The following is a 167,905-nucleotide window of genomic DNA, read 5'->3' as shown; positions in this document are numbered from 1 at the left end:
GGAGTTTGTCGTTCCGATGTCGCTGGAAGTGGGGCGCATTATAAGGGGATTCGAAAGCGCGTCAACCCTTAATTTCAAGAAACGTTAATATCGCTGAAAAACAAAGCGGGGAGGCCTACCGGCCTCCCCGCTTTAGTTACCGACCTTATAGGCTAGGGAATGCGAACTGCGATGCTTCGTGGCTGGCACGCTGCGGCCAGCGCTGGGTAATCGCCTTGCGACGTGTATAGAAGCGCACCCCGTCCGGGCCATAGGCATGCAGATCGCCGAACAGCGAGCGCTTCCAGCCACCGAAGCTGTGATAAGCCACCGGCACCGGCAGCGGTACGTTCACACCGACCATGCCCACTTCGATCTCGTCGCAGAACAGGCGTGCCGCTTCGCCATCACGGGTGAAGATGCAGGTACCGTTGCCATACTCGTGATCGTTGATCAGTTGCATGGCCTGCTCCAAGCTGTTCACGCGCACCACGCACAGCACCGGGCCGAAGATCTCTTCTTTATAGATGCGCATCTGCGGGGTCACCTTGTCGAACAGGGTGCCGCCCACAAAGTAGCCATCTTCATTACCGGCCACACGCAAGCCACGACCATCCACCACCAGCTTGGCGCCAGCAGCAACACCGTCATCGATGTAACCCACAACCTTGTCACGGGCAGCAGCAGTCACCAGCGGGCCCATGTCCAGGCCACACGAGGTGCCGGCACCAATCTTCAACGCCTTGATCTGAGGTTCCAGCTTGGCAATCAGGGCATCGGCCACCTGGTCGCCCACGCATACCGCCACCGAAATGGCCATGCAACGCTCGCCGCACGAACCGTAGGCCGCGCCCATCAGTGCGCTGACGGCGTTATCAAGGTCGGCATCGGGCATCAGCACCGCGTGGTTCTTCGCACCACCCAAGGCCTGCACGCGCTTGCCGCGCTTGGTGCCTTCGGCGTAGATATATTCGGCGATCGGGGTCGAGCCCACGAAGCTCAGCGCTTTCACTTCTGGCGCTTCGATCAGCGCATCCACCGCTTCCTTGTCACCGTGTACCACGTTGAGGATGCCTTTCGGCAGGCCGGCTTCCAGCAGCAGTTGGGCGATGTACAAGGTCGAGCTCGGGTCACGCTCGGAAGGCTTGAGGATGAAGGCGTTACCGCAGGCGATGGCCAGCGGGTACATCCACAGCGGCACCATGGCCGGGAAGTTGAACGGGGTAATGCCTGCGACCACGCCCAGCGGCTGGAAGTCGGACCAGGCATCGATGTTCGGGCCGACGTTGCGGCTGTACTCGCCTTTCAACACTTCTGGCGCTGCGCAGGCAAACTCGACGTTCTCGATACCGCGTTTCAGTTCGCCGGCAGCGTCTTCCAAGGTCTTGCCGTGCTCTTCGCTGATCATCTGCGAAATCTTGGCTTCGTTCTGCTCCAGCAATTGCTTGAAGCGGAACATCACCTGGGCGCGTTTGGCTGGCGGGGTGTTGCGCCAAGCCGGAAAGGCTGCCTTGGCGGAATCGATCGCTTCCTGCACGGTCGCGCGACTGGCCAGCTCGACCTTGCGCACAGCCTGGCCGGTGGACGGGTTGAAGACATCGGCGGTGCGCTCGCCCTTGGTAACCAGCTCGCCATGGATCAGGTGCTGAACAATGCTCATGAAAACTCCAGATAAAGAAGGTAGAAGCAGGCGTGCGATACATGCACACGCCTGACATCAAAATCAGAAAAATCAGTCGATCAGGTTCAGGTTCTCGCCGACGGCGTCGAACAGGCGATCCAGCTCCTGCGGCGTGGTGTTGAACGTTGGGCCGAACTGCAAGGTGTCGCCACCGAAGCGTACATAGAAGCCTGCCTTCCACAACTTCATCGCCACTTCGTACGGACGGACGATGGCATCACCGTCACGGCCAGCGATCTGGATCGCACCGGCCAGGCCGTAGTTACGGATATCGACGACGTTCTTGGTGCCCTTCATACCGTGCAGCAGCTTCTCGAAGTGCGGCGCCAGCTCGGCGGCGGACTGCACCAGATTCTCCTTCTGCAACAGGTCCAGCGCAGCAATACCGGCTGCGCAAGCTACCGGGTGGGCCGAGTAGGTGTAGCCATGCGGGAATTCCACAGCGTATTCCGGAGTCGGCTGGTTCATGAAGGTCTGGTAGATCTCGCTGCTGGCAATCACCGCGCCCATCGGAATTGCGCCGTTGGTGACCTGCTTGGCGATGCACATCAGGTCTGGGGTAACGCCGAAGGCTTCAGCACCGGTCATCGCACCCATGCGGCCGAAGCCGGTGATCACTTCGTCGAAAATCAGCAGGATGTTGTGCTGGGTGCAGATTTCACGCAGGCGCTTCAGGTAACCCTTCGGCGGCGGCAGTACACCGGCCGAACCGGCCAGCGGCTCGACGATCACCGCCGCGATGTTGGAGGCATCGTGCAGCTCGATCAGCTTGAGCATCTCGTCTGCCAAGGCAATACCGCCCTCTTCCGGCATGCCTTTGGAGAAGGCGTTCACCGGCAACACGGTGTGAGGCAGATGGTCGACATCCAGCAACTGGCCGAACATCTTGCGATTGCCGTTGACGCCACCCAGGCTGGTACCGGCGATGTTCACCCCATGGTAGCCACGGGCACGGCCAATGATCTTGGTCTTGGTCGCCTGGCCCTTCAGGCGCCAGTAGGCACGCACCATCTTCAGCGCGGTGTCGGCGCACTCGGAACCGGAGTTGGTATAGAAGACGTGATTCAGATTGCCTGGCACCAGCTCGGCAATCTTTTCCGCCAGCTGGAACGACAGCGGGTGGCCGAACTGGAACGCAGGGGAGTAATCCAAGGTACCCAGCTGGCGGGTCACCGCGTCGGTGATTTCCTTACGGGTGTGCCCGGCACCGCAGGTCCACAGGCCAGACAGGGCATCGAAGATCTTGCGCCCCTGGTCATCGACCAGGTAGTTGCCCTCTGCCGCCACGATCAACCGTGGGTCGCGGTGGAAATTGCGGTTGGCGGTGTACGGCATCCAGTGGGCATCCAGCTTGAGCTGGCTGGCGATACCGGCGGTAGCGGTTTCGGGCATGTTCATCGGCGGTTCCTCGGAAGACGATTAGGCAACGATGGATGTTGTTGCAGCTAAATTGGCACGACGATAAAGTCTGAAAAACCCTACATTTCTAACCTTCAGACAGACCACGACTAAACTAATGAGCCGACGCCCCGATCCACTCGCCCAAGTCAGTGACTTCGACATCCGCTTGCTGAAGATCTACCGCAGCGTAGTCGAGTGCGGCGGCTTCTCGGCTGCAGAAAACGTGCTGGGCATTGGCCGCTCGGCCATCAGTCAGCAGATGAACGACCTGGAGCAGCGCCTTGGCCTGCGCCTGTGCCAACGTGGCCGCGCCGGTTTCTCGCTGACCGAGGAAGGCCGCGAGGTCTACCATTCGGCCCTGCAATTGCTCAGTGCCCTGGAAAGCTTCCGCACCGAGGTCAACGGCCTGCACCAGCATTTGCGTGGCGAGTTGAACATTGGCCTGACCGACAACTTGGTCACCCTGCCACACATGCGCATCACCCATGCCCTGGCCGAACTCAAAGACCGAGGTCCCGATGTGCGCATCCAGATCCGCATGATCGCCCCTAGCCAGGTCGAACATGGGGTGCTCGACGGCAGCCTGCATGTAGGTGTAGTCCCCCAGACCAGCCCGCTTTCGGGTCTTGAGTATCAACCGTTGTACAGCGAACGCTCGCTGCTGTACTGCGCGGTCGGCCACCCGCTGTTCTATGCCGATGACCAGCAAATCGACGACGACCGCCTCAACAGCCAGGAAGCCATCACCCCCACCTTCCGCCTGCCGGCCGAAATCCAGGCGCATTACCAAGCCCTGAACTGCACGGCCAGTGCTTCGGACCGCGAAGGTATGGCGTTCCTCATCCTCACCGGGCGCTATATTGGCTACCTGCCCGACCATTACGCGAGGTTCTGGGAGCAGCAGGGCCGCTTGCGTGCCCTCAAGCCTCAACAGCGCTTCTATGACCTGAGCCTGAGCTGGGTAACGCGCAAAGGCCGGCGGCCTAACCTGGTGCTGGAAAGCTTCCTCGACAGCCTGGCTGCGACACGCTGATGCCAGTCTCTGCCGCAAACGCTTGTCACTTCGGCACAGGCAGGTAATCTTGTGCGACAGCCGCAGCCACTGACCCGTACGGAATCGTCCATGACCCTAGAAGTCCCTGCGCATCGCCTCTCCGCCTCGGGAAAACCCGCAGGCCGCATTCGCCAGAAGAACGAACAGGCCATTATCCAGGCCGCCGAAGACGAGTTCGCCCGCCATGGTTTCAAGGGCACCAGCATGAACACCATTGCCCTCAAGGCGGGGTTGCCCAAGGCCAACCTGCATTACTACTTCACCAACAAACTGGGCCTGTACATTGCCGTGCTCAGCAACATCATTGAGCTGTGGGACAGCACCTTCAACGCCTTGAGCGTCGATGACGACCCCGGTCAAGCCCTGAGCCAGTACATCCGCACCAAGATGGAGTTCTCCAGGCGCAACCCGCAAGCTTCACGGATTTTCGCCATGGAAGTGATCAGTGGCGGCACCTGCCTGACCGAATACTTCAGTGCCGACTACCGCGAATGGTTCCGTGGCCGGGCTGCCGTGTTCCAGGCCTGGATCGAAGCTGGCAAGATGGACCCGGTCGACCCGGTGCACCTGATATTCCTGCTCTGGGGCAGCACCCAGCACTATGCCGACTTCGCTACCCAGATCTGCCAGGTTACCGGCCGCAGCCGCCTGACCAAGCAGGACATGGAAGACGCGAGCAACAACCTTATCCACATCATTCTGAAGGGCTGCGGCATCAAGCCGGCTGTGTAACCGTCATCTATGCCTTCTACCCTGCTCGACCTCTGCGAATACCGCGAGGACATCCGCAAAAGCCGCTTCATCACCCTCGCCGGGCCTATCAGCAGTGCCGCCGATGCGATGAGCTTCATCGAACGCCACAGCGACCTGGCCGCCACCCACAACTGCTGGGCCTGGAAGCTCGGCGCGCAGTACCGCAGCAACGATGACGGCGAACCCGGTGGCACTGCTGGCCGGCCGATCCTGGCAGCCATCGAAGCGCAGGACTGCGACCAGGTCGTGGTGCTGGTGATCCGCTGGTACGGCGGCATCCAGCTGGGTACAGGTGGCCTGGCCAGGGCTTATGGCGGCGGCGCCAACAAGTGCCTGCAACAGGCGCCCAAGCGCCTGCTGGTACAGCGCAGCGAATTCTCCTGCAGTTGCAGTTTCAGCGAACTGGCCCTGGTAAAACTACGCCTGGCAGAGGTTGACGGACTGGTTCTGGATGAACAATTTACCGCCAATGGCGTGGACCTGCTGATTGCGCTCGGTGATGCCCATCTGGCGCCCCTGCAGCAGCAATTGGCCGACCTGAGCCGCGGACGTATCTTGCTCGAAGCGCGTTGAACATTGCCCACAACAACTGTGGGCCCGCCTGTGGATAAGCTTTGGGCAGTCGCTTGCAGGCTGCTGTTTTCATGGCCTGCAGAGCTTTGATCATATTTTGATCACTATTTGATGACAGTCGCAAACTGCTGAAAGCTCACGAGTTATCCCCAACACGCGGTCAAGCGGAGTTGCTTGCATCGTCTTGGGCTTGCGCACAATAACTGTGGATCAGCTTGTGGATAACCCGTGCGCCAACAGGCGAAGCGCCCGGCCAGCCAAGGCCCCGGCGCGGCTGATCATTTTTTATACAGCCATTGGCAAGGCAGTCACTGCCGCTGTGCATTATCCTCAATACCTTTCTCTACCATCGACCACGGAGCGCGTTCACATGGCTAACGCAAAAACCGCACTTATCATCGGCGCTTCGCGCGGGCTTGGCCTGGGCCTGGTGCAGCGCCTGAACGAAGACGGCTGGAACATCACCGCCACCGTGCGCAACCCGCAGCAACCCGGCGCCCTGGCGGACGTACCCGGCGTGCGCATCGAACAGCTGGAAATGAACGACACCGCCCAGCTCGATGGCCTGAAGCAACGCCTGCAAGGCCAGGTGTTCGACCTGGTGTTCGTCAACGCGGGCGTCATGGGCCCCTTGCCGCAGGACCTGGAGACGGTACAGAACAAGGACATCGGCGACCTGTTCATGACCAATGCCGTGGCGCCGATCCGCGTGGCCCGCCGCCTGGTCGGCCAGGTTCGCGAGGGCAGCGGCGTGCTGGCCTTCATGAGTTCGATCCTGGGCAGCGTGACCATCCCCGACGGTGGCGAAATCTGCCTGTACAAGGCCAGCAAGGCAGCGCTGAACTCGATGATCAACAGTTTCGTGGTCGAACAACAGCGCCCCGACCTGTGCGTACTGGCCATGCACCCGGGCTGGGTGAAAACCGACATGGGTGGCGAAAACGCCGAAATCGACGTGTTCACCAGCACCCGCGGCATGCTCGACCAGATCAACGCACAAAGCGGCAACGGCGGCCTGCGATTCATCAACTACAAGGGCGAACCCTTGGTCTGGTGATTCACCAGGTCGCAGCCTGGCCGGGCGCAATGCCCGGCCGAGCCCTGTAGAATGGCGGCAACCGTACCTGATTGAGATCCCCCCTTATGTATGACTGGTTGAACGCCCTGCCCAAGGCCGAACTGCACCTGCACCTGGAAGGCTCGCTGGAGCCCGAGCTGCTGTTCGCCCTGGCCGAGCGCAACAAGATCGCCCTGCCCTGGGCCGATGTGGAGACCTTGCGCGGTGCCTATGCCTTCAACAACCTGCAGGAGTTCCTCGACCTGTATTACCAGGGCGCCGATGTGCTGCGTACCGAGCAGGACTTCTACGACCTGACCTGGGCCTACCTGCAACGCTGCAAGGCCCAGAACGTGATCCACACCGAACCGTTCTTCGACCCGCAAACCCACACCGACCGCGGTATCCCATTCGAAGTGGTGCTCAATGGCATCAACCAGGCACTGAAGGACGGCCGCAAGCAACTGGGTATCAGCAGCGGCCTGATCCTTAGCTTCCTGCGCCACCTCAGCGAAGAGGAAGCGCAAAAAACCCTCGACCAGGCACTGCCGTTCCGCGATGCGTTCATCGCCGTGGGCCTGGACAGCTCGGAAATGGGCCACCCGCCGAGCAAGTTCCAGCGGGTGTTCGACCGCGCCCGCAGCGAAGGCTTTGTTGCCGTTGCCCATGCCGGCGAGGAAGGCCCGCCCGAGTACATCTGGGAAGCGCTGGACCTGCTGCACATCAAGCGTATCGACCATGGCGTGCGCGCCATCGAAGACGAGCGCCTGATGCAGCGCATCATCGATGAGCAGATCCCGCTCACGGTGTGCCCGCTGTCCAACACCAAGCTGTGCGTGTTTGACCACATGAGCCAGCACAACATCCTCGACATGCTCGAGCGCGGCGTGAAAGTCACGGTCAACTCGGACGACCCGGCCTACTTCGGCGGCTACGTCACGGAAAACTTCCACGCCCTGCATACCCACCTGGGCATGACCGAAGACCAGGCCCGTCGCCTGGCTCAGAACAGCCTGGATGCCCGGCTGGTCTGATTGAACGACGACGTTGCAGTCAACCGACTTGCAACGTCGCCACGCGGGCAATGCGATTGATCTGCTGGATACCCAGCGCAGAGATATGCAATGCCCGGGTGTCCTCGGCCTCGCGCATCCAGCCAGATTGCAGGAACAGCCTGAACAAGGCCTGGCCCAACCCTCCCCCAAGATGCGGGCCCTGGTCATTCCACTCGGTGCAGCGGCAAATCACGCACCCTCGTTGCTCGTGTGGTGCCAAGGCATCGATGTACACCCCGACCAAGGCCAACTGCGCCCGCCCCTCATCACTGACCATCAGCTGTCTGCCGCTGCCTTCCAGCCACCCGGCCACCACCAGACGGTGGTACAACTCACTGGCCAACTCCCCGCCCAGGTGATCACCGCAACGACGCGCCCGGCGCATCGACATGGGCAGCGGTGATACCGGCGCCTTGGCCCGCTCTCCCCTGGTGCTTTCCAACTGTACGCTGGCCAAGGCCTCGACCGCCGCCCCGACCTGCGGGGTTGCCAGGCGGAAGTAGCGTTTGCGGCCCCTGGCTTCATGCCTGAGCAAGCCGGCCGACGACAGCAACGAAAGGTGCGCACAAGCCGACGAGGACGTCAGGCCGGTCATGATGGCGAGTTCATTGGCTAGCCGTGGCGTGCCGTCGATCAATGCCCACAACATGGCACTGCGCTTGGGGTCGGCCATCAAGCTGGCGATCTGGCTGATACTGCTGGCTGCGTTCATGTCCCTGTAACTCCCTGCAAGTTCACTGTGTGGATGCGATGGCCACCCCTGGCAGGGAAGCACCTCTCGCTGGCACTGGCCTGGTCCGCCAGTATAAGCCGCAGAAAAATCCATTCAGACGGCCTTGCGCCACACATCTGCGACGAAAAACCACTGGGTATGCCTACCCATGGAAAGCAGCGAACCGGCGCCAGAAAGCTACCCGGAAGCCGGTCAGCCAAAGCGCCGATACGCACAGACAGAAGTGCCGAAATATCTTGATAGAAAAGGACTTGCAGCAATTTCAGATACGGCCCACAGCCACCTTCCACAAATAGCGCGCGAGATGGCGAAGGTTCCGCAGGCTTGCAGGCATTGCGCCTTTCGACCGTCAGTCAGGACACTGACGCAGCGCATGGCAGGCAGGAGGGTCAGCGCTACACTTGAGCGGCTCCCCCCATTTGGAGGTATGCCGCGATGAAAATTGTCGTCAGTGCATCGAGCCGAAACCCCGCCTGTCCTTGGCAGGTCCAGCTCGATCAACATGTGGTCAGTTTCCGCAGCGAGGCCGAGGCACGGGCCTTCGTCGCTACACTGGAAACCCGCCTGCAGGCACCTCACCCGCTCATGCGGGAGGCTTGGCCGGCAAGCGCCGGGTCAGCAGCGCGACACTGACCGCCAATGCCCCGCACAGGGTGATCACCAGCGCCATAGGGACCGCGCTGCCATCGTGCAGTAGCCCGACCAGCGCCGCCGCGCCTGCGGCGACACTGAACTGCAGGCAGCCCATCAATGCCGAGGCGCTACCCGCCCGCGCGCCCTGCCCACTCATGGCACAGGCTGAGGCGTTGGGGATAATGCAGCCCAGGCTGGCAATGCAGATGAACAACGGCACCAGCAGCGGCCACAACTGTGCGGGGCGCAGTGCCGCTACACCCAGCAGTACAAGGCCAGCGGCCAGGTACAACCAGACGGCCCGCGCCAACAGGAACGCCGGTCCACGTTTGGCCAGCATGCGCGCATTCACCTGCGCCACCAGGATAAACCCTGCAGCATTGGTGCCGAAAAGCCAGCCATAGTGCTCAGCCGGCACGTCATAGAGCTTGATGAACACGAAAGGCGAACCGGCGATGTAGGCGAACATGCCGGCGATGGCGATACCACCCGTCAAGGCATGCCCCAGGAAGGCCCGGTCGGCGAGCAAGCGCAGATACTGACGCAAGGCACCCGAAAGCGGCTGTCGTGGAATATGCGCTGGCAGGCTTTCCGGCAGGCCCAGGCTGACCGCCAGCAGGCAGCCTGCACTGAACAGGCTTAACGTCAGGAAGATCGACTGCCAGCCAGCCAGGTTCACCAGCACCCCGCCCAGCATCGGTGCCAGGATAGGCGCCAGGCCCATGACCAGCATCAGTTGCGAAAATACTTTGGCCGAGGCCACTGGATCACACTTGTCGCTGACGATCGCCCGTGACAGCACCATGCCGGCACAACCGCCCAGCGCCTGGACAAAGCGCGCAAACACCAGGGAATCGAGGTTGGGGGCATAGGCACAGGCCAGTGACGCCAGGGTGAACAGGGTCACGCCGAACATCAACGGTTTGCGACGGCCAAAGCGGTCGGCAACCGGCCCATAGGCCAGCTGGCCGATGGACAGGCCGAGGAAGTAGGCGGCCAAGGTGGCCTGGACGTGTTTTTCATCGGTGGCGAACGCCTGCGCCATGGCCGGGAAGGCGGGCAGGTAGAAGTCGATCGCCAAGGGCCCGAATGCACTGAGTGCACCCAGGATGAGCACCATTCGCAGGTTCATCAGGAATCCATAGCAGGCTAAGCAAGTGACTAATTCTACCCGCTGTGGACCCCTTCAGCATGAAAACATTTGCAACATATGGGCTACCAAGCAGCCCTGGGGGATCACGCCACCTCGGCCTGATACCCCTCGTCCCGAATAGCGGTGAGAATCTGCTCCGGCGCCAGCTCACTCTGCACCCGCACCTGTTTAGCCGCCAGGTCAATCTCGACTCTGGCCGCAGCATCCTGCTCCTGCACCGCCCGGGTCACGGCTTTAACACAATGGCCACAGGTCATGCCTTGTACATTGAACACTTGCATGGGGTTACCTCCTTCAGGTTTTCAACGAGTCTCAAGCTTGCCATCGGGGCAAGGTCAACACCCGGGGTGGAAATCTGCGCCCACGTCGGCCAAGCTGCGCATTTGACGATTTGGCAAGCAGGAGATTTTTCATGTTCAGGGCAGCATTGGGCGTCGTCGGGCTATTGAGCGCGCTGGCTGCGGTGCCACCGGCCAGCGCCGAAGGCAACTCGGACTACAGCGTACTGATCATTTCCCGGGAACGCCTGGAAGTGGCCACGGGCTGCGAAATTGGCGTTTACCTCAACGATCAGCTCTCCGGGCGCGTGTTCCAGGAGCAATCCACCTCGTTCAACCTTCCGCCCGGCCCGGTGGACGTACGCCTGCGCCTGCTGCCAGGGCAAATGCCAGGCTGTGCACCGGGCATCGAGGACCAGCGCAGCACACGTTTGAATCTGCAGGCGGGCCAGATCAACAAATACCGCATCGCCATGGGGCAATATGGCTTCGAGTTGAAGCGAGCCGGCCTGGGCTATTGACCTTACCTGCATGGCAAGGTTGATGCTGGAGGCCTGTCCAAGGAGGAGAGCCATGCCCGCATCCACCACTTACGACCTGCCGATCTCCGGCATGACCTGCGCCAGCTGTGCCGGCCGGGTCGAGCGCGCCCTGCGCAAGGTCACTGGCGCTGAACAGGTCAGCGTCAACCTCGCCACCGAACAGGCCCGGGTCCAGGCCCCGGCCAACAGCCTGCCCGCCCTGGTCGACGCCGTACGCGAGGCCGGTTACGGCGTACCGACCCGTACCGTCGAGTTGCAGATTGGCGGCATGACTTGCGCCAGTTGCGCCGGCCGCGTTGAGCGCGCCCTTGGCAAGCTGCCCGGGGTCGAGCAGGTCAGCGTCAACCTGGCCAGCGAACGCGCGCACCTTGAAGTGCTCGCAGCCCTCGATGACGACCTGCTGATCGACGCTGTGCACAAGGCCGGCTACAGCGCCAGCCTGCCGCAATCGGCCAAGGACGACCAAAGCGCTACTCAGCGCCGCCTGCGCAATGAGCGCCTGGCGGTCGGCGCAGCCTTGCTGTTGGCCCTGCCGCTGGTATTGCCTATGTTGGTGCAGCCGTTTGGCCTGCACTGGATGTTGCCAGCATGGGCGCAGTTCCTGCTGGCCACGCCGGTGCAGTTCATTCTCGGCGCACGCTTCTATGTAGCCGCCTGGAAAGCCGTGCGTGCCGGTGCTGGCAACATGGACCTGCTGGTAGCGCTAGGCACCAGCGCCGGCTACGGCCTTAGCCTGTACCAATGGGCACAGGCCCCTGCCGGCATGGCCCCGCACCTGTACTTCGAAGCCTCGGCCGTGGTGATCGCGCTGGTGCTGCTGGGCAAATACCTGGAAAGCCGTGCCAAGCGCCAGACCGCCAGCGCCATCCGTGCCCTTGAGGCATTGCGTCCGGAACGTGCTGTGCGCGTGGTCGATGGCCGGGAAGAGGATGTGGCGATCGCCCAACTACGCCTGGACGACCTGGTACTGGTCAAGCCCGGCGAGCGCTTCCCCGTCGACGGTGTTGTCGAGGATGGCAGCAGCCATGCCGATGAGGCGCTGATCAGTGGCGAGAGCCTGCCGGTGCCCAAGCAACCCGGCGACAGCGTCACTGGCGGCGCTATCAATGGCGAAGGCCGGTTGCTGGTGCGCACCCAGGCGCTGGGGACTGAAACCGTGCTGGCGCGTATCATCCGCCTGGTCGAAGACGCCCAGGCCGCCAAGGCGCCGATCCAGAAGCTGGTCGACCGGGTCAGCCAGGTGTTCGTCCCGGCCGTGCTGGTGCTGGCCCTGATCACCCTGGTCGGCTGGTGGCTGGCCGGCGCACCCCTGGAAACCGCGCTGATCAACGCCGTTGCCGTGCTGGTCATCGCCTGTCCCTGCGCCCTGGGCCTGGCCACGCCTGCGGCAATCATGGCCGGCACCGGGGTCGCTGCCCGCCACGGCATTCTGATCAAGGACGCCGAAGCCCTGGAGCGTGCCCATGCGGTCAACCGCGTGGTCTTCGACAAGACCGGAACCCTCACCTCCGGCAGCCCCCGGGTGGTCCACAGCCAGGCGCAGGCAGGCAGCAGTGCCGACCTCCACCGCCTGGCCGGCGCACTGCAACGCGGCAGCGAACACCCACTGGCCAAAGCAGTGCTGGATGCCTGCACCGAACAGGGGCTGGACGTTCCCGTTGTTGCCGACAGCCAGTCGCTGACCGGGCGCGGTATCGCCGGGCGTGTGGAAGGCCGTGAGCTGGCCCTGGGCAACCGTCGCCTGCTTGATGAAAGCGGACTGCAGCCCGGCGACCTGGCCGCCAAGGCCAAGGCCTGGGAGGCCGAGGGGCGTACCTTGTCGTGGCTGATCGAGCGTGGCGCGCAACCCCATGTGCTGGGCCTGTTCGCCTTTGGTGACAGCCTCAAGCCCGGCGCGGCGCAGGCCATCGACACCCTGCATGCCCAACACATCAGCAGCCACCTGCTGACCGGCGACAACCGCGGCAGCGCCAAAGTGGTTGCCGACGCCCTGGGTATCGACGATGTGCATGCCGAAGTGCTGCCAGCCGACAAGGCTGCGACCGTGGCCGCGCTCAAGCAGGATGGTGTGGTCGCCATGGTCGGCGATGGCATCAACGATGCCCCGGCACTGGCCGCCGCCGACATAGGCATCGCCATGGGTGGCGGTACCGACGTGGCCATGCAGGCTGCCGGCATCACCCTGATGCGCGGCGACCCTCGCCTGGTACCGGCGGCGCTGGAGATCAGCCGCAAGACCTATGCGAAGATTCGCCAGAACCTGTTCTGGGCATTCATCTACAACCTGATCGGCATCCCGCTGGCTGCGCTGGGTTACCTCAACCCGGTACTGGCCGGCGCCGCCATGGCCCTGTCCAGCGTCAGCGTGGTCAGCAACGCGCTGTGGCTCAAGGCGTGGAAACCCGCCAGCACCAACGAGGAGGCGCCATGAATATCGGCCAGGCCGCCCGCCGCAGCGGGCTCAGCACCAAGATGATCCGTTACTACGAATCCATCGGCCTGCTCAAACCGGCCACACGCAGCGACAGCGGCTACCGCCTGTACCAGGCGGAAGACTTGCACAGTCTGGCGTTCATCAAGCGCTCTCGCGACCTGGGATTTTCCCTGGAAGAGGTCGGCAAGCTGCTGACCTTGTGGCAGGACCGCCAACGTGCCAGCGCCGATGTGAAAGCGCTGGCCATGCAGCACATCGATGAGCTGAACCGGCGCATCGAGGAGCTGGTGAGCCTGCGCGACACCCTTGGCGAGCTGGTTTCACACTGCCAAGGGGATGACCGCCCGGACTGCCCGATCCTCAAGGACCTGGCCAACGGCGCCGCCGGCGACTGCTGCCACTGAACAGCCACACGCGTTTGGTATGCCAAAAGCGTCCAAACGCGACCGAATAGTCACCAACTGCGACTTTATCCAATAAATACGGGCGTTTTGGCTACATAAAACCCGGATGCTGCCGATGTACTGGCTACCTGCCTCGTGTGTCGACAATAAAAATTCCGGGAGCGTCGATGAGCATCAAACAGAAACTGACCTGGGCATTCGCGGTCATCGCCGGCTTGCCCATCGTCCTCGTGGCCACCCTGGTGGTCCTCAACCTGCGTGGTGAAGCCCGCGACGGATTCCTCGATGGCAGCAGCCGGGAAATCCGCCAGGTCAGCAACGCGATGAACATCTTCTTCCAGGGCATCAACCAGAACGTCGAGTACATGGCTTCCCAGCCAATGGTCGCCGCCACGGGTAGCGAACTGAACAAGTACATGAGCGCCAGCCCGTCCTACGAACTGGGCGAGCAGGCCAGCAAAATCCTCGACTTCATGACCCGCCTGGCCAATTCGCATCCCACCTATGCCTACCTTTCCTATGGTGTGAGCGACGGCGGTTACACGGGGTGGCCGGCCGGGCAGAAGTTCGTCAATTACGACCCACGCACTCGCCCCTGGTACCAACTGGCCATGGCCAACCCAGGCAAAACCGTGCGTACGGGTGCCTACTACTGGGCCGCAGACGACGCGGTACTGGTCAGCACCGTGCGCGCCGTGGCCAACCAGCTGGGCAACCCGGGTGGCGTGGTCAACATCGACGTGTCGCTCAAAGGCCTGACCGAGATCGTCAAGCAGATCAAACTGGGTGAAAGCGGCTACCTGATGCTGGTGGAAAGCAACGGCAACGTGATGGTCGACCCGCGCGACGCCGGCCACAACTTCAAGCAACTGGCCAGCTTTGGCGGCGGTTATGCCGAGCTGGCCAAGGCTGGCAAAGGCCTGGTCGAAGTCGAGCTCAATGGCGTGCGCTACATGGCCAACGTCTACCCCGACGAACAACTGGGCTGGACGTTCATCGGCCTGATCGAACAAAGTGAAGTGATGCAGACCACCACCCGGCTGACCTGGCTGATCGGCGGCATCGCCGTGGTTCTGGCCGCGCTGTTCGCCGTGGTCGGTGCAGCCTTCGCCAAGCTGATCGTGCGCCCGATCAACAGCGTCACCAACGGCCTGGAAGACATTGCCCAAGGTGAGGGTGACCTGACTCGCAACCTGGAAATCCGTGGCCGCGACGAAACCGCACAACTGGCCAGCTGGTTCAACCAGTTCCTGGGTGCCATTCGCAGCCTGATCCAGCATATTGGCGCAGCCGCCGGAAAAATCCTCAGCACCTCCAACAGCTCGACCCGCGTCTCCAGCGACATGGCCGAGGCGGCGGGCCGCCAGCGCGAGGCCGTGGACATGGTTTCAACCGCCTTCCACGAAATGGTCGCCACGGCTAACGAAGTGGCGCGGTCCTGCAGCCAGGCAGCCCAGTCGGCCGACAGCGGCCAGCAACAGGCCCGCGAAGGCCAGCAGCAGATCGATGCAGCGGTCAACAGCGTCGACCGCCTGAGCCAGGAAATCGAACAGTCGGCGCAGTCGATCCAGCAGTTGGAGCGTGACAGCAACGCCATCCAGTCGATCCTCGGCACCATCCGCTCGATTGCCGAGCAAACCAACTTACTGGCCCTGAACGCCGCCATCGAAGCCGCCCGTGCCGGTGAGCAGGGCCGTGGTTTTGCCGTGGTAGCCGATGAAGTGCGAGCCCTGGCCAAGCGCACCGCCGACTCCACTGCGGAAATCGACGGCCTGCTGGGCAACCTGGCCAGCCGCACTGCCGAAGTGGCCGAGCAGATGCATGCCAGCCTGGAAGTATCGCAGCAGTCGGTGAGCCGCATTGGCCTGGCGCGCGATAGCTTCGGGCAGATCCGGGAATCGGTGGATGTGATCCGCGACATGAACACGCAGATCGCCACGGCGGCCGAGGAACAGCACCAGGTGGCCGAGGACATCAACCGGCACATCAGCCAGATTCACGGGGATGCGCAATTGGTGGCCGAGCTGGCCCAGGCGGCACGCCACGACTCCGAGAGCCTGGCTGGGTTGTCCAATGAGCTGGATTCGCTGGTGCGCAGGTTCCGTACCTGATTGATACATTGCCTGTACCGGCGATAGGGCCGGTACAGGCAAACAATGCCTAGAGTTTCAACTCGCCAGGGGTAGCCCCAAACAGCTGCTTGAACGCCGCAATGTAAGCCGAGGTGGAGTCATACCCACACCCCAACGCCGCCTCGGTCACATTCTCTCCCGCCTCCAGCAGTGCCAGCGACGACAACAGCCGCATGCGCTGCCGCCAGTTACGAAAGCTCAACCCCGTCTCCCGCTGGAACAGCCGCATCAGCGTCTTCTCCGAACACCCAAGCTCCCGTGCCCATTGCTGCAACGTCTGCGGCTGGTCCGGCGAGGCGATCAGACCGTTGCACAATGCCAACAACCCCGGGTGCCGTGGCAACGGCAGCGAAAACCCGACTTCGGGCAACATGCGCAACTGGTCAAGCAGCACCGCCACCAGGCGCGCCTCGGCACTGTCATCTTCGGGGTAGTCCGCCGGGAACAGACAGAACTGCTTGATCAGCTCGCGCGCCAGCGGCGTCACTTCCAGCACCCGGCATTGCGCTGGCGCCCACGGGCAGGCATCACGCCGCACATACAGGCTGCGCATCTCTGCCTGCATCGAGGTAACCACTTCGTGCTCGGCATCGGCAGGGATCCACACGCCCCACTGGGGCGGGGCAAAGTAACTGCCATCGCGGGTGTACACGCCAAGCACGCCGCTGATGGCGTAGGAAAACTGCACCCAGTCATGCTGGTGGCGCGTGGTCCAGGAGCCGGCACCGAGGCTTTCAGCACGGGCATAGAGGGGCCTGGGCAGGTGGTTCAGCGCCGGGATGGCACGGGGACGTCCGATGATCGGCATGGCGGTTTCTTATAGTTCTGATGAGACAAGCCTAACAGCTGGCCCATGATCAAGTCAGGCGCGCTCGACGATGACCGTCACACCCTGCCCACCCGCCGCACAGATCGAAATCAGCCCACGCCCTTTTCCTGCCGTCGCCAGCAGCTTGGCCAAATGGGCCAATATCCGCCCCCCAGTTGCCGCGAACGGGTGCCCGGCCGCCAGCGAACTGCCCTTGACGTTGAGCTTGCTGCGATCAATCGCCCCAAGCGGCGCATCCAGCCCCAACCGCTCACGGCAATAGTCGGCATCCTCCCAGGCCTTGAGCGTGCACAGCACCTGGGCGGCAAAGGCTTCGTGGATCTCGTAGTAGTCAAAGTCCTGAAGCGTCAGGCCATTGCGCGCGAGCAAGCGTGGCACGGCATACACCGGTGCCATCAACAAGCCTTCGCGACCGGTGACGAAATCCACCGCAGCGGTTTCGCCATCGACCAGGTAAGCCAGCACCGCCAGCCCCTGCTGCGCGGCCCACTCCTCACTGCCCAGCAACACCACCGAGGCCCCGTCAGTCAGCGGCGTGGAATTTCCCGCCGTCAGCGTGCCCTGCCCGCTGCGGTCGAAGGCGGGTTGCAGCTTGGCCAACTGCTCAAGGGTCAGGTCGGGGCGCAGGTTATTGTCCCGTGTCAGCGACAGAAACGGTGTCAGCAGGTCGTCCTGCCAACCCTCGGCATACGCGGCGGCCAGCTTCTGGTGGCTGAGTAGCGCCAGCGCGTCCTGCTCGGCGCGACCAATGTGCCAGGCCTGGGCCATGCGCTCGCAGTGCTCGCCCATCGACAGCCCCGTGCGCGGCTCGCCATTGCGCGGCAACTCGGGCCTCAGGTGGTGAGGCCTTAGTTGGAGGAAGGGCGTGAGCCGCTCGCCCAGGCTTTTGCCACGGTTGGCCTGCAGCAGGATGTGGCGAAGGCCTTCATTGACGGCAATGGGTGCATCGGAGGTGGTGTCCACGCCGCCGGCGATACCGCAGTCGATCTGCCCCAGGGCAATTTTGTTGGCCACTAACAGCGCAGCCTCAAGCCCCGTGCCGCAGGCCTGCTGGATGTCATAGGCCGGCGTTTGCGGCGACAAGCGCGAACCCAGCACACATTCGCGGGTCAGGTTCATGTCGCGCGAATGCTTCAGCACCGCACCGGCCACCACCTCCCCCAGCCGCAGCCCATGCAGCCGGTAGCGTTCAATCAGCCCTTCGAGGGCAACGGTGAGCATCGCCTGGTTGCTGGCCGTGGCGTAGGCACCCTTGGAGCGGGCAAAGGGAATCCGGTTGCCGCCCAGGATCGCTACCCGGCGTGATGAACGCATGTGCTTGTTCCTCCTGAAACAATTTGATCCGTACAGCCTAGGTGTTTTTACCGCATTCGAACGACCTTGCCACAAAGTTGGTCCACACTTTCAAGCTTGCCTTTGCGGAGACCCACTCATGAGCGATCGCTACCTCGGTTTTGCCAACTCCAACCTCGGCCGCCGCCTCGTGGACGCCCTCGGCCTGCCACGCCCGGCGCCGCTGGAGCGCTGGCAGGCCGGCCGCCTGCGCCCGGTGGAGGGGGCCTTGGTACTGGGTGGCGGGCCACTGGCAAGCCGGGTGGAAGCCATCGCCCCACGCCTGACCGACGAGGTTTACAGCTTCAATGCCGACACCCTGCAGGCCGAAGCCTGGGTGGCCGGCCTAGGGCCGAAAATACAGGCCGTGGTATTCGATGCCAGTCATCTGTCCGACAGTGATTCACTGAAGCAGTTGCGCGAATTTTTTCAGCCGCTGCTGCGTAGCCTGGCCCCATGCGCCCACATCGTGGTACTGGGGCGTGCGCCAGAAAACCTCGACAACCCGTTGGCCAGCGTTGCCCAGCGGGCCCTTGAAGGCTTCAGCCGCTCGCTGGCCAAGGAGCTGCGCAATGGTGCGACGGCCCAGTTGCTGTATGTCGCTCCCCGTGCCGAAGACCAGCTGGAGGGCGCCCTGCGCTTCTTCCTCTCGCCCAAGAGCGCGTTCATCTCAGGCCAGGTGCTGCGCCTGGAAGCCTGCACCCACCAGGTGGAGGACTGGACCCGCCCGCTGTCCGGCCGCCGCGCACTGGTCACCGGCGCGGCGCGCGGCATCGGTGCCGCCATCGCCGAAACCCTGGCGCGGGACGGTGCCGATGTGCTGCTGCTCGATGTGCCGCAGGCCAGCCAGGACCTCGATGCCCTCGCTGCACGCTTGGGTGGCAAGGCTCTGCCGCTGGATATCTGCGCCAGCGATGCGGCAACGCAACTGCTCGCGGTGCTGCCCGATGGCATCGACATCGTGGTGCACAACGCCGGTATCACCCGCGACAAGACCTTGGCCAACATGACCCCGGAATACTGGGATGCGGTCATGGCGGTCAACCTCAAGGCCCCACAGGCGCTGACCCAGGCGCTGTACGACAACGGCGCGCTCGGGGAGAACGCGCGCATCACCCTGCTGGCCTCGGTCAGTGGCATTGCCGGCAACCGCGGGCAGGCCAACTATGCCGCAAGCAAGGCCGGGCTGATCGGCCTTGCCCAGGCCTGGGCTCCCCGGCTTGCCGAGCGGGGTGGCAGCATCAATGCCGTAGCCCCCGGCTTTATCGAGACCCACATGACCGCAGCCATGCCCATGGGCCTGCGCGAAGCCGGGAGACGCCTGAGTTCGCTGGGCCAGGGTGGTCGTGCGCAGGACGTGGCCGAAGCCATCGCCTGGCTCAGCCAGCCGGGTTCCGGTGCGGTCAACGGCCAAGTGCTGCGGGTGTGCGGCCAAGCATTGATGGGGGCCTGAGCATGAGCCGACACTGGCACGACCTGCACAGCCCGGCATCGCGCGCCAGCCTTTACCTGCGCGCAGTCAGCAAGCGCACAATCAGCGGTGACCACCTGCCTGACGATGGCCTGCGCTGTTTCATCCGGGTTCAGCCTGGCAACCTGAGTGCCTACCGCAAGCTCTGCCACTTCCCCGACGATGGCCGCCTGCCGGGGACCTATCCGCATGTCATGGCGTTCACCCTGCAATTACAGTTGATGACCGCCCCAGACTTCCCCTTCCCGCTGCTCGGACTGGTGCATCTGTACAACCGCATCGAAGTGCTGCGCCCGCTTGGCGGTATCGAAGGGCTGCGCCTTACCGTATATGCGCACAACCTGCAGCCACACGCCAAGGGCGGCACTTTCGACCTTGTCACCGAAGCCGAGGACGGAATCGGCCTGCTCTGGCGCGAGACCAGCCGCATGCTGGTACGTGGGTTGAAGCTGGAAGGCGAAGCAAGCGAACTTGCCGACGTTGAGCCTGATGCGTTGCCTGAAGCCAGTCGCTGGTACGCCGACAGTGATATCGGCCGGCGATATGCCAAGGTTTGCGGGGATTACAACCCTATCCACCTCAGTGCCACCAGTGCCCGGCTGTTCGGCTTTCCCACAGCCATTGCCCATGGCATGTGGAGCAAGGCCATGGCCTTGGCGGCACTGCGCGGGCACCTGCCGCACAGTGGATATGCCTTCGAAGTGGGCTTTCGCAAACCGGTGCGGTTGCCGTCGGAGGTGGTGCTCAGTGCTAGCGCGGCGGGGGATGCAGGTGCGTTACGGCTGGATGGCCATGGAGGGGCAGTGCATATGGTCGGGCGGTGGGATCGGCTGTAGGCCCCTTGCTTTGCATCGGGCCTGGGCTGAAGCTATGCAGCATTAGGAGACCCCCGATGAACCTGCAAGAACTCACCCAACGCCTGCACCAGATCCGCGACAACAACGACTGGCGCGGTTTCCACAGCCCGAAGAACCTGGCCATGGCCGCCAGCGTCGAAATGGCCGAACTGGTGGAAATCTTCCAATGGCTGAGCGAAGACGAATCGCGCCAGCTGCCTGCCGAAAAACTGGCCCACGCCGGCCAGGAAGTCGGTGATGTCGTGCTTTACCTGTTGCTGCTGTGCAGCGAGCTGGGCCTGGACATGGACCAGGTGGTGCGGGCCAAGCTGGCCGACAGCGAGAGGCGCTTCGCCCGATGAATGACCGTCACTTCGATGAGCTGGCCACCCGCTTTGCCGAGAAGATCTACGGCGGTGCCAAGGGCGCAATCCGCTTGGCCGTGCTGCAGGCCGACCTGGCCGAGGCACTGCCCGATCGTCCGCTGCGCATTCTCGATATCGGTGCCGGGCTGGGCCATATGGCCTTGTGGCTGGCCCAACGAGGCCATCACCTGACCCTGGCCGAGCCCGCTGCCCCCATGCTCGACGGCGCCCGGGCGCGGTTTGCCGAGGCCGGCCAGGCCGCCACGTTCATCCAGGCCCCCTGGCAAGAGCTGCTCGGCCAGTTGACCGAACCCTACGACCTGGTGTTGTGCCATGCCGTGCTCGAATGGCTGGCGGAGCCCGAAAGCATCCTGCCCGTGCTGCACCAGCTCACAGCCCCTTCCGGGTGGCTGTCACTGGCCTTCTACAACCGCGACGCGCTGGTCTACCGCAACCTGCTCAAAGGCCATTTCCGCAAGTTGCGCAGCAACCGTCTGGAAGGTGAAAAGCAGAGCCTGACCCCACAGAAACCGCTTGATCCACGCGAACTCAAGGCGCAACTTGATCCTATGTGGCACGTTGAAAGCGAGAGCGGTGTGCGCGTCTTCCACGACTATATGCCCAAGGAATTCCAGGGCAAGGCCGAGCTGCTCGACCTGCTGGAAATGGAACTTGCCTACCGCCGCCACCCCAGCTTCGCCGGACTTGGCCGCTACCTGCACTGGGTGTGCCGCCCCCGCTAACCCGCCCCGCCGGGAGGAATACATGCCGTACCGTCTGTTGTGCCTGGCCCTGCTGCCGCTTGCACTGGCTGCCTGCCAGGGCAGCAACCCGTATGTGGCCAGCAGCCGTCCGCTGCCGCCGGCCCCCGCCCAGGCGGCCACCACCTTCGACGCCAGTGCCTACCCGGCACCCGCCCGCGACTATGGGCATTACCGCAGCTGGAGCTGGCGCAACGGCCAACTGCCCAGCGGCTCGGCCAATGCCGATCCGGCGCAACTGGCCGATGCCGTCAGCGGGGCACTCGACCAACATGGCCTGCGCCCTGCCCGAGGGGCTTCCGGCGACTTGCTGGTCAGTGCCGACATGCGCTTGGAAAAACGCTTGCGCCAAGTGCGTGACTACGACACCTACGACCCCTACTACGGCCCCTACCCCTACGGTGGTGTCGGCTATGGCGGTTATCGCCATGGCTACGCGGGCTATGCCAGCGTACCCATCGTGCGCACCTACGAGGTGGAGGTGATGGTGGTGCGCATCGACCTGTACGACGCCCGCAGCGGCCAGCCGGTGTGGAGCGCCAGCGCCGAAAGCGGCAGCGACAAGGACTCGCCGCGTGAACGCGAAAGCGCCCTGCGCGATTCTGTGCACAAGGCGCTCAGCGGCTATCCTCCCAGTTAATTGCTAACGGAGAACCATCATGTTGCGCCGTCTCGTTCTACTGTCATTCGCGTTATTGCTCGCGGCCTGCTCCAGCAATAACGTCCAGCAGGATTTCGATGCCAGCCGCGATTTTGCCGCCTACCGCAGCTGGGCATGGCAAGAGCCGGGCCTGCAATACCGCCCGGACGACCCACGCATCAAGAGCGACCTCACCGAACAGCGGATTCGCCAGGCGGTCGCCGACCAACTCGACCAGCGCGGCCTGCGCCCTGTCCAGGGTGGCGCACGGCCTGACCTGACGGTACGCACCTACCTGATCGTCGAGCAGCGTCAGCAGCAGATCACCACCAACTATGGCGGAGGTTGGGGTGGCTACTGGGGCGGTTACTGGGGTGGCCCTATGTACAACGAAACACGCAGCGTCGATTACAAGGTCGCCACCATTCAGGTGGACATGTTCGATGGGCGTGATGGCAAGCTGGTGTGGCGCGGCAGTGCCGAGCAAATCATGAACAACTACCCGCCAAGCCCTGAGGAACGCAACAGCGCCATCCACAACACCGTGACCAAGGTGCTGGCCAACTACCCGCCGGGTAGCAAGAAATAAGCCGCCGCTTATGATTGTGGGAGCGGTCTTGCGTCGCGAAGGGCCGCGCCCACACTTGAACAGTGTCAAGAACGACAAAATCCACTTCGACCACGCCTTTTTCCCCTTCCCGCCCACTCGCCCGCAGGTTCCCGTCTATCTTCACTTAAGGAAACCTGACTGACCGGGTAGATGTGTTCAACATTTGGGAAAGGCGACCTGCCAATGCAAAGCATTGTTCTCCTGCTGTGGCTTGCCTTGTGCTCCGAACAGGACGTGCGTCAACGCCAGATATCCAACTTGCTGACCCTGGGCGTTGCAACTGGCGCCCTGGTCTGGCTGTTCGCGACCGGCCACAGCTGGATCGGTGCCGATGCCAGCGATGCTGGCTGGGCGCTGGCGATCGTCATGCTGCTAACGTTGCCTGGCTACATGCTTGGCCGCTTCGGTGCCGACGACGTCAAGCTGATGGGCGCACTGGCCCTGGCGACCAGCCCGCAATACGTGCTTGGCACCTTCATCGGTGCCGGCGTCAGTGTGCTGGTGTGGCTGCTTACCCGTCGGCGCCTGTGGACGCTGCTCAACCCTAAAGTGAAGAAGCGTTTGCAGGCCCTGACCGAAGAGATGGGCGACAAACAGGCATTCGTACCCTATGTGTTAGCAGGTTTTCTTCTAACGGCCGTATGGATCCAATAGACACGCCTGTGGTCCGATTGTTGTACACGCCTTGTACATAATCGCGAAGTGCGACTATTTTTAAGCTGCCAGAGCGTCTGGCCCGGGAGCAGGGCCGCATACGAACAGGGAGTTGATCGTGTCCAGACCTTTCAGTGATGTGAAGATTTTGGTGGTCGATGACCAGCCAGTCATCGTCGAACAGCTGTGTGAGTTTCTTGAAACCCAGGGTTACCACTGCCTGCCGGCCCATTCCACCGACGAAGCCCTTGAGCGCTACCTGGCCGACGAGGCCATTGGCCTGATCATCTGCGACCTGCACATGCCCGAGCGTGATGGCATCGAACTGGTCCGCGCCTTGAAGGAAATCACCGGGCAGCGCATGTTCGAAGCCATCATGCTGACTGGGCGCGCGGATAAACAGGATGTGATCCGTGCCCTGCGTGAAGGCTTTGCCGATTACTACCAGAAGCCCATGGACCTCGATGAACTGCTCGAAGGCGTGCGCCGCCAAGAAGAGGCCCTGCAAGAGCGCCAGCGCAACGTCCGCGCCTTGGGCGGGTTGAACCAGCGGTTGCAGGATCTGGCCGACTCGGTGGACGAGCTGTACCAGGACCTGGAAAAGGCCCGAGGCCAAGGCACCCACCGACGCGCCAGCGATGTGGAAGACAGTGAGAGCGAGCTACCGGCGGCGTTCGAGAAGCTGTCGCCACGGCAACTTGAAGTGGCGCGGCTGGTGAGCAAGGGCAAGACCAACTACCAGATTGCCTGTGAACTGGGCATTACCGAAAACACGGTGAAGCTGTATGTGTCGCAGGTACTGCGCCTGACCCACATGCACAACCGCACTCAGTTGGCACTTGCGTTGACACCCAGCTCTTCACCGCTGCACCTGCGGTTCACCACCCATTAGGTGAGTACTTCAACATCGCCGGGGCCGCAAAGCGGCCCTCTACATTTCAAGACCAACGCTCAAGGTAAAGCGCGGCCCACGGTCCAGGCTATCCAAGGCCACATCCGCCAACGGCTTGGCCACCTCCAGTGCAACGTTGAAAAAACGTCTATCCCCCAGTCGCACGCCAAGAGCCGCCGAAGCCAGGTGGGCATCCTCCACCGATCCCCGGTTATGCCAGGTCTGCGCCGCATCCACTGCCAAATAGGGCTGTACCAGCGCCAACCTGCTACCCCGCATGCTGTAGCTCACCTCATAAGCCACACCCCAACCCTTGTCTCCGTCGGCCTGATCACGGGGATAGCCACGCCCGAAGCTCTGCCCACCAAACCCAACCCGTTCGCTATCGGGCAGCCGGTCATCACTCCAGTACAACGCGCCGGACACTACCCCCTGCCAACTCGCTGACAGCGGGTCACTTTGCAGCCCCGACAACCTGAACCGCAAAAAGTCTATGTCGTAGTCGGCATCACTGCGGGCGCCCAGGTAATCGAGGCCTTGGTAGACCCCGGCACTGACAATGCGCAGGCGACTACCGTCCACTTTGCGCCAGTCGCCCTCGAAAGACAGCGCGCGCGCAGAAGTGTCGTAGTCGCGTGACGAAGACTGCCGCTCTTCGACATGTTCGCTGACCGAATACAAGTGCCCCTGCACGGCCAGCCATTCATTCGGCCTGACAATCACGGGTTGGCGCAGGCCTATCGCATAGCGTTGGCTGTCACGCTCGCGGGTGATGTCGCGGCCATCGTCCAGGCGGGTTCGCGTGCCCGGCTCACTGCGGTAGCGCGAAGCCGACAACAACAGTTGGCTGCCGGCCTCGTCCAGGTGCTGGCTGTAATCCAGCCGTTGGTAATGCACCTGGTCATCGCCCGGGGGCAGTAGCAGGCTGGCCTGGAACTGTTCGGCAAAGCGGGTGTGGGCATTGCTGGTGGCCGTCAGCAGCGCCTGTCCATCATCGCGACTGGAGTCTGCCAAAGTAACAGCGGCGCTGAACGGCTTGTGCCGCGCATGCACGGTCAAAAGGGCCGCACCGTCACCGGTTCGTGCCATCGCCAGTTCAGCCTCTATCGACACGCCGGGCAGGCGCCCTGCCAGCCCCAGGTAGCGCTCTAGCGTTTCGCGGGTCAGCGGGCGCTCAGCCTCAAGGCGTGCCAATAGCTGCCGGAGATAGTCGCTGGCCGGGCCGATATCACCGTCAACGTGGTACTCGCGGATGTAACCCTCGACCAGCACCACATTCACCCGGCCCTCGGCCACATCCTGCGGTGGCAGGTAGGCATAGGCAAGCAGGTAACCCTCCTGCCGATAGCGCTGGGTTAGCTGCTGGGTGTACTGCTGCAACTCGCCCAACGTGGTCTGGCGCCCGACCAGCGGCTGGTAGTGCTCGCGCAGATCACTCAGGGGGAACACCGTGCCGCCCACGAAACGCACTTTATGCACAACGACGGGCGTGTCCGCAGGTGCCCAGTCAAGTCTTTCGCCAACCGGCCCGGCCAACCTCAGGTTGGGGCTGATAGGGCGGTAGGCCTCTATCGGCAGGTTGGCAGAAGGCAGGCGCCGTTCGTATTCATGGCTGTCGAGAAAACCCGGCAACGGTTCTGCGTGGGCAGCAAGCGCCCAAGGCAACAACAGCAGGGGCACGGCCAGAGGACGCATAGGGCGCTCCATGTTCCCTTGGTTTGCGGGGCGCCAGCCGGTCACACCCGTTATCTGCAAGCGTAGGTGCTGGCCCGAGTGCCGTCGAACGCCTACTCGCTGACCTGGAACGCCACCCGCGCCGTCTCGCCGCTTTCATCCAGCGCACTGAGCTCGGCCTGTCCGGACTGCGGCAAGCGCACCAGCAGGCTGTCCTGACCCTGGGTTTCGCCCAAGGGCTGGCCATTGAGGAACCACCAGCGCCGCCCGCCGCCGCCCAAGGCCGATACATAGAGTTGCAACGGCTCGCTGCTGGTGGCCGGGCGACGTAAGTTGTCACCTGGGCGTACGCCGACGATCGACAGCGGCGGCGCGCTGGCCGGCACCTGCGGTGGACAGGCCGGGTCGATGGCCGGAAGCCGCGCCGCGCGCCGTTCGATGCGGGGCAGCCAGGGTTCCAGCGGTGCCGGCCATAAGGCAATGTCACGGGCCTTGGCACCGGGGCAGCTGCCATCCACACGCCCCCCCTGCTCGTTGACCCACACGCTTTCACGCAGGCCCAGGCCCAGCGGTTGATCAGCGGCTTGCAGGGTGGGCGGCGTGGTGCCGTCCAGTGTCCAGGCAAAACGCTGACGCCGGCAGTTGGGGTCCTGTTTGCTCATCGGCTGGCCCAGCGGCCAACAGATCGCCGCCACCCCCACATTCGCCGGCACCCGCTCCACCGGCACGTTGATGCCGCGCTGGCTGTCCCGGTTGCTCAGCAGGTCATGCACCTGCAGCATCAGCGGTGCCGCCGAGGCCAGGCCGAATTGCCCGGGTACCGGTGTGCCATCGGGCCGCCCAATCCACACACCGATCAGATAGCGCGGCCCCACCCCAATCGACCAGGCATCGCGAAAGCCGTAGCTGGTGCCGGTTTTCCAGGCCAGTTGCGGGCGCTGCACCAACTCGGCATGCGGGTCACGATCGGGGCGCGCCTGGCCACTGAGAATACGCCGGATGATCCACGCGGCCCCCGGTGACAGCAGACGCCGCTCCACCAGAGGGTCCTGTGGCTGCAAGCGTACCCGCGCACTGCTGCCACCCCGTGCCAGCGCTGCGTAGCCACCCACCAAGTCTTCCAGGCGGCTGCCAGCACCGCCCAGGATCAATGACAGGTTCGGCTCGGCCAGCGGCGGTAGTATCAGCGGCATGCCCGCCATGCGCAGTTGCGCGGCAAAGCGTTTCGGGCCGTAGGCCTCCAGCAACTGCACCGCGGGTAGATTGAGTGACAGGGCCAGTGCCGAACTGGCCGACACAGGCCCACTGAAACCCATGGAGAAGTTGCCGGGGCGGTAATCGCCATAGCGGCGCGGCACATCCTGCAGCAACGATTCAGAATGGATCAGGCCATCGTCCAGCGCCATGCCGTAGAGGAACGGCTTGAGGGTGGAGCCGGGCGAACGCAGCGAGCGCACCATGTCGACATGCCCGAAGCGCCGCTCATCGGCCAGATCGATCGAGCCCAGGTAGGCACGCACCGCCATGGTCTGCGCCTCGACCACCAGGATGGCTGCCGAGGTACGCTCCGGCAGGCGCGCACGCCAGCCCAACAGCAGGTCTTCCAGGCGCCGCTGAAGTGCCGCATCAAGGGTGGTGCGGATCAGCGGTGGGCTGTCGGCGCTGTTCAGCCGTCGGGCGAGCAAGGGCGCCAAGGCTGGCTCCTGACGTGGCGCCAGCACCAGCGGTTCCTCGGCTGCCTCGCGGATTTGCTGCGCAGGCCACACCTGGTATTCGGCCAGGCGTTGCAGCACCTTGTCGCGGGCACGCTGAGCACGCCCCGGGTGGCGATCCGGACGCAGCCGGCTGGGTGCCTGGGGCAGCACTGCCAGCAACGCGGCCTCGGCCGGGGTCAGGTGCATGGGTGATTTGCCCAGGTACGCCCAGCTGGCAGCAGCCACGCCCTGCAAGGTGCCGCCAAAAGGTGCGCGGTCCAGGTAGATCTGCAGGATTTCGCGCTTGGACAGATGCCATTCCAGCTGCGCCGTCCGCCACAGCTGGCGCAGTTTGCCGGCCAAGGTGCGGTCATGCGGATCGAGCAACCGTGCCACCTGCATCGACAACGTGCTGCCACCCGACACCACGCGCCCGCCGCGTAGGTTCAGCCAGGCAGCGCGAGCCAGGGCCAAGGGGTTGACCCCGGGATGGTGGTAGAACCAGCGGTCCTCATAGGTCAGCAGTGCCTGCAGGTACAACGGCGAGACCTCGTCGGGGCTGACCGGGTAGCGCCACACGCCATCAGCATCGGCAAAGCGCCACAACGGTGTGCCGTCTTCGGCCAGCACCACCCTGGCCAGGTCGTCGCCCGGCAGGGGCAGCGGCCAGATGCGGTCGGCCAGCCACAGCAGACCAAACAGCAACAGCACACCGACCACTGTGGCACGCAACCACTTGCCCGCACGCGTGCGCGGCCGCGCTAAGCTTGGCATCGGGAACCGACCTGGCCAGGTGATGGCCAAAGGCTTGGGAACGGCAACCTCGCCGAATCGTTCATCAGGAAGCAACTATGCATGTAGAAGGTTTTTTCGAGTGGCTGGGCCAGGCATTGGGGTCGTTGATTCGCTTCATCGTCGACGCGTTGAGCGGTCTGTTCAACCTGCTGGCCAATGCGGGTGGCAATTTCATCGACGGCCTGGCGCGCACGCTGGGCATGGACACCTCGCTGCTCAGCATCCTGGCCCTGATCGTCGGCCTGATGCTGCTGTACTCGGCCATCCGCGCGTTCATGCGCGCCTCGATCATCCTCGGGATCATCTGGCTGGTGCTGGGGTTGTGGGTGATGAGCTGGGTGATTCACTGACTTTTTGAACTGCCCTGCGCGACCTTGTGGGAGCGCAGGGCTGGTTTCTAGGGAGCCTTTACGGTCATCTCCCCTTGCCCGTCCCCAACGGCCTGCAGGTTTGGCCGGTACATCGACTCAACCTGGGGCGGCGGCACGCGGTAGGTGCCCGGGGTCACTGCCCGCGCCAGGTACAGCAGGTGGGTGGTGCCGTAGCTGTCGAGCTTGAGCGCGGCAACGTAGCGGTCATCACGGTACTCCTGGTGCACCACGCTGGCGTTCTGCATCGACTCGCGCCATTCCTTCACCGCGCTGCTGGCGTTGTCCAGGCTGGCAGCGCTTTGCGCCAGGTTCTGGTTTTCCAGCTCCAGGCCTGCCGGCAGCAAGTCCACCACCAAGGCATCCGGCACGCGGTCTTCGGCCTTGAGCGCCAGGTGCACCAGCACCAGGTCGCCACTGCGCAAGTTGTGCAGGTCCAGCGGCTGGCCATTCATGCCCAGGTACTCTCGGCGAATCTGCATACCATTGCCGCCGGCTGCCGGTGCCTGGCGTGGGTAACCGGACAAGGTCAGTTGCTGGTACAGCGTCTCGCTGCCTTCGTTCCGCACACTCAGCGGCGAGGCCAGTAGCGGCCCTTCCAGCTTCATGCCGGCCTCGGCATTGTTGAACTCGCGCACCTCGCCAGCGCTGTCCAGGCGGGCCTGCCACTTGCCTTCCGGCTTGCCCAATAGGCCACGGCCGGCAAGGAACAGTGCATTGCGCTCCTGGGTCGACAACCAGCGGTTGGCCGCCAGTTCGTCCGACAAGGCGAACAGCCGCTGGTCGACCTGGCTGCTGGCCAGATTGCTCTCCTGCAACAAGGCCAGGATCAACGCCTGATCACGCAATGCGCTGCCGTAGTCAGCCATCCAGCCTTTGCCACGGCTGATGCCAAGGCCCGCCTGCAAAGCCTGCTCGGCTCGCGGCTTGTCGCCCATCTTGTCCAGTGCCACTGCCAGTTGTACCAGCGGCAAGCCGGAACGGGCATCGGCACGGCGCTCGAACAGGCCACGCAGCGCACCCAATGGTGCCTGCTGACTGCGCGACAGCACCAGCGCTGCATAGGCCTGCACGGCGAAGCGGGTGTGGTCGGCGTTTTCGCTGTAGTCCACTTCGATCAGGTTGCGCTCTTGCAGGTAGCGCAGCAGGCGCTCGCTGGCCTTCTTCAGCGCCTCGGCCGGCACGCCGTAACCCTGGTCACGGGCACGCAGCAGGAAGTCGGTGACATAGGCAGTCAGCCAGTACTCTTCTTCGCTGTCCGAACTCCACAGGCCAAAGCTGCCGTTGTAGCGCTGCATGCCCAACAGGTGCTCGATGCCCATCTCGATCTTGCGCTTGCGCACGTCCGCCGGCTCGCCCTTGATGCCCAGGCGCTTGAGGCTGTCGGCATCGGCGTACAACGACGGGTAAAGGCCACTGGTGGTCTGCTCAAGGCAACCGTAGGGGTAGGCTTCCAGGGCGCGAATCTGCTCGGCCAGGTTCAGCGGTGGCCGGCTGGACAAGGCCAGGCTGGCTTCCAGGCCCGCAGGTTCGAAGGCCGCCAGGTCTGCGTCGGGCAGGGTCCACGGCTGCTCTTTCAGGGCCACGCGGTAGTGCTTGAGCATCGCCGGGTAGGCAGGGCGTACGCCCAGCGTCCACTCACGCTCAAACGCGGTGGTCGGTTCGTTTGGCAGTTGCAGGCCAGTGACCCGCACATGCACCTTGCCCTGCCCCAGGCCGCCCTCGGCCTGCACCGGGATCATCAGTGTCGAACGCTGGCCTTCGGCCAGGGCTACGTTCTGCACGGCACTGGCCACGAGGCTAAGCTGCCCTTCGGTGGTGATTTCAACATTCAGCTGCTGAGCGCGGCCCGACAGGTTGGCCAAGTCCAGCGCCAGACGGGTGCGGTCGCCTCCGGCCAGGAAGCGCGGCGCCGACAGTTCGGCAATCAGCGGTGCGGCAACCACGGTCTTGCCTTCGGCCATGCCGAAGTGTTCTTCGGTCCAGGCCTGAGCCATCAGCCGCAGCTCGCCGTTGAAGTCCGGGATATCGACCGTAGCTTCGCCCTCACCCTTGTCATCCAGAGTCACCGGCAGGCTCTGCCGGGCGACGATGGTCACCGTGGTATTAGGGCGCTTGCCCCCTTTGGCCATGGCCGCGTCACCACCGAACGCCAGACTGGCCAGGCGGCCCTGCCCGGCCTCTATCAGTTGGCCGTAGATGTCCAGCTGGTCGGCGCCATAGGCCTTGCGCCCGAACAGGCTGGCAAACGGGTCGGGGGTTTTGAAGTCGGTGATGTTGAGGATGCCCACGTCCACCGCCGACAGCAGCACATGCACCTGCTTGGGCACGCTGCCATCCGCATTGGCTGCCTTCACCTTCACGGTCAGCGGCTGTTTCGGGCGCATTTTCTCCGGTGCCTGCAGGCTCACCGCCAACTTGCGCTCGGCGCGGTCCAGCGGCAGGTGCAGCACACCCACCGATCGCTTGGGCGTGGCGTTGGCCTTGCGCTCACCCGGGCGGATCACCAGCGCGCTGATGTACAGGTCGTGGCGGGCCCAGGCTTTATCCAGTTGTACATCGAAGGTCTTGCCCTCGGCAGGCACGTCGATTTCCTGCCACCACAGCGGGCCATCGCTGGACTCGATCATCAGGTAGCCGCTACCTGCGGCAGGCGGGGTGACGGTGACCTTGGCCGTGGCACCGTCGGCGTAGGACGGTTTGTCCAGCGCCAGCTTGACCTGGTCGGGGCGTACGGCACCGCCTTCAGCGTTGTCCTGGGCACGGTAGCCGGCCCAGAAGCGTTCGCTGGAAACCAAGCCAGTTTGCGGGTCTTCCACCTCGACGCGGTAAGGGCCCCATTCAACCTGGAAGCTCAGCTTGGCGGTGGAGCCCGCCTTGACGCTGACGGTCTCTTCGTTCTGGGTCAGGAATTTCTCGTTGTAGGCGTAGCTCCAGCCGTCGCTCTGCGAGTAGTTCCAGTAGTAGTCGCGGCGCTCGCGGATCAACCGCACCTTGAGGTCGTTGGCCGCCAGTTTGTTGCCATCGCGGTCGGCTACCAGGAACTCGAATTCCACCGGCCCGTCGCTATCGGTTTCCTCGCCATCGAACAGGCCACGCAGGCCCGGCAGGCGCTCGGCTGGCCAGATCGGCTGCTCCAGGCGCCGGGTGATCGGACGGCCACCCGACTCCTGCAAGCTGGCTTGCACGGTCAGTTGTAGCGGCGAGCGGGCTTCGGCCCAGCGGCTTTCGATGTCGACCACCGCCTTGCCGGCCTGGTCGAGGGTGACTTCGTCCAGTTCCAGGTCCTGGTTCAGCTCGGTTTCGGTGACCGAGCCAAACTGGTAGCCCGGCAGCGCAGGCACTGCCTTGCGAAGGGGACGCACATAAGCCTGGCCACTCAGGCGATTACCGGCAGCCGGTGCGCCATACAGGTAACGGCCATTGACCTCGATGCGCGCATCCTCCTCCGGCGACAGTGGCGTGCTGCTGCCCTTCAGCTCCAGGGCCAGGCGCTCAGGCAGGAAGTCTTCAACGAGGAACTCATACACCTGCTTGCGCCCGCCGCCCAGGTCGAGCAGCAACTGCCAGCGCCCGGTCGGGGCTTCGGTGGCCAGTTGCAGCTGGTATTGGTACAAGCCATTGCTGTCGGCTTCCCAGACGAACTTGCGGCTCACCTGTTCATCCGGGCGACGCACTTCCACGCTCACCGGCTGGGCTTTGACGGGCTTGCCGTCCTGGTCGCGCAGCAGGCCGTTGAGCAGCACGGCTTCACCCGGGCGGTACAGGTCACGCGGGCCAAAAATGAAGAGCTGCAGCGGGTTGGCCTGGGGGCCGGTGATGTCGAATTCGGCCAGGTCCAGGGCGGCGGTGTTCAGGCGCAGCAGGGTAGTGTTCACACCTTGGGTGGCGATCAGGGTATCGGCCTTGGGCGTGATCGGCAGCTGGGCGTGGCCTTTGCCATCGGTGCTGGCCTGGGCCAACAGCTTGCCCTTCTCGTCATGGATTTCGAGGTTGACGCCGTTCAGCGCCTTGCCGCCTTCCAGCGCCTGCGCGAACACGTCGATGCGGTCGCGGTAGCGGTGCGCCGACACGCCGATGTCGCTGAGGGTGAACAGGGTCGCCGGCTGCGAGTAATCGTAGGTGCCCGAGGCACGCATCACCGCCAGGTACACGCCCGGGTCCTGCAACGGCTTGATGCCGGCAATGGGCAGCAGCACGGTTTCGCGGGTGTTGCGGGCGGGGTTGAGGTCGAAGCGGCCGCTGTAGACCAGTTCGGCCATGTCCAGGGTTTCCTTGGACTGGTAGTAGTACAGGCTGCTGTTGCGCCCCCAGCTGGCCAGGAAGGTCGAGAGCATTTCCGGCTTCACCCGGAAGAACTCGACATCGACCTTGTCGACGTTCAGGGCAATCACCGGCAGGCCTTCGGCCAGGCGCGTGGGCAGCAGCGAGCCGCGGCTGGCAAAGCCGATGGTCGGCTGCATGTCGCGGGTTTCCAGCTGGGTGATCGACTCGCTGTCCAGTTGCTTGCCGTTGACCGCGAGCAAGCCCTTGTCGACGGTCAGCACCAGCTTTCGCTGCGGCTCCAGATGGCGCAGGCGCAGCTCCATCTGGTTGTCGGAGAGTTCCCAGGCGCCGTCGAGCTTGCCTTTGACGGTGTCGACCAGGTGCACCTTGGTGGCGAAGTCCTGCTTGGCATCCAGCGGTGCAGAGAAACTGATCGACAACGTGGCCGCGCCGTCGAGCTGCACTTCCGAAACATCCAGCAGCGTAAGCTCGCGGCCCTCGTAGTGCTTGGCGAGCACGGCCGGGTCTTCGCGCTTGGCTGCCGGGGCTTCGGCGGGCGCTGTAGCGACAGGTTTCTCGGCCGGTGCAGGCGTGCCCGGCGTGGAAGAGTCACAGGCACTGAGCAAGGCCAGCGCGCAGGCCAGCAACAATCCTTTGTTGAACATGGAGTAGGAACTCTTTGGCAGCGTGTACATGAGGGCAGCAACTATAGCGCAAGGTCAGGTGCAGCACCCGGCGTTGCGCGCCAGGTGAGACCATGGTCGCGCTAAATGGTTGCCTGCTCGTTACACTGTGGCATTCGTTGAAGCGGCCCCCGATTGACCAAGGAATCCAATGTCGCAACTGACCACCGACTGGCACCACCGCCCCACCCACCGAAAGGTCTGGGCGCTGGCCGCGCCGATGATCCTGTCCAACATCTCCGTGCCGCTGGTGGCGCTGGTCGACAGCACGGTCATCGGCCACCTCCCCCACGCCCACCAACTGGGCGCTGTCGCCGTGGGCGCCACCTTGTTCACCTTCATGGTCGGCCTGATGGGCTTCCTGCGCATGGGCTCCACCGGCTTTGCCGCCCAGGCCGCCGGCCGAGGCGACGGTGCGGCGTTGCGTCAGGTGCTGGTGCAAGGGCTGCTGCTGGCCGTCGGCTTTGCACTGCTGATCGGCCTGCTGGCCCTGCCCTTCAGCCAGCTGGCACTGCAGGCGATGCAACCTAGCGCAGCCCTGCAGCAGTCCACCGAAGCGTTCTTCCACACTCGCCTGCTGGGCTTGCCCGCGGCACTGGCCAGCTACGCACTGGTTGGCTGGTTCCTGGGTACCCAAAATGCCCGGGCACCGTTGGCCATCCTGCTGACCACCAACCTGCTGAACATCGTCCTGAACCTGTGGTTCGTCTTAGGGCTGGATTGGGGTGTAGTGGGTTCGGCACGGGCATCGGTGATTGCCGAGTGGAGTGCTGCACTGCTGGGCCTGGCCCTGACCCGCCCGGCCCTGCGGGCCTACCCAGGGCAGGTCGTGTGGACGGCCCTCAAACGCTGGCAGGCCTGGCGGCCATTGCTGGCGGTAAACCGCGACATCTTCCTGCGCAGTCTGGCGCTGCAATTGGTATTCCTGCTGATTACCGTGCAGGGCGCACGTCTGGGTGAGGCCACCGTGGCGGCCAACGCCTTGCTGCTCAACGGCCTGCTGCTGACGGCCTACGCGCTAGACGGGCTGGCGCATGCGGTAGAGGCACTGTGCGGTCATGCCATTGGCGCCCGTGATCGCGACACTTTGCGCCGTTCGCTGGTGGTCGCCTGTGGCTGGTCGCTGATCACCAGCCTAGGGTTTGCCGGGCTGTTCCTGCTGGGTGGGCACCTGTTCATCGACTTGCAGACCGACATCGACAGTGTGCGGGCAGCGGCTTATCCGTATTTGCCCTACCTGGCGGTACTGCCGTTGATTGCGGTGTGGAGTTATTTGTTGGACGGGTTGTTCATCGGCGCGACGCGGGCGCGGGAGATGCGCAATGCGATGTTGGTGTCGGTACTGATTGCGCTGCCGGTGGCGGTGGGCATGAGCGGGTTCGGCAACCACGGATTGTGGTTGGCGTTTCTCGGGTTCATGGGGTTGCGGGCAGTGACGCTGGGGTGGGTGGGATGGCGGTTGCAGCAGAAGGGTGAGTGGATTCAGTAATGCCGGGGCCGCTTTGCGGCCTAGCCCGACGCAAGGCCGCTCCCACAAAAGCAATACAGGCTTTTGCAGGAGCAGCCCTCAAGGCTTACGACGACAGGTACGACGACCGCGTCAACCCAAGCCGCAAGGCATCCAGGAACTGCGTCCGCTCACGCGCTGTGATCTTGGCACTGGCCACCTTGTCGCGGTAGTGGGTCATCAACTCCTCCGGCGACAAGTGCACATAACGCAGCATGTCTTCGATGGTGTCGTGGGTTTCGATACCGGCGTGGTACACGCTGCCATCGGCATTCTGGTAAATGTTCACCGAGTCGGTATCACCGAACAGGTTGTGCATGTCACCCAGAATTTCCTGGTAGGCACCGACCAGGAACACGCCCAGCAGGTAATCCTCGCCCTCCTTCACCGCATGCACCGGCATGCTGGTCTCGATGCTCTGCTCGTCGACATACTGGTTGATCTTGCCGTCCGAGTCGCAGGTCAGGTCCTGCAGTACCGCGCGGCGCATGGGCTCTTCGTCCAGGCGGTGCAGCGGGATGATCGGCAGCACCTGGCCGATGGCCCAGGTGTCCGGCAGGCTCTGGAACACCGAGAAGTTGCAGATGTACTTGTCGGCCAGCTTGTCGTTCAGTTCGTCCAGCACCTGGCGGTGCGAGCGCTGGCGGGCTTTAAGCGAGTTGTGCAGCCGGCGGCACACAGCAAAGTAGCACTGCTCGGCCAGGGCTTTCTCGCTCAGGGTAATCTTGCCATCGGCATACTGCGCCGCCACGTCACCCATGTAGTGGGTGGCGCGCCAGTAGGTCTCGGTCACCATCTCGATGTCGGTCGGGCCAAGCAGGTCGACCAGCCACTGCACGGTCTCGGGCAGGGTCTCCTTGTTTTCGATGGTCGGCACGTCGTCGTTGTGCTTCTCGACGTCGGTGACCTGGATCACCAGCATGGCGTGGTGCGCGGTCAACGAACGGCCACTCTCGGAGAAGATGTGCGGGTGCGGCAGGCCCTGCGCGTCGCAGAACTCCTTGAGCATGCCCACCACCACGCCGGCATAGTCGTCCATGTCGTAGTTGATGGAGCTGGCATTGCGCGAGTGGGTGCCGTCGTAGTCCACACCCAGGCCACCGCCAACGTCGATGTGGTCGACCGGCAGGCCCAACGCACGCAGCTCGCCGTAGTAACGGATGGCTTCCTTGAAACCGTGCTGGTAGTCGGCCAGGTTGGCGATCTGCGAGCCCATGTGGAAGTGCAGCAAGCGGATACCCTGATCCAGGCCAGCATCGCGGAAGCGCTGCACCACCGAGATCAACTGGGCAGCGGACAAGCCGAACTTGGACTTCTCGCCACCCGTATCGGCCCACTTGCTGGAAGCCAGCGACGACAGGCGCACGCGCAGGCCGACCTGCGGCTTCACCTTGAGCTCGGCGGCCTCTTCAATCACCAGGGCCACTTCCGACTCTTTCTCGATGACGATGAACACGTTGTGGCCCAGCTTCTGGCCCATCAGCGCCAGGCGGATGAACTCACGGTCCTTGTAGCCGTTGCAGACGATGGTGCCACCTTTCGGCGCCAGCGCCAGCACCGCCAGCAGCTCAGGCTTGGAGCCGGCTTCCAGGCCGATGGACACGTTTTGCGTGGCGATGATGTTTTCCACCACCGCTTCCTGCTGGTTGACCTTGATCGGGTACAGCGCGGTGTACTTGCTCTGGTATTCCAGGCGCGCGATGTTGGCGTCGAACGCGCCGGTCAGCTGGCGAACGCGGTCCTGCAGAATGTCAGGGAAGCGCACCAGCAAGGGCAGCGACAGGCCGCTCTGACGCAGTTCGTCGACCTGCTCGAACAAGTCGATCGGCGCGCTCTTGGGGCCGTTGGGGCGCACTTCGACGCGCCCGGCTTCATTGATGGCGAAATAACCAGCGCCCCAATGGCGGATGCCATAAACACTGCGGCTGTCGGCCACGGTCCATTGGCTACCATCGTCTTTGCGTGTGCGTCGTACGGACATTCAAGTCCCCTATAGATAAGTCGAAGACACTGCCCCGCAGGCAGCGGAGCGAGTGTAAAAGCTGAAAATGACGATTCATCCGTGCTCAGGCATAGACCCTGACCACGCGAACGAGTTTAGAAAGCGCTGGGCAAAAAATCGCGCGATGGCCTCAGCCGCCGGACTTTTTCGCCTTGAAACCCTGTTTGGTCAGCTCGCCGATCAACAGCTCGACATGGTCGCCCTGGATCTCGATCACCCCGTCCTTCAGGGCGCCACCGGTACCGCAGCGGCGCTTGAGCGTGGTCGCCAGTTCTTTGAGCTGGTCGGGCGGCAGCGGCACGCCGGTGACGGTGGTCACGGTCTTGCCGCCACGGCCTTTGCTCTCACGGCGTACACGGGCAATGCCGTCACCTTCGGGGATGATTTGCTGCTTGCAAACGCAAGCATCCACCGGCTGGCCACAGTCGGGGCAGTGCCGACCGGCATCGGTGGAGTACACGAGACCGCCAAGGGCGGAAAAGGAAGAAGCTTTCTTGGCCACTTTTGTTCCTCTGTGCTGAGGACAAAAACTGGTCGTGCCTTGGGGTAGAGGCCGACCGCGAAGCCCCACTCTGGCAGGGGCGGCGCTACTGCTGCAAGACTTGCAGCAGCCCGAAAAGGGCGCGCAGTTTAACGATAAATGTGGCGGTTGCTAAGTACTGGATTGCGGCATTTTGCGAATGTTTTGCGACTATCCGGCCAATGGGGCTGCTTTTCAGCCCCAGCTTTACCTCAGGCTGGCCTTGTATCGCTGTAGCGCCGCCAAGGAGTCTGGGCAATATGGCTTGGTCAGGCTTTCGTCTTCAGCCCGTTCCAGGCTGACAAAGCGCGCCTCGATCACCTCTTCTGGCTGCAAGCGCAACGGCGCGTCCGAGACCGCCGAATACACCGCACACCACAACCGGTTGTCGGGCTGGTCGAAATAGAAGCGCTCATGAAACCGCAGCTCCACGCCCTCGATGCCCAATTCCTCGGCCAGCTCACGCGCTGCCGAGTCGGCATAGCTCTCCCCGGCCGTTACCATGCCACCCGCAGCCACATCCCAGTACCCCGGGTACAGCGCCTTGCTCAGGGTACGCCGGTGCACGCAAAGCTCACCGGCGCTGTTGAACAGCAGAATGAACGTGCAACGCCCGATCAAACCACGCTCGCGCAGTTCGGCACGGGGCAACGCACCCAGCACCTGGTCGGCTTCGTCTACCCAGCTGACCAGTTCGCGGTCGGAAGCCGCCCGGTGGGCGGCCTCGTTTGGGCCGATAGCCATCATCAACCCTGAGACAGCAGCTGACGCAGGTCGATGACCGCGGCGTTGGCTCGGGAAATGTAGTTGGCCATGACCAGCGAGTGGTTGGCCCACATGCCGAAGCCACTGCCGTTGAGCACCATCGGGCTCCACAGCGGCTCTTGCGAGGCTTCCAGCTCACGGATGATCTGGCGCACGCTGACCGTGGCGTTCTTCTTCGCCAGCACGTCGGCAAAGTCCACCTCGATGGCGCGCAGCAGGTGCGACAGCGCCCACGCCTGGCCACGGGCTTCGTAGAACACGTTGTCGATCTGCAGCCACGGGGTTTCAACCAGCTCTTCATCCACCTGCGGCGCCTGGCCGGCAACAACCGACTCGGTTTTCAGCGTGGTGTTCAGCTTGACCCGGCCAACGCTGGCCGACAGGCGCTGCGACAGCGAGCCCAGGCGGGTGGCCACGTCACCCAGCCAGTTGTTCAGGTTGTCGGCACGGGTGTAGAAGATCGCACCCTTGTCACCGGCAGCCAGACGGGTCTGGTAACGGGTCAGCGACTTGATGCCCTCTTCGAACTCCGACTCGCTCGATGGCAAAATCCAGCTTTTGTTGTCGAAGTTGAAGCGCGGCTCGGCCTTGGCCAAGTCGGCGTCTTCGGTAGACTGCGACTGCGAACGGGCGAAGTCCTTGCGCAGGGCACGCGACAGGTCGCGCACCTGCACCAGCACGCCGTATTCCCAGCTTGGCATGTTGTCCATCCACAGCCCAGGCGGGAAACGGTCGTTGGAGATGTAGCCGCCCGGCTTGTTCAGCAAGGTGCCAGCCACGGTCTTGAGGGTTTCGATGGTGGTGTAGCCCACCACCATCTGCTGGCCACCGCGCTCAGCGGCAGCCTGGGCATTCTGCTGCACCGGGAACAGATCCGGCTCCTGGCTCCAATACCAGCCCAGGCCGATGCACACCAGCAGGTACAACCCGATCAGGGTCCCCAGGGCACGGCTCCACAGGCCGCCAAGGTAGCTACGGGCGGCAGCGCCGCGGCCATCGACACGCTCGCGGGGCTCGGCTTTGGCCTCGCGGTTTTTCCAGTCCAGCATGGCTTTGTCCTTAATCAGTCACGACGGTTCAGGGGCTTGGACCACAGGCCAACGCCAGGGTGCCACGGCAAGCCCGTGTGGCAGCACTATAAAGCAGACACCACCGTACGCATAAGCGACCAATCAGTCAGTAACTGAATATTCGTTCTGGCCGCTTTGTTGATTCAGGGCAGTCACGTATTTGAAAAGAGCTGCTAGCATAGAGCCATCATTGCCCCTGCACACCCCAACTTATAAGTAGCCAGGACATGAGCAAAGCAGTCGAGCCGAGCCCGCAGTGCCCCGCCCAACAGCTGACACGTAGCGGACTGCGCAAGGATGACCCGCTCGACCAGGTACTGCTGCCGCCCCTGCGCAAGCCGGTGTACATCCTGCTGCAGGACCACGAGCGGGCTCAACGTCTGGCCCAGCAACTGGAGTTTTTCGGCCTGGTGGTGCAAGCACTGCCCAGCGCTGCAGCGTTTTGCGCCTCGCTCAGCGAATACCCGCCCTCGGCCATCATCATGGACGTCGACTTCACCGGTGCAGGCCAAGGCTTGCTGCTTGCCGCCCAGGTGCAGTTGGGGCTGGCGAAACCTGTTCCGCTGCTGTTCTTCAGCCACCACGAAGCCGACACCCCGACCCGTCTGGCCGCCGTGCGTGCGGGTGGTCAGGACTTTCTCACCGGCAGCCTGGAGGCATCCAGCCTGCTGGAAAAGGTCGAACTGCTGACCAACGCCACCCCGCACGACCCGTTACGCGTGCTGATCATCGACGACTCACGCACCCAGGCCCTGTACACCGAGCGCGTGCTGGCCGGCGCCGGCATGGTCACCCGCAGCCTGACCGACCCGATCCGCACCATGGCCGAGCTTGCCGACTTCCAGCCCGACCTGATTATCCTCGACCTGTACATGCCTGCCTGCACCGGTCCGGAATTGGCCAAGGTGATCCGCCACAGCGACCGTTATGTGAGCGTGCCGATCATCTACCTGTCGGCCGAGGACGACCTGGACAAGCAACTGGATGCCATGAGCGAAGGCGGCGATGATTTTTTGACCAAGCCATTTCGCTCACGCCACCTGATCACCACCGTGCGCAACCGCGCCGCCCGCGCCCGGCACCTGAAGGCGCGCATGGTGCGCGACAGCCTCACCGGGTTGTACAACCACACCCACATCCTGCAACTGCTGGAAGACTGCAGCTTCCGCGCCCGCCGTGAACAGCAACCGTTGAGCTTTGCCATGCTCGATATCGATCATTTCAAGAAGATCAACGACCGTCACGGCCACCCCATGGGCGACCGGGTGATCAAGAGCCTGGCGCTGTTCCTCAAACAACGCTTGCGCAAGACCGATTTCATTGGCCGCTATGGCGGCGAAGAGTTCGCGATAGTCATGCCCAATACCGCGCTGGATGCGGCGCACAAGGTGCTGGACGAAATACGCCGGCGCTTTGCCGACATTCTCTACCCGGCGCAGCCACGCGATTTGCAGTGCACCTTCAGTGCCGGGGTGGTGCAACTGGATGAGGCGCTGGATGCGCTGACCATGGCCAGTGCGGCGGACGAAGCGCTGTACCGGGCCAAGCATGCCGGGCGCAATTGTGTGGTGCGCGTAGAGCCCTGATGCAGGTGCAAGAAATGAAGGCACTGTGCCACTTTTTCTGACGCCAAGCCCCTGTCGTCATCACCTCGTCACAAAATCGCAATAACTTCAGGCGCCACTCCCCTCCGCAGGAAGTTCGCGGCTATGCGCCTGAAGTGGCTGACCAATTTCAACACCCTGTTGCTGGTGACCGTGTGTCTCGCCCTGGGCGCCGCCCTGTGGTGGTCGCAGCGCGCCCTTGAGCGCCCCTACCAGATGATGGAGCGTTACCTGGGCCTGTCCCAGCAGTTCCAGAACCAGACGGCACGCAACATTCAGGCGTACCTGGGCAACGGCGATGCCTTACGCCATGCCGCCGCCATGGAGGCCAACCAGCAGCTGCAGGTGGCCCTGGGCGACTGGCCCGTTGAGCTGGCCGAGAAGCTGCGCCCCAGCCTGGACAGCCTGCAAGCCTTCACCGCCAATGAACTGCTGGCCGCGGGTAAACTGGCAGGCGACCCACAAGCCCTGCTGCTGCAAGCCGAACGGGAGCTGGGAGCCAACATCGAGCAACTGGCCGGCTATGCCCGTGACAGTGGCAGCGCCGACGCCAACCGTTACTTGCTGCCATTGCTCGACGCCACCGTGCACCTGGGCCGGCTGTCGCTGGCCCGGGACAAGCTGGTCAGCAGCGGCCGCCCGGAACTGGCCGACGAAGTGGAGCGAGAACTGCAACTGATCCACACCCAGGCCCAGGTCATCGACAGCCTGCCCTTGCTGGGCGTGACCCGCACCGCCGAATCCGGTGCCGATGACTTCGCCGCGATGATGGGCCTGGAAGCCCAGGCCAGCGCCCAGCAAGAAGACATTGCCGTTGGCCTTAAGCGTGAGCTGAAAAGCCTGCTCAGCCGCTACCCTGCCGAGCTGCAACGCACCCGAGAACAAATCGAACGCCGCGCCGCTCTGGCCGCCAGCACCCATCAGCGCCTGGAAGCGGTGCAACAGGCCATCGCCGCGCTGGAGCCCGAAGTGCGTGGCCAGCACGCGAAAATCGCCGCCGAGGTGCGCATCATCCAAGGCCTGATGATTGGCCTGATCCTGCTGATCGCCTTGCTGATCGACACCTTGCAGCGCCGCCTGGCGCGCACCCTCACGGGCTTGGCGCCAGCCCTGTCGCGCTGGGCCGAGGGCGACTTCGCTCAGGCCATCGTCCTGGGCAGGACCAACCGCGAACTGCATGATATTCAGGCGTCACTCAACCGCCTGCGCCAGTACCTGGTGGAGCTGGTCGGCACCATCCGCCACAACGCCGAGCAGGTGGCCGGCAGCAGTCACGCCCTGGCCGGCATGAGCGCCGCCCTGCACGGCGGCGCCGAACGCCAGGCGGGCGATACCGGGCAAATCCGCGACGCCCTGGGCGAACTCGAAGCGACCATCCAGCAAGTGGCAGGTGATGCCAGCGCCGCCGCCGACGCCAGCCGCGATGCCGGACGAGCGGTGGAACAAGGCCAGGCAGTGATCGGCCAAAGCCTGTCGGGTTTGCGTGAACTGGTTGATGAAGTGCAAGGCAACGCCCGCATGATCGAGCAACTGGCGGAAGAGTCGGCGACCATCGGCGGGGTGCTGACGGTTATCCGTTCGATTGCCGAGCAAACCAACCTGTTGGCGCTGAACGCCGCGATCGAAGCAGCGCGTGCGGGTGAGATGGGCCGTGGCTTTGCCGTCGTAGCCGATGAAGTGCGCTCGCTGGCGCAGCGCACCACGCGGGCTACCAGCGAGACTCAGGCACTGATCGACCGCCTGCAGCAAGCAGCGAAAAGTTCGGTGGCGGGGATGCGTGCGCAGCTTGAGCATGCCGAGGCCACAGCCAATCAGGCCCAGGCGGCGGATGGCGCGCTGGACGAGATTGTCTGTGCCATTCGCACCATTGCCGATACGGCGGTACGGATTGCCGATGTCACGGCGCAACAGAGCGGCGCGGTGAGCGAGATTCGGGACCACAGCGAACGGATTCATGAGTTGGGTGAGGACAACCTGCAGCGCATTGGCGAGGGGCGTGAGCAAGGGGAGCAATTGCTGAGCCTGGGCGGCGAGCTGAACCGGGCGGTGCGGGCGTTCAGGGTATGAGGCCGGCACAGGTTACACATCTGCCCGTGGCCCCAACCCCCACCAACTCCGCTATCATGCCCGACACGTTCCACCTCGCGAGTCCGCCATGCGCCGCCTGTTTTTCCTGCTGTTCCTGCTGCTGGCCAGCCCTGCCTTCGCCACGGGCCTGCTCGACAACCGCCCCAGCGCCACCCTCGGCGCCGCTTCGCTGGCCAACAACGCCGACTTCCTGCCGGTACACGAGGCCTTCAAGCTCAGCCTGGTGCAGGCCGATGCGCAAACCCTCAAGCTGCGCTTCGTCGCCACCGAGGGCTACTACCTCTACCGCCACCGTTTCCAGTTCCGCACCGAGCCGACCGATATCGCCCTGGGCACGCCGAACATCCCCAAAGGCGAGGCCAAGCACGATGAGTTCTTCGGTGACGTCGAGGTGTACCATGGCGTACTCGACATCGAGCTGCCGCGCAACGATCCGCGTGCCTTCACCTTGCTGGTGGGCTACCAGGGCTGCGCAGACAAGGGCCTGTGCTACCCACCTGAAACCGAACGCCTGAGCATCGATGGCGCAAGCGGCGCCAATACGCCGGGCGCTGCCGACCACGCCTGGAACTGGAAATCACTGTTGCTGTTCTTCCTTGCCGGGGTCGGCCTGACCTTCACGCCTTGCGTGCTGCCGATGCTGCCGATCCTGTCTGGCGTGGTGCTGCGCGGCCAGGTCGGCGGCCTGCGCGGGCTGGCGCTATCGCTGGCCTATGTGCTGCCGATGGCGGCCAGTTTCGCGGTACTTGGCGCCCTGATGGGTCTGTTTGGTGCCGGCTTGAACCTGCAAGCACGTCTGCAGTCGGCCTGGGTACTGGTGCCCTTCGCACTGTTCTTCGTGGTGTTCGCACTGGCCATGTTCGGCCTGTTCGAACTCAAGCTGCCACAGGCCTTGAGCAACCGCCTGAACAACGTCGCCAACCACACCCGGGGCGGCTCGCTGCTGGGCGCGGCAGTGCTCGGCGTACTTTCCAGCCTGTTGGTTTCGCCCTGCGTATCCGCCCCCCTGGCCGGCGCCCTGCTGTACATCAGCGCCAGCGGCGATGCCTTGGGCGGCGCGCTCAAGCTGTTTGCCCTGGGCCTCGGCATGGGCGCGCCATTGCTGCTGGTAGCCACCGGTGGCGCAGCCTGGCTGCCAAAGAGCGGTCCTTGGATGAATACCGTGAAAAACGCCATCGGCGTATTGCTGCTTGGGCTGGCCATCGGCTTGCTCAGCCGCGTGCTGCCAGGCCCGGCGACCTTGCTGCTGGTGGGCTTGCTCGCCGCCGGCGTGGCGCTGTTCCTCGGCACCCTGGAGTTCGTCGTCAAGACTACACGCCAGCGCCTGGCCCAACTGCTTGGCCTGGCCTTGCTGGTGTATGCCCTGGCCTGCTGGTACGGCGCCCTCAGTGGCCAGGGCGACCCGCTGCGCCCGCTGCCGGTTGCAACACCGTCGGCCAGCGGCAGCAGCACGGTGGCGAAGGCTGATGCCTGGCAAACCGTCACCACCCCTGCCGCCCTGGACGCGGCCTTGGCCCAGGCCAAGGCGGCGGGCCAGCCGGTGCTGCTGGACTGGTACGCCGACTGGTGCATCAGTTGCAAGGTGATCGAGCATGAGGTGCTCAACGCGCCGCAGGTGCAAACGCAACTGACCGGCTTCAAGCTGCTGCGTTTCGACATCACCGAGAGCAATGCCGAGCAACGCACACTGCTCGATCGCTACCAGCTGTTCGGCCCACCCGCTCTGCTGTTTTTTGCGGCGAACGGCAGCGAAATTACCGCTGATCGGGTGATTGGCGAGATAAACGCCGGTGAATTTGCGCACATTCTGACACGCGTGCGCGGCAAAGTCGGTCTATAACTTCCCGCGAGCCCGGAAAAATCCTGAAATAGGTGACCAGATTTCATTATTTGGTCACATACTTCGCGCGAATCTCGGACATCGTGCTGGCTATTGCCGGGAACTGGACACTTGCCGTTGCTTTGCGGCACACTCGCCGCGCTGTGTCGAATTGCCCTACAAATCCAAGGAATCCGCAGATGGCAACGCTACTGGTGCTCCACGGCCCCAACCTCAACCTGCTCGGTACACGCGAGCCAGGCCACTACGGCGCCGTGACCCTGGCCCAGATCAACCAGGACCTGGAGCAACGTGCCCGCGCCGCAGGCCACCATTTGCAGTACCTGCAGAGCAATGCCGAATACGAACTGATCGACCGTATTCACGCCGCACGCAACGAGGGTGTGGACTTCATCCTGATCAACCCGGCTGCTTTCACCCACACAAGCGTCGCATTACGTGACGCACTGCTTGCGGTGAGCATCCCATTCATCGAAGTGCATTTGTCCAACGTGCACAAACGCGAACCGTTCCGTCACCACTCCTACTTTTCCGATGTTGCCGTAGGGGTGATCTGCGGCCTGGGCGCTAGCGGTTATCGCCTGGCCCTGGAATCCGCGCTGGAACAACTGGCTGCCAACGCACAGCCCAAATGATGAAAACCCTGGCCTCAGTGGGCCAGGGTTCGATAGAAACGTATCGATACGTTTTTTGTATTTCGCCCCCTGACCGAACCTTTGGGAGTTGAAGATTAATGGATATCCGTAAAGTCAAGAAACTGATCGAGCTGCTGGAAGAGTCTGGCATCGACGAACTGGAGATCAAGGAAGGCGAAGAGTCGGTCCGTATCAGCCGTCACAGCAAGACCCCAGCTGCCCAACAGTTCTACGCACCTGCACCGATGGCTGCCGCACCTGTTGCTGCTCCGGTCGCCGCAGCCGCTGCACCGGCTGCCGAAGCTGGCGCTGCTGCCCCAGCCCTGAAAGGCACCGTGATCCGCTCGCCGATGGTGGGTACCTTCTACCGCAAGCCTTCGCCGACCTCGCCAAACTTCGCTGAAGTGGGCCAGTCCGTGAAGAAAGGCGACACCCTGTGCATCGTCGAAGCCATGAAGATGATGAACCACATCGAAGCCGATGTTGGCGGTGTCATCGACGCCATCCTGGTAGAAGACGGCCAGCCGGTTGAGTTCGACCAGCCGCTGTTCACCGTCGTTTGATTCGCGGAGAGCCAACGATGTCTGGGAAGCTGGAAAAAGTCCTGATCGCCAACCGCGGGGAAATTGCCCTGCGGATCCTGCGTGCCTGCAAAGAGCTGGGCATCAAGACCGTCGCCGTGCACTCCACGGCCGACCGCGAACTGATGCACCTGGGCCTGGCAGACGAGTCGGTCTGCATTGGTCCTGCTTCGTCCAAAGATTCGTACCTGCACATCCCGGCGATCATCGCCGCGGCTGAAGTGACAGGCGCTACCGCCATTCACCCAGGCTACGGCTTCCTCGCGGAAAACGCCGACTTCGCCGAGCAGGTGGAAAAGTCCGGTTTTGCCTTCATCGGCCCGAAAGCCGACACCATTCGCCTGATGGGCGATAAGGTTTCGGCCAAGGACGCGATGATCAAGTCGGGCGTACCGACCGTGCCGGGCTCCGATGGCCCACTGCCGGAAGACGAAGAAGTCGCCTTGGCGATTGCCCGTGACGTCGGCTACCCGGTGATCATCAAGGCCGCCGGTGGCGGTGGTGGTCGCGGCATGCGCGTGGTGCACAAGGAAGAGGACCTGATTTCCTCGGCCAAGCTCACCCGTACCGAAGCCGGTGCTGCCTTCGGCAACCCGATGGTCTACCTCGAGAAGTTCCTGACCAACCCACGCCATGTGGAAGTGCAGGTACTGTCCGACGGCCAGGGCAACGCCATCCACCTGGGTGACCGTGACTGCTCGCTGCAGCGCCGTCACCAGAAGGTACTGGAAGAAGCACCAGCCCCGGGCATCGACGAGAAAGCCCGTCAGGAAGTGTTCAAGCGCTGCGTCGATGCGTGCATCGAGATCGGCTACCGTGGTGCGGGTACTTTCGAGTTCCTGTACGAAAACGGCCGCTTCTACTTCATCGAGATGAACACCCGCGTGCAGGTTGAGCACCCGGTGTCCGAGATGGTTACCGGTATCGACATCGTCAAGGAGATGCTGAGCATCGCCGCTGGCAACAAGCTGTCGTTCCGCCAGGAAGACGTGGTGATTCGTGGCCACTCGCTGGAATGCCGTATCAACGCCGAAGACCCGAAGAAGTTCATCCCGAGCCCAGGCAAGGTGAAGCACTTCCACGCCCCGGGCGGTAACGGCGTACGTGTCGATTCGCACCTGTACAGCGGTTACTCGGTTCCGCCGAACTACGACTCGCTGATCGGCAAGCTGATTACCTATGGCAAGGACCGCGACGAAGCCATGGCGCGCATGCGCAATGCCCTGGACGAGATCGTCGTCGACGGTATCAAGACCAACATCCCGCTGCACCGCGACCTGGTGCGTGATGAAGGTTTCTGCAAAGGCGGCGTCAACATTCATTACCTCGAACACAAGCTGGCCAACGAGCAGTGATCGCGTAGTGTGATGTACCAGAACCCCGGACATGTTCCGGGGTTTTTATTGCCTGTCAGGGCCTCATCGCCGGCAAGCCAGCTCCCACAGAGATAGCGCACGGCTTGCAATCGACGCGGTCGAGGTGGGAGCTGGCTTGCCGGCGATGGGCTGCAAAGCAGCCCCAAGGCCCTACCCCTTCATCCGCGGCATCTCGATGCGATGTTCATGCACCCGTCGATACAGTGTCGCTCGCGATATTCCCAACGCCCGCGCCGCATCGGCCGGCTTCCAGCGATGGCGGATCAATGCATCCAGCAGCAACTGCCGGGCCGGGCAGGACACGCCGCTTTCAGCCGAAACTACCGCCTCACCGCGCACCTCTTGGGGCAAGTCCTGCAAGCGCACCTGCCCGCCTTCACTCACCGCGCAGGCATAGCGCAACACCTGCCGCAGCTGACGCAAATTCCCCGGCCAGCGGTGAACCAGCAATGCTTGCAGCGCATCATCCGCCAACACCACCTCGACCGCACAGGCTTCAGCTTCCTCAGCCAACAGCTGGTGAATCAGCCCCAGTCGATCCTCGCGCTCACGCAGGGGTGGCAACTCGAACCGGGCATTGGCCAGGCGAAAGTACAAGTCCTCGCGAAAACGCCCGTCCGCCACCATCGACGCCAGGTCGCGGTGGGTTGCGCAGATCACCTGGATGTTCACCCGCTCGCGCCGTGCCGCACCCAGCGGCGCCACTTCGCCTTCGGCCAGCACCCGCAGCAGGCGGGTTTGCAAGTTCAACGGCATGTCGCCGATCTCATCGAGGAACAGCGTACCGCCATCGGCCTGCTGCAACAGCCCTTGCATGCCTTTGCTAGAAGCCCCAGTGAAGGCCCCAGCCACATAGCCGAACAATTCGCTCTCGATCAGGCTTTCCGGGATAGCCGCGCAATTCAGTGTGACAAACGGACCGTCGCGGCGTTGGCTCTGCTCGTGCAACTGGCGGGCGAACACTTCCTTACCCGCCCCTGTCTCACCCTGCACCAGCACCGCCAGGTTGCAGTCCTTGACCCGCGTGGCCAACCGCAGATGCTGCTCTATGCGAGCGTCCTGGGGCTGATGCAGGGGCTGCACGCGCTGGCGAAGCTGCGGCGCGCTGACCCGGCCATACAGCCCCCCAAGACCCGGCAGGCGCTGAGCCGACGACGCGCTCACCCGACGTAGCTGGTCGATGTCGAACAGCTCGCCTATATGCTCGGGCAAGCGCCCCAAGCGCTCCACCAACCGTTGCCGCGCCAGGCTGTTGATGGCTTGCAATCGGCCATTGGCATCCCACGCCAGCAGGTAGTCGGGCTGGCTTTCCACATAACCCGGCGTGCCATGGGCGCGCATCACCCAGTGGCCCTGGGCACTGTGCATGAAGAAGGCGTTTTCGATCTCGCGGGCGGTCTGTTCCACCAATTGGCGGATCAGATGCTGGCTACGGCGGTCGTCTGGTGACTGCAAGGCCGACACATCCACAACACCCAGCAACTCGCCCTGCGGGTCGAATACCGGCGCCGCCGTGCAGGTCAGGCCAATGAACGCAGCGCGAAAGTGATCGCGCTTGTGCACCGTGACCGGGGCCTTGCTGGTCAGCACCGCCGCCACACCGCAGGTGCCCTCTTCGCCCTCCGACCAGCAGGTACCCAGGTACAGCCCGGCCTTGCGGCAGTCGTTGCGAATGGCCGACTCAACCCGGTAATCGATGGTGCGCCCCTGGGCATCGGTAAGCAGCACGCAGTAGTCGGCACCGCGCACACGTTCGTGCAGGCGTGCCACGGCATCGCTGGCAATGCGCAGGAACAGCTCGGCGCGTTCGCGGCACTCGTTGAGCAGGCTTTGGGAAAGGATGCGTGGCCCCTGCTGGGAGCCGGGGTCGAGGCGGTACAGCTCCATGGAACGGCGCCATGAATCGAGGATCAGCGGTGGCACCGGCGCCTGTGGCAGGCGGTCGGCATTCTTCAGCACCCGGCTGACGCAGTCGACATGGGCTCGGGAGTTCGCGGCAAGCATTCAGGCCCTCCGGTTCTCGTTGCTGTTTTTATCGTTGTCCCGCCATTAAGCGCTTCCATGCATGCCCCGACAAGCACTGCGTGATTACCGGCTGGCTTGAGACGCAGCGTCTCAGCGTCTCGCCCGCGCCAACCCAGCGCTGGCACCCGGCGTCTCGCCAGCACGCGCCTTCGCGTTTGCCCTATAACGCAGCAGCCGCTCTGCAAAAGCCTTTTCAGCCACTCTCAAGAAAGCTGGCACCCCACTTGCTCCTGCCTTGGCAAACAAAAACACGAGGTGCGCCATGCCGCTACCCGCCCCGATTGTCGGGATCATTGCCAACCCTGCCTCTGGCCGCGACCTGCGCCGCCTGACCGCCAATGCCGGGCTCCATTCGAGCACCGACAAGGCCTCGGCGATCCAGCGCCTGCTGGCGGCCTTCGGTGCCACCGGTATCGGCCAGGTGCTGCTACCCAGCGACATGACCGGCATCGCCGCCGCCGTGCTCAAGGCCAGCCAGGGCCCGGTCGCCGCCGACCAGCACTGGCCGGCCATCGAAGTACTCGACCTGCCGCTGACCCAGACCGTGGCCGACACCCGCCTGGCCACCCAACACATGGTCGAGCGCGGTGTGGCGATGATCGCTGTGCTGGGTGGCGACGGCACCCACAAGGCAGTCGCGGCCGAGGCCGGTGATGTGCCACTGCTGACCTTGTCCACCGGCACCAACAATGCCTTCCCCGAATTGCGCGAGGCCACTAGCGCGGGCCTGGCGGGTGGCCTGCTCGCCAGCGGTCGTGTACCCGCCAGTATCGGCCTGCGCCGCAACAAGCGCCTGCTGGTGAAGGTGCCAGAACAACAGCTTGCCGAATGGGCCTTGGTGGAGGTGGCGGTCTCACCTCAGCGCTTTATCGGTGCCCGTGCACTCAGCCGCAGCGAAGACCTGTGTGAAGTCTTCGCCTGTTTCGCCGAACCCCATGCCATTGGCCTTTCAGCCCTGTGTGGCCTGTGGCACCCAGTGTCGCGCCAGGACCCGCATGGCGCCTGGGTACGCCTGAACCCCGGCGCCGAGCAGGCGCTGTTGGCACCACTGGCGCCCGGCCTGCTGCAAGGCTGCGGCATTACCGCCAGCGGCCCGCTCACCCCCGGCGTCGCTCATCGCCTGAGCCTGGCCAGCGGCACCCTGGCCCTGGACGGCGAACGCGAGATCGAGTTTGCCGAGCACGACACACCCACCATCACCCTCGACCACCAAGGCCCCTTGAGCGTGGATGTCGAGGCCGTACTGGCGCATGCCGCCCGCCATCACCTGCTGGCCGTCCCGCGCGGCCACCGGCTGCACCCTGCAAACCCGCGTTGAGACAACCCTGGAGAACAACAAGATGTCCAATCAACTCAGTACCGAACAACTGCTGCATGCCTATGAAGTAATGCGCACTATCCGCGCCTTCGAAGAACGCCTGCATGTGGAGTTCGCCACCGGCGAGATCCCCGGCTTCGTCCACCTGTATGCCGGCGAAGAAGCCTCCGCCGCCGGGGTCATGGCCCACCTGCGCGACAGTGACTGCATTGCCTCGACCCACCGCGGCCATGGCCACTGCATCGCCAAGGGCGTGGATGTGTACGGCATGATGGCCGAGATCTACGGCAAGAAGACCGGCGTGTGCGGCGGCAAGGGCGGCTCGATGCACATTGCCGACCTGGAGAAAGGCATGCTCGGTGCCAACGGCATCGTCGGCGCCGGTGCACCACTGGTGGCCGGGGCAGCATTGGCGGCCAAACTCAAGGGCCGTGATGACGTGTCGGTGGCCTTCTTCGGCGATGGTGCTTCCAACGAAGGCGCCGTGTTCGAAGCCATGAACATGGCATCGATCATGAACCTGCCGTGCATCTTCGTGGCCGAAAACAACGGCTATGCCGAAGCCACCGCCTCCAACTGGTCCGTCGCCTGCGACCACATTGCCGACCGCGCTGCCGGCTTCGGCATGCCGGGCGTCACCATCGACGGCTTCGACTTCTTTGCCGTGTACGAGGCGGCCGGGGCCGCTATCGAGCGCGCCCGTGCAGGGCAAGGGCCGTCGCTGGTCGAGGTCAAGCTCAGCCGCTACTACGGCCACTTCGAAGGCGATGCGCAAACCTACCGCGCCCCGGATGAAGTGAAGAACCTGCGTGAAACCCGCGACTGCCTGATGCAGTTCCGCAACAAGACCACCCGCGCCGGCCTGCTCACTGCCGAGCAACTGGACGCCGTTGACGCGCGCATCGAGGACCTGATCGAAGACGCCGTGCGCCGCGCCAAGTCCGATCCCAAGCCACAGCCCGCCGACCTGCTCACCGACGTCTACGTCAGCTACCCCTGAGCCGCGGATTACAAGAACAACAGGAGAATCACCATGGCAAGAAAGATCAGCTACCAGCAGGCCATCAACGAAGCCCTGGCCCAGGAAATGCGCCGCGACAGCACGGTGTTCATCATTGGCGAAGACGTGGCCGGCGGCGCCGGAGCCCCCGGTGAGGATGACGCCTGGGGTGGCGTGCTGGGCGTGACCAAAGGCCTGTACCACCAGTTCCCGGGCCGCGTGCTCGATGCGCCGCTCTCGGAAATCGGCTACGTCGGCGCCGCCGTCGGTGCCGCTACCCAAGGCCTGCGCCCGGTGTGCGAACTGATGTTCGTCGACTTCGCCGGCTGCTGCCTGGACCAGATCCTCAACCAGGCTGCCAAATTCCGCTACATGTTCGGCGGCAAGGCGGTCACCCCGCTGGTGATGCGCACCATGTACGGTGCTGGCCTGCGTGCGGCGGCACAGCACTCGCAGATGCTCACCTCGCTGTGGACGCACATCCCAGGCCTGAAGGTGGTCTGCCCCTCCTCGCCCTACGATGCCAAAGGCCTGTTGATCCAGGCGATCCGCGACAACGACCCGGTGATCTTCTGCGAGCACAAGCTGCTGTACAGCATGCAGGGCGAGGTACCGGAAGAGGTGTACACCGTGCCGTTTGGCGAGGCCAACTTCCTGCGCGATGGCGATGACGTGACCCTGGTCACCTATGGCCGCATGGTGCATGTGGCGCTGGAGGCCGCCAACAACCTGGCCCGCCAGGGAATCGACTGCGAGGTGCTGGACTTGCGCACCACCAGCCCGCTGGATGAAGACAGCATTCTGGAAAGCGTGGAAAAAACCGGCCGACTGGTGGTGATCGACGAAGCCAACCCGCGTTGCTCCATGGCCACCGACATCAGTGCGTTGGTGGCGCAGAAGGCTTTCGGCGCACTCAAGGGGCCGATCGAAATGGTCACCGCTCCGCACACGCCGGTGCCGTTTTCCGATGCCCTGGAAGACCTGTACATCCCTGACGCGGCGAAGATCGAAGCGGCTGTGCGCAAGGTGATCGAAGCTGCAAGGAGTGCCGCATGAGCCAGATCCATACCCTGACCATGCCCAAGTGGGGCCTGTCGATGACCGAGGGCCGGGTGGACACCTGGCTCAAGCAGGAAGGTGACGAAATCAACAAAGGCGACGAGGTGCTGGACGTCGAGACCGACAAGATCAGCAGCAGCGTCGAAGCACCGTTCAGTGGCGTTCTGCGCCGCCAGGTGGCCAAGCCGGACGAAACCCTGCCGGTCGGCGCGCTGCTGGCCGTGGTGGTGGAGGGCGAAGCCGAGGAAGCCGAGATCGATGCCGTGGTACAGCGCTTCCAGGCCGAGTTCGTCGCCGAAGGGGGGACCGATCAGGCTCAGGGGCCAGCCCCGCAGAAGGGGGAAGTGGGTGGTCGCCTGCTGCGCTGGTTCGAACTGGGCGAAGGCGGCACGCCGCTGGTGCTGGTACATGGCTTTGGTGGCGACCTCAACAACTGGCTGTTCAACCACCCGGCGCTGGCTGCCGAGCGCCGCGTGATCGCCCTCGACCTGCCGGGGCATGGCGAATCGGCCAAGGCCCTGCAACGGGGTGACCTGGATGAGTTGAGCGAAACCGTGCTCGCCCTGCTCGACCACCTGGACATCGCCAAGGCCCACCTGGCCGGCCATTCCATGGGTGGCGCAGTCAGCCTGAACGTGGCGCGCCTGGCACCACAGCGGGTGGCAAGCCTGAGCCTGATCGCCAGTGCCGGCCTGGGCGCGGCGATCAACGGGCAGTACCTGCAAGGCTTTGTCGCCGCCGCTAACCGCAATGCCCTTAAACCCCAGATGGTGCAGCTGTTTGCCGAACCGGCACTGGTAACCCGGCAACTGCTGGAGGACATGCTCAAGTTCAAACGCCTGGAAGGTGTTGATGACGCCTTGCGCCAGCTGGCATCGGCCATCGCCGACGGCGACCGGCAGCGCCACGACCTGCGTGGGGTGCTGGGACAACACCCGGCACTGGTGGTGTGGGGCGGCAAGGACGCGATTATCCCGGCCAGCCATGCCGAGGGCCTGGAGGCCGAAGTGCTGGTGCTGCCGGAGGCCGGGCACATGGTGCAGATGGAGGCGGCCGAACAGGTCAATCAGCAACTGCTCGCGTTCCTGCGCAAGCACTAAGCCCTTTCCGTGAGCCTGGAGAACAACTATGAATGACCTGAGCCACACCCACATGCGCGCAGCCGTCTGGCATGGCCGCAACGATATTCGCGTCGAACAGGTTCCCCTGCCGGGAGATCCTGCACCCGGCTGGGTACAGATCAAGGTGGACTGGTGCGGCATCTGCGGCTCCGATTTGCATGAATACGTCGCAGGCCCTGTGTTCATTCCGGTGGAGGCCCCACACCCGCTGACCGGTATTCAGGGCCAGTGCATCCTCGGCCACGAATTCTGCGGCCAGATCGCCAAGCTGGGTGAAGGCGTGGAAGGCTTCGCGGTGGGAGACCAGGTGGCGGCGGATGCCTGCCAGCATTGCGGCACCTGCTACTACTGCACCCACGGTCTGTACAACATCTGCGAGCGCCTGGCCTTCACCGGCCTGATGAACAATGGCGCCTTTGCCGAGTTGGTCAACGTGCCCGCCAATCTGCTTTACCGGCTGCCTGAGGGCTTTCCTGCCGAGGCTGGGGCACTGATCGAACCGCTGGCGGTGGGTATGCACGCGGTGAAAAAGGCCGGCAGCCTGCTTGGGCAAACCGTTGTGGTGGTTGGCGCCGGCACCATCGGCTTGTGCACCATCATGTGTGCCAAAGCGGCTGGCGCGGCGCAGGTGATCGCCCTGGAAATGTCCTCGGCGCGCAAAGCCAAGGCCAAAGAAGTGGGTGCCAGCGTGGTGCTGGACCCCAGCCAGTGCGACGCGCTGGCCGAAATCCGCGCACTGACTGCCGGGCTGGGGGCGGATGTGAGTTTTGAGTGCATCGGCAACAAGCACACGGCCAAGCTGGCCATCGACACTATCCGCAAGGCGGGCAAGTGCGTGTTGGTGGGTATTTTTGAAGAGCCTAGCGAGTTCAACTTCTTCGAACTGGTATCCACCGAGAAGCAGGTGCTTGGGGCATTGGCGTACAACGGCGAGTTTGCCGATGTGATTGCCTTCATTGCGGATGGTCGGCTGGATATTCGCCCGCTGGTGACCGGGCGGATCGGGCTGGAGCAGATCGTCGAGTTGGGCTTCGAGGAGCTGGTGAACAACAAAGAGGAGAACGTGAAGATCATCGTTTCGCCGGGCGTGCGCTGACTGCTGCAACATCTTGCTCCCACAGGTACTGCACAAGGCCCCGGGGCAGCGAAGAATCCTGTGGGAGCGGGCTTGCCCGCGAAGAATACGCCGCGCTGGATGGCACCGGCTTCGCCGGTGTTCGCGGGCAAGCCCGCTCCCACAGGTGCCGCGTGAGCATCAGGCGCCGTACAAGCCTTGCCCTCGCTGTCTCAGGATCCCATTCTGCGTCATACTCGGCAGACCTATTGCCCGGTCCTCGCCATGCGTCCACTGCTCCCTATCACCCTGGTCCTGCTGCTCGCCGCCTGTGGCGATGGCGAATCGCTGCTTCCACCAGACGCTCGCCTGCCCGACGGCGGGCGCTATCGGGGCCAGGTGGTCGACGGCCTGCTGCAGGGCGAGGGCCGTATCGACTACCCCAACGGCAGCTGGTACGCCGGCGGCTTCAAGGACGGCCAATGGCACGGCCAGGGCGAGTGGCATGGCCAGAACGGCGAGGTGTACCGTGGCCAGTTCACCGAGGGGCTGTTCCAGGGGCTGGGCGACCTGACCACCCCGGGCAGCCACTATGCCGGTACCTTCAAACACGGCCGCCGCGATGGCGAAGGCACCCTCAAGCAAGCCGACCAGACCTACCGTGGCCAGTTCAAGGACGACCTTTACGAAGGTGCTGGCGAACTGGAGCTGGCCGACGGCAGCCGCTACCAAGGCCTGTTCGCCAAGGGCAAGCCCAATGGCGCCGGGGTGCGCAGCGATGCCAGTGGCAACCAGTTCAGCGGTCATTTCATCAACGGCCAGCTGCAGGGCAGCGGTACCTACGACAGCGCCGACGGTGAGCAGTACATCGGTGAGTTCAAGGACAACCGCCTGGAAGGTCGCGGCCGCTACGAAAACGCCGATGGCGATGTGTGGATTGGCGAATTCAAGGATGGCTCACTGATCGGCGAAGGCGAATTGCTGGGCAGCGACGGCAGCCACTACAAGGGCGAGTTCGTCGACTGGCGCCTGTCGGGCCAAGGTAGCCTGCAACTGGCCGACGGCAGCAAGTACATCGGCGGCTTCCTGAATGATGCCTACCACGGCCATGGACGATTGATCCTGGCCAGCGGCAAGGTCGAAAGCGGCGTATGGGCCAATGGCGTGCGTGTACGCGACCAGAAAGGCCAGTTGCTGCCCGATCCGCTGGACCTGGCCTTGCTCAACCAGGGCCGTCTGCTGGACGAGGCGCTGGCCCGCGTACCGCGCTCAGCACCGCCAATCCAGTTGTACAGTTTGGTGGTGGCCGGCGATGGCCAGCAAAGCGTATTCCTGCGCGAAGCCGACTATGTCAGCAACATGCTCAAGGTACGTTTTGGCGCCCGTGGCCAGGTGACCTTGGTCAACCACCGTGACCACATGACCAGCCGCCCCATGGCTACCCGTGAGAACCTCACCCGTGCCGCCCGCACCCTGGCAGAACGCAGCGGTCCCGAAGATCTGGTGTTCATCTACCTCACCAGCCATGGCAGCCACGACCACCAGCTGGTGCTCGACCAACCCCGCCTGCAACTGGCAGACCTTTCCGCCGACGAACTGGCCACTGCCCTGGCGCCGCTCAAGGATCGAGACAAGGTAATCGTCATCTCGGCCTGCTATTCAGGGGGCTACATCGCACCGCTCAAGGATGAGCGCACGCTGATCATGACTGCCGCCCGGGCCGACCGCGTGTCGTTCGGTTGCTCGGAAGAAGCTGATTTCACCTACTTTGGCGATGCCCTGTTCGCCGAAGCGCTGAACCAGACCGACGACCTCAAACAAGCATTTGAACTGGCACGTACCAGCGTTGCCGAAAGAGAACAAAGGGAAGGCTTCGAGGCCTCCGAGCCGCAGCTGTGGGCACCACCCGCCGTGCTCGAGCACTGGCAGCAGTTGCGCCGGCAACAGGCCGAAGAAGCGTTGCGAAATGCCACACAGGCCAACGTGGGGGAACAGGCAAAAAAACCTGTCAGCCACTAAACTTGTGTGTAACAAGGGAGAGACATCATGTATTTGACGCCTCAGCATGTCCTGCTTGCCGGTGCCACCGGCCTGACCGGTGAGCATCTGCTGGACCGCCTGCTCAACGAGCCCACCATCACCCGCGTCCTGGCGCCTACCCGCCGGCCGCTGGCCGAGCACCCTCACCTGGAAAACCCGGTAGGCGACCCGGCGGTGTTCCTTCCTCAGTTGGCCGGGCGGGTCGACATCGCCTACTGCTGCCTGGGCACCACGCTGAAGCAGGCCGGCTCCGAATCGGCCTTCCGCGCAGTGGACCTGGACATGGTGGTGGCGTTCAGCAAGCGTGCCCGGGAGATGGGCGCGCGGCATCTGCTGGTGGTCAGTGCGCTGGGCGCCGACCCGAAATCGTCGATTTTCTACAACCGGGTCAAAGGTGAGATGGAAGAGGCGCTGAAGGCCCAGGACTGGCCGCAGTTGACCATCGTGCGGCCATCTTTGCTGCTGGGCGAGCGGGTCGAGCCACGGCTGGCGGAACAGCTGGTTTCGCCGTTTTCCAGGTTGATACCCGGCAAGTACCGGGGGATTGAGGCTTGTACCTTGGCCCGGGCGTTGTGGCGGCTGGCGCTGGAGGAAGAGGACGGAGTGCGGGTTGTGGAGTCGGATGAGTTGCGCAGGCTGGGCAAAAAATAGGCGTTACCTGTGATGGCCTCTTCGCGGGTAAACCCGCTCCCACAGGACTGCACTAGGCTTGAGGGCAGTACGTATCCTGTGGGAGCTGGCTTGCCGGCGATAGGGCCATCACAAGCCGCCGGTTGCCTGGAAGCCTACTCCAGCCGCAGTCAGCAATGACAACGGCAGCAACAGGGTATCCAGCAGCATGCTACCCGGCAGGTCCAAGCCTGGATAGGCTGGCGCATCAGCGCCGTAATGGTCCCGCGGGCAACACCCGCCATTGATCACATACAAGTCCAGCCGGGTACCGGCATACACCACCGGTGCCCCGGGCTTGGCAGCATCCAGCGTGCGCACCGTGGCACAGCCCCCCAGCATCACCAGCGCCAGCAACCCCACCAGCGCTCGCTTCAATCATCCACCCCATAATGGTGCTCGCCCCAACGCGGCAACATGTCCTGGGGAATATTCAGCAGGTTGAGAATGCGCGCCACGACAAAATCGACGAGGTCGTCGATAGTCTGCGGCTGGTGATAGAAACCCGGTGCCGCCGGCAGGATAACCGCGCCCATTTGCGACAGTTTGAGCATGTTCTCCAGATGAATGGTGGAGAACGGCGCCTCACGTGGCACCAGGATCAGCTGACGACGCTCCTTGAGGGTAACGTCTGCCGCGCGCTCGATCAGGTTGTTGCAGGCCCCCGTGGCAATCGCCGACAAGGTGCCGGTGGAACAGGGCACCACCACCATCGCTGCCGGAGCGCCTGAACCCGAGGCGACCGGCGACATCCAGTCTTCCTTGCCATACACGCGGATCTGCCCGTCGGCGGCGCCGGTGTATTCGGTGAGAAAGGCCTGCATCGCCTGGGGCTTGGCCGGCAGCAGCACATCGGTCTCGGTGGCCATCACCAATTGTGCGGCCTTGGAGATCAGGAAGTGCACCTCACGGTCTTCGCGCACCAGGCAATCGAGCAGGCGCAGGCCATACTGGGCGCCCGAGGCGCCCGTCATGGCCAGGGTGATGCGTTCCGGCCCGCTCACTTCAGGGCCTCGGCCAGCTTGCCGTGCAGGCCACCAAAGCCGCCGTTGCTCATGATCACCACATGAGTGCCCGGACGGGCCTGGCCTTTGACCCGCTCAATAATCGCGTCGAGGCTGTCGGCCACCACGCTCGGCACTTTGCATTGAGCGGCGGTGCCGGCCAAGTCCCAGCCAAGGTTGGCCGGGGCGTACCAGATCACCTGGTCGGCGTCGTTGACGCTTTCCGGCAGGCCATCACGGTGGGCACCCAGTTTCATCGAGTTTGAACGCGGCTCGATCACCGCGATCACCGGGGCCTCGCCAACGCGCTTGCGCAGGCCGTCGAGGGTGGTGGCGATGGCCGTCGGGTGGTGGGCGAAGTCATCGTAGATGGTGACGCCCTGCACTTCAGCGACTTTCTCCATGCGCCGCTTGACGCTCTTGAAGGCGCTGAGGCCTTCGATACCCATGGCTGGCACCACGCCTACATGGCGGGCGGCGGCCAGGGTAGCCAGTGCGTTGGCGACGTTATGCTGGCCGGTCAGCGCCCAGTCCACCACGCCCTGCGCTTCGCCTTCGAACAACACTTCGAAGCGCGAGCCATCGGGGCTGAGCAGGCGCGCCTGCCACTGGCCGCCTTCGCCGGTCGTCTGCACCGGGGTCCAGCAGCCCATGCCAATTACCCGCTCCAACGCGTGTTCGGTAGTCGGGTGAATCACCAGGCCTTCGCTCGGGATGGTGCGTACCAGATGGTGGAACTGCCGCTCGATGGAGGCCAGGTCCGGGAAGATGTCCGCATGATCGAACTCAAGGTTGTTGAGGATCGCGGTGCGTGGGTGGTAATGCACGAACTTCGAGCGTTTGTCGAAGAAGGCGCTGTCGTACTCGTCGGCTTCAACCACGAAGAAAGGCGTGTTGCCCAAGCGCGCCGACACCGAGAAGTTCTGCGGCACACCACCAATCAGGAAGCCCGGGCTCATGCCGGCATGTTCCAGCACCCAGGCCAGCATGCTGCTGGTGGTGGTCTTGCCATGGGTACCGGCAACGGCCAGAACCCAACGGCCTTGCAAGACATGGTCAGCCAGCCACTGCGGGCCGGAAACATAGGGCAGGCCCTTGTTCAGCACGTACTCTACCGCCGGGTTGCCACGCGACATGGCATTGCCGATGACCACCAGGTCCGGCGCCGGGTCCAGCTGGGCCGGGTCATAGCCTTGGGTCAATTCGATGCCCTGGGCTTCGAGCTGGGTGCTCATCGGGGGATAGACGTTGGCGTCCGAGCCGGTGACGCGATGGCCAAGTTCCTTGGCCAGCACCGCCAGCGAGCCCATGAAAGTGCCGCAAATACCGAGAATGTGAATATGCATGGTCGACCTCGCAAAACATCGAGGCAGGGTAGCCCAGGGCGCGACAAATCGCACCCGCTGTTTCGCTCAGCCAGCCCGGGTGATGCCGTGTTTGCGCAGTTTTCGATACAAGGTATTGCGGCTGATGCCCAGATGCTCGGCGACACGGGTCAGGTGCCAGTGTTTTGCCTCCAGAGTCGCCATCAGCGCTTGGCGCTCGGCATCCTCCAACACAACTGGCCCTATCGCCGGCAAGCCAGCGCCCACAGGGTTTGCACGTCCCTCAGGCCTGGTGCCGTACCTGTGGGAGCTGGCTTGCCGGCGATCGAGGGCGAAGCCCTCGCGAACGATAGCGGGAAGATCCGAGAACTCGATTCGGGCATCCTCGCAAAGTGCCACCAAGGTACGCAGCACGTTGCGCATCTGCCGCACGTTACCCGGCCAGGTAAAGTCCAGCAGCGCCTGACGCGCACTGGGCTCCAGCTCGACCCGTTGCCCCTGCGCCTCCTGACGCAGCAAAAAGTCCAGCAGCTGCGCCTTGTCACTGCGCTCACGCACCGCCGGCAATGCCACCTCCAGGCCATTCAGGCGGTAATACAGGTCCTCGCGAAAACTGCCCTGCTCCACCCGCTCCAGCAAGTCGCGGTGGGTAGCGCTGACGATGCGGACATCCACCGCTTGCGGCTCGCCACCGATGGGCACCACCTGGCGCTCCTCCAGTACCCGCAGCAGGCGGGTTTGCAAAGCCAGCGGCATGTCGCCGATCTCGTCCAGCAGCAGGGTGCCGCCGTCGGCCTGCAGCAGCTTGCCGCGCATGCCTTCTTTGCGTGCGCCGGTAAAACTGCCGCCTCGGTAACCGAACAACTCGCTCTCGATCAGGCTTTCCGGGATCGACGCACAGTTGATGGCGATGAACGGCTTGCCGCGTCGCCCACTGGCCTGGTGCACCGCCTGGGCAAACGCTTCTTTGCCACAACCGGTTTCACCACGCAGCAACAGCGGCACGTCACGCTCGAACACCCGCACACTACGGCGGAATTCGTTCTGCAAAGCCGGGTCGAGCAGGCAGACGGCCGGTTCCATCGGGTGCATGGGCAAGGGTTGGGCAACAGGCACCGACCACACTGGCGCACGGGCCTTGCCGCGCAGGCTGGCGAACACCTGGCGGCCGTCCAGCGTATGCAACGGCCAGACCGTGCTGCCAGCGGGCGTGGCACGACTGAACAGTTCATCGTGGCTGCAGGCAAAGAAGCGCTCCACGGTTTTACCCAGCACGCCGCCGCGCACACTGCCCAACAGGTTCAACGCGCTCTGATTGGCAGCGCAGATGTGCCCGTCACCGTCGAATGCCAGGAGGCCTTCGCTGAACAGGCCGACCGATTCGGCCTGCAGGTGGAAACGCAGCAGCCACTGGTGCTCGAAGTGGCGCAGGAAATAGCAGCTTTCAATCATCTTCGCCGACAGGTTGACCAGCGCCATGGTGTGGAACTGGCTTTGCCGGGAAACGTCTGGCCGGGCCGAGGAAACATCGAGCACCGCCAGCAACTCGCCATGCGGGTCGAACACCGGGCTGGCCGAGCAGGTCAGCCCGGTGTGGCGACCACGGAAGTGTTCGTTCTGATGGATGGTCAGCGCCTGGCGTTCGACCAGGCAGGTGCCGATGCCGTTGGTGCCCTCGCGCGCCTCACTCCAGTCGGCGCCCAGCCATAGCCCGGCGCGCTCGAAGCTGCGCCGTTCGGTGGCCGCGCTGACGCAATTGAGGATCACCCCGCGGGCGTCGGTCAGCAGTACCGCATGACCGGCCCCGGAAAGCTGCTGGTGCAGGCTGTTCATTTCAGGATCAGCAATTTGCAGCACCTGCCGCAGGCGCTCGCGGCTTTCCAGCAAACGCCCATGCTCAAGCACCACGGGCGCCTCGATCACCGAAGGGTCAAGGTGGTAGTCCTCCAGGCAGCGCAGCCAGGAGCGGGCGATGGACGGGTCACTGCCGCCCTCCCCGGCCCCACCATGGGCAACGGTATGGACTTGCTGGGCATGGCGACTGAAATGATTGCTCTGCATTTGTTGTAGTTCTCCGCAGATAGAGAGTCCCGCCAGCATCCTCCACCCGGGAAGGCTTTGCAATGCACCCTCCTGTGACGTGTCGCAAATGGCACAAAGTGTCACCCCCGCGCGTACCGGGGCTGGTACAGCGGCTGTTTACAGCACTTGAACAACTGATCCAAGTCATTGATTTACCTGGCGTGCAAAACGCTGGCCCAACCTTTGCTCTACGCTTCTCAACTCCTCAACAACCATAACAGCCAGGAGACACACCATGCGTTACGCACATCCCGGTACCGAGGGCGCGAAGGTTTCCTTCAAGAGCCGCTACGGCAACTACATCGGTGGCGAGTTCGTAGCTCCGGTCAAGGGGCAGTACTTCGAGAACACGTCCCCGGTGAATGGCAAACTGATCGCCGAATTCCCCCGCTCCACTGCCGAAGACATTGATAAAGCGCTCGACGCCGCCCACGCCGCTGCCGACGCCTGGGGCCGCACCTCGGTGCAGGACCGCTCCAATGTGCTGCTGAAGATCGCCGACCGCATCGAGCAGAACCTTGAACTGCTGGCCATTACCGAAACCTGGGACAACGGCAAGCCGGTCCGCGAAACTCTCAACGCCGACATTCCGCTGGCGGTTGACCACTTCCGCTACTTTGCTGGCTGCATCCGCGCCCAGGAAGGCGGCGCCGCCGAAATCAACGAAGGCACTGTGGCCTACCACATCCACGAACCGCTGGGCGTGGTCGGGCAGATCATCCCGTGGAACTTCCCGATCCTGATGGCTGCCTGGAAGCTGGCGCCAGCGCTGGCCGCCGGTAACTGCGTGGTGCTCAAGCCTGCCGAGCAGACGCCACTGGGTATTACCGTGCTGCTGGAAGTGATCGGCGACCTGCTGCCACCCGGCGTGCTCAACGTCGTGCAAGGCTTTGGCCGCGAGGCCGGTGAAGCCCTGGCCACCAGCAAGCGTATCGCCAAGATCGCCTTCACCGGTTCTACTCCGGTTGGCTCGCACATCATGAAGTGCGCTGCCGAGAACATCATCCCTTCCACCGTCGAGCTGGGCGGCAAGTCGCCGAACGTGTACTTCGAAGACATCATGCAAGCGGAGCCGAGCTTCATCGAGAAGGCGGCCGAAGGCATGGTGCTGGCGTTCTTCAACCAGGGCGAGGTGTGCACCTGCCCGTCGCGGGCACTGGTACAGGAGTCGATCTACCCGCAGTTCATGGAAGTGGTGATGAAGAAGGTGCTGCAGATCAAGCGCGGCGACCCGCTGGACACCGACACCATGGTTGGCGCCCAGGCATCGCAGCAACAGTTCGAGAAGATCCTCTCGTACCTGCAGATCGCCCAGGAAGAAGGCGCCGAGCTGCTGACCGGCGGCAAGGTCGAGAAACTGGAAGGTTCGCTGGCCACCGGTTACTACATCCAGCCGACCCTGCTCAAGGGCAACAACAAGATGCGCGTGTTCCAGGAAGAAATCTTCGGCCCGGTGGTCAGCGTCACCACCTTCAAGGACGAAGCCGAAGCCCTGGCAATTGCCAACGACACCGAGTTCGGCCTGGGTGCCGGCGTGTGGACCCGCGACATCAACCGTGCCTACCGCATGGGCCGTGGGATCAAGGCCGGTCGTGTGTGGACCAACTGCTACCACCTGTACCCGGCGCATGCGGCGTTTGGCGGGTACAAGAAGTCGGGGGTTGGGCGTGAGACGCACAAGATGATGCTTGATCACTATCAGCAGACCAAGAACCTGCTGGTGAGCTACGACATCAATCCGTTGGGCTTCTTCTAAGCCCGTCAAGCAGAGCGGTTCGCGTGCACGAACCGCTCTGGCTCGCTTCCTGCAGTACCCATCACCATCGGCCCGGAACCCTTCCGGCCACCAAGAAAAAGAACAGGTGAATCTATGCCAAGCGATCATTCCGCCGGCTCGCCGGCAGGCTCTTCTGTCGACTTCGAAAAAGTCGGCTCGGACTATTTCCAGCAACGTGAACTGAAAAAAGGCGCCGCCGGCTGGGTGCTGCTGGTCGGCCTGGGCGTTGCCTATGTCATCTCGGGTGACTACGCCGGCTGGAACTTCGGCCTGGCCCAGGGCGGCTGGGGCGGCATGTTCCTCGCCACCCTGCTGATGGCCACCATGTACCTGTGCATGTGCTTCTCGCTGGCCGAACTGTCGTCGATGATCCCCACCGCAGGCGGCGGCTACGGCTTCGCCCGCAGCGCCTTCGGGCCCTGGGGTGGCTTTCTGACCGGCACGGCGATCCTTATCGAATACGCCATCGCACCCGCCGCCATCGCCGTGTTCATCGGCGCCTATTGTGAGTCTCTGTTCGGCATCGGTGGCTGGGTGATCTACCTGGCGTTCTACATCGTCTTCATCGGCATCCATATCTTCGGCGTGGGTGAAGCGCTGAAGCTGATGTTCATCATCACCGCCATCGCTGCGATCGCCCTGGCCGTGTTCCTGGTGAGCATGGTGCCCCATTTTGATGCAGCCAACCTGTTCGACATCGCCAAAACGGACGCGGTGGGCGCCAGCAGCTTCCTGCCGTTCGGCTATGTCGGCGTGTGGGCGGCCATCCCGTATGCCATCTGGTTCTTCCTTGCCGTCGAGGGCGTCCCGCTGGCCGCCGAAGAAACCAAGAACCCCAAACGCGACCTGCCACGCGGCCTGATCGGTGCCATGCTGGTGCTGCTGGCCTTCGCCCTGCTGATCCTGGTGGTCGGCCCCGGCGGTGCAGGCTCCGAAGCACTGAAAGCGTCTGGTAACCCGCTGGTCGAGGCACTGTCCAAAGCCTACGGTGGCAGCACCTGGATGGGCGGCTTCGTCAACCTGGTCGGTCTGGCCGGGCTGATCGCCAGCTTCTTCTCGATCATCTACGCCTATTCCCGGCAGATCTTCGCTCTGTCCCGCGCCGGCTACCTGCCGCGCAAGCTGTCGGAAACCAATAAAAGCAAGGCGCCGGTACTGGCCCTGATCATCCCCGGCATCATCGGCTTTGCCCTGTCGCTGACCGGCCAGGGTGACCTGCTGATTCTGGTAGCCGTATTCGGCGCTACCCTGTCTTATGTGCTGATGATGGCCGCGCACATCACCCTGCGCATCCGCCGGCCGAAGATGGAGCGCCCATACCGCACCCCAGGTGGCATCTTTACCTCGGGCGTGGCGCTGGTGCTGGCCTGCATCGCCGTGGTGGCCGGCTTCCTGGTCGACCCACGGGTGGTGATTGGCGCCGCAGTGATCTATGCGGTACTAATTGCCTACTTTGCTTTCTACAGCCGCCACCACCTGGTTGCGGGCACACCGGAAGAGGAATTCGCCGCGATCCAGAAAGCCGAAGAGGCTCTGCACTGATTGCCGCCACCCGCCGCAGGGCAACCTGCGGCTCTGGAGATTCTGTATGGCAAGTTTCGTACACACGGTTGGCCACCTGGTCTACCGCTTCGACAGCCTCAAGGAAGTGATGGCCAAGGCCAGCCCGGCACGCTCCGGGGACTACCTGGCGGGCGTTGCGGCCAGCAACGATGGCGAGCGCGTCGCTGCGCAAATGGCGCTGGCCAATATTCCGCTGACGCACTTTCTCAACGAAGCACTGATCCCTTACGAAGATGACGAGGTCACCCGCCTTATCGTCGATACCCACGATGCCCAGGCGTTCGCACCGGTCAGCCACCTGACCGTGGGCGGCCTGCGCGACTGGCTGCTGAGCGAAGAGGCCAATGAAGACAGCCTGCGTGCCTTGGCGCCCGGGCTGACACCGGAAATGGCGGCAGCCGTTTCGAAGATCATGCGCGTGCAGGACCTGGTGCTGGTGGCGCAGAAAATCCGCGTAGTTACCCAATTCCGCGGCACCATGGGCCTGCGCGGGCGCCTGTCGACCCGGCTGCAGCCCAACCACCCGACCGACGAGCCGGCCGGTATCGCCGCCAGCATTCTCGATGGCCTGCTGTACGGCAACGGCGACGCCATGATCGGCATCAACCCGGCCACCGACAGCATCGCCTCGATCTGCGCCCTGCTGGAAATGCTCGACGCCATCATCCAGCGTTACGACATCCCCACCCAAGCCTGCGTGCTGACACACGTCACCACCTCGATCGAAGCGATCAACCGTGGTGTGCCGCTGGACCTGGTGTTCCAGTCCATCGCCGGTACCGAGGCGGCCAACGCCGGCTTCGGCATCAACCTGAACGTGCTGCAGGAAGGCTACGAGGCGGGTCTGTCGCTGAAACGCGGCACCCTCGGGCAAAACCTGATGTATTTCGAAACCGGCCAAGGCAGCGCACTGTCGGCCAACGCCCACCATGGCGTCGACCAGCAAACCTGCGAGACCCGCGCCTATGCCGTGGCTCGCCACTTCAAGCCGTTTCTGGTCAATACCGTGGTCGGATTCATCGGCCCGGAGTACTTGTACAACGGCAAGCAGATCATCCGCGCCGGCCTGGAAGACCACTTCTGCGGCAAGCTGCTGGGTGTGCCGATGGGCTGCGACATCTGCTACACCAACCACGCCGAAGCCGACCAGGACGACATGGACACCCTGCTGACCTTGCTGGGTGTGGCCGGGATCAACTTCATCATGGGCATCCCCGGCTCCGACGACATCATGCTCAACTACCAGACCACCTCGTTCCACGACGCGCTCTACGCGCGCCAGACCCTTGGCCTGAAGCCCGGGCCGGAATTCGAAGCGTGGCTGGCCCGCACCGGCATCTTCACCCAGGCCGATGGCCGGGTGCGCTTTGGTGACAACCTGCCGCCGGCCTTCCGCCAGGCCTTGGCACAGCTTGCATAGGGATGACCATGGACCATCACACGCCTACCCCCGATAACCCTTGGCTGGCCCTGCGCAACCTGACCCCGGCGCGTATCGCCCTGGGCCGCGCCGGTACCAGCCTGCCGACCGGCGCGCAGTTGGACTTCCAGTTCGCCCATGCCCAGGCCCGCGATGCCGTGCACCTGGCCTTCGACCACGCCGGCCTGGCGACCCAGATGAGTGACCGCGGGCGTGACAGCCTGGTGCTGCACAGTGCCGCCAGCGACCGCCACCAGTACCTGCAGCGCCCGGACCTGGGCCGGCGGCTGAACGAAGACTCGATTGCGACCCTGCGCCAGCACGCCCAGACCAACCCCGGCGGCGTCGACCTGGCCATCGTGGTCGCCGACGGCCTGTCGGCGCTGGCGGTTCATCGCCACACCCTGCCTTTTCTGAACCGTTTCGAGGAGCAAGCGGCCGCTGACGGCTGGACCAGCGCCCCTGTGGTGCTCGTGCAGCAGGGCCGCGTGGCAGTGGCTGACGAGGTCGGCGAATTGCTGGGCGCACGGATGACGGTGATGCTGATCGGCGAACGCCCAGGGCTCAGCTCGCCGGATAGCCTGGGCCTGTATTTCACCTACGCGCCGAAGGTCGGCCTGACCGATGCCTACCGCAACTGCATTTCCAACATCCGTCTGGAGGGCCTGAGCTATGGCATGGCGGCGCACCGCTTGCTGTACTTGATGCGCGAAGCCTGCAAACGCCAGCTTTCCGGGGTGAATTTGAAGGACGAAGCCGAGGTCCATAGCCTGGAAAGTGAAGACAGCGCCAACCAGAAAGGTAACTTCCTGCTCGGCAAAGGGTAAAAAACATGTCACGGAAGGCGGATTGCACTTGTGACGCGCATTGGGCAGCATGCCCTTGAACGCTGCAGGCATTCCGCTGTTTCCCTAAATGGACTCTGAGGGCCGCACATGCGCATCATCAAGGCAACCCTGGAACACCTCGACCTGCTCACGCCATTGTTCGTCAAATACCGTGAGTTCTATGGGCAGCTGCCCTACCCCGACAGCTCGCGCAGCTTTCTGGAAAAGCGCCTGAAACGGGATGAATCGGTGATTTACCTGGCGCTACCCGATGATGACGACAGCAAGCTGATGGGCTTCTGCCAGTTGTACCCCAGCTACTCGTCGCTGTCGCTGAAGCGGGTGTGGATACTCAACGACATCTATGTGGCCGAAGATTCGCGGCGCATGCTGGTGGCCGACCACCTGATGCGTGAGGCGAAGAAAATGGCCAAGGAGACCAACGCCGTGCGCATGCGGGTTTCGACCAGCGCGGACAATGAGGTAGCGCACAAGACTTACGAATCCATCGGGTTTCGTGAAGATACCGAGTTCAAGAGCTACATCCTGCCGATCAGCCAGGATTGACTGTACCGGCCTCTTCGCGGGTAAACCCGCTCCCACAGGTAAAGCGCTGCCTTCAAGGTTGGTGAGATCCCTGTGGGAGCGGGTTTACCCGCGAAGAGGCCGGTACAGGAATACCCCTGCCGTAACCCCCCGCTACAAACTCCCCGGGCATGTTCGCGACTTAGCCGTATAATGCCCCACCTGTCATGTGTGAAAATTTACCCATCCCCAGGTAACCGAGCCTACGCCCCAGAACACAGGTGCTGTACATGGATTTCAACCCGCTGGACCTTATCCTGCATCTCGATGCCTACCTCGATCTGCTGGTCACCAATTACGGTCCCTGGATCTACGCCATCCTGTTCACCGTCATTTTCTGTGAAACCGGGCTGGTGGTGATGCCCTTCCTGCCGGGCGATTCGCTGCTGTTCATCGCCGGTGCCGTAGCGGCGGGTGGCGGTATGGACCCTGTGTTACTGGCTGGCCTGCTGATGGCCGCCGCAATCCTGGGTGACAGCACCAACTATGTGATAGGGCGAACGGCCGGCGAGCGGTTGTTCAACAATCCGAACTCGAAGATCTTCCGCCGCGATTACTTGCAGCGCACCCACGAGTTCTATGAACGCCATGGCGGCAAGACCGTGACCCTGGCGCGTTTCCTGCCCATCCTGCGCACCTTCGCACCGTTTGTCGCCGGCATCGCGCACATGCATTACCCACGTTTCCTTGGTTTCAGTGTTGCCGGTTCGCTGCTGTGGGTCGGCGGCCTGGTTACCTTGGGCTACTTCTTCGGCAACGTGCCATTCATCAAGCAGCACCTGTCGCTGATGGTGGTGGGCATCATCGTGCTGTCGCTGGTGCCGATGATCCTCGGGCTGCTGCGTGGCCGCCTGGGCCGTGCGGCCAAGGCTCACTGATCGACACCTATGTGGTCGTTCAGCGCCTGGCGGCGCAAGCGCACCTTGGCGCGTTACCCGATAACACCGCAGCAATGGCAGGCCGTACGCGAACGCCTGCCAATGCTGGACGGCATCAGTGACGCCGAAGACCACTGGCTGCGCGAAGCCTGCATCCTGTTCCTGCTCGACAAGCACCTCACCTGCCTGCCCGGCGTCGAACTGGACGACGAGCAGCGCCTGTTGCTGGCCGCCCAGGCCCAGTTGCCGCTGCTGCACCTGGGTGAGCTGAACTGGTACCAGGGCTTCCACGAAATCATCCTGTACCCCGACGACTTCAAAAGCCCCCAGCGCCACCGCGATGCCAGTGGCGTAGAGCACGTCTGGGACGGTGAGCACAGCGGCGAAGCCTGGCAACAGGGGCCGATCATCCTGGCCTGGAACGGCGTGCTGGCCAGTGGCGGCTGGGAGGCCTACAACCTGGTCATCCATGAGCTGGCGCACAAGCTCGACATGCTCAACGGCGATGCCAACGGCCTGCCGCCGCTGCACAGCGGCATGCTGGTGGATGAGTGGGCAACGGCCATGCAGCAGGCCTACGACGACCTCAACCGCCAGCTGGACGCCAACCCCGACGCCGAAACCGCCATCGACCCCTACGCTGCGGAAAACCCGGCAGAGTTCTTTGCCGTCACCAGCGAATACTTCTTTAGTGCCCCCGACCTGCTGCAGCAGGCTTATCCATTGGTCTACCGCCAGTTGTCGCTGTTCTACCGGCAAGACCCGCTGGCGCGCCTGCGCCGCCTGCAGGCAGAACACCCTGAATACCGCGAAAGCCACGCCTGACGGGGCCGCACATCAGGCCAGGCGTGGCATGCCCCGGCAGAATGTGCCTATAATCGCCGCCACTTTTTTGGTCAAACACGGGGGCACTGCCCAATGAGCTACAGCAAGATTCCGGCGGGCAAAGACCTGCCGAACGACATCTACGTCGCCATCGAGATCCCGGCCAACCACGCGCCGATCAAATACGAGATCGACAAGGACAGCGACACCCTGTTCGTCGACCGTTTCATGGCTACCCCAATGTTCTACCCAGCCAACTACGGCTTCATCCCGAACACCCTGGCTGACGACGGTGACCCGCTGGACGTGCTGGTAGTTACCCCTTACCCGGTAGCGCCAGGCTCGGTTATCCGCGCCCGTCCGGTTGGCGTGCTGAACATGACCGACGACGGCGGCGGCGACGCCAAGGTCATCGCGGTTCCTCACGACAAGCTGTCGCAGCTGTACGTTGACGTGAAGGAATACACCGACCTGCCAGCCCTGCTGATCCAGCAGATCGAGCACTTCTTTGCCAACTACAAAGATCTCGAGAAGGGCAAGTGGGTCAAGATCGAAGGTTGGGAAGGCGCCGACGCCGCCCGTGCCGCGATCACCAAATCGGTTGCTGCCTACAAGGGCTGATACCGGTTGCAGGAAAAACCCCGCCTTGGCGGGGTTTTTTTATGCCTGAATGGGCGATGCACGGGTTGCTGGTAATAGATCCTACGCAGTCCTACATCAACCTCCTACAAACAACCTCTTTTCGTACAACCCCCGTCAACACCCGGTTCATATCCTTGCTGGCACCCCCGCCGCTACACTCATCGCCATGAACACTTCCGGTGACCGCCTCAAAGCCCTGCTCCACGAATGTGGCCTGACCCCTTCCGATTTTGCCGCCCAACGCAGCGTCACACCGCAGCACGTCAACAACTGGTTCAAACGTGGTGTGCCTTTGGCCCGGCTGGACGAACTGGCCGACTTGTTCTGTGTGCACCGCCGTTGGCTGCGCACCGGGGAAGGTCCCAAACATCCCAACCCGATCCTACGCAACGGCGCGCCCCGGCCGACGCCCGTCAACCCGCCTTCCCCGCTGTCGGTAGAGCATGGCCGGGTAGTGAAGGTACCTTATTACCACCTGCACCAAGGCCTGTTGTCGCCGGAGGCCAGCAAACACCTGCGCCTGCCGGCAAAAGCCTTGAGGGGGCTGGGTGTGCATGCTGCCAATGCGATCTGCCTGGCGATGCCGGCCAGCAACATGCTGCCACTGATTCCGCTGAATGCCAGCCTGGCCATCGACCTGGGCATGACCCGAGTGGTCGAGGGCGAAACCTATGCCCTGCTGCACAACGGCATGCTCAGGGTGAACAACCTCAGCCTTGGCCAGCACGGTACGCTGTACCTGCACAGCCATGACCGGCGCAACTACGCGGTCGAACGCTACACCCCCGCGCAACGCCAGGCGCAGGGCCTGGAAATTCTTGGCTGGGTGTTTCACTGGTCGCATTTCCGCCAACAGCGGCCTGGCTGAAACACCCTGTGCCATTTTTTGCTGGGCATCCTGCGCGTGCCCTTGTATGCTACGCGGCACATTCAGCCCCGACCGGCGCAAGCCGCGGTCCAGAGGGCTCTGGCGATATCCCACACGGGCATCTGCCACCTCTTTCAGGCCCTTGATGGCCACACAGTTAAGGCGATTGCGGCTTACCATAAATTAGTCGGAAGCGTCCCCGAGAAGCCGGCCACAAGCCGGCTTTTTAATGCCTCGCCGAAAGCCATCCCAAGCCCTCTGCCGCCTGCCTCCCTCCTTCAAGAAGCTGACGGAAAAGTAATGTCGAACTCAGTTTTCTGACAGCGGCAACTCGCTAGTTTGGTCGTGGGCTGCGACAACCAGCAGCCGGGATATCCGCACTCCACACGACTGGACGCAACGGCATGCAAAGCAAAACCACAAGACGCACCTTCGTCAAAGGCCTGGCCGCTACCGGACTGCTCGGCGGGTTGGGCATGTGGCGCACGCCGGTGTGGGCCTTGACCAGCCCTGGCCAGCCAAACGTGCTGACAGGCAGCGACTTTGACCTCTACATCGGTGAACTGCCGGTCAATATCACCGGCACAACGCGCACAGCGATGGCAATCAACGGCTCTTTACCTGGCCCAACGCTTCGCTGGCGCGAAGGCGATACCGTTACGCTTCGCGTGCGCAACCGTTTGAAGCAGGACACCTCCATCCACTGGCACGGCATCATCCTGCCGGCCAACATGGATGGTGTGCCTGGCCTGAGCTTCCATGGCATCGCCCCGGATGGCCTGTATGAATACAGGTTCAAGGTGAATCAGAACGGCACCTACTGGTACCACAGCCACTCAGGCCTCCAGGAACAGGTTGGGGTGTACGGCGCGCTGGTCATCGATGCGAAAGAACCCGAGCCGTTCACCTATGACCGGGATTATGTGGTGATGCTCAGCGACTGGACGGATGAAGACCCTGCCCGGGTGCTGTCCAAGCTCAAGAAACAGTCTGACTACTACAACTTCCACAAACGGACGGTGGGTGATTTCGTCAACGACGTGGGCGAAATGGGCTGGTCCGCTGCGGTGGCTGATCGCACGATGTGGGCCGAAATGAACATGAGCCCCACCGATCTCGCGGACGTGAGCGGATACACCTACACCTACCTCATGAACGGCCAGGCACCGGGCGGCAACTGGACGGGGCTTTTCAAGCCTGGCGAAAAAGTCCGCCTGCGCTTCATCAACGGCTCCGCCATGACGTATTTCGACGTGCGTATTCCCGGCCTGAAGATGACGGTGGTTGCGGCGGATGGGCAGTATGTGAAGCCGGTTTCGGTCGACGAGTTCCGTATCGCGGTTGCTGAAACCTACGATGTGATTGTCGAGCCCGAAGATGAGCAGGCATACACCCTCTTTGCTCAATCCATGGACCGCACCGGTTATGCCAGGGGCACCTTGGCTATCCGCGAAGGCTTGCAAGCGGCGGTTCCAGCTGTTGACCCACGCCCGCTGATTTCCATGAGTGACATGGGTATGGATCACAGCGGCATGGCGGGGATGGACCATAGCAGCATGGCCAGCATGGATCACGGCAGCATGGCCGGCATGAGTGGAGCCATGCAGCGCCATCCTGACTCAGAGACCAACAACCCCTTGGTCGACATGCAGACGATGAGCCCGATGCCGAAACTGAGCGACCCGGGTATCGGGCTGCGTAACAACGGCCGCCGTGTACTGACGTATGCGGACCTGCGCAGCACCTTCATTGATCCCGACGGCCGAGAACCTGGCCGCACCATCGAGTTGCACCTCACAGGCCACATGGAAAAGTTCGCCTGGTCGTTCGACGGGGTCAAGTTTTCCGATGCCGAGCCGCTGCGCCTCAAATACGGGGAGCGCCTGCGTATCACCTTGGTCAACGACACCATGATGACTCACCCCATCCACCTGCATGGCATGTGGAGCGACCTGGAGGATGAGGACGGCAACTTCAGGGTGCGCAAGCACACCATCGACATGCCGCCTGGCTCAAAACGAAGCTACCGCGTGACTGCGGATGCTTTGGGGCGTTGGGCCTATCACTGCCACCTGCTGTTCCACATGGAAATGGGCATGTTCCGTGAAGTCCGCGTGGACGAATGAACTGGAGATCCGAGATGAACAAACTTATGAAACGAAACGCGTTTTTCCTCTCTGCTGCGATGGCTGGCCTGCTGGCTGTTTATGCCCCGTCGTCGTGGGCCGGCGACAACCATGAGCAACACACCCAGAAGGCTGCAGATGCAGCAAAAGCCAAGGGCACTCAAGGCATGGACCACGGTTCCATGAAGGGCATGGATCACAGCGCCATGAAAGGCATGGACCATGGCTCGATGGAAGGCATGGACCACAGCAAGATGATGGAATCGCAGGGCAGCGACAACGCCAAGGCAGGGAAAGATGGCCAATAGCCCGGCGCGACCCTCGCTGCTGGCCCTGGCCGTTTCACTCGGCATGCTGGGTGCTGCACCCAGCTTCGCCGCTGGCGAAATGGACCATTCGGCGATGGGGCACGGCTCCATGTCGGGCATGGCCCCTAGCCAGATGGATCATGGCAGCATGCAGGGCATGGATCATGGAAGCATGGATCACTCGAAGATGAACCATGGTGCTGCCAGCCCTGCGACGACCAGCCGAACGCCGATTCCCGAATTGACGGATGCAGACCGGCAGGCGGCATTCCCCCCATTGGGCGGGCATCAGGTACACGACAGCGCGCTCAACAGCTTCTTCCTGCTGGACCAGCTTGAGTATCAGGATGCAGACGAAGGCAGCACCCTGGCCTGGGATGCTACCGGGTGGATTGGCGGCGATATCAACCGGCTGTGGATTCGCTCCGAAGGCGAACGCACCAACGGCGTCACCGAAGATGCCGAGTTGCAGTTGCTCTATGGTCGCGCTATCAGCCCTTGGTGGGATGTGGTTGCCGGGGTGCGCCAGGACTTCAAACCGGACTCCCCCCAGACATGGGCTGCGTTCGGCATTCAGGGCATGGCGCTTTACGGCTTTGAAGCCGAAGCCACCGCATTCATGGGTGAGAATGGTCAAACTGCCGCTCGTCTGGAAGGCGACTACGACATTCTCCTGACCAATCGCCTGATCCTGCAGCCCACCGCCGAAGCCAATTTCTATGGCAAGAACGACCCTGAGCGAGGCGTGGGTTCTGGCCTGGCCAATACCGAGGTCGGGCTGCGGCTACGGTATGAAATCGTTCGCCAGTTCGCACCCTACATAGGCATCACCTGGAGCCGCTCCTACGGCAAAACGGCTGATTTCGTCCGCGACGAGGGTGGTGATGTGGATGAAGCGCGTTTCGTTGCCGGCATTCGCATGTGGTTTTGAGAGCCCGACATGAAAAAAACAATTACAACGCTTGTTGCAGCAGGCGCCGTCGCTGGTGCGGGCGTATTGGGCGCAGCTTACTTTGGCCTGGTGAACGTCGGGGCTGATGATCCCCATTTCCCGGCCGTGCATGCCTTTCTGGCCATGGCCCGGGATCGGTCTATCGAGGTACGGGCCAGGGATATCGAGGTACCGGACCTCAAGAATGAAAACCTGATTCGCATCGGCGCCGGTAACTACAACGCCATGTGCGTTGGTTGCCATCTGGCCCCTGGCGTTGAAAAGACCGAGCTGAGCCAAGCGCTGTACCCGTCACCTCCTGACCTGAGCAAGCTCGGCGCCAGCGGTGATCCTGCTGTTGCGTTCTGGACCATCAAGCACGGCATCAAGGCTACGGGTATGCCAGCTTGGGGCAAGAGCATGGATGATTCGTATATCTGGGGCATGGTGGCTTTTCTGGACCAACTACCGCAGATGAATGCTCAGCAGTACCAGGCGATGGTCGCAAGCAGTGGCGGCCACCAGCATGGCGGTGGTGAAAGTGACATGCACAACCATGAAGGCCAGCATGGGCAAGACGAAGCCAGCAGTGATCACCACTCGAAGCCAGCTTCGAAGACGCATGTTCATCGTGATGGCAAGGCGCATAGTCATGAAGGCTGATTGCGTTTATCCACAAGCCGGCTTTTTTTGACAATCCTCACGCAGCCCTGCCCTAAATGTTTCATCCCCAACTCGGGCTCATTCATCAGATCGAGCGCCGCCCGCGCGGCGCTCGATTTCATAGACGCTGCAAAACCGTCGGCGTCCACCTATACGCCACAACACCAATCAAAAGTCATACCGCGCCCCAACCATCATGCTGCGCGACGGCCCGTAGAAGTTGAACGTCGAAGTCGACCCCACCCGCGACAGGTAATCCCGGTCGAACAGGTTGTTGACGTTGAAGGTGGCCGTCAGCTTCGAGGTCACCGGGTACGACAGCATCGCATCCACCGTGGCATAGCCCGGTGCATCGATGCGCACGCCGCCATTCTCGGAATAGAAGTTGCTCATCGCCGAAATGCCGCCACCAATGGCCAGGCCGTTCAGCGGGCCTTGGCTGATGGTGTACTTGCTCCACAGCGACGCCTGGTTGCGCGGCATGATGAAGAAGGTGGTTTCGGCATCGCCCTTGAGGGTTTCGGTTTCCATCCAGGTGTAGCCGGCCAGCAGCTCCCAGTTTGGCGTCAGCTTGCCGCTTACTTCCACTTCGGCACCTTTGACACGGGTTTTGCCGGAAGCGACCGAGAAGTTGGTGTCTACGCCGTCCTCGTCGTATTCGGTGGTGGCGCGGTTCTTGTCGGTCAGGCGGAACACCGAGAAGCGGGTGTTCAGGTCGCCACCGAAGTAGCTGCTCTTGAGGCCGAATTCGTACTGCTCGCCTTCACGCGGTTTCAGCACCCGGCCATTGCTGTCGGTGTCGGACTGCGGCTTGAACACCTGCGAGTAGCTGGCGTACAGGGCATGGTTCTCGGTCAGGTCGTAGACAACACCGGCATATGGAGTGAAGTGGCCATCCACGCGCTTGCTGTCGTTGGTGGTGGCACCGCTGCTCAGGGTGGTGGTGTAGAAATCACCGCGATACCAGCTGAAGCGGCCACCGGCGATCAGCGCCAGGCGCTCGATCGGGCGGAAGGTAACCTTGGAGTACAGGCCGTATTCCTCTTCCTGCATACCAGTCTCGGTGCTGTAGTTGGGCGACGGTTTGGCGAACTGCTTCGGCGAGTAGGTGTTGACGTTGATGGCGCCCAGGTTGGTGGTGCCGTTGAGGTATTCGGTGTCGTAGTTCTTGTAGTCAGTGCCGACCACGAATTCGCTGACCTGGCCGAGGGTTTCGAACGGCTGGCTGTAGCTGGCGTCCAGCGAGTAGGTGTCCTGGGTGAAGTCACGGGCGCTGGCGCGCTCGGAGTTGGCACCGGTGGTGGCGTTGGTCGCGGTGAAGGCGTACAGGTAGTTGGTGTCGCGGTGCGAACCGCGCGCCGCGACACGGCCATAGCCACCGTTGTCGAAGCGGTGGGTCAGCTCGGCGACTAGGTCGGTGGTCTTGCCGTCGAAGTAGTTCCAGTCGGCACCCAGGAAGCGGGAGTGGCTGAAGTCGGGTACTTCACCAGACAAAGTGGCCGGGTAGCCGTTGTGCGGGGTGATGTTCTTCACTTCGTGCATCAGGCCGAACGACAGTGTGGTGGCATCGTCGAGGTCGACATCCAGCGCGCCGTAGTAACTGTTGCTGGTGTTGGCGTTGTAATCGACTTCGCCGTTGGTGTCGTCACGCGATGCGATGAAGCGCCCGCGCACACGGCCGGCATCGTCCAGCGGCCCGCTCAGGTCGATTTCTTCGTGGTTGGTATCCCAGGTGCCATAGCTGCCTTCGATGTGGCCCTGGAACTCGGCGGTCGGGCGCTTGCGCACCATGTTGACGATACCGCCCAGCTCGCTGGTGCTGCTGAACAGGCCGGCCGGGCCGCGCATGATCTCGACACGGTCGAAGGCCGCCAGCGACGGCACGGTGCCGAAGATACTGGCCATGGGGGCCGGCAGGCCGTCGATGTTGAACTCGCTGTACTCGTAGCCACGGGCGTAGATCGACGAACGGCCGCTGTCGTTGGTCAGGGTGCGCAGGCCGGCGGTGTACTTGGCCAGGTCATCCAGGTGCACGAACTGACGGTCCTTGACGTAATCCTGGGTGTAGACGGTGATCGATTGCGGGATGTCCTTGAGCGCCGCTGGCGTCTTGGTGCCTACGGTCGCGGCATCGACACTGTAGCCACCGGTTGCTTCCGAGGGCAGCATGTCGTACAGGCGGTTGCCTTCGATGGTCAATGCCGGCAGGTCGAGCGAGCTGTCTTCGGCCGCCGCCTGGGTCGCTACCGTTTCAGCCAGTGCCGACAACGAAAACGGCGCCAGCAACCCCAGCACCAACAAACCCCGAACCGGTCGCGGATTCCCCACACGTTTGAAACCGTTCATGACACACCCTTCGCCTAAATGACAGTAATTCGCAAACGAAACAAGTTGCTTTTTGCGGACGATACCGGAGCGAAAACGGGGGTGCAGCATCATTAACCTTCTTAACACACCCAGGCGTTGCCCTCCCCTGCCAGCAATGGGATGATTCGTAACTGATAGAAGTTCTCATTCAAGGCTCACCGTGCCCACCTCACTTCTCCTCGTCGAAGACGACCCACGCCTGCGCCAGGACCTGGAGCGCCATTTCCTCAATCGTGGTTTCCAGGTGCATGCCTGCGCCAGCGGCACCCAGGCCCTGAGCGCCATACAGCACGCGCAGTTCGAACTGGTTCTGCTGGACATCATGCTGCCTGGCATCGACGGGCTCAGCCTGCTCGACGCGCTGCGCCGCCAGCAGGCGGTGCCGGTCATGCTGATGTCGGCGCTGGGGGCGGAGCAGGACCGCATCAGTGGTTTTACCCGGGGGGCGGACGACTACCTGCCCAAGCCCTTCAGCCTGGCGGAGCTGGACGCAAGGGTCGATGCCTTACTGCGGCGCGTGGCATTCGATCGCGGCACGGCGCTGCGGGCCGACGTCGGCGAAGTGATGCTGGACCACGACCGCCAGGACGTTATCCACAACGGCAACGCCGCTGGCCTTACCGCGTCCGAATTCCGCTTGCTGGTGACGTTACGGGCTCACCCCGGCGAAGCTTTGAGCAAGCCGTTTCTGTACCAGACCGTGCTGCACCGCGCCTATACCCGCCTGGACCGGGGCCTGGATGTGCATGTGTGCAACCTGCGCCGCAAACTGGCCGACATCAGTGCCCAGCACCTGCAGATCCAGGCCGTGCGTGGCCAGGGTTACATCCTGGTCGACACGGAACAGACCTGATGCGCCGCCACCCATTGCTGTGGAAGCTGGCCGTGCTGCAGGTCAGCTTCTGCCTGTTGCTGGTCTGGCTGATCTGGACCTGGGGCCTGTCGGTGGAACGCAGTACCTACTTTTTGTCTCAGGCCGACCAGGATTACCTGGCGCGTTATGCGCAACAAGCTGAAGACGCCTGGGACCAAGGCGGCGCAGCAGGCACCGAGGCCTGGCGCAGGCAACTGGAACAGGCCGAGGACACCTGGGTGGCGGTAATCGGGCCGCACCTGCAAAGCCTTGGCACCACGCCGCTAAGCACCGAGGAGGCCAGCCACCTGACCTTCATGCGCAAGCTCGACTGGCCGATGAGCCGGCGCCTGCAAGATGAACTGCCGTACGTCAGCATCGAATTCCCGCAACACCCCGAGCACGGCCGCCTGGTGCTGCAACTGCCCGAACGCCTGCTGCCCACCGGCCTTACGCCATGGACCCATGTGGTCACCCACGGCGTTGCCCCCGCACTGCTGGCCCTGCTACTGGGCCTGGCGTTGTACCGGCATTTGGTCGTGCCGCTGAACCGCCTGCGTGACCGCGCCGACGCCCTGCGGGCCGATGACCTGGACAGCCCCGCCCTGCCCTTGCAGGAACGCCGTGATGAGCTGGGTGAACTGGCACAGGCCTTCGAGCACATGGCCGGGCGCCTGCGCCAGAGCCTGGAGCAACAGCGCCTGCTGTTGCGCACGTTGTCTCACGAACTGCGCACGCCGCTTGCGCGGCTACGCATCGCCCATGACAGCGACTTGCCGCCGCCACAGTTGCGCGAGCGCCTGGACCGCGAAGTCGCCGACATGCAGAAGCTGCTGGAAGGCACACTGGACCTGGCCTGGATGGATACCGAACAGCCCAGCTTGCCGACCGAGCCCGTCTTGATGGTTTCCGTCTGGGAAGCCCTGTGTCAGGACGTCTGCTTCGAAAGCGGCTGGAACCCTGCGCGCCTGCCGTGTTCACTGGGTACCGACTGCCTGGTGCAAGCTCATCTGGACAGCCTGGCCCAGGCTTTGGAAAACCTGCTGCGCAATGCCATTCGCCACTCGCCACCCGAAGGCAGGGTCAGCCTGGACGGCTGGCGCGAAGGCGATGTTTGGCACCTGCGCCTGAGCGACCAAGGCCTTGGTGTGCCACACGCTGACCTCGAACGCATCTTCACGCCTTACCAGCGACTTGCCAACAGCGGCGCAGGCTTCGGCCTTGGTCTGGCCATCGCCCGCCGCGCCATCGAGCTGCAAGGCGGCCGATTGTGGGCCAGCAATGGCCACCCGGGACTGTGCCTGCATTTGACCTTGCCGGCCGCCCGGGACTGTTTAGAAAGTTAATGCGCTTTACGCTCAATCAGGACTGATTATCATCTGGGCGCTCCAGCCTTGCGCTCCTCGCAAGGCCCTGACGAGATGCCTGATGAGCAAGATGACCCTGACGCTGGCTTTGGCACTGGCCCTGGCGGCGCCTGTTGCCGTAGCGCAGCCCGAGCGAAACCAGAAGATGGACACCTCGCTGCTGCAGCGCCAGGACCTGGCCTACCGCTTCACCCAACTCGACCTGGACTCGGCCGACGGCCAACGCCATTACCGCTTGTGGGTCGGTAGGCCAAACCGCCCGGCGCCCGCATCGGGCTACCCGGTGCTGTGGATGCTCGATGGCAATGCCGCGATCGGGGCGCTGGATAGCCTGCAGCTGGACAAACTCGCTGCAGGCCAGGCGCCCTTGCTGGTGGCCGTGGGTTACCAGACCGAACAGCGCATCGAGCGGACTGGAAGAACCTATGACTACACCCCGTCGCTGCCCGGCCAGGCTGAGCAACGTGACCCGCTGACCGGCCAGCCCAGTGGTGGCGTGGATACGTTTCTTGACCTGCTGACCGAACGCATGCGGCCGATGGTGGCCGGGCTGGCCCCCATCGACTTGCAGCGACAGACGCTCTGGGGCCATTCCTATGGCGGGCTGGCCGTGCTGCATACGCTGTTTACCCGGCCCGGGGCGTTCAGTGACTATGCAGCGGCCAGCCCTTCACTGTGGTGGCATGACGGAGCGATCGTGAGGGAGGCGCAGGGGCTTGAGCAGCGCTTAGGCAACGACCCTGCGCGGCTGCTACTGATGCGGGGCAGCGAAGAACCTTCAAATCCTAGGGCGCAGGTAAAGGGCGATGTGGAGAGGCCTGCGCGAGAACTGGCAGCCGACCTGGCCAAGGTAAAAGGTCTTCAGGTGCGCTTCAAACGGTTCGAAGGGCTGGGCCATGGGCAAATGCTGGGGGCTTCCTTGAACACCGTGATCGAGCAGCTGGCCAGATAACGGGTTATCCGGCTCCGGCCTGCTGCTCCGTCGCATCAGGGATAGGTGTACTTGAGCATGTACTGGCTCAGTTCGCGGAAGGCATCCCTGGAGACCTGGGGTACCAGGTCCGTGCAACGTCCAAGGGTCTTGCAGCAGGCCATGACCATTTGCTGGCGTACCGGCTCATCAAGCATGCCGGCATGCACGACCTGGAAGAATTGAAGGTAGGCGCCAGTGCCGTTGCCTTCAGGGCTGCGCCGGATCTCAACAGGCGTGTCGTGATAGGGCGCCCGGAAGAAAGGCTGGCCGTCGTAATCAGCCCGCGGGGTTAACTCGCCATGGGCATCACACCTGCTGTGGCACAGCACCTTGCTCTGCTGGTCCGTTTCGAAGCCCCGTTCATAGAGCGTGACCTGCGAACCTGGCACCTGCATGCAGGCGCTTTCGAAAGCGTTCAGGATCTTCCGGGCATTGGCCTGGGAGGCCTGGATCTGCGACAACGCCACGAACCGCTCGATTTCGCCCTTGGCAACACTTTTAACGCCACGGTCGAGGGTTGCCCAGTGGCTGAACTCCACTTTGCAGGCAATCATGTGAATCTCGAAGCGGTAACCCGCCTCTACGGCCGCAGGCGGGAAACCGGCGAACGCTTCGTCGTCCAGTGCCGATTCCATGATGATGTTGTAGCGGTTGGCGAAGGCGTATTCGAAAACCTTGCCGCTCAGCGCCCTGATGAAGGTTTCGGTGTGCTCGTACACATGCAACACCCCGTGCTCGCTCATCTCGGCGTAGTGCGGGTGCAGTTTGCGGAACTCGGGCAGGTAGAGCCGCACATGTTTCTGGTAGCGCCCGGTGGGTAGCAACTGCTTCTCCAGCAGGTAAGTCTTGCCCGACCCTTGCGCACCCGCAACGATGAGCATTTTCGGGGTTGGGTCGCTTTCAGGCCCATCAGCCTCACGCGCCTTGTCGAACAACGCGTTGTCGAGCAGGGCAAAGGCATCATTCACGTCGTTGTCAGTGAACGGGTAAAGCGTGGCCATATCTGCAATCCTCAAGTGTCTGCCCCAAGCGGGCTGCCCGGCACTCTAGAAGTTGCGATGGCGTACCGTGTGGTAGATGGCTATGGCATCTCTGGCCAGTCCGCCAAAGGTCGTAGATGCGTGGGTTGCCATTGGGGTGGCTCTGTGCGTTATGCTTGGCGGGTCTTCAGGGCGGGGTGAAAGTCCCCACCGGCGGTAAATCGAAAGATGAGCCCGCGAGCGCCCCGGTCATGCCGGGGGTCAGCAGATCTGGTGCGACTCCAGAGCCGACGGTCATAGTCCGGATGAAAGAAGGCGTCAGGCAGGGGCCATCCGGGCGCCCCTGCGCGCGCATTTTGTTCGCCCCGAGACGTTCATCGATCATTCACGAGGAGCGTTTCATGTCCACCCTTCACCACCCGCAATTCCCCAATGTTTCCGCCGCCATCGCCGCCTTCCAGGCCGGGCGCCCTGTGCTGCTGCTTGACGATGACGACCGCGAGGACGAAGCGGACATCATTGCCGCCGCCGAGAACATTTCGCTGCAGACCATGGCCATGATGATTCGCGATTGCAGCGGCATCGTCTGCCTGTGCCTGGACGAAGCCACCGTCGATGCGCTGCAACTGGCGCCGATGGTGCAGCACAACCAGGCCCGCCACGGCACCGGTTTCACCGTCACCATCGAAGCGGCAGAAGGCATCACCACCGGCGTTTCCGCCCAGGACCGTATCACCACCATTGGCGCGGCGCTGCGCTCCAGCGCCGAACAGCGCCATATCGTCAGCCCGGGGCATGTGTTCCCGCTGCGTGCCCGCAATGGCGGGGTATTGACCCGCCGCGGGCACACCGAAGGCTCGGTGGACCTGGCGCGTCTGGCCGGCCTACGCCCGGCGGCGGTGCTGTGCGAGCTGATGAACCCCGATGGCAGCATGGCTCGCGGTGATCAGGTGGCGGTGTATGCGCGGCAGTACAATTTGCCGGTGCTGACCATCGAGGAACTGGCGCGTTACCAGGAGGCGATGCTGGCGTTGGAAGCCGAACCTGCCTGATCAATCGCACGGGGCTGCTTCGCAGCCCTTTCGCGACACAAGGCCGCACACAATGGTCCGGCATTAGCCTTCAGGCTCTCTGAAGTTTGCTCCCCCCGCCCCGCTCTGCTAGTGTCGCGCCGTTCTGATATGCCACCGAGACAGTCGCCATGGCCCGCAAAAAAGCCTCCCTCGATTTCGAGCAATCCCTCGCAGACCTGCAAGCATTGGTCGAGCGCCTGGAGAACGGCGAGTTGTCGCTGGAAGAGTCGCTGGCCGCCTTCGAGCAAGGCATCGCCCTGACCCGTGATTGCCAGGGTGCCCTGGCCCAGGCCGAACAGAAGGTGCAAATTCTGCTGGAACGGGACGGCGAGCTGGCTGCACAGCCCTTCGATGCGGAGCCAGAAGCATGATCGGCACCTACCAGGCCAACTGCCAGGCGCGGGTCGACGCCGCCCTTGAACCGCTATTCGTCGCCCCGACCAAAGAGCTGGAACGCCTATACGCCGCCATGCGCTACAGCGTGATGAACGGCGGCAAGCGCGTGCGCCCGTTGCTGGCCTATGCGGCCTGCGAAGCCCTGGGAGCCTCGGCCGAACAGGCCAACGGCGCGGCCTGCGCGGTCGAACTGATCCACGCTTACTCGCTGGTGCATGACGATCTGCCAGCCATGGACGATGACGACCTGCGTCGCGGCCAGCCAACCACCCACAAAGCGTTCGATGAAGCCTGCGCCATCCTTGCTGGCGACGGCCTGCAGAGCCTGGCGTTCAGCGCCCTGCTCGATTCAGGTCTGAGCCCGCAGGTCGACAGCATCCGCCTGGCCATGGTCCAGGCCCTGGCCAAGGCTGCCGGCCCGGCAGGCATGGTCGGTGGCCAGGCCATCGACCTCGGCTCGGTGGGCCTGAAGCTGGACCAGCGAGCGCTGGAGTTCATGCACCGGCACAAAACCGGCGCACTGATCGAAGCCAGCGTGCGCCTTGGCGCCCTTGCCAGTGCCCGTGCCGAACAGGTGCAGTTGGATGCCCTGCAGACTTATGCACAGGCCATCGGTCTGGCGTTCCAGGTACAGGATGACATCCTCGACGTGGAAAGCGACACCGCTACCCTGGGCAAGCGTCAGGGTGCTGACATAGCCCGTGACAAACCAACCTACCCGGCACTACTGGGGTTGGACGCGGCCAAGGCTTATGCAATCGAGCTGCGCGACCAGGCGCTGGCCGCACTGCAAGGTTTTGGTGAAACGGCCGAGCCGCTGCGGGCGTTGGCGCGCTACATCGTCGAACGCCGCAACTGATTTTTGGGGCCGCTGTGCGGCCCATCCGACACCCGTCTGAATGGGCAGCTTTTCCTACAATGGGGTAAACTGCCGCGTCTTCACACACCTATAACGACTCGCCTGATGCCCACGACGTTTCAAGAGATCCCCCGCGAACGCCCGGTCACGCCGTTGCTCGACCGCGCTGACACGCCTGCCGGCCTGCGCCGGCTGGCCGAAGCCGACCTGGAGACCCTGGCCGACGAACTGCGCCAGGAACTGCTCTACACCGTGGGGCAGACCGGTGGGCATTTTGGTGCCGGTCTGGGCGTGATCGAGCTGACCATCGCCCTGCACTATGTGTTCGACACCCCGGACGACCGGCTGGTGTGGGACGTGGGCCACCAGGCCTACCCGCACAAAATCCTCACCGGGCGCCGTAACCGCATGCTCAGCCTGCGCCAGAAGGACGGCATCGCCGCCTTCCCACGCCGCAGCGAAAGCGAGTACGACACCTTTGGCGTCGGCCACTCCAGCACCTCGATCAGCGCCGCACTGGGCATGGCCATTGCCGCCCGCCTGCAGAACAGCGCCCGCAAGTCGATCGCGGTGATCGGTGATGGCGCGCTCACTGCCGGCATGGCCTTCGAGGCGTTGAACCACGCCCAGGAAGTCAACGCCGACATGCTGGTGATCCTCAACGACAACGACATGTCGATTTCGCGCAATGTCGGCGGCCTGTCCAACTACCTGGCCAAGATCCTCTCCAGCCGCACCTACTCAAGCATGCGCGAAGGCAGCAAGAAAGTGCTGTCGCGTCTGCCAGGGGCCTGGGAAATCGCCCGGCGCACCGAGGAATATGCCAAGGGCATGCTGGCCCCCGGCACCCTGTTCGAAGAGCTGGGTTGGAACTACATCGGCCCGATCGACGGCCACGACCTGCCAACCATGGTCGCCACCCTGCGCAACATGCGTGACCTGAAAGGCCCGCAGTTCCTGCATGTGGTGACCAAGAAGGGCAAGGGCTTCGCCCCGGCCGAGGTCGACCCGATCGGCTACCACGCCATCACCAAGCTCGAACCTGCCGACAAACCGGCCGCCCCGAAGAAGCCCAGCGGGCCTAAGTACTCGGCGGTGTTCGGCCAATGGCTGTGCGACATGGCCGCCGCCGACAATCGCCTGGTGGGCATCACCCCGGCGATGAAGGAAGGCTCGGACCTGGTCGATTTCAGCGAGCGCTACCCAGCGCGTTACTTCGACGTAGCCATTGCCGAGCAGCACGCCGTTACGCTGGCGGCCGGCATGGCCTGCGAGGGTAGCAAGCCGGTGGTGGCGATCTACTCCACCTTCCTGCAACGCGCCTACGACCAGCTGATCCACGATGTGGCGGTGCAGAACCTGGATGTGTTGTTCGCCATCGACCGCGCCGGCCTGGTCGGCGAAGACGGCCCGACCCACGCGGGCAGCTACGACCTGTCGTACCTGCGCTGCATCCCGGGCATGCTGGTGATGACCCCGAGCGACGAGAACGAGCTACGCAAGATGCTCAGCACCGGCCACCTGTACAACGGCCCGGCAGCCGTGCGCTACCCGCGTGGTACCGGCCCGAATGCGCCGATCAGCGGCGACCTGGAACCGCTGGAAATCGGCAAGGGCGTGGTCCGCCGCCAGGGTGAGAAAGTCGCTCTGCTGGTGTTTGGCGTGCAGCTGACCGAGGCCATGCAAGTGGCCGAGCAGATCAACGCCACAGTGGTCGACATGCGCTTCGTCAAACCGCTGGACGAGGCCTTGGTGCTGGAGCTGGCTGGCAGCCATGAGCTGCTGGTGACCATTGAAGAGAACGCCATCATGGGCGGCGCTGGGGCTGCGGTGGGTGAGTTCCTTGCCAACGAAGGCGTGGTCAAGCCGTTGCTGCACCTGGGGCTGCCGGATATCTATGTCGAACACGCCAAGCCTGCGCAAATGCTGGCTGAATGTGGGCTGGATGCAACCGGGATCGAGGCCTCGGTGAAGGCCCGCATGGCCAAGCTCGGCTTGTAATGCCTGGGGCCGCTTCGCGGCCCTTTCCGACGGGTCCAGCGGCCTTGTGCCACTTGCGAGGGCACAGCCCTCGCAAGCGCTCACCTGGGCGCCGGAGCTTTAGCCTCAAGCAGCGCACACAGCCGCGCCGTCGCTTCGATCATCTGCCCGCTTGGCCGCTCCAGGCCGTTGTCGGGCACCACCAGTAAACGATCATCGGCAACCGCACGCAATTGCGGCCAAGCCTTCCAGCTGGCCAGTTGTGCCTGATTGCCGGCCAGGATGACCTGTGGGTTGTGCAGCAGTACAGACTCCACATTCACCTGCGGCGCCGGTTGAGCGAGGTCGGCGAACACATTGCGCGCCCCGCACACCGTCAAGGCGTCGCTCACCACCTGACGGCCACCGAGCGTGTACAACGGCCGATCCCAGACCTGGTAGAACACCTGCAAGGGCTCATCCCGCCGATACTGCTGGCGCAGCTGCCGCAGCCGCTCCCGCAGGGCCTGGGCGTACTGATGGCCCTGCTCGGCACGCCCGATACGCCCGGCAATGGCTTCGATCTGCTCGATCAGTTGGTCGATGTCGTGGGGTTCGGCGCTGAAAATGGCGATGCCCAGCCGCTTGAGCTGGTCGCGCTGGGCCGGCGGCACACCGCCTGGCCACAGCAGCAACAGATCGGGGCGCAGGCTGAGCAGGCGCTCCATGTCCAACTGCCCTTGACGCCCGACCGAGGGCAGGTCGCGCAATGCCGCCGGCCGCTCACCACCGTCGAGCACGCCCACCAGCAGGTCGTCGGCCTGCAATTCGAGCATGATTTCGGTCATCGAGGGCGCCAGGCTGACGACCCGCAAAGCGTCAGCGGCCAATGCGGTACAGGCGAACAGCGCCAGCAGGCCAGCCAGCAGACGCATCAGCCGAGCTGGCGCGGAATACGATAGAGGTAAAGCACCACCACAGTCGACAGCGCCAGCAGGATCTGTGGCACCGCCTCCAGGCCGACCAGCACCGACAGCGCGGCGACCCAGGCCGGGAAGCAGGCATGCAGCATGGCCATACGCCGAACCCGCGCCAATTCGATCCAGGCGGAGGGTTCTTCGCCAGTGCCAAGTACCTTGGAGGTGGCGATCAGTGCCCGCTTGTAGGCCCCGAAACGCGGCAGGCTTAGGAACATGGTCGCCGCGCCGGCGATGAAAAGCGGCATGGCCAGCACCGGGATCAATGCGTCACCGCCGCCGAAGGCCCAGGCCATGACCGGCAGCGGCACCAGGCCCACTGCCAGGTACTGCCACCAGGCCAGTGCCAGACGCCGCTTGACCTCGGCGCGAGTCACGCCTGGGGCGCCTCGCCCTGGTGTTCGTTACCCAGCATATGGCCCAGCTTGCCGGCCTTGGTCGCCAGGTAGTAGCGGTTGTGCGGGTTATGACCGGTGTGCAGCGGTACACGTTCGGCAACCACGATGTTCATGTCGGTCAGGGCTTTGACCTTGCGCGGGTTATTGGTCATCAGGCGCAGCGACTTCACGCCCAGGTGCTCCAGCATCGGCAGGCACATGGCGTAGTCACGCTGATCGGCAGCAAAGCCCAGGCGCTCGTTGGCTTCGACAGTGTCGGCGCCACCATCTTGCAGCTCGTAGGCGCGGATCTTGTTCAACAGGCCAATGCCACGGCCTTCCTGGCGCAGGTACAGCAGCACGCCGCGGCCTTCACGGGCGATGGCCTGCAGTGCGGCTTCCAGCTGCGAACCGCAGTCGCAGCGCTGGCTGAACAGGGCGTCGCCGGTCAGGCATTCGGAGTGCAGGCGCCCCAGCACCGGCTGACCGTCCGCAATGTCACCCAGGCTGAGCACAACGTGCTCACGGCCAGTGGCTTCGTCGAGAAAGCCATGCATGGTGAAAGTCGCGAAAGGCGTCGGGAGTTTAGAGGCGGCAACAAAGACGACGGGCACGTTGTGCTCCTGGAATAAGTTGAAAATTTCTCGTGGGCCGATTGTATCAGCCGGTTGCGGGCTGTGGGCGGGCTGAATACCGTGGGTTAAGATCGAAAAGTTCGATGCTTAGGTTAACCCAGCCCGGCTTCAATGCGGCTTGCTATCCGCAGTGAACGGGTACGGCTGCTTCCAGCGCTCGAAGATCGGCTTCAGTTCGCCACTGCGCACCAACTCGGCCATGCGCTTGTCGAACAGGTCACACAGCGCCTTGGCCTGTGCGTTGCGGGCAAACGCCAAGTACAAAGGCAACTCGGCCACATGGCTGCGGCGGAAGCGCTCGGGCTGGGATGACTGGCTCAGGACATAATCGACTTCGGTCTGTGCATCGATGTAAAAGTCCACCCGGTCATGCTCGAGCATCGGCAGGATGCCTTCGCGACGCTGAATCTCACGGAATTCATGCACATCTGGCAGGTAGCTGCCGTAATCGTAGCCACGCACCCAGGCCAGGCGATACTTGCCTACGTTCTCCGGGGTGGGCACCGGCTTGCTGGCCAGACCCAACGCGTAGATGTGGTCCATATCAAAGTGCCAACGCGGGTACAGGTTGTCGTCGCTCTCGTCCTTGTACGAGCCCACCCAGGCATCCGCCTCGCCACGTTTCACCAGACCGACTGCCCGGCTGTAGGGCGCGCTTTGGGTGATCACCTTGACCCCTGCCGGCTCGAACACCTTGCGCAGTACGTCCCAGGCCACCCCGGTACCGTTAGCGTTGGTGTAGTCGAGCCACTCTTCGCTGACCAGGTGGATCTGCTTCGGCACGCCTTCGGCAGCCACCACCCACGGGGCAACACTCAGCAGCAATGCCAACAGCACAGTCCTTATGGCCATTCACGCGCTCCTTGTTCAGGCAACCGCCCACACCAGAACCTGCATGCCCAGCCAGGCGAACACGCCCGCCAGGATATCGTCGAGCATGATGCCGACGCCCCCGTGCACATGACGGTCGATCCAGCGGATCGGCCATGGTTTGAGGATGTCGAAGAAGCGGAACATCAGGAACCCCGCCAGCAACCACTGCCAGCCTTCTGGCACCAGCCAGAGGGTGATCCACATGCCGACGATCTCATCCCAGACAATGCCTTCATGGTCGTGCACGCGCAAGTCGTTGGCGACTTTGCCGCACAACCAGAAGCCGAACAGCATGCTCACGCCGAGCAGCAGCCAGTAACCCCAGTCGGGCAGCATCTGCCACAGCGGGATGAACGGTATGGCCACCAGCGAGCCCCAGGTACCCGGCGCCTTGGGCAAGGTGCCGGAACCGAAGCCGAACGCAATGAAGTGCCACGGGTTGCGCCAGACCGAAGGCGGAACGAACTCCGCAGGCACCTGGTTGGGGTGATCGGTCACGGTGTCTCCCTAAAGTGTTGATAGCCCCGCTGAACGGGGGTGATGTCCTGGCCCTGCGCGTCGCGCAAAGTCACGCCCTGCCCTTCGAGCACACGGCCAATGGTATGCACCTCGATGAAACCAAGGTCAGCCAACGGCGCAAGCGCCTCAGGCGGCAGGGTGAACGCCAGTACATAATCGTCGCCGCCGGCAAGGGCAGCCTGCACCGCCGCTTCACGCCCGAGGAACGCCTCTACAGCAGGAGACACTGGCACCTGGGCCAGGTTCACCTCCAGCGCAACACCGGACGCCTTGGCGATGTGCCCGCAATCAGCGAGCAGCCCGTCGGATATGTCCAGCGCCGCCGTGGCCCGGCCACGCAACAGCGCTCCGAGGGTGAGCTGCGGCATTGGCGACCAGTAATGGGCCAGCAGCGGCTCGGCCTGCTCGGCAGGTGCCTCGCGTTCACCCAACACCAGTGGCAGCGCGCCGGCCGCCTTGCCCAGCACACCGCCGACGCACAGCAGGTCGCCTGGGCGCGCACCGCTACGGCGCAACGCCTGGCCTGCCGGTACGCGACCAAACACGGTGACGGTGATGCTCAGCGGGCCTCGGGTGGTATCACCCCCGATCAGGCTCATGCGGCAACGGTGGGCCATGCGACTGAGGCCGTCGGCATAGGCCGCCAGCCAGTCAGGGCCAACGTCAGGCAGGGTCAGGGCGAGGGTGAAGCCGATCGCGGTCGCGCCCATGGCGGCCAGGTCACTGGCGGCCACGGCCAACGAACGCTGGCCAAGCAGCAGCGGATCGCAAACAGCGGGAAAATGCACCCCGGCCACCAGGGTGTCGGTCGACACCGCCAGTTGCTCACCAGGGGGAAGGGCTAGCAGGGCGCAGTCGTCGCCGATACCCAGGGCCACGCCTTCGCCGCCCTGCGCACAAGGCGCGGCGGCGAAGTAATGGTTGATCAGCTCGAACTCACCCATGGCTCGGCAGCGCCAGAATCAGCGCTTGTTCGCCTTGACTTCGGCTTCACGCAGCGACGGTGCCAGCTTGTCCAGCACGCCGTTGACGAACTTGTGGCCGTCGGTGGCACCGAAGACCTTGGCCAGCTCGACACCTTCGTTGATCACCACGCGGTACGGTACGTCGACGCGCTTGATGAACTCCCAGGTGGACAGACGCAGCACGGCCAGCTCGACCGGGTCGAGCTCTTCCAGCGCCATGGTCATGCACGGCACCAGCGCCTTGTCGATTTCGCCCTTGATTGCCGGAACCCCATGCAGGATTTCACGGAAATAGGCACCGTCGACGTCGGTGAAATCGTTATCCACCCGGAACTGCGCTTCGATCTCGTTCAGCGAATGCTGCGCCATGTGCCACTGATAAAGTGCCTGGGTCGCGAGCTTGCGGGCTTCGCGGCGCTTGGCGCTCTTCGAGGGCTTGCCGGCATCCGCAGGTTTTGGATCGCGCGGGTTGAAACGATCGCTTTCGTCGCTAATCACTTGGCCTCCAACTGCGCCAGCAGGCTGACCATTTCCAGAGCGGACAGGGCAGCTTCAGCACCTTTGTTGCCGGCTTTGGTGCCGGAACGCTCGATGGCTTGTTCGATGGAGTCGACGGTCAGTACGCCGAAGGCCACCGGAACACCGAACTCCATGGACACCTGGGCCAGGCCCTTGGTGCATTCGCCCGCCACATATTCAAAGTGCGGGGTACCACCACGGATCACGGCGCCCAGGGCGATGATCGCGTCGTAGGCGCCTTGCTGGGCGACCTTCTGTGCCACCAGCGGGATTTCGAATGCACCCGGGGCACGGATGATGGTGATGTCGCTTTCGCTGACACCGTGGCGAACCAGGGCATCAACAGCACCGCTTACCAGGCTTTCGACGACGAAGCTGTTGAAGCGGCCAACCACCAAAGCATAGCGACCTTTGGGGGCGATGAAGGTACCTTCGATGGTCTTCAGGGTCATTCCGATATTCTCATCTTCAAGAGCGAGGCCGCATACAAGCGGCCTCGACAGGGGTCTGGACTCGAGCAGAGGGCGTCAATGCCGCCTCAAGTCACTCGGAGGGCACATATTCTACAACTTCCAGATCGAATCCGGATATCGCGTTGAACTTCATCGGCGAACTCATCAGGCGCATCTTGCGCACACCGAGGTCACGCAGGATCTGCGAACCGGCACCCACGGTGCTGTAGGTGGTCGGTGCCTTGGCCGGTGCATCGCCCGCGCTTTCACGGATGTGCGCCAGCAGCACGTCGCCGTCCAGTGGGTGGCCCAGCAGCAAGACCACGCCGCTGCCGGCCTCGGCCACCGCGGCCATGGCAGCACGCAGGCTCCAGCGGCCCGGCTGCTTGACCAGCAGCAGGTCACGCAGTGGGTCCATGTTGTGCACACGCACCAGGGTCGGCTCTTCGGCGCAGATCTTGCCCAGGGTCAAGGCCAGGTGCACGTCGCCTTCCACCGCGTCGCGGTAGGTGACCAGGTTGAACTCGCCCAGCTCGCTCTCCACCGGCTGCTCGGAAACACGCTGCACGGTGCGCTCGTGGATCATGCGGTAGTGGATCAGGTCAGCGATGGTGCCGATCTTCAGGCCGTGTTCGGCAGCGAACACTTCCAGTTCAGCGCGGCGCGACATGGTGCCGTCATCGTTCATCACTTCGCAGATCACGCCGCTTGGCTCGAAACCGGCCATGCGCGCCAGGTCGCAAGCAGCTTCGGTGTGGCCAGCGCGGGCCAAGGTACCGCCGGGCTGGGCCATCAGCGGGAAGATGTGGCCAGGGCTGACGATGTCTTCGGCCTTGGCATCCTTGGCGGCAGCGGCCTGCACGGTGCGTGCACGGTCGGCGGCGGAGATGCCGGTGGTGACGCCTTCGGCGGCCTCGATCGACACGGTGAACTTGGTGCCGAAGCCCGAGCCGTTGCGCGGTGCCATCAGCGGCAGCTTCAGCGTTTCACAACGCTCGCGGGTCATCGGCATGCAGATCAGGCCACGGGCGTGCTTGGCCATGAAATTGATGTGCTCGGGCAGGCAGCATTCGGCTGCCATGATGATGTCGCCTTCGTTCTCGCGGTCTTCGTCATCCATGAGGATGACCATTTTGCCCTGGCGGATGTCTTCGACCAGTTCTTCGATGCTGTTGAGCGCCACGCGGCACCCCCTTCTCAATCAGGATTTCAAGAAGCCGTTGGCGGCCAGGAAGCTTTCGGTAATGCCACTGCCCTTGCTCGGTTCGGCAGCCTTGTCACCCAGCAGCAAGCGCTCCAGGTATCGGGCCAGCAGGTCGACCTCAAGGTTTACCCGACGCCCTGCGCGGTAGTCGGCCATGATGGTTTCGGACAGGGTGTGCGGGACAATGGTCAGCTCGAACTCGGCGCCATTGACCTCATTGACCGTCAGGCTGGTGCCGTCGACGGTGATCGAACCCTTGTGGGCGATGTACTTGGCCAGTTCCTTGGGTGCACGCACACGGAACTGGATGGCGCGGGCGTTATCGCTGCGCGAGATGATTTCGCCGACCCCGTCGACATGACCGCTGACCAGGTGACCACCCAGGCGGGTGGTTGGGGTCAGGGCCTTTTCCAGGTTGACCTTGCTGCCGCTCTTGAGGTCGATGAACGCGGTGCGCTTGAGGGTTTCGACGCTGACGTCGGCCCAGAAGCCATCGCCCGGCAGCTCTACAGCGGTCAGGCACACACCGTTGACGGCGATGCTGTCACCGAGCTTGACGTCACCCAGGTCGAGCTTGCCGGTTTCGACGTAGACGCGCACGTCGCCACCTTTGGGGGTGAGGCTGCGGATGGTGCCGATGGATTCGATGATGCCGGTGAACATGGGGTCTTCCTCAAAAACGGTTTGCACGGGGCAAGCCCGGCATTATACGCCGGGCGCCGGCAGGGGGATGGCCGTGACCCGCCAGTCATCGCCCACTGCGCGCATTTCGGTAATTTTCAATCGCGGCGCTTCGCTCATCTTGTCCAGCGGCCAGTCCAGCAACGGGCGAGCGTGGGAGCCGAGGAACGTGCCGGCGACGAACAGCTGGTACTCGTCGACCAGGCCTTGGCGGGCAAAAGCGCCGACCAGGCCGGCACCGGCTTCCAGCAGGATTTCGTTGACGCCTCGGGCCGCCAGGGCGTGCAGCAGCGCCGGTAGGTCGACCTGGCCATTGTCACCCGGCAGGCTCAACAATTCGTGGCCGGCAGCGGCATAGCGCGGGTCATCTGCGACAGCGGTCACCACCAGTGCCGGGCCGGCCTGGAAGAACGGCGCATCCAGTGGCAGGCGCAGGCGGCCATCGACCAGCACACGCAGCGGCGTACGGCTGAGTGCCAAGGTGGTGGTTTCGGTATCCAGGCCCAGCTCAGCGCCGCGCACGGTCATGCGGGCGTTGTCGGCCAGCACGCTGGCAGCGCTGGTCAGCACCACACTGGAGCGGGCGCGCAGGCGCTGCACCGCCGAGCGGGCTGCCGGGCCAGTGATCCACTGGCTTTCGCCACTGGCCATGGCCGTGCGGCCGTCCAGGCTCATGGCCAACTTGGCACGCACGAACGGCAGGCCATGTTCCATGCGCTTGAGAAAGCCCGGGTTGAGTGCACGGGCCTCGACTTCGAGTACGCCACTTGCCACTTCGATGCCGGCCTCGGCCAGCCGCCGCAGGCCCTGCCCCGCCACCTGCGGGTTAGGGTCCTGCATGGCTGCCACCACCCGCGCCACGCCGGCCTTGACCAGCGCCTCGGCACACGGCGGCGTCCGCCCATGGTGGCTGCACGGCTCCAGGGTGACATAGGCACAAGCGCCACGGGCACGCTCACCGGCCTGGCGCAGGGCATGCACTTCGGCATGCGGCTCGCCGGCGCGCACATGCCAGCCTTCACCGACCACTTCGCCATCGCGCACGATGACGCAGCCTACGCGCGGGTTGGGGTGAGTGGTGTACTGGCCCTTGCGCGCCAGTTCCAGCGCGCGGGCCATGTAGTGGGCGTCAAGGATGGCGGCTTGGCTGGGCATGTTCACTCTTTAGCCGGCTCACGGGCCAGGCGGTCGATTTCTTCGCGGAACTCGTCCAGGTCCTGGAAGCGCCGGTAGACCGAGGCAAAGCGGATATAGGCCACTTCGTCGAGCTTGCGCAGCTCGGCCATGACCAGTTCACCCACCACCAGCGATTTCACTTCGCGCTCGCCAGTGGCCCGCAGCCGGCTCTTGATGTGCGCCAGTGCCGCTTCCAGGCGCTCGACGCTGACCGGGCGCTTTTCCAGGGCCCGTTGCATGCCGGCACGCAGCTTGTCTTCGTCGAAGGGCTGGCGTGTGCCGTCCTGCTTGATCAGCCGGGGCAGCACCAGCTCGGCGGTTTCGAAGGTGGTGAAGCGCTCGCCACAGGCCACGCATTCGCGGCGGCGGCGCACCTGCTCGCCCTCGGCGACGAGGCGAGAGTCGATGACCTTGGTGTCGTTGGCACCGCAAAAGGGACAGTGCATGGTGGCAGGCAACAAAAAAAGGGAGGGCCATGGTAGCGCATTGCACTGGCAAGACAAGCCAAAGGGGTTAACATCCATGGGAAATCTGCCCGCGAAGGACTACCCCATGCATTACCGAGCGCTCGTCGTGCTGTGCTGCGCCGCCCTGCTCGCCGCCTGCGGCAGCGACAGGCCGAAGACCGATACGCCCCCGGCGCCCACGCCAAGCCGCTCGGCCAAACCGGCCGAAGTACTGGGCCCGCTGCCGGCCTACCAGCGCGAACTGAGCGGCACCTTGCTGGAAATCCCGGCCGGTGCCGACGTGGAGCTGGCCTTGCTGGTGATCGATGAACGCGACCGCCCGCAACGCCTGCTGGCCAGCAGCAACCTGACCGGCACCGGCCAGGCCCTGCCCTATCACCTGCGTTTCAACCCCGAGGCCTTCCCAGCCGGCGCCCGGGTAGAGTTGCGCGGCCGCGCCAGCAGCTCCGGCCAGCTGATCATGCACCTGCCACCGGTGCGTATTACCCAAGCCCAGACCCAGGCCACCGGCCCGCTGCGTTTCGAGAAGGCGCCTTAAGTGCCGCCACTTGCCCTGCAACAGGCCCTCAGCGGCCTGATCGGCGAAGCGCGCCTGGTGGTCAGCGAGCTGCCCGGCTGCGACCTGAAGCTGTGGCTGATCGACGAGCAGAACATGGACCGCGCCTTCAGCAGCGAAGAAACCCGCCGCATTCTTGAAGAGCCGCCCTACTGGAGCTTTTGCTGGGCCAGCGGCTTGGCCATGGCCCGTTACCTGGCCGAACGCCCGGAATGGGTGGCAGGCAAGCGCGTGCTGGACTTCGGCGCCGGCTCCGGTATCGCCGGCATTGCCGCCGCGCGTGCCGGCGCACTGGAAGTGGTGGCCTGCGACCTCGACCCGCTGGCCCTCGATGCCTGCCGCGCCAATGCCGCGCTGAACGGGGTTGAACTGGGCTACAGCAACGACTTTTTTGCCGAAGACGACCGCTTCGACCTGATTCTGGTTGCCGATGTGCTGTACGACCGCGCCAACCTGCCGCTGCTGGATGCGTTCCTCGACCGCGGCCGCCAGGCGCTGGTGGCCGACTCGCGGGTACGCGACTTCAGCCATCCGCTGTACCAGCAACTGGGCGTGCTCGAAGCGCTGACACTGCCAGACCTCGCCGAGCCGCACGAATTCCGCCGGGTCAGCCTGTACCACGCCAGCCGCGACACCTTATAGTGGTGCCATACACGAGTTTGCGAGAGTCGCGATGACCCAAGACACGCCTTACATTTTCGACGCCACCGATGCCACCTTCCAGCAACTGGTGATCGAGAACTCCTTCCACAAGCCGGTGCTGGTGGACTTCTGGGCCGAGTGGTGTGCGCCGTGCAAGGCGCTGATGCCATTGCTGGCCAAGATCGCCGAGGGTTACCAGGGCGAGTTGCTGCTGGCCAAGATCAACTGCGACGTGGAGCAACAGGTGGTTGCCCAGTTCGGCATCCGCAGCCTGCCGACCGTGGTGCTGTTCAAGGATGGCCAGCCGGTAGACGGCTTTGCCGGTGCCCAGCCAGAGTCGGCGATTCGCGCCATGCTCGAACCGCATGTGCAGATGCCCGCCGCACCTGCTGCATCGCCGCTGGAGCAGGCCAAGGCGCTGTTTGCCGAAAGCCGCTTTGCCGAAGCCGAAGCGCTGTTGCAGGCGCTGCTGGGTGAGGACAACAGCAACGCCGAAGCACTGATCCTGTATGCCCGTTGCCTGGCCGAGCGCGGTGAACTGGGCGAGGCCCAGGTGGTGCTGGATGCGGTCAAGACGGATGAGCACAAGGCCGCGCTGGCTGGCGCCAAGGCCCAGCTGACCTTCCTGCGCCAGGCCGCCAGCCTGCCGGAAGTGGCGGACCTGAAAAGCCGCTTGGCACAGAATCCGCTGGACGATGAAGCCGCTTACCAGCTGAGCATTCAGCAGTTGGCACGCCAGCAGTATGAAGCGGCACTGGACGGGTTGTTGAAGCTGTTCCAGCGCAACCGCGGCTACGAGAACGGGCTGCCGCAGAAAGCGTTGCTGCAGGTGTTCGAATTGCTGGGTGGTGATCACCCGTTGGTTGGGGTTTACCGTCGCAAGCTGTCGGCGGCAATGTTTTGAGAATGCCGGGGCCGCTTTGCGGCCCCAAATTCCTGGCCCCTCACCCAATCCAGTGATAGACCGGCGCATCCACGCCACTTTCCACCTTCACCTCACTGCTGTGCCGCAAGCGCACCAGCAGCCGCTTGCCCGCTGCTGTACTCCCTGCCAGCCCCTCCAGCCGCTCCAGCAACTCTGGCCCGCTCATCTGCCCCGCCAGGCGCAACACCTCACGCGCCGCAGCCCACTGCCCGTCATCCTGGCGCGGCGATGTCACCGCAGCCGCCTCAGTAACCTGTGCCATTGCCGGCACCTCAAGCTGACGCCCCAACTGCGCCCACTCCTCAGGCGCCAGTTCAATGGTCAGGTCCACCGGCCATTCACCAATCTGTCCGCGAATTCTCATGATGCATTCCTTGAGCCCAGATCAATGCCCCCATGCTACCGCAACATGAAACCTGCGCCACGCGGGCTGGCGGCACGCGGAAAAATTGTTATAACATAACTCAACCTTCCAGCCCGCCCCGGAGTCGTCCATGCGTCGCCTGCTGCTCGCCCTGCCCTTCGCCTTGCTGCCACTGGCCATGGCCCATGCCCACGATGACCATGATCACGACCACGCCCATGGCACCCTCGGCGCCCACGAGCATGGCGTAGCCAAGCTCAACGTCGTGCTCGATGGCAACACCCTGGAGCTGGAACTGGACAGCCCGGCAATGAACCTGGTCGGCTTCGAACATGCCGCCAGCAGCGATGCCGACAAAGCCAAGGTCGCCGCCGTGCGCCAGCAGCTCGAAGCACCGCTAGCGCTGTTCGGGCTTTCTGCCGCCGCAGGTTGTAAAGAAGACCAGCAAGAGCTGGAAAGCCCGCTGTTCGGTAACGCCCCGAAGGCCGACGATGATGGCGACGAACATGAGCACGGCCACCAGCACAGCGACATCGGCGCCCACTATCAACTGACCTGCGCCAACCCAGACAAACTGGCGCAAGTGGACCTCGCGCCGCTGTTCAAGGCCTTCCCGGCAACCCAGAAAATCAACGTGCAACTGATCGGCCCTAACGGCCAGAAAGGTGTGGAAACCACGCCGGCCAAGGCAGCGGTCGCCTTCTGAATGAGCCAACCGTTGATCGAACTGCATGACCTGGTGTTTGCCTGGCCAGGTCAGCCGCCGCTGCTGGACATTCCGGCCTTCCACCTGAACGCTGGTGAAGCCCTGTTCCTCAAAGGCCCCAGCGGCAGTGGCAAGACCACCTTGCTGGGCCTGCTGGGCGGGGTGAACGTGCCAGCCCAAGGCCGTATCCAGCTGCTCGGCCAGGACCTCGGCAGCCTGGGCCAGGGTGCTCGCGACCGCTTTCGGGTCGATCACACGGGTTACATTTTCCAGCAGTTCAATCTGCTGCCGTTCCTCTCGGTACGCGAAAACGTCGAGCTGCCCTGCCGCTTTTCGCAAAGCCGCAAGGCCCGCGCCGAGCAGCGTCATGGCAGTGTCGACCAGGCAGCCAGCACGCTGCTGGCCCACTTGGGCCTGGATGACCCCGCCCTGCTCGCCCGCCGCGCCGACAGCCTGTCGATCGGCCAGCAGCAGCGAGTGGCCGCCGCCCGCGCATTGATCGGCCAACCCGAGCTGGTGATTGCCGACGAGCCGACCTCGGCGCTGGATGCCGACACCCGCGAAGCGTTCATCCGCTTGCTGTTCGATGAATGCCGCGCCGCCGGTGCCAGCCTGCTGTTCGTCAGCCACGACCAGAGCCTGGCGCCACTGTTCGACCGCCACCTTTCCCTGGCCGAACTCAACCGCGCCGCCAAGCCCCGGGAGGCCTGATGTACCTGCTCCGCCTTGCCCTGGCCAGCCTGGCCAACCGCCGTTTCACCGCTTTCCTCACCGCGTTTGCCATCGCCCTGTCGGTGTGCCTGCTGCTGGCCGTGGAGCGTGTTCGCACCGAGGCCCGCGCCAGCTTCGCCAGCACCATCAGCGGTACCGACCTGATCGTCGGCGCCCGCTCCGGCTCGGTGAACCTGCTGCTGTATTCGGTGTTCCGCATTGGCAACGCGACCAACAACATCCGCTGGGACAGCTTCCAGCACTATGCACAGGACCCACGGGTGAAGTGGGCAATCCCTATCTCGCTGGGCGACTCGCATCGCGGCTACAGGGTGATGGGCACCACAGCTGATTACTTCAGCCATTACCAGTACGGCCGCCATCAACCTCTGGAACTGAGCCAGGGGCGTGAATTTGCCAGCGACCCGTTCGAGGTCGTGCTCGGCGCCGAAGTGGCCGAGGCGTTGCACTACAAACTGGGCGACAAGCTGGTGCTGGCCCATGGCGTGGCCGCGATCAGCCTGGTCAAGCATGACGACAAACCGTTCACCGTGGTTGGCGTGCTCAAGCGCACCGGCACACCGGTCGACCGCACCTTGCATATCAGCCTGGGCGGCATGGAGGCCATCCATATCGACTGGCACAACGGCGTACCGGCCCGTGGCGCCGGGCGCATCAGCGCCGAACAGGCACGCACGATGGACCTGCAACCTGCCGCCATCACCGCCTTCATGCTGGGCTTGAACAACAAGATCGCGACGTTCAGCCTGCAGCGGGAGATCAACGACTACCGCAGCGAGCCATTGCTGGCGATCCTGCCCGGGGTGGCCCTGCAAGAGTTGTGGAGCCTGATGGGTACGGCGGAGCAAGCGTTGTTCGTGGTGTCGCTGTTCGTGGTGCTGACCGGTTTGATCGGCATGCTCACGGCGATTCTAACCAGCCTGAACGAGCGCCGGCGGGAAATGGCGATCTTGCGTTCGGTCGGGGCCAGGCCGTGGCATATCGCGGGGCTGCTGGTGCTGGAGGCACTGTCACTGGCGGCGGTCGGGATCGTGGCCGGACTGGGCTTGCTGTATGCGGGTATCGCCGTGGCACAGGGGTATGTGCAGGCCAATTATGGGTTGTATTTGCCGCTGGCCCTGCCGAGTGCCCATGAGTGGACGCTGCTGGCTATCATCCTGGGGGCGGCGTTGCTGATGGGGAGCGTGCCCGCTTGGCGGGCCTACAGGCAGTCGCTGGCCGACGGCCTGTCCATTCATCTTTAAGAGCCTGTAATGATCAGAAACCTCACTGCCTTCTTCGCGGGCAAGCCCGCGAAAAAGCCGGCAATGCACATGCTGCTGGCCCTGCTGTTGCTGGTAGCGATGCCTCTATGGGCCGCCGAACCCAAAGAGCTGGACTGGCCCGCCCTGATCCCCGAAGGCGCCCCGGTCATCCCGCCACAATTGGCGCCGCTGCATGACATGTCACAGCTCAGCAACGCCCTGTCTGCCGAATCCGCCCCACCCGCGCGCCAACAGGCCCCCGACGCGCCGGTGGTAAAAAGCCTCGATGGCCAGCAGATCAAGTTGCCCGGCTACATCGTGCCCCTGGAGGTCAGCGAGGAAGGCCGCACCACCGAATTCCTGCTGGTGCCTTACTACGGCGCGTGCATCCATGTGCCCCCACCACCGTCTAACCAGATCGTGCATATTTTCAGCGAAATGGGCGTACGCGTCGAAGACCTCTACCAGCCCTACTGGATCGAGGGAAAGATGCAGGTTAGAGCCTCCAGCAGCGAACTGGCCGATGCCGGTTACCAGATGGAAGCCGAGAAAATATACGCGTATGAGCTGAGATGAGAACTGTTTCGAATGCGTGAAGACGCTTCTTTGAGCTGGGTCAAACTTTCTGTTTAACCAGCTCCGTACCATTGGACTACTCAATTAATAACGTCCTTTGGGAGCTTCCATGAACAAGTCCTTGCTCGGCGCCTCGCTTGTGGCCCTTGCGCTCGCCGCCCCTGCCGCCCACGCCTACCAGGCGGGGGACATGATCCTGCGCGCAGGCGCCATCACCACTGCGCCGAACGAGAGCAGTGGCGACCTGAAGTTCGACGGCAACAAGGTGTCGGGCACCAAGGCGACCCTGGACAGCGACACCCAGCTGGGCCTGACCTTTGCCTACATGCTCACCGACCACATCGGCCTGGAGCTGCTGGCAGCCACTCCGTTCAAGCACACCGTCGGCGTAAAAGGCCTGGGTGGCGGGCTGGACGGCAAGCTGGCAGACATCAAGCAACTGCCGCCAACCCTTTCGCTGCAGTACTACCCGATGGAGCCGAATTCGCGCTTCCAGCCGTACGCCGGTGTCGGTATCAACTACACCCTGTTCTTCGACGAAGACCTGAGCAGCGCACGCAAGCAACAAGGCTTCAGCAACCTCAAGCTGCAGGATTCGGTAGGTATTGCCGGCCAACTGGGCATGGACTACATGCTGACCGACAACCTGCTGGTCAACGCCTCGGTCTGGTACGTCGACATCGACACCAAAGCCAGCGTCAACGGCCCGACCGCCCTGGGCTACAGCAAAACCAAGGTCGACGTCGACGTCGACCCGTGGGTGTACATGGTCGGCCTTGGCTACAAGTTCTGACCTGAACACTGCAGGGCGGCTTCGGCCGCCCTCGCGCGTTGCAGCCATAGCCAGTAGCCCAGCGCTGCCGCGCTGATGACCATGCCAAGCCCGCACACCGCAGCCCAGCCCCAATGGGCAAACACCCAGCCCGCCAGCACCGCCCCCAGCCCGCTACCAAGCGAATAGCAACACATGTAGGCGCCGATCAACCGGCTGGCCATCGCGCCACGCCCTGCCAGCAACAGCGTCTGGTTGGTGACATGCACCGCCTGCACGGCAAAATCCAGCATCAGCACACCTAGCACAAAGGCTATCAGCGACTGCCCGACAAAGGCCGTGGGCAACCACGACAGCGTCAGCAGTGCCAGCGCCAGCCCGGTGGTGCGCTCTCCCAGCCCCTGGTCGGCCAATCGACCAGCGCGCGCTGCAGCCAAAGTACCTGCAACACCTGCCAGGCCGAACAGGCCAATTTCGGTATGGCTCAAAGCCAATGGTGCAGCGCTGAGGGGCATGACCATGGCACTCCACAGCACGCTGAACGCGGCGAAGATCAATACGCCAAACACGCCGCGCTGGCGCAGCAGCCTGTCCTCCCGATACAAACGGAACTGGGACACGATCAGCGCCCGATAGCCAGGCCGGCGCATCAACGGCTGCCCGCTGGGCAGGCTGCGCCACAGCACCAGGGCCAGCAGCATCAGCAGCCCTGCGGCAACCAGATACACACTGCGCCAACCGGCCATGTCAGCTAGCCCGCCCGCCACCAGGCGCGCCAACAGAATACCCAGCACAATGCCACTGGTGACGGTGCCCACAGCCTGCCCTTGCTCACCGGGTGAGGCGAGGCTGGCCGCATGCGCCACCATGACCTGCACCATGACGGCCATCAGCCCGGTGATGGCCAAGGCCAGCAGCAACATCGCCCAGTTGGGCGCCATGCCGACACCGACCAGCGCCAGGGCCGAAAACAGTAATTGGCCCAGCAACAGGCACTTGCGGTCGATAAGGTCCCCCAGTGGCACGATCAGCAGTAGCCCCAGGGCATAACCTGCCTGGGTCGCGCCGATTACCCAGCCAATCTGTTGCTGCGCCACGCCCAGGTCGGCTGCGATCGATTCGAGCAAAGGTTGGGCGAAGTACACCGTCGCCACCGCCATGGCACTAGTGATGGCAAGCAGCAGGGTTATCCAGCGTGTCATCGGCACGGCCTCGTCAATGTGGTTTCTAATTAAAACCACCTCTGGCTATTTAGCAAATGTGGTTTTAATCTGCAACCAGACAATCAGGACAGGCCTACCCCATGCTCGATGAAAACAATGCGCAATGCCCCGTGGCCCGAGCGCTGGAGGTATTGGGTGACCGCTGGGCGCTGATGATTCTGCGCGATGCCTTCGATGGCCTGCGGCGCTTCAGCGAATTTCAGAAGAACCTGGGGCTGGCGAAGAACATCCTCGCCTCACGGCTCAAGCTGCTGACGGAAAGTGGGTTGCTGACGACGCAACCGGCATCGGATGGCAGTGCCTACAAGGAATATGTGCTGACCGAGAAAGGCCGATCAGTGTTTCCAGTGGTGATTGGCTTGAGGCAGTGGGGGGAGCGGTATCTGTTTGAAGCGGGTGAGGCACGTTCGGAATTGGTGGAGGGTGCTACGCTGCAGGCGCTTGAGACTTTACAGGTGCGGGCTTCGGATGGGCGAGTACTGGGGGTTGAAGATTGCCTGCGCAGAGTTGTGCGACATGGGTGACTTTGGGGCTGCTGCGCAGCCCCAGCGTAATCAGCTTTTACCGAGAAGCCGCGCCAGGCCCTCGACCATCGGCGTTGCCTGCGGAAACTCGAACCGCGCCAGCAAACGCTGGTTATCCGCCCGCGAATGGCGAATGTCACCCGAACGCGCTGCCACATAGCTAACCGCCGGCAAGCTCCCTACCACCTTCTCCAGCGCCACCAGCAACTGGTTCAGCGAAGTGGCCTGGTTGAGGCCGATGTTCACCGCCCCCTCCTCGACCTGCGGCTGCTCCAGCGCCTGCACCATCACCTGCACCAGGTCACCCACATAAAGGAAATCGCGGGTCTGCTCTCCATCGCCAAAGATGGTGATCGGCAAGCCCTGTACTGCTCGTTCGCAGAAAATGCTGATCACACCGGAATACGGCGAGGACGGGTCCTGGCGTGGCCCGAAGATATTGAAGAAGCGGAACACCACCGGCTCCAGACCATGCTGACGTCGGTAAAAGTCCAGGTATTGCTCACTGGCCAGCTTGTCCACCGCGTACGGGGTCAGCGGTGCCTTTGGCGTGTCCTCGGCAATCGACTCACCCTCGCCATTGTTGCCGTAGACCGCCGCACTGGAGGCAAACAACACCCGACGCAGACCATGCACACGCATCGCCTCACACACGTTCAGGGTGCCGATGAAGTTACTCTGGTGCGTGCGCACCGGGTCCTCGACCGAGGCCTGCACCGAGGCCACCGCAGCCAGGTGCACCACGGCACTGCAGCCTGCCGCCACCTGCGTGACCAGACCGGCATCGGCAACATCGCCTTCGATCAGTTCCAGCCGTGGGTGGTCGACCTGCAGGTTGCTGCGCCGGCCAGTGGAAAAGTCGTCGAGAATGCGTACGGCGTAGCCTTTGTCCAACAACGCATCGCACAGGTGGGAACCGATGAAGCCGGCACCGCCGGTGATCAGGATGGGGGCGTCAGCCATGGCGGTAGAACCGGTCCAGTAGAGGCGGCAGGCCGGCGCGCCAGGCGCGCGGCTTGATGCCGAAGGTATGAAGGATTTTCTTGCAGGCCAGCACCGCGTGCTGCGGTTCTTCACTGGCATCCGGCCGGGCGGCATGGGCCTGCGGCGTCGGCGCCTGCACGGCTAACTGGCGGTACTGGCCTGCCTCGGTAAGGATCGCCTGGCCCAGCGCCAGGGGCGTGGTCGCCTCGTTGCCGGCGTAATGGTAGGTGCCCCACAGCGGCGCGCTGCAATCGAGCTGCTTGAGCACCGACAAGATCACCCGCGCAGCATCGTCGACCGGTGTCGGGTTGCCCCGCCGGTCATCGGCCAGCAGCAATTCTTGCGGCTGTTCGGCACGGGTCAGGAAGCGACCCAGCGACCCGTCAATGCTTTCATCGAGCAACCAGCCAAAACGCAGCAGCACATGCTGCGGGCAGGTCGCGCGCACACTCTGCTCGATGCGCCACAAGGCCTGGCCACGCAGGCCCAGCGGCACTGGCTCGTCCTTTTCGCTGTAGGCCGTAGCCCGCGAACCATCGAATACCCGGTAGCTGGATGGCTGCACCAAAGTGATCTGGTGGTGCTGGCACAGTTCAGCCAGCCGCTCCACCGCTCGCTCCTGTTGAGCCAGGCGTTGCTCGCTGACCGACTCGGCCTGGAACCAGTCGAAGTAATAGGCCAGGTTGACCAAGGCATCGGGGCGGTGATCGTCGAGCAGCTGGGTGAGGCTGGCCGGCGTCCAGCCGTTCTCGGGCGGGCGCGGCGCCAGGAATGCGATGTCCTCCTCGGCCCCAAGACGAATCAGCGCTTGCCCGAGGGCATTGCCACCACCCAACAGCATTAGGCGCATACGCATAGAGTCAGCAGATCCGGAGAGGTTGATGAAGGAAAGGGGCCATTTTGCGGTTTCCGGGCGGGGAAGTCCAACGTAGGGCCAAGTCAATGCCACAAGCGGTAGTCGTTCCGACGATTCAACGCTGAGGAAAAGCGCATAGAGAAATCTCCTACGACGTACCAGGAAAGAGCTGACTACCGCGCAGCAGCATAACGGCATTGAATAGTCGAATCACGCGCTTGCCAGCCGGGCGCTTCACAAAAAAGTACAAGGAACGTTCAGTGCCTCATTCGGAAGTTGCCTATCTGGATTTCTGCCCGGAACAAAACCGAGCCATAGCATCTGCAAGCCAAGCCATTGCTGAAATGGGCGGACCGGAGGCCAAGGGAGTGGCACTTCAGACTCGTGTATTGGCCGATCAGTTCGAGAAAACCTTGAACGAGCAACAGCGCTCGCTGTTGCAGCGCTTCACTGAAGGGCACCTGTCCGCCTTGGTGTATAGGCAGATGCCTTATGTCGACGAGCCGATACCGGAACATCTACCGGATATCTCAACTTTGGCACAAAGCACTCGCTGCCAATACCTTTCTTCACGCAATCAACTGTTGCTGGAGCTTGCGCGCCATCGCAGCTTCGCCTTTGACATAGACAACGATGGCAAACAGGTCCGTTTGGTCGGTAATTTCAAGGGGGGTGGCCGCGTACCAAGACTCGACGAAAACCCCTGCTTAGCCGTTGAAATTAGTTCTCACGCAGGTTTGCGACTGGGACCGCACACTGAAGCACCTTACAACTGCTCAACAATTTCCAGCAACGGTCACTCCCCGGCCCCGTCTGCGCTAATACTCACTGCATGCTGGAACCCCGCCAATGAACCTACCTATGTCTTCCCACTCTGCGAAATCATCGAACGCTTGGGTAGCCTGGACACACTTGCACTGACTTCACCATCATTCGATTTCACGCGCAGTGACTGCTTTGCTCTCGGACAGGGCAACGCCGGCGAAGCAATTTCAATGCTGCAATTCGAGCCTAGCGGTGGTTTTTCCATTCGTTACAACAGCTACCGCTTCAGCCTGAATGAACGCGCCTGCAACGCTGCTGTGCACGCTTTCGACAACTTTCAGAAAATACTGAACGCTGCACAGCCGCTAGCGTTTTTCCTCCAGCCTGACAGCGCATTGTTAATCAACAACAGTCGAGCGTTGCACGGTCGCGATGTGCTTCTGGATAACCGGCGTCTGCTTATTCGTCAGTTCGGATACTCCCCCTTCGCGGCACCGCTTGTAGTCGTTGAAGACCCGCTACTGGTCCGTGGCTGACTACAGGAAAACACCCGATGATTGAATTCGACTTGACGCTTGTTCTGATACTCGCGCTGGTTGCACTGATGGCTGGCTTTTTTGATGCTATCGCTGGAGGAGGAGGACTGATCACACTCCCTGTGTTGTTCGTTGCGGGCATGGAACCCTTGGCTGCAATCGCCACCAACAAATTCCAAGCCGCTTCGGCTACGGTTTCGGCCACATGCGCCTTCGCCCGAAAAGGCATGATCGACTGGAGACAAGGCACTCCAATGGCTGTCATGTCGTTTATTGGAGGTGCGCTAGGCGCCTTGTCGATAACTTATGTGCCCAAAAGCGTTCTGCAGGCATGCGTGCCACCCTTGCTGATCCTGATAGCAGCCTATTTTGCCTTTAGCCCAAAGCCGAATGAGCAAGCGCGTAAAGCAAAGTTATCGACTAGTCTGTTCTGCGTAACGGTTGCGCCGATCATTGGGTTTTATGATGGTATCTTCGGCCCCGGCGTTGGCTCGTTCTTCATGCTGGCCTGCGTTATTCTCCTAGGCCAGCAGCTGATACAAGCCGTGTGCACCAGCAAGCTTTTGAACGCAGCCTGCAACCTGGGTGCGTTGTCAGTCTTTTCACTGAGCGGGTCGATTATCTGGCCGCTAGCGCTGGCAATGGCACTTGCTGCCTTCCTGGGCGCACAGTTGGGCGCACGTTGCGCAGTTCGCTTCGGCTCACGCCTGATAAAACCGATGCTGGTCAGTGTCTGTATCATCATGGCGGTCAAACTTTTACTCGACTCGGGCAATCCACTCGGCGAATGGCTCAACCAGTTCTTCTAGAGGGCACCATGCACTCGCAAACGGGAGCTTCCCAGCGCCTGAAATGGCAGTATGACGAACCCGCCCCGGGCAAAGCGTTTTTCATCGAAGAAACATTTGGAAGCTATAAGCAACAGGCCCGTTTGCTGGTGCCCGACATCGAGCGCGCAGCGCCTGCATTTGTCGTGGGGGGCGCGCGCTCCGACTTTACCCGCCTCAATCCATTGCTCTATCGCCTCCAAGCTACAGGCATTGGTTCACTCACGGCTAATCTGTCAGGTCATAGTCTCGCCAGCGAGCCTGGTGCAGTATCGCCTTCACTGGCTACGAACCTTGATGAAGCACGGCGCTTTCACGCGCATATCGCACTTGGATGCCGAACGCTCGTAGGCCACAGTCTGGGCGCGGCAATAACACTGAAACTTGCAGCACAGTTGCCACACCTGAACAGCATCGTTCTGATCTGCCCGGCGGTCTACCCAGACCATGCTCACCAGCTACCGTTCGGCCCGGCATTCACAGCGGCCATCAGAAAACCCTATGGCTTTCTCGATTGCGACAGTTACGCCTTCCTTAAACAGTTCCAAGGCCGAGTTCTGATGGTGATTGGCGAGTATGACGGGCTTAACTCACAAAGATTCGGAAACCACTCAGGCACCAGCGCAGGCAACCAGTGGCTGGCTGGAGCAGAACGCTACAGCCCGATACCCGAAGAAGTAACCCAAGCGCTGATGCAATCAGTTTCAGCGGCGCGTTTGCAATGCCTGTTTCTTACAGACTGCGACCATGGCATCGCCGCCCACTTGCGCAGTCACCCAGCGATTGCAGATCAGGTTGCGAGCGCCGTGGCGGCATTCATCCTCAACGACGCTTGACGCGTTGACGCCTACTCGATTTCAAACAGCCCGTTTCTAAGCGGCCCCACACTCAAGCGCTCACGCACATCATCATCGATACGCGGATCATCAGGCCGGTACAGTTTCACCTGCCTATAAGCATTGATGCGATTGATCTCCTCGCCCAGGTACTCCCACACCACCCGGGTGCAAGCCGGGTTGCGCCGGTCGCCGCTGGAGACGCCGGCCTTCAGGCCATTAAGCCGGGTGATGCGGCTTTTGAAGCTGGGGATGAGAATGGTCTGGCTCATTTCGTTGAAGGTGAGCGACTCGTAGTCGATCAGGAACACTCGGTCCTGCAACTGGAACGCAGCCCCTAGGTAGCGGCAGCGTACCTCGGCATGCTGGTCGGTGGCGCTGGAGCGTTCCTGGCGTTCCTGGCGCTCGAACAGGAAGCGACCGCGCTCTTCCCACAGGTGCACGAGCGACACCAAGATCGTGCCCGGCACCGACATGCAGTTGGAGTACTCGAAGTAGTAACCGCAATAGCGCGACAGGTTGCCGGCGTGGTCGTGCAACGGACGGAACAGTTCGCTGATCGGGTCGCTGGGCTGCTCGGCCAGCGTCGACACCCGTGCGCCAATCAGCCGGGCGAACTGCTCGGCCGGCAAGTTCAGCTCGTAATCCTCCACTCCGAAGAAATCTCCGATGCGCTTGAGGTTGAAAGCCGTCGGACGGCTCTGCCCGCTCAGGTACTTGTTGAACTGCGCGCGGTTGATCGATAGCTGTCGGCAAACTTCGGAAATAGAGCGGTAGTGGCTGCAAGCCAGCTTGAGGTTGGTAGCGAAATGATCGCTCATGTGCGGAATCCAGGTGACGCGAATGACGCCATTGTAGCATCAAGTCGCATCAAGTCAGAGCAATCCGCGAAATTGTAACGACTCTTGTCATGGCCAACCATTCGCCCCAACGAATAGCGGTGCGCCTGCCGTCCGCTGGTCATTCCACACGAAGAATAAGAATCGAGGTCATTTTCCAATGCTCGAAGTACTCAACGATTTCCTTTCGGGGAAACTCCTCATCGTGCTGATCGTAGGGCTGGGTAGCTACTTCACTATCCGTTCGCGGTTCGTTCAGTTCCGCCACTTCGGCCACATGTTCGCCGTGTTCAAGGAATCGCTGCGTGGCCAGGCAGGCCAGCTGAGCTCTTTCCAGGCCCTGATGCTGAGCCTGGCTGGCCGCGTGGGCGCCGGTAACATCGCGGGTGTCGGTATTGCCGTGACCTTGGGTGGCCCGGGCGCTGTGTTCTGGATGTGGGTCACCGCGCTGGTGGGCATGTCCAGCAGCTTCTTCGAGTGCACCCTGGCACAGGTCTACAAGCGCGCCGATGGCGACGGCCTGTACCGTGGCGGCCCGGCCTACTACATCCAGCATGGCCTGAAGCGTAAAGGCATGGCCATCGTGTTCTCGATCCTGCTGCTGGTCACCTACGGCTTCGCCTTCATCGGCCTGCAGTCGTACACCGTGACCCACTCGCTGCAAAACGCCTTTGATTTCGCCCCGAGCCAAACCGGTATCGTCCTGGCCGTGCTGCTGGCCATCACCTTCATCGGTGGCATCAAGCGTATCGCTGCGGTGTCGGACCTGCTGGTACCGGTCAAGACCCTGGCCTACATCGGCGTGACCCTGTATGTGATCGGCACCCAGATCGAACATGTGCCGGCCATGCTGGAAACCATCTTCAAGAGCGCCTTCGGCCTCGACCCTGCGTTCGGTGGCCTGCTCGGCAGCGCCATCGTCATGGGCGTGAAACGTGGTGTGTTCGCCAACGAAGCGGGCCTGGGCAGTGCACCGAACGTCGCCGCCGTGGCCGCCGTGAAACACCCGGGCGCACAGGGCGTGGTCCAAGCCTTCAGCGTGTTCCTCGACACCTTCGTGATCTGCACCTGCACCGCGCTGCTGATCCTGCTGTCGGGCTTCTATACCCCAGGCTTCGAGGGTGACGGCATTGTCCTGACTCAGAACTCGCTGGCTGCCGTGGTCGGTGACTGGGGCCGCGTGTTCGTCAGCGTGGCGCTGTCGCTGTTCGTGTTCACCTGCATCCTCTACAACTACTACCTGGGCGAGAACAGCCTGCAGTTCCTCACCCGTAACCGCGTGGTACTGATGGTGTTCCGTGGCCTGGTGCTGGCACTGGTGGTTTGGGGCTCGATGCAAGACCTGTCGACCGTGTTCGCCTTCGCCGACATCACCATGACCTGCCTGGCCTTCGTCAACCTGGTGGCCCTGGCCCTGCTGTTCAAGGTCGGACTGCGTGTGATGCGCGACTACGATGACCAGCGCAAGGCTGGCATCCAGCAGCCAGTGTTCGATTCGACCAAGTTCGCCGACCTGGACCTGGACCGCAATGCCTGGCCTGCCAATCCGCAGGCGGAAACAGCCACTGACAAAACAGTCGGCCAAGCGCAACCTCAGCGCTGATACGCTGCCCTGCCCAGCCGCCCCTTCTGCGGGCGGCTTTTCTTTCTCCGCTCACCGCTACGGATGTTCTCCATGCGTGCCGTAAAGAATCTTCTCGTTCTCTATACCGGTGGCACCATCGGTATGCTCGAAACACCCGAAGGCCTGGCGCCAGCAGGTGGTTTTGAAGCGCGGATGCGCGAGCACTTCGCGCACATGGCCGATGCGCCCCAGCTGCAATGGACCCTGCAGGAACTGAACCCGCTGCTCGACAGCGCCAACATGCAACAGCACAACTGGCTGGCAATGCGCGATGCCATCGTCGAAGCGGTGGACGTGGCGGGCCATGACGGCGTGCTGGTGCTACACGGCACCGACAGCATGGCCTACAGCGCTGCAGCATTGTCGTTCTTGCTGCTTGGGCTGGCAGTACCGGTGCTGCTGACCGGCTCGATGCTGCCGGCTGGCGCCCCGGACAGCGATGCCTGGGCCAACCTGTGTGGCGCGCTTCGCCAGTTCGAACACGGCCTGGAGGATGGCGTGCGGTTGTACTTCCATGGCCAGTTGCTGCCTGGCTGCCGGGCGTCGAAGCTGCGCAGCGAGGCATTTGATGCCTTTGCAGCGCTGCCGCGCCATCGTGACGGTGAGCATGCCGCTGCGGTCCCTGCCGAGCTTGCCTACAGGCAACCGCGCCAACCGGTCAACCTGGCGGTAGTACCGGTGTTTCCGGGGTTGCAGGCCGGACACTTGCAGGCGCTGATCGACAGCGGTGTGCAAGGGTTGCTGCTGGAGTGTTACGGCAGCGGTACCGGACCATCGGATGACCAGGCACTGCTGGATGTGCTGAGCGCGGCGCGCCAGCGCGGCGTGATGCTGGCAGCTATCAGCCAGTGCCCGGAAGGCTCGGTGGTGTTCGACACCTATGCGGCGGGCAACCGCTTGCGTGGGGCAGGTTTGGTCAGTGGTGGCGGCATGACCCGTGAGGCAGCGCTGGGCAAGATGGTTGCGCTGTTGGGGGCAGGTTTGGATGTGGATGCAGCAGAGCAGTGGTTTGCTCTGGATCTGTGCGGCGAACGGGCCTGAACAGGCAAAAGAAAATGGCGGAAGGCAGCGGGAGTCGAACCTGCCCGGGAACGGCTGCCGTCCCCAACCGGGTTTGAAGCCCGGCCGCGCCACCGGGCGCGATTGCCTTCCTTGAACTCAGTGCCTGGCCTGCTGCTGGGCCAGGGCGCTGTCGGCGCGGATGTGACGCTGGTCGGCCACCCTCCGGGTCAGGCCGATGCGGTCGAAGTATTCCAGAATCTGCACACTGCGCTTGCGACCGATGCCCAACATATCGCGAAACGCGGCTACCTGCACTATCGGCGTCTCGCTGGCCTGCCCCATCAGCAACGCTGCCATGCGCTGTAATGTCACCTCAGGGTAGAACAGGTCACGCACCACCTGATGCACCAGGCCCAGCCGTGCCAGCTTGCGCAACAGCAGGCGCACATCGGCTTCGGCGCAGTTCTCTTCACTTGCCAGCGCCCTGACCCAGGGCGGATCGTATTGTCCCGACAGCAATTTGGGCTGCAAGCGCGCCCACAGCGCACTGTCGGCGTCGCTCAACTGCACCTTGTGATCAGGCAAGTGCAACCAGGGCCCACTGCTGGCGATGGCGCCGTCATCGAGCAGTTCATCCAGCAAGCTGACAAAGGCAGGCCGCTCCAGGGGCAAGGCCGCAAAGCGGCGCAGGCGGTCACGGTCTGGGCCAAGCTGGTCGGGTTCTTGCTCATGGAACCTTGCAAGCTGCTCCAGCACCTGCTGCTTGAGCGCCTGCCACTGGGCATTGGCGAACAGCAGTTGACCCTGCCGCGTGGCCACTACCCGCACGTCCTCCGGCAACGCCCAGGTAGTCCGCAGACGGTTGAACTGCCGTTCAAGCCGCTGGGGGTCGACACCCCCGGGAGCGCTGGCAAGCAGTGCCGGCAGCGCCTGCTCCAGGCCATCGGCATCCCGCAATACCTGCAACTGGCGCAAGCGCTCATCACTGCGCCGTTGCCGGCTTGGCGCAAAGGGGTCTAGCACCTTGCCACCGCCCAGGGTGCGCTGGGCACGCTGATCACGCAGGACCAGGCGATCGCCGTGCACCGCCTGCAACGGTGCATTGAGCAGCAACTGGGCAAACATGCGCTGGCCTGCCGCCAGGCTCTCGCCTTCAAGCAAGGCGACCCGGGCCGTTACATCCTGAGTACCGAGGTGAACGTGCACGGCACTGAAGTGTTCGAAAGTACGCGTCTCACCCGGCAACAGGTGCAACTCGATATCCACCCGCACGCTGGGTGCGTGCAACCATTCGGGCACCAGCCAGTCGCCACGGTGCACCTGCTCAACAGCCAGGCGCTCGGCAGCGATGTTCAGCGCCACCCGCTGGCCCGCCTCAGCCACCAGCGCGGCCTGGTTCTGCGCATGCAGGCCTCGCACCCGCACCGGTTTGCCAGCCTTGCCCAGCAGCAAGGTGTCGCCGGCACTCACCCGCCCGGCCAACGCGGTGCCAGTGACCACCACGCCCGCCCCGGTAACGGCAAAAGCGCGGTCAACCGCCAGGCGGAAGCCAACGCGCACACTGTGTTGTCGCACATGTGCTTCGGCCTCCAGCAAGGCTTGGCGCAACGCTTCGATACCGTCCCCGGTGATACTCGACAACGGAAATTGCTGCGCCCTGGCGTAGGGTCCCGGCGCCAGCAAGGCACTGACTTGCGCGTGCACCTCGGCCAGACGCGCCGCCTCGACCCGGTCGGCTTTGCTGATTGCAACCAGCGCCTGGGGAATGCCGAGCAGCTCGATGATCGCCAGGTGTTCGCGGGTCTGGGGCATGACCCCGTCGTCGGCGGCTACCACCAGCAACACCAGGTCGATGCCGTGGGCACCGGCCAGCATGTTATGGATAAAACGCTCGTGGCCCGGCACATCGATGAAACCCGTCAGCGGCGCGCCATCGGCCAGTGCCGCATAGCGATAACCCAGATCGATGGTCATACCACGGACGCGCTCTTCCTGCCGTTGGTCGCCGGCCTGGCCCGTGAGCGCCTGCAGCAGTGCGGTCTTGCCATGGTCGATGTGGCCGGCGGTACCGACAATCACTGAACCGCCCCCAATTGCAGGACGGGTAGCTGCGCCAGCCACTGGGCTTCGTCATCCAGTTGGCGCAGGTCCAGCCACAGGGCGTCGTCATCGATACGGCCGAGCACCGGCACCGGCAGGTCACGCAGTGCCCGCTCCAGCACATGCAGGCTGCGCCCGCGCAATTTCTTCGAGACTTGCGGGCGCAGGCACAGGGCGGCACTGGGCAGTCGCGCCACGGGTTGGCTGCCACTGCCGATCATGCCCAGTGCAGGCTCTACGCTGACGGCCCATTGTTCACCAAGACGCGCCTTGAGTTCGGGTACCAGGCGCTCGGCCTGTGCCTGGATGTCGTCTTGGCTGCGGGTCAGCAGACGCAGGCTGGGCAGGCGTTCGGCCAGGCGGTCGGGGTTGCGGTATAGCGCCAGCACTGCTTCAAGTGCGGCGAGGGTGATCTTGTCGACCCGCAGGGCGCGTTTGAGCGGGTTTTTCTTGATTCTGGCGATCAAGTCCTTGCGGCCGACGATGATCCCGGCTTGGGGCCCGCCCAGCAGTTTGTCGCCGCTGAAGGTGACGATATCGGCACCCTCGGCCAAGGCCTGACGCACTGTCGGTTCGGCGGGCAAGCCCCAACGGGTAAGGTCGAGCAGGCTACCACTGCCCAGGTCTTCGAGCAGTGGCAGTTCATGTTGGTGGGCAATGCGCGCCAGCTCGGCAGTGGGCACCTGGGTGGTGAAGCCTTGAATGCTGTAGTTGCTGCAATGCACACGCATCAGCAGGCCTGTGCGCGGGCCGATGGCAGCCTCGTAATCGCGGGCGTGGGTGCGGTTGGTGGTGCCGATTTCGTGCAGTTTTACGCCGGCACGGGCCATGATGTCGGGAATACGGAAGGCGCCACCGATCTCGATCAGCTCGCCACGCGAGATGATGCCCTCCTTGCGTGCGCCCAGGCTGTTGAGCGCCAGCAGCACGGCAGCGGCGTTGTTGTTGACCACGGTAACGGCTTCGGCGCCGGTCAGTTCGCGGATCAGGCCCTCGATCAGGTCATCACGGTCACCGCGCTTGCCGGTGGCAAGGTCAAACTCCAGGTTGAGCGGGTAACGGGCGGCGGTCTGCATGGCCTCTATGGCTTCTTCCGGCAGCAAGGCGCGGCCGAGGTTAGTGTGCAACACGGTGCCGGTGAGGTTGAACACACGGCGTACCTGACTGCGTTGCTGCGCGGCCAGACGCTCGCCGGAGCGCCCCAGCAGCACTTCGGTGGCCAGTTCGGCGGCGCTGAGCTGGCCGTTGCGGGCGGGATCGCGCAGGTCGTCGAGCAGTTGACGCAGGGTGGCCAGGACTGCTTCACGGCCATGACGGTCGATCAGCGGGAGACAGGCCGGGTGGCGCAGGAGGGTGTCGATGGAGGGCAGGCGCGGGGTGTCGCTGGCTAGGCTTGAAGACATGCGGTACTACCTTGGGTTATCCGGTGTCTGTACTGGCCTCTTCGCGGGCAAGCCCGCTCCCACAGGTACTGTGGGAGCGGGCTTGCCCGCGAAGAAGGCGACTCGGTATCTCAGTGTAGACACTCAGCCACTACCCGGGCGCGAGCATCAGGTTGGGCGCCAGGCGATGGAAGCCCTCTTCGTCCAGGCGCATATCCAGCGCCAGACTGGCCAGGTCGTCGGCCAGCGGCTCGGCGGCCGCATCGTTCTCCAGGTAGTTCTGCTTTAAATAGCTTTCGCACCCAGGGCAACACTCGGCACGCAGCGGCGCCTTGCCCGGCGCATGGCGGTCATCCTCAAGGCTGGTGTAACGCAAATCCTTGCTCGACTCGCAATACACGCACTTGACCCGCACCACATGCCATTCACAGGCACACAACGAACAGACCAGATAGCGCAGGCCATTATGCTTGCCACGGTTGCGCACCACCCCGGCCATCGCTGGCGAACCACAGGCCGGGCACTGGGCCAGGCTGCCAGCAGGTTTGAGCTCGGGCGCCGGCAACGCCAGCAGCCAACTGGACCAGGCCGCCTGCAACGCAGCGCCAAGGAACGGCACCAGTGCCGCAGGCACCGCATCGTACTGGCCTGCCAGCAACGCGATACCCCAGCCCTTGCGCTGGTTGTCATCACTGCCATGCAGCACCTGCAAGGCCTCACCCAGCGGACCACGGGTTTCGCCGCTGAAGTGTTCGAGCAGGGCCTGCAACCAGACCAACCAAGGCCCCTCACGCACCAGGCTGTCCGCCGCCAACGGCGGCAAACCGTGACTTATGCACAAGCGCTGACGCGCCTCAGCCACCGGCATGGCGCCGGGCGGGTTATCCACAAGCTGCTGCTGGACACGGCACAACCGCGCAACCAGCCTCAGATAGTCGCCGAGGGCGTTGACCTCGGCCAATTTTTCCAGTCGCGCCGCGCGCAGTTCGAACAGGTCGGCAGGAGGCAGGTGCAGAAACGGCGGCGTCACTGCCGACGCTTCGATCTGCCCGGGTTCGAGTATCGTGCTCAAGCGCTTATCCTTCTTTTCGTCCGTGACTGCCCGGCGTCTTGTCGCCGGTCACTTCGCGGTACCACAACGCGTGGTGCTTGCGTGCCCAGGCACGACTGACCCAGCCATGCAGCATGGCGCCGATCGAGCCCTTGATCCAGATGCCGGCGTAGATGTGCACGATGATGCTGAGGATCAGCACGAACGCCGCCAGCGCGTGTAGCAACGCAGACAAGCGAATGACATCAATGCCGAACCAGTAGCTGAAATACGCACGCCAGATCACCACGCCACTGATCAACAGCACCAGCATGCACGCCAGCAGGGTCCAGAACAGCAGCTTCTGCCCAGCGTTGTACTTGCCGATCGGCGGCACGCCTTCTTCCTCGTTGCGCATCACACGGTCCACGCGGCGCAGCCACAGGCGGTCGTTGGCGGTGATGAAGTTGGCGCGCCAGAAGCGCAACACCAGCCCGAGGAAGAACACGAACATCGCCACCCCGATAAAGGGGTGCAGGATGCGCGTCCATGGCCCGCCGCCAAACAGGTGGCTGAGCCAGAACAGCGCCGGATGAAACAGCGCCAGCCCCGACAGCCCCGCCAGGATGAACAAGATTGCCACAACCCAGTGGTTGGTCCGCTCATTGGCGTTGTAGCGCAGGATGGGTTTGTTGTCGTTCATGGCCGCTGCTCCCCTTGCCCACCTGGCTTGGTCGGATCGAAGACATGGACCGCAGGATCCACCTGGTGCACGCTGTCATCCGGCGGCGCGGGGTGTTCGTCCTCCTCGACCCGCTGTGGGCCAACCCGCACATAATGGAAGAACCCGGCCAGCACGGCCGCGCCCATGGCCAGCAGCGCCAGCGGCTTGGTGAAGCCCTTCCACAAGCCCACCAGCGGGCTGATCACCGGCTGGTCCGGCAGGCCGGCGTACAGCTTCGGCGTGTCGGCATGGTGCAGCACATACATCACATGGGTGCCGCCGACGCCATCCGGGTCGTACAACCCGGCCTTGTCGTAGCCCCGCGACTTCAGGTCGACGATGCGCTCGGCGGCATGGACTTTCATCTCGTCCTTGCTACCGAACACGATCGCCCCGGTCGGGCAGGTTTTCACGCAGGCCGGCTCCAGGCCCACGGACACGCGGTCGGAACACAAGGTGCATTTGTACGCCTTGTGGTCCTTCTGCGAGATGCGCGGGATATTGAACGGGCAGCCGGTGATGCAATAACCGCAACCGATGCAGTGGTCCTGGTTGAAGTCGACGATACCGTTGGCGTGCTTGATGATCGCCCCCGGGCTCGGGCAAGCCTTCAGGCAACCTGGGTCGGCGCAATGCATGCAGCCATCCTTGCGGATCAGCCACTCCAGGTTACCGTCGTCGCGCTCGTGCTCGGTGAAACGCATCAGGGTCCAGGTCTCGGCGGTGAGGTCCTGGGGGTTGTCGTAGGTGCCGTGGTTGTGGCCGACCTCGTCACGCAGTTCGTTCCACTCCGAACACGCCACCTGGCAGGCCTTGCAACCGATGCACTTGGTGGTGTCGATCAGCTTGGCGACTTCCTGCTGCTGGCGTACCGAAGGCGGTACGGTGGTGGTGGCCGAGCGGGCGATGATGTCTTGGCTGGCCATCAGAGTTTCTCCACTTTGACGAGGAACGACTTGGACTCTGGCGTCTGGGTGTTGCCGTCACCGAGGAATGGCACCAGGGTGTTGGTCAGGTAGCCATGCCGGGTAGCGCCGGTGAAGCCCCAGTGCAACGGGATGCCAATCTGGTGCACGGTCTGGTTGTTGACCTGCAGCGGGCGAATCCGCTTGGTCACCACCGCCACCGCATCGATATGCCCACGCTTGCTCGACACGCGCACCCGGTCGCCAGCCTTGATACCTTTTTCATTGGCCAGCACCTCGCCGATCTCGACGAACTGCTCGGGCTGGGCGATGGCGTTCAAGCGGCAATGCTTGCTCCAGAAGTGGAAGTGCTCGGTCAGCCGGTATGTGGTCGCCGCATAAGGGAACTCATCGTGCGTGCCGAGGGTGTCCCACACCGAGTCGAAGATGCGCCCGGCCGGGTTGCTGACTACCTTCTTGTTCTGCGGGTGCAGCGGGTTGATACCGATCGGCGTTTCGAACGGCTCATAGTGCTCGGGGAACGGGCCCTCGGCCATTTTGTCGATGGCGAAGAAACGCGCCACACCCTCGGGGTTCATGATGAACGGGTTCATCCCTGCCTCAGGTGGCGAGTCGGCTTTGAAATCCGGCACATCGGTACCGGTCCAGACCTTGCCGTTCCACCACACCAGGCGCTTTTTCTCCGGGTCCCACGGCTTGCCTTGCGGGTCGCTGGAGGCACGGTTGTAGAGGATGCGGCGGTTGGCCGGCCAGGCCCAGGCCCAGTTCTGCACCTGGTGCATGCCAAACGGGTCGCTGTTGTCGCGGCGGGCCATCTGGTTGCCCTGCTCGGTCCAGCTGCCAGCGAAGATCCAGCAGCCAGATGCCGTGCTGCCATCGTCCTTCATCTGGGCAAAGCCTGACAGCTGCTGTCCGGCCTTGAGTGTGGTACCGGTAGCGTCGGTAAGGTCGGTGACCGCCCAACCGTTCATTTCCTTGGCCAGTTCCTCCGGGGATGGCTCGTCAGGAATCTTGTACGGCCAGCTGATGTTCATCATCGCGTCAGGGTAGGCGCCGCCCTCGGCCTGGTAGCGTTGGCGCAGACGCAGAAACAGCTCGCTCATGATCTGCACGTCGGTACGGGTTTCACCCGGGCCATCGGCCCCCTTCCAGTGCCACTGCAACCAGCGGCTGCTGTTAACCAGCGAGCCGTCTTCCTCGGCGAAGCAGGTGGTGGGCAGGCGGATCACTTCGGTCTGGATGTTGGCCGTATCGACATCGTTGAACGGCCCGGCGTTGCGCCAGAACTCCGAGGTTTCGGTGGCCAACGGGTCCATGATCACCAACCACTTGAGTTTGCCCAACGCTGCGGTGACGCGGTTCTTGTCCGGCAGCGCGGCGATCGGGTTGAAGCCCTGGCACACATAGCCGTTGACCTTACCCTGGCCCATCATCTCGAACATGCGCAGCACGTCGTAGGCCGGCACATCCAGCTTGGGCAGCCAGTCATAACCCCAGTTGTTTTCCGCCGTGGCGTTGGCGCCGTACCAGGCCTTCATCAGGCTGACGTGGAACTTGCCGTAGTTCTGCCAATACGACAGCTGCCCCGGGCGCAAGGGTTTGGAGGCGCGCTTGTCGATGTAGGCGGCATAGTCCTGCTCAGCATCACCCGCCAGGGTCAGGTAGCCCGGCAGCGAGTTGGACAGCAGGCCAAGGTCGGTCAGGCCCTGGATATTGGAATGCCCGCGCAAGGCATTGACCCCACCACCCGGCATGCCGACGTTGCCCAGCAGCAACTGGACCATGGCCGCACTGCGGATGATCTGCGCGCCGATCGAGTGTTGCGTCCAGCCGAGTGCATAGAGAATCGTCATGGTCTTGCCCGGTGCCGAGCAGGTGGCGATCTCTTCCCAGACTTTCATCATGGCGTCCTGAGGCATGCCACAGGTCATGCTCGCCAGTTCCGGCGTGTAGCGGCTGTAATGCTGCTTCATCAGCTGGAACACGCAGCGCGGGTGCTGCAGGGTCGGATCGACCTTCGCATAACCGTCCTCACCCAGCTCGTAACCCCAGCCGGATTTATCGGCATACACACGCTTGGCCTCGTCGTAGCCGCTGAACAGCCCGTCCTCGAAACCATAGGTCTCTTTGACGATGAACGACACATCGGTGTAGTTGCGCACGTACTCGTGCTGGATCTTGTCGTTGCTCAGCAGGTAGTTGATCAGACCGCCCATGAAGGCGATATCGGTACCGGTACGGATCGGCGCGTAGTAGTCCGCCACCGAAGCGGTACGGGTAAAACGCGGGTCGACCACGATCAGCCGCGCCTTGTTGTGCGCCTTGGCCTCGGTCACCCATTTGAAGCCGCACGGATGCGCTTCTGCTGCGTTGCCACCCATCACCAGGACCAGATTCGCGTTGGCGATATCGGACCAGTGGTTGGTCATGGCGCCACGGCCGTACGTCGGGGCAAGACTTGCCACCGTCGGGCCATGTCAGACACGTGCCTGGTTATCGAACCCCAGCATGCCTGTAGCGCGGACGACCTTGTGGGTCAGGTAGCCTGCCTCGCTGGAGGCGGCGGAGGCAGCAAGAAAACCGGTGGTGAGCCAGCGGTTTACGGTTTGCCCCTGGGCGTTCTTCTCGATGAAATTGGCGTCTCGGTCCTGTTTCATCAGGTCGGCGACGCGGTCAAGCGCCTCGTCCCAGCTGACCCGCGTCCATTCGTTGCTACCCGGCTTGCGTACCTCGGGGTACTGCAAGCGGCTCGGGCTGTGGATAAAGTCCAGCAGGCCGGCGCCTTTAGGACAGAGGGTGCCACGGTTGACCGGATGGTCGGCGTCACCTTCGATGTGGATGATGTTCTGTTTGACGTTTTTACCCGCGTCGCCCTGGCTGTACAGGATCAGGCCACAGCCGACCGAGCAGTAAGGGCAGGTGTTGCGGGTTTCTTTGGTATGCGCCAGCTTGAAGTGACGCACCTGCTCGGCGAAGGCCGGCGTCGGGGCCATGCCCAACGCCGCCAGGCTCGAGCCTCCAAGGCCGACGGCGGCGACCTTGAAGAATTGCCGACGGTTCAGGTCCATCGTGCACTCCTGATCAGGTGGTGGACGCGCGGAACATGGCCGGCGCCTCTTGGTAGTCACGGTGGCGGCCAATACATGGCCGCCAATGGTTAAGACTAGTCAAGAATCGGGAACGTGCGATGACCTGAGTCAGTGGTAAGGCCCGGGTCAGGCACGCGGCAGGTTGCGCACCACATTCAGCGCCGCACTGCTCTGCGCCACCGGCATGATCTCGACGGTATTGATGTTCACATGCGCCGGCTGATCGGCAATCCAGGCTACCGTAGCCGCGATATCCTCCGGCAGGATGGCCTCGACATCCCGATACAACGCCTGCACCGCGTCCAGGTCGCCATTCAGACGTACCACCGAGAAGTCAGTGCCCGAGCACAGCCCCGGCTCGATGTTGCTCACGCGTACTCGGGTGCCCGCGAGGTCGGCACGCAAGTTGAGGCTGAACTGGCGGACGAAGGCCTTGCTGGCGCCATAAACATTGCCGCCCGGGTAGGGGTAAGTGCCGGCGATTGAGCCAATGTTGATGATCATCCCGCTGTCGGCTTCCACCATTTGCGGCAGAATCTTGTGGGTAACCATGGCCAGGCCGGTAATGTTGGTGTCGATCATCCTCTGCCAGTTTTCGGCGCTGCTGGCCTGGGCTCGGTCCACGCCCAACGCCAGCCCGGCGTTGTTGACCAGCAGGTCGATCTGCAGCGATGCATCACGAATCTGCTCGACCGCCGTCTCCAGCGACACCGGGTCGGTGACATCCAGCGCCAGCGGAATGAAATTGACGCCCAATTCGGCCTCCAGCGCTTTCAGTTTGTCCATGCGCCGGGCGCCACCGATCACGCGGTAGCCTTTGCCGATCAGCGTGCAGCAGATGGCACGGCCAAAACCCGAGGAGGCGCCAGTTACGAATGCGGTTTTCATCAGTTTTCTCCTATCAGTAGGTCAGGCCAGGTACTTCACGCCCAGGCTGGTGAACAGGCAAAGCATCGAGAACACCAACACCTTGCGCACCACATCGTTGCCTTTGCGCAGGGCCAGGGCACTGCCCAGGTGGTTACCAAGAATGTTGCAGGCCACCAGTGGCAAAGCCAGCAGGTAGACGACTTTGCCGGCGATGACGAAGGCGACCAAGGCGCCGATGTTGGAAGCGAAGTTGAAGGTTTTGGAGTTGGCCGAACTTGAGACCAGGTCCATGCGCAGCAGGTAATGGAAGGCGATGATGAACATGCTGCCGGTCCCGGGGCCGAAGAAGCCGTCATAGAAGCCGATGGCCAGGCAGGTCAACGGCACCACGGTGTACAACATGCGCGAAGACAGCTCGCGCTCCTCTACCTGGCGGTCCTTGGGGGTGAGGAAGATGAGAATGCCGAACGGGATCAGCGCCAGGATGATCTTGCCTACAGTCTCTTGCGAGATCGACACGATCAGGTGCGCCCCCAGGTAGGCGCCCAACAGTGAGAACGGCACCCCGACCAACGCCACCTGCCAGACCATCTTGCTGTTGGCCAGGAAGTTGCGAATGGCCGCCAGCGTGCCAAGGGTGCTGACCAGTTTTTCCTGGCCCAGTGCCACCTGCGGTGGCATGCCAACCAGCAAAAAACCCGGTACCAGAAACAAACCGCCACCACCGGCAATACTGTCGACGAAGCCTGCAACGAAGGCGATCGCGCCGAGCATGAGGATTGCCAGCAACCAGTGTTCCGCCCAGAAGGCGCCTAACAGTTCCATAAGTATGCGTCCGTTGAATCAGTGAAATGGATCAGGAGAGAACTTCGTAGAGGTGGTCGGCCCGGGCAAAATGCACCCGGTTGAGGTCGTTGACCGCAAACAGGCGCAACAGCCAGCGGTCGGCGCCATCGTTCTGCGGCTCGAAGCCGTCGCGGGCGTGCAACACGCGCTGGTTCTTGAACACCATGAAGTCGCCCGGCAGCAGCAGGTGCGGTTCATCGAAGCGGCGGGTCTCCAGCACGCCACGCAGGCAGCCCAAGGCCTGTTCGGCACGCAGGTTGAGGCCGTGGGTGTTCTCGCTGTCGAACCGGCACAACCATTCACCAGCGTGACCACGCGCCAGCACTGGCAGCTCTGCAGTGCAACGGCGGTTGCCGGTGAATGAGTCCGGGCGGCGGATTTCGAACTGCGGCAGACACAGCTCGCGCACGGTCGACGCCGGCAGTGCTTCGACCACTGCATCAAGGTTGACCAGCGTGGTGCTGATGCGCGGGTCACAGCGCATGCCGAAGAACGACAGGTATTCCGGGCAGCAGGACGTTACGCCCAGAGGTTCGCAAGACAGCGGCAGGTCCGGGTTATCCACATGGTAGGAAAAGCGCAGTCGCGAACCATGAGAACTCTTGTGGCTGGAAGAACTGCGCGACGGGATGACATGGCGGAACAACCGGCCATCGTTCTCCCCTTCGTAAACCACCGGGTTGATCCCCATCAGGCTTTGCATGGTCAGGCTCACGAGGCATGCAATGGGTGTGCTGCGTGGGCTGAGCACGCCTGTGTAGGGTGTGGGTGGGATGTCCCGGTCCCGGGGGCAGTTGCGCACGATCATGCTGGTCAACTGCGGATCTTCGACAAACCCACGAATTTGCCGGCACAGCGCCTTGCCCAGCACTTCCTGCGCCTGGTCCTTGAGCTGTGGGTAAAGCTCTTTGCTCGCCTCAAAATCGAGCGGGGTATTGTTCAGCAGGGTTTGCCAGGCACTGGAAGTAACCCAGGGCAGGCGAATCTCCAGAGAGGTTTGAGGCTCGGCCCCTTGTTGCAGGTGTGCGCTTTCCATTTCGAGTGCTATTCCATTGAGCTGGCTTGAGGCCGTTCGGTGTCGTGCTAAGCCGGGCAGGGGCGGCAGACGTTGTATTTTTTGAAGCCGTTCACAGCTGTGCGATGGTGGCGACGAGAGCCGCTGAGGCAATTGCGCATTGCATCGACTCAATCATTGTAATTAGAAAAATAACGTCGATTCAATTCATTTTCCAAAGCATCAGCGCCTTGAATTGAATCGATTAAATCAACTCATTGATTTCAAAAGATTTCTAGATTGATCGATGTACAGGCAATCGGACACAGGCAAAGAGCATGTCCTCTCCCAGCGGGTATCCGTTCACTGACTAGGGTAGGCGCAAGCGACTCAATCAAGGCAATTTACATGTAAGAAAACACAATTACGTCCATCAGACCTTTCGTGCTAGGCTTCCGCGTTCTCGCAAATTCTGGTGCCATTTCTATGTGGGTTCCTCACTACAGCGACCTGGCGCAGCCGGTCTACCTGATGATCGCCGACGCCTTGGAGCAGGACATTGGCAGTGGCCGACTGGTGGCTGGCGAACGCTTGCCAACCCTCAAGGACCTGGCCGAGTCCCTGAACGTCACCCCTGGCACCATCGGCCGCGCCTATGACGAAGCCGCCAAGCGCGGCCTGGTCGTGGGTGAGGTCGGCAGAGGTACCTTTGTACTGCAACAACGGCCGGCGCCTAATGCGGCCCCTGCCGCCCGGTCTAACCCCGCGAATTCCGGGCGTGAGAGCGGCCAGATCGACCTGTCGATCATCAAACCCAACGACGCTCATATGAGCGACTGGCTGCGAGGAGCCATAAACGAGCTGGCCGCTTCGCCCGATCTGGGGCAGGTGCTCGACTATGTCACCGAGGGCGGCCATGCGACGCACAAACAGGCAGGTGCGGCCTGGATCCAGCGCTGGCTGCCCGAAGCGCGCTGGCAGCAAGTGGTACTGACTTCCGGGGCCCAGCATGGCCTGCTGGTAGCCATCAGCAGCCTGTCGAAGAGCGATGATGTGGTGCTGTGCGAGTCGTTCTGCTACCCAGGCATCATCTCCCTGGCCCACAGCATGGGCCGCCGCCTGCGCGGCGTGGCCATGGACGAGCACGGCATTATTCCTGATGCATTGCGCGCGGCCTGCCTGGAGCACCGCCCTTCCCTGCTGGTGTGCGTCACCACGCACCAGAACCCGACCAACTCGATCATGCCCCATGCACGGCGCCAGGCCATCGCCGAGATCGCCCGCGAGTTTGACCTGTTCATCATCGATGACGACATCTACGGCTTTCTTGAGTCCGCCCCGGATTACAAGCCACTGGCTGCGTATGCACCTGAACGCTCGGTGTACCTCACCAGCCTGTCCAAGAGCGTGCTGCCGGCGCTGCGCATCGGCTACCTGTACGCCCCGCCGCAAACCCTGTCGCGGCTATCGTCGATGGTACGCAGCAGCGTGTGGATGCCTTCACCACTGATGGCGCAACTGGCCAGCAACTTGATCAACAGCGGCATGGCCGACCAGTTGGTGCAGGTACAACAGGACGAAGCGGCCGCGCGCCAGCACATGGCTCGCGAAATTCTTGGCAAATACAAGATCCGCAGCCAGCCCAACAGCTTCCATATCTGGCTGGAGTTGCCAGAGCCGTGGACCAGCGACGAGTTCGCCAACCTGGCGCGTAACAACGGCGTTACGGTGGTCAGCGGCAGCCAGTTCCTGCCAGAACGCAGCCACGCCACCTGCGGCGTGCGCATCGCGCTGATGAGCCCCAGCCGCCAGGAACTGGGCTTTGCCCTGACCAAGTTGGCAAGCCTGCTGGATTCGCCGGAGCCGCGGTTGTTCTACTAAGCAAGTGGGCTACGGCACTGCCCTTGTGACCACCACATTATCTATGTAGGAGCAGCCTTGTGCTGCGAACAGGCCAGTGGGCCTGGCAATGATCTTCGGCTGCAATGGCCCTTTTGCAGCGCAAGGCTGCTCCTACTGATTCTGCGCACCTTGAAGGCCATGCCGGCGGGGTGGGAGCAAGCGAGGGAAATGTTTTTCGACCCTGTGGCCCAACTGCCCGTCAGTTGATTGCCATATTGAAATCATCGCCTCCCAGATACTATTTCTCAATTTCCGCGGGCAAAAAAAACCCGGAGCGACTGCTCCGGGTTGTTGGTATGGCGCGATGCCTTAACGTTCGAATCAGAACGGAATATCGTCATCAAAGCTGTCAAAGTCAGCTGCCGGCTGTGGCGCTGGCTGCTGCGGCGCCGGGCGCTGAGGGGCCTGCTGCGGGCGTTGGGCCTGCTGGCGCGGCGGGGCCTGGTTGTACTGTTGCTGCTGGCCACCTTGGTTGTAGTTGCCGCCACCCTGGTTGTACGGGTCACCGCCCTGCTGGCCCTGCGGACGGCCGCCCAGCAGCTGCATGGTGCCGTTGATGTCGACGATGATCTCGGTGGTGTAGCGCTTGATACCGTCTTTTTCCCACTCGCGGGTCTGCAGCTTGCCTTCGATGTAGCACTGCGAACCTTTACGCAGGTACTCGCCGGCGATTTCGGCAACCTTGCCGAACAGCGACACACGGTGCCACTCGGTACGCTCGACCTTCTGGCCCGACTGCTTGTCGGTCCACTGCTCGCTGGTGGCCAGGCTCAGGTTGGTCACGGCATTACCGTTGGGCAGGTAGCGGACTTCGGGATCCTGGCCACAGGTGCCGACCAGAATGACTTTGTTAACCCCACGGGCCATAACGTTCTCCTAGGCTTCGCACGCCGAAGAGGCTGGATTCACCAGTCGCTCGAGGGTCGCACGGTCCAAAATTTTCGTATCCAGTTTGATATAGATGGCGGCTTCTTCTGCCACCACAACGGCGTCGGTCACACCCGGCACAGCCATCAGGCGCTCGGTCAGGCCGGCTTCCCGGACTGCCTCTGGCGTCAGCGGCATGCGCAGGCTGGTCACATAGGGCGGCTCGTTCATGCGAAGCGCGACGACCAACCAGATGGCACACAGTACCGCACACCCCAGGAACACCATGTTCAGCCCGCCGTGCTGGAACAACCAGCCACCGAGGATTCCTCCCAAGGCAGCGCCGAGGAACTGGCTGGTGGAATAAACCCCCATTGCCGTCCCCTTGCCACCGGCAGGCGATACCTTGCTGACCAGCGAAGGCAGCGAAGCCTCCAGCAGGTTGAATGCGGTAAAGAATACCACGGTGCCAATCACCAGTCCGCGCAAACCGTCAGCCCACTCCCAGAAGTATATCTCTGTCAGCAGCAGGACACCGACCGCGCCGGCCAACACGCGTTTCATCTTGCGCTTTTTTTCGCCGTAGATGATGAACGGGACCATTGCAAAAAATGAGATGAACAGCGCGGTCAGGTACACCCACCAGTGCTGCTCCTTGGGCAGGCCGCCGCGTTCGACGAAGGCCAGTGGCAGCGCGACGAAGCTGGCCATGAGGATGGCGTGCAGGATGAAGATGCCCACGTCCAGGCGCAGGAGGTCCGGATGCCGTAGGGTCGGGCCGATTGCCTGGCGTGACACACCCGACTCGCGGTGCTGCAGGATACTGTGCGTGTTGGGCACGACAAAGGCGATCAACAGGATGCCAACCAGAGCAAGCCCAGCTGTGGCCAGGAACAATCCTGACAAACCAAAGGCGCTTGTCAGCAAGGGGCCGACGACCATGGCGACAGCGAACGACAGGCCGATGCTCATGCCGATCATGGCCATGGCCTTGGTCCGGTGTTGCTCGCGGGTCAGATCGGACAGCAGCGCCATGACGGCGGCAGAAATAGCCCCGGCGCCCTGCAAAATCCGCCCGGCGATAACACCCCAGATGGAATCGGCCTGGGCCGCCAGTACGCTGCCAAGGGCAAAGATCACCAGGCCCAGGTAAATCACCGGCCGACGACCGATGCGGTCGGAAATCATCCCGAACGGAATCTGCAATACCGCCTGGGTCAGGCCATAGGCTCCAATGGCCAGGCCGATCAACGCAGGTGTGGCACCGGCCAGGTCCATGCCGTAGGTGGCCAGTACTGGCAAGACCATGAACATGCCCAGCATACGAAAGGCAAAGACCAGGGCAAGGCCGCCAGCGGCGCGGGTTTCGCCGCCACTCATGCGCTCGTTGTGGGTGTCGTGCATGGATTAACCTCGTGTGAACCGGCGGCGATTCTATCAGTCCGACAGCTTGACGGCATCTACGCGACGCTTTGCCGCGCCATACTGGCGCGCCGTATACTTCCTTGTTTATGCCCGCCGAGCGAGGCCGCAGTGGACAAGATCCTGATTCGTGGGGCACGTACCCACAACCTGAAGAACATCGACCTGACCCTGCCCCGGGACAAGCTGATCGTGATCACCGGCCTGTCCGGTTCCGGCAAGTCGTCCCTGGCGTTCGACACCCTGTACGCCGAAGGCCAGCGCCGCTATGTGGAATCGCTGTCGGCCTACGCCCGGCAGTTCCTGTCGATGATGGAAAAGCCCGACGTCGACACCATCGAAGGCCTGTCGCCGGCCATTTCCATCGAGCAGAAGTCGACCTCGCACAACCCACGCTCCACGGTCGGCACCATCACCGAAATCTACGACTACCTGCGCCTGCTGTATGCCCGCGTGGGGACACCACGCTGCCCGGACCACGACATCCCACTGGAAGCGCAAACGATCAGCCAGATGGTCGACCTGGTGCTGGAGCGCCCGGAAGGCAGCAAGCTGATGCTGCTGGCGCCGGTGGTGCGCGAGCGCAAAGGTGAGCACCTGGCCGTGTTCGACGAGCTGCGCGCCCAAGGCTTCGTCCGCGCCCGGGTCAACGGCAAGCTCTACGAGCTGGACGAATTGCCCAAGCTGGACAAGCAGAAGAAGCACAGCATCGATGTGGTGGTGGACCGCTTCAAGGTGCGCGCCGACCTGCAGCAGCGCCTGGCGGAATCGTTCGAAACCGCGTTGAAGCTGGCCGACGGCATTGCCCTGGTGGCGCCGATGGACGATGAGCAAGGCGAAGAGATGATCTTCTCCGCCCGCTTCGCCTGCCCGGTCTGTGGCCACGCCATCAGCGAGCTGGAACCCAAGCTGTTTTCCTTCAACAACCCGGCTGGCGCTTGCCCGACCTGCGATGGCCTTGGGGTGAAACAGTTCTTCGACACCAAGCGCCTGGTCAATGCCGAACTCACCTTGGCTGAAGGTGCGATTCGCGGCTGGGACCGGCGCAACGTGTACTACTTCCAGATGCTTGGCTCACTGGCCGCGCATTATGGCTTCAGCCTGGAGGAGCCGTTCGGCGAGCTGTCGGCCGAACACCAGAAGGTGATCCTGCAGGGCAGTGGCAAGCAGAGTGTCGACTTCAAGTACCTGAACGACCGGGGCGATATCGTCAAGCGCTCGCACCCGTTCGAAGGCATCGTGCCAAACCTGGAGCGCCGCTACCGCGAGACCGAGTCGGCCACCGTGCGCGAAGAGCTGGCCAAGTTCCTCGGCACCCAGCCCTGCCCGGATTGCCGCGGCACCCGCCTGCGCCGCGAGGCGCGCCATGTATGGGTGGGCGAAAAGACCCTGCCGGCGGTCACCAACCTGCCAATCGGCGAGGCCAGCAACTACTTCGGCGAGCTGACACTGACCGGCCGCCGTGGCGAGATTGCTTCGAAGATCCTCAAGGAAATCTGCGAGCGCCTGCAGTTCCTGGTCAACGTCGGCCTCGACTACCTCACCCTCAACCGCAGCGCCGATACGCTGTCCGGTGGTGAGGCGCAGCGTATCCGCCTGGCCAGCCAGATCGGCGCCGGCCTGGTCGGGGTCATGTACATCCTCGATGAACCGTCCATCGGTCTTCATCAACGCGACAACGACCGCTTGCTCGCCACCCTCAACCACCTGCGCGACCTGGGCAATACGGTAATCGTGGTGGAGCACGACGAGGACGCCATTCGCTTGGCAGACTATGTGGTCGACATTGGCCCGGGTGCAGGTGTGCACGGTGGCCAGATCGTCGCCGAGGGCACGCCACAGGAGGTCATGGACCACCCTGATTCGCTCACCGGCAAATACCTGTCCGGACGCAAGAAGATCGTCGTGCCCGCCAAGCGCACGCCGCGCAACAAGAAGCTGCAACTCAAGCTCAAGGGCGCACGTGGCAACAACTTGCAGAACGTCGACCTGGAAGTCCCGATCGGCCTGCTGACCTGCGTGACCGGCGTATCGGGCTCGGGCAAGTCGACACTGATCAACAACACCCTGTTCCCGCTGGCCGCCACTGCCCTCAATGGCGCGAGCACCCTGGAAGCAGCGCCGCACGCCAGCATGGATGGCCTTCAGCATCTGGACAAGGTCGTCGATATCGACCAAAGCCCGATTGGCCGTACCCCGCGCTCGAACCCGGCGACCTACACTGGTATCTTCACGCCGATCCGCGAGCTGTTCTCCGGCGTGCCGGAATCGCGCTCACGCGGCTACGGCCCGGGACGCTTCTCGTTCAACGTCAAGGGCGGCCGCTGCGAGGCTTGCCAGGGTGACGGCCTGATCAAGGTCGAGATGCACTTCCTGCCAGACATCTATGTGCCGTGCGACGTGTGCAAGAGCAAGCGCTACAACCGTGAAACCCTGGAGATCAAGTACAAGGGCAAGAACATCCACGAGGTGCTGGAAATGACCATCGAGGATGCCCGCGAGTTCTTCGATGCAGTGCCGGCGCTGGCGCGCAAGCTGCAGACGTTGATGGATGTAGGCCTGTCGTATATCAAGCTGGGCCAGTCGGCGACCACGCTGTCTGGCGGTGAGGCGCAGCGGGTGAAACTGTCACGCGAGCTGTCCAAGCGCGATACCGGCAAGACCTTGTACATCCTTGATGAGCCAACCACCGGCTTGCACTTTGCCGATATCCAGCAATTGCTGGACGTACTGCATCGCCTACGCGACCACGGCAACACGGTGGTGGTGATCGAGCACAACCTGGATGTGATCAAGACCGCCGACTGGCTGGTGGACCTGGGGCCGGAGGGCGGCTCCAAAGGTGGGCAGATCATTGCCTGCGGCACGCCGGAAGCACTGAGCGAGATGAAGCAATCATATACCGGGCATTACCTGAAACCGCTGCTGGAGCGAGATCGGGCCTGAGCGCTGCCGGCGCAATGAAAAAGCCCCTGGTACCGTTGGTGCCAGGGGCTTTTTCTTGAGTCTGTGGATAACTTACATCTGCGACTGCAGGTAGTTTTCCAGGCCAATGGCCTTGATCAGGCCCTGCTGCTTCTCCAGCCAGTAGGTGTGATCTTCTTCAGTATCGGCCAACTGCGCACGCAGGATGTCACGGCTGATGTAGTCCTTGTGCAGTTCGCACAGTTCGATGCCTTTGCACAGCGCACCGCGCACCTTGTATTCGAGCTTGAGGTCAGCCTCGATCATTTCCGGCACGGTGCTACCGACTTCCAGGTCGTCCGCACGCATATCTGGGGTACCTTCGAGCATGAGGATACGACGCATCAGGGCATCAGCGTGCTGCGTCTCTTCTTCCATCTCGTGGTTGATGCGCTCGTAGAGCTTGGACAGGCCCCAGTCTTCGTACATGCGCGAATGAATGAAGTACTGGTCGCGTGCCGCCAGTTCGCCCTTCAGCAGCGTGACGAGGTAGTTGATTACGTCCGGGTGGCCTTGCATCGCCCTGATTCTCCATGTGAAAACGTCTATGCCACATAGTGTGAACCAGCTTTTGCCTACGGTCACTGAAAAACGCGCAATTAGAAGCAAAAAATCGGTTAAACAGTAGTGATATTCATTGAAAAACCGCCCAAATGAGGGCGGTTCTTCTTATCACTTCGACTTAGGCGAGATTGATGCCCAAGGCCTTGGCAATCCCTTCGCCATAGGCCGGGTCGGCCTTGAAGAAGTACTGCAACTGGCGCTGGATGACGTCTTCGCTCACTCCTGCCATGGTTCCGGCGATGTTGCTGATCAGCAGTGCCTTCTGCTCGTCATTCATCAGTCGGAACAGCGCCCCGGCGTGGCTGAAGTAATCGGTGTCCTCTCGGTGATCGTAACGGTCCGCCGATCCATTCAGGGCCAGCGCAGGCTCAGCATGGCGTGGCGACTGCTTCGGCGCCTCAGCGTAGCTGTTGGGCTCGTAGTTCGGTGCACTGCCGTAACTACGCGTGGCCATGGAGCCATCGCGCTGGTAGCTGTTGACCGGGCAGCGTGGCGCATTTACCGACAACTGCTGGTGGTTGGTACCCACTCGGTAGCGGTGTGCGTCTGCATAGGCGAATACGCGGCCTTGCAACATGCGGTCGGGCGACAGGCCGACCCCTGGCACCATATTGCTTGGCCCGAACGCAGCCTGCTCGACTTCGGCGAAATAGTTGAGCGGGTTACGGTTAAGCTCCAGCACGCCCACCTCGATCAGCGGATAGTCCTTCTGCGACCAGGTCTTGGTGACGTCGAAAGGGTTCTCCTCGCGGTTGGCAGCCTCGGCTTCGCTCATCACCTGAATGCATACGGTCCAACGGGGGTAGTCGCCACGCTCGATAGCCTCGAACAGGTCGCGCTGAGCGTAGTCGGGGTCAGTGCCCGCCAGGCGTGCAGCATCGGCCGGGGCGAGGTTCTTGATGCCTTGCTGGGTCTTGAAATGCCATTTGACCCAAGTGCGCTCACCCTTGGCATTGATCAAACTGTAGGTGTGACTGCCAAAGCCGTGCATGTGGCGATAGCCGTCCGGAATACCTCGATCCGAGAACAGGATGGTGACCTGGTGCAGCGCCTCGGGCGAGTGCGACCAGAAGTCCCACATCATCTGGGCGTTCTTCAAATTGGATTGCGGGTGACGTTTCTGGGTGTGGATAAAGTCCGGGAACTTGAGCGGGTCCCGAATGAAGAACACGGGCGTGTTGTTACCGACGATGTCCCAGTTGCCTTCCTCGGTGTAGAACTTGACCGCAAAGCCGCGTGGGTCGCGCTCGGTATCTGCCGAGCCTCGCTCGCCACCGACGGTAGAGAAGCGCAGGAAGGTCTCGGTCTGCTTGCCAACCTGCTCGAAAAGCCTGGCGCTGGTGTAATCGGTGATATCGCGGGTGACGGTAAAGGTGCCGTAGGCGCCCGAGCCCTTGGCGTGTACACGGCGCTCTGGAATGTTCTCGCGGTTGAAGTGGGCAAGCTTCTCGATCAGGTGGAAGTCGTCGAGCAGCAACGGGCCGCGTGGGCCGGCAGATCGGGAATTCTGGTTGTCGGCTACAGGTGCACCGCTGGCGGTGGTGAGAATCTTGCTCATGGGCTCTCCTTATCGGTCTTCAAGCGCCGGCTAATCGGCTACGGAGAGAGTATTGTCGAGCAAGGCTACAGGGACAAATTCATTACATGACTTGAATCAATAGAAATTAACAATGCATACAGAAACAAAAAACCGGGCACTAGGCCCGGTTCTTTGTAGCAGACAGAACGTCTTACTCAGCAGCTTCTACAGCACCGCCGACCGGACGATCAACCAGCTCGACATACGCCATAGGCGCGTTGTCGCCAGCGCGGAAACCGCACTTCAGGATGCGCAGGTAGCCGCCCTGACGGGTGGCGTAACGCTTGCCCAGGTCGTTGAACAGTTTGCCAACAGCGGACTTCGAACGGGTACGGTCGAAGGCCAGACGGCGGTTAGCAACGCTGTCTTCCTTGGCCAGGGTGATCAGCGGCTCGGCAACGCGGCGCAGTTCCTTGGCTTTCGGCAGGGTGGTTTTGATCAGCTCGTGCTCGATCAACGACACTGCCATGTTCTGGAACATAGCCTTGCGGTGAGAGCTGGTACGGCTCAGGTGACGTCCACTTTTACGATGACGCATGATTCATTCCTTACCAAACACTACGTTCGGTGATTACGACGATCAGGCGGTCGCCTTGTCGTCTTTCTTAAGACTTGCAGGCGGCCAGTTGTCGAGGCGCATGCCGAGAGACAGACCACGAGAGGCCAGGACGTCCTTGATTTCAGTCAGGGACTTCTTGCCCAGGTTAGGAGTCTTCAACAGCTCTACTTCGGTACGCTGAATCAGGTCGCCGATGTAGTAGATGTTCTCCGCCTTGAGGCAGTTGGCCGAACGTACAGTCAGTTCCAGGTCGTCAACCGGACGCAGCAGGATCGGATCGATCTCGTCTTCCTGCTCGACTACGACAGGCTCGCTGTCACCTTTGAGGTCGACGAACGCGGCCAGCTGCTGTTGCAGGATGGTCGCAGCGCGGCGGATAGCCTCTTCAGGATCCAGGGTGCCGTTGGTTTCCAGATCAATGACCAGCTTGTCCAAGTTGGTACGCTGTTCAACACGGGCGTTCTCGACCACATAGGCGATACGACGCACCGGGCTGAACGAAGCGTCCAACTGCAGACGGCCAATGCTACGGCTTTCGTCTTCGTCGGTTTGACGGGAGTCGGCCGGCTCGTAACCACGACCACGAGCTACAGTGAGCTTCATGTTCAGGGCGCCGTTCGACGCCAGGTTCGCGATTACGTGATCGGGGTTGACGATCTCGACATCGTGATCCAGCTGAATATCGGCAGCGGTAACCACCCCCGAACCCTTTTTCGACAAGGTCAGCGTAACTTCGTCACGACCGTGCAGTTTGATAGCCAGGCCTTTCAGGTTCAACAGGATTTCAATTACGTCTTCCTGAACACCTTCGATCGCGGAGTACTCATGGAGTACGCCATCGATCTCGGCCTCGACTACTGCACAGCCAGGCATGGAGGACAACAGGATGCGGCGCAGCGCGTTGCCCAGGGTATGGCCGAAACCACGCTCGAGAGGCTCGAGCGTAATCTTGGCGCGGGTCGGACTGACTACCTGCACATCAATGTGGCGGGGAGTCAGGAACTCATTTACCGAAATCTGCATGGATGCACCTATTTTCTAGCCCTTACTTGGAGTAGAGCTCGACAATCAGGTTTTCGTTGATGTCGGCAGACAGGTCGCTGCGAGCAGGAACGTTCTTGAAAACGCCCGACTTTTTAGCAGCATCCACGTCAACCCACTCAACGCGGCCACGCTGGGCGCACAGTTCAAGGGCTTGAACAATGCGCAGCTGGGCCAGCGACTTCTCGCGGACCGCGACCACGTCACCCGGACGAACTTGGTAGGATGGAATGTTTACAGTCTTACCGTTGACGCTGATCGCTTTGTGCGAAACCAGCTGACGGGACTCGGAACGAGTCGAGCCGAAGCCCATACGGTAGACGACGTTATCCAGACGGCACTCGAGCAGTTGCAGCAGGTTCTCACCGGTTGCGCCTTTTTTCGAGGCTGCAGCCTGGTAGTAACCGCGGAACTGACGCTCCAGTACACCGTAGATACGACGGACTTTTTGTTTCTCACGCAGCTGGGTGCCGTAGTCGGACTGACGGCCACGGCGCTGGCCGTGGATACCTGGGGCTGCTTCGATGTTGCACTTCGATTCCAGAGCGCGAACGCCGCTCTTCAGGAACAGATCGGTGCCTTCACGACGAGACAGTTTGCATTTTGGACCAATGTAACGTGCCATTCTTCTGTCTCCTGATTACACGCGACGCTTCTTCGGCGGACGGCACCCGTTATGCGGGATAGGCGTCACGTCGGTGATGCTGGCGATCTTGTAGCCGCAGCTGTTCAATGCACGAACGGCGGACTCACGACCTGGACCTGGACCCTTGACGTTAACGTCGAGGTTCTTCAGACCGTATTCCAGCGCAGCTTGACCAGCACGCTCAGCAGCGATCTGAGCTGCGAACGGGGTGGATTTGCGCGAACCACGGAAACCCGAACCACCGGAGGTCGCCCAGGACAACGCATTGCCCTGACGGTCGGTGATGGTCACGATGGTGTTGTTGAAAGAGGCATGGATGTGGGCGATGCCATCAACCACTGTCTTTTTGACTTTCTTACGAGGACGAGCAGCAGGTTTTGCCATGTCTATATTCCTGGGCGGTTACTTGCGGATCGGCTTACGCGGGCCCTTACGGGTGCGTGCGTTGGTCTTGGTGCGCTGACCGCGAACCGGCAGACCTTTACGATGACGCAGGCCGCGGTAGCAACCCAGGTCCATCAAGCGCTTGATCTTCATGTTGATGTCACGACGCAGGTCACCTTCGGTGGTGAACTTCGCGACTTCGCCACGCAGGGTTTCGATTTGCTCGTCGCTCAGATCCTTGATCTTAGCGGCTGGGTTTACACCAGCGTCTGCACAGATCTTCTGTGCAGTTGTGCGACCGACACCATAGATGTAGGTCAGCGAGATAACAGTATGCTTGTTATCTGGAATGTTGACGCCTGCAATACGGGCCATTCAGTGGGACTCCAATTGACAGCTACCTACGCCCCGGAAGCCAAGAAATAGGGCGCGAGATAATATCGCTGTAGAAACGAATAATCAACCCAGCAGCACACTAGCTGCTGGGTTTGAAGCGCAGATCACACTCAGCCTTGGCGCTGTTTGTGACGCGGTTCCGCGCTGCAGATCACTCGAACGACGCCTTCGCGACGGATGATCTTGCAGTTACGGCACAGCTTTTTCACCGATGCACGAACTTTCATTACCGACTCCTCGAACCTTAGGGGCGTATCAGCGCAGCAGACCGCTGCCACCGTAGCCTTTCAGGTTGGCTTTCTTCATCAGGGATTCGTACTGGTGCGAAACGAGGTGCGATTGTACTTGGGACATGAAGTCCATCACAACCACTACCACAATCAGCAACGAGGTCCCGCCAAGGTAGAACGGCACATTTGCTGCCACCACCAGGAACTGGGGCAGAAGGCAGACGGCCATCATGTAAAGAGCACCGAACATGGTCAAACGGGTCAGAACGCCATCAATGTAGCGTGCCGACTGCTCACCAGGACGGATACCCGGAATAAAGGCACCGGACTTCTTCAGGTTTTCCGCTACGTCTTTCGGGTTGAACATCAATGCTGTGTAGAAGAAGCAGAAGAAAATGATCCCCGCACTAAACAGCAGAATGTTCAACGGCTGACCAGGAGCGATCGACTGCGAGATGTCCTGCAGCCAGCCCATACCTTCGGACTGACCGAACCAGGCACCCAGCGAAGCCGGGAACAGCAAAATGCTGCTCGCGAAAATGGCCGGGATAACCCCTGCCATGTTCACCTTCAACGGCAAGTGGCTGGTCTGCGCAGCGAAGACCTTACGGCCCTGCTGACGCTTGGCGTAGTGAACGGCGATACGACGTTGACCACGCTCAATGAACACCACGAAACCGATAATCGCTACTGCCAGCAAACCGATAGCGACCAGGGCGAAAATATTGATATCGCCTGTGCGTGCAGACTCGAAAGACTGCCCGATTGCTCTCGGAAGACCGGCAACGATACCTGCGAAGATCAACATCGAGATACCGTTGCCCACACCGCGCTCGGTGATCTGCTCGCCCAGCCACATCATGAACATCGCGCCTGCCACGAAGGTGGAGACGGCGACGACATGGAAGCCCAGGCCCACAGAAAACGCCACGCCCTGGTTGGCCAGGCCAATGGACATGCCAATGGCTTGAACCAGTGCCAGGATAACGGTGCCGTAGCGGGTGTACTGGCTGATCTTGCGACGGCCAGCTTCACCTTCCTTCTTCAACTGCTCCAGTTGCGGGCTGACCGCCGTCATCAGCTGCATGATGATCGATGCCGAGATGTACGGCATGATCCCCAGTGCAAAGATGCTCATGCGCTCAAGCGCGCCACCAGAAAACATGTTGAACAAGCTAAGAATGGTCCCCTCATTCTGCCGAAACAGATCCGCCAGACGGTCCGGATTGATGCCAGGAACCGGGATATGCGCACCTATCCGATAGACGATGATCGCCATGAACAGAAAGCGCAGACGAGCCCAGAGTTCCGACATCCCGCCCTTACCGAGCGAAGAGAGAGCACCTTGCTTAGCCATTTATTCCTCGAATTTGCCGCCAGCTGCTTCGATAGCCGCACGCGCACCCTTGGTGGCTGCGATGCCCTTGATGGTGACTGCGCGAGTAACTTCGCCAGACAGCATGATTTTCACACGCTGAATGTGCTGGTTGATCACGTTGGCATCCTTCAGGGATTGCACGGAGATCACGTCGCCTTCCACCTTGGCCAGCTCGGACAGACGCACTTCGGCGCGGTCCATGGCTTTCAGGGAAACGAAGCCGAACTTCGGCAGACGACGGTGCAGCGGCTGTTGACCGCCTTCGAAGCCAGGAGCGATCGAACCACCCGAACGGGAGGTCTGACCTTTGTGGCCACGGCCGCCGGTCTTACCCAGACCGCTACCGATACCACGACCTGGACGATGCTTTTCGCGACGGGAACCCGGCGCTGGACTCAGATCATTGAGTTTCATCGATTAGCCCTCGACCTTCAGCATGTAGTAAGCCTTGTTGATCATCCCGCGGTTCTCGGGAGTATCCTGGACTTCTACAGTGTGACCGATGCGACGCAGACCCAGGCCTTTAACACACAGCTTGTGGTTAGGCAGACGGCCCGAGACGCTCTTGATCAGCGTTACTTTTACGGTTGCCATGATCAGAAGATCTCCTCGACGCTCTTGCCGCGCTTGGCAGCAATGGATTCAGGAGATTGCATGGCTTTCAGACCCTTGAAGGTGGCGTAAACCACGTTCACTGGGTTGGTCGAACCGTAGCACTTGGCCAGAACGTTCTGAACACCAGCAACTTCCAGGACAGCACGCATTGCGCCGCCGGCGATGATACCGGTACCTTCCGAAGCAGGCTGCATGTAAACCTTCGAGGCGCCGTGGGCAGCCTTGGTGGCGTACTGCAGGGTGGTGCCCTTCAGGTCAACCTGGATCATGTTGCGACGAGCAGCTTCCATGGCTTTCTGGATCGCGGCTGGTACTTCGCGCGACTTGCCACGGCCGAAGCCGACACGACCTTTACCATCACCAACCACGGTCAACGCGGTGAAGGTGAAGATACGGCCGCCTTTTACGGTCTTGGCAACGCGGTTAACTTGAACCAGCTTCTCGATGTAGCCTTCGTCGCGCTTTTGATCGTTATTTGCCATAACTTAGAACTCCAGCCCGCCTTCACGAGCAGCATCAGCCAGCGCTTTGACGCGGCCATGGTACTTGAAGCCGGAACGGTCAAAGGCAACTTGAGATACACCGGCGGCTTTCGCACGCTCAGCTACCAGCTTGCCAACCTTAGTGGCCGCGTCGATGTTGCCAGTGGCGCCATCACGCAGGTCTTTGTCCAAGGTCGAGGCGCTTGCCAGAACCTTGCTGCCGTCGGCCGAAATGACCTGGGCATAGATGTGCTGCGAAGAGCGGAACACGCACAGGCGCACGACTTCGAGTTCGTGCATCTTGAGACGTGCTTTGCGAGCGCGACGCAGTCGAATAACTTTTTTGTCGGTCATTTACTAGGCCCTACTTCTTCTTGGCTTCTTTACGACGGACTACTTCGTCCGCGTAACGCACACCTTTACCTTTGTAAGGCTCTGGCGGACGGAAGTCGCGGATTTCAGCGGCCACCTGACCTACCAGCTGCTTGTCGATACCCTTGATCAGGATGTCGGTCTGGCTAGGCGTTTCAGCGGTGATACCGGCTGGCAGTTCGTAGTCCACTGGGTGAGAGAAGCCCAGGGCCAGGTTCAGGACGGTGCCTTTGGCCTGTGCCTTGTAACCAACACCGACCAGCTGGAGCTTGCGCTCGAAGCCTTGGCTTACGCCTTGGACCATGTTGTTGACCAGAGCACGGGTGGTACCGGCCATGGCACGAGCTTGCTGGTCACCATTGCGAGCAACGAAACGCAGCTCACCAGACTCTTCGGTAACTTCAACAGACGAGTGAACGTTCAGTTCGAGAGTGCCTTTGGCACCCTTCACCGAAAGCTGCTGGCCGGCGAATTTGACTTCGACACCGGATGGCAGCTTAACGGGGTTCTTAGCGACGCGAGACATGTCTATCCCCCCTTAGAACACTGTGCACAGAACTTCGCCGCCGACACCGGCAGCGCGCGCAGCGCGATCAGTCATCACACCTTTGTTGGTGGAGACGATAGACACGCCCAGACCGCCACGTACTTTCGGCAGATCGGTGACGGCCTTGTACTGGCGCAGGCCTGGACGGCTGGAGCGCTTCAGTTCCTCGATGACCGGACGGCCTTCGAAGTACTTCAGTTCGATCGACAGGGAAGGCTTGGCCTCACCAGTTACCTGGTAGCCAGCGATGTAACCTTCGTCCTTCAGAACTTTGGCAACCGCGACCTTCAGGGTAGAGGAAGGCATGCTTACGACGGACTTTTCAGCCATCTGGGCATTACGGATGCGAGTTAGCATGTCCGCTAACGGGTCCTGCATACTCATGGGCTAGATGCTCCTGATACAAGAATTATTAGCCTTGCGGCTATGACAACCACCCGAGCGGATTGGGCAAAAACCCAGGCTCAGGTGAGCCGGTCATTCTAGACACAAGGCAGAAACGAAACAAGCCCCATATAGGGGCTTGTTTGTTGGCGAGGTCACCGGCGGTCGGAAGATCGCTCCCCTTCCGCCAGGATCACACCGGCAGCGATTACCAGGAGGCCTTGACCAGACCTGGTACATCACCACGCATTGCAGCTTGACGCAGCATGTTACGGCCCAGGCCGAACTTACGGTATACACCGTGAGGACGACCGGTCAGGCGGCAACGGTTGCGCAGGCGCGAGGCGCTAGCGTCACGTGGCTGCTTCTGCAGAGCGACAACGGCAGCGAAACGCTCTTCTGGAGAGGCGTTAACGTTGACGATGGTCGCTTTCAGCTCAGCACGCTTCTTAGCGAACTTGGCTACCGTGAGCTGACGCTTCAGCTCGCGGTTTTTCATGCTCTTCTTGGCCATTTTCCTACTCCAATCAGTTGCGGAACGGGAACTTGAAAGCACGCAGCAGAGCGCGGCCTTCGTCGTCCGAACGAGCAGTGGTGGTCAGGGTGATGTCCAAACCGCGCAGAGCATCGATCTTGTCGTAATCGATTTCCGGGAAGATGATCTGCTCTTTCACGCCCATGCTGTAGTTGCCACGGCCATCGAAGGACTTGGCATTCAGGCCGCGGAAGTCGCGAACCCGAGGCAGGGAGATCGCCAGCAGGCGGTCCAGGAATTCGTACATCTTGTCGCTACGCAGGGTCACCTTGACGCCGATCGGCCAGCCTTCGCGGACTTTGAAGCCAGCGATGGATTTGCGAGCGAAAGTCACGACCGGCTTTTGACCGGTGATCTTTTCCAGGTCGGCAACAGCGTGCTCGATGACTTTCTTGTCGCCGATCGCTTCGCCCAGACCCATGTTCAGGGTGATCTTGGTAACGCGCGGAACTTCCATCACGTTCGACAGCTTAAGTTCTTCCTTAAGCTTAGGAGCGATTTCGTTCCGGTAAATCTCTTTCAGTCGTGCCATGGTCTTCTACCTAGCAGTGTTCAAGCATCAACCGCTTTTTGGGTCGACTTGAAGACACGAATTTTTTTACCGTCTTCTACTTTGAAACCAACGCGGTCAGCCTTGTTGGTTTCGCCGTTGAAGATGGCAACGTTGGAAGCGTGCAGAGGCGCTTCTTTCTCGACGATACCGCCCTGTACGCCCGCCATCGGGTTAGGCTTGGTATGACGCTTGACCAGGTTCACACCACCGATGACCAGACGGTCATCAGCCAGAACCTTCAGCACCTTACCGCGCTTACCTTTGTCTTTGCCGGCGATCACGATGATCTCGTCGTCACGACGAATCTTTTGCATGTCGGATCTCCTTACAGCACTTCAGGGGCGAGCGAGACGATCTTCATGAACTTCTCAGTACGAAGTTCACGGGTCACTGGCCCGAAGATGCGAGTGCCGATCGGCTCTTGCTTGTTGTTCAGCAGAACAGCAGCGTTGCCGTCGAAACGAATGATGGAACCGTCAGCGCGACGAACACCGTGACGGGTGCGCACGACAACAGCAGTCATCACTTGGCCTTTTTTGACCTTACCGCGCGGAATTGCTTCCTTGACGGTAACCTTGATGATGTCACCGATGCCGGCGTAACGGCGGTGCGAACCGCCGAGCACCTTGATGCACATGACGCGACGAGCGCCGCTGTTATCGGCCACATCGAGCATGGATTGAGTCTGAATCATAAAATTTCTCCGACCCCTAGCCCTTAGACTTCAACAGCGCGTTCGAGGACTTCAACCAGTGCCCAGGACTTGGTCTTGGCCAGCGGACGGGTTTCGCGGATGGAAACCTTGTCGCCGATCTTGCACTGGTTGGCTTCGTCGTGCGCGTGCAGCTTAGTCGAACGCTTAACGTATTTACCGTAGATCGGGTGCTTTACGCGACGCTCGATCAGAACGGTGATGGTCTTGTCCATTTTGTCGCTGACGACACGGCCAGTCAGCGTACGGACGGTTTTTTCAGCTTCAGCCATGATCACTTACCTGCCTGCTGGTTGAGCACAGTTTTCACGCGAGCGATGTCACGCTTAACTTGCGAGAGCAGGTGCGACTGCCCCAACTGGCCAGTTGCTTTCTGCATACGCAGATTGAACTGGTCGCGCAGCAAGCCGAGCAGTTGCTCGTTCAGTTGCTGTGCCGATTTTTCACGAAGTTCATTCGCTTTCATCACATCACCGTCCGCTTAACAAAGGAGGTGGCGAGAGGCAGCTTTGCAGCAGCCAGGGCGAAAGCTTCGCGCGCCAGCTCTTCAGAAACACCCTCGATCTCGTACAGGACTTTGCCTGGCTGGATCTGGGCAACCCAGTATTCCACGGAGCCCTTACCTTTACCCATACGAACCTCAAGAGGCTTCTTGGAGATCGGCTTGTCCGGGAACACACGGATCCAGATCTTACCGCCACGCTTAACGTGACGGGTCAGCGCACGACGTGCGGACTCGATCTGGCGAGCGGTGAGGCGACCGCGAGCAACAGCTTTCAGGGCGAATTCGCCGAAGCTGACTTTGCTACCGCGCAGTGCCAGACCACGGTTGTGGCCGGTCATCTGCTTGCGGAATTTTGTACGCTTTGGTTGCAACATTTGGCGTACCCCTTACTTAGCAGCTTTTTTACGAGGCGCTGGTGCTTGTGGTTTCAGTTCTTCTTGGCGACCACCAATAACTTCGCCTTTGAAGATCCAAACCTTCACACCGATCACACCGTAAGTGGTGTGAGCTTCGTAGGTGTTGTAGTCGATATCGGCACGCAGGGTGTGCAGAGGCACACGACCTTCGCGATACCACTCGGTACGAGCAATCTCAGCACCGCCGAGACGACCGCTCACCTGGATCTTGATGCCCTTGGCACCAATACGCATGGCGTTCTGTACGGCGCGCTTCATGGCGCGACGGAACATTACGCGGCGTTCCAGCTGCTGAGCTACGCTCTGCGCAACCAGCATGGCGTCGAGTTCCGGCTTGCGGATCTCTTCGATGTTGATGTGCACAGGCACACCCATCTGCTTGGTCAGGTCCTGACGCAGCTTCTCGACATCTTCACCTTTCTTCCCGATAACGATACCTGGACGAGCGGTGTGGATGGTGATGCGTGCAGTTTGAGCCGGACGATGAATATCGATACGGCTTACGGACGCGCTTTTTAGTTTGTCTTGGAGGTACTCACGCGTTTTCAGATCCTTCAACAGGTAATCTGCGTAAGTAGCACCGTCTGCGTACCAGACGGAGGTGTGCTCCTTGACGATTCCCAGGCGAATGCCAGTGGGATGTACTTTCTGACCCATCTGATCGACTCCGTTACTTGTCCGCAACCTTGACAGTGATATGGCAAGACCGCTTGACGATGCGATCTGCGCGGCCTTTGGCACGCGGCATGATGCGCTTCAGCGAACGCCCTTCGTTGACGAAGACGGTGGAGACCTTCAGGTCATCAACGTCTGCGCCTTCGTTGTGTTCGGCGTTGGCAACGGCCGACTCGAGGACTTTCTTCATGATTTCAGCGGCTTTTTTGCTGCTGAAGGCCAACAGGTTGAGCGCTTCGCCCACCTTCTTCCCGCGGATCTGGTCGGCGACCAAGCGGGCTTTCTGGGCGGAGATGCGAGCGCCCGACAACTTAGCGGCTACTTCCATTTCCTTACCCCTTAACGCTTGGCTTTCTTGTCAGCCACGTGCCCGCGATAGGTGCGGGTACCGGCGAACTCGCCCAGTTTGTGGCCGACCATGTCTTCGTTCACGAGAACTGGAACATGCTGGCGACCGTTGTGAACCGCGATGGTCAGACCGACCATTTGTGGCAGGATCATCGAGCGACGCGACCAGGTTTTAACTGGCTTGCGATCGTTCTTCTCCACCGCCACTTCGATCTTCTTCAGCAGGTGAAGATCGATAAAAGGACCTTTTTTCAGAGAACGTGGCACTGTCGTATCCCTCTAGTTACTTGCGACGACGGACGATCATGTTGTCGGTACGCTTATTACCACGGGTTTTAGCACCCTTGGTTGGGAAGCCCCATGGCGATACCGGATGACGACCACCGGAGGTACGACCTTCACCACCACCATGTGGGTGGTCAACCGGGTTCATGGCAACACCACGAACGGTTGGGCGAACGCCGCGCCAGCGTTTGGCACCCGCTTTACCCAGCGAACGCAGGCTGTGCTCGGAGTTCGAGACTTCGCCCAGGGTCGCACGGCACTCAGCCAGTACTTTACGCATCTCACCGGAACGCAGACGCAGAGTCACGTATACGCCGTCACGAGCGATCAGCTGAGCCGAAGCACCAGCGGAACGAGCGATCTGAGCACCTTTACCCGGCTTCAGTTCGACGCCGTGAATGGTGCTACCTACTGGGATGTTGCGCAGCTGCAGGGAGTTACCGGCCTTGATTGGGGCCAGGGCACCTGCGATCAGCTGGTCGCCAGCGCTCACGCCTTTAGGGGCGATGATGTAGCGACGCTCACCGTCTGCGTAGCACAGCAGGGCGATGTGAGCAGTACGGTTTGGATCGTATTCGATACGCTCGACAGTGGCTGGAATGCCATCTTTGTCGTTGCGACGGAAGTCGACCAGACGGTAATGCTGCTTATGACCACCACCAACGTGACGAGTGGTAATGCGGCCATTGTTGTTACGACCACCAGACTTCGATTTCTTCTCGAGCAGCGGTGCGTGAGGAGCGCCTTTGTGCAGCTCCTTGTTGACCACCTTGACCACGAAACGGCGGCCAGGGGAAGTCGGTTTGCATTTAACGATTGCCATGATGCACCCCTTCCTTACTCAGCACTGCTGCTGAAATCGAGATCTTGGCCTGGCTGAAGGGAGACGATCGCCTTCTTCCAGTCATTACGCTTGCCCAGACCACGTGCGGTACGCTTGGTTTTACCCAGAACGTTAACAGTCGACACGTTTTCAACTTTTACGTTGAACAGGCCTTCGACAGCTTTCTTGATTTCCAGCTTGGTTGCATCGGTAGCAACCTTGAATACGAACTGGCCTTTTTTCTCAGCCAGAACGGTAGCCTTCTCGGAAACGTGCGGGCCAAGGAGGACTTTGAATACGCGTTCCTGGTTCATCCCAGCAGCTCCTCGAATTTCTTCACGGCCGAGACAGTGATCAACACTTTCTCGTATGCGATCAGACTGACTGGGTCGGAACCTTGTACGTCACGTACATCGACGTGCGGCAGGTTGCGAGCAGCCAGGTACAGGTTCTGATCAACAGCGTCGGAAACGATCAATACGTCGCTCAGACCCATGCCGTTCAGCTTGTTCAGCAGATCTTTGGTTTTCGGTGCTTCAACAGCGAAGTCCTGAACCACGACCAGACGGTCGCTACGCACCAGCTCAGCGAGGATGGAGCGCAGGGCTGCGCGGTACATCTTCTTGTTGAGCTTTTGCGAGTGATCTTGAGGGCGAGCTGCGAAGGTTACACCACCGCCACGCCAGATCGGACCACGAGTGGTACCAGCACGAGCACGGCCAGTACCCTTCTGACGCCATGGGCGCTTACCGCCACCAGCCACGTCGGAACGGGTCTTTTGCTGCTTGGTGCCCTGACGGCCGCCGGCCATGTAGGCCACGACTGCTTGGTGTACCAGCGTCTCGTTGAATTCGCCACCGAAAGTCAGTTCGGAAACTTCGATCGCCTGAGCGTCATTTACATTGAGTTGCATGTCAGTTTCCCCTTAACCGCGAGCCTTGACAGCTGGACGTACAACCACGTCGCCGCCAGTAGCGCCAGGAACGGCACCCTTGACCAGCAGCAGGTTGCGTTCAGCGTCTACGCGAACTACTTCCAGGGACTGAACAGTCACGCGCTCGGCGCCCATGTGACCGGACATTTTCTTGCCCTTGAACACACGACCAGGAGTCTGGCACTGGCCGATGGAACCAGGAACACGGTGCGACACGGAGTTACCGTGGGTGTTGTCCTGACCACGGAAGTTCCAGCGCTTGATGGTACCGGCGAAGCCTTTACCTTTGGACTGACCAGTAACGTCTACCAGCTGGCCTGCAGTGAAGAGTTCAGCTTTGATCAGATCGCCAGCCTGGAAATCGCCTTCTTCAAGACGGAACTCCCAAACACCGCGACCAGCGGCAACGTTAGCCTTGGCGAAGTGGCCTGCCTGAGCGGCAGTCACACGCGAAGCACGACGCTCGCCGACAGTGACTTGCACTGCACGGTAGCCATCGGTTTCTTCAGTTTTGAACTGGGTGACACGATTCGGCTCGATCTCAATGACCGTGACCGGAATGGAGACACCTTCTTCGGTGAAAATGCGGGTCATACCGCACTTGCGACCGATTACACCAATAGTCATGTTGTAAACCTCATGAGTGTACGGGGCTTTCACCCGCTATGGCCGCCCATTTCAGAGCGTTACACGACTAGACCGAAGTCTTAGCCGAGGCTGATCTGTACTTCCACACCTGCCGCCAGATCAAGCTTCATCAGCGCATCAACGGTTTTATCCGTTGGCTGGACGATGTCCAGAACACGCTTATGAGTACGAATCTCGTACTGATCACGCGCGTCTTTGTTGACGTGCGGGGAGACCAGAACGGTGAAACGCTCTTTGCGGGTAGGCAGTGGAATTGGACCACGCACTTGTGCACCAGTACGTTTCGCGGTTTCCACGATTTCCTGGGTGGATTGGTCGATCAGGCGATGGTCGAAAGCCTTCAACCTGATACGGATTTGCTGATTTTGCATTGGATTTCAGACTCCAGGCTGTTCCCAACGGACGCACTACGCCCGCTAAAAGGAGGCGTGATTCTATAGACGCCCCCATTTAGTGTCAACCCAATAAAAAAAACCCCCGCTGAGCGGGGGTTTTTTCAATCGGTCGAGTGATTACTCGATGATTTTTGCTACGACGCCGGCGCCGACGGTACGACCGCCTTCACGGATAGCGAAGCGCAGACCGTCTTCCATTGCGATGGTCTTGATCAGGGTAACAGTCATCTGAATGTTGTCACCTGGCATTACCATTTCAACGCCTTCCGGCAGTTCGCAGTTACCGGTCACGTCAGTGGTACGGAAGTAGAACTGAGGACGGTAACCTTTGAAGAACGGAGTGTGACGGCCGCCTTCTTCTTTCGACAGAACGTAGACTTCTGCAGTGAACTTGGTGTGCGGCTTGACCGAACCTGGCTTGACCAGAACCTGGCCACGCTCAACGTCGTCACGCTTGGTACCACGCAGCAGGACGCCGCAGTTCTCGCCAGCACGACCTTCGTCCAGCAGCTTGCGGAACATCTCAACACCGGTGCAGGTGGTGGTGGTGGTGTCACGCAGACCAACGATTTCCAGCGGATCCTGAACGCGGACGATACCACGCTCGATACGACCGGTAACAACGGTACCACGACCCGAGATCGAGAATACGTCTTCGATCGGCATCAGGAACGGCTGGTCGATGGCACGAACTGGCTCAGGAATGTAGCTGTCCAGAGTCTCTACCAGCTTCTTGACAGCGGTAGTGCCCATTTCGTTGTCGTCTTTGCCTTCCAGGGCCATACGAGCGGAACCGATGATGATCGGAGTGTCGTCGCCTGGGAAGTCATAGGTGGACAGCAGGTCGCGAACTTCCATCTCGACCAGTTCCAGCAGCTCAGCGTCGTCTACCAGGTCAGCCTTGTTCAGGAAGACCACGATGTACGGAACGCCTACCTGACGGGACAGCAGGATGTGCTCACGGGTTTGTGGCATCGGACCATCGGCGGCCGAGCAAACCAGGATCGCGCCGTCCATCTGGGCAGCACCGGTGATCATGTTCTTCACGTAGTCAGCGTGACCTGGGCAGTCAACGTGAGCGTAGTGACGAATGGTCGAGTTGTACTCAACGTGAGCGGTGTTGATGGTGATACCGCGCGCTTTTTCTTCCGGAGCCGAGTCGATCTTGTCGAACTCAACGATCGCCGAACCGAAAACTTCGGAGCAAACGCGAGTCAGAGCTGCGGTCAGAGTGGTCTTACCGTGGTCAACGTGGCCGATAGTGCCGACGTTAACGTGGGGAAGGGAACGATCAAATTTTTCTTTAGCCACGACAGTGAACCTCTTGCCTAAAGGGGATTAGCCTTGTTTTTTAACGAGTGCTTCGACGATGTTCGACGGAGCTTCGGCGTATTTGGAGAATTCCATGGAGTAGCTTGCGCGACCCTGAGACATGGAACGAACGTCGGTTGCGTAACCGAACATTTCTCCGAGCGGAACTTCAGCGCGGACGACACGGCCAGAGACCGACTCATCCATACCCTGGACCAGACCACGACGACGGTTCAGGTCACCCATCACGTCACCCAGGTAGTCTTCCGGGGTTACAACTTCGACCTTCATGATCGGCTCGAGCACCACGCCACCGCCTTTAGTGGCCAGTTGCTTGGTCGCCATCGAAGCAGCGATCTTGAACGCCATTTCGTTGGAGTCGACGTCGTGGTACGAACCGTCGAATACCGCGGCCTTCAGGCCGATCAGAGGATAGCCGGCAACAACGCCGTTCTTCATCTGCTCTTCGATACCCTTCTGGATCGGGGCGATGAATTCCTTAGGAATCACACCACCAACGACTTCGTTGGAGAACACCAGACCTTCGGTGATGTTGCCCTTCTCGTCGACTTCCGGCTCCGAGAAACGGATCCAGCAGTGACCGAACTGACCACGACCGCCCGACTGACGAACGAACTTGCCTTCGATCTCGACGTTGGACTTGGTGATCTTCTCGCGGTACGAAACCTGCGGCTTGCCGATGTTGGCTTCGACGTTGAACTCGCGCTTCATGCGGTCAACGAGGATGTCCAGGTGCAGCTCACCCATACCCGAGATGATGGTCTGACCAGTCTCTTCGTCGGTCTTGACGCGGAACGACGGGTCTTCCTGGGCCAGCTTGCCCAGTGCAATACCCATCTTCTCCTGGTCAGCCTTGGTTTTCGGCTCAACGGAGAGCGAAATAACCGGCTCAGGGAAGTCCATGCGCTCGAGGATGATTGGCTTGTCGGCGTTGCACAGGGTTTCGCCCGTGGTCACGTCTTTCATGCCGATCAGAGCCGCGATGTCGCCAGCGCGAACTTCTTTGATCTCTTCACGCTGGTTGGCGTGCATCTGCACCATACGACCAACGCGCTCTTTCTTGCCCTTGACCGAGTTGATGACCGAGTCACCGGAGGTCAGAACGCCCGAGTAGACGCGAACGAAGGTCAGAGTACCCACGAACGGGTCAGTCGCGATCTTGAACGCCAGAGCCGAGAACGGCTCGTCGTCGTCAGCGTGACGCACGTCTTTACGAACAGCCGGATCTTCTTTGTCCAGCTCTTTGTCGTCCGGGTTGATACCCTGGATTGCAGGGATCTCGGTCGGAGCAGGCAGGTAGTCGATGACGGCGTCGAGAACCAGGGGAACGCCCTTGTTCTTGAACGACGAACCGCAGACAGCCGGAACGATCTCGCTGGCCAGGGTGCGCGCGCGCAGACCGGCTTTGATCTCTTCGACGGTCAGCTCTTCGCCTTCCAGGTACTTGTTCATCAGCTCTTCGCTGGACTCGGCAGCCGCTTCAACCATGTTGGAGCGCCACTCTTCAGCCAGCTCCAGCATATCGGCAGGAATCTCTTCCTCGCGATAAGTGGTGCCTTTGTCGTCGTCGTTCCAGTAGATAGCCTTCATCTTGATCAGGTCGACCTGACCCTGGAAGTTATCTTCCGAACCGATGGCCAGCTGAACAGGAACCGGGGTGTGACCCAGACGGTTCTTGATCTGACCTACGACGCGCAGGAAGTTTGCACCGGCACGGTCCATCTTGTTCACGTAGACAACACGTGGAACGCCGTATTTGTTGGCCTGACGCCATACGGTTTCGGACTGAGGCTCAACGCCGGAGGTACCGCAGAACACAACGACCGCGCCGTCGAGTACACGCAGCGAACGCTCTACTTCAATGGTGAAGTCAACGTGGCCGGGAGTATCGATGACGTTTACGCGGTAGTTGTCGTACTGACCAACGGAACCTTTCCAGAAGGTGGTAACGGCAGCGGAGGTAATGGTGATACCGCGCTCCTGCTCCTGCACCATCCAGTCGGTGGTCGCGGCGCCATCATGCACCTCGCCCATCTTGTGGCTCAGACCTGTGTAGAACAGGATCCGCTCGGTAGTGGTGGTCTTGCCCGCGTCAACGTGGGCACAGATACCAATGTTACGGTAGCGGTTAATTGCTGTAGTACGAGCCATAAAGCCCTCGCAAAATGATTGATGCTTGAATTAGAAGCGGTAGTGCGAGAACGCTTTGTTGGCTTCAGCCATACGGTGAACGTCTTCACGCTTCTTGACTGCAGCACCTTTGCCTTCGGCAGCATCCAGCAGCTCGCCAGCCAGGCGCAGAGCCATCGACTTCTCGCCGCGCTTGCGGGCGTAGTCTACGAGCCAGCGCATTGCCAGAGCGTTACGACGGGATGGACGAACTTCAACCGGGACCTGGTAAGTGGCACCGCCGACACGACGGGACTTTACTTCGACCAGCGGAGCGATGGCGTCGAGAGCTTTCTCGAAGATTTCCAGGGGGTCGCTGTTCTTGCGTGCTTTGACGGTATCCAGGGCACCGTAAACGATGCGCTCGGCTACAGCCTTCTTGCCGCTTTCCATCACATGGTTCATGAACTTGGCGAGGATTTGGGATCCGTATTTAGGATCGTCCAGAATCTCACGTTTTGCTGCTACACGACGTCTTGGCATGATAAGCCCTCAAACGGTCTTCAGGTTAGCCCGGGACGTGGGTCTTCGACCCCTGCCCGACCTTACTCTTATCGACTCAAAAAAATGGATATGTGCAAACGGCCGATTACTTCGGACGCTTGGTACCGTATTTCGAACGACCCTGGTTACGGCCTTTAACGCCCGAAGTATCCAGAGAGCCGCGAACGGTGTGGTAACGAACACCTGGCAAGTCTTTTACACGGCCGCCACGGATCAGGACGACGCTGTGCTCTTGCAGGTTGTGGCCTTCACCGCCGATGTACGAGGAAACCTCGAAACCGTTGGTCAGACGCACGCGGCATACTTTACGCAGTGCCGAGTTAGGTTTTTTCGGCGTGGTGGTGTACACACGGGTGCACACGCCACGACGTTGCGGGCAGTTCTGCAGCGCAGGAACGTCGGACTTCTCGACCGAACGCTTACGCGGCTGACGTACCAGCTGGTTGATAGTTGCCATCTACTAGCTCCACTGATTGTCTTGCGACTCTATTGTCTTGCAAGAAAGCCAAAAATTGGCGAGACGGAGCCTCACCAAATTTAAGGGTACAAAAGTCTACGGAGGATCTTGCACCCAGTCAAGACAAGGCCCCGGCCCTCCTCGCCCGATCATCGGCAACATTTCATGTCGCCGATGGCCGCTCGAGGGTTGCCGGGGCCCTGCCCTGTACTTAGTTACCGCTGGAATTCAGCGCTTCGGTCAGTGCGGCTTCCACCTCACTGGCACTTACGCGCAGCGGTTTGTCGGCATCACGGCGACGCTTGCGCTCGCTGTGGTAAGCCAGACCGGTACCGGCCGGGATCAGACGACCCACGACCACGTTCTCTTTCAGGCCGCGCAGGTAGTCGCGCTTGCCAGTTACCGCCGCCTCGGTCAACACGCGAGTGGTTTCCTGGAAGGAAGCCGCGGAGATGAACGATTCGGTCGACAACGACGCCTTGGTGATACCCAGCAGTACACGCGTGAACTTCGAGATGAACTTGTCCTCACCGGCGAGACGCTCGTTCTCGACCAGTACATGAGTCAGTTCCATCTGGTCGCCCTTGATGAAGCTGGAATCGCCCGACTCGGAGATCTCGACCTTGCGCAGCATCTGACGCAGGATGGTCTCGATGTGCTTGTCGTTGATCTTAACGCCTTGCAGACGGTAAACGTCCTGAATCTCGTTGACGATGTACTTCGCCAGCGCGCTCACACCCAGCAGACGCAGGATGTCGTGCGGATCGCTCGGGCCGTCGGAGATAACTTCGCCGCGGTTTACCTGCTCACCTTCGAAGACGTTCAGATGACGCCACTTCGGAATCAGCTCTTCGTACGGATCGCTACCGTCGGTCGGAGTGATGACCAGACGACGCTTGCCCTTGGTCTCTTTACCGAACGCGATGGTGCCGCTGACTTCAGCCAGAATCGAGGCTTCTTTCGGACGACGCGCTTCGAACAGGTCGGCAACGCGCGGCAGACCACCGGTGATGTCACGGGTTTTCGACGTTTCTTGCGGGATACGCGCGATAACGTCACCAACACCGATCTGGGCACCGTCAGCCACGCCGACGAGGGCGTTGGCCGGCAGGAAGTACTGAGCAGGTACGTCGGTACCTGGCAGGTACAGGTCCTTGCCAGCGGCATCAACCATCTTGATTGCCGGACGGATTTCCTTGCCAGCGGCAGGGCGATCCTTGACGTCCAGTACTTCAATGTTGGTCAGGCCGGTCAGCTCGTCGGTCTGGCGCTTGATGGTGATGTTTTCTTCCATGCCCACGAAGGTCACGGTACCTTTCAGCTCGGTAACGATCGGGTGGGTGTGCGGGTCCCACTTGGCGACGATGGCGCCAGCTTCGACCTTCTCACCTTCCTTGACCGAAATCACCGCACCGTAAGGCAGCTTGTAACGCTCACGCTCACGACCGAACTCGTCGGCAATGGCCAGCTCGCCAGAACGCGAAACAGCAACCAGGTTGCCATCAGCGCGCACGACCTGCTTCAGGTTGTGCAGACGTACCATACCGCCGTTCTTCACCTGGACGCTGTCGGCAGCCGAAGTACGGCTTGCAGCACCACCGATGTGGAACGTACGCATGGTCAGCTGGGTACCCGGTTCACCGATCGACTGTGCAGCGATAACGCCGACAGCTTCACCGATGTTCACCTGGTGACCGCGCGCCAGGTCACGACCGTAGCACTTGGCGCAGATGCCGTAGCGGGTTTCGCAGTTGATCGGCGAACGCACGATCACTTCGTCGATGCTGTTCAGCTCGATGAACTCGACCCACTGCTCGTCGACCAGGGTACCGGCCGGAACGATGACGTCCTCGGTGCCTGGCTTGAACACGTCGCGGGCGATGACACGACCCAGTACACGCTCACCCAGCGGCTCTACAACGTCACCGCCTTCAATGTGCGGAGTCATCAACAAGCCATGGTCGGTACCGCAATCGATCTCGGTTACAACCAAGTCTTGCGCAACGTCTACCAGACGACGGGTCAGGTAACCGGAGTTCGCAGTCTTCAACGCGGTATCCGCCAGACCTTTACGAGCACCGTGAGTCGAGATGAAGTACTGGAGTACGCTCAGACCTTCACGGAAGTTCGCAGTGATCGGCGTCTCGATGATCGAGCCGTCCGGCTTGGCCATCAGGCCACGCATACCGGCCAGCTGACGGATCTGGGCTGCGGAACCCCGCGCACCGGAGTCAGCCATCATGTACATCGAGTTGAAGGATTCTTGCTCGACTTCCTTGCCTTCGCGGTCGATGACCTTCTCTTTCGAGAGGTTAGCCATCATCGCTTTGGACACTTCGTCGTTCGCCTTCGACCACAAGTCGATGACCTTGTTGTACTTCTCGCCCTGGGTTACCAGGCCGGAGGCGTACTGGCTTTCGATTTCCTTCACTTCATCGGTAGCGCTGTTGATGATGCGCGCTTTCTCATCAGGGATGACAAAGTCGTTCACACCAATGGACACGCCAGAGATGGTGGAGTAAGCAAAACCGGTGTACATCAGCTGGTCAGCGAAGATAACGGTCTCTTTCAGACCAACCACGCGGTAGCACTGGTTGATCAGCTTGGAGATCGCCTTCTTCTTCATCGGCTGGTTGACCACGTCGTACGGCAGGCCTGCCGGTACAACCTGGAACAGCAGCGCGCGGCCGACAGTGGTGTCGACAATACGGGTGTTCTTGGTAACGCTGCCGTCGCGGTCTTTCACGGTTTCGTTGATACGAACCTTGATTTTCGCGTGCAGGGCAGCTTCGCCGGCGCGGAATACGCGGTCGACTTCCTGCAGGTCGGCAAACACCCGACCTTCGCCCTTGGCGTTGATGGCTTCACGGGTCATGTAGTACAGACCCAGAACCACGTCCTGCGACGGAACGATGATTGGCTCACCGTTCGCTGGCGACAGGATGTTGTTGGTCGACATCATCAGCGCGCGCGCTTCGAGCTGGGCTTCCAGCGTCAGCGGCACGTGAACGGCCATCTGGTCACCGTCGAAGTCGGCGTTGTACGCGGCGCAGACCAGTGGATGCAGCTGGATAGCCTTACCTTCGATCAGAACCGGTTCAAAGGCCTGGATACCCAGACGGTGCAGGGTTGGTGCACGGTTGAGCAGCACGGGGTGTTCGCGAATCACTTCAGCGAGAACGTCCCACACCTCTGGCAGTTCGCGCTCGACCATCTTCTTGGCAGCCTTGATGGTGGTCGCCAGACCACGCATTTCCAGCTTGCCGAAAATGAACGGCTTGAACAGCTCGAGAGCCATCTTCTTCGGCAGACCGCACTGGTGCAGACGCAGGGTCGGGCCTACGGTAATTACCGAACGGCCAGAGTAGTCCACACGCTTACCGAGCAAGTTCTGACGGAAGCGACCTTGCTTACCTTTGATCATGTCGGCCAGGGACTTCAGCGGACGCTTGTTCGAGCCAGTGATGGCGCGACCGCGACGGCCGTTGTCCAGCAGGGCGTCGACCGCTTCCTGCAGCATGCGCTTTTCGTTGCGCACGATGATGTCTGGCGCCGACAGATCCAGCAGGCGCTTGAGACGGTTGTTACGGTTGATCACCCGACGATACAGGTCGTTCAGGTCGGAGGTCGCGAAGCGGCCGCCATCCAGCGGAACCAGCGGACGCAGGTCCGGCGGCAGCACTGGCAGGACGGTCAGGACCATCCACTCAGGCAGGTTGCCCGAGCCCTGGAAAGCCTCCATCAGCTTCAGGCGCTTGGACAGCTTCTTGATCTTGGTTTCCGAGTTGGTCTGCGGAATCTCTTCGCGCAGGCGGCCGATCTCGTGCTCCAGGTCGATAGCGTGCAGCAGTTCGCGGACAGCCTCGGCACCCATGCGTGCGTCGAAGTCATCACCGAACTCTTCCAGCGCTTCGAAGTACTGCTCGTCGTTCAGCAGCTGGCCCTTTTCCAGGGTGGTCATGCCTGGGTCGATAACGACATAGCTCTCGAAGTAGAGAACGCGTTCGATATCACGCAGGGTCATGTCCATCAGCAGGCCGATACGGGACGGCAGCGACTTCAGGAACCAGATGTGGGCAACCGGCGAGGCCAGTTCGATGTGCGCCATGCGCTCACGACGAACCTTGGCCAGGGCAACTTCAACGCCACACTTCTCGCAGATTACGCCGCGGTGCTTGAGGCGCTTGTACTTACCGCACAGGCACTCGTAGTCCTTGACTGGGCCAAAGATCTTGGCGCAGAACAGGCCGTCACGCTCAGGCTTGAACGTACGGTAGTTGATGGTTTCCGGCTTCTTAACTTCACCGAACGACCACGAACGGATCATTTCAGGCGACGCCAGACCGATGCGGATGGCGTCGAACTCTTCGACTTGACCCTGGTTTTTCAGCAAATTCAGTAGGTCTTTCAAGGCCTTTCCTCCTGGCGGAGCAGGGAGCGGGCATTACCTGCCCCACTCCCCTTCGCGTCACGTGTTATTCGGTTTCCAGATCGATATCGATACCGAGCGAACGGATCTCTTTGATCAACACGTTGAAGGACTCGGGCATGCCCGGCTCCATACGGTGATCGCCATCCACGATGTTCTTGTACATCTTGGTACGGCCGTTCACGTCGTCCGACTTCACTGTGAGCATTTCTTGCAGGGTGTATGCCGCGCCGTATGCTTCCAGCGCCCACACTTCCATCTCCCCGAAACGCTGACCACCGAACTGCGCCTTACCACCCAGCGGCTGCTGGGTAACCAGGCTGTAGGAACCAGTGGAACGCGCATGCATCTTGTCGTCCACCAAGTGGTTCAGCTTGAGCATGTACATGTAACCAACGGTCACAGGACGCTCGAACTTGTTGCCGGTACGGCCATCGAACAGCACCATCTGGCCGCTTTCTGGCAGGTCGGCCAGCTTCAGCATGGCCTTGATCTCGCGCTCTTTGGCACCATCGAAGACCGGAGTAGCCATTGGCACGCCTTTCTTCAGGTTGTGAGCCAGAGCGAGGATCTCTGCGTCGGTGAACTCTTCGAGGTTTTCCTGACGACCACCGATCTCGTTGTAGACCTCGGTCAGGAACACGCGCAGTTCAGCGGCTTTACGCTGCTCTTCGAGCATGCGGTCGATCTTCTCGCCCAAGCCCTTGGCCGCCAGGCCCAGGTGGGTTTCGAGGATCTGACCAACGTTCATACGCGAAGGTACGCCCAACGGGTTCAGTACGACGTCGACCGGAGTACCGTTGGCATCGTGCGGCATGTCTTCAACCGGCATGATGACCGAGACAACACCCTTGTTACCGTGACGACCGGCCATCTTGTCACCCGGCTGGATGCGACGGCGGATGGCCAGGTAGACCTTGACGATCTTCAGTACGCCCGGTGCCAGGTCATCGCCCTGCTGCAGCTTGCGTTTCTTGTCTTCGAACTTGTCGTCCAGCAGACGGCGACGGTCGACGATGTACTGCTGAGCCTTTTCCAGCTGCTCGTTCAGTGCATCTTCAGCCATGCGCAGCTTGAACCACTGGCCGTGCTCCAGACCGTCCAGCACTTCGTCAGTGATCTCGGTGCCTTTCTTCAGGCCCGCGCCACCGTCGACCACCTGGCCGTTCAGGGCAGAACGCAGACGCTCGAAGGTTGCACCTTCGACGATGCGGAACTCTTCGTTGAGGTCCTTGCGGATCTCGTCCAGTTGCATCTTCTCGATGGCCAGGGCGCGGCTGTCGCGCTCTACGCCATCACGGGTGAAGACCTGTACGTCGATGACAGTACCCTTGGTGCCGGTTGGCACGCGCAGGGAGGTGTCTTTAACGTCGCTGGCTTTCTCACCGAAGATTGCGCGCAGCAGTTTTTCTTCCGGAGTCAGCTGGGTTTCGCCTTTTGGCGTGACCTTGCCGACCAGGATGTCACCAGCGCCAACTTCAGCACCCACATAGACGATACCGGCTTCGTCCAGCTTGTTCAGTGCGGCTTCACCCACGTTCGGGATGTCCGCAGTGATTTCCTCTGGGCCAAGCTTGGTGTCACGCGCCACACAGGTCAGTTCCTGGATGTGGATGGTGGTGAAACGGTCTTCCTGAACCACACGCTCGGACAGGCAGATGGAGTCTTCGAAGTTGAAGCCGTTCCACGCCATGAACGCGATGCGCATGTTCTGACCCAGCGCCAGTTCACCCATGTCGGTGGACGGGCCGTCGGCCATGATGTCGCTACGCTGAACCTTGTCACCCTTGCTCACCAGCGGACGCTGGTTGATGCAGGTGTTCTGGTTCGAACGGGTGTACTTGGTCAGGTTGTAGATATCTACACCTGCTTCGCCGGTTTCCACTTCGTCGTCGTTAACGCGAACAACGATACGGCTGGCGTCGACCGAGTCGATCACGCCACCGCGGCGAGCAACCACGCAGACACCGGAGTCACGCGCAACGTTGCGCTCCATGCCAGTACCCACCAGCGGCTTGTCAGCACGCAGGGTTGGTACAGCTTGGCGCTGCATGTTCGAACCCATCAAGGCACGGTTGGCGTCGTCGTGCTCAAGGAACGGAATCAGCGAGGCAGCAACGGAAACAACCTGCTTCGGCGAAACGTCCATCAGGGTGACGTCTTCCGGCGCCTTGACGGTGAATTCGTTCAGGTGACGAACAGCTACCAGCTCATCGATCAGCTGCTTCTTCTCGTTCATCGCGGCCGAAGCCTGAGCGATGACGTGATCCGCTTCTTCGATTGCCGACAGGAACACGATGTCGTCGCTGACAACGCCTTCCTTCACCACGCGGTACGGGCTTTCCAGGAAGCCGTACTGGTTGGTGCGGGCATAGGCTGCCAGGGAGTTGATCAGACCGATGTTCGGACCTTCAGGGGTCTCGATCGGGCACACACGGCCGTAGTGGGTCGGGTGTACGTCTCGGACTTCGAAGCCAGCACGCTCACGGGTCAGACCGCCCGGGCCGAGTGCAGAGACGCGGCGCTTGTGGGTGATCTCGGAGAGCGGGTTGTTCTGGTCCATGAACTGGGACAGCTGGCTGGAACCGAAGAACTCTTTCACCGCCGCCGCAACCGGCTTGGCGTTGATCAGGTCTTGCGGCATCAAGCCTTCGCTTTCCGCCATGGACAGGCGTTCCTTGACCGCGCGCTCAACACGCACCAGGCCAACGCGGAACTGGTTTTCGGCCATCTCGCCGACGCAACGTACGCGACGGTTACCCAGGTGGTCGATGTCGTCGACGATGCCTTTGCCGTTACGGATATCGACCAGGGTCTTCAGAACCTCGACGATGTCTTCCTTGCTCAGCACGCCCGAACCTTCGATCTCGGTACGACCGATGCGACGGTTGAACTTCATGCGGCCGACGGCGGACAGATCGTAACGCTCGGCGCTGAAGAACAGGTTGTTGAACAGGGTCTCGGCAGCATCCTTGGTTGGCGGCTCGCCTGGACGCATCATGCGGTAGATCTCGACCAGGGCTTCCAGCTGGTTGCTGGTGGTGTCGATCTTCAGGGTATCGGAGATGAACGGACCGCAGTCGATGTCGTTGGTGTACAGGGTCTCGATACGGACAACCTGCGCCTTGGCGACCTTGATCAGCAGTTCGGTGGTCATCTCGGTGTTGCATTCGGCGAGGATCTCACCGGTAGCCGGATGCACGATAGCCTTGGCGGTGGTGCGGCCCAGGACGTATTCCATAGGAACGTCCAGCTGCTTGACGCCGGCCTTCTCGAGCTGGTTGATGTGGCGCGCAGTGATACGGCGGCCTTGCTCGACGATGACTTTGCCGGTTTCGTCATGGATGTCCATGACTGCAACTTCACCACGCAGACGCTGCGGCACCAGTTCCAGGCTGAGTTTTTCGCCGGAAATGTGGAAGACGTTGGTGGTGTAGAAGGTGTTCAACACTTCTTCAGTGCTGTAACCCAGGGCACGCAGCAGCACCGAGGCCGGCAGTTTGCGGCGACGGTCGATACGCACGAACACGCAGTCCTTCGGGTCGAACTCGAAGTCCAGCCAGGAACCGCGGTAAGGGATGATGCGAGCGGAGTACAGCAGCTTGCCGGAGCTGTGAGTCTTGCCACGGTCGTGGTCGAAGAACACACCAGGCGAACGGTGCAGCTGGGAAACGATCACACGCTCGGTACCGTTGATAACGAAGGTACCGTTCTCAGTCATCAGGGGGATTTCACCCATGTAGACTTCTTGCTCTTTGATGTCCTTGATCGCTTTGTTCGACGATTCCTTGTCGAAGATGATCAGGCGCACCTTGACCCGCAGTGGGACCGCGAAGGTCACGCCACGCAGGACACATTCCTTCACATCGAAGGCGGGTTCGCCCAGGCGATAGCCTACATACTCCAGGGCAGCATTGCCGGAGTAGCTGATGATCGGGAATACCGATTTGAAGGCCGCGTGCAGGCCGACGTCGCGGAAGTGATCCTTGGATGCTCCCGCTTGCAGGAATTCGCGATACGAATCCAGCTGGATGGCCAGGAGGTAAGGCACATCCATGACGTCCGGCAACTTGCTAAAGTCCTTGCGGATACGTTTTTTCTCAGTGTATGAGTAAGCCATCAGCGTTCCCCAGCTTGGTCACCTGCTTGTTTGGCTTCTCCCGGCGGGAGCAGCCAGAAAATCGTGCAAACCCCTTGGTTTGCGCCACCCACATGGGTGTCTTGCAGCTTGTTATCGGGGCCGGCCTGACCGGCCACCAATAACGGAAAAAGGCCGGTGGCATAAGCCACCAGCCATCAGCCTTTCGCTCAACGCTCAGGCTGGCATCGCAAGGTCGAGATTACTTCAGCTCGACTTTAGCGCCTGCTTCTTCCAGCTTCTTCTTAGCGTCTTCAGCGGCTTCTTTCGAAACGCCTTCAGCTACAACCTGAGGAGCGCCATCGACTTTCTCTTTGGCTTCTTTCAGGCCCAGACCGGTCAGCTCGCGAACGGCTTTGATCACGTTCACTTTCTTGTCGCCGGCTTCAACCAGAACAACGTTGAACTCGGTCTGCTCTTCAACAACGGCAGCAGCAGCAGCTGGGCCAGCAGCGGCAACAGCAGCGGTAACGCCGAAGGTTTCTTCCATTGCTTTGATCAGCTCAACAACTTCCAGAACGGTTTTCTGGCCGATTGCTTCGATGATTTGTTCGTTAGTCAGAGACATGACTTAAATCCTGTATTGGGGTGACAGCCTACGCAGCCATCAAATTAAACGTATGATTTTGAAAGAGTTCGCGTGCCTTAGGCAGCGGTAGCTTCTTTCTGGTCGCGAATGGCTGCCAGAGTACGAGCCAGCTTGCTGGTGGCGCCTTGAATAACGCTCATCAGTCGTGCAATAGCTTCGTCGCGGGTCGGCAGGGTAGCCAACACGTCGATCTGGTTCGCTGCAATGAAATTGCCGTCAAACGCAGCTGCCTTGATCTCGAACTTGTCCTGACCCTTGGCGAACTCTTTGAACAGACGGGCAGCAGCGCCCGGGTGTTCGTTGGAGAAAGCAATCAGGGTCGGGCCTTTGAACGCGTCGTTGAGGATCGAAAATTCGGTGCCTTCAACAGCGCGCTTGAGCAGGGTGTTACGTACGACACGTACATAAACGCCAGCTTCGCGGGCCTCTTTACGGAGTCCGGTCATTGCGCTTACAGTCACACCACGGGCATCAGCCACGACAGCGGACAGAGCGACTTTGGCAGCCTCGTTGACTTCAGCGACGATGGCCTTCTTGTCTTCGAGTTTAATTGCCACGGGTTTACTCCTGGTTTTTACCGTTTCATCTGGCCGAAGCCGGATGTCGTTTTGGTGTCTGATTCGGTAACGAATCGGGAGCACCATCTGCGTGGGCTGGTGTTTTAAGGCTTGCGCCGCCTACGGTCTTGGATAGCCCCCGCCAGGCAGGGACCCCAATTTTTGCTGGCGGTGCGACGGATCGCACCGCCATGTTCTTACACGTTCAGCGAGCTCTGATCGATGACCAGACCTGGGCCCATGGTGGTGCTCAGGGTAACGCGCTTGACGTAGATACCTTTCGAAGAAGCTGGTTTGATACGCTTCAGATCAGCGATCAGGGCCTCAACGTTTTCCTTCAGCTTGCCAGCTTCAAAGCCGACCTTGCCAACGGAGGTGTGAATGATACCGTTTTTGTCGGTACGGTAGCGAACCTGACCAGCCTTGGCGTTTTTCACGGCAGTGGCTACGTCCGGGCTAACGGTACCAACTTTCGGGTTAGGCATCAGGCCGCGAGGACCCAGAACCTGACCCAGCTGACCTACAACGCGCATGGCATCAGGCGATGCGATGACGACGTCGTAGTTCAGGTCGCCGGCTTTCATTTCGGCAGCCAGATCGTCCATACCTACGCGGTCAGCGCCGGCAGCCAGAGCGGCCTCAGCGGCTGGACCCTGGGTGAAGACAGCAACGCGAACGGTCTTGCCAGTGCCGTGTGGCAGCACAGTAGCGCTACGGACGACCTGGTCGGATTTACGCGGGTCAACACCGAGGTTAACGGCGATGTCGTAGGACTCGACGAACTTGGCAGCAGGCAGCGAGGCCAGCAGAGTTGCCGCTTCTTCGAAGTTGTAGGCCTTGCCTGCTTCGATTTTCTCGGCGATTGCCTTTTGGCGTTTGGTCAGCTTAGCCATTACACACCCTCCACGTTCAGGCCCATGCTGCGGGCAGAGCCAGCGATGGTGCGTACAGCAGCGTCCAGGTCAGCGGCAGTCAGATCAGCCTGTTTAGCTTTGGCGATATCTTCCAGCTGAGCACGGGTAACGGTACCGACTTTAACGGTGTTCGGGCGAGCCGAACCACTGGTCAGGCCAGCAGCTTTCTTCAGCAGAACCGAGGCAGGAGTGCTCTTGGTCTCGAAAGTGAAGCTACGGTCACTGTAAACAGTGATGATCACTGGAGTCGGCAGACCGGCTTCTTGACCCTGAGTACGGGCGTTGAAGGCCTTGCAGAATTCCATGATGTTCACACCGTGTTGGCCCAGTGCTGGACCAACGGGTGGGCTTGGGTTGGCCTGGCCGGCCTTAACTTGCAGCTTGATGTAAGCCTGAATCTTCTTAGCCATGAGCTACTCCAAAATCGGGTACGAACGCCTACTGGCTCCCCGGATGACTTGCGTTTTATCCCAGTGACGACAAAACCCCGCAACACACAGGGCTGCGGGGTTTGGGATGCTTCGTCCGCCTAGACCTTTTCGACCTGGCTGAACTCGAGCTCTACCGGAGTAGAGCGACCGAAAATGAGCACTGCAACCTGCAGACGGCTCTTTTCGTAGTTAACCTCTTCGACACTACCATTGAAGTCAGCGAACGGACCATCAATGACTCGAACCACTTCACCTGGCTCGAACAGCGTCTTCGGCTTCGGCTTGTCGCTACCGTCGGCAACGCGACGCAGGATAGCCTCGGCCTCTTTATCAGTGATAGGTGCAGGCTTGTCTGCAGTACCACCAATAAAGCCCATAACACGAGGGGTATCCTTGACCAAGTGCCAAGTCCCTTCGTTCATCTCCATCTGGACCAAAACATAGCCAGGGAAGAATTTGCGCTCACTCTTGCGCTTCTGGCCATTGCGCATTTCGACGACTTCTTCGGTCGGGACCAGGATCTCGCCGAAACCGTCTTCCATGCCAGCCAGTTTGACGCGCTCGATCAGAGAACGCATTACATGCTTCTCGTAACCCGAGTAAGCATGCACAACATACCAACGCTTAGCCACGGGACACCTTTAGCCAACGATCAGGGAGACCGCCCAGCCGAGCAGGGAATCAAGACCCCACAGCAGCAGTGCCATAACCAGCACGACAGCCACGACAATCAGCGTGGTCTGGGTGGTTTCCTGGCGGGTCGGCCACACGACTTTACGAATCTCGGCACGAGCTTCCTTCGCCAGCGTAAAGAACGACTTACCCTTGGCAGTCTGCAGAGCTACGAAGCCCGCGACAGCAGCCAGAACAAGAAGTGCGAGAACGCGGTACAGGATCGGAGAGGCGGAGTAATATTGATTACCCACAACACCAACAACCACCAAAGCCACTACAGCCAGCCACTTGAACAGATCAAAACGCGATTCTTGGGCTTCAGTTTTGGGGGTCATCGAGGAGGATCCTGTAAGAAGAAAGCCATCACACCGAGGTGAAATGGCAGGTCAGGAGGGAATCGAACCCCCAACCTACGGTTTTGGAGACCGTCGCTCTGCCAATTGAGCTACTGACCTGTAACGCTGTATCAGGCCGGCCATTATACCGGCCTGATCAAGTAAATCAACTACTTATTCAATAATTTTTGCTACGACGCCGGCGCCGACGGTACGACCGCCCTCACGGATAGCGAAGCGCAGACCGTCTTCCATTGCGATGGTCTTGATCAGGGTAACAGTCATCTGAATGTTGTCACCTGGCATTACCATTTCAACGCCTTCCGGCAGTTCGCAGTTACCGGTCACGTCAGTGGTACGGAAGTAGAACTGAGGACGGTAGCCTTTGAAGAACGGAGTGTGACGACCGCCTTCTTCTTTCGACAGAACGTAGACTTCTGCAGTGAACTTGGTGTGCGGCTTGACCGAACCTGGCTTGACCAGAACCTGGCCACGCTCAACGTCGTCACGCTTGGTACCACGCAGCAGGACGCCGCAGTTCTCGCCAGCACGACCTTCGTCCAGCAGCTTGCGGAACATCTCAACACCGGTGCAGGTGGTGGTGGTGGTGTCACGCAGACCAACGATTTCCAGCGGATCCTGAACGCGGACGATACCACGCTCGATACGACCGGTAACAACGGTACCACGACCCGAGATCGAGAATACGTCTTCGATCGGCATCAGGAACGGCTGGTCAATGGCACGAACTGGCTCAGGAATGTAGCTGTCCAGAGTCTCTACCAGCTTCTTGACAGCGGTAGTGCCCATTTCGTTGTCGTCTTTGCCTTCCAGGGCCATACGAGCGGAACCGATGATGATCGGAGTGTCGTCGCCTGGGAAGTCATAGGTGGACAGCAGGTCGCGAACTTCCATCTCGACCAGTTCCAGCAGCTCAGCGTCGTCTACCAGGTCAGCCTTGTTCAGGAAGACCACGATGTACGGAACGCCTACCTGACGGGACAGCAGGATGTGCTCACGGGTTTGCGGCATCGGACCATCGGCGGCCGAGCAAACCAGGATCGCGCCGTCCATCTGGGCAGCACCGGTGATCATGTTCTTCACGTAGTCAGCGTGACCTGGACAGTCAACGTGAGCGTAGTGACGAATGGTCGAGTTGTACTCAACGTGAGCGGTGTTGATGGTGATACCGCGCGCTTTTTCTTCCGGAGCCGAGTCGATCTTGTCGAACTCAACGATCGCCGAACCGAAAACTTCGGAGCAAACGCGAGTCAGAGCTGCGGTCAGAGTGGTCTTACCGTGGTCAACGTGGCCGATAGTGCCGACGTTAACGTGGGGAAGGGAACGATCAAACTTTTCCTTAGCCATCGATACAATCCTCCGCAGAAGAAATAGTCTTGCGCTGATAAAACAAAGGCAGATATTTTCATATCTGCCTTGTTTATATGGAGCTCTTGAGCGGATTTGAACCGCTGACCTCACCCTTACCAAGGGTGTGCTCTACCAACTGAGCTACAAGAGCGAAACACTTTTTGCAAAATCCTGCAAACTTGGAGCGGGTAGCGGGAATCGAACCCGCATCATCAGCTTGGAAGGCTGAGGTTCTACCACTAAACTATACCCGCGGAGCTTGCGGCTCTCGCTAAACTGGTGGAGGGAGAAGGATTCGAACCTTCGAAGCTCTCGCAACGGATTTACAGTCCGTCCCCTTTGGCCGCTCGGGAATCCCTCCAGATGTGGCCGGCATTCTATTTGTCTGCCGCCCTAGTGTCAAGCGCTTTTTCAAATTTTTTCAATCAAATCTGAAACTTAGCTGCTTTGACACCGCCTCCAGCTCTACCACCTGAGTGGTGTTCCCTGTGAAGCGGGCGCCATTCTATCAAGCTATTCGCCAGTTGCAATACCCTGGCAGAAAATAATTTTATGTTTTAAGTCTTTGAAATCATTGGAAAGAGCGGCGAGCACCGTTTGGTCCAGCAAACGCTCGCTTTCCGGTGCAACCTTGAGCCAGCGACCATCGGCTCCAGGCAACTGCCCCACCACCGGCAAGGTGGCAATATCAAGGCTTAGCAGGCGCTGACGCAGTGCGTCCAGCTGATCCTGCCCCATCACACCACCAACCACCAGGCACTCGTCGCGACGCTTCGGTGGCGCCGACACCCCTGCTTCACGCAACAGACGGATTTCTTGCTGATTCCCCTTGTACAATGACAACGGGGCGACTTCCTTGACCTTCAGCGGGGCTTCCTGCTGGTGCCACACGTAATAGAAGACGTTGAGCACCAGTAACAGCAGAAACAACCAACGCATAGGCACCTCAATCCAATGGGCAGGCCATGGCCAGGCCAACGAAAACCAGGTCAGGCACGACACGCGCCTGCGGCACGGCCTCCCTTACCAGCGGCGCATCGCCCCCGGTGAGGAACACCGAAAATTCGTCACCCCACAGCGCACGCGCCTGATCAAGCTGGGTGCGCGCAAAACCCTGGAGCATCAATACACAACCGCGCTCGACCGCTTCAACGGTAGAGCGGCCTGGTGACAGACTGTTCAATGCGCGCTCGGCGGAAGCATCGTCATAGCGGATACGCCGGGTGTGAGTGCGTAGCTGACTACGCATCAATGGCATGCCTGGGCAGATGTACCCCCCCAAGTGCTCACCGTCTGCGGCAACGAAGTCCGCTTTTGCTGCAGTACCCAGGTCAATCACCACGCATGCGCCCTTGGCCAGGTGAAATGCCCCCAGCGCAGCCAGCCAACGGTCCATACCCAGACGCTGATAGTCGTCGTAGCCGTTGCGCACGCCCGCCATTTCCTGTGCCGGGTGCGCAACACGCGCCTGAACGGCAAACGCTTGGGCAATCAACGCACAAAGCGCGTCGGTTTCTTCCTCGCTGCGCACGCTGACAATACGGCAACCCGTAAGTCGCACTGAGGGCAGCACTGCCACTTCAGCCAGCAGCGCCTGATCGGAATCGACAATCCCACCACCTTCAATTACAGCATCAGCAGCATGGATTACCCGCCACTTGATGAAGCTGTTACCGCAATCGAGCTCAAGAATCATCACGCAACCTCAAACTGAGCTCACCACCACTGAAGCTCTTTTCCACTCCATCCACCTCTAGGCGCAAGCCGCCTTGCCCGTCGACGCCGAGAACCACACCATCTATACGCGTAGTGCCCGCAACCAGCGAAACACTACGCCCCTGCCAGAGGTGCGCCTGCTCCCATTCCTCCTGGAATGCTGCAAAACCATAGCGACGATGGCGCGCCAATTCATGCTGCAACTGCTGACTGAGCGACGCCACCAGGTGGTTGCGATCGATTGTCGCACCCAGCTCACGCTGCATCGAGGTCCACACCTGATCGACCTGGTCGTTAACCTGCATGTTCACATTGATGCCGACACCTAGCACCACATGGCAGACATCGGCCGGATCACCCACCAACTCCAGGAGAATGCCGGTGATCTTCTGCCCGCGAACCAGCACATCGTTAGGCCATTTGAGCCCCACATCTTTTACGCCGAACGCCTGCAGGGTACGCATTACGGCCAACCCCACCACCAAACTCAAACCTTCGAGCTGGCGCATGCCGCCATCCACACGCAGTACAAGGCTGTAATAGAGGTTTTCGGCGAATGGGCTCACCCACTGGCGCCCACGCCGACCACGACCGGCGCTTTGCCGCTCGGCCAGCACAATAAAGGGTGCCAACTGCCCTTGACTGGCAAGCCGCAAGCCTTCGGCATTGGTCGAATCGATGGTTTCGTGGATGAACACCGGCCATTGCTCGCCTTCGGCATACCCGGCGATGGCCTGCGCCTCAAGCAAAGCCAGTGGTGCCGCCAGCTGATAGCCACGCCCACGAACCTTGTGAATGGTGAGGTTCAGTTCACTCTCCAGGTGCTGCAGCTGCTTCCAAACGGCGCTGCGACTTACCCCGAGGGTCGCCCCCAGGGCTTCTCCGGAATGGAACCGACCATCCTTGAGGAGATTCAACAACTTCAGCATGCCAGTCTCGACTTGGAATAAGGCAGGCATGATAGCCATGGGCTGTTGGCTTGCATAGGAAAAGGGACTGTAGAAGCGGCCTTGCGTCGCGATCCCTTTAGAAGGCCGAAAATTTTCCGACCCATAAAGACAAAACCCCTACCTGCATGCGCAGATAGGGGTTTTGCGAAATGAATCTTGACGATGACCTACTCTCACATGG

General features: G+C 61.8%; 164 protein-coding genes, 5 tRNA genes, 1 pseudogene and 1 riboswitch. Of the genes and pseudogenes, 70 read left to right on the top strand and 100 right to left on the bottom strand.

Annotation, left to right across the window (positions count from 1 at the left end; translation table 11 throughout):
• Positions 1-145: 145 nt before the first annotated feature.
• On the bottom strand, positions 146-1,639 hold the full coding sequence (locus tag QQL85_RS23395; protein WP_284356714.1) for a CoA-acylating methylmalonate-semialdehyde dehydrogenase: 1,494 nt from the start codon (positions 1,637-1,639) through the stop codon (positions 146-148).
• Between the two features lie 72 nt (positions 1,640-1,711).
• Entirely contained in the window at positions 1,712-3,058 is a 1,347-nt protein-coding gene (locus QQL85_RS23390) for an aspartate aminotransferase family protein (RefSeq protein WP_284356715.1), read from the bottom strand.
• Positions 3,059-3,176: 118 nt separating this feature from the next.
• On the opposite strand from QQL85_RS23390, the gene QQL85_RS23385 reads away from it, so the two are divergent.
• The 5 genes from QQL85_RS23385 (at position 3,177) to QQL85_RS23365 (ending at position 7,532) form a co-directional block, all read left to right on the top strand.
• Positions 3,177-4,094: a LysR family transcriptional regulator gene (locus tag QQL85_RS23385; RefSeq protein ID WP_284356716.1), complete on the top strand. Its 918-nt coding sequence runs from the start codon at positions 3,177-3,179 to the stop codon at positions 4,092-4,094.
• A gap of 90 nt (positions 4,095-4,184) precedes the next feature.
• Entirely contained in the window at positions 4,185-4,847 is a 663-nt protein-coding gene (locus QQL85_RS23380) for a TetR/AcrR family transcriptional regulator (RefSeq protein WP_284356717.1), read from the top strand.
• Between the two features lie 9 nt (positions 4,848-4,856).
• On the top strand, positions 4,857-5,441 hold the full coding sequence (locus tag QQL85_RS23375; RefSeq protein ID WP_284356718.1) for an IMPACT family protein: 585 nt from the start codon (positions 4,857-4,859) through the stop codon (positions 5,439-5,441).
• A gap of 370 nt (positions 5,442-5,811) precedes the next feature.
• On the top strand, positions 5,812-6,498 hold the full coding sequence (locus QQL85_RS23370) for an SDR family oxidoreductase (RefSeq protein ID WP_284356719.1): 687 nt from the start codon (positions 5,812-5,814) through the stop codon (positions 6,496-6,498).
• Positions 6,499-6,584: 86 nt separating this feature from the next.
• Positions 6,585-7,532, top strand: coding sequence for an adenosine deaminase (locus QQL85_RS23365; RefSeq protein WP_284356720.1), 948 nt, complete (start codon positions 6,585-6,587; stop codon positions 7,530-7,532).
• Positions 7,533-7,551: 19 nt separating this feature from the next.
• Here the strand turns inward: QQL85_RS23365 and QQL85_RS23360 are convergent, their stop codons facing one another.
• Positions 7,552-8,265, bottom strand: a complete 714-nt coding sequence (locus tag QQL85_RS23360) for an ArsR/SmtB family transcription factor (protein ID WP_284356721.1) — start codon at positions 8,263-8,265, stop codon at positions 7,552-7,554.
• 456 nt (positions 8,266-8,721) lie between these two features.
• On the opposite strand from QQL85_RS23360, the gene QQL85_RS23355 reads away from it, so the two are divergent.
• Positions 8,722-8,919 carry a hypothetical protein gene (locus QQL85_RS23355; protein WP_119368741.1) on the top strand — a complete coding sequence of 66 codons (198 nt, stop codon included), beginning with the start codon at positions 8,722-8,724 and terminating at the stop codon, positions 8,917-8,919.
• Here the strand turns inward: QQL85_RS23355 and QQL85_RS23350 are convergent.
• The gene (locus tag QQL85_RS23350; protein WP_284356722.1) at positions 8,870-10,051 is read right to left on the bottom strand and encodes a multidrug effflux MFS transporter; all 1,182 of its coding nucleotides are present in this window, start codon (positions 10,049-10,051) and stop codon (positions 8,870-8,872) included. The genes QQL85_RS23355 and QQL85_RS23350 overlap by 50 nt on opposite strands.
• A 104-nt stretch (positions 10,052-10,155) precedes the next feature.
• Positions 10,156-10,353, bottom strand: a complete 198-nt coding sequence (locus tag QQL85_RS23345; protein WP_284356723.1) for a heavy-metal-associated domain-containing protein — start codon at positions 10,351-10,353, stop codon at positions 10,156-10,158.
• 131 nt (positions 10,354-10,484) lie between these two features.
• Between QQL85_RS23345 and QQL85_RS23340 the strand changes: the two genes are divergently transcribed.
• The 5 genes and pseudogenes from QQL85_RS23340 to QQL85_RS26850 all read left to right on the top strand — a co-directional run bounded on the left by QQL85_RS23340 (position 10,485) and on the right by QQL85_RS26850 (position 15,841).
• A complete protein-coding gene (locus tag QQL85_RS23340) occupies positions 10,485-10,871 on the top strand; it encodes a hypothetical protein (protein WP_284356724.1) in 387 nt (128 codons plus the stop codon).
• Between the two features lie 52 nt (positions 10,872-10,923).
• Positions 10,924-13,323: a heavy metal translocating P-type ATPase gene (locus tag QQL85_RS23335; RefSeq protein ID WP_284356725.1), complete on the top strand. Its 2,400-nt coding sequence runs from the start codon at positions 10,924-10,926 to the stop codon at positions 13,321-13,323.
• Positions 13,320-13,730 (top strand): Cu(I)-responsive transcriptional regulator, encoded by a 411-nt coding sequence (gene cueR, locus QQL85_RS23330; RefSeq protein WP_284356726.1) that lies wholly within the window; start codon positions 13,320-13,322, stop codon positions 13,728-13,730. Before QQL85_RS23335 ends, cueR begins: the two co-directional genes overlap by 4 nt.
• 167 nt (positions 13,731-13,897) lie before the next feature.
• Positions 13,898-14,983: pseudogene (locus tag QQL85_RS26855) on the top strand (HAMP domain-containing protein); the annotation flags it as partial.
• 90 nt (positions 14,984-15,073) lie between these two features.
• Positions 15,074-15,841, top strand: coding sequence for a methyl-accepting chemotaxis protein (locus QQL85_RS26850; RefSeq protein WP_434489085.1), 768 nt, complete (start codon positions 15,074-15,076; stop codon positions 15,839-15,841).
• Between the two features lie 49 nt (positions 15,842-15,890).
• On the opposite strand, the gene QQL85_RS23320 is transcribed toward QQL85_RS26850, so the two are convergent.
• Complete coding sequence (locus tag QQL85_RS23320) at positions 15,891-16,670, bottom strand: AraC family transcriptional regulator (RefSeq protein ID WP_284356728.1); 780 nt, start codon at positions 16,668-16,670, stop codon at positions 15,891-15,893.
• Between the two features lie 54 nt (positions 16,671-16,724).
• Positions 16,725-18,005, bottom strand: a complete 1,281-nt coding sequence (locus QQL85_RS23315) for an acetyl-CoA C-acetyltransferase (protein ID WP_284356729.1) — start codon at positions 18,003-18,005, stop codon at positions 16,725-16,727.
• Between the two features lie 118 nt (positions 18,006-18,123).
• Here QQL85_RS23315 and QQL85_RS23310 point away from each other — a divergent pair, with 118 nt between their 5' ends.
• The 8 genes from QQL85_RS23310 to QQL85_RS23275 all read left to right on the top strand — a co-directional run bounded on the left by QQL85_RS23310 (position 18,124) and on the right by QQL85_RS23275 (position 24,252).
• A complete protein-coding gene (locus QQL85_RS23310; protein WP_284356730.1) occupies positions 18,124-19,476 on the top strand; it encodes a 3-oxoacyl-ACP reductase in 1,353 nt (450 codons plus the stop codon).
• Between the two features lie 2 nt (positions 19,477-19,478).
• A complete protein-coding gene (locus QQL85_RS23305; protein ID WP_284356731.1) occupies positions 19,479-20,330 on the top strand; it encodes a MaoC family dehydratase in 852 nt (283 codons plus the stop codon).
• A gap of 56 nt (positions 20,331-20,386) precedes the next feature.
• Positions 20,387-20,692: a MazG-like family protein gene (locus tag QQL85_RS23300; RefSeq protein ID WP_284356732.1), complete on the top strand. Its 306-nt coding sequence runs from the start codon at positions 20,387-20,389 to the stop codon at positions 20,690-20,692.
• Positions 20,689-21,438, top strand: a complete 750-nt coding sequence (locus QQL85_RS23295) for a methyltransferase domain-containing protein (RefSeq protein WP_284356733.1) — start codon at positions 20,689-20,691, stop codon at positions 21,436-21,438. The genes QQL85_RS23300 and QQL85_RS23295 overlap by 4 nt, the downstream gene beginning before the upstream one ends.
• Positions 21,439-21,460: 22 nt before the next feature.
• Complete coding sequence (locus tag QQL85_RS23290) at positions 21,461-22,096, top strand: DUF4136 domain-containing protein (protein ID WP_284356734.1); 636 nt, start codon at positions 21,461-21,463, stop codon at positions 22,094-22,096.
• 19 nt (positions 22,097-22,115) lie between these two features.
• Complete coding sequence (locus tag QQL85_RS23285; protein ID WP_284356735.1) at positions 22,116-22,685, top strand: DUF4136 domain-containing protein; 570 nt, start codon at positions 22,116-22,118, stop codon at positions 22,683-22,685.
• 204 nt (positions 22,686-22,889) lie between these two features.
• A complete protein-coding gene (locus tag QQL85_RS23280; RefSeq protein ID WP_284356736.1) occupies positions 22,890-23,360 on the top strand; it encodes an A24 family peptidase in 471 nt (156 codons plus the stop codon).
• A gap of 118 nt (positions 23,361-23,478) precedes the next feature.
• Positions 23,479-24,252 (top strand): response regulator transcription factor, encoded by a 774-nt coding sequence (locus QQL85_RS23275; protein ID WP_284356737.1) that lies wholly within the window; start codon positions 23,479-23,481, stop codon positions 24,250-24,252.
• A 39-nt stretch (positions 24,253-24,291) separates the two neighbouring features.
• Here QQL85_RS23275 and QQL85_RS23270 read toward each other — a convergent pair whose 3' ends face one another.
• On the bottom strand, positions 24,292-25,947 hold the full coding sequence (locus QQL85_RS23270) for a ShlB/FhaC/HecB family hemolysin secretion/activation protein (RefSeq protein ID WP_284356738.1): 1,656 nt from the start codon (positions 25,945-25,947) through the stop codon (positions 24,292-24,294).
• 92 nt (positions 25,948-26,039) lie between these two features.
• Entirely contained in the window at positions 26,040-28,394 is a 2,355-nt protein-coding gene (gene pbpC / locus QQL85_RS23265) for a peptidoglycan glycosyltransferase PbpC (protein WP_284356739.1), read from the bottom strand.
• A gap of 77 nt (positions 28,395-28,471) precedes the next feature.
• Between pbpC and QQL85_RS23260 the strand changes: the two genes are divergently transcribed.
• On the top strand, positions 28,472-28,765 hold the full coding sequence (locus QQL85_RS23260) for a hypothetical protein (protein ID WP_016715405.1): 294 nt from the start codon (positions 28,472-28,474) through the stop codon (positions 28,763-28,765).
• A gap of 47 nt (positions 28,766-28,812) precedes the next feature.
• Here the strand turns inward: QQL85_RS23260 and QQL85_RS23255 are convergent, their stop codons facing one another.
• Entirely contained in the window at positions 28,813-33,714 is a 4,902-nt protein-coding gene (locus QQL85_RS23255) for an alpha-2-macroglobulin family protein (RefSeq protein ID WP_284356740.1), read from the bottom strand.
• A gap of 169 nt (positions 33,715-33,883) precedes the next feature.
• Here QQL85_RS23255 and QQL85_RS23250 point away from each other — a divergent pair, with 169 nt between their 5' ends.
• Positions 33,884-35,221, top strand: coding sequence for an MATE family efflux transporter (locus QQL85_RS23250; RefSeq protein WP_284356741.1), 1,338 nt, complete (start codon positions 33,884-33,886; stop codon positions 35,219-35,221).
• 85 nt (positions 35,222-35,306) lie between these two features.
• Here the strand turns inward: QQL85_RS23250 and speA are convergent, their stop codons facing one another.
• From speA to QQL85_RS23230, 4 genes are all read right to left on the bottom strand, one after another.
• Positions 35,307-37,220, bottom strand: coding sequence for an arginine decarboxylase (speA, locus tag QQL85_RS23245; protein WP_284356742.1), 1,914 nt, complete (start codon positions 37,218-37,220; stop codon positions 35,307-35,309).
• Between the two features lie 151 nt (positions 37,221-37,371).
• On the bottom strand, positions 37,372-37,743 hold the full coding sequence (locus QQL85_RS23240) for a translation initiation factor Sui1 (RefSeq protein WP_284356743.1): 372 nt from the start codon (positions 37,741-37,743) through the stop codon (positions 37,372-37,374).
• Positions 37,744-37,968: 225 nt separating this feature from the next.
• Complete coding sequence (locus QQL85_RS23235) at positions 37,969-38,505, bottom strand: NUDIX hydrolase (protein WP_284356744.1); 537 nt, start codon at positions 38,503-38,505, stop codon at positions 37,969-37,971.
• A 2-nt stretch (positions 38,506-38,507) separates the two neighbouring features.
• The gene (locus QQL85_RS23230) at positions 38,508-39,575 is read right to left on the bottom strand and encodes a DUF2333 family protein (protein ID WP_284356745.1); all 1,068 of its coding nucleotides are present in this window, start codon (positions 39,573-39,575) and stop codon (positions 38,508-38,510) included.
• Positions 39,576-39,823: 248 nt separating this feature from the next.
• Between QQL85_RS23230 and QQL85_RS23225 the strand changes: the two genes are divergently transcribed.
• The 6 genes from QQL85_RS23225 (at position 39,824) to accC (ending at position 47,699) form a co-directional block, all read left to right on the top strand.
• Complete coding sequence (locus tag QQL85_RS23225) at positions 39,824-41,182, top strand: diguanylate cyclase (protein WP_284356746.1); 1,359 nt, start codon at positions 39,824-39,826, stop codon at positions 41,180-41,182.
• 123 nt (positions 41,183-41,305) lie between these two features.
• A complete protein-coding gene (locus tag QQL85_RS23220; RefSeq protein WP_284356747.1) occupies positions 41,306-43,267 on the top strand; it encodes a methyl-accepting chemotaxis protein in 1,962 nt (653 codons plus the stop codon).
• A gap of 88 nt (positions 43,268-43,355) precedes the next feature.
• A complete protein-coding gene (locus QQL85_RS23215) occupies positions 43,356-45,128 on the top strand; it encodes a protein-disulfide reductase DsbD (protein ID WP_284356748.1) in 1,773 nt (590 codons plus the stop codon).
• Between the two features lie 179 nt (positions 45,129-45,307).
• Positions 45,308-45,763 (top strand): type II 3-dehydroquinate dehydratase, encoded by a 456-nt coding sequence (aroQ, locus tag QQL85_RS23210; protein ID WP_003255330.1) that lies wholly within the window; start codon positions 45,308-45,310, stop codon positions 45,761-45,763.
• A gap of 98 nt (positions 45,764-45,861) precedes the next feature.
• Entirely contained in the window at positions 45,862-46,326 is a 465-nt protein-coding gene (gene accB, locus QQL85_RS23205; protein ID WP_284356749.1) for an acetyl-CoA carboxylase biotin carboxyl carrier protein, read from the top strand.
• Positions 46,327-46,343: 17 nt separating this feature from the next.
• Positions 46,344-47,699, top strand: a complete 1,356-nt coding sequence (accC, locus tag QQL85_RS23200; protein WP_284356750.1) for an acetyl-CoA carboxylase biotin carboxylase subunit — start codon at positions 46,344-46,346, stop codon at positions 47,697-47,699.
• Between the two features lie 171 nt (positions 47,700-47,870).
• On the opposite strand, the gene QQL85_RS23195 is transcribed toward accC, so the two are convergent.
• Positions 47,871-49,724 (bottom strand): sigma-54-dependent Fis family transcriptional regulator, encoded by a 1,854-nt coding sequence (locus tag QQL85_RS23195; RefSeq protein ID WP_284356751.1) that lies wholly within the window; start codon positions 49,722-49,724, stop codon positions 47,871-47,873.
• A 283-nt stretch (positions 49,725-50,007) separates the two neighbouring features.
• Here QQL85_RS23195 and QQL85_RS23190 point away from each other — a divergent pair, with 283 nt between their 5' ends.
• The 7 genes from QQL85_RS23190 to QQL85_RS23160 all read left to right on the top strand — a co-directional run bounded on the left by QQL85_RS23190 (position 50,008) and on the right by QQL85_RS23160 (position 57,988).
• Positions 50,008-51,063: an ATP-NAD kinase family protein gene (locus tag QQL85_RS23190; RefSeq protein WP_284356752.1), complete on the top strand. Its 1,056-nt coding sequence runs from the start codon at positions 50,008-50,010 to the stop codon at positions 51,061-51,063.
• A gap of 22 nt (positions 51,064-51,085) precedes the next feature.
• Positions 51,086-52,063: a thiamine pyrophosphate-dependent dehydrogenase E1 component subunit alpha gene (locus QQL85_RS23185; RefSeq protein ID WP_284356753.1), complete on the top strand. Its 978-nt coding sequence runs from the start codon at positions 51,086-51,088 to the stop codon at positions 52,061-52,063.
• 33 nt (positions 52,064-52,096) lie between these two features.
• On the top strand, positions 52,097-53,119 hold the full coding sequence (locus tag QQL85_RS23180) for an alpha-ketoacid dehydrogenase subunit beta (RefSeq protein ID WP_010951829.1): 1,023 nt from the start codon (positions 52,097-52,099) through the stop codon (positions 53,117-53,119).
• Positions 53,116-54,222 (top strand): acetoin dehydrogenase dihydrolipoyllysine-residue acetyltransferase subunit, encoded by a 1,107-nt coding sequence (locus tag QQL85_RS23175; protein WP_284356754.1) that lies wholly within the window; start codon positions 53,116-53,118, stop codon positions 54,220-54,222. Before QQL85_RS23180 ends, QQL85_RS23175 begins: the two co-directional genes overlap by 4 nt.
• A 52-nt stretch (positions 54,223-54,274) precedes the next feature.
• Positions 54,275-55,339 carry a 2,3-butanediol dehydrogenase gene (locus QQL85_RS23170; RefSeq protein WP_284356816.1) on the top strand — a complete coding sequence of 355 codons (1,065 nt, stop codon included), beginning with the start codon at positions 54,275-54,277 and terminating at the stop codon, positions 55,337-55,339.
• Positions 55,340-55,582: 243 nt separating this feature from the next.
• Positions 55,583-57,316 (top strand): C13 family peptidase, encoded by a 1,734-nt coding sequence (locus QQL85_RS23165; protein ID WP_284356755.1) that lies wholly within the window; start codon positions 55,583-55,585, stop codon positions 57,314-57,316.
• A gap of 27 nt (positions 57,317-57,343) precedes the next feature.
• A complete protein-coding gene (locus tag QQL85_RS23160) occupies positions 57,344-57,988 on the top strand; it encodes an oxidoreductase (RefSeq protein WP_284356756.1) in 645 nt (214 codons plus the stop codon).
• Between the two features lie 108 nt (positions 57,989-58,096).
• Here QQL85_RS23160 and QQL85_RS23155 read toward each other — a convergent pair whose 3' ends face one another.
• The 4 genes from QQL85_RS23155 to QQL85_RS23140 form a co-directional block, all read right to left on the bottom strand.
• Positions 58,097-58,384, bottom strand: coding sequence for a YceK/YidQ family lipoprotein (locus tag QQL85_RS23155; RefSeq protein WP_119368707.1), 288 nt, complete (start codon positions 58,382-58,384; stop codon positions 58,097-58,099).
• Entirely contained in the window at positions 58,381-59,010 is a 630-nt protein-coding gene (gene ubiX / locus QQL85_RS23150) for a flavin prenyltransferase UbiX (protein WP_186556651.1), read from the bottom strand. The genes QQL85_RS23155 and ubiX overlap by 4 nt, the downstream gene beginning before the upstream one ends.
• Positions 59,007-60,356 (bottom strand): UDP-N-acetylmuramate:L-alanyl-gamma-D-glutamyl-meso-diaminopimelate ligase, encoded by a 1,350-nt coding sequence (gene mpl / locus QQL85_RS23145; protein ID WP_284356757.1) that lies wholly within the window; start codon positions 60,354-60,356, stop codon positions 59,007-59,009. The genes ubiX and mpl overlap by 4 nt, the downstream gene beginning before the upstream one ends.
• 66 nt (positions 60,357-60,422) lie before the next feature.
• Entirely contained in the window at positions 60,423-62,396 is a 1,974-nt protein-coding gene (locus QQL85_RS23140) for a sigma-54-dependent Fis family transcriptional regulator (protein WP_284356758.1), read from the bottom strand.
• A 256-nt stretch (positions 62,397-62,652) separates the two neighbouring features.
• Here QQL85_RS23140 and exaC point away from each other — a divergent pair, with 256 nt between their 5' ends.
• The 13 genes from exaC to QQL85_RS23075 all read left to right on the top strand — a co-directional run bounded on the left by exaC (position 62,653) and on the right by QQL85_RS23075 (position 75,830).
• Positions 62,653-64,173 (top strand): acetaldehyde dehydrogenase ExaC, encoded by a 1,521-nt coding sequence (gene exaC, locus QQL85_RS23135; RefSeq protein WP_284356759.1) that lies wholly within the window; start codon positions 62,653-62,655, stop codon positions 64,171-64,173.
• 114 nt (positions 64,174-64,287) lie between these two features.
• Positions 64,288-65,736, top strand: coding sequence for an ethanolamine permease (gene eat / locus QQL85_RS23130; RefSeq protein ID WP_284356760.1), 1,449 nt, complete (start codon positions 64,288-64,290; stop codon positions 65,734-65,736).
• A 46-nt stretch (positions 65,737-65,782) separates the two neighbouring features.
• Positions 65,783-67,177 (top strand): ethanolamine ammonia-lyase subunit EutB, encoded by a 1,395-nt coding sequence (locus QQL85_RS23125; RefSeq protein WP_284356761.1) that lies wholly within the window; start codon positions 65,783-65,785, stop codon positions 67,175-67,177.
• An 8-nt stretch (positions 67,178-67,185) separates the two neighbouring features.
• Positions 67,186-68,004, top strand: coding sequence for an ethanolamine ammonia-lyase subunit EutC (eutC, locus tag QQL85_RS23120; RefSeq protein ID WP_284356762.1), 819 nt, complete (start codon positions 67,186-67,188; stop codon positions 68,002-68,004).
• A 108-nt stretch (positions 68,005-68,112) separates the two neighbouring features.
• The gene (locus QQL85_RS23115) at positions 68,113-68,571 is read left to right on the top strand and encodes a GNAT family N-acetyltransferase (protein WP_016484718.1); all 459 of its coding nucleotides are present in this window, start codon (positions 68,113-68,115) and stop codon (positions 68,569-68,571) included.
• A gap of 248 nt (positions 68,572-68,819) precedes the next feature.
• The gene (locus QQL85_RS23110; protein WP_019472362.1) at positions 68,820-69,467 is read left to right on the top strand and encodes a DedA family protein; all 648 of its coding nucleotides are present in this window, start codon (positions 68,820-68,822) and stop codon (positions 69,465-69,467) included.
• A 9-nt stretch (positions 69,468-69,476) separates the two neighbouring features.
• A complete protein-coding gene (locus QQL85_RS23105; RefSeq protein ID WP_284356763.1) occupies positions 69,477-70,292 on the top strand; it encodes a zinc-dependent peptidase in 816 nt (271 codons plus the stop codon).
• Between the two features lie 93 nt (positions 70,293-70,385).
• Entirely contained in the window at positions 70,386-70,913 is a 528-nt protein-coding gene (gene ppa, locus QQL85_RS23100; protein WP_003255365.1) for an inorganic diphosphatase, read from the top strand.
• 187 nt (positions 70,914-71,100) lie between these two features.
• On the top strand, positions 71,101-71,802 hold the full coding sequence (locus QQL85_RS23095) for a LexA family transcriptional regulator (protein WP_284356764.1): 702 nt from the start codon (positions 71,101-71,103) through the stop codon (positions 71,800-71,802).
• A gap of 404 nt (positions 71,803-72,206) precedes the next feature.
• Positions 72,207-73,928, top strand: a complete 1,722-nt coding sequence (locus QQL85_RS23090) for a copper resistance system multicopper oxidase (RefSeq protein ID WP_284356765.1) — start codon at positions 72,207-72,209, stop codon at positions 73,926-73,928.
• A gap of 14 nt (positions 73,929-73,942) precedes the next feature.
• The gene (locus tag QQL85_RS23085) at positions 73,943-74,236 is read left to right on the top strand and encodes a hypothetical protein (protein ID WP_284356766.1); all 294 of its coding nucleotides are present in this window, start codon (positions 73,943-73,945) and stop codon (positions 74,234-74,236) included.
• Positions 74,226-75,167, top strand: coding sequence for a copper resistance protein B (locus QQL85_RS23080; protein ID WP_284356767.1), 942 nt, complete (start codon positions 74,226-74,228; stop codon positions 75,165-75,167). Before QQL85_RS23085 ends, QQL85_RS23080 begins: the two co-directional genes overlap by 11 nt.
• A 9-nt stretch (positions 75,168-75,176) precedes the next feature.
• Positions 75,177-75,830, top strand: coding sequence for a c-type cytochrome (locus QQL85_RS23075; protein ID WP_284356768.1), 654 nt, complete (start codon positions 75,177-75,179; stop codon positions 75,828-75,830).
• A 168-nt stretch (positions 75,831-75,998) separates the two neighbouring features.
• Here QQL85_RS23075 and QQL85_RS23070 read toward each other — a convergent pair whose 3' ends face one another.
• Positions 75,999-78,176 carry a TonB-dependent siderophore receptor gene (locus QQL85_RS23070; protein WP_284356769.1) on the bottom strand — a complete coding sequence of 726 codons (2,178 nt, stop codon included), beginning with the start codon at positions 78,174-78,176 and terminating at the stop codon, positions 75,999-76,001.
• Positions 78,177-78,357: 181 nt separating this feature from the next.
• Between QQL85_RS23070 and QQL85_RS23065 the strand changes: the two genes are divergently transcribed.
• The 3 genes from QQL85_RS23065 to QQL85_RS23055 all read left to right on the top strand — a co-directional run bounded on the left by QQL85_RS23065 (position 78,358) and on the right by QQL85_RS23055 (position 81,369).
• Positions 78,358-79,050: a response regulator transcription factor gene (locus QQL85_RS23065; RefSeq protein ID WP_284356770.1), complete on the top strand. Its 693-nt coding sequence runs from the start codon at positions 78,358-78,360 to the stop codon at positions 79,048-79,050.
• Positions 79,050-80,396 (top strand): HAMP domain-containing sensor histidine kinase, encoded by a 1,347-nt coding sequence (locus QQL85_RS23060; RefSeq protein ID WP_284356771.1) that lies wholly within the window; start codon positions 79,050-79,052, stop codon positions 80,394-80,396. Before QQL85_RS23065 ends, QQL85_RS23060 begins: the two co-directional genes overlap by 1 nt.
• Before the next feature lie 82 nt (positions 80,397-80,478).
• Positions 80,479-81,369, top strand: a complete 891-nt coding sequence (locus QQL85_RS23055; protein ID WP_284356772.1) for an alpha/beta hydrolase — start codon at positions 80,479-80,481, stop codon at positions 81,367-81,369.
• Positions 81,370-81,404: 35 nt separating this feature from the next.
• On the opposite strand, the gene QQL85_RS23050 is transcribed toward QQL85_RS23055, so the two are convergent.
• Positions 81,405-82,391, bottom strand: coding sequence for a zeta toxin family protein (locus tag QQL85_RS23050; protein WP_284356773.1), 987 nt, complete (start codon positions 82,389-82,391; stop codon positions 81,405-81,407).
• 158 nt (positions 82,392-82,549) lie between these two features.
• Positions 82,550-82,691, top strand: a riboswitch (FMN riboswitch).
• A gap of 80 nt (positions 82,692-82,771) precedes the next feature.
• On the opposite strand from QQL85_RS23050, the gene ribB reads away from it, so the two are divergent.
• The 4 genes from ribB to dxs all read left to right on the top strand — a co-directional run bounded on the left by ribB (position 82,772) and on the right by dxs (position 86,699).
• The gene (ribB, locus tag QQL85_RS23045) at positions 82,772-83,422 is read left to right on the top strand and encodes a 3,4-dihydroxy-2-butanone-4-phosphate synthase (protein ID WP_284356774.1); all 651 of its coding nucleotides are present in this window, start codon (positions 82,772-82,774) and stop codon (positions 83,420-83,422) included.
• Positions 83,423-83,571: 149 nt separating this feature from the next.
• The gene (locus QQL85_RS23040) at positions 83,572-83,814 is read left to right on the top strand and encodes an exodeoxyribonuclease VII small subunit (RefSeq protein ID WP_003255380.1); all 243 of its coding nucleotides are present in this window, start codon (positions 83,572-83,574) and stop codon (positions 83,812-83,814) included.
• A complete protein-coding gene (ispA, locus tag QQL85_RS23035) occupies positions 83,811-84,698 on the top strand; it encodes a (2E,6E)-farnesyl diphosphate synthase (RefSeq protein WP_284356775.1) in 888 nt (295 codons plus the stop codon). The genes QQL85_RS23040 and ispA overlap by 4 nt, the downstream gene beginning before the upstream one ends.
• Before the next feature lie 105 nt (positions 84,699-84,803).
• The gene (gene dxs, locus QQL85_RS23030; protein WP_284356776.1) at positions 84,804-86,699 is read left to right on the top strand and encodes a 1-deoxy-D-xylulose-5-phosphate synthase; all 1,896 of its coding nucleotides are present in this window, start codon (positions 84,804-84,806) and stop codon (positions 86,697-86,699) included.
• 80 nt (positions 86,700-86,779) lie between these two features.
• Here the strand turns inward: dxs and QQL85_RS23025 are convergent, their stop codons facing one another.
• From QQL85_RS23025 to nrdR, 12 genes are all read right to left on the bottom strand, one after another.
• On the bottom strand, positions 86,780-87,592 hold the full coding sequence (locus QQL85_RS23025) for a cobalamin-binding protein (RefSeq protein WP_284356777.1): 813 nt from the start codon (positions 87,590-87,592) through the stop codon (positions 86,780-86,782).
• Positions 87,592-88,011 carry an MFS transporter gene (locus QQL85_RS23020; RefSeq protein ID WP_284356778.1) on the bottom strand — a complete coding sequence of 140 codons (420 nt, stop codon included), beginning with the start codon at positions 88,009-88,011 and terminating at the stop codon, positions 87,592-87,594. The genes QQL85_RS23025 and QQL85_RS23020 overlap by 1 nt, the downstream gene beginning before the upstream one ends.
• Positions 88,008-88,625: a GTP cyclohydrolase II gene (gene ribA / locus QQL85_RS23015; RefSeq protein WP_012270291.1), complete on the bottom strand. Its 618-nt coding sequence runs from the start codon at positions 88,623-88,625 to the stop codon at positions 88,008-88,010. Before ribA ends, QQL85_RS23020 begins: the two co-directional genes overlap by 4 nt.
• A 129-nt stretch (positions 88,626-88,754) precedes the next feature.
• Positions 88,755-89,498: a substrate-binding periplasmic protein gene (locus QQL85_RS23010; protein WP_284356779.1), complete on the bottom strand. Its 744-nt coding sequence runs from the start codon at positions 89,496-89,498 to the stop codon at positions 88,755-88,757.
• 15 nt (positions 89,499-89,513) lie between these two features.
• Positions 89,514-90,017, bottom strand: coding sequence for a phosphatidylglycerophosphatase A family protein (locus QQL85_RS23005; protein WP_003255391.1), 504 nt, complete (start codon positions 90,015-90,017; stop codon positions 89,514-89,516).
• Positions 90,014-90,982 (bottom strand): thiamine-phosphate kinase, encoded by a 969-nt coding sequence (gene thiL / locus QQL85_RS23000; RefSeq protein ID WP_284356780.1) that lies wholly within the window; start codon positions 90,980-90,982, stop codon positions 90,014-90,016. Before thiL ends, QQL85_RS23005 begins: the two co-directional genes overlap by 4 nt.
• Before the next feature lie 18 nt (positions 90,983-91,000).
• Positions 91,001-91,501, bottom strand: a complete 501-nt coding sequence (gene nusB, locus QQL85_RS22995) for a transcription antitermination factor NusB (RefSeq protein ID WP_234229319.1) — start codon at positions 91,499-91,501, stop codon at positions 91,001-91,003.
• Positions 91,498-91,974, bottom strand: a complete 477-nt coding sequence (gene ribH / locus QQL85_RS22990; protein ID WP_003255395.1) for a 6,7-dimethyl-8-ribityllumazine synthase — start codon at positions 91,972-91,974, stop codon at positions 91,498-91,500. The genes nusB and ribH overlap by 4 nt, the downstream gene beginning before the upstream one ends.
• Before the next feature lie 91 nt (positions 91,975-92,065).
• Positions 92,066-93,157 (bottom strand): bifunctional 3,4-dihydroxy-2-butanone-4-phosphate synthase/GTP cyclohydrolase II, encoded by a 1,092-nt coding sequence (gene ribBA / locus QQL85_RS22985; protein ID WP_016497781.1) that lies wholly within the window; start codon positions 93,155-93,157, stop codon positions 92,066-92,068.
• A gap of 18 nt (positions 93,158-93,175) precedes the next feature.
• Complete coding sequence (locus QQL85_RS22980) at positions 93,176-93,841, bottom strand: riboflavin synthase (protein ID WP_003255399.1); 666 nt, start codon at positions 93,839-93,841, stop codon at positions 93,176-93,178.
• Positions 93,842-93,883: 42 nt separating this feature from the next.
• Complete coding sequence (ribD, locus tag QQL85_RS22975; RefSeq protein WP_284356781.1) at positions 93,884-95,014, bottom strand: bifunctional diaminohydroxyphosphoribosylaminopyrimidine deaminase/5-amino-6-(5-phosphoribosylamino)uracil reductase RibD; 1,131 nt, start codon at positions 95,012-95,014, stop codon at positions 93,884-93,886.
• 2 nt (positions 95,015-95,016) lie between these two features.
• Entirely contained in the window at positions 95,017-95,481 is a 465-nt protein-coding gene (gene nrdR, locus QQL85_RS22970) for a transcriptional regulator NrdR (protein ID WP_016393425.1), read from the bottom strand.
• A 106-nt stretch (positions 95,482-95,587) separates the two neighbouring features.
• Between nrdR and QQL85_RS22965 the strand changes: the two genes are divergently transcribed.
• From QQL85_RS22965 to trxA, 3 genes are read left to right on the top strand one after another with little or no spacing between them, the layout of a single operon-like run.
• A complete protein-coding gene (locus tag QQL85_RS22965) occupies positions 95,588-96,040 on the top strand; it encodes a YbaY family lipoprotein (protein ID WP_284356782.1) in 453 nt (150 codons plus the stop codon).
• Positions 96,041-96,700: a class I SAM-dependent methyltransferase gene (locus tag QQL85_RS22960; protein ID WP_284356783.1), complete on the top strand. Its 660-nt coding sequence runs from the start codon at positions 96,041-96,043 to the stop codon at positions 96,698-96,700.
• A gap of 31 nt (positions 96,701-96,731) precedes the next feature.
• Positions 96,732-97,604: a thioredoxin gene (gene trxA / locus QQL85_RS22955; RefSeq protein WP_284356784.1), complete on the top strand. Its 873-nt coding sequence runs from the start codon at positions 96,732-96,734 to the stop codon at positions 97,602-97,604.
• 40 nt (positions 97,605-97,644) lie between these two features.
• Here trxA and QQL85_RS22950 read toward each other — a convergent pair whose 3' ends face one another.
• Positions 97,645-97,989, bottom strand: coding sequence for a hypothetical protein (locus tag QQL85_RS22950; protein WP_284356785.1), 345 nt, complete (start codon positions 97,987-97,989; stop codon positions 97,645-97,647).
• 130 nt (positions 97,990-98,119) lie between these two features.
• Here QQL85_RS22950 and QQL85_RS22945 point away from each other — a divergent pair, with 130 nt between their 5' ends.
• The 5 genes from QQL85_RS22945 to QQL85_RS22925 all read left to right on the top strand — a co-directional run bounded on the left by QQL85_RS22945 (position 98,120) and on the right by QQL85_RS22925 (position 102,040).
• Positions 98,120-98,695 carry a DUF2796 domain-containing protein gene (locus tag QQL85_RS22945; RefSeq protein ID WP_284356786.1) on the top strand — a complete coding sequence of 192 codons (576 nt, stop codon included), beginning with the start codon at positions 98,120-98,122 and terminating at the stop codon, positions 98,693-98,695.
• The gene (locus tag QQL85_RS22940; protein ID WP_284356787.1) at positions 98,696-99,406 is read left to right on the top strand and encodes an ABC transporter ATP-binding protein; all 711 of its coding nucleotides are present in this window, start codon (positions 98,696-98,698) and stop codon (positions 99,404-99,406) included.
• Positions 99,406-100,671, top strand: a complete 1,266-nt coding sequence (locus QQL85_RS22935; RefSeq protein ID WP_284356788.1) for an ABC transporter permease — start codon at positions 99,406-99,408, stop codon at positions 100,669-100,671. Before QQL85_RS22940 ends, QQL85_RS22935 begins: the two co-directional genes overlap by 1 nt.
• Before the next feature lie 63 nt (positions 100,672-100,734).
• On the top strand, positions 100,735-101,247 hold the full coding sequence (locus QQL85_RS22930; RefSeq protein ID WP_284356817.1) for a DUF3299 domain-containing protein: 513 nt from the start codon (positions 100,735-100,737) through the stop codon (positions 101,245-101,247).
• A gap of 109 nt (positions 101,248-101,356) precedes the next feature.
• Positions 101,357-102,040, top strand: a complete 684-nt coding sequence (locus QQL85_RS22925; protein WP_014589498.1) for an OmpW/AlkL family protein — start codon at positions 101,357-101,359, stop codon at positions 102,038-102,040.
• Here QQL85_RS22925 and QQL85_RS22920 read toward each other — a convergent pair.
• The gene (locus tag QQL85_RS22920) at positions 102,028-103,221 is read right to left on the bottom strand and encodes an MFS transporter (protein WP_284356789.1); all 1,194 of its coding nucleotides are present in this window, start codon (positions 103,219-103,221) and stop codon (positions 102,028-102,030) included. The two genes, QQL85_RS22925 and QQL85_RS22920, sit on opposite strands and share 13 nt — an antisense overlap.
• A 101-nt stretch (positions 103,222-103,322) precedes the next feature.
• Between QQL85_RS22920 and QQL85_RS22915 the strand changes: the two genes are divergently transcribed.
• On the top strand, positions 103,323-103,766 hold the full coding sequence (locus QQL85_RS22915; protein ID WP_284356790.1) for a winged helix-turn-helix transcriptional regulator: 444 nt from the start codon (positions 103,323-103,325) through the stop codon (positions 103,764-103,766).
• A 30-nt stretch (positions 103,767-103,796) separates the two neighbouring features.
• On the opposite strand, the gene QQL85_RS22910 is transcribed toward QQL85_RS22915, so the two are convergent.
• Positions 103,797-104,729: an NAD-dependent epimerase/dehydratase family protein gene (locus QQL85_RS22910; protein ID WP_284356791.1), complete on the bottom strand. Its 933-nt coding sequence runs from the start codon at positions 104,727-104,729 to the stop codon at positions 103,797-103,799.
• Positions 104,722-105,606 (bottom strand): sugar nucleotide-binding protein, encoded by an 885-nt coding sequence (locus tag QQL85_RS22905; RefSeq protein WP_284356792.1) that lies wholly within the window; start codon positions 105,604-105,606, stop codon positions 104,722-104,724. Before QQL85_RS22905 ends, QQL85_RS22910 begins: the two co-directional genes overlap by 8 nt.
• Before the next feature lie 260 nt (positions 105,607-105,866).
• Here QQL85_RS22905 and QQL85_RS22900 point away from each other — a divergent pair, with 260 nt between their 5' ends.
• From QQL85_RS22900 to QQL85_RS22890, 3 genes are read left to right on the top strand one after another with little or no spacing between them, the layout of a single operon-like run.
• Positions 105,867-106,907 carry a hypothetical protein gene (locus QQL85_RS22900; RefSeq protein ID WP_284356793.1) on the top strand — a complete coding sequence of 347 codons (1,041 nt, stop codon included), beginning with the start codon at positions 105,867-105,869 and terminating at the stop codon, positions 106,905-106,907.
• Between the two features lie 17 nt (positions 106,908-106,924).
• The gene (locus tag QQL85_RS22895; RefSeq protein ID WP_284356794.1) at positions 106,925-107,716 is read left to right on the top strand and encodes a TSUP family transporter; all 792 of its coding nucleotides are present in this window, start codon (positions 106,925-106,927) and stop codon (positions 107,714-107,716) included.
• A gap of 8 nt (positions 107,717-107,724) precedes the next feature.
• Positions 107,725-108,570, top strand: a complete 846-nt coding sequence (locus QQL85_RS22890; protein ID WP_284356795.1) for an alpha/beta hydrolase — start codon at positions 107,725-107,727, stop codon at positions 108,568-108,570.
• A gap of 11 nt (positions 108,571-108,581) precedes the next feature.
• Here the strand turns inward: QQL85_RS22890 and QQL85_RS22885 are convergent, their stop codons facing one another.
• Positions 108,582-109,391 carry a helix-turn-helix domain-containing protein gene (locus tag QQL85_RS22885; RefSeq protein WP_284356796.1) on the bottom strand — a complete coding sequence of 270 codons (810 nt, stop codon included), beginning with the start codon at positions 109,389-109,391 and terminating at the stop codon, positions 108,582-108,584.
• Between the two features lie 178 nt (positions 109,392-109,569).
• On the opposite strand from QQL85_RS22885, the gene QQL85_RS22880 reads away from it, so the two are divergent.
• Both QQL85_RS22880 and QQL85_RS22875 read left to right on the top strand, forming a co-directional pair.
• A complete protein-coding gene (locus QQL85_RS22880) occupies positions 109,570-111,012 on the top strand; it encodes an alanine/glycine:cation symporter family protein (protein WP_284356797.1) in 1,443 nt (480 codons plus the stop codon).
• 72 nt (positions 111,013-111,084) lie between these two features.
• The gene (locus QQL85_RS22875) at positions 111,085-112,074 is read left to right on the top strand and encodes an asparaginase (protein WP_434482165.1); all 990 of its coding nucleotides are present in this window, start codon (positions 111,085-111,087) and stop codon (positions 112,072-112,074) included.
• Between the two features lie 15 nt (positions 112,075-112,089).
• Here QQL85_RS22875 and QQL85_RS22870 read toward each other — a convergent pair.
• The 10 genes from QQL85_RS22870 to QQL85_RS22825 form a co-directional block, all read right to left on the bottom strand.
• Positions 112,090-112,185, bottom strand: a tRNA-Sec gene (locus QQL85_RS22870).
• A 6-nt stretch (positions 112,186-112,191) separates the two neighbouring features.
• Positions 112,192-114,114, bottom strand: coding sequence for a selenocysteine-specific translation elongation factor (gene selB, locus QQL85_RS22865; RefSeq protein WP_284356799.1), 1,923 nt, complete (start codon positions 114,112-114,114; stop codon positions 112,192-112,194).
• On the bottom strand, positions 114,111-115,538 hold the full coding sequence (gene selA / locus QQL85_RS22860; protein WP_284356800.1) for an L-seryl-tRNA(Sec) selenium transferase: 1,428 nt from the start codon (positions 115,536-115,538) through the stop codon (positions 114,111-114,113). Before selA ends, selB begins: the two co-directional genes overlap by 4 nt.
• Positions 115,539-115,668: 130 nt before the next feature.
• Positions 115,669-116,589 carry a formate dehydrogenase accessory protein FdhE gene (gene fdhE / locus QQL85_RS22855; RefSeq protein WP_284356801.1) on the bottom strand — a complete coding sequence of 307 codons (921 nt, stop codon included), beginning with the start codon at positions 116,587-116,589 and terminating at the stop codon, positions 115,669-115,671.
• 4 nt (positions 116,590-116,593) lie between these two features.
• Complete coding sequence (locus QQL85_RS22850; protein WP_284356802.1) at positions 116,594-117,250, bottom strand: formate dehydrogenase subunit gamma; 657 nt, start codon at positions 117,248-117,250, stop codon at positions 116,594-116,596.
• The gene (gene fdxH, locus QQL85_RS22845; RefSeq protein ID WP_284356803.1) at positions 117,247-118,197 is read right to left on the bottom strand and encodes a formate dehydrogenase subunit beta; all 951 of its coding nucleotides are present in this window, start codon (positions 118,195-118,197) and stop codon (positions 117,247-117,249) included. Before fdxH ends, QQL85_RS22850 begins: the two co-directional genes overlap by 4 nt.
• A complete protein-coding gene (fdnG, locus tag QQL85_RS22840) occupies positions 118,197-121,265 on the bottom strand; it encodes a formate dehydrogenase-N subunit alpha (protein ID WP_284356804.1) in 3,069 nt (1,022 codons plus the stop codon). The genes fdxH and fdnG overlap by 1 nt, the downstream gene beginning before the upstream one ends.
• 147 nt (positions 121,266-121,412) lie before the next feature.
• Positions 121,413-122,174, bottom strand: coding sequence for an SDR family NAD(P)-dependent oxidoreductase (locus tag QQL85_RS22835; protein WP_105948231.1), 762 nt, complete (start codon positions 122,172-122,174; stop codon positions 121,413-121,415).
• Between the two features lie 21 nt (positions 122,175-122,195).
• A complete protein-coding gene (locus QQL85_RS22830) occupies positions 122,196-122,981 on the bottom strand; it encodes a sulfite exporter TauE/SafE family protein (protein ID WP_284356805.1) in 786 nt (261 codons plus the stop codon).
• 31 nt (positions 122,982-123,012) lie between these two features.
• Positions 123,013-124,038 (bottom strand): TauD/TfdA family dioxygenase, encoded by a 1,026-nt coding sequence (locus QQL85_RS22825; protein WP_198750546.1) that lies wholly within the window; start codon positions 124,036-124,038, stop codon positions 123,013-123,015.
• Between the two features lie 444 nt (positions 124,039-124,482).
• Between QQL85_RS22825 and QQL85_RS22820 the strand changes: the two genes are divergently transcribed.
• Positions 124,483-125,877, top strand: a complete 1,395-nt coding sequence (locus QQL85_RS22820) for a PLP-dependent aminotransferase family protein (protein WP_284356806.1) — start codon at positions 124,483-124,485, stop codon at positions 125,875-125,877.
• Positions 125,878-126,219: 342 nt separating this feature from the next.
• Here QQL85_RS22820 and QQL85_RS22815 read toward each other — a convergent pair whose 3' ends face one another.
• Entirely contained in the window at positions 126,220-126,765 is a 546-nt protein-coding gene (locus QQL85_RS22815; RefSeq protein ID WP_025754600.1) for a single-stranded DNA-binding protein, read from the bottom strand.
• Positions 126,766-126,774: 9 nt separating this feature from the next.
• Positions 126,775-128,169, bottom strand: coding sequence for an MFS transporter (locus QQL85_RS22810; protein ID WP_284356807.1), 1,395 nt, complete (start codon positions 128,167-128,169; stop codon positions 126,775-126,777).
• Between the two features lie 129 nt (positions 128,170-128,298).
• On the opposite strand from QQL85_RS22810, the gene uvrA reads away from it, so the two are divergent.
• Entirely contained in the window at positions 128,299-131,133 is a 2,835-nt protein-coding gene (gene uvrA / locus QQL85_RS22805; RefSeq protein ID WP_284356808.1) for an excinuclease ABC subunit UvrA, read from the top strand.
• A gap of 72 nt (positions 131,134-131,205) precedes the next feature.
• On the opposite strand, the gene bfr is transcribed toward uvrA, so the two are convergent.
• The 50 genes from bfr to birA form a co-directional block, all read right to left on the bottom strand.
• On the bottom strand, positions 131,206-131,670 hold the full coding sequence (gene bfr, locus QQL85_RS22800; RefSeq protein ID WP_003257116.1) for a bacterioferritin: 465 nt from the start codon (positions 131,668-131,670) through the stop codon (positions 131,206-131,208).
• 163 nt (positions 131,671-131,833) lie between these two features.
• Positions 131,834-133,273, bottom strand: a complete 1,440-nt coding sequence (locus QQL85_RS22795) for a catalase (RefSeq protein WP_284356809.1) — start codon at positions 133,271-133,273, stop codon at positions 131,834-131,836.
• A 172-nt stretch (positions 133,274-133,445) separates the two neighbouring features.
• Entirely contained in the window at positions 133,446-133,832 is a 387-nt protein-coding gene (gene rplQ / locus QQL85_RS22790; RefSeq protein ID WP_003255451.1) for a 50S ribosomal protein L17, read from the bottom strand.
• Between the two features lie 42 nt (positions 133,833-133,874).
• Positions 133,875-134,876 (bottom strand): DNA-directed RNA polymerase subunit alpha, encoded by a 1,002-nt coding sequence (locus tag QQL85_RS22785; protein WP_003255452.1) that lies wholly within the window; start codon positions 134,874-134,876, stop codon positions 133,875-133,877.
• 22 nt (positions 134,877-134,898) lie between these two features.
• Complete coding sequence (gene rpsD / locus QQL85_RS22780; protein ID WP_012270238.1) at positions 134,899-135,519, bottom strand: 30S ribosomal protein S4; 621 nt, start codon at positions 135,517-135,519, stop codon at positions 134,899-134,901.
• A 15-nt stretch (positions 135,520-135,534) separates the two neighbouring features.
• Positions 135,535-135,924 (bottom strand): 30S ribosomal protein S11, encoded by a 390-nt coding sequence (rpsK, locus tag QQL85_RS22775; protein WP_003255454.1) that lies wholly within the window; start codon positions 135,922-135,924, stop codon positions 135,535-135,537.
• An 18-nt stretch (positions 135,925-135,942) separates the two neighbouring features.
• Complete coding sequence (rpsM, locus tag QQL85_RS22770; RefSeq protein ID WP_003255457.1) at positions 135,943-136,299, bottom strand: 30S ribosomal protein S13; 357 nt, start codon at positions 136,297-136,299, stop codon at positions 135,943-135,945.
• A 131-nt stretch (positions 136,300-136,430) separates the two neighbouring features.
• Complete coding sequence (gene rpmJ, locus QQL85_RS22765; RefSeq protein ID WP_002555468.1) at positions 136,431-136,547, bottom strand: 50S ribosomal protein L36; 117 nt, start codon at positions 136,545-136,547, stop codon at positions 136,431-136,433.
• 28 nt (positions 136,548-136,575) lie between these two features.
• Positions 136,576-137,907, bottom strand: coding sequence for a preprotein translocase subunit SecY (secY, locus tag QQL85_RS22760; protein WP_003257108.1), 1,332 nt, complete (start codon positions 137,905-137,907; stop codon positions 136,576-136,578).
• Positions 137,908-138,342 (bottom strand): 50S ribosomal protein L15, encoded by a 435-nt coding sequence (gene rplO / locus QQL85_RS22755; RefSeq protein ID WP_003255461.1) that lies wholly within the window; start codon positions 138,340-138,342, stop codon positions 137,908-137,910.
• A gap of 3 nt (positions 138,343-138,345) precedes the next feature.
• Positions 138,346-138,522 (bottom strand): 50S ribosomal protein L30, encoded by a 177-nt coding sequence (rpmD, locus tag QQL85_RS22750; protein WP_003255463.1) that lies wholly within the window; start codon positions 138,520-138,522, stop codon positions 138,346-138,348.
• A 2-nt stretch (positions 138,523-138,524) separates the two neighbouring features.
• Positions 138,525-139,025: a 30S ribosomal protein S5 gene (gene rpsE / locus QQL85_RS22745; RefSeq protein WP_003255465.1), complete on the bottom strand. Its 501-nt coding sequence runs from the start codon at positions 139,023-139,025 to the stop codon at positions 138,525-138,527.
• A 3-nt stretch (positions 139,026-139,028) separates the two neighbouring features.
• Positions 139,029-139,379, bottom strand: a complete 351-nt coding sequence (rplR, locus tag QQL85_RS22740) for a 50S ribosomal protein L18 (protein WP_003255467.1) — start codon at positions 139,377-139,379, stop codon at positions 139,029-139,031.
• 10 nt (positions 139,380-139,389) lie between these two features.
• Entirely contained in the window at positions 139,390-139,923 is a 534-nt protein-coding gene (rplF, locus tag QQL85_RS22735; RefSeq protein ID WP_003255469.1) for a 50S ribosomal protein L6, read from the bottom strand.
• A 12-nt stretch (positions 139,924-139,935) separates the two neighbouring features.
• Positions 139,936-140,328: a 30S ribosomal protein S8 gene (rpsH, locus tag QQL85_RS22730; RefSeq protein WP_003255471.1), complete on the bottom strand. Its 393-nt coding sequence runs from the start codon at positions 140,326-140,328 to the stop codon at positions 139,936-139,938.
• Between the two features lie 208 nt (positions 140,329-140,536).
• On the bottom strand, positions 140,537-140,842 hold the full coding sequence (gene rpsN, locus QQL85_RS22725; RefSeq protein WP_009681970.1) for a 30S ribosomal protein S14: 306 nt from the start codon (positions 140,840-140,842) through the stop codon (positions 140,537-140,539).
• Between the two features lie 13 nt (positions 140,843-140,855).
• Complete coding sequence (gene rplE, locus QQL85_RS22720; protein WP_003255474.1) at positions 140,856-141,395, bottom strand: 50S ribosomal protein L5; 540 nt, start codon at positions 141,393-141,395, stop codon at positions 140,856-140,858.
• Between the two features lie 20 nt (positions 141,396-141,415).
• On the bottom strand, positions 141,416-141,730 hold the full coding sequence (rplX, locus tag QQL85_RS22715) for a 50S ribosomal protein L24 (protein ID WP_003255476.1): 315 nt from the start codon (positions 141,728-141,730) through the stop codon (positions 141,416-141,418).
• An 11-nt stretch (positions 141,731-141,741) separates the two neighbouring features.
• Positions 141,742-142,110, bottom strand: a complete 369-nt coding sequence (gene rplN / locus QQL85_RS22710; RefSeq protein ID WP_002555479.1) for a 50S ribosomal protein L14 — start codon at positions 142,108-142,110, stop codon at positions 141,742-141,744.
• A 23-nt stretch (positions 142,111-142,133) separates the two neighbouring features.
• Positions 142,134-142,400: a 30S ribosomal protein S17 gene (rpsQ, locus tag QQL85_RS22705; protein ID WP_003255478.1), complete on the bottom strand. Its 267-nt coding sequence runs from the start codon at positions 142,398-142,400 to the stop codon at positions 142,134-142,136.
• Positions 142,401-142,402: 2 nt separating this feature from the next.
• Positions 142,403-142,594, bottom strand: coding sequence for a 50S ribosomal protein L29 (gene rpmC / locus QQL85_RS22700; protein ID WP_002555481.1), 192 nt, complete (start codon positions 142,592-142,594; stop codon positions 142,403-142,405).
• Positions 142,594-143,007 (bottom strand): 50S ribosomal protein L16, encoded by a 414-nt coding sequence (gene rplP, locus QQL85_RS22695; protein WP_003255479.1) that lies wholly within the window; start codon positions 143,005-143,007, stop codon positions 142,594-142,596. The genes rpmC and rplP overlap by 1 nt, the downstream gene beginning before the upstream one ends.
• 12 nt (positions 143,008-143,019) lie before the next feature.
• Positions 143,020-143,706, bottom strand: coding sequence for a 30S ribosomal protein S3 (rpsC, locus tag QQL85_RS22690; RefSeq protein ID WP_003255481.1), 687 nt, complete (start codon positions 143,704-143,706; stop codon positions 143,020-143,022).
• Positions 143,707-143,719: 13 nt separating this feature from the next.
• Positions 143,720-144,052 (bottom strand): 50S ribosomal protein L22, encoded by a 333-nt coding sequence (gene rplV / locus QQL85_RS22685; protein WP_003103908.1) that lies wholly within the window; start codon positions 144,050-144,052, stop codon positions 143,720-143,722.
• Positions 144,053-144,063: 11 nt separating this feature from the next.
• Positions 144,064-144,339 carry a 30S ribosomal protein S19 gene (gene rpsS / locus QQL85_RS22680; protein ID WP_010486981.1) on the bottom strand — a complete coding sequence of 92 codons (276 nt, stop codon included), beginning with the start codon at positions 144,337-144,339 and terminating at the stop codon, positions 144,064-144,066.
• Positions 144,340-144,355: 16 nt separating this feature from the next.
• Positions 144,356-145,180 carry a 50S ribosomal protein L2 gene (rplB, locus tag QQL85_RS22675; protein ID WP_008089816.1) on the bottom strand — a complete coding sequence of 275 codons (825 nt, stop codon included), beginning with the start codon at positions 145,178-145,180 and terminating at the stop codon, positions 144,356-144,358.
• A 14-nt stretch (positions 145,181-145,194) separates the two neighbouring features.
• Positions 145,195-145,494: a 50S ribosomal protein L23 gene (rplW, locus tag QQL85_RS22670; protein WP_003255484.1), complete on the bottom strand. Its 300-nt coding sequence runs from the start codon at positions 145,492-145,494 to the stop codon at positions 145,195-145,197.
• Entirely contained in the window at positions 145,491-146,093 is a 603-nt protein-coding gene (gene rplD, locus QQL85_RS22665; RefSeq protein WP_003255485.1) for a 50S ribosomal protein L4, read from the bottom strand. Before rplD ends, rplW begins: the two co-directional genes overlap by 4 nt.
• A gap of 12 nt (positions 146,094-146,105) precedes the next feature.
• On the bottom strand, positions 146,106-146,741 hold the full coding sequence (gene rplC, locus QQL85_RS22660; protein WP_003257089.1) for a 50S ribosomal protein L3: 636 nt from the start codon (positions 146,739-146,741) through the stop codon (positions 146,106-146,108).
• Between the two features lie 80 nt (positions 146,742-146,821).
• Positions 146,822-147,133 (bottom strand): 30S ribosomal protein S10, encoded by a 312-nt coding sequence (rpsJ, locus tag QQL85_RS22655; protein WP_003186070.1) that lies wholly within the window; start codon positions 147,131-147,133, stop codon positions 146,822-146,824.
• A gap of 141 nt (positions 147,134-147,274) precedes the next feature.
• The gene (gene tuf / locus QQL85_RS22650; RefSeq protein WP_003255489.1) at positions 147,275-148,468 is read right to left on the bottom strand and encodes an elongation factor Tu; all 1,194 of its coding nucleotides are present in this window, start codon (positions 148,466-148,468) and stop codon (positions 147,275-147,277) included.
• A 27-nt stretch (positions 148,469-148,495) separates the two neighbouring features.
• Positions 148,496-150,640 carry an elongation factor G gene (gene fusA / locus QQL85_RS22645; protein WP_284356810.1) on the bottom strand — a complete coding sequence of 715 codons (2,145 nt, stop codon included), beginning with the start codon at positions 150,638-150,640 and terminating at the stop codon, positions 148,496-148,498.
• A 30-nt stretch (positions 150,641-150,670) separates the two neighbouring features.
• Positions 150,671-151,141: a 30S ribosomal protein S7 gene (rpsG, locus tag QQL85_RS22640; RefSeq protein WP_003246741.1), complete on the bottom strand. Its 471-nt coding sequence runs from the start codon at positions 151,139-151,141 to the stop codon at positions 150,671-150,673.
• Positions 151,142-151,247: 106 nt separating this feature from the next.
• Positions 151,248-151,619 (bottom strand): 30S ribosomal protein S12, encoded by a 372-nt coding sequence (gene rpsL / locus QQL85_RS22635; RefSeq protein ID WP_003255492.1) that lies wholly within the window; start codon positions 151,617-151,619, stop codon positions 151,248-151,250.
• A gap of 211 nt (positions 151,620-151,830) precedes the next feature.
• The gene (rpoC, locus tag QQL85_RS22630) at positions 151,831-156,030 is read right to left on the bottom strand and encodes a DNA-directed RNA polymerase subunit beta' (protein ID WP_284356811.1); all 4,200 of its coding nucleotides are present in this window, start codon (positions 156,028-156,030) and stop codon (positions 151,831-151,833) included.
• A 64-nt stretch (positions 156,031-156,094) separates the two neighbouring features.
• The gene (rpoB, locus tag QQL85_RS22625) at positions 156,095-160,168 is read right to left on the bottom strand and encodes a DNA-directed RNA polymerase subunit beta (RefSeq protein ID WP_284356812.1); all 4,074 of its coding nucleotides are present in this window, start codon (positions 160,166-160,168) and stop codon (positions 156,095-156,097) included.
• A gap of 220 nt (positions 160,169-160,388) precedes the next feature.
• Positions 160,389-160,754, bottom strand: coding sequence for a 50S ribosomal protein L7/L12 (gene rplL / locus QQL85_RS22620; RefSeq protein ID WP_003255496.1), 366 nt, complete (start codon positions 160,752-160,754; stop codon positions 160,389-160,391).
• 77 nt (positions 160,755-160,831) lie between these two features.
• On the bottom strand, positions 160,832-161,332 hold the full coding sequence (rplJ, locus tag QQL85_RS22615; protein WP_003255497.1) for a 50S ribosomal protein L10: 501 nt from the start codon (positions 161,330-161,332) through the stop codon (positions 160,832-160,834).
• A 197-nt stretch (positions 161,333-161,529) separates the two neighbouring features.
• A complete protein-coding gene (rplA, locus tag QQL85_RS22610) occupies positions 161,530-162,225 on the bottom strand; it encodes a 50S ribosomal protein L1 (RefSeq protein ID WP_016392127.1) in 696 nt (231 codons plus the stop codon).
• On the bottom strand, positions 162,225-162,656 hold the full coding sequence (gene rplK / locus QQL85_RS22605; RefSeq protein WP_003255500.1) for a 50S ribosomal protein L11: 432 nt from the start codon (positions 162,654-162,656) through the stop codon (positions 162,225-162,227). The genes rplA and rplK overlap by 1 nt, the downstream gene beginning before the upstream one ends.
• Positions 162,657-162,775: 119 nt before the next feature.
• Positions 162,776-163,309, bottom strand: coding sequence for a transcription termination/antitermination protein NusG (nusG, locus tag QQL85_RS22600; RefSeq protein ID WP_003255501.1), 534 nt, complete (start codon positions 163,307-163,309; stop codon positions 162,776-162,778).
• 9 nt (positions 163,310-163,318) lie between these two features.
• Entirely contained in the window at positions 163,319-163,687 is a 369-nt protein-coding gene (secE, locus tag QQL85_RS22595) for a preprotein translocase subunit SecE (protein ID WP_009681243.1), read from the bottom strand.
• A 44-nt stretch (positions 163,688-163,731) separates the two neighbouring features.
• Positions 163,732-163,807 (bottom strand) — tRNA-Trp (locus QQL85_RS22590).
• 54 nt (positions 163,808-163,861) lie between these two features.
• Positions 163,862-165,055 carry an elongation factor Tu gene (gene tuf, locus QQL85_RS22585; protein ID WP_003255489.1) on the bottom strand — a complete coding sequence of 398 codons (1,194 nt, stop codon included), beginning with the start codon at positions 165,053-165,055 and terminating at the stop codon, positions 163,862-163,864.
• Positions 165,056-165,133: 78 nt separating this feature from the next.
• Positions 165,134-165,209: transfer RNA gene (locus tag QQL85_RS22580), tRNA-Thr, on the bottom strand.
• A 29-nt stretch (positions 165,210-165,238) separates the two neighbouring features.
• A tRNA-Gly gene (locus QQL85_RS22575) sits at positions 165,239-165,312 on the bottom strand.
• A 23-nt stretch (positions 165,313-165,335) separates the two neighbouring features.
• A tRNA-Tyr gene (locus QQL85_RS22570) sits at positions 165,336-165,419 on the bottom strand.
• 152 nt (positions 165,420-165,571) lie between these two features.
• The gene (locus QQL85_RS22565) at positions 165,572-165,997 is read right to left on the bottom strand and encodes a hypothetical protein (protein ID WP_284356813.1); all 426 of its coding nucleotides are present in this window, start codon (positions 165,995-165,997) and stop codon (positions 165,572-165,574) included.
• A gap of 7 nt (positions 165,998-166,004) precedes the next feature.
• Positions 166,005-166,754: a pantothenate kinase gene (locus tag QQL85_RS22560; protein ID WP_284356814.1), complete on the bottom strand. Its 750-nt coding sequence runs from the start codon at positions 166,752-166,754 to the stop codon at positions 166,005-166,007.
• Positions 166,744-167,703 (bottom strand): bifunctional biotin--[acetyl-CoA-carboxylase] ligase/biotin operon repressor BirA, encoded by a 960-nt coding sequence (gene birA, locus QQL85_RS22555; protein ID WP_284356815.1) that lies wholly within the window; start codon positions 167,701-167,703, stop codon positions 166,744-166,746. Before birA ends, QQL85_RS22560 begins: the two co-directional genes overlap by 11 nt.
• Positions 167,704-167,905 lie beyond the last annotated feature (202 nt).

This window comes from Pseudomonas putida (assembly GCF_030159595.1).
GTDB lineage: Bacteria > Pseudomonadota > Gammaproteobacteria > Pseudomonadales > Pseudomonadaceae > Aquipseudomonas > Aquipseudomonas putida_AC.
Note: the sequence above shows the minus strand (reverse complement) of the source record. Positions and strands in the feature narration are given on the sequence as shown.

Bases quoted from the DNA above. Each gene is read 5' to 3' on its own strand.
- QQL85_RS23050 (WP_284356773.1), bottom strand. From the start codon at position 82,391: ATGGCCACGCTTTACCCGTTCACTGACAACGACGTGAATGATGCCTTT.
- QQL85_RS22945 (WP_284356786.1), top strand. From the start codon at position 98,120: ATGCGTCGCCTGCTGCTCGCCCTGCCCTTCGCCTTGCTGCCACTGGCC.
- QQL85_RS23305 (WP_284356731.1), top strand. From the start codon at position 19,479: ATGAGCCGACACTGGCACGACCTGCACAGCCCGGCATCGCGCGCCAGC.
- QQL85_RS22850 (WP_284356802.1), bottom strand. From the start codon at position 117,250: ATGAACGACAACAAACCCATCCTGCGCTACAACGCCAATGAGCGGACC.
- accC (WP_284356750.1), top strand. From the start codon at position 46,344: ATGTCTGGGAAGCTGGAAAAAGTCCTGATCGCCAACCGCGGGGAAATT.
- rplQ (WP_003255451.1), bottom strand. From the start codon at position 133,832: ATGCGTCATCGTAAAAGTGGACGTCACCTGAGCCGTACCAGCTCTCAC.
- QQL85_RS26850 (WP_434489085.1), top strand. From the start codon at position 15,074: ATGGCCGAGGCGGCGGGCCGCCAGCGCGAGGCCGTGGACATGGTTTCA.
- nrdR (WP_016393425.1), bottom strand. From the start codon at position 95,481: ATGCACTGTCCCTTTTGCGGTGCCAACGACACCAAGGTCATCGACTCT.
- QQL85_RS23295 (WP_284356733.1), top strand. From the start codon at position 20,689: ATGAATGACCGTCACTTCGATGAGCTGGCCACCCGCTTTGCCGAGAAG.
- QQL85_RS22785 (WP_003255452.1), bottom strand. From the start codon at position 134,876: ATGCAGATTTCGGTAAATGAGTTCCTGACTCCCCGCCACATTGATGTG.
- QQL85_RS22875 (WP_434482165.1), top strand. From the start codon at position 111,085: ATGCGTGCCGTAAAGAATCTTCTCGTTCTCTATACCGGTGGCACCATC.
- QQL85_RS23055 (WP_284356772.1), top strand. From the start codon at position 80,479: ATGAGCAAGATGACCCTGACGCTGGCTTTGGCACTGGCCCTGGCGGCG.
- rpsH (WP_003255471.1), bottom strand. From the start codon at position 140,328: ATGAGTATGCAGGACCCGTTAGCGGACATGCTAACTCGCATCCGTAAT.
- QQL85_RS22795 (WP_284356809.1), bottom strand. From the start codon at position 133,273: ATGAGCAAGATTCTCACCACCGCCAGCGGTGCACCTGTAGCCGACAAC.
- rplF (WP_003255469.1), bottom strand. From the start codon at position 139,923: ATGTCTCGCGTCGCTAAGAACCCCGTTAAGCTGCCATCCGGTGTCGAA.
- rpsK (WP_003255454.1), bottom strand. From the start codon at position 135,924: ATGGCAAAACCTGCTGCTCGTCCTCGTAAGAAAGTCAAAAAGACAGTG.
- rplN (WP_002555479.1), bottom strand. From the start codon at position 142,110: ATGATTCAGACTCAATCCATGCTCGATGTGGCCGATAACAGCGGCGCT.
- QQL85_RS23040 (WP_003255380.1), top strand. From the start codon at position 83,572: ATGGCCCGCAAAAAAGCCTCCCTCGATTTCGAGCAATCCCTCGCAGAC.
- QQL85_RS23280 (WP_284356736.1), top strand. From the start codon at position 22,890: ATGCAAAGCATTGTTCTCCTGCTGTGGCTTGCCTTGTGCTCCGAACAG.
- QQL85_RS23250 (WP_284356741.1), top strand. From the start codon at position 33,884: ATGTCGCAACTGACCACCGACTGGCACCACCGCCCCACCCACCGAAAG.
- QQL85_RS23190 (WP_284356752.1), top strand. From the start codon at position 50,008: ATGCCGCTACCCGCCCCGATTGTCGGGATCATTGCCAACCCTGCCTCT.
- QQL85_RS22940 (WP_284356787.1), top strand. From the start codon at position 98,696: ATGAGCCAACCGTTGATCGAACTGCATGACCTGGTGTTTGCCTGGCCA.
- QQL85_RS23165 (WP_284356755.1), top strand. From the start codon at position 55,583: ATGCGTCCACTGCTCCCTATCACCCTGGTCCTGCTGCTCGCCGCCTGT.
- QQL85_RS23320 (WP_284356728.1), bottom strand. From the start codon at position 16,670: ATGCCGATCATCGGACGTCCCCGTGCCATCCCGGCGCTGAACCACCTG.
- fusA (WP_284356810.1), bottom strand. From the start codon at position 150,640: ATGGCTCGTACTACAGCAATTAACCGCTACCGTAACATTGGTATCTGT.
- QQL85_RS23235 (WP_284356744.1), bottom strand. From the start codon at position 38,505: ATGGCTATCGGCCCAAACGAGGCCGCCCACCGGGCGGCTTCCGACCGC.
- QQL85_RS23195 (WP_284356751.1), bottom strand. From the start codon at position 49,724: ATGCTTGCCGCGAACTCCCGAGCCCATGTCGACTGCGTCAGCCGGGTG.
- rplD (WP_003255485.1), bottom strand. From the start codon at position 146,093: ATGCAACTCAATGTAAATGACGCTCAGGCGATCGAAGTTTCCGAACTG.
- QQL85_RS23270 (WP_284356738.1), bottom strand. From the start codon at position 25,947: ATGCGTCCTCTGGCCGTGCCCCTGCTGTTGTTGCCTTGGGCGCTTGCT.
- ribH (WP_003255395.1), bottom strand. From the start codon at position 91,974: ATGACCCTGAAGACCATCGAAGGTACCTTCATCGCCCCCAAAGGTCGC.
- dxs (WP_284356776.1), top strand. From the start codon at position 84,804: ATGCCCACGACGTTTCAAGAGATCCCCCGCGAACGCCCGGTCACGCCG.
- QQL85_RS23310 (WP_284356730.1), top strand. From the start codon at position 18,124: ATGAGCGATCGCTACCTCGGTTTTGCCAACTCCAACCTCGGCCGCCGC.
- QQL85_RS23355 (WP_119368741.1), top strand. From the start codon at position 8,722: ATGAAAATTGTCGTCAGTGCATCGAGCCGAAACCCCGCCTGTCCTTGG.
- rpsG (WP_003246741.1), bottom strand. From the start codon at position 151,141: ATGCCAAGACGTCGTGTAGCAGCAAAACGTGAGATTCTGGACGATCCT.
- QQL85_RS22895 (WP_284356794.1), top strand. From the start codon at position 106,925: ATGATTGAATTCGACTTGACGCTTGTTCTGATACTCGCGCTGGTTGCA.
- QQL85_RS22830 (WP_284356805.1), bottom strand. From the start codon at position 122,981: ATGGAACTGTTAGGCGCCTTCTGGGCGGAACACTGGTTGCTGGCAATC.
- QQL85_RS23255 (WP_284356740.1), bottom strand. From the start codon at position 33,714: ATGTTCAACAAAGGATTGTTGCTGGCCTGCGCGCTGGCCTTGCTCAGT.
- QQL85_RS23180 (WP_010951829.1), top strand. From the start codon at position 52,097: ATGGCAAGAAAGATCAGCTACCAGCAGGCCATCAACGAAGCCCTGGCC.
- bfr (WP_003257116.1), bottom strand. From the start codon at position 131,670: ATGCAAGGCCACCCGGACGTAATCAACTACCTCGTCACGCTGCTGAAG.
- QQL85_RS22925 (WP_014589498.1), top strand. From the start codon at position 101,357: ATGAACAAGTCCTTGCTCGGCGCCTCGCTTGTGGCCCTTGCGCTCGCC.
- rpsJ (WP_003186070.1), bottom strand. From the start codon at position 147,133: ATGCAAAATCAGCAAATCCGTATCAGGTTGAAGGCTTTCGACCATCGC.
- rplO (WP_003255461.1), bottom strand. From the start codon at position 138,342: ATGAAACTCAATGATCTGAGTCCAGCGCCGGGTTCCCGTCGCGAAAAG.
- QQL85_RS23175 (WP_284356754.1), top strand. From the start codon at position 53,116: ATGAGCCAGATCCATACCCTGACCATGCCCAAGTGGGGCCTGTCGATG.
- QQL85_RS23340 (WP_284356724.1), top strand. From the start codon at position 10,485: ATGTTCAGGGCAGCATTGGGCGTCGTCGGGCTATTGAGCGCGCTGGCT.
- QQL85_RS23105 (WP_284356763.1), top strand. From the start codon at position 69,477: ATGTGGTCGTTCAGCGCCTGGCGGCGCAAGCGCACCTTGGCGCGTTAC.
- QQL85_RS22915 (WP_284356790.1), top strand. From the start codon at position 103,323: ATGCTCGATGAAAACAATGCGCAATGCCCCGTGGCCCGAGCGCTGGAG.
- QQL85_RS22815 (WP_025754600.1), bottom strand. From the start codon at position 126,765: ATGGCCCGTGGGGTTAACAAAGTCATTCTGGTCGGCACCTGTGGCCAG.
- rpsD (WP_012270238.1), bottom strand. From the start codon at position 135,519: ATGGCACGTTACATTGGTCCAAAATGCAAACTGTCTCGTCGTGAAGGC.
- aroQ (WP_003255330.1), top strand. From the start codon at position 45,308: ATGGCAACGCTACTGGTGCTCCACGGCCCCAACCTCAACCTGCTCGGT.
- rplE (WP_003255474.1), bottom strand. From the start codon at position 141,395: ATGGCACGACTGAAAGAGATTTACCGGAACGAAATCGCTCCTAAGCTT.
- QQL85_RS22565 (WP_284356813.1), bottom strand. From the start codon at position 165,997: ATGCGTTGGTTGTTTCTGCTGTTACTGGTGCTCAACGTCTTCTATTAC.
- QQL85_RS22885 (WP_284356796.1), bottom strand. From the start codon at position 109,391: ATGAGCGATCATTTCGCTACCAACCTCAAGCTGGCTTGCAGCCACTAC.
- trxA (WP_284356784.1), top strand. From the start codon at position 96,732: ATGACCCAAGACACGCCTTACATTTTCGACGCCACCGATGCCACCTTC.
- QQL85_RS22820 (WP_284356806.1), top strand. From the start codon at position 124,483: ATGTGGGTTCCTCACTACAGCGACCTGGCGCAGCCGGTCTACCTGATG.
- QQL85_RS22835 (WP_105948231.1), bottom strand. From the start codon at position 122,174: ATGAAAACCGCATTCGTAACTGGCGCCTCCTCGGGTTTTGGCCGTGCC.
- rplP (WP_003255479.1), bottom strand. From the start codon at position 143,007: ATGTTGCAACCAAAGCGTACAAAATTCCGCAAGCAGATGACCGGCCAC.
- QQL85_RS22560 (WP_284356814.1), bottom strand. From the start codon at position 166,754: ATGATTCTTGAGCTCGATTGCGGTAACAGCTTCATCAAGTGGCGGGTA.
- secY (WP_003257108.1), bottom strand. From the start codon at position 137,907: ATGGCTAAGCAAGGTGCTCTCTCTTCGCTCGGTAAGGGCGGGATGTCG.
- rpsL (WP_003255492.1), bottom strand. From the start codon at position 151,619: ATGGCAACTATCAACCAGCTGGTACGTCAGCCGCGTAAGCGTTCGGTC.
- QQL85_RS22980 (WP_003255399.1), bottom strand. From the start codon at position 93,841: ATGTTCACCGGCATCATCGAATCCATCGGCACCATCCGCAGCCTCACC.
- QQL85_RS22950 (WP_284356785.1), bottom strand. From the start codon at position 97,989: ATGAGAATTCGCGGACAGATTGGTGAATGGCCGGTGGACCTGACCATT.
- mpl (WP_284356757.1), bottom strand. From the start codon at position 60,356: ATGCATATTCACATTCTCGGTATTTGCGGCACTTTCATGGGCTCGCTG.
- QQL85_RS23010 (WP_284356779.1), bottom strand. From the start codon at position 89,498: ATGGCCATAAGGACTGTGCTGTTGGCATTGCTGCTGAGTGTTGCCCCG.
- ppa (WP_003255365.1), top strand. From the start codon at position 70,386: ATGAGCTACAGCAAGATTCCGGCGGGCAAAGACCTGCCGAACGACATC.
- rpsQ (WP_003255478.1), bottom strand. From the start codon at position 142,400: ATGGCTGAAGCTGAAAAAACCGTCCGTACGCTGACTGGCCGTGTCGTC.
- QQL85_RS23285 (WP_284356735.1), top strand. From the start codon at position 22,116: ATGTTGCGCCGTCTCGTTCTACTGTCATTCGCGTTATTGCTCGCGGCC.
- pbpC (WP_284356739.1), bottom strand. From the start codon at position 28,394: ATGCCAAGCTTAGCGCGGCCGCGCACGCGTGCGGGCAAGTGGTTGCGT.
- rpmJ (WP_002555468.1), bottom strand. From the start codon at position 136,547: ATGAAAGTTCGTGCATCGGTGAAAAAGCTGTGCCGTAACTGCAAGATC.
- QQL85_RS23345 (WP_284356723.1), bottom strand. From the start codon at position 10,353: ATGCAAGTGTTCAATGTACAAGGCATGACCTGTGGCCATTGTGTTAAA.
- QQL85_RS23300 (WP_284356732.1), top strand. From the start codon at position 20,387: ATGAACCTGCAAGAACTCACCCAACGCCTGCACCAGATCCGCGACAAC.
- QQL85_RS22810 (WP_284356807.1), bottom strand. From the start codon at position 128,169: ATGCACGACACCCACAACGAGCGCATGAGTGGCGGCGAAACCCGCGCC.
- QQL85_RS22890 (WP_284356795.1), top strand. From the start codon at position 107,725: ATGCACTCGCAAACGGGAGCTTCCCAGCGCCTGAAATGGCAGTATGAC.
- rplK (WP_003255500.1), bottom strand. From the start codon at position 162,656: ATGGCTAAGAAGATTCAGGCTTACATCAAGCTGCAAGTTAAGGCCGGC.
- rplV (WP_003103908.1), bottom strand. From the start codon at position 144,052: ATGGAAGTAGCCGCTAAGTTGTCGGGCGCTCGCATCTCCGCCCAGAAA.
- tuf (WP_003255489.1), bottom strand. From the start codon at position 165,055: ATGGCTAAGGAAAAGTTTGATCGTTCCCTTCCCCACGTTAACGTCGGC.
- QQL85_RS22920 (WP_284356789.1), bottom strand. From the start codon at position 103,221: ATGACACGCTGGATAACCCTGCTGCTTGCCATCACTAGTGCCATGGCG.
- QQL85_RS23350 (WP_284356722.1), bottom strand. From the start codon at position 10,051: ATGAACCTGCGAATGGTGCTCATCCTGGGTGCACTCAGTGCATTCGGG.
- rplR (WP_003255467.1), bottom strand. From the start codon at position 139,379: ATGACCGACAAAAAAGTTATTCGACTGCGTCGCGCTCGCAAAGCACGT.
- QQL85_RS23060 (WP_284356771.1), top strand. From the start codon at position 79,050: ATGCGCCGCCACCCATTGCTGTGGAAGCTGGCCGTGCTGCAGGTCAGC.
- ribB (WP_284356774.1), top strand. From the start codon at position 82,772: ATGTCCACCCTTCACCACCCGCAATTCCCCAATGTTTCCGCCGCCATC.
- QQL85_RS23160 (WP_284356756.1), top strand. From the start codon at position 57,344: ATGTATTTGACGCCTCAGCATGTCCTGCTTGCCGGTGCCACCGGCCTG.
- QQL85_RS23385 (WP_284356716.1), top strand. From the start codon at position 3,177: ATGAGCCGACGCCCCGATCCACTCGCCCAAGTCAGTGACTTCGACATC.
- QQL85_RS22965 (WP_284356782.1), top strand. From the start codon at position 95,588: ATGCATTACCGAGCGCTCGTCGTGCTGTGCTGCGCCGCCCTGCTCGCC.
- eutC (WP_284356762.1), top strand. From the start codon at position 67,186: ATGGACCATCACACGCCTACCCCCGATAACCCTTGGCTGGCCCTGCGC.
- rplB (WP_008089816.1), bottom strand. From the start codon at position 145,180: ATGGCAATCGTTAAATGCAAACCGACTTCCCCTGGCCGCCGTTTCGTG.
- QQL85_RS23215 (WP_284356748.1), top strand. From the start codon at position 43,356: ATGCGCCGCCTGTTTTTCCTGCTGTTCCTGCTGCTGGCCAGCCCTGCC.
- QQL85_RS23365 (WP_284356720.1), top strand. From the start codon at position 6,585: ATGTATGACTGGTTGAACGCCCTGCCCAAGGCCGAACTGCACCTGCAC.
- QQL85_RS23220 (WP_284356747.1), top strand. From the start codon at position 41,306: ATGCGCCTGAAGTGGCTGACCAATTTCAACACCCTGTTGCTGGTGACC.
- QQL85_RS23225 (WP_284356746.1), top strand. From the start codon at position 39,824: ATGAGCAAAGCAGTCGAGCCGAGCCCGCAGTGCCCCGCCCAACAGCTG.
- selA (WP_284356800.1), bottom strand. From the start codon at position 115,538: ATGTCTTCAAGCCTAGCCAGCGACACCCCGCGCCTGCCCTCCATCGAC.
- QQL85_RS23095 (WP_284356764.1), top strand. From the start codon at position 71,101: ATGAACACTTCCGGTGACCGCCTCAAAGCCCTGCTCCACGAATGTGGC.
- QQL85_RS22880 (WP_284356797.1), top strand. From the start codon at position 109,570: ATGCTCGAAGTACTCAACGATTTCCTTTCGGGGAAACTCCTCATCGTG.
- QQL85_RS23260 (WP_016715405.1), top strand. From the start codon at position 28,472: ATGCATGTAGAAGGTTTTTTCGAGTGGCTGGGCCAGGCATTGGGGTCG.
- speA (WP_284356742.1), bottom strand. From the start codon at position 37,220: ATGTCCGTACGACGCACACGCAAAGACGATGGTAGCCAATGGACCGTG.
- QQL85_RS23380 (WP_284356717.1), top strand. From the start codon at position 4,185: ATGACCCTAGAAGTCCCTGCGCATCGCCTCTCCGCCTCGGGAAAACCC.
- secE (WP_009681243.1), bottom strand. From the start codon at position 163,687: ATGACCCCCAAAACTGAAGCCCAAGAATCGCGTTTTGATCTGTTCAAG.
- rpsN (WP_009681970.1), bottom strand. From the start codon at position 140,842: ATGGCCAAGAAGAGCATGAAAAACCGCGAGCTGAAGCGTCAGCTCACG.
- rplX (WP_003255476.1), bottom strand. From the start codon at position 141,730: ATGCAAAAGATTCGTCGTGACGACGAGATCATCGTGATCGCCGGCAAA.
- QQL85_RS23080 (WP_284356767.1), top strand. From the start codon at position 74,226: ATGGCCAATAGCCCGGCGCGACCCTCGCTGCTGGCCCTGGCCGTTTCA.
- rpsM (WP_003255457.1), bottom strand. From the start codon at position 136,299: ATGGCCCGTATTGCAGGCGTCAACATTCCAGATAACAAGCATACTGTT.
- thiL (WP_284356780.1), bottom strand. From the start codon at position 90,982: ATGGGTGAGTTCGAGCTGATCAACCATTACTTCGCCGCCGCGCCTTGT.
- rpmC (WP_002555481.1), bottom strand. From the start codon at position 142,594: ATGAAAGCGAATGAACTTCGTGAAAAATCGGCACAGCAACTGAACGAG.
- QQL85_RS23025 (WP_284356777.1), bottom strand. From the start codon at position 87,592: ATGCGTCTGCTGGCTGGCCTGCTGGCGCTGTTCGCCTGTACCGCATTG.
- rpoB (WP_284356812.1), bottom strand. From the start codon at position 160,168: ATGGCTTACTCATACACTGAGAAAAAACGTATCCGCAAGGACTTTAGC.
- QQL85_RS23360 (WP_284356721.1), bottom strand. From the start codon at position 8,265: ATGAACGCAGCCAGCAGTATCAGCCAGATCGCCAGCTTGATGGCCGAC.
- ribD (WP_284356781.1), bottom strand. From the start codon at position 95,014: ATGCCCAGCCAAGCCGCCATCCTTGACGCCCACTACATGGCCCGCGCG.
- QQL85_RS23115 (WP_016484718.1), top strand. From the start codon at position 68,113: ATGCGCATCATCAAGGCAACCCTGGAACACCTCGACCTGCTCACGCCA.
- QQL85_RS22825 (WP_198750546.1), bottom strand. From the start codon at position 124,038: ATGGAAAGCGCACACCTGCAACAAGGGGCCGAGCCTCAAACCTCTCTG.
- QQL85_RS23335 (WP_284356725.1), top strand. From the start codon at position 10,924: ATGCCCGCATCCACCACTTACGACCTGCCGATCTCCGGCATGACCTGC.
- QQL85_RS22930 (WP_284356817.1), top strand. From the start codon at position 100,735: ATGCACATGCTGCTGGCCCTGCTGTTGCTGGTAGCGATGCCTCTATGG.
- rplL (WP_003255496.1), bottom strand. From the start codon at position 160,754: ATGTCTCTGACTAACGAACAAATCATCGAAGCAATCGGCCAGAAAACC.
- QQL85_RS23085 (WP_284356766.1), top strand. From the start codon at position 73,943: ATGAACAAACTTATGAAACGAAACGCGTTTTTCCTCTCTGCTGCGATG.
- ispA (WP_284356775.1), top strand. From the start codon at position 83,811: ATGATCGGCACCTACCAGGCCAACTGCCAGGCGCGGGTCGACGCCGCC.
- QQL85_RS23110 (WP_019472362.1), top strand. From the start codon at position 68,820: ATGGATTTCAACCCGCTGGACCTTATCCTGCATCTCGATGCCTACCTC.
- QQL85_RS23170 (WP_284356816.1), top strand. From the start codon at position 54,275: ATGCGCGCAGCCGTCTGGCATGGCCGCAACGATATTCGCGTCGAACAG.
- rpsE (WP_003255465.1), bottom strand. From the start codon at position 139,025: ATGGCAAATAACGATCAAAAGCGCGACGAAGGCTACATCGAGAAGCTG.
- fdxH (WP_284356803.1), bottom strand. From the start codon at position 118,197: ATGGCCAGCCAAGACATCATCGCCCGCTCGGCCACCACCACCGTACCG.
- QQL85_RS23070 (WP_284356769.1), bottom strand. From the start codon at position 78,176: ATGAACGGTTTCAAACGTGTGGGGAATCCGCGACCGGTTCGGGGTTTG.
- QQL85_RS23315 (WP_284356729.1), bottom strand. From the start codon at position 18,005: ATGCGTTCATCACGCCGGGTAGCGATCCTGGGCGGCAACCGGATTCCC.
- QQL85_RS23185 (WP_284356753.1), top strand. From the start codon at position 51,086: ATGTCCAATCAACTCAGTACCGAACAACTGCTGCATGCCTATGAAGTA.
- QQL85_RS23395 (WP_284356714.1), bottom strand. From the start codon at position 1,639: ATGAGCATTGTTCAGCACCTGATCCATGGCGAGCTGGTTACCAAGGGC.
- QQL85_RS22905 (WP_284356792.1), bottom strand. From the start codon at position 105,606: ATGCGTATGCGCCTAATGCTGTTGGGTGGTGGCAATGCCCTCGGGCAA.
- rplC (WP_003257089.1), bottom strand. From the start codon at position 146,741: ATGACTATTGGTGTAATCGGTCGCAAGTGCGGTATGACCCGCATTTTC.
- birA (WP_284356815.1), bottom strand. From the start codon at position 167,703: ATGCTGAAGTTGTTGAATCTCCTCAAGGATGGTCGGTTCCATTCCGGA.
- QQL85_RS23075 (WP_284356768.1), top strand. From the start codon at position 75,177: ATGAAAAAAACAATTACAACGCTTGTTGCAGCAGGCGCCGTCGCTGGT.
- rpmD (WP_003255463.1), bottom strand. From the start codon at position 138,522: ATGGCAACCGTAAAAGTAACGCTGATCAAGAGCGTCTCGGGCCGTCTG.
- QQL85_RS23390 (WP_284356715.1), bottom strand. From the start codon at position 3,058: ATGAACATGCCCGAAACCGCTACCGCCGGTATCGCCAGCCAGCTCAAG.
- QQL85_RS23375 (WP_284356718.1), top strand. From the start codon at position 4,857: ATGCCTTCTACCCTGCTCGACCTCTGCGAATACCGCGAGGACATCCGC.
- rpsC (WP_003255481.1), bottom strand. From the start codon at position 143,706: ATGGGTCAGAAAGTACATCCCACTGGCATTCGCCTGGGAATCGTCAAG.
- QQL85_RS23125 (WP_284356761.1), top strand. From the start codon at position 65,783: ATGGCAAGTTTCGTACACACGGTTGGCCACCTGGTCTACCGCTTCGAC.
- cueR (WP_284356726.1), top strand. From the start codon at position 13,320: ATGAATATCGGCCAGGCCGCCCGCCGCAGCGGGCTCAGCACCAAGATG.
- QQL85_RS23290 (WP_284356734.1), top strand. From the start codon at position 21,461: ATGCCGTACCGTCTGTTGTGCCTGGCCCTGCTGCCGCTTGCACTGGCT.
- QQL85_RS22910 (WP_284356791.1), bottom strand. From the start codon at position 104,729: ATGGCTGACGCCCCCATCCTGATCACCGGCGGTGCCGGCTTCATCGGT.
- QQL85_RS23370 (WP_284356719.1), top strand. From the start codon at position 5,812: ATGGCTAACGCAAAAACCGCACTTATCATCGGCGCTTCGCGCGGGCTT.
- QQL85_RS23140 (WP_284356758.1), bottom strand. From the start codon at position 62,396: ATGCAGAGCAATCATTTCAGTCGCCATGCCCAGCAAGTCCATACCGTT.
- accB (WP_284356749.1), top strand. From the start codon at position 45,862: ATGGATATCCGTAAAGTCAAGAAACTGATCGAGCTGCTGGAAGAGTCT.
- exaC (WP_284356759.1), top strand. From the start codon at position 62,653: ATGCGTTACGCACATCCCGGTACCGAGGGCGCGAAGGTTTCCTTCAAG.
- QQL85_RS22935 (WP_284356788.1), top strand. From the start codon at position 99,406: ATGTACCTGCTCCGCCTTGCCCTGGCCAGCCTGGCCAACCGCCGTTTC.
- QQL85_RS23090 (WP_284356765.1), top strand. From the start codon at position 72,207: ATGCAAAGCAAAACCACAAGACGCACCTTCGTCAAAGGCCTGGCCGCT.
- QQL85_RS23230 (WP_284356745.1), bottom strand. From the start codon at position 39,575: ATGCTGGACTGGAAAAACCGCGAGGCCAAAGCCGAGCCCCGCGAGCGT.
- rplW (WP_003255484.1), bottom strand. From the start codon at position 145,494: ATGAACCAGGAACGCGTATTCAAAGTCCTCCTTGGCCCGCACGTTTCC.
- eat (WP_284356760.1), top strand. From the start codon at position 64,288: ATGCCAAGCGATCATTCCGCCGGCTCGCCGGCAGGCTCTTCTGTCGAC.
- rplA (WP_016392127.1), bottom strand. From the start codon at position 162,225: ATGGCTAAGCTGACCAAACGCCAAAAGGCAATCGCCGAGAAAATCGAA.